At 37.0% G+C, this 230,686-nt stretch carries 202 protein-coding genes, 5 pseudogenes, 1 riboswitch and 1 other annotated feature (2 of these 209 only partly in view); of the genes and pseudogenes, 150 read left to right on the forward strand and 57 right to left on the reverse strand.

Annotated elements, in window-relative coordinates:
- The 4 genes from MKZ14_RS03065 to MKZ14_RS03080 all read left to right on the forward strand — a co-directional run.
- Positions 1 to 600 carry the 3' portion of a cell wall-binding protein gene (locus tag MKZ14_RS03065; protein WP_333006690.1) on the forward strand. 3,399 nt of this gene lie to the left of the window's left edge, so 600 of the gene's 3,999 nt are visible here — the last part of the coding sequence; its start codon lies off the left edge, out of view; it ends in the stop codon at positions 598 to 600.
- A 200-nt stretch (positions 601 to 800) separates the two neighbouring features.
- Complete coding sequence (locus MKZ14_RS03070; protein WP_333006691.1) at positions 801 to 1,868, forward strand: S-layer homology domain-containing protein; 1,068 nt, start codon at positions 801 to 803, stop codon at positions 1,866 to 1,868.
- Between the two features lie 221 nt (positions 1,869 to 2,089).
- On the forward strand, positions 2,090 to 3,001 hold the full coding sequence (locus MKZ14_RS03075; RefSeq protein WP_009371892.1) for a C40 family peptidase: 912 nt from the start codon (positions 2,090 to 2,092) through the stop codon (positions 2,999 to 3,001).
- 231 nt (positions 3,002 to 3,232) lie between these two features.
- On the forward strand, positions 3,233 to 5,149 hold the full coding sequence (locus MKZ14_RS03080) for an N-acetylmuramoyl-L-alanine amidase (protein WP_333006695.1): 1,917 nt from the start codon (positions 3,233 to 3,235) through the stop codon (positions 5,147 to 5,149).
- A 355-nt stretch (positions 5,150 to 5,504) separates the two neighbouring features.
- Here MKZ14_RS03080 and MKZ14_RS03085 read toward each other — a convergent pair whose 3' ends face one another.
- Positions 5,505 to 7,475, reverse strand: coding sequence for an S-layer homology domain-containing protein (locus MKZ14_RS03085; protein ID WP_333006696.1), 1,971 nt, complete (start codon positions 7,473 to 7,475; stop codon positions 5,505 to 5,507).
- Between the two features lie 275 nt (positions 7,476 to 7,750).
- Positions 7,751 to 9,295, reverse strand: a complete 1,545-nt coding sequence (pruA, locus tag MKZ14_RS03090; protein ID WP_066036915.1) for an L-glutamate gamma-semialdehyde dehydrogenase — start codon at positions 9,293 to 9,295, stop codon at positions 7,751 to 7,753.
- A gap of 181 nt (positions 9,296 to 9,476) precedes the next feature.
- Here pruA and MKZ14_RS03095 point away from each other — a divergent pair, with 181 nt between their 5' ends.
- Positions 9,477 to 10,814, forward strand: a complete 1,338-nt coding sequence (locus tag MKZ14_RS03095; RefSeq protein WP_333006698.1) for a sigma 54-interacting transcriptional regulator — start codon at positions 9,477 to 9,479, stop codon at positions 10,812 to 10,814.
- A 66-nt stretch (positions 10,815 to 10,880) separates the two neighbouring features.
- Here MKZ14_RS03095 and MKZ14_RS03100 read toward each other — a convergent pair whose 3' ends face one another.
- Entirely contained in the window at positions 10,881 to 11,855 is a 975-nt protein-coding gene (locus MKZ14_RS03100; RefSeq protein ID WP_036074906.1) for a proline dehydrogenase family protein, read from the reverse strand.
- A gap of 567 nt (positions 11,856 to 12,422) precedes the next feature.
- Between MKZ14_RS03100 and MKZ14_RS03105 the strand changes: the two genes are divergently transcribed.
- Positions 12,423 to 13,022, forward strand: a complete 600-nt coding sequence (locus MKZ14_RS03105) for a helix-turn-helix domain-containing protein (protein WP_339280615.1) — start codon at positions 12,423 to 12,425, stop codon at positions 13,020 to 13,022.
- 40 nt (positions 13,023 to 13,062) lie between these two features.
- Here the strand turns inward: MKZ14_RS03105 and MKZ14_RS03110 are convergent, their stop codons facing one another.
- Together MKZ14_RS03110 and brnQ are read right to left on the reverse strand one after the other, a co-directional pair.
- Complete coding sequence (locus MKZ14_RS03110) at positions 13,063 to 14,436, reverse strand: S41 family peptidase (RefSeq protein ID WP_339280616.1); 1,374 nt, start codon at positions 14,434 to 14,436, stop codon at positions 13,063 to 13,065.
- A gap of 171 nt (positions 14,437 to 14,607) precedes the next feature.
- The gene (gene brnQ, locus MKZ14_RS03115; RefSeq protein WP_036074910.1) at positions 14,608 to 15,927 is read right to left on the reverse strand and encodes a branched-chain amino acid transport system II carrier protein; all 1,320 of its coding nucleotides are present in this window, start codon (positions 15,925 to 15,927) and stop codon (positions 14,608 to 14,610) included.
- Positions 15,928 to 16,177: 250 nt separating this feature from the next.
- Here brnQ and MKZ14_RS03120 point away from each other — a divergent pair, with 250 nt between their 5' ends.
- Positions 16,178 to 17,071, forward strand: coding sequence for a C40 family peptidase (locus MKZ14_RS03120; RefSeq protein WP_016993741.1), 894 nt, complete (start codon positions 16,178 to 16,180; stop codon positions 17,069 to 17,071).
- 83 nt (positions 17,072 to 17,154) lie between these two features.
- Here the strand turns inward: MKZ14_RS03120 and MKZ14_RS03125 are convergent, their stop codons facing one another.
- The gene (locus MKZ14_RS03125) at positions 17,155 to 18,054 is read right to left on the reverse strand and encodes an accessory Sec system S-layer assembly protein (RefSeq protein WP_036076816.1); all 900 of its coding nucleotides are present in this window, start codon (positions 18,052 to 18,054) and stop codon (positions 17,155 to 17,157) included.
- Positions 18,054 to 20,417, reverse strand: coding sequence for an accessory Sec system translocase SecA2 (gene secA2, locus MKZ14_RS03130; RefSeq protein WP_016994942.1), 2,364 nt, complete (start codon positions 20,415 to 20,417; stop codon positions 18,054 to 18,056). Before secA2 ends, MKZ14_RS03125 begins: the two co-directional genes overlap by 1 nt.
- 225 nt (positions 20,418 to 20,642) lie before the next feature.
- Here secA2 and MKZ14_RS03135 point away from each other — a divergent pair, with 225 nt between their 5' ends.
- Entirely contained in the window at positions 20,643 to 21,710 is a 1,068-nt protein-coding gene (locus tag MKZ14_RS03135) for an MraY family glycosyltransferase (protein WP_016994943.1), read from the forward strand.
- 236 nt (positions 21,711 to 21,946) lie between these two features.
- On the opposite strand, the gene MKZ14_RS03140 is transcribed toward MKZ14_RS03135, so the two are convergent.
- Both MKZ14_RS03140 and MKZ14_RS03145 read right to left on the reverse strand, forming a co-directional pair.
- On the reverse strand, positions 21,947 to 23,002 hold the full coding sequence (locus MKZ14_RS03140; RefSeq protein WP_258860709.1) for an LCP family protein: 1,056 nt from the start codon (positions 23,000 to 23,002) through the stop codon (positions 21,947 to 21,949).
- Positions 23,003 to 23,149: 147 nt separating this feature from the next.
- On the reverse strand, positions 23,150 to 23,785 hold the full coding sequence (locus MKZ14_RS03145; protein ID WP_036076811.1) for a YigZ family protein: 636 nt from the start codon (positions 23,783 to 23,785) through the stop codon (positions 23,150 to 23,152).
- 165 nt (positions 23,786 to 23,950) lie between these two features.
- Here MKZ14_RS03145 and MKZ14_RS03150 point away from each other — a divergent pair, with 165 nt between their 5' ends.
- The 29 genes from MKZ14_RS03150 (at position 23,951) to prfB (ending at position 53,340) form a co-directional block, all read left to right on the forward strand.
- Entirely contained in the window at positions 23,951 to 25,099 is a 1,149-nt protein-coding gene (locus MKZ14_RS03150) for a sensor histidine kinase (protein WP_016994946.1), read from the forward strand.
- A gap of 36 nt (positions 25,100 to 25,135) precedes the next feature.
- On the forward strand, positions 25,136 to 25,810 hold the full coding sequence (locus MKZ14_RS03155; RefSeq protein ID WP_004227590.1) for a response regulator transcription factor: 675 nt from the start codon (positions 25,136 to 25,138) through the stop codon (positions 25,808 to 25,810).
- Positions 25,811 to 26,095: 285 nt separating this feature from the next.
- Positions 26,096 to 26,641 (forward strand): DUF3225 domain-containing protein, encoded by a 546-nt coding sequence (locus MKZ14_RS03160; RefSeq protein ID WP_258860708.1) that lies wholly within the window; start codon positions 26,096 to 26,098, stop codon positions 26,639 to 26,641.
- A gap of 253 nt (positions 26,642 to 26,894) precedes the next feature.
- Positions 26,895 to 27,737, forward strand: coding sequence for a DegV family protein (locus tag MKZ14_RS03165; RefSeq protein WP_333006458.1), 843 nt, complete (start codon positions 26,895 to 26,897; stop codon positions 27,735 to 27,737).
- A gap of 44 nt (positions 27,738 to 27,781) precedes the next feature.
- A complete protein-coding gene (locus tag MKZ14_RS03170; protein ID WP_333006457.1) occupies positions 27,782 to 29,167 on the forward strand; it encodes a DEAD/DEAH box helicase in 1,386 nt (461 codons plus the stop codon).
- Positions 29,164 to 29,754, forward strand: coding sequence for a ComF family protein (locus tag MKZ14_RS03175; protein WP_258860705.1), 591 nt, complete (start codon positions 29,164 to 29,166; stop codon positions 29,752 to 29,754). Before MKZ14_RS03170 ends, MKZ14_RS03175 begins: the two co-directional genes overlap by 4 nt.
- A 77-nt stretch (positions 29,755 to 29,831) precedes the next feature.
- Positions 29,832 to 30,245 carry a TIGR03826 family flagellar region protein gene (locus MKZ14_RS03180; protein WP_016994951.1) on the forward strand — a complete coding sequence of 138 codons (414 nt, stop codon included), beginning with the start codon at positions 29,832 to 29,834 and terminating at the stop codon, positions 30,243 to 30,245.
- Positions 30,246 to 30,366: 121 nt separating this feature from the next.
- Positions 30,367 to 30,627, forward strand: a complete 261-nt coding sequence (gene flgM, locus MKZ14_RS03185; RefSeq protein ID WP_016994952.1) for a flagellar biosynthesis anti-sigma factor FlgM — start codon at positions 30,367 to 30,369, stop codon at positions 30,625 to 30,627.
- 27 nt (positions 30,628 to 30,654) lie between these two features.
- Positions 30,655 to 31,155 (forward strand): flagellar protein FlgN, encoded by a 501-nt coding sequence (locus MKZ14_RS03190; RefSeq protein WP_016994953.1) that lies wholly within the window; start codon positions 30,655 to 30,657, stop codon positions 31,153 to 31,155.
- 16 nt (positions 31,156 to 31,171) lie between these two features.
- Positions 31,172 to 32,839 carry a flagellar hook-associated protein FlgK gene (gene flgK / locus MKZ14_RS03195; protein ID WP_333006456.1) on the forward strand — a complete coding sequence of 556 codons (1,668 nt, stop codon included), beginning with the start codon at positions 31,172 to 31,174 and terminating at the stop codon, positions 32,837 to 32,839.
- A 27-nt stretch (positions 32,840 to 32,866) separates the two neighbouring features.
- Complete coding sequence (gene flgL / locus MKZ14_RS03200; RefSeq protein WP_333006455.1) at positions 32,867 to 33,862, forward strand: flagellar hook-associated protein FlgL; 996 nt, start codon at positions 32,867 to 32,869, stop codon at positions 33,860 to 33,862.
- Between the two features lie 140 nt (positions 33,863 to 34,002).
- On the forward strand, positions 34,003 to 34,566 hold the full coding sequence (locus MKZ14_RS03205; protein ID WP_004227569.1) for a DUF6470 family protein: 564 nt from the start codon (positions 34,003 to 34,005) through the stop codon (positions 34,564 to 34,566).
- A gap of 17 nt (positions 34,567 to 34,583) precedes the next feature.
- Complete coding sequence (gene fliW / locus MKZ14_RS03210) at positions 34,584 to 35,027, forward strand: flagellar assembly protein FliW (protein WP_259951066.1); 444 nt, start codon at positions 34,584 to 34,586, stop codon at positions 35,025 to 35,027.
- Positions 35,027 to 35,245: a carbon storage regulator CsrA gene (csrA, locus tag MKZ14_RS03215; RefSeq protein WP_333006453.1), complete on the forward strand. Its 219-nt coding sequence runs from the start codon at positions 35,027 to 35,029 to the stop codon at positions 35,243 to 35,245. The genes fliW and csrA overlap by 1 nt, the downstream gene beginning before the upstream one ends.
- A gap of 125 nt (positions 35,246 to 35,370) precedes the next feature.
- The gene (locus MKZ14_RS03220; protein WP_258860700.1) at positions 35,371 to 36,447 is read left to right on the forward strand and encodes an AAA family ATPase; all 1,077 of its coding nucleotides are present in this window, start codon (positions 35,371 to 35,373) and stop codon (positions 36,445 to 36,447) included.
- Position 36,448: 1 nt separating this feature from the next.
- Positions 36,449 to 37,210, forward strand: coding sequence for a DUF3226 domain-containing protein (locus MKZ14_RS03225; protein WP_333006452.1), 762 nt, complete (start codon positions 36,449 to 36,451; stop codon positions 37,208 to 37,210).
- Positions 37,211 to 37,499: 289 nt separating this feature from the next.
- A complete protein-coding gene (locus tag MKZ14_RS03230) occupies positions 37,500 to 38,783 on the forward strand; it encodes a flagellin (RefSeq protein ID WP_333006451.1) in 1,284 nt (427 codons plus the stop codon).
- Positions 38,784 to 38,844: 61 nt separating this feature from the next.
- Positions 38,845 to 40,059, forward strand: coding sequence for a flagellin lysine-N-methylase (fliB, locus tag MKZ14_RS03235; RefSeq protein WP_333006450.1), 1,215 nt, complete (start codon positions 38,845 to 38,847; stop codon positions 40,057 to 40,059).
- Between the two features lie 622 nt (positions 40,060 to 40,681).
- Positions 40,682 to 40,954 carry a hypothetical protein gene (locus tag MKZ14_RS03240; RefSeq protein ID WP_333006449.1) on the forward strand — a complete coding sequence of 91 codons (273 nt, stop codon included), beginning with the start codon at positions 40,682 to 40,684 and terminating at the stop codon, positions 40,952 to 40,954.
- Positions 40,955 to 41,445: 491 nt separating this feature from the next.
- Positions 41,446 to 43,224 (forward strand): hypothetical protein, encoded by a 1,779-nt coding sequence (locus MKZ14_RS03245; protein WP_333006448.1) that lies wholly within the window; start codon positions 41,446 to 41,448, stop codon positions 43,222 to 43,224.
- A gap of 376 nt (positions 43,225 to 43,600) precedes the next feature.
- A complete protein-coding gene (locus MKZ14_RS03250; protein ID WP_333006447.1) occupies positions 43,601 to 43,990 on the forward strand; it encodes a flagellar protein FlaG in 390 nt (129 codons plus the stop codon).
- A gap of 26 nt (positions 43,991 to 44,016) precedes the next feature.
- Positions 44,017 to 46,389: a flagellar filament capping protein FliD gene (fliD, locus tag MKZ14_RS03255; protein WP_333006446.1), complete on the forward strand. Its 2,373-nt coding sequence runs from the start codon at positions 44,017 to 44,019 to the stop codon at positions 46,387 to 46,389.
- Between the two features lie 18 nt (positions 46,390 to 46,407).
- Positions 46,408 to 46,767 carry a flagellar protein FliT gene (locus MKZ14_RS03260; RefSeq protein ID WP_333006445.1) on the forward strand — a complete coding sequence of 120 codons (360 nt, stop codon included), beginning with the start codon at positions 46,408 to 46,410 and terminating at the stop codon, positions 46,765 to 46,767.
- A gap of 203 nt (positions 46,768 to 46,970) precedes the next feature.
- Entirely contained in the window at positions 46,971 to 47,381 is a 411-nt protein-coding gene (gene fliS, locus MKZ14_RS03265) for a flagellar export chaperone FliS (RefSeq protein WP_004227541.1), read from the forward strand.
- Between the two features lie 181 nt (positions 47,382 to 47,562).
- Positions 47,563 to 47,946, forward strand: a complete 384-nt coding sequence (locus tag MKZ14_RS03270; protein ID WP_333006442.1) for a PilZ domain-containing protein — start codon at positions 47,563 to 47,565, stop codon at positions 47,944 to 47,946.
- Positions 47,947 to 48,036: 90 nt separating this feature from the next.
- Positions 48,037 to 48,588, forward strand: a complete 552-nt coding sequence (gene raiA, locus MKZ14_RS03275; RefSeq protein ID WP_004227537.1) for a ribosome-associated translation inhibitor RaiA — start codon at positions 48,037 to 48,039, stop codon at positions 48,586 to 48,588.
- Between the two features lie 143 nt (positions 48,589 to 48,731).
- Positions 48,732 to 51,242, forward strand: coding sequence for a preprotein translocase subunit SecA (gene secA, locus MKZ14_RS03280; RefSeq protein WP_221679467.1), 2,511 nt, complete (start codon positions 48,732 to 48,734; stop codon positions 51,240 to 51,242).
- Between the two features lie 328 nt (positions 51,243 to 51,570).
- Positions 51,571 to 52,113 carry a competence protein ComK gene (locus MKZ14_RS03285; protein ID WP_312123798.1) on the forward strand — a complete coding sequence of 181 codons (543 nt, stop codon included), beginning with the start codon at positions 51,571 to 51,573 and terminating at the stop codon, positions 52,111 to 52,113.
- A 125-nt stretch (positions 52,114 to 52,238) separates the two neighbouring features.
- Positions 52,239 to 53,340, forward strand: a protein-coding gene (gene prfB, locus MKZ14_RS03290) for a peptide chain release factor 2 (RefSeq protein WP_100069623.1) whose coding sequence is annotated in 2 segments (ribosomal slippage) — positions 52,239 to 52,310 and positions 52,312 to 53,340 — 1,101 coding nt in all. Because the reading frame shifts where the segments join, the coding sequence is not laid out codon by codon here.
- Between the two features lie 43 nt (positions 53,341 to 53,383).
- Here prfB and MKZ14_RS03295 read toward each other — a convergent pair.
- Positions 53,384 to 53,893: a competence protein ComK gene (locus tag MKZ14_RS03295; protein WP_016991526.1), complete on the reverse strand. Its 510-nt coding sequence runs from the start codon at positions 53,891 to 53,893 to the stop codon at positions 53,384 to 53,386.
- A gap of 227 nt (positions 53,894 to 54,120) precedes the next feature.
- Between MKZ14_RS03295 and MKZ14_RS03300 the strand changes: the two genes are divergently transcribed.
- The 7 genes from MKZ14_RS03300 (at position 54,121) to MKZ14_RS03330 (ending at position 64,267) form a co-directional block, all read left to right on the forward strand.
- On the forward strand, positions 54,121 to 54,369 hold the full coding sequence (locus MKZ14_RS03300) for an IDEAL domain-containing protein (protein WP_004227526.1): 249 nt from the start codon (positions 54,121 to 54,123) through the stop codon (positions 54,367 to 54,369).
- A 413-nt stretch (positions 54,370 to 54,782) separates the two neighbouring features.
- Positions 54,783 to 56,765: an excinuclease ABC subunit UvrB gene (gene uvrB / locus MKZ14_RS03305; RefSeq protein WP_103117484.1), complete on the forward strand. Its 1,983-nt coding sequence runs from the start codon at positions 54,783 to 54,785 to the stop codon at positions 56,763 to 56,765.
- Positions 56,766 to 56,768: 3 nt separating this feature from the next.
- A complete protein-coding gene (uvrA, locus tag MKZ14_RS03310; protein ID WP_312123796.1) occupies positions 56,769 to 59,636 on the forward strand; it encodes an excinuclease ABC subunit UvrA in 2,868 nt (955 codons plus the stop codon).
- Positions 59,637 to 59,919: 283 nt separating this feature from the next.
- On the forward strand, positions 59,920 to 61,107 hold the full coding sequence (locus MKZ14_RS03315; protein WP_333006434.1) for a DUF4097 family beta strand repeat-containing protein: 1,188 nt from the start codon (positions 59,920 to 59,922) through the stop codon (positions 61,105 to 61,107).
- Between the two features lie 241 nt (positions 61,108 to 61,348).
- A complete protein-coding gene (gene ftsE, locus MKZ14_RS03320) occupies positions 61,349 to 62,035 on the forward strand; it encodes a cell division ATP-binding protein FtsE (protein WP_016991524.1) in 687 nt (228 codons plus the stop codon).
- Positions 62,025 to 62,909: a permease-like cell division protein FtsX gene (ftsX, locus tag MKZ14_RS03325; RefSeq protein WP_004227513.1), complete on the forward strand. Its 885-nt coding sequence runs from the start codon at positions 62,025 to 62,027 to the stop codon at positions 62,907 to 62,909. The genes ftsE and ftsX overlap by 11 nt, the downstream gene beginning before the upstream one ends.
- A 53-nt stretch (positions 62,910 to 62,962) precedes the next feature.
- A complete protein-coding gene (locus MKZ14_RS03330; protein ID WP_333006433.1) occupies positions 62,963 to 64,267 on the forward strand; it encodes a peptidoglycan DD-metalloendopeptidase family protein in 1,305 nt (434 codons plus the stop codon).
- Between the two features lie 26 nt (positions 64,268 to 64,293).
- On the opposite strand, the gene MKZ14_RS03335 is transcribed toward MKZ14_RS03330, so the two are convergent.
- A complete protein-coding gene (locus tag MKZ14_RS03335) occupies positions 64,294 to 64,719 on the reverse strand; it encodes a hypothetical protein (protein ID WP_333006432.1) in 426 nt (141 codons plus the stop codon).
- A 204-nt stretch (positions 64,720 to 64,923) separates the two neighbouring features.
- Between MKZ14_RS03335 and MKZ14_RS03340 the strand changes: the two genes are divergently transcribed.
- The 7 genes from MKZ14_RS03340 (at position 64,924) to MKZ14_RS03370 (ending at position 70,792) form a co-directional block, all read left to right on the forward strand.
- Positions 64,924 to 65,556, forward strand: a complete 633-nt coding sequence (locus MKZ14_RS03340; protein WP_333006431.1) for a hypothetical protein — start codon at positions 64,924 to 64,926, stop codon at positions 65,554 to 65,556.
- Positions 65,553 to 66,140: a redoxin domain-containing protein gene (locus tag MKZ14_RS03345; RefSeq protein WP_016991519.1), complete on the forward strand. Its 588-nt coding sequence runs from the start codon at positions 65,553 to 65,555 to the stop codon at positions 66,138 to 66,140. The genes MKZ14_RS03340 and MKZ14_RS03345 overlap by 4 nt, the downstream gene beginning before the upstream one ends.
- 240 nt (positions 66,141 to 66,380) lie before the next feature.
- Complete coding sequence (locus tag MKZ14_RS03350; protein WP_016991518.1) at positions 66,381 to 67,823, forward strand: S41 family peptidase; 1,443 nt, start codon at positions 66,381 to 66,383, stop codon at positions 67,821 to 67,823.
- Positions 67,824 to 67,945: 122 nt separating this feature from the next.
- Positions 67,946 to 69,127 carry a PDZ domain-containing protein gene (locus MKZ14_RS03355; protein ID WP_333006430.1) on the forward strand — a complete coding sequence of 394 codons (1,182 nt, stop codon included), beginning with the start codon at positions 67,946 to 67,948 and terminating at the stop codon, positions 69,125 to 69,127.
- The gene (locus MKZ14_RS03360) at positions 69,127 to 69,348 is read left to right on the forward strand and encodes a DUF2198 family protein (RefSeq protein ID WP_016991517.1); all 222 of its coding nucleotides are present in this window, start codon (positions 69,127 to 69,129) and stop codon (positions 69,346 to 69,348) included. The genes MKZ14_RS03355 and MKZ14_RS03360 overlap by 1 nt, the downstream gene beginning before the upstream one ends.
- A gap of 113 nt (positions 69,349 to 69,461) precedes the next feature.
- The gene (locus tag MKZ14_RS03365) at positions 69,462 to 69,887 is read left to right on the forward strand and encodes an HTH domain-containing protein (protein ID WP_058844812.1); all 426 of its coding nucleotides are present in this window, start codon (positions 69,462 to 69,464) and stop codon (positions 69,885 to 69,887) included.
- Positions 69,830 to 70,792, forward strand: a complete 963-nt coding sequence (locus MKZ14_RS03370; RefSeq protein ID WP_339281002.1) for an IS3 family transposase — start codon at positions 69,830 to 69,832, stop codon at positions 70,790 to 70,792. Before MKZ14_RS03365 ends, MKZ14_RS03370 begins: the two co-directional genes overlap by 58 nt.
- A 54-nt stretch (positions 70,793 to 70,846) precedes the next feature.
- On the opposite strand, the gene MKZ14_RS03375 is transcribed toward MKZ14_RS03370, so the two are convergent.
- Complete coding sequence (locus tag MKZ14_RS03375) at positions 70,847 to 71,173, reverse strand: AzlD domain-containing protein (protein ID WP_048392045.1); 327 nt, start codon at positions 71,171 to 71,173, stop codon at positions 70,847 to 70,849.
- On the reverse strand, positions 71,170 to 71,904 hold the full coding sequence (locus tag MKZ14_RS03380) for an AzlC family ABC transporter permease (RefSeq protein WP_048392044.1): 735 nt from the start codon (positions 71,902 to 71,904) through the stop codon (positions 71,170 to 71,172). The genes MKZ14_RS03375 and MKZ14_RS03380 overlap by 4 nt, the downstream gene beginning before the upstream one ends.
- A gap of 124 nt (positions 71,905 to 72,028) precedes the next feature.
- Between MKZ14_RS03380 and MKZ14_RS03385 the strand changes: the two genes are divergently transcribed.
- From MKZ14_RS03385 to MKZ14_RS03430, 10 genes and pseudogenes are all read left to right on the forward strand, one after another.
- Positions 72,029 to 72,580, forward strand: coding sequence for an XRE family transcriptional regulator (locus tag MKZ14_RS03385; RefSeq protein WP_048392043.1), 552 nt, complete (start codon positions 72,029 to 72,031; stop codon positions 72,578 to 72,580).
- An 11-nt stretch (positions 72,581 to 72,591) separates the two neighbouring features.
- Positions 72,592 to 73,230 (forward strand): TVP38/TMEM64 family protein, encoded by a 639-nt coding sequence (locus MKZ14_RS03390; protein WP_004227497.1) that lies wholly within the window; start codon positions 72,592 to 72,594, stop codon positions 73,228 to 73,230.
- Between the two features lie 326 nt (positions 73,231 to 73,556).
- The gene (addB, locus tag MKZ14_RS03395) at positions 73,557 to 77,066 is read left to right on the forward strand and encodes a helicase-exonuclease AddAB subunit AddB (RefSeq protein ID WP_333006275.1); all 3,510 of its coding nucleotides are present in this window, start codon (positions 73,557 to 73,559) and stop codon (positions 77,064 to 77,066) included.
- 1 nt (position 77,067) lies between these two features.
- Positions 77,068 to 78,330, forward strand: a pseudogene (locus MKZ14_RS03400) (UvrD-helicase domain-containing protein); the annotation flags it as partial.
- Between the two features lie 672 nt (positions 78,331 to 79,002).
- Positions 79,003 to 80,920 (forward strand): annotated as a pseudogene (gene ltrA / locus MKZ14_RS03405) (group II intron reverse transcriptase/maturase).
- Positions 80,921 to 81,020: 100 nt separating this feature from the next.
- Positions 81,021 to 83,477 (forward strand): annotated as a pseudogene (gene addA / locus MKZ14_RS03410) (helicase-exonuclease AddAB subunit AddA); the annotation flags it as partial.
- A gap of 82 nt (positions 83,478 to 83,559) precedes the next feature.
- Positions 83,560 to 84,726, forward strand: a complete 1,167-nt coding sequence (locus MKZ14_RS03415) for a DUF418 domain-containing protein (RefSeq protein ID WP_333006271.1) — start codon at positions 83,560 to 83,562, stop codon at positions 84,724 to 84,726.
- Positions 84,727 to 84,850: 124 nt separating this feature from the next.
- Positions 84,851 to 85,753: a fumarylacetoacetate hydrolase family protein gene (locus MKZ14_RS03420; RefSeq protein ID WP_048392038.1), complete on the forward strand. Its 903-nt coding sequence runs from the start codon at positions 84,851 to 84,853 to the stop codon at positions 85,751 to 85,753.
- A 200-nt stretch (positions 85,754 to 85,953) separates the two neighbouring features.
- The gene (locus tag MKZ14_RS03425; RefSeq protein WP_004227486.1) at positions 85,954 to 86,322 is read left to right on the forward strand and encodes a YisL family protein; all 369 of its coding nucleotides are present in this window, start codon (positions 85,954 to 85,956) and stop codon (positions 86,320 to 86,322) included.
- Between the two features lie 184 nt (positions 86,323 to 86,506).
- Complete coding sequence (locus tag MKZ14_RS03430; RefSeq protein ID WP_333006267.1) at positions 86,507 to 87,973, forward strand: alpha-amylase family glycosyl hydrolase; 1,467 nt, start codon at positions 86,507 to 86,509, stop codon at positions 87,971 to 87,973.
- A gap of 50 nt (positions 87,974 to 88,023) precedes the next feature.
- On the opposite strand, the gene MKZ14_RS03435 is transcribed toward MKZ14_RS03430, so the two are convergent.
- Positions 88,024 to 88,881, reverse strand: coding sequence for a DegV family protein (locus MKZ14_RS03435; RefSeq protein ID WP_333006266.1), 858 nt, complete (start codon positions 88,879 to 88,881; stop codon positions 88,024 to 88,026).
- A gap of 142 nt (positions 88,882 to 89,023) precedes the next feature.
- Positions 89,024 to 89,833 (reverse strand): Cof-type HAD-IIB family hydrolase, encoded by an 810-nt coding sequence (locus MKZ14_RS03440; RefSeq protein ID WP_333006265.1) that lies wholly within the window; start codon positions 89,831 to 89,833, stop codon positions 89,024 to 89,026.
- Between the two features lie 121 nt (positions 89,834 to 89,954).
- On the opposite strand from MKZ14_RS03440, the gene MKZ14_RS03445 reads away from it, so the two are divergent.
- Together MKZ14_RS03445 and MKZ14_RS03450 are read left to right on the forward strand one after the other, a co-directional pair.
- On the forward strand, positions 89,955 to 90,719 hold the full coding sequence (locus tag MKZ14_RS03445) for a prolyl oligopeptidase family serine peptidase (RefSeq protein ID WP_066036275.1): 765 nt from the start codon (positions 89,955 to 89,957) through the stop codon (positions 90,717 to 90,719).
- 53 nt (positions 90,720 to 90,772) lie between these two features.
- Entirely contained in the window at positions 90,773 to 91,081 is a 309-nt protein-coding gene (locus MKZ14_RS03450; RefSeq protein ID WP_103117491.1) for a metal-sulfur cluster assembly factor, read from the forward strand.
- Positions 91,082 to 91,141: 60 nt separating this feature from the next.
- On the opposite strand, the gene MKZ14_RS03455 is transcribed toward MKZ14_RS03450, so the two are convergent.
- The gene (locus tag MKZ14_RS03455; RefSeq protein WP_103117492.1) at positions 91,142 to 91,828 is read right to left on the reverse strand and encodes a Crp/Fnr family transcriptional regulator; all 687 of its coding nucleotides are present in this window, start codon (positions 91,826 to 91,828) and stop codon (positions 91,142 to 91,144) included.
- A 269-nt stretch (positions 91,829 to 92,097) separates the two neighbouring features.
- Between MKZ14_RS03455 and MKZ14_RS03460 the strand changes: the two genes are divergently transcribed.
- Positions 92,098 to 94,224 (forward strand): AAA family ATPase, encoded by a 2,127-nt coding sequence (locus tag MKZ14_RS03460; RefSeq protein ID WP_333006261.1) that lies wholly within the window; start codon positions 92,098 to 92,100, stop codon positions 94,222 to 94,224.
- A 49-nt stretch (positions 94,225 to 94,273) separates the two neighbouring features.
- Here the strand turns inward: MKZ14_RS03460 and MKZ14_RS03465 are convergent, their stop codons facing one another.
- Complete coding sequence (locus MKZ14_RS03465) at positions 94,274 to 94,468, reverse strand: YjzD family protein (RefSeq protein ID WP_004227469.1); 195 nt, start codon at positions 94,466 to 94,468, stop codon at positions 94,274 to 94,276.
- Between the two features lie 465 nt (positions 94,469 to 94,933).
- On the opposite strand from MKZ14_RS03465, the gene MKZ14_RS03470 reads away from it, so the two are divergent.
- From MKZ14_RS03470 to MKZ14_RS03480, 3 genes are all read left to right on the forward strand, one after another.
- Positions 94,934 to 95,872: a beta-ketoacyl-ACP synthase III gene (locus tag MKZ14_RS03470; protein ID WP_048392032.1), complete on the forward strand. Its 939-nt coding sequence runs from the start codon at positions 94,934 to 94,936 to the stop codon at positions 95,870 to 95,872.
- Between the two features lie 30 nt (positions 95,873 to 95,902).
- On the forward strand, positions 95,903 to 97,144 hold the full coding sequence (gene fabF, locus MKZ14_RS03475; protein WP_048392031.1) for a beta-ketoacyl-ACP synthase II: 1,242 nt from the start codon (positions 95,903 to 95,905) through the stop codon (positions 97,142 to 97,144).
- 106 nt (positions 97,145 to 97,250) lie between these two features.
- Positions 97,251 to 97,472 (forward strand): hypothetical protein, encoded by a 222-nt coding sequence (locus MKZ14_RS03480; protein ID WP_016994330.1) that lies wholly within the window; start codon positions 97,251 to 97,253, stop codon positions 97,470 to 97,472.
- Positions 97,473 to 97,474: 2 nt separating this feature from the next.
- Here the strand turns inward: MKZ14_RS03480 and trpS are convergent, their stop codons facing one another.
- Positions 97,475 to 98,464 (reverse strand): tryptophan--tRNA ligase, encoded by a 990-nt coding sequence (trpS, locus tag MKZ14_RS03485; protein WP_333006260.1) that lies wholly within the window; start codon positions 98,462 to 98,464, stop codon positions 97,475 to 97,477.
- 116 nt (positions 98,465 to 98,580) lie between these two features.
- Positions 98,581 to 98,802, reverse strand: a binding site (T-box leader).
- A gap of 490 nt (positions 98,803 to 99,292) precedes the next feature.
- Between trpS and spxA the strand changes: the two genes are divergently transcribed.
- The 4 genes from spxA to pepF all read left to right on the forward strand — a co-directional run bounded on the left by spxA (position 99,293) and on the right by pepF (position 103,971).
- The gene (gene spxA / locus MKZ14_RS03490) at positions 99,293 to 99,688 is read left to right on the forward strand and encodes a transcriptional regulator SpxA (RefSeq protein ID WP_025116803.1); all 396 of its coding nucleotides are present in this window, start codon (positions 99,293 to 99,295) and stop codon (positions 99,686 to 99,688) included.
- Between the two features lie 433 nt (positions 99,689 to 100,121).
- On the forward strand, positions 100,122 to 100,790 hold the full coding sequence (mecA, locus tag MKZ14_RS03495; RefSeq protein WP_004227456.1) for an adaptor protein MecA: 669 nt from the start codon (positions 100,122 to 100,124) through the stop codon (positions 100,788 to 100,790).
- A 193-nt stretch (positions 100,791 to 100,983) separates the two neighbouring features.
- Positions 100,984 to 102,102: a competence protein CoiA family protein gene (locus tag MKZ14_RS03500; protein ID WP_103117493.1), complete on the forward strand. Its 1,119-nt coding sequence runs from the start codon at positions 100,984 to 100,986 to the stop codon at positions 102,100 to 102,102.
- Positions 102,103 to 102,153: 51 nt separating this feature from the next.
- The gene (pepF, locus tag MKZ14_RS03505; protein ID WP_103117494.1) at positions 102,154 to 103,971 is read left to right on the forward strand and encodes an oligoendopeptidase F; all 1,818 of its coding nucleotides are present in this window, start codon (positions 102,154 to 102,156) and stop codon (positions 103,969 to 103,971) included.
- Between the two features lie 391 nt (positions 103,972 to 104,362).
- Here the strand turns inward: pepF and MKZ14_RS03510 are convergent, their stop codons facing one another.
- The 4 genes from MKZ14_RS03510 to MKZ14_RS03525 form a co-directional block, all read right to left on the reverse strand.
- Positions 104,363 to 105,172, reverse strand: coding sequence for a DsbA family protein (locus MKZ14_RS03510; protein ID WP_004227450.1), 810 nt, complete (start codon positions 105,170 to 105,172; stop codon positions 104,363 to 104,365).
- Positions 105,165 to 105,572 carry a hemoglobin gene (locus tag MKZ14_RS03515; RefSeq protein ID WP_004227447.1) on the reverse strand — a complete coding sequence of 136 codons (408 nt, stop codon included), beginning with the start codon at positions 105,570 to 105,572 and terminating at the stop codon, positions 105,165 to 105,167. The genes MKZ14_RS03510 and MKZ14_RS03515 overlap by 8 nt, the downstream gene beginning before the upstream one ends.
- 220 nt (positions 105,573 to 105,792) lie before the next feature.
- Positions 105,793 to 106,551: a lytic transglycosylase domain-containing protein gene (locus tag MKZ14_RS03520; RefSeq protein WP_048392027.1), complete on the reverse strand. Its 759-nt coding sequence runs from the start codon at positions 106,549 to 106,551 to the stop codon at positions 105,793 to 105,795.
- A gap of 29 nt (positions 106,552 to 106,580) precedes the next feature.
- Positions 106,581 to 107,168: a CYTH domain-containing protein gene (locus tag MKZ14_RS03525; protein ID WP_103117496.1), complete on the reverse strand. Its 588-nt coding sequence runs from the start codon at positions 107,166 to 107,168 to the stop codon at positions 106,581 to 106,583.
- 126 nt (positions 107,169 to 107,294) lie between these two features.
- Here MKZ14_RS03525 and MKZ14_RS03530 point away from each other — a divergent pair, with 126 nt between their 5' ends.
- The 6 genes from MKZ14_RS03530 to MKZ14_RS03555 all read left to right on the forward strand — a co-directional run bounded on the left by MKZ14_RS03530 (position 107,295) and on the right by MKZ14_RS03555 (position 112,345).
- Entirely contained in the window at positions 107,295 to 107,678 is a 384-nt protein-coding gene (locus MKZ14_RS03530) for a hypothetical protein (protein WP_004227440.1), read from the forward strand.
- A 56-nt stretch (positions 107,679 to 107,734) separates the two neighbouring features.
- Positions 107,735 to 108,406: a GTP pyrophosphokinase family protein gene (locus MKZ14_RS03535; protein WP_004227437.1), complete on the forward strand. Its 672-nt coding sequence runs from the start codon at positions 107,735 to 107,737 to the stop codon at positions 108,404 to 108,406.
- Positions 108,403 to 109,197, forward strand: a complete 795-nt coding sequence (locus tag MKZ14_RS03540) for an NAD kinase (protein ID WP_339280617.1) — start codon at positions 108,403 to 108,405, stop codon at positions 109,195 to 109,197. The genes MKZ14_RS03535 and MKZ14_RS03540 overlap by 4 nt, the downstream gene beginning before the upstream one ends.
- Before the next feature lies 1 nt (position 109,198).
- Positions 109,199 to 110,107, forward strand: a complete 909-nt coding sequence (locus MKZ14_RS03545; RefSeq protein ID WP_036076821.1) for an RluA family pseudouridine synthase — start codon at positions 109,199 to 109,201, stop codon at positions 110,105 to 110,107.
- Between the two features lie 406 nt (positions 110,108 to 110,513).
- A complete protein-coding gene (mgtE, locus tag MKZ14_RS03550; protein ID WP_036076671.1) occupies positions 110,514 to 111,890 on the forward strand; it encodes a magnesium transporter in 1,377 nt (458 codons plus the stop codon).
- Positions 111,891 to 111,943: 53 nt separating this feature from the next.
- Positions 111,944 to 112,345, forward strand: coding sequence for a hypothetical protein (locus tag MKZ14_RS03555; protein WP_244905056.1), 402 nt, complete (start codon positions 111,944 to 111,946; stop codon positions 112,343 to 112,345).
- A 63-nt stretch (positions 112,346 to 112,408) separates the two neighbouring features.
- Here the strand turns inward: MKZ14_RS03555 and MKZ14_RS03560 are convergent, their stop codons facing one another.
- Complete coding sequence (locus MKZ14_RS03560) at positions 112,409 to 112,933, reverse strand: CotY/CotZ family spore coat protein (protein ID WP_004230953.1); 525 nt, start codon at positions 112,931 to 112,933, stop codon at positions 112,409 to 112,411.
- Positions 112,934 to 113,066: 133 nt separating this feature from the next.
- On the opposite strand from MKZ14_RS03560, the gene MKZ14_RS03565 reads away from it, so the two are divergent.
- The 6 genes from MKZ14_RS03565 to MKZ14_RS03590 all read left to right on the forward strand — a co-directional run bounded on the left by MKZ14_RS03565 (position 113,067) and on the right by MKZ14_RS03590 (position 115,907).
- Positions 113,067 to 113,471 (forward strand): YhcN/YlaJ family sporulation lipoprotein, encoded by a 405-nt coding sequence (locus MKZ14_RS03565; protein ID WP_257961534.1) that lies wholly within the window; start codon positions 113,067 to 113,069, stop codon positions 113,469 to 113,471.
- Complete coding sequence (gene spoVAC, locus MKZ14_RS03570; protein WP_016994343.1) at positions 113,472 to 113,927, forward strand: stage V sporulation protein AC; 456 nt, start codon at positions 113,472 to 113,474, stop codon at positions 113,925 to 113,927.
- Complete coding sequence (locus tag MKZ14_RS03575) at positions 113,921 to 114,916, forward strand: stage V sporulation protein AD (RefSeq protein WP_036076668.1); 996 nt, start codon at positions 113,921 to 113,923, stop codon at positions 114,914 to 114,916. The genes spoVAC and MKZ14_RS03575 overlap by 7 nt, the downstream gene beginning before the upstream one ends.
- A 10-nt stretch (positions 114,917 to 114,926) precedes the next feature.
- Positions 114,927 to 115,292 (forward strand): stage V sporulation protein AE, encoded by a 366-nt coding sequence (spoVAE, locus tag MKZ14_RS03580; protein ID WP_016994345.1) that lies wholly within the window; start codon positions 114,927 to 114,929, stop codon positions 115,290 to 115,292.
- Between the two features lie 65 nt (positions 115,293 to 115,357).
- Complete coding sequence (locus MKZ14_RS03585; protein ID WP_009374137.1) at positions 115,358 to 115,528, forward strand: YjcZ family sporulation protein; 171 nt, start codon at positions 115,358 to 115,360, stop codon at positions 115,526 to 115,528.
- A 130-nt stretch (positions 115,529 to 115,658) separates the two neighbouring features.
- On the forward strand, positions 115,659 to 115,907 hold the full coding sequence (locus MKZ14_RS03590) for a stage VI sporulation protein F (RefSeq protein ID WP_004230969.1): 249 nt from the start codon (positions 115,659 to 115,661) through the stop codon (positions 115,905 to 115,907).
- Positions 115,908 to 116,027: 120 nt separating this feature from the next.
- On the opposite strand, the gene MKZ14_RS03595 is transcribed toward MKZ14_RS03590, so the two are convergent.
- The 3 genes from MKZ14_RS03595 to MKZ14_RS03605 form a co-directional block, all read right to left on the reverse strand.
- Entirely contained in the window at positions 116,028 to 116,456 is a 429-nt protein-coding gene (locus MKZ14_RS03595; protein WP_339281003.1) for a GNAT family N-acetyltransferase, read from the reverse strand.
- 3 nt (positions 116,457 to 116,459) lie between these two features.
- Positions 116,460 to 116,975, reverse strand: a complete 516-nt coding sequence (locus MKZ14_RS03600) for a YjcG family protein (RefSeq protein WP_036076666.1) — start codon at positions 116,973 to 116,975, stop codon at positions 116,460 to 116,462.
- 83 nt (positions 116,976 to 117,058) lie between these two features.
- Entirely contained in the window at positions 117,059 to 117,778 is a 720-nt protein-coding gene (locus tag MKZ14_RS03605; protein ID WP_016992695.1) for an alpha/beta hydrolase-fold protein, read from the reverse strand.
- 113 nt (positions 117,779 to 117,891) lie between these two features.
- Here MKZ14_RS03605 and MKZ14_RS03610 point away from each other — a divergent pair, with 113 nt between their 5' ends.
- Positions 117,892 to 118,473: a phosphatidylglycerophosphatase A gene (locus MKZ14_RS03610; RefSeq protein WP_054549790.1), complete on the forward strand. Its 582-nt coding sequence runs from the start codon at positions 117,892 to 117,894 to the stop codon at positions 118,471 to 118,473.
- A 550-nt stretch (positions 118,474 to 119,023) separates the two neighbouring features.
- On the opposite strand, the gene MKZ14_RS03615 is transcribed toward MKZ14_RS03610, so the two are convergent.
- From MKZ14_RS03615 to MKZ14_RS03625, 3 genes are read right to left on the reverse strand one after another with little or no spacing between them, the layout of a single operon-like run.
- Positions 119,024 to 120,835, reverse strand: coding sequence for an ABC transporter substrate-binding protein (locus MKZ14_RS03615; RefSeq protein WP_258860670.1), 1,812 nt, complete (start codon positions 120,833 to 120,835; stop codon positions 119,024 to 119,026).
- A 12-nt stretch (positions 120,836 to 120,847) separates the two neighbouring features.
- Positions 120,848 to 122,344, reverse strand: coding sequence for an ABC transporter permease (locus MKZ14_RS03620; RefSeq protein ID WP_036075252.1), 1,497 nt, complete (start codon positions 122,342 to 122,344; stop codon positions 120,848 to 120,850).
- Positions 122,345 to 122,357: 13 nt separating this feature from the next.
- Positions 122,358 to 123,788, reverse strand: coding sequence for an ABC transporter permease (locus tag MKZ14_RS03625; RefSeq protein WP_036075250.1), 1,431 nt, complete (start codon positions 123,786 to 123,788; stop codon positions 122,358 to 122,360).
- A gap of 121 nt (positions 123,789 to 123,909) precedes the next feature.
- Between MKZ14_RS03625 and MKZ14_RS03630 the strand changes: the two genes are divergently transcribed.
- Together MKZ14_RS03630 and MKZ14_RS03635 are read left to right on the forward strand one after the other, a co-directional pair.
- The gene (locus MKZ14_RS03630) at positions 123,910 to 125,649 is read left to right on the forward strand and encodes an ABC transporter ATP-binding protein (RefSeq protein WP_016995590.1); all 1,740 of its coding nucleotides are present in this window, start codon (positions 123,910 to 123,912) and stop codon (positions 125,647 to 125,649) included.
- Positions 125,650 to 125,782: 133 nt separating this feature from the next.
- The gene (locus MKZ14_RS03635) at positions 125,783 to 126,403 is read left to right on the forward strand and encodes a thermonuclease family protein (RefSeq protein ID WP_016995589.1); all 621 of its coding nucleotides are present in this window, start codon (positions 125,783 to 125,785) and stop codon (positions 126,401 to 126,403) included.
- Positions 126,404 to 126,707: 304 nt separating this feature from the next.
- Here the strand turns inward: MKZ14_RS03635 and MKZ14_RS03640 are convergent, their stop codons facing one another.
- Positions 126,708 to 127,583 (reverse strand): glycine betaine ABC transporter substrate-binding protein, encoded by an 876-nt coding sequence (locus MKZ14_RS03640; protein WP_016995482.1) that lies wholly within the window; start codon positions 127,581 to 127,583, stop codon positions 126,708 to 126,710.
- 221 nt (positions 127,584 to 127,804) lie between these two features.
- Between MKZ14_RS03640 and MKZ14_RS03645 the strand changes: the two genes are divergently transcribed.
- Positions 127,805 to 128,377: a manganese efflux pump gene (locus MKZ14_RS03645; protein WP_016995481.1), complete on the forward strand. Its 573-nt coding sequence runs from the start codon at positions 127,805 to 127,807 to the stop codon at positions 128,375 to 128,377.
- Between the two features lie 248 nt (positions 128,378 to 128,625).
- Here the strand turns inward: MKZ14_RS03645 and ltrA (MKZ14_RS03650) are convergent, their stop codons facing one another.
- Positions 128,626 to 130,431, reverse strand: a complete 1,806-nt coding sequence (gene ltrA / locus MKZ14_RS03650) for a group II intron reverse transcriptase/maturase (protein ID WP_333006239.1) — start codon at positions 130,429 to 130,431, stop codon at positions 128,626 to 128,628.
- A gap of 817 nt (positions 130,432 to 131,248) precedes the next feature.
- On the opposite strand from ltrA (MKZ14_RS03650), the gene MKZ14_RS03655 reads away from it, so the two are divergent.
- The gene (locus tag MKZ14_RS03655) at positions 131,249 to 131,527 is read left to right on the forward strand and encodes a class B sortase (RefSeq protein WP_016995480.1); all 279 of its coding nucleotides are present in this window, start codon (positions 131,249 to 131,251) and stop codon (positions 131,525 to 131,527) included.
- Between the two features lie 87 nt (positions 131,528 to 131,614).
- Here the strand turns inward: MKZ14_RS03655 and MKZ14_RS03660 are convergent, their stop codons facing one another.
- Both MKZ14_RS03660 and MKZ14_RS03665 read right to left on the reverse strand, forming a co-directional pair.
- On the reverse strand, positions 131,615 to 132,625 hold the full coding sequence (locus tag MKZ14_RS03660) for an IS3 family transposase (RefSeq protein WP_339280999.1): 1,011 nt from the start codon (positions 132,623 to 132,625) through the stop codon (positions 131,615 to 131,617).
- Positions 132,520 to 132,945 carry an HTH domain-containing protein gene (locus MKZ14_RS03665; protein WP_058844812.1) on the reverse strand — a complete coding sequence of 142 codons (426 nt, stop codon included), beginning with the start codon at positions 132,943 to 132,945 and terminating at the stop codon, positions 132,520 to 132,522. The genes MKZ14_RS03660 and MKZ14_RS03665 overlap by 106 nt, the downstream gene beginning before the upstream one ends.
- A gap of 338 nt (positions 132,946 to 133,283) precedes the next feature.
- Here MKZ14_RS03665 and MKZ14_RS03670 point away from each other — a divergent pair, with 338 nt between their 5' ends.
- Both MKZ14_RS03670 and MKZ14_RS03675 read left to right on the forward strand, forming a co-directional pair.
- Entirely contained in the window at positions 133,284 to 133,811 is a 528-nt protein-coding gene (locus MKZ14_RS03670) for a YceI family protein (RefSeq protein WP_333006605.1), read from the forward strand.
- A gap of 177 nt (positions 133,812 to 133,988) precedes the next feature.
- Positions 133,989 to 134,930 carry an NAD-dependent epimerase/dehydratase family protein gene (locus MKZ14_RS03675; RefSeq protein WP_016995340.1) on the forward strand — a complete coding sequence of 314 codons (942 nt, stop codon included), beginning with the start codon at positions 133,989 to 133,991 and terminating at the stop codon, positions 134,928 to 134,930.
- A gap of 79 nt (positions 134,931 to 135,009) precedes the next feature.
- On the opposite strand, the pseudogene MKZ14_RS03680 reads toward MKZ14_RS03675, so the two are convergent.
- Positions 135,010 to 135,231, reverse strand: a pseudogene (locus MKZ14_RS03680) (tyrosine-type recombinase/integrase); the annotation flags it as partial.
- Positions 135,232 to 135,999: 768 nt separating this feature from the next.
- Here MKZ14_RS03680 and MKZ14_RS03685 point away from each other — a divergent pair.
- The 8 genes from MKZ14_RS03685 (at position 136,000) to ssuE (ending at position 144,815) form a co-directional block, all read left to right on the forward strand.
- Positions 136,000 to 136,584, forward strand: a complete 585-nt coding sequence (locus MKZ14_RS03685; protein WP_016995337.1) for a matrixin family metalloprotease — start codon at positions 136,000 to 136,002, stop codon at positions 136,582 to 136,584.
- Between the two features lie 17 nt (positions 136,585 to 136,601).
- Positions 136,602 to 137,168, forward strand: coding sequence for a hypothetical protein (locus tag MKZ14_RS03690; RefSeq protein WP_333006604.1), 567 nt, complete (start codon positions 136,602 to 136,604; stop codon positions 137,166 to 137,168).
- A gap of 493 nt (positions 137,169 to 137,661) precedes the next feature.
- A complete protein-coding gene (locus MKZ14_RS03695) occupies positions 137,662 to 138,111 on the forward strand; it encodes a hypothetical protein (protein WP_016995334.1) in 450 nt (149 codons plus the stop codon).
- Positions 138,112 to 138,521: 410 nt separating this feature from the next.
- On the forward strand, positions 138,522 to 139,799 hold the full coding sequence (locus tag MKZ14_RS03700; RefSeq protein ID WP_312123773.1) for an ATP-binding protein: 1,278 nt from the start codon (positions 138,522 to 138,524) through the stop codon (positions 139,797 to 139,799).
- Positions 139,796 to 140,371 carry an RloB family protein gene (locus MKZ14_RS03705; RefSeq protein ID WP_016993453.1) on the forward strand — a complete coding sequence of 192 codons (576 nt, stop codon included), beginning with the start codon at positions 139,796 to 139,798 and terminating at the stop codon, positions 140,369 to 140,371. The genes MKZ14_RS03700 and MKZ14_RS03705 overlap by 4 nt, the downstream gene beginning before the upstream one ends.
- A gap of 126 nt (positions 140,372 to 140,497) precedes the next feature.
- Positions 140,498 to 142,579: a catalase gene (locus MKZ14_RS03710; protein WP_333006603.1), complete on the forward strand. Its 2,082-nt coding sequence runs from the start codon at positions 140,498 to 140,500 to the stop codon at positions 142,577 to 142,579.
- A 202-nt stretch (positions 142,580 to 142,781) separates the two neighbouring features.
- Positions 142,782 to 144,119: a dihydrolipoyl dehydrogenase gene (gene lpdA / locus MKZ14_RS03715; RefSeq protein WP_269898991.1), complete on the forward strand. Its 1,338-nt coding sequence runs from the start codon at positions 142,782 to 142,784 to the stop codon at positions 144,117 to 144,119.
- 162 nt (positions 144,120 to 144,281) lie between these two features.
- The gene (ssuE, locus tag MKZ14_RS03720) at positions 144,282 to 144,815 is read left to right on the forward strand and encodes an NADPH-dependent FMN reductase (RefSeq protein WP_048392005.1); all 534 of its coding nucleotides are present in this window, start codon (positions 144,282 to 144,284) and stop codon (positions 144,813 to 144,815) included.
- Between the two features lie 46 nt (positions 144,816 to 144,861).
- On the opposite strand, the gene MKZ14_RS03725 is transcribed toward ssuE, so the two are convergent.
- Positions 144,862 to 145,017, reverse strand: a complete 156-nt coding sequence (locus tag MKZ14_RS03725; RefSeq protein ID WP_004224556.1) for a hypothetical protein — start codon at positions 145,015 to 145,017, stop codon at positions 144,862 to 144,864.
- Positions 145,018 to 145,227: 210 nt separating this feature from the next.
- Between MKZ14_RS03725 and MKZ14_RS03730 the strand changes: the two genes are divergently transcribed.
- The 8 genes from MKZ14_RS03730 (at position 145,228) to MKZ14_RS03765 (ending at position 158,394) form a co-directional block, all read left to right on the forward strand.
- Positions 145,228 to 146,616: an aldehyde dehydrogenase gene (locus MKZ14_RS03730; RefSeq protein WP_103117506.1), complete on the forward strand. Its 1,389-nt coding sequence runs from the start codon at positions 145,228 to 145,230 to the stop codon at positions 146,614 to 146,616.
- Positions 146,617 to 146,934: 318 nt separating this feature from the next.
- A complete protein-coding gene (locus MKZ14_RS03735; protein ID WP_269898990.1) occupies positions 146,935 to 148,401 on the forward strand; it encodes a UDP-N-acetylmuramoyl-L-alanyl-D-glutamate--2,6-diaminopimelate ligase in 1,467 nt (488 codons plus the stop codon).
- A 135-nt stretch (positions 148,402 to 148,536) separates the two neighbouring features.
- Entirely contained in the window at positions 148,537 to 150,114 is a 1,578-nt protein-coding gene (locus tag MKZ14_RS03740) for a peptide chain release factor 3 (protein WP_048392002.1), read from the forward strand.
- 195 nt (positions 150,115 to 150,309) lie between these two features.
- Positions 150,310 to 153,363 carry an efflux RND transporter permease subunit gene (locus MKZ14_RS03745; protein WP_333006602.1) on the forward strand — a complete coding sequence of 1,018 codons (3,054 nt, stop codon included), beginning with the start codon at positions 150,310 to 150,312 and terminating at the stop codon, positions 153,361 to 153,363.
- A 19-nt stretch (positions 153,364 to 153,382) separates the two neighbouring features.
- Positions 153,383 to 154,468: an SDR family oxidoreductase gene (locus tag MKZ14_RS03750; protein WP_333006601.1), complete on the forward strand. Its 1,086-nt coding sequence runs from the start codon at positions 153,383 to 153,385 to the stop codon at positions 154,466 to 154,468.
- Between the two features lie 385 nt (positions 154,469 to 154,853).
- Positions 154,854 to 156,068: an ISL3 family transposase gene (locus tag MKZ14_RS03755; protein ID WP_333007013.1), complete on the forward strand. Its 1,215-nt coding sequence runs from the start codon at positions 154,854 to 154,856 to the stop codon at positions 156,066 to 156,068.
- 103 nt (positions 156,069 to 156,171) lie between these two features.
- The gene (locus MKZ14_RS03760; protein ID WP_036075192.1) at positions 156,172 to 156,927 is read left to right on the forward strand and encodes a TerC family protein; all 756 of its coding nucleotides are present in this window, start codon (positions 156,172 to 156,174) and stop codon (positions 156,925 to 156,927) included.
- Between the two features lie 111 nt (positions 156,928 to 157,038).
- Positions 157,039 to 158,394 carry a potassium transporter TrkG gene (locus MKZ14_RS03765; protein ID WP_036075771.1) on the forward strand — a complete coding sequence of 452 codons (1,356 nt, stop codon included), beginning with the start codon at positions 157,039 to 157,041 and terminating at the stop codon, positions 158,392 to 158,394.
- A gap of 341 nt (positions 158,395 to 158,735) precedes the next feature.
- Here the strand turns inward: MKZ14_RS03765 and MKZ14_RS03770 are convergent, their stop codons facing one another.
- Positions 158,736 to 160,475: a radical SAM protein gene (locus MKZ14_RS03770; RefSeq protein ID WP_066037234.1), complete on the reverse strand. Its 1,740-nt coding sequence runs from the start codon at positions 160,473 to 160,475 to the stop codon at positions 158,736 to 158,738.
- Positions 160,476 to 160,735: 260 nt separating this feature from the next.
- Here MKZ14_RS03770 and MKZ14_RS03775 point away from each other — a divergent pair, with 260 nt between their 5' ends.
- Together MKZ14_RS03775 and MKZ14_RS03780 are read left to right on the forward strand one after the other, a co-directional pair.
- A complete protein-coding gene (locus MKZ14_RS03775) occupies positions 160,736 to 162,154 on the forward strand; it encodes an ATP-binding protein (protein ID WP_339280618.1) in 1,419 nt (472 codons plus the stop codon).
- 122 nt (positions 162,155 to 162,276) lie between these two features.
- Positions 162,277 to 162,723, forward strand: a complete 447-nt coding sequence (locus MKZ14_RS03780) for a MarR family transcriptional regulator (RefSeq protein ID WP_016992454.1) — start codon at positions 162,277 to 162,279, stop codon at positions 162,721 to 162,723.
- A gap of 86 nt (positions 162,724 to 162,809) precedes the next feature.
- Here the strand turns inward: MKZ14_RS03780 and MKZ14_RS03785 are convergent, their stop codons facing one another.
- The 3 genes from MKZ14_RS03785 to MKZ14_RS03795 all read right to left on the reverse strand — a co-directional run bounded on the left by MKZ14_RS03785 (position 162,810) and on the right by MKZ14_RS03795 (position 164,443).
- Positions 162,810 to 163,496: a hypothetical protein gene (locus tag MKZ14_RS03785; protein ID WP_339280619.1), complete on the reverse strand. Its 687-nt coding sequence runs from the start codon at positions 163,494 to 163,496 to the stop codon at positions 162,810 to 162,812.
- 61 nt (positions 163,497 to 163,557) lie between these two features.
- Entirely contained in the window at positions 163,558 to 164,175 is a 618-nt protein-coding gene (locus MKZ14_RS03790) for a type II CAAX endopeptidase family protein (RefSeq protein WP_036075766.1), read from the reverse strand.
- A gap of 79 nt (positions 164,176 to 164,254) precedes the next feature.
- Positions 164,255 to 164,443, reverse strand: a complete 189-nt coding sequence (locus MKZ14_RS03795; RefSeq protein WP_004224583.1) for a DUF2187 family protein — start codon at positions 164,441 to 164,443, stop codon at positions 164,255 to 164,257.
- Positions 164,444 to 164,566: 123 nt separating this feature from the next.
- Here MKZ14_RS03795 and MKZ14_RS03800 point away from each other — a divergent pair, with 123 nt between their 5' ends.
- From MKZ14_RS03800 to MKZ14_RS03810, 3 genes are all read left to right on the forward strand, one after another.
- On the forward strand, positions 164,567 to 164,755 hold the full coding sequence (locus tag MKZ14_RS03800) for a hypothetical protein (RefSeq protein WP_016992451.1): 189 nt from the start codon (positions 164,567 to 164,569) through the stop codon (positions 164,753 to 164,755).
- Between the two features lie 92 nt (positions 164,756 to 164,847).
- Positions 164,848 to 165,024, forward strand: coding sequence for an aspartyl-phosphate phosphatase Spo0E family protein (locus tag MKZ14_RS03805; RefSeq protein WP_004224595.1), 177 nt, complete (start codon positions 164,848 to 164,850; stop codon positions 165,022 to 165,024).
- 300 nt (positions 165,025 to 165,324) lie between these two features.
- Positions 165,325 to 166,191, forward strand: a complete 867-nt coding sequence (locus MKZ14_RS03810; protein ID WP_036075763.1) for an NAD(P)-dependent oxidoreductase — start codon at positions 165,325 to 165,327, stop codon at positions 166,189 to 166,191.
- A 68-nt stretch (positions 166,192 to 166,259) separates the two neighbouring features.
- Here MKZ14_RS03810 and MKZ14_RS03815 read toward each other — a convergent pair whose 3' ends face one another.
- Positions 166,260 to 166,652, reverse strand: a complete 393-nt coding sequence (locus MKZ14_RS03815; RefSeq protein WP_339280620.1) for a DoxX family protein — start codon at positions 166,650 to 166,652, stop codon at positions 166,260 to 166,262.
- Between the two features lie 158 nt (positions 166,653 to 166,810).
- Here MKZ14_RS03815 and MKZ14_RS03820 point away from each other — a divergent pair, with 158 nt between their 5' ends.
- The 6 genes from MKZ14_RS03820 (at position 166,811) to MKZ14_RS03845 (ending at position 175,527) form a co-directional block, all read left to right on the forward strand.
- Entirely contained in the window at positions 166,811 to 167,131 is a 321-nt protein-coding gene (locus MKZ14_RS03820) for a helix-turn-helix domain-containing protein (RefSeq protein WP_016992449.1), read from the forward strand.
- Positions 167,132 to 167,333: 202 nt separating this feature from the next.
- Positions 167,334 to 168,656, forward strand: coding sequence for an MFS transporter (locus tag MKZ14_RS03825; protein ID WP_339280621.1), 1,323 nt, complete (start codon positions 167,334 to 167,336; stop codon positions 168,654 to 168,656).
- A 65-nt stretch (positions 168,657 to 168,721) separates the two neighbouring features.
- Complete coding sequence (locus tag MKZ14_RS03830) at positions 168,722 to 169,624, forward strand: chemotaxis protein (RefSeq protein WP_016992447.1); 903 nt, start codon at positions 168,722 to 168,724, stop codon at positions 169,622 to 169,624.
- Between the two features lie 166 nt (positions 169,625 to 169,790).
- Positions 169,791 to 171,338 (forward strand): Ppx/GppA family phosphatase, encoded by a 1,548-nt coding sequence (locus MKZ14_RS03835; RefSeq protein WP_016992446.1) that lies wholly within the window; start codon positions 169,791 to 169,793, stop codon positions 171,336 to 171,338.
- On the forward strand, positions 171,335 to 173,491 hold the full coding sequence (locus MKZ14_RS03840; protein WP_016992445.1) for an RNA degradosome polyphosphate kinase: 2,157 nt from the start codon (positions 171,335 to 171,337) through the stop codon (positions 173,489 to 173,491). Before MKZ14_RS03835 ends, MKZ14_RS03840 begins: the two co-directional genes overlap by 4 nt.
- 29 nt (positions 173,492 to 173,520) lie before the next feature.
- A complete protein-coding gene (locus MKZ14_RS03845; protein WP_339280622.1) occupies positions 173,521 to 175,527 on the forward strand; it encodes a bifunctional diguanylate cyclase/phosphodiesterase in 2,007 nt (668 codons plus the stop codon).
- Between the two features lie 19 nt (positions 175,528 to 175,546).
- On the opposite strand, the gene MKZ14_RS03850 is transcribed toward MKZ14_RS03845, so the two are convergent.
- Entirely contained in the window at positions 175,547 to 176,185 is a 639-nt protein-coding gene (locus MKZ14_RS03850) for a TetR/AcrR family transcriptional regulator (protein WP_036075759.1), read from the reverse strand.
- Between the two features lie 236 nt (positions 176,186 to 176,421).
- Here MKZ14_RS03850 and MKZ14_RS03855 point away from each other — a divergent pair, with 236 nt between their 5' ends.
- From MKZ14_RS03855 to MKZ14_RS03935, 17 genes and pseudogenes are all read left to right on the forward strand, one after another.
- Positions 176,422 to 177,315, forward strand: a complete 894-nt coding sequence (locus MKZ14_RS03855; protein WP_339280623.1) for an NAD(P)-dependent oxidoreductase — start codon at positions 176,422 to 176,424, stop codon at positions 177,313 to 177,315.
- A 15-nt stretch (positions 177,316 to 177,330) separates the two neighbouring features.
- On the forward strand, positions 177,331 to 178,851 hold the full coding sequence (locus MKZ14_RS03860; protein WP_258860272.1) for a CoA-acylating methylmalonate-semialdehyde dehydrogenase: 1,521 nt from the start codon (positions 177,331 to 177,333) through the stop codon (positions 178,849 to 178,851).
- A gap of 222 nt (positions 178,852 to 179,073) precedes the next feature.
- Positions 179,074 to 179,593, forward strand: a pseudogene (locus MKZ14_RS03865) (GntP family permease); the annotation flags it as partial.
- A gap of 12 nt (positions 179,594 to 179,605) precedes the next feature.
- Entirely contained in the window at positions 179,606 to 180,367 is a 762-nt protein-coding gene (locus MKZ14_RS03870) for a 3-hydroxybutyrate dehydrogenase (protein WP_339280624.1), read from the forward strand.
- 15 nt (positions 180,368 to 180,382) lie between these two features.
- Positions 180,383 to 181,567: an iron-containing alcohol dehydrogenase gene (locus MKZ14_RS03875; protein ID WP_036075752.1), complete on the forward strand. Its 1,185-nt coding sequence runs from the start codon at positions 180,383 to 180,385 to the stop codon at positions 181,565 to 181,567.
- 152 nt (positions 181,568 to 181,719) lie between these two features.
- Complete coding sequence (gene fadH, locus MKZ14_RS03880) at positions 181,720 to 182,487, forward strand: 2,4-dienoyl-CoA reductase (RefSeq protein ID WP_036075751.1); 768 nt, start codon at positions 181,720 to 181,722, stop codon at positions 182,485 to 182,487.
- A gap of 63 nt (positions 182,488 to 182,550) precedes the next feature.
- A complete protein-coding gene (locus tag MKZ14_RS03885) occupies positions 182,551 to 182,790 on the forward strand; it encodes a hypothetical protein (protein WP_036075750.1) in 240 nt (79 codons plus the stop codon).
- Between the two features lie 197 nt (positions 182,791 to 182,987).
- Positions 182,988 to 183,428: a cyclic-di-AMP-binding protein CbpB gene (gene cbpB / locus MKZ14_RS03890; protein WP_004224640.1), complete on the forward strand. Its 441-nt coding sequence runs from the start codon at positions 182,988 to 182,990 to the stop codon at positions 183,426 to 183,428.
- A 69-nt stretch (positions 183,429 to 183,497) separates the two neighbouring features.
- Positions 183,498 to 184,385, forward strand: a complete 888-nt coding sequence (locus MKZ14_RS03895; RefSeq protein ID WP_016992439.1) for a LysR family transcriptional regulator — start codon at positions 183,498 to 183,500, stop codon at positions 184,383 to 184,385.
- A 161-nt stretch (positions 184,386 to 184,546) separates the two neighbouring features.
- Positions 184,547 to 186,940, forward strand: a complete 2,394-nt coding sequence (locus MKZ14_RS03900) for a hypothetical protein (RefSeq protein WP_339280625.1) — start codon at positions 184,547 to 184,549, stop codon at positions 186,938 to 186,940.
- On the forward strand, positions 186,940 to 187,875 hold the full coding sequence (locus MKZ14_RS03905) for an ABC transporter ATP-binding protein (protein WP_016992437.1): 936 nt from the start codon (positions 186,940 to 186,942) through the stop codon (positions 187,873 to 187,875). Before MKZ14_RS03900 ends, MKZ14_RS03905 begins: the two co-directional genes overlap by 1 nt.
- Positions 187,872 to 188,717, forward strand: a complete 846-nt coding sequence (locus tag MKZ14_RS03910) for an ABC transporter permease (protein WP_339280626.1) — start codon at positions 187,872 to 187,874, stop codon at positions 188,715 to 188,717. Before MKZ14_RS03905 ends, MKZ14_RS03910 begins: the two co-directional genes overlap by 4 nt.
- Before the next feature lie 12 nt (positions 188,718 to 188,729).
- Positions 188,730 to 190,133, forward strand: a complete 1,404-nt coding sequence (locus tag MKZ14_RS03915; protein WP_339280627.1) for a hypothetical protein — start codon at positions 188,730 to 188,732, stop codon at positions 190,131 to 190,133.
- Positions 190,134 to 190,144: 11 nt separating this feature from the next.
- On the forward strand, positions 190,145 to 191,140 hold the full coding sequence (locus tag MKZ14_RS03920) for a MoxR family ATPase (RefSeq protein ID WP_016992435.1): 996 nt from the start codon (positions 190,145 to 190,147) through the stop codon (positions 191,138 to 191,140).
- A complete protein-coding gene (locus MKZ14_RS03925) occupies positions 191,137 to 192,012 on the forward strand; it encodes a DUF58 domain-containing protein (protein ID WP_339280628.1) in 876 nt (291 codons plus the stop codon). Before MKZ14_RS03920 ends, MKZ14_RS03925 begins: the two co-directional genes overlap by 4 nt.
- Positions 192,013 to 192,023: 11 nt before the next feature.
- Positions 192,024 to 193,769 (forward strand): BatA and WFA domain-containing protein, encoded by a 1,746-nt coding sequence (locus tag MKZ14_RS03930; protein WP_258860267.1) that lies wholly within the window; start codon positions 192,024 to 192,026, stop codon positions 193,767 to 193,769.
- Positions 193,753 to 196,350, forward strand: coding sequence for a VWA domain-containing protein (locus tag MKZ14_RS03935; RefSeq protein ID WP_339280629.1), 2,598 nt, complete (start codon positions 193,753 to 193,755; stop codon positions 196,348 to 196,350). The genes MKZ14_RS03930 and MKZ14_RS03935 overlap by 17 nt, the downstream gene beginning before the upstream one ends.
- Before the next feature lie 269 nt (positions 196,351 to 196,619).
- On the opposite strand, the gene thiW is transcribed toward MKZ14_RS03935, so the two are convergent.
- The 7 genes from thiW to MKZ14_RS03970 all read right to left on the reverse strand — a co-directional run bounded on the left by thiW (position 196,620) and on the right by MKZ14_RS03970 (position 203,417).
- Positions 196,620 to 197,120, reverse strand: coding sequence for an energy coupling factor transporter S component ThiW (gene thiW / locus MKZ14_RS03940; protein ID WP_036075743.1), 501 nt, complete (start codon positions 197,118 to 197,120; stop codon positions 196,620 to 196,622).
- Positions 197,121 to 197,216: 96 nt separating this feature from the next.
- Positions 197,217 to 197,324: riboswitch (TPP riboswitch) on the reverse strand.
- A 66-nt stretch (positions 197,325 to 197,390) separates the two neighbouring features.
- On the reverse strand, positions 197,391 to 198,587 hold the full coding sequence (locus MKZ14_RS03945) for an MFS transporter (protein WP_312125536.1): 1,197 nt from the start codon (positions 198,585 to 198,587) through the stop codon (positions 197,391 to 197,393).
- A 500-nt stretch (positions 198,588 to 199,087) separates the two neighbouring features.
- Positions 199,088 to 200,161 carry an ABC transporter substrate-binding protein gene (locus MKZ14_RS03950; RefSeq protein WP_312125538.1) on the reverse strand — a complete coding sequence of 358 codons (1,074 nt, stop codon included), beginning with the start codon at positions 200,159 to 200,161 and terminating at the stop codon, positions 199,088 to 199,090.
- On the reverse strand, positions 200,158 to 200,955 hold the full coding sequence (locus tag MKZ14_RS03955; protein ID WP_339280630.1) for an ABC transporter permease: 798 nt from the start codon (positions 200,953 to 200,955) through the stop codon (positions 200,158 to 200,160). The genes MKZ14_RS03950 and MKZ14_RS03955 overlap by 4 nt, the downstream gene beginning before the upstream one ends.
- Entirely contained in the window at positions 200,952 to 201,761 is an 810-nt protein-coding gene (locus MKZ14_RS03960) for an ABC transporter permease (protein WP_004224672.1), read from the reverse strand. Before MKZ14_RS03960 ends, MKZ14_RS03955 begins: the two co-directional genes overlap by 4 nt.
- Positions 201,751 to 202,857 (reverse strand): ABC transporter ATP-binding protein, encoded by a 1,107-nt coding sequence (locus tag MKZ14_RS03965; RefSeq protein WP_004224673.1) that lies wholly within the window; start codon positions 202,855 to 202,857, stop codon positions 201,751 to 201,753. The genes MKZ14_RS03960 and MKZ14_RS03965 overlap by 11 nt, the downstream gene beginning before the upstream one ends.
- A gap of 17 nt (positions 202,858 to 202,874) precedes the next feature.
- Positions 202,875 to 203,417, reverse strand: coding sequence for an XRE family transcriptional regulator (locus MKZ14_RS03970; protein ID WP_004224674.1), 543 nt, complete (start codon positions 203,415 to 203,417; stop codon positions 202,875 to 202,877).
- Between the two features lie 406 nt (positions 203,418 to 203,823).
- Here MKZ14_RS03970 and MKZ14_RS03975 point away from each other — a divergent pair, with 406 nt between their 5' ends.
- From MKZ14_RS03975 to MKZ14_RS04010, 8 genes are all read left to right on the forward strand, one after another.
- On the forward strand, positions 203,824 to 204,366 hold the full coding sequence (locus tag MKZ14_RS03975) for a peroxiredoxin (protein WP_004224676.1): 543 nt from the start codon (positions 203,824 to 203,826) through the stop codon (positions 204,364 to 204,366).
- A gap of 145 nt (positions 204,367 to 204,511) precedes the next feature.
- Entirely contained in the window at positions 204,512 to 204,967 is a 456-nt protein-coding gene (locus tag MKZ14_RS03980) for a redoxin domain-containing protein (RefSeq protein ID WP_004224678.1), read from the forward strand.
- 141 nt (positions 204,968 to 205,108) lie between these two features.
- Entirely contained in the window at positions 205,109 to 205,771 is a 663-nt protein-coding gene (locus MKZ14_RS03985; RefSeq protein WP_004224679.1) for a TrkA family potassium uptake protein, read from the forward strand.
- A 6-nt stretch (positions 205,772 to 205,777) separates the two neighbouring features.
- On the forward strand, positions 205,778 to 206,257 hold the full coding sequence (locus tag MKZ14_RS03990) for a hypothetical protein (RefSeq protein ID WP_202342400.1): 480 nt from the start codon (positions 205,778 to 205,780) through the stop codon (positions 206,255 to 206,257).
- A 133-nt stretch (positions 206,258 to 206,390) separates the two neighbouring features.
- On the forward strand, positions 206,391 to 207,494 hold the full coding sequence (locus MKZ14_RS03995) for a GNAT family N-acetyltransferase (protein ID WP_339280631.1): 1,104 nt from the start codon (positions 206,391 to 206,393) through the stop codon (positions 207,492 to 207,494).
- Positions 207,495 to 207,511: 17 nt separating this feature from the next.
- A complete protein-coding gene (locus tag MKZ14_RS04000; protein ID WP_175400735.1) occupies positions 207,512 to 207,658 on the forward strand; it encodes a hypothetical protein in 147 nt (48 codons plus the stop codon).
- Positions 207,630 to 208,145 carry a GNAT family N-acetyltransferase gene (locus tag MKZ14_RS04005; protein WP_237899494.1) on the forward strand — a complete coding sequence of 172 codons (516 nt, stop codon included), beginning with the start codon at positions 207,630 to 207,632 and terminating at the stop codon, positions 208,143 to 208,145. The genes MKZ14_RS04000 and MKZ14_RS04005 overlap by 29 nt, the downstream gene beginning before the upstream one ends.
- A complete protein-coding gene (locus tag MKZ14_RS04010) occupies positions 208,142 to 209,122 on the forward strand; it encodes a S66 peptidase family protein (RefSeq protein WP_339280632.1) in 981 nt (326 codons plus the stop codon). The genes MKZ14_RS04005 and MKZ14_RS04010 overlap by 4 nt, the downstream gene beginning before the upstream one ends.
- Before the next feature lie 37 nt (positions 209,123 to 209,159).
- Here the strand turns inward: MKZ14_RS04010 and MKZ14_RS04015 are convergent, their stop codons facing one another.
- The 3 genes from MKZ14_RS04015 to MKZ14_RS04025 form a co-directional block, all read right to left on the reverse strand.
- Entirely contained in the window at positions 209,160 to 209,702 is a 543-nt protein-coding gene (locus MKZ14_RS04015) for a GNAT family protein (RefSeq protein WP_339280633.1), read from the reverse strand.
- 96 nt (positions 209,703 to 209,798) lie between these two features.
- Complete coding sequence (locus MKZ14_RS04020; RefSeq protein WP_004224696.1) at positions 209,799 to 210,002, reverse strand: hypothetical protein; 204 nt, start codon at positions 210,000 to 210,002, stop codon at positions 209,799 to 209,801.
- A 176-nt stretch (positions 210,003 to 210,178) separates the two neighbouring features.
- Positions 210,179 to 211,441: a dicarboxylate/amino acid:cation symporter gene (locus MKZ14_RS04025; protein WP_048391960.1), complete on the reverse strand. Its 1,263-nt coding sequence runs from the start codon at positions 211,439 to 211,441 to the stop codon at positions 210,179 to 210,181.
- A gap of 395 nt (positions 211,442 to 211,836) precedes the next feature.
- Here MKZ14_RS04025 and MKZ14_RS04030 point away from each other — a divergent pair, with 395 nt between their 5' ends.
- The 3 genes from MKZ14_RS04030 to mprF all read left to right on the forward strand — a co-directional run bounded on the left by MKZ14_RS04030 (position 211,837) and on the right by mprF (position 217,106).
- Positions 211,837 to 213,438 carry a sensor histidine kinase gene (locus MKZ14_RS04030; protein ID WP_054549826.1) on the forward strand — a complete coding sequence of 534 codons (1,602 nt, stop codon included), beginning with the start codon at positions 211,837 to 211,839 and terminating at the stop codon, positions 213,436 to 213,438.
- The gene (locus tag MKZ14_RS04035; protein WP_339280634.1) at positions 213,439 to 214,146 is read left to right on the forward strand and encodes a response regulator; all 708 of its coding nucleotides are present in this window, start codon (positions 213,439 to 213,441) and stop codon (positions 214,144 to 214,146) included.
- Between the two features lie 434 nt (positions 214,147 to 214,580).
- Positions 214,581 to 217,106 (forward strand): bifunctional lysylphosphatidylglycerol flippase/synthetase MprF, encoded by a 2,526-nt coding sequence (mprF, locus tag MKZ14_RS04040; RefSeq protein WP_339280635.1) that lies wholly within the window; start codon positions 214,581 to 214,583, stop codon positions 217,104 to 217,106.
- A 204-nt stretch (positions 217,107 to 217,310) separates the two neighbouring features.
- Here the strand turns inward: mprF and MKZ14_RS04045 are convergent, their stop codons facing one another.
- Positions 217,311 to 218,558, reverse strand: a complete 1,248-nt coding sequence (locus MKZ14_RS04045; RefSeq protein ID WP_048391958.1) for an MFS transporter — start codon at positions 218,556 to 218,558, stop codon at positions 217,311 to 217,313.
- A gap of 537 nt (positions 218,559 to 219,095) precedes the next feature.
- Between MKZ14_RS04045 and MKZ14_RS04050 the strand changes: the two genes are divergently transcribed.
- Complete coding sequence (locus MKZ14_RS04050; protein WP_333006615.1) at positions 219,096 to 220,661, forward strand: family 10 glycosylhydrolase; 1,566 nt, start codon at positions 219,096 to 219,098, stop codon at positions 220,659 to 220,661.
- A gap of 52 nt (positions 220,662 to 220,713) precedes the next feature.
- Here the strand turns inward: MKZ14_RS04050 and MKZ14_RS04055 are convergent, their stop codons facing one another.
- Positions 220,714 to 223,803: an efflux RND transporter permease subunit gene (locus tag MKZ14_RS04055; RefSeq protein ID WP_333006614.1), complete on the reverse strand. Its 3,090-nt coding sequence runs from the start codon at positions 223,801 to 223,803 to the stop codon at positions 220,714 to 220,716.
- A gap of 99 nt (positions 223,804 to 223,902) precedes the next feature.
- On the opposite strand from MKZ14_RS04055, the gene MKZ14_RS04060 reads away from it, so the two are divergent.
- On the forward strand, positions 223,903 to 224,736 hold the full coding sequence (locus MKZ14_RS04060; protein ID WP_004224709.1) for a TetR/AcrR family transcriptional regulator: 834 nt from the start codon (positions 223,903 to 223,905) through the stop codon (positions 224,734 to 224,736).
- Positions 224,737 to 224,782: 46 nt separating this feature from the next.
- Here MKZ14_RS04060 and MKZ14_RS04065 read toward each other — a convergent pair whose 3' ends face one another.
- From MKZ14_RS04065 to MKZ14_RS04075, 3 genes are all read right to left on the reverse strand, one after another.
- Positions 224,783 to 225,571: a protein kinase gene (locus tag MKZ14_RS04065; protein WP_333006613.1), complete on the reverse strand. Its 789-nt coding sequence runs from the start codon at positions 225,569 to 225,571 to the stop codon at positions 224,783 to 224,785.
- Between the two features lie 286 nt (positions 225,572 to 225,857).
- Positions 225,858 to 227,525 (reverse strand): ribonuclease J1, encoded by a 1,668-nt coding sequence (gene rnjA / locus MKZ14_RS04070; RefSeq protein ID WP_004224711.1) that lies wholly within the window; start codon positions 227,523 to 227,525, stop codon positions 225,858 to 225,860.
- Between the two features lie 5 nt (positions 227,526 to 227,530).
- A complete protein-coding gene (locus tag MKZ14_RS04075; protein WP_004224712.1) occupies positions 227,531 to 227,740 on the reverse strand; it encodes a DNA-directed RNA polymerase subunit epsilon in 210 nt (69 codons plus the stop codon).
- A 436-nt stretch (positions 227,741 to 228,176) separates the two neighbouring features.
- Between MKZ14_RS04075 and MKZ14_RS04080 the strand changes: the two genes are divergently transcribed.
- Positions 228,177 to 228,947, forward strand: a complete 771-nt coding sequence (locus tag MKZ14_RS04080) for a Cof-type HAD-IIB family hydrolase (RefSeq protein WP_054549831.1) — start codon at positions 228,177 to 228,179, stop codon at positions 228,945 to 228,947.
- Between the two features lie 58 nt (positions 228,948 to 229,005).
- Here MKZ14_RS04080 and MKZ14_RS04085 read toward each other — a convergent pair whose 3' ends face one another.
- Positions 229,006 to 229,767, reverse strand: a complete 762-nt coding sequence (locus MKZ14_RS04085) for a DeoR/GlpR family DNA-binding transcription regulator (protein WP_244205652.1) — start codon at positions 229,765 to 229,767, stop codon at positions 229,006 to 229,008.
- 146 nt (positions 229,768 to 229,913) lie between these two features.
- Here MKZ14_RS04085 and MKZ14_RS04090 point away from each other — a divergent pair, with 146 nt between their 5' ends.
- Together MKZ14_RS04090 and MKZ14_RS04095 are read left to right on the forward strand one after the other, a co-directional pair.
- A complete protein-coding gene (locus MKZ14_RS04090; protein WP_048391952.1) occupies positions 229,914 to 230,666 on the forward strand; it encodes an ABC transporter ATP-binding protein in 753 nt (250 codons plus the stop codon).
- A protein-coding gene (locus MKZ14_RS04095) for an ABC transporter permease subunit (protein WP_333006612.1) crosses the window boundary here: on the forward strand, positions 230,659 to 230,686 show its 5' portion. It continues 1,604 nt past the right edge of the window; the window shows 28 of its 1,632 coding nt (coding positions 1-28); it begins with the start codon at positions 230,659 to 230,661; its stop codon lies beyond the right edge, outside the window. The genes MKZ14_RS04090 and MKZ14_RS04095 overlap by 8 nt, the downstream gene beginning before the upstream one ends.

Here is a 230,686-nt window from a genome sequence, read left to right on the forward strand (position 1 = left end):
GATATGAATAGCCAATACCAAAAGATTTTAAAAGCCTATGATAAGCTCAATGCGGAACAACGTCGCTATGTTTATAACGACCAGCTATTGCTTTCGCTAGATAATGTTATAAAGGTTTATAATAATATTGCTAAATTGAATCCAAAGGATAAATATTACTTTGGCATGGTGGAAGCGGCGCGTAAAGAATATGATAGTTTGAATACGACAGATAAACAACGTATCTCCAATTATGCTCTTTTACTCGAAGCAGAGAAAAGTTTAGCTGATGTGAAGAAGGTTGTGGAGATCATAGCGGGACTGTCTCCAAGCTCTTCAACGTATATTGAAGATGTGGCGAATGCCGTTGCTGCCTATAAGGCATTGGACTCTAAAATTAAAGGACAGGTCATTAATGAGGATGTCTTAAAGCAGGCAGAAAAAGATGTGGCTGCCGTTCTCAAAGTTGTTCAAGCGATTGGAAATATTGATCCAGACAGCTCCTCATTCGAGAAAAAAGTGTTAGCTGCTCAAAAAGATTATAGTAATTTGTCAATTGAGCAACAGGGCTTAGTGTATAATTACCGCATTCTAGAAGACTATCTTAAAATGATTCAATAGTATGATAAAAAAGGAGTTTTCCCAATCAATATAACGGGAAAACTCCTTTTATAAGTAAGAAAAAATGAATCCTAATATTAATTTCCAAAAAAGTGAAACTATATCATCTGAAATTCGTATCTTATAGTATAAATGGTCGCTTTGATTGGGAGGTACCATTTGATACATTTTCATTTTGCCAACGTGAGGAGGTCGCCCTGTTGAAAAAATTATTGAGTATAATGGTACTTTCAATAGCTGCAACCGTAGGAAGTTTAACTAGTTTTAGTCAAGTAGAAGCAGCGTCTGCTAAGGCAGTAGATGTGACAAATTCATACTGGGCAAATGCCTCGATTCAACATATGCTCACAAAACAATATATGACTACATATCACGACAACACTTTTAAGCCAGAGCAAGCTATTACAAGGGCAGAGGCTGCCGCTGCCATTGCTCGCTCTCTTCAAACTAACATTGACATTGAGAACCCTGTTAAATTCAAGGATGTTCCTATAACGCATCCATATTACAAGGAAATTTGCCAGCTTGTTAAACTGGGAGTCATTCAAAAGAGTGAGGCCTTTCATCCAGAAGAGCCTTTAAAGCGTATGCAGGTGGCAAAAATGCTAGCACTAGCTTACCAAATTAAAGTAGATAGCAAAAATAATAGCCAGTTTGCGGATATTACGCGTACTCATTGGGCAAAAGATTATATCGAATCCTTAGCAGATATCGGCATTATTGGTGGGGTGGATGCTAAACATTTTGCACCTGACCAATTGGTAACACGTGCACAGTTTGCTGTTTTTGTTGAGCGAAGCATGATTTTTCAACAAAAAATTAAGGCATTGGAAGTAGCCTATGACTATCTAGCAAAGGATTATATCCCAACTGTAAACCTTTCTTCTGAGTGGTCAAAAAAGGTGATTGAATTAATAAATGTTGAAAGACAGAAGAATAAGCTAGAACCTGTTGCTTATGATTCGAAACTTACACAAATTGCCATTATTAAAGCGCAGGACATGGTAAATCGCCATTATTTTGAACACGTTTCTCCATTTTATGGGGCACCCTGGGATTTAGCGACATTATTTGATTACAATTATACAAGTTTTGGAGAGAATATTGCTAGAAATATTAAAACACCTGAAATTGCTGTTAAGGCATGGATGGCTTCACCTAGCCATCGAGATAATATTTTAAAAGAGCACTATACGAACACAGGTGTTGCAATTGCACAGGATAGCAAAGGAAATTACTATTGGGTCCAAATGTTCTCTAGTCAATAAGTTGTTGTGTAACAAAGAATCGCTAATATTACAGAAATGTTACGAAAGTTCCAAATTACGATAAAAAAATCCCCTTTTTAACGCTGGAAATACCACCAAACGTTGGTATTACAGCGTTTTTTTGCTGTCTAAAACCGTTACACAATTGAAAAATAACATTCGCCTCTTTTGTGATAGTCTATGTATAGGCAAAAAAGTTTTGAGAGGGGTATAACAAAAGTATGAATAAGAAATGGTTATTACCGATTTTTGCATCATTTATGTTATTTTCAACTACTAATATTAATACTGCTGAAGCAGCGTCTAAAGCAGATTTAACTGATACAGCTTCTAAATATTTAGGTGTTCCATATAAATACGGCGGTACAACAACAAGCGGTTTTGATTGCTCTGGCTTTACTTCTAAAGTATTTTCAGACTTAGGCATTCAATTAAACCGTACGTCGGGATCTCAATATCAACAAGGTACTGCAGTTGCCAAGAGTGATCTTCAAGTTGGCGATTTAGTATTTTTCAATACAAGTGGTAGTGGTATTTCACATGTGGGGATATACATAGGTGATGGTAAAATGATCCACTCTCAAACTGGTCAAGGTGTAAGCTATTCAAATGTTAATGACCCATATTATTGGGGCGATCGTTATGTAGGTGCTAAACGTGTAGCAACATTTGATGCTCAACAACAGGCTGAAGTAAAACAAGCAGCTATTGACTTTTCCGTATATGCTTCTCGTGCAGAGGTAGCAGTACAAATTGCAAAAGCTTTAAACTTAGATACATCTGATACTACTACTAGTTTCGTAGATGTAAAACCTACATATGCTCATGCAGGTGCTATTGCAGCTGTAGCAAAATTAGGTATCTTTGAAGGCGATGCAAATGGTAAATTCAACCCGTCTTCACCAATTACGCGTGCACAAATTGCTAAAGTATTAGTGCTAGCATTTGGTCTTGAAAATAATGGTGGAAGTGTAGCTTTTAGTGATGTGCCTCAAAAGAGCTGGGCTAATGAATATGTTTCTACTCTAGCGTCAAATGGCATTACAAATGGTGACGGAGACGGTAGCTTCGGTTCTGATGAATTACTAAAAATCGAACAATTAAAAGTATTTATTGAAAGAATTCAACAATAAGTTCATAGTTAACACTTTAATTGTGTCATAGATTGCAAGAAATGATCTTTTGAATAGCGTATAATGGAAGAAGGGTTTGCAATAGCAGACTCTTCTATTTTTATGATAATTTTGTAGGAAAGGATGTGAATTGGAAAATTAAATTTTAACAGTTCTATTGTATGATGCTTTATTTAGCTAATTTTGTTAAAATGGACACGTTAAGAGAACAAGAAGGGAGGAAATAAGACATTGAACATCAAAAAAATTAGTCTTATCTTGTGCGTCTTATTCATTTCGGCTTCTATGTTTACGATACATAGTGCAAGTGTCAGTGCAGCTAACAATTCAAATATAACATTTGAAGATGTTACTAAAAATCACCCAGCCTATGAAGAAATTAATTATTTAGTAAATTTGGGGGTAATTCAAGGTTACTTTGTGAATGGTAAGAGAGTCTTTGGCCCAAATAATAGTGTTACAAGAGGACAAGCAGCTAAAATGGTTGTTGTTGCCTCTGGTAATAAACCATTAGTTGTAAATAAATCTAGCTTTTCAGATGTTACAGTCGGCACTGAAATGTCAGGTTATATAGAACGTGCTGTACAGCTAGGATTTTTCGACAAAAATATAAAAGGTCAATTCTTACCAAATAAGCCTCTAACTCGTGGAGAAATGAGTTATGTATTAACAAAGGCTTTTAATTTAGATACTAGTGAGTATGAGGGGATCGACTCACCTTTTACAGATGTAGGAATTACACATGAATATGTGAAATACATCAATACAATCTATTATAATGGCATTACCAACGGAACAGGTAATACGTATTTACCGAATAGCACTGTAACACGTTCTCAATTTTCATTATTCGTTGCACGTGCAAACAGTGAAAAATATCGATTAGAGCTTCCTGTAAAAGGTGTACAAGTTCCAGATACATCACAAGTTATTGGCTTAGTGAAGGTCACTACAGATGGGTTAAACATCCGTAAGACAAAAGATTCTACTTCAAGCACGAACATTGTAGGCAAAGTCAATACAGGCGGTAAATTATCAGTCTACGCTGTTGAAAGTAATTGGCTAAAGGTTACTTATAAAGGCGCATATGCCTACATCTATAAGCAATATGCAGAATTTGTAGATGCAGATGGTAATGCGTTAGGAACAGTCGAAAAAGAAGTAACGACAAAAAATGCTGTCAATTTATATGTGAAGCCTACATCTTCAGCAAAAGTAATTTCATCGATTAAAGCGAACGAAAAGCTTCCCGTTTACAAAACAACAGGTGGCTACTACTTAACACAAGTAAATGGTTTACCAGGTTATATTGTAGCGAATAGCACTACGGATATTGTGGAGGAAGAAAAGCCAAATCCAAATCCAAATCCAACACCACCAGCTTCTGGTGATGTGCTAGGAAGAGTAACGGTAGCTAATTTAAATGTTCGCAGTCAAAGTAACTCTACATCAGCCGTGTTATTTAAGCTGAATAAAGGAGAGTATGTCCAAGTTAATAACATCAATGGTTACTGGGCAGAAATCACCTATAATGGCCAATCAGGCTATGTTCACAAGTCTTATTTGAAACTATTAAATCAAACAGCTAAACCTTTACAAAATCGTATTATCATCCTAGACCCAGGTCATGGTGGTAAAGATCCAGGTACAGTAAAGGGCTCTGCTTCTGAAAAGAACATTACATTAAAAGTCAGCATACAAGTGAAACAATTACTAGAGAATGCTGGTGCAAAAGTTTATATGACACGTACTGGTGATACGTATCCATCCTTACAAGATCGCGTAGACTTTACACAAGCAAACTATGGTGAAATTTTTGTAAGTGTTCATGTCAACTCTGCTGCTAATACGTCAGCGTCTGGTACTGAAACATATTATGCAATATCTACAGGAGATATGTATCAGGAAGACATTGATTTAGCGACATTTGTTAATAATCAAATTGTCAACAATTTAAATATGAAAAATCGTGGTGTCAAGCAAGAGCAATACTACGTAATTCGTAATATGGTGATCCCTTCTATTCTAGTAGAACTTGGTTTCTTAACGAATGCAGAGGATAACAGTAAAATGACAAATGATCAATACGTTAAATTATTTGCAGAATCTATTTATAATGGTATTTTGCAATATTATAAAAAACAATAATTGATTAAGAGACGATTCCAAAGATGTGCTAGCCTTTGGAATCGTTTTTCTTATTCTCTATATACCCATATAAGAAAAATACAAACTAATTGATAAAATGGCCATAAAATTTTCTCTAATCATACAAATAAAAGCTAATTAGATTGCTTGCTAGCTAGCTAGTATGAAAGATAAGGAAAAGACACTTTTGCACATGGGTGATTGGAGAGGAGCCAACGCGCTAGCGTCACAGATGAGACCCTGGCGAAACGGAAATCAACCTCCTGCCTTATAAAAAGGCCTTTTTGCCAGTAACTTTATCTTTTTTCAACAACAGTAAATGGCTGTCTCATTTATTAAGAGACAGCCATTTACGTTATTTCACGGTATTGATGAATTTAATATAATCCTTACTTATATATCCAGGTTCAGTGTTTAGTTTATCTGAAACAATTTGATACCAACCATTTGAGCTTGTATCTGTAACGATGACAGGCATATTACTTTTACTAAATGTGAAAAGTGGACTTTGACTTGTTGATGCATCTGCACGAACATTTAGTCCAGCAGTTGTTGTGAGAGCGATTTTATAAGGATTATTTGCATCTTTAAAGCCTAAAGCTTTTTCTGCACGATAGTAATGTCCTGCAATTTTTGCGCCCCAGAATGGATCTGAAGCGTATTTTACATTGAAGCCGATAGCCTTAGAGCCAACAACTGCGCCATTGGTATAACGTCCACCTGGCGTAATATAATTTGGCTGTAAGAATTTTTCAACCAACTCATAAATATTGGCTTCGACACTATCAAACTTCTTGTTCAGAGGATTCGTATCATAGACATATAATCCAAATAGATTGTTTAGGTTTTGCGCGTGATCACTCATACCATAGGCACTCTCATGCTGTGCTAGAGATAAAATAAGCATAGCATTGATATGAGAATTGGCTTCCACTTCTTTTAATACAGAGCCTAAACCAAGTAGTTTACTTTTAGTTGTGGCATTTTTATAAATCGAAGCACCTGAGCTTTCAACCTCTGCTAATTTTCCCACAATATATTGATCTAGCTCATCTGCTGTATATTGAGTTGCTGCACGAGCTGGTAAGAACTGATAGTAGTTATAGGCTTCTCCCTTTGAAGAACCATCAGCATTGGTAAAGTTGATGCCATCCCAGCTAAAGTATTTCTCACCCTGCTTCATAAAGCTAGGTGCCTTGCCATACACGTAACTAGCAGAATATTTATTAGTTTTATAATCATATAAAGTATGTTTTATTTCACCGTACTCATTTGTGTAATAAGAACGGCCTTTCACTAAAGCAGAAGGAATTAAGGTAACGTCAGCCTGCTTTAAATAGCCAGTATGACCAGCTAAGCGTACTTTTACTTGTGTGGCATCACTACCTAGATACTCCATTTCTGTATTACCCGCAACTGCGATTTGATCCTTAATCGTTTCAGAATTTAGAGCAACATAATTATTCGTTACAACATAACCTGAAGTCATTTTAATAATTTTATCATTTTGAGTAATCACTAAGGAACTAGTCGTCATCGCCTTTTCAGCTGCTTCAAAGCTAGTAAAGGTTTGTTTGTCTACCAAGTTACCATTGGAAACTTCTTTGACGATATATGCAGTAGTATTACCGTTATTACCAGTATTATTGTTGTTCCCATTATTATTAGTATTACCATTATTTTCGGAGTTACCATTGTTTTCATTTTTACCAGCTTCAAGCTGATCAGCAAGAAGAATTAATCGTAGAATAAATGTCGATGCCTCACCAATTGTGGCATTGTCTCTTGGTAAAAACATGCCATTGGAGCTTCCTTTAATAAGTCCTAATTGTGCACCGATTGCAACATCCTGACGGAAATCTTTAAAAATAGTTGCATTGTCTTTGAAGGTAATAGAAGAAGTACCTTTTGGTATTTTTAAATAATCAACTGCTCTGATTAGCATCACTGCCATATGCTCTCTTGAAATACGGTCATCTGGCTTAAATGAGCCATCCGTATAGCCAGTAATAATTCCGGCAGTAGCGGCAAGCTTAATTTCATTTGCAAATAAATACGTGTCTGACACATCTGTAAACGTTATCTCGTTCTTTGTGTCCAAATTTAATGCTTTTGCTATGTATGTGGCGAATTCACCGCGTGTAACCGTAGCATTTGGACGATAGCTTCCATTTGCATCCTTTAGTAATGCATCTTTCTGAATTAAATAGCGTAGACCACTTTCATGCATATGTCCTGATAGCTCGTCTGCATAGACAGATTGAGGCTGCCAAATGACTAGACTAACAAGCATCATGAGCAACATAAAAATTGATAGTTTTTTCATAGTTTTACCCTCCTAAACTGATATCATTTTAACAAAGTTATACAATCAAGATAAGGGTCAAATGTTAGAAATGCCATAAAATATACCAACGTTTTATAGGTAATAAGTATGCTTTTATAATTTGGTGTGAAAGTTAGTTTTAAATAGGGAAGGAAAGTGAACCGAAATTCACATGAGTTTCTTCTATTATATATGTCATTTGTGTTACCCCCAAAAAAATAATGCCGTACATTGCTTACTAAGAAACAATGTACGGCATTTTATTGAAGTAATTATTAAAGCATTTCTGAAGTTGTTTTTGCTTGCATATGCAGCTGTAGGTAGTCTGGGCCACCTGCTTTTGAATCTGTACCTGACATGTTGAAGCCACCAAATGGTTGGTAACCTACGATAGCACCTGTACAGCCACGGTTGAAGTAAAGGTTTCCTACATGGAATTCTTCACGTGCTTTTTCTAGGTTCATACGGTTTGTTGTGATAACAGCGCCTGTTAAACCGTATTCTGTATCGTTTGCAATTTCAATCGCATGGTCGAAATCTTTTGCTTTTGCAATGGCTACCACTGGTCCGAAGATTTCTTCCTTCATAATACGAGCAGAAGGATCTACGTCCGCAAATACAGTTGGTTGTACGAAGTAGCCGACTGAATCGTCTGCTGTACCACCAGCTACTAAACGACCTTCGCCTTTACCGATTTCGATGTACTCTGTAATTTTATTGAATGCTGCTTGGTCAATAACTGTTGCCATGAAGTTGCTGTAATCAGTTGGGTCACCCACTGTTAAAGCATTTGTTAACTCTTCTACGCGATTTACCACTTGCTCATACACATCTTCTACGATGACAGCACGAGAACATGCTGAACATTTTTGACCTGAGAAACCAAATGCTGATTTCACGATGGATTGTGCAGCTAATTCTAAATCTGCTTCTTTATCCACTACGATTGTATCTTTACCGCCCATTTCAGCGATGACACGTTTAATCCAAATTTGGCCTTCGTTTAATACAGATGCACGTTGGTTGATACGTAAGCCAACATCACGTGAACCTGTGAAGCTGATGAAGCGTGTTTTTGGATGATCGACTAAGTAGTCACCAACTTCAGCTCCAGAACCTGGTACGAAGTTCACCGCACCTGCTGGAAGACCCGCTTCTTCTAATACTTCGATAAATTTATACGCTACAACTGGCGTTGTAGAAGCTGGTTTTAATAACACTGTATTCCCTGTTACTAAAGCAGCTACTGTTGTACCAGCCATGATTGCAAATGGGAAGTTCCAAGGAGAAATGACGATACCGATTCCTAATGGAATGTAGTCATAACGATTGTATTCACCTGGACGGCTTTCGACTGGCTGACCGTTTTTAATGCGTAGCATTTGGCGACCATAGTATTCCATGAAGTCGATTGCTTCCGCTGTATCTGCATCAGCCTCTGCCCATGGTTTCCCGGCTTCTTTTGTTAATAAAGCTGAGAATTCATGTTTACGACGACGAACGATTGCTGCCGCTTTGAAAAGAACGTCCGCACGAATGGCTGGATCAACTTTTTTCCATGTTTTGAATGTTTCATCTGCCGCTTGCATCGCTTTTTCAGCTAAATCTTTGCTTGCTTTCGAAACGCGACCAATGACTTCTGTTTTCTTTGCAGGATTGTACGAAACGATTTTATCTTCTGTTGTAATGCGCTCGCCACCAATAATTAGTGGGTAGTCTTGACCTAAGTAACCTTCAACTTTATTTAAAGCCTCTACATAAGCATTGTAGTTTGCCTCTTGTGAAAAATCTGTGAATGGTTCGTGTTTGTATGGAATCATGTCAGTTTCCTCCCCATGGATAAATGGTGCCAAATGATTATGCACCTCTTAAGATTGTGTTAATTATATAATGCAATATAATTTGGCATTAATCAACTCAAATTTTAAAACTTTTTTTAATTTTTGCATCTGCTTTTCATATTGGTGTTAGAATAAGCTTAATGGATTACAGGAGGGCAAAATGGATAACAAGGTACTACTAAGTATTTATAAATACGTCATTGAAAAAGGCGATATGGGCATTTGTGTGGTAGACACAGAGGGTAAATTGCTTATATACAATAAAAAAATGAGAGAATTGGAAGGCGTCAATGAGGATGAGTTTGAGGAGAGGCGAGCCTTAGAGATTATTGATTTTGAAATCGAAAAAAGTGATATTTATAAGGTCCTCAGCTCTGAAACGCCAGTGCACAATATAAAAAAAACGTATTGGAATAAAAAAAATCAAGAAGTGACCTACATAAGCAATATTTATCCGTTGCACTATGAAGGCTCTTTAATAGGCGCTGTGGAATTTGCCCGAGATATAACACAGCTTGAATACATGATGTATCAGCCTCTAAGAAGATATGGCGCACCATTGACATTTGACATCATCACGGCTGTGTCACCCGTCATGAAGGATGTCATTGAAAAAGCAAAAATTGTGGCGCTAAGTAGAATGCCTGTTGTGTTGATAGGGGAATCAGGTACTGGGATTGATATGGTTGCTGAGGGAATACATCATGACCTAAAGGTGCAAAATGATATGTTTATTGCTTTAATTTGCCGTCGAGATGAGAAAACGGTATTAAAGCAATTTGAAAAATATATTGTGGAAAAGGAGAAAATAACCTTCTTTGCTGAGCGCATTGAATATTTATCTCTAGAGGCACAAGAAAAGATTGTTGAACTTTTAAATAATCATCCTAATCATCAGCATGTTTTAATTGCTAGTGTTGGCAAAGATCCAATTGATTTAATTCAAAAGCATGAGCTATCCAAAAAGCTTTACCGTCTTTTTTCTGGTATTACGATTTATGTGCCTCCTTTACGAGAAAGAAAAGAGGATATTATGCCTTTTATCGATGATTATTTCAAAAGGCATCGTGATAGCTTTGGCTCATCTATTCAAGGGCTTTCAGATGAAGTGCGAGATACTTTTTTAAAATACGATTGGCCGGGAAATTTAAAGGAATTAGAAGTCTTGCTGGATGAAATTACCTCATTGATCACCAATGAAACGATAGTGGAATCACATATGCTGCCCGTGCATTTTAAATGGAAAATCCAAAGCGCTTGTGAGGAGACGGAAAAAGAGGTTTCTACGAGTGATTTGTTTGTCATTAAAAATCAACAGGATATTCGACCATTAGATGTCTATATGAAAGAGGTAGAGGAGTACTATATTTCAAAGGCATTAGATTTTCATCAAGGAAATATTTCTAAAACGGCTGCTGCATTGGGGATTCGTCGACAAAGTCTCCAATATCGTGTTAAAAACTATAAGCTCAATAAAAAAAGCGAAAACATTGATTAACGATGTTTTCGCTTTTTTGGATAGGTTCCCAAAACTAAACTGATGAATAGTCTCTAGCTTGTGTAATTATTTCCCTTTTTTTGAAAGGCGACCAAGGGCAAATGCTGCTGCTCCTAAGCCAATTGCCATGTTCGTTTTTTTGTTAAATACCTGTTTTGTTACAAGTGCTACATTTTGTGGGCGCTCTGCTAAACGACGCATAAAGTAACCGTACCAATCGTTACCGAATGGAAGATATGTGCAGAAGTTATAACCCTCACGTGCAAGATCTAGCTGCATTTCTTTACGGAAACCGTATAGCATTTGGAATTCGAATTTTTCATTTGGAATATTGTGTTGTTTCACAAATTGCTTTACATGGTTGATCACATTATGGTCGTGTGTCGCAATCGAAGTGAATTTACCATGTAGCAAATGATATTCAATTAGTTTTAAGTAATTATGGTCAATATCAGTTTTTGATTGATAAGCCACATTTTCAGGTTCTTTATAAGCACCTTTTACAATACGTAAGCGGAAGTTTTTGTATTTCTCAATATTTTCCTCTGATTCGAAGAAGTAAGCTTGAATAACTGTTCCTACGTTATCATACTCTTTGTGTAATTCCTCTAATAATTCAAAAGAGCTATGTAAACGCTCGTAGTTTTCCATATCAAAATTCACGAAAATATTATATTGATGTGCAAGAGCCACGATTTCTTTTAAGTTTTCATAGCAAAATGCATAATCAATATCTAAACCTAATTGTGAAGGTTTAAGTGATATATGTGCATCAAGCTGTTCATCATGAATAGCTTGTACAACAGCTAAAATATTATTTTTGGCAGCAGTTGCCTCTGATTTTTCGTAGACGAACTCGCCTAGATTATCAACTGTACAAGAAATATTAGCCTTGTTTAATTCTTTAATCGATTGCACAACTTCTGGTAAACTTGTGCCAGCAACAACACTTTGGGCACCCATTTTTAAACCATACTTTTGTGCAGCGCTGTTTAATAATTTGTTCTCTGATAAGTAAATGAAAAAGTCACGTAATACCATCATATGCCTCCAAGAATGAAAATTTTAAATTCTTGGCGATTATAACACTTTTTTTGAAAAGTAAAATGGTTTGATTTTCAGAAAGAATATTTTTCAAAGCCAGTTAGTGAGATAAAACTATTGCAGTCATTGACTTTTTCATGATAAAAATTTAAATTAAAAAATTTTTTCAAAAAAAAAGGACTTTTCAAAATAAAAGATTTGCTTTATGTTAATTAGTATATGTCTAAATTTGCGAATATGTATAATATTGGACTTTTCGAGAGTGATTTACTTGAAATGGCATGATAGTATTTCAGAATTATTTATATTTTAATATAATTTATTAGTGGGTATTCTTAGAAGTGATTCTTAGATATCCGCTTTTTCATTTTTCAATTTAAATATCATATTAATAGTAGTTTATAGTAAAAAAAAACAGGGTGTATTATAATAAAATGGTATATAATCAAGATTAAATTATGTACGTTTTGTGAATTTGTAGTTACTTTTGATTTAGAATAGTGTGTCTATATAAGCAATACAAAAGGGAATATGACTACTCTAAACTAAGATAAGGTGGAAAGTATGGCAAGAGGCAGAAAATTTAATTCAAATGGCGAACAAAGTAAACAACTATTACTTGAAAAAGCGATAGAGCTATTTTCTGATAAAGGTTATCATCACACTAAAATTAGTGACATTGTAAAGGCTGCCAATGTAACTCAGCCTACTTTTTATCTCTATTTTAAAAGCAAGGATGCCCTTTATAACGATTTGAATGCGCAATTTCAAAGCGGATTCTTGGCAGTAATGAATAGTAAGTCAACTGACATTATTGAATATGGATTACAGGGTTTTATCACGCTCTTAGAGCAAAAGTTATTGAACTTGTTCGTATACATAATTGAAAATCCTGAATTAACAAAAATAGGTTTTATTGAATCCAAGCAAGCACATTTGGTGAAAAACCAAATGACACAGCAATTGCTCCACCTTATTTATCTGCATGATTGTGACAAAGATCTACAACTGTATAGTGTGGATATAAAAATCATGATAGATAGTTTAGTAGGCTCAATAGAAAGACTCATCATTACGAATTTATTAGAAGAAAAAAGGTTACCTGCAGAACTTGCAAATGATATTGTACAATTATATTTTTGGAAAACCAAAGAAGTGATATAAAAAACCTGTCATCGATTTTTACTGTCGATGACAGGTTTTTTTATTTGTTTATTCTTATATGCTGATAGTAGCCTTTTTGATTTTTGCTACGTGCATTTGGGTGAATAAGTAGCATATATTCCTGGTTCGGTGATAAAGCTGTCTTAGGTGTAACCGTTATTGAACGCCCTTCCAATTTAACTGCTACAGGTACTTCCCTAGCTCCTAAAGCGGCCAGTTGAATGTTGCTCTTAGCGATTTGTGAAGTAAGCCCTGTAGGAATTTTCACTGTAAATTTTTGTGTATCAGCTATATTTTTTACCGTGGTAAGTTGTTTATATTTAGGATATTTCTCCTTCAATGCATCATAATGTGCCTGGAAAATAGGTGCTGTTGTGGTTTGAACATTTGGCTTAACGCCGACTTCATGAATAGTATGACCCGCAGGACCCGTAAATTTACCAACTGTAAGCTTTAAATAGCTTCCATCCTGTAATGTGTAAAAACCTTGCATAGCACCTTTCCCATAGGTTGTTTCTCCGTATAAAATAGCAGCTTTCTGGTCTTTTAGTGATGCGGAAAGCATTTCAGAAGCACTTGCACTATAGCGGTTTACAAGAATACGGGTATCTTTAGGAAACTTTGTATCTTGTTGAACTGCTGGTATGGTATAAGAGGCGTGTGCTTCTTCTAATAAATAGGCAACTTTAGCAGATGGAAATAATCCTGTAAGTTCTTCAGCTGTTGTCACATAACCGCCACCATTATTTTGTAAATCTAAGATAAACGATGTTGCACCACGTTTTTTTAAGTCTATCAGCGCATTTTTGACAAGCTGTGCACCATCCTCTGAAAAGGAAGCCAACGAAATATAGCCCACATTTCCAAATAGCAGATCAGTTTGTACATTCGGTAATGTGAATTTTTTACGTGTAATAGTTTTAGTAGTTTTTGAACCATCACTATTCTTTAATGTAACTTCTACCTTAGTCCCTTCATTACCGATTAAAAGGGAGGAGGTCTCTTGTGTAGAACGCCCGATAATGGATTCACCATTAACGCCAATGATAATATCTCCAGCCTGAACCCCAGCCTCAAATGCGCCACTGCCTTCGATTACTTGTAAAATATGAATGCCATCTTCGTGTTCTTCAATCACCACACCTATACCTATAGTAGATAGGTTAATGCTATTCATATAATTTTCAAATTCTTGTTTAGTGAAGTAGGTTGAGTAAGGATCAAGCATATCCATGATTTCTGAGATGGATGTAGCCTTCTCTAAGTTTCCATCAATTGTTCCAACATAAGTATCTTTAACAATCTCCTTAATCTCCTTGATAAGCTGTTGATCATTTTCAGCCGCTTGAGTGCTTGTAAAAGGGAGAAGGAAGAAGCCTAGAACAAATGCGAATGACCATATTAACTTTTTCATTGGACACCTCTTTTCTAGAACTCAAAATAAAATGTAGCATTTTATGGTATTAATTGGATGGTTACATTATGCAATTGAGTATCTGATTTTTATTATACATGAAGCTATAGCTATCGTGGTGGACTAGAAAAAGAATCTACTTGTCGCTATAGGCAAGTAGATTCTTATAAATTATTTATTTTTCAATTTATGAATAATAAAACCGATTACTGCGCCCACAATAGCTGGTAAAAGCCACCCTAAATTTTGTTCATACATTGGCAATGCTTTCAGGATAGTTTCATAAGGCGTAATTTCAACTTTCATTTGTTTTAAGCCATCATATAGACTGACAAGGAAAGTTGGAACGAGCGCTAAAATATAAACAATTTGTCCACCTTTAAAGAAGTGATCTGCTAGTGACAAGACCATTAACACCATAGCTAAAGGATAAATGATTAATAGCACAGGTAGTGATGCACTAATTATTGTTGAAAGTCCCACATTTGTAATAGCTGCACTAAAAATAGTGAAGACCACTAAAAACGTTTTGTATGAAATTTGAGGGAAGAGTTTATGGAAAAATTGTGCATTAGCAGTTAATAAACCAACAGCCGTTGATATACATGCTAGTAAAATAGTCGCAGACAAAATAATACTTCCAAGGCTACCAAAGAGTACCTCAGCTGATTTTGCAATAATATTTCCGCCATTATCAGAGATACCAATTGCAGTGATACTTGTGTTACCAATATGCCCTAGAGAGATATAAACAAAGGATAAACCAATAGCGGCAACGACACCCGCAAAAATCGTAGTTTTTACTTGTTTTCTTGTATCCTTCATCCCCATATCACGCAGGGCCTGTAAAATGACGATACCAAAAACAAGAGCACTTAGAACATCCATCGTTAAGTAACCTTGTACAAAGCCTTCAGCTAAAGGTGACACTTTATAGTTGCCAACAGCTTCTCCTGGTTCTCCCATTGGAGAAATAAAACTTTTAACAGCAAGCAATAAAATAACGAAAAGCAGGGCAGGTGTTAAAATTTTACCTACTCGATCGACGAGCTTCGAAGGATTAATAGATAAATATAAAATTAAAGTAAAAAACAAAATAGATGTGATGAAAAGTGGCGCCCAATGATCCCTCATAGCTTCTGAGAGAAACGGAGCAATGCCTATTTCATAGGACACAGATCCTGTTCGTGGTACAGCAAAGAATGGTCCAATTGCTAAGTAGACAATGGAGGTGAAAATCACCCCAAAAGCAGGGCTAACACGGTTAGCAAGCAGTTGTAAGTCGCCTCCTGCTTTGGCAACAGCAACAATCGCTAATAATGGTAGACCAACACCTGTTATAAGGAAACCAATCATAGCTACAGTGATGTTTTCACCTGCTTGTTGGCCTAATAATGGTGGGAAAATAATATTACCAGCACCCAAGAACAAGGCAAATAGTAGTAATCCTACTGCTAAATTTCCTTTGATGAAATGCAAGATGTTTTTCATAAGTATAATAACTCCTTTAAGATTGAAAAGCTAAAACTTTCTAAAAATTTTAAATACAGAAGTGTATGTTATCATAGGAACACTAATCTTGCAACGAAAATAGTATTTCAATATAGTCGGATTTCGTCGTATTCTATAAGTTTCCTATAATGTTTGAAAAATAGTCAGTTTTTCCGATTTTTCATGCCATAGTTATCTAGTATGATAGACACACAAGGGAATATTCTAGCACGAACGGAGGCACTTTGGTATGCAAAAGACAAAAAAATGGAGAATTCTTGTTCTAAGTACTTTAGCAACTTCATTTTTAGCATTACAAACAGCGGAAGCAGCAACATATACTGTACAAAAAGGAGATACTTTAACGAAAATCGCCCAAAATCATCAAGTCACGATTGGGGATATTATGAAGTGGAATAATCTATCGAAAGATACGATTTATGTAGCTCAAAAGCTTGAGATACAAAAGCAATCAAAGAATGAGGGAGTAAAGCCCTCCACTCCATCAACATCTGTAAAGCCAACAACTAGCTCACATACAGTAGCGAAAGGTGACACATTATCAAAAATCGCAAAGCTGTATAATGTGACAATTAAGGATATTATGGATTGGAATAAGCTTGAAAAGGACACAATTTTTATTGGACAAGTCTTGAAGGTTTCTCCAGGCGCAGTGATACCCGATGGTGATACTATACATAATAATGTGACTTCAGGTACGGGCACCCCATCAAAAGTAACCTCAAAAGATCCTACAGCTAATGGACAAGCGATTTATAACAAAACAGTTGAAGTTGCCAATACTTTAGTTGGAACACCCTATCTATACGGTGGAAATACACCTGTAGGCCTAGATTGTAGTGGTTTTATTTTTTATGCCTTTAATCAGGGTGGTTTAAAAATAGGAAGAGCAAGCAGTGAAGGTTATTTTTATGGAAATACAACGCATGTAGAAAATCCGGTACCTGGTGATTTAGTATTCTTCGAGAATACGTATAAAGAAGGTATTTCTCATATGGGAATTTATCTCGGTGATAATAAATTCATTCATGCAGGTACAGATGGTGTAGAAATTTCAGATGTTACGTACTCTTATTGGTCTTCTAAATTAGTAGCCTACAAACGATTTGACAATGTGAAATAAAAAGTAGCGATTTTTGCCTAGGCAAAAATCGCTTTTAATTTTAGCAAAACCCCCTTCTGTTAAAAGAGAAGGGGGGGTTTAGGCTATTGTGTTACACGAGCTGTCCAACGAGAGAGGTCAGCGTCTTTTGCATCAACAAGCTCTGCTGGGAATATGAATGTCCAAGGCTTTGTAGAGTTTGGTTGGACAGTTAAAATTGGATTCATTTTAAATGAACCTTTTGCAATTTGTTTTCCTGTTGCATCAATAATTTCTAACGGTAATTGCTCTAAATTGATTGCTTTCTTATGTCCATTGCGGATAAAAATGGTTGCATTTAAATTACCATTGTCAGCTAGTTTTGCTTGTAAACCAGTGAAGTTTACCTCTGTTTCGCCTAACTCTGGTAGAGTTTTGACGATTTTCGCAAGCTCTTCTTTTTGTGCCTCTGGTAATTGTTCTTCCCATGATGGATCTAATTCTAATTGATGACCACGAAGGGAAACGAGGTTAAAGGCAATTTTCCAACCATCTTCTGGCACTTCATCGGCTTTAATCGTAGCATTTTCAAACTCAAACACCCATGGACGGGCACTTTCTGCTGGAATTGTACCTAGTGCTTTAAAATCGAATTTTTTAGATGCTACAAGCTCATCGTTTTTATCCAAGATGAAAAGTTCAATTTCTCCTAGTTCAATTGCTTGGGATAAGGATGAACGGAAAAATGCACGAACAAGCCATTTACGAGTGAGTATGTCTTCTTCAATACTAATAGAAGATAGTGATAATTGATTTGGTTTCAATGGTTCTAGCTCATTCGCTAGAAAGTTAAAAATGTATTTTTGTTCTTGTGGCACATCCCACTCAGGATGGAAAGATAATTTTGTTTCTACATCACGATTATCACCAGTGTTTTTTGCAGTATTTCCCAATAAATCTTTTGAATCAATTGTGTTTTCCTGAACAACTTTATCTGATTTTTTAAAGAATGAGAATAAGCCCATTATTGTGCCTCCTGTTGTGCCTCAACTGTTTTCATGAAGCCTGTAATTTCAATGATTATTGAACGACGTAATTCTTGGAAGTTTTTACCGAATAATTCAAGTCCTTCGCGTTGGTAAATACGCATTGGATCTTCTTGCTGATAGTGACGTAAACCGATTCCTTCTTTTAAATGACTCATTGCCTCTAAATGCTTTACCCAACCGCTATCAATATGGCTAAGCATGATTTGTGGAAGTACTTCCATTACTCTTTCGTTTTCAGCAAATTTCTCCATATGACTTAACAGTTCTTGTTCAGAAGGCTGAACATCCATTAAAATTTGCTTTACTTTTCCAACTTCGCGATCGATTGTCACTGGTGTGATGAACAGGGAGTTAAGTGCGTACTCCATTTGATCATAATCCCAATCAATAGAAGATACATCTTCTGGTGCGGCGTCATGAACAGCGAATTCAACGGTTTCACGAAGCATTTTTTTTAGCTCACCCATCAAGTCTTCACCAGCTAAAATTTTGTCGCGTAAGCCATAAAGAACCGTGCGCTGGTCATTAATGACATCGTCTAGCTTTAGGTTGTATTCACGCATGCCGTACTGTGAACCTTCAACAATACGCTGTGTACGGTCTATAAGCTCTTGTACCTCTTTATTTTGAATAATACCCTTATCATCTACAATCATTTTTGCAGAGAATTTTTCTACTTCTTCTTTTGCGTAGCGGCGGAACATATCATCTTCAATAGAGAGAATGAAGCGGCTTTCACCTATATCACCTTGACGACCTGAACGTCCACGTAACTGATTGTCTACACGGCGGCTTTCATGTTTTTCAGTCCCAATTACATATAAACCACCAAGTTCATGGACATCATCACCTAGCATGATATCTGTACCACGACCAGCCATGTTTGTCGCTACAGTAATACGACCCTTTTGACCTGCCTGTGAAATAAGTTCAACTTCTTGTTCAACTGTTTTTGCATTAAGTAATTGGAATGTTAATTTTTCCTTTTTTAGATACTCAGCTACAGTTTCAGACTGTAGTATCGATGTTGTTCCAATAAGAATTGGCTGGCCTTTTTCGTGGCGCTTTTTCACCTCGGCTGCAACATACTTATATTTTGCTTCTTGTGTGCTAAAAATAATATCAGGCTGATCAACACGTTGACGTGGACGGTTTGTTGGAATTTGGATAACCTCCATGCCGTACACTTCACGAATTTCCTTTTCCTGCGTTTTCGCTGTACCTGTCATCCCAGAAAGCTTAGGATACATACGGAAATAGTTTTGAATAGTAATTTGCGCTTGAGATTTATTTTCATCCGTAATGGCTACGCCTTCTTTAGCTTCAATTGCTTGATGTAAGCCATCAGAAAGTGAACGACCTTCTAAAATACGACCAGTAAACATGTCAACAAGCTCAATTTTGTCTTCTTTCACAATGTAATCAACATCGCGTTTAAACATAACATGTGCACGCACAGCTTGGATTACATAATGGAAAAGTGTTTGATGTTCTAAGTCATAAAGATTGTCTACATTGAAGGCTGCCTCAACCTTTTCTATACCTTTATCTGTAAGAGAAGTCGCCTTTGTTTCTTCATCGAAATCATAATCTTCGTCTGCTTTAAAGCGTTTCGCTAACATAGCAGCAATACGATGCAATTCATCGTTAGAAGGCATTTTACCTGCGATAATTAACGGTGTTTTTGCTTCATCGATTAATACACTATCCACTTCATCGATAATAGCGAAGTGATAAGGACGCTGTACTTTATCTGCTAAGCTATAAGCCATATTGTCACGTAAATAGTCGAAGCCAAACTCAGTACCCACACCGTATGTAATATCTGCATTGTAGGCTTCTTTCTTTTCACTTGGTTCCATCATCGGTACATTTAAACCGACAGTTAAGCCAAGGAAACGATGGATTTGACCGACTAGCTCATAGTCACGTTTCGCTAGGTAATCATTAACAGTAATGACATGAACACCTTTACCTTCTAATGCACGCACATAAGAGGGAAGAGAAGCAACAAGTGTCTTACCTTCACCAGTAGGCATTTCAGCAATATTACCTTCAGTTAATACTAGACCACCGATAAGCTGCACATCAAAATGACGCATTCCTAATACACGCTTTGAGGCTTCGCGTACTACAGCAAATGCGTCTGGGATGATTGATGTAATAGGCTCACCTTGTTCTAATTGATCTTTGAAAATAAAAGTCATTTCTCGTAATTCAGCATCTGACTTGTTAACATATTTTTCTTCAAGATTGTTAATTTGATCTACTATTTTGTAGTAGCGTTTTAATTGACGAGCACTAGTTTGCTCTTTGTTACTTTTGAAAATTGAGAACATGAAATATACGCTCCTTTAAAGTTGTCTACATGCTAGACACTCCATTATTCTATCAAATTTTGCGTATGATGACTACAATTGACTGTATAGGAATCTATTAATGCTAAAATGTACAAAATATTTGTGAAATCGTGGAAAATGTTTAGAAAAAGTATATTTCAATGCTTGTTCATGCTATAATCAATTTGGATTTCAATGTAGATTATTTATTTGAGGAGGAGAGACATGCTTTACGTGTCTTTAATAGCAGCATTCGTTGCATCCATTTTGTTAACTCCATTAGTGAAACGTTTAGCGTTTAGAATAGGTGCAGTTGATGCACCAAACTATCGAAAAGTACATGCTCGAATTATGCCAAGACTTGGCGGTTTAGCCATTTTCCTTGCCTTTATTATTGGCGTGACGATTTTATACTCATTTTTAGTCCATACGAAACATGGTAGTAACGAGGCTTTATTAGCTATCATTATTGGTGCTTGTATAATCGTGATCACGGGTGTTATTGATGATATGCGTGAGATTTCCGCTAAAGCAAAAATGCTAGGTCAGCTAGTTGCAGCACTGATCGTTGTTTTTGTAGGCGGTATTGAAATTGAAATGGTTAATCTACCGTTCTTAGGTACATTAGACTTTGGTTTACTGAGTATTCCATTAACGATTATTTGGATCATCGGTATTACAAATGCCATTAATTTAATTGATGGCTTAGATGGTTTAGCTGCAGGTGTTTCTACAATTGCACTGATTACATTAGCCGTCATGGCATTTATTATGAGCAATATGTTTGTTTTAGCGTTAGCAGCCATTTTAGCTGTAGCTTCACTTGGTTTCTTATTTTATAATTTCCACCCAGCTAAAATCTTTATGGGTGATACAGGAGCATTGTTCCTTGGATTTATGATTTCTGTGTTAGCGTTACTTGGTTTTAAAAATATTACATTCGTAGCTTTAATCATCCCAATTATTATCCTTGGTGTTCCGATTTCAGATACATTCTTTGCGATTGTTCGTCGTGTTCGTATGAAAAAGAAGTGGTCTGACCCAGATAAATCACATTTACACCATCGATTACTCGATATGGGCTTTACTCATCGACAAACAGTCCTAATCATTTACGGAATTGCAGTGATGTTTGGATTAGCAGCTATCATTTTCTCTATGGCAAAGGTGTGGGGAGCTATATTACTTGTAGCGGTCATCCTAACAGCTATTGAAATCTTTGTAGAGGTTATCGGGTTGGCTGGTAAAAACTACAAACCATTATTAAATTTTGTACGGATATTTAGTAAATAAAATATAAGCGATCATACAATTTGTATGATTGCTTTTTTTTTGTTAAATTTGTGAGTCGTTAGACAATGAGAAGCTCTTTCTAAACCGTTTTTTATGTATAAGGAATGGAAGAGAAGGGAAACTTAAATAAGCAGTTTATCGATTACAAGGAGGGGTAAATAGAAAGGGGGGTCAATCAATGAAAAAGTCACGTAAAAAGACCATAGACAAGTTATTTGTCTATGGTCTGAAAGGTCTTATTCAATAGCTGAATTGTCATCGCTGCTAGCCGCGCTGTCTGTTCCTGTATTGCCACTAGTCAGGCTCGATGATTGTTCATTTTGGCCAAGATGGTTTTTGAAAATCTCTTTTGTTTCTTCAACAGAATCTTGATTTAACTGGTAATAATAAATACCAGTAGATGTATCATCCGTGCCATCTAATGTTAAGGAATCGATACGTGGTGCGCCTTTAGATAAATAAGATAAGAAGGACTTCATTTCAGTGAATGTCATATCTGTTTTCATATTATCACCAAGAGCTTTAATGACATCATCATATTTCGTAACGGACTTAACAGAAGCGACTTTTTTAATAATCGCAGATAGAATTTCCTGTTGACGTTTACCACGCTCAATATCATTATCTTGTTTACGTGTTCTTGCGAGTGCAAGTGCCTGACTACCATTTAAATGCTGTAAGCCTGGCTGTAAGTTAATTGTAAACTTATCAAACTCATCTAATTCATGTAAAGCATAAGGTACTTCAGCTTCAATACCACCTAAAGCATCGACTACATCAATAAAGGCATTGAAATTCATACGTACATAGTAATTGATTGGAATATCAAATAGTTCCTCTACTGTTTCAATAGTAGTAAGTGTTCCACCCATAGCATGTGCATGAGTAATTTTATCTTTATAACCTACTTTAGGAATATAAACGTATGAATCACGAGGAATGCTTAGCATTTTAATTGTATGAGTTTTATTATTTAATGTAGCTAAAACGAGTGCATCAGAACGTGAATGGTCTGATCCCTGTCCTCGATTATCACTATCATCAACTCCGACAAATAAAATAGATACATTATCGTGTACTGGCTCTACACTTTCTTCGCGTTTTGCAGAAACCTGACGCCCTTCTAATTCCTCATATGCTGAGTCTGCAGCATGCTCTACCTGTTTTGTAAGGTAAACAGCATAAGCCGTTACACAGATCACCAAGCTTGCTACTAGGAGTAGTGTAACTTTTATAATTAAGGAAGCTTTAGAAGACCTCTTTTTATTTGGACCAACAGATCTTTTTTTCATAATAGATATATTCTCCTCTAATTATTGGGAATAATAATGCGATGAAGCTAAATTTTATTCAATTTTAACTAAGTAATTGTGTGGACAATAAAATAGCCTAACAAAAAAATTATACTATGCATATTTAGTTTCGACAATTAAAACTATTTAATTGACAATAAATTCTACAAATTGAGCATCTTCGAAAGTGATAGAAGCCTGTCCATTAGTCAGTTCAGTTATCCAACTTCTGAACTGTTCCTCTTCCTCTTTTAGCACAGAAACAATGATTTCAACACCCTCCAAATAACGTATTTCCTCTAGAGTATATGATGAACTTCTTATTTCATTTTCAACTTTTCCTAGCCATGTATAATCAATAGCCACTTTCATGAAATGATGCAATTTACGTTCAACTACCTGTGCAGCAATCAATCCCTCTGTAGTTGCTTTTCCGTATGCACGAATAAGACCACCACCGCCGAGCTTAATACCTCCAAAATAGCGAGTCACAACAACGACCGTATCTTTTAATCCTTGTTTTTTTAAGACCTCTAACATAGGGACGCCTGCAGTACCGCTAGGTTCCCCATCATCATTTGCCTTTTGAATATGATCATGCTCTCCAATAATATAAGCGGAGCAGTTATGAGTTGCATTATGATGTAATTTTTTTATACCATCTATAAAAGAAATTGCATCCTCTTCCGTTTCTGCACGTTCTATATAAGTGAGAAAGCGAGATTTGGAAATGACAATTTCGCTTTCACCATATCCTTTTACTGTTAAATAGTTTTCTCTCATTTGTATCAATCTCCTTTTAACTAGAGTTCTATTCTATAATTTTCATGAAGAAAAAGCATTAAATTTTAGCATGGTAATGCTATAATAGGTGTAGACTATGGAATATGTGATTTTAGTCTATTAAATTAGTAAGTAATCATAAGACATTAGACTGGGGAGTATACTATGTTTTCAAATGATACCTTCGATTTAAAGTCGCTTGATGACATTTTCAATCGAATGTTAGATACAATCATGAGCTCAAAGGATGATATCTTTATTATAAGTGAACAAAGCCGCAGAAGCTTTGAAGATATGCAAAAAGAGCTAGAAATTGTTCGAAAACAAATATCAATCGTAATTGATGATGGCGATGCATTGGAAAAAAGTACGCAGCTTGCTAAACAACGACTTGTATTAGTAAGTAAAGCTTTTGATAATTATACCGAAGAACAAGTTAGAGAAGCATATGAAACTGCACATGATTTTCAAGTAAAGCTCTCCGTTATTAGAACACAAGAAAAACAGCTACGGGATAAAAGAGATGATCTAGAGAGAAGATTAAGAGGATTACTCGATACGATTGAACGTGCTGATCATATTGTCAATCAGGTAAATGTCGTTTTGAATTACTTAACTTCAGATTTAAGAAATGTTGGTTTAGCCCTTGAACAAGCAAAAATGAAGCAGGATTTTGGGATACGTATTATTGCAGCTCAAGAAGAAGAGCGTAAGCGTTTATCGCGAGAGATCCATGATGGACCTGCCCAAATGCTTGCAAATGTACTCATGCGCACTGATTTAATAGATAGAACGTATCGTGAAAAAGGTATTGAAAAGGCTTTGGCTGAAATTGCCGATTTAAAGAAAACGGTACGTAATGCTTTATCTGAAGTGCGACGTATTATTTATGATCTACGACCAATGGCACTTGATGATTTGGGAATTATTCCGACATTAAAGAAGTATTTATCGACAGTAACTGAATATAATCCAGGTGTTGAAATTCATTTCCAATCGAGAAGTACAGAAAAACGTATACCATCAAATTATGAAGTATCCATTTTCCGTTTAGTGCAAGAATGTGTAACAAATGCCATGAAGCATGGAAAGTGTAAAGACATTTGGGTGAAGCTTGAATGGTTAAAAGATGCCGTTAACATTGTTGTAAAAGATGATGGAATAGGCTTTGACCCACAAGTAGTGAAAGACCATTCCTTTGGGATTTTAGGAATGAAAGAACGGATTGAAATATTAAATGGTACCATTACCATTAATAGTGAGATCAATCGAGGTACGACGGTGTTATTTAAAATACCGTTAGAAGCTGAATGATGTAACTGTTGCAGAAATTTAGGGGGTAAAGGACAAATGACAAAGATTATTATTGTAGACGATCACCAGCTATTCCGTGAAGGAGTAAAACGCATTTTAGATTTTGAAGATACGTTTGATGTAGTAGCAGAAGGTGACGATGGTACAGATGTGGTTACGTTATATGCTGAAAACGAACCAGACGTAGTGCTTATGGATATTAACATGCCAGGCAAAAATGGAGTAGAAGCAACGGCAGAGTTAATTACTGAATTTCCAGATGCAAAAGTGATTATGCTATCTATACATGATGATGAAACATATGTTACACATGCATTAAAATCAGGTGCTCTTGGCTATATGTTAAAAGAGATGGATGCAGATGAAATCGTTGAGGCGATTAAAGTTGTTGCCAACGGTGGCTCTTATTTACATCCAAAAGTAACGAAAAATCTAGTAGCAGAATTTAAAAGACTTTCAGAACATGAAAATAAAGGGAATTTCCATCAAACGGAAATTCGTCGTCCATTCCATTTGCTAACTAAGCGTGAATGTGAAGTGCTGCAATTATTAACGGATGGCCAATCAAACCGTACAATCGGTGAGACACTGTTTATCTCTGAAAAAACAGTTAAAAACCACGTATCAAGTATTCTACAAAAAATGAATGTTAATGACCGTACACAAGCAGTTGTAACAGCTATCAAAAATGGCTGGGTTGAAGTACGCTAATTGCTAAAACTGTTTTTAAAAGCTACTTTTTATTGAAGTAGTTTTTAAAACAGTTTTTTATTATTTTTTGGTAATAATTTGCATTGAGCCTACACAATGATGAATAGGTCATTCACAATTTTGTAACATTACTATTCATTTGTATGAACATGATAACTAGCAGATCATGCAACATTTTACAGCCTAATGCGTCATAAGGAAGATGTAGCACCTAAATGTTGAAAATGCACAACAAAATTCCTACGAAAGCATTTATATGCTACAATATGCGCGGGAGGTTTTTTGATGTTAAAGAAAAGTTTTCTAGCAGTTCTAATCTTATTAGTGTTAACTGCCTGTGGTAATAAAGATGAGAAGATGAGTGATGAAGAACGAGATAAAGTAATAGAGGATGGTACAGTTGGCTTTGAAATGATGGGTGGAAACGTAGAAAAGGCTGATAATGTACCAGCGGAAGATGAAAAGGCTATTTTAGCATCTTTTGATGAGTATATTGCTGCATTAAATGCTGAAGAAATTGATCGTTATATGAATACTATCTCGAAAAATCCAAAGGGTTTTAAATACGATGAAGAAAAAACATATGCAACAGAAGTATTTGAACAATTTGATATTAAGCGTGAAGTAGAGAATGTAACAATTGCAAAGTATGAATCAAAAGAGGCACAAGTATTTGCCAACATGAAAATGCACTCACTTCAGCTTGAGACAAATGTCGAACATGAAAGTGCAGGACGTCAGGTAACAGTCTTTGTGAAAGAGGACAATGATTGGAAAGTGACAAGTGTCTTTTATATTGGTGATGACTCACAGTCAAGTACAGGAAATTAACAGGAGCTATCTTCATTCAACATAAGAATTGAGTGAAGATATGCCTATTATACATAGACAATGAATGTGAAATGGAAGCTAGCTTACTAGCACAACTCTAGAAGGGCGAGAACGTGAATTCGGCGTTCGTCATTCATTTCACATTCATTTCTTTTTGTTTTTCGTAGTTTGTGTGAAAGCAAAGTGATGGCAACAACAATTGCACCAATAAGAAATAGATTGTAAACTAAGAATCATAGGAGAGTGGACATGGATGAGGACGGCAATCGTAACAGATAGTACTGCATATATTACAGCTGAGGAACGTGCACGCTTAAACATTCACATGATACCTTTAAGTGTCAATATCTCAGGTCAATTATTTGCAGAAGAGGTAGATATTACAGCATCTGAATTTTATGATAAGGTGCGTGGTGCCAAAGAATTCCCCAAAACAACACAGCCTCCAATCGGAGAATTTGTCGCTCTTTTTGATGAGCTAGCAAAGGATTACGATGAGGTAATTTCTATCCATTTATCGAGCGGTATTAGTGGAACATACCAAGGTGCAGTACAGGCTGGTGAAATGGTGGAAGGCATTAATGTTTATACCTTCGACAGTGAAATATCCTGTGCTGTTCAAGGCTTTTACGTTTTAAAAGCGGCTGAAATGGCGAAAGAGGGCTATTCAGCGAAAGACATACTTGCAGCATTAGCGGACATGCAACAGTATATCAGAGCTTACTTCATCGTAGACGACTTAGCACATTTACAGCGTGGTGGGCGTTTATCTTCTGCCGCAGCATTAATTGGTGGTTTATTGCAAGTAAAGCCTGTTTTACATTTCGTGGACAAGGTAATTGTACCTTTCGAAAAAATCCGAACACGTAAAAAGGCATTAAAGCGTGCTGAAGAATTGCTAGCAGAGGATGCCAAAAAGTATGAAGCGATGGACGCTGTTGTCATTCACGGCAATTGCCCTGCTGAAGCGCAAGAATGGCTAGAGCAATTAGCCGCAACGTACCCGAACGTGAACTTTAAATTGAGCTATTTTGGCCCTGTTATCGGTACTCATTTAGGTGAAGGGTCGATGGGCTTAGGATGGACAAAAAAATAACGAATTGTCAGAAGTCTCTACAGCCAAAGTAGAGACTTTTTTCTATGAAGGGAGAGAATGTAATGAGGTATAGGGGTTGGTTGTTACCACCAGCATTACGTGATTTTCATGAAGGGCGTATTTGGTTAAAAGATCATTCTCCATTTTCATCCGTAGATCTTGAGAAAGCGATACAGCGAAAATACGTCAGTATAATAGAAGGAATTCAAATGAAGCCAGCTATAAAATGCAATCGTTGTCACAATACAGTCCCACATTTATTCACACAATTCGATTGCTCAAAATGTCAGCAACAATGTGTCTACTGCCGACACTGTATAAAGATGGGGAGAGTCAGTAGCTGTACACAATTGATGATTTGGACAGGCCCCAAGGCGATAAAATTTAACAAGCATTCATTAAAATGGGCAGGACAATACACCGAACTCCAGCAACAGGCAGCAAATGAAACCTTAACAAGTGTGAAAGCAAAACGCTCGCATTTAATTCATGCAGTTTGCGGTGCAGGCAAAACAGAGCTACTTTTCCCATCTGTGTATGATGCATTAAAGCGAGGGCTACGAGTTTGTATTGCTACACCACGGACAGATGTAGTGTTAGAACTGTATCCACGCTTTCAACAGGCTTTTCCTGAAACAACCATTCATGCTTTATACGGTGGAGCACCTTACCAAAATGGCTATGCACAGCTTGTTATAGCAACAACCCATCAGCTCTATCGATTTGAGAAGGCATTTGATGTCATTATTGTAGATGAGGCAGATGCTTTTCCTTATACATTTGATGAAACCCTTCAAAGAGCAGTAGAAAAGGCTAAAAAGGAAAAGGCTCCTCTGGTATTTGTGACAGCAACCCCATCAGCAGCATTACGCCATACTTTCCAGCAAGAAAGCTACTCTTTTATTCCAAAACGCTATCATAATCATCCATTACCAGTCCCACAAGTGCGTTCTTTATGGGGCTATGAAAAATGCTTCAAGCGAGGTAAAATCCCTAAAAGGTTAAAAAAGTGGGTGGAGGAGCGCTTACATCAAAAGGACCCCTTTTTACTATTTTTCCCGACAATTGATTTAATGAAACGTGCAACACCTCTTGTTCAAGAGTTAAATGAAGACATATTAGCTGTACATGCAGCTGACCCTGAGCGGAAGGAGAAGGTGTTAAAGCTACGAAATAAAGAAGTTCCGGGCTTATTAACCACTACGATATTAGAAAGAGGCATTACAATCAGCAAAGTACAGGTGGCTGTTATTGGGGCAGAATCATTGATATTTACCGCCAATGCCCTCATTCAGATTGCAGGCCGAGTTGGACGAGATGTTCAATTTCCAGATGGGGAGGTCTTATTCTTTCATCACGGCATCACGGCAGAGATGGATGAGGCATGCGCAAAAATTCAATTTTATAATAAGAAGGGATTTTCTGAATGAATAAAATAGAATCTCATTGTTTAATGTGCACCCAGCCGTTAAAAATAACTATTTCCTGGAAAATGATTCTAACCAAGCAATTCTCGCAGACTATATGTGAAAGATGTGCTGCTCGTTTTGTGCCTTCTCAATCTGCTACATCCCTTTATCAATATAATGAGGCGATGAAGGATTACTTACACCAGTTAAAGTTTCTTCAAGATGTGGCTCTTGCAAAGGTATTTCGGCAGGAGCTTCATAATCGTCTCACCAAAGAAAAAGCGATAATTCTACCCATTCCAATGCACCCTCTCAAACAACAGGAGCGTACATTCTCGCATACTGATGAACTATTAAAGGCAGCGCATATTCCTTTTATACAATTATTAGAAAAGACAACGACAGAAACCCAAAGCTCCAAAAATAGAGAGCAACGTATACAAGCAGCTCCACTTTTTCGCTTAAAGGAGGGTGCACAAGTCGAACATAAAAATTATCTTCTTTTTGACGATATAAAAACTACGGGGACAACTTTACAGCATGCTGAACATGTTTTAATGCAATCGGGTGCTAAAAATGTCCAATACTTCACATTAATTGAAGGATGAAAATACCAATACATTATGTATAATAGTTAATGAGACAGCATTCGTAGATAAGTTTTCTAGAAAGAGGAGGAAGGCCAATGGCAGAGGTTCGTAATTGTCCGAAATGTAATGAATTTTTTAATTATACGGGAGTCCGAGAAGTGTGTCATAAGTGTGCACAATCAGAGGAGGAGCTTTATCAAATCGTTTATCGTTTCTTACGTAAACGTGAAAACCGTGCGGCAACAGTAGAACGAATTGTGGAAGCAACGGGGGCAGATAAAGACTTACTGTTTAAATGGGTTCGTAAAGGCCGTTTACAGCCAGCTATGTTTCCAAACCTAGGCTATCCATGTGATAACTGTGGTCATCTAACGACTACAGGAAAGCTCTGCTCGAAATGTCAAGATGAATTAAAAGCAGACTTACGGACATTTGAAGCTGCCAAAGAGTTTCGCCAAAGTGTTGAAGAACGTGACCGTGTAACCTATCACTCAGAACGTAAACGTTAATTACGCTAAGTGTGTTAATTTTAAACAAAATTAGCACACTTTTTTCTATGTGAAAACTTAACATTATGTGAGACAATCCGAAATAATAGTAAGATAGGATTTAGAGATGGGGGGTATTGAAATGAAAATTACATCTTATGGAGTTAATGCAGTAAACGCCTATAAAAACCAAGTACGCAATGCAAAATCAAATACAAACAAGGCATCTTTCGCCGATAAAATTGAAATTTCAAAGGCTGCGCAGGAAATGCAAGGGGTTTCAACATACAGTACAGAGCGAGCAAACCATGTTCAACAATTGAAAAAGGATATCGCTTCTGGTGAATACAAAGTAGACGCTCGTAAAGTGGCAGAGGATATGCTGAAATATTATCGTTTCTAGGGAATAGCAGAAAGGGTGTATAACGATATGTCTGTAGAAGCAATTAGTTCTACACTAACAATGCTAGAGAGAATGCATAAAAGCTTACTCGAACTAGCCTTTAAAAAAACAGAAATTATTAAAAGTGGCGATATCGAAGCTTTAGACCAATTGCTCAAGGACGAGCAGGCACATGTAGCGGCCATCGATAAGCTCGAGCAACAGCGTCAGAAACAGGTAACGGACTACCTTGAAGCAAAGGGACTTGCTTCATCTGACAAAACAACTGTCGCGGATGTCATCGAGGCTGCTGAACAACAAGCAGACAAAGCAACACTTTCAGCAGTTCGCGAACGTTTAATGCAAATTATCAATGACCTACGAAAACAAAATGATCTAAATCAAAAACTCGTTTTCCAATCATTACAAATCGTCAACCTAACATTAGATGCAGTAAGACCCCGTACAGAGCAAATGAACTATTCCAGCAACGAAGTACGTGGAACTAATACCATAGCTAAAAAATCATATTTCGATTCACAAGCATAACAAGGGAGGAAGAAAAATGCGCTCAACATTTATGGGCTTAGAAGCTAGTAAACGTGGCCTCTTCACACAGCAAACTGCTTTATACACAACTGGTCATAATATTTCCAACGCCAACACACTAGGCTACTCTCGTCAACGAGTAAATATGCAGGCAACACCAGGTTTCCCAACGGCTGGATTAAATCAGCCCACTTATCCTGGACATCTTGGAACAGGTGTAGAAGCAGGCTCAATTCAACGTATACGCGATGAATTTATTGATCGTCAATATCGTCAAGAAACGAATAAATTTGGCTATTGGGAAGCCCGTTCCAATGCGATTTCACAAATGGAAGATATTATGGATGAGCCATCCCAATTTGGCTTAAATGCAGCATTAGAGCAATTTTGGAAGGGGCTAGAGGATGTTAGTACTAATCCAGAAAATGCTTCTTCCAGAAAAGTAGCGATTGAACGAGCAAAACATCTTGCACAATCATTTAATTATATGGACACGCAGATAAAAACAATACAAGGTAATTTAGGAAACGAAATTAATGTATCTACAGATCGTATTAATTCTATATTAAAGAGAATTGCATCGATTAATAAGCAAATACAAGAGGTTGAGCCAAATGGGCATGTTCCTAATGATTTGTATGATGCGCGTGATGTGTTAATTGATGAACTAAATAGCTATATACCAGTAACGATTGAACGTGTTCCTTCAGGTGGGATTGCTAGTGAGGTGGCTGAGGGTAGTCTAACAATAAAGTTTAAGCCGTATCCATCAGGTACGCCAATAGAATTAGTTAATGGTAGAGAATATGCAGCATTAACTACTACGGGAACAGATACAACAGGTACTGTAGCAAGTATTGATGGCAATGATTTAACAAAGGTTTTTCAGGAAATAAAAATTTCCAAGCTAGGTGAACCACCAACAAAGCCTGCTGCTGATGCTGTAGGATTGGAATCAATTAAATATAATGAACTTGAGCCTGGAAAAGGTAAACTACTATCACTTATTAATTCGTACGGATATGCTGAATATGACGCGGGAGGTGCTTTTTCAGGTATAAAAGGTTACTATCCAGAAGCATTAGCAAATTTGGATAAACTAGCTTCTACCTTTGCTAATACATTTAACGCAGTACATAAGGCAGGCTATGATTTGACAGGTGTACAAAATGGATTAAACTTCTTTGAAACGATGGATGGCTCTACAACAATTAATGCTAGCAATATTAAAATCAATGAAGAATTTACGAAAGATTCTTCGAAACTAGCTGCTTCTTCTGCTCCTAATGAAGTAGGTAATGGTAAATGGGCAATTGAGCTAGCCAATTTACAATCAAAAGCAATTGGTGCTGGAGGATTTACAATTACAGTTGGTGCAAATACTGTTGTAGTTCCACCTTCAACAGAGCATCTTGATAGCGCAACTTTCAACTCTTTCTATCAAGGAATGATTGGAAAATTGGGTACAGACGGTGAAGAAGCCTATCAATTAAATAAAACCTCTGAAAACCTTTTATTATCAATAACTTATAACCGCGCATCTGTCAGCTCGGTGTCCTTAGATGAAGAAATGACGAATATGATTACGTTCCAACAGGCGTACAATGCAAATGCGCGTATGATTACAGTTGTCGATGAAACTTTAGATAAAATTATCAATGGTATGGGCCGTGTTGGACTATAAAATTACTAGAAAGGGGTTTTTCCTAACATGCGTGTGACACAAACGATGCTATCAAATAACATGCTGCTTAACCTAAACAGAAGCTATGGCAGAATGTCTAAACTACAAGACCAAATTAATTCAGGTACAAAAATTACTAGACCCTCTGATGATCCTGTTATTGCTGTAAAGGGAATGGGCTATCGTCGGGATTTGGGACGAGTTGAACAATATACACGAAATATGAATGAGGTCAATAACTGGATAGATACAACCGATGAGTCACTGAACCAAGTAGGTGAACAAATGAAGCGTGTTCGTGAACTTGTGATTCAAGCAGCCAATGATACAAATACACCTGATGAGCGTGCAAAAATTAAGACAGAAATTGATCAAATTCGCCAACAGATTCAGGATGTGTCGAATACAAAAATTGGTGACCGTTATATTTTCAGTGGTACGAATACGGATAAACCTTTATTTGTAGATGCGACTCCCCCAAATGCTGATGGTTCAAAAATAATTAATGCGGATTATCAACTTTACGATGGAACAAATATTATTTCTACTGCTGCTGATAAATTAACAGCACCGAATGCTGATGTACAAATTGAGGTCTATGATGGGATTCAATTGCAGGTGAATGCACCTGGTGCTGATTTATTTGGCAATATTGATTCATTAATGGGGAAAATATCAAACTTATTGGATCCTGAAAGAGTACCTGGACCAGCGACTAGCGAAGAAATTAGTAAAGCATTAGGTGGTTTTACTTCCAATAGTAAATCGGATGATATAACAAATATACACAATAAAATCCTGGAGACGCAGGCCGATATGGGGGCACGCCAAAATCGTGTTGAATTAATGGAAAACCGCTTGTCGCTTCGGGAAATTAGCGTAACTAAACAATTATCAAACAATGAAGATGTTGATTATTCAAAAGCGATAACGGAAATGGTCACTTCAGAGTCTATTCATCAGGCCGCATTATCTGTAGGCGCAAGAATTATTCAGCAAACTCTAGTAGATTTTATTAGATAATACTCACTAGTCATAATCTGAAAATCAAGAGATTATAGGGAAAAACAAAGTGATATAGGTATAGCGAACAAATTTTATAAATGAAGAAGGAAAGCGTTTGGACAATTCGTTCAGACGCTTTTATTGAAAGGAGAGGTAAAATGAGACTCCCTCAAATTCAAATTCGTACAACAGATGCCAAATTAGACCTTCATATAGGAAAACCACAACAACACATTGAACAACCAGAGGCTACTCTGCATATTGAACAACCAGCCGCTATCTTGGAGATTCATACAACAAGAGGAGTTTTAAAAATAGATTCCTCACAAGCGAGGAGAGATTTAGGGTTAATTGGACCAATTGAAGCGACTAAAAATGCTGCTAAAGAAGGTCAACAGACTGCTCTAAGTGGTATTGAGAGACGAGTAAATGAAGGGCGACAAATAATGATGTCAGCTGGGAAAGGTCAAGGACGAGCTATTATGCAAAATATTGCTAAACAAAATCATGGGCCCCATCGTGTACCGTTCAATATCAAATTCGTACCATCCATAGGCTCTGTAAAAATCGACTATACTCCTGGTACAACAGATGTCAATATTGAGCGGAGAGAGCCAATAATTGACGCAAAGGTGAACAAACCAATCTACGAATACACACCAGGGAAAGTAACTGGTACAATGGTACAAAGACCAAATGTTGACATTGATGTAATTGGTTAAAGGAGAGAGTAATCTAAATGGAGATTGAAACAAAATTTTTAGGAACAGTTGAAATTAATGAACAAGACATCTTAACATTTGAAACAGGACTGCCAGGCTTCCAAAATGCTCGTAAATTCGTCTTGTTACCTCTCGATGCGGATTTACCATTAGTAGTCTTGCAATCTGTTGAACAACAAGAACTTGGCTTTGTGCTCGCTTATCCATTTGCCTTTAAAAAGGACTATGAATTCGAAATTGATGAGGAAGTTAAAGAGGATTTGCAAATCGAAAAAGAAGATGATATTGTACCATACACAATTTTGACATTAAAAGAAACGTTCCAAGAATCTACAATGAATTTACTAGCTCCAGTTGTCATAAATACAGTAAAAAAACTTGGAAAACAAATTGTGTTACAAGATAGTGCAAGCTATCCATTACGCTATCCAATCGGTGCTGCGGAAGGAAGTGCCAAGTAATGCTTGTATTATCTAGAAAAAAAGGCGAATCCATCATGGTTGGCGACCAAATTGAAGTCAAGATACTTGCGGTCGAGGGTGATCAAATAAAGCTTGGCATCGTGGCACCAAGATCCGTCAAAGTTCATCGTTCGGAAGTATTCAAGGCAATACAGGAGCAAAATAGAGAAGCGCTTGCTACCCCAAAAGATTTATTAGAAAAACTAAAACGGAAATAACGGTTAGAAGGTGTCTAGATAGTTTATAGACATCTTTTTAATTGGTTTTAGAACATGAAAAGAAAGTGTATAGTTATAAAAAGAAGGTTAGACTGAAAAATACTCATGTAAAGGGGGAGATCAATATGAGTAAGTTAAATGCTATGCAGATACTCAGTTTTCGAGGATTGTCAGATATTTCGCTTAAAAATTTTTCTAAAATCAATTTATTTGTAGGGGAAAATAACACGGGGAAAACATCTTTGCTTGAAGCCATTTATTTACTTGCTAATTACTCAACAAAACAAGGTTTTTTACGATTAGCAAAAATGCGCGAGCAATATATTATGGAGCGTGCAACTTCTACAGAAGAATTAATTAGTTGGCTATTTAACAAAACAACAGAGCCAATTAACATAAGCTACAGTTTAGATGGTGCTAATAAAAGTATTCAATGTTCCTTAGAGGAAAAAGAGTATATTGTATTGAGTGGAAGTTCCGATGAGTATGATATAAAAGAACGAGTAGTGAAGGATCAGTTTATTAAAATAGAAGAGACTGGCAACAAGCAGGAGAAAGTGAATATTCAACATGAGTTTATTAATTCAACTGATAAAACAACAGAAGTTTTAGAAAAACAAAAAAATTTATTTGATTGTCATTTTATCTCAGCTATTCATCATCGTGTTGAACCGTTGTCCCCATATATAATTGATGATCTTGTGAAAGGCGGAGAACGTCCCGCGTTAATTGAGGCTCTACGTCAGTTTGATAACAATATTAAAGGTATTGAGTTGCTAATGCAAAATGGCTCACAGAAGTCTCCGAAGCCAATCCCTTATATTCAACACGACGATCTTGGTTTAGTGCCAATTTCAATATTTGGCGATGGTGTGAGAAAGGCACTTATTATTGCTTCACAGATCATTCGCTTCAAAGGTGGCGTTCTGCTAATTGATGAAATCGAAACAGGCATTCACACAAAAATGATTCCAGTGTTTTTTACTTGGTTAGCTCAAATATGTTACAAGCATGATGTGCAATTATTTGCTACAACCCATAGTTTAGAGGCATTAGACGGAATGTTAAAGGCGACTGAAGGAGATTCCAATCAATTATCTGTGTATCGTTTAGGCGAAGCTAATAATAAAAAGCAAGTAAAATATTTCTCAGGTGAAAAGTTAAAAGTATTAAGATACGAGCTTGGACAGGATGTGCGTTAACATGAAAAAATATTACTATTTTATTGTTGAGGGTGTCCATGATTCAGCAGCTTTAGGGCGTTACCTACTAGAAAGAAATATTCCACTCATTCGGAATATAGAACAAGTAGATTCATATTGGCAGAGGCTTATTCCTAGAAGTTTTCCGTTTAACGGTGATTTATTGATGCGCATGCCTGTGCCAATGTTTTATGAAAATGATGATTATGCTATTGCTATCCAAACAGCTGGGGGTGATTCAGGCATTACAAAAGCTTTTGATAGCCTTTTAAACCTTGAGTACGAACAATTAGCAGGTATCGCTATTTTTTGTGATGCTGATACAAAAACAGCAAAGGATTGCTTCGATCACTTGAAGCAACGCCTAATAACTGAGGTCGATGAAGAATATCATTTTATTTTTAAGACTGCTAAATTTGGAGAAGTGACGACTGAAAATCCTGCTTTCGGTGTCTATATATTCCCTAATAATGAACATGAGGGTACATTGGAAAATTTATTATTAGAGGGTGGAAGCATTGTTTATCCAGATCTAATGGAAAATGCCCAAGCATATGTAGACAGTATTTCATCAACTTATCGCAAACGATGGAAAATATCAAGTGAACCAAAAGTATTATTTGGTGTTATGGCAAATGCACTAAAGCCTGGAAAAGCAAATCAAGTATCAATTCAAGACAACGAATGGATTAGTGCTAAAACAACTGAATCCCACAGCCAATCACAACTTAGAAACTTTCTAACAAGTTTATTAGACGAATAGTGCATAGAACTACTCGATAGTTTTATACCATTTTCACAGTTTGGACAAATAATAATCAGCTTAAAAGTAGAGAATAACGTCAAAAACCTTACCACCCCAGTGTTTGTTACAATTTGAAAACACTTAAAATAGTAAAAAATAAAAATAAAAAAGTTTATAAAAACTATTAAACATTTAAAACGCCTTACGATATATAAGGTGTAAGGCAGAAGTAGTATATAACTACTGATACCAAACTCTCCCACAAGGACGTGGGTGATACAAAAAACAATTCAAGGAGGAATTCCAAATGAGAATTCAACACAACATTTCTGCATTAAATGCACACCGTAACTTAGGTGCAAACAACACTCAAGCTTCAAAAAACCTTGAGAAATTATCTTCTGGTTTCAAAATCAACCGTGCTGGTGACGATGCTGCTGGTTTAGCAATCTCTGAAAAAATGCGCGGACAAATCCGTGGTCTTGACATGGCTACGAAAAACTCTCAAGATGCAATTTCTTTAATCCAAACTGCTGAGGGTGCATTAAACGAAACACACTCAATTCTACAACGTATGCGTGAATTAGCAGTTCAATCTTCAAGTGATACAAACGTTAACCTTGACCGTGATGCAATCCAACAAGAAATTGAGCAATTAACAAAAGAAATTGATCGTATTTCAAATACAACTGAGTTTAATACTCAAAAATTACTTGATGGTTCATTCTCAGGTAAATTCCAAATTGGTGCGAATGAAAACCAAGATATGGCTATGAACATTGGTAATATGAATGCAGCAGCTTTAGGCTTAACTAATACTACAGTAGTTTCTAAAGATATTAGTGCTACAGGTTTGAACGATGGTACTTATACAGTAAAAGGTACAGATTTAGTGGATGCAAATGGTCAAGTCGTAGGTAAAGTTAGTACTAATAAAGTTACTTTAGGACATACGACTACAACAGAAATTGCATTTACTGATATCAATAAGAGTGCTACAGCAGTGAAAGACTTAGCAGCTGGTGATACAATTATTGTAAAAGACGGCAAAGCTGAGTTACGTAAAGCAGCATCAGATGATGTGAAAAAATTAGCTGCTGGTACTTATGAAGTAAGTGGTACAAATGTTCTTAAAGATGGTGTGAAAGTCGGCGAATTTGATACAACTGGTAAAAAAGTAAAAATTGATGTAATTGATAAAGACGGTAATAAAGAAACATTAGAATTAGTAGCTAATGATTTAGGTTTAGGAGAGGCATTAGCTGATAAATCTAAATTTATTGTTGGTGGTGTAGATGTATCAACTCGTGACCAGGCAAAGGGAACTATTACTGCTGTTGATGCAGCAATTAAACAAGTTTCTGAACAACGATCTTCATTAGGTGCGGTTCAAAACCGTTTAGAACACACAATTAATAACTTAGGTGCTGCTTCTGAAAACTTAACAGCTGCTGAATCTCGTATCCGTGATACAGATATGGCAAAAGAAATGATGGAGTTCACTAAGAACAATATCTTAATGCAAGCAGCTCAATCTATGTTAGCGCAAGCAAACCAACAACCACAAGGCGTATTACAATTATTAGGTTAATTCCTAACCAAGGAGCTTGAAGGTATTTACCTTCAAGCTTTTTTTATGAAGGAGGGGTGAAATGGAAAAAGTAATGTTAGTTCCTAAAGGGACAGAGCAATTTCAATGTATAGGGGCAGCTTGTGGGGATTCATGTTGTCGAATATGGAATGTTGATATTGACCGTGTAGGCTTTATGAAAGTCACAACATCTAGTAACACTGTTATTAAACCGTTAGCCAAAAAGGCTTATCAAAAAAATTCAAAGGCAACAGGTGCTACTAACTACGGGCGAATGAAAATGAATGAACAAAAAGAATGTCACTTTTTAGATGAAAACAAATGGTGCTTAATTCATAAGGAGCTAGGTGAAAGTGCTTTATGTAATACATGTGCTATTTATCCAAGGGAGCATCGAGAAATTGGTCAGTATATCGAGAAATCATTAACCTTATCATGTCCCGAAGCTGTACGCTCATTGTTATTGCAAAAAGAAGGGATAGAATTTGAAGAAGTATTAGCTAAACCATCAGAGCGTATTCAAAGTAAAGCGATTTTAACTGGAGAACATGTTGATATTTTATGGGTTATTCGAACATTTGTGATTACATTATTGCAGGAACGGGGCATTTCATTGGATGTACGTATGATGTTACTTGGTTTATTAGCAGAAAAGCTAAATGAGCAGCCAAAAACGTTAGAACATACAGAGAAAATTATCCAGATGATGCAACAACGCTTTTTAACACCGCAATATATTGAAGCCGTGATGCAAATAAAAGGAAATGAACTAGTTCAACTCCAAATGCATAAAGAGTTACTTCGTACAACGGTAGAAGAGCTTTCGTTTAATGTACGGTATGTGGGAGTGGTAAATCAATTTATTAGGGGTTTAAAAACAGGTCCATTAGAGAACAAGGAAATTGCAGAAGAAACTTTACAAAAATATATAGCTGCACAAGCTGTTTACATGCAATTTATTCAAGAGCATCATTATATTTTAGAAAATTATGTAGTACATTATATTTTTACCAATGTATTTCCGTATAATGGCAAAACAATATTGGAGGCATATGAAGATGTTGTTATTAATTATCAGCTGATTAAAGCTTTATTAATGGGTATTGCCTCCTATAATGGAAAATTAACGACTGATGATGCAGTGCTCGCGATTCAAAGCTATACAAAGGCTGTAGCTCATAATAATAAGAGTTATGGCATATTACGTCAAAAAATTAAAGAATCTAATATGGAGACGATAGCATTTTTATTTGCGTATATTAAAATGAATGGATAAAAACGGTAGCTAAAAGAGGTCTTTATTAGTAGAAAACTGGGTATTTATTTTGGAATTTTTAAAGTAGATAAGTGTTTTTACTATAGTGGAGAAATGTATTCCAGAAAAAATAACTCAACAAGGGACATTCGGGTTATTACGCATACATTTTTAGCATTCACCTTCGTAGTAATTAGCTATGTTGATAATGAGAATATAATTGTGAAGTATTGATTCCATTTTATTAATGATATGACACCATACGATACCATATATGAAGTTTTACACATGTGGTGACGTATAGCTTAACTAAAGGTCAATATTCACGCTAATTGTTTTACAGAGTCAAGCATTAATGGGTGTCTTTATGACGCTTATTTCCCTAGCTCGCTTTATTTCACTATTTCCAAAGCCAATGGATGAAAATGAAAACAATGACGATAAAAGTGAAGCATTAGTTGATATTAAAAAGAGTTAGAGGGAAAAACTTTTGCATGAAAAAAAAAGTACCATATCTGGGAAAGAATATTTCTGGATAGCCACTATTTTAATGTGAAGGGAGAGATAAAATAATGAATGAATTATTACTAGATACACATTGATCTTACTATGATTATGTTGTAAAAGTACAAGACGGCTGCCAATGATTGCAAGCCTTTTCAATCTAGAACAAGCCTTTCAAATGATTGCAGATTTTAGTGAAGGGCTCGAATGGTTAGTAACAGTACAGCAACATATGCAAGCTAATCATTACGTTATTAATAGCCGTATACAGGAAGTTATCGAACGACTAACAATTTTAAATGGGCTATTGGAAAAAGGTGATATAGAAGCATTAACAGATTTATTTTCAAATGAGATTGCTCCACTTTTTGCTAGTGCTTCTGAATGGACGTTTAAAAAAGTTCAGATTTAAATGGCTAGATGACATTATTTAATTATTTAATTGGTGTTTATCGTGCTATTAAGCTTATTTAGGAATTGGAGGGGATTGGGGGGATAATTGCCACGTTAGAACAACAGATTATGGTGCCAAAATACATATAAGTAATTAAAATGTTGTAAATTAACTTTTCTATATTTACAAACAGAATCACCTACAGATGAGAAGCTCAAAGTATATTTGATCACACAGAGGTTACTTATCAACAATGTATGCAGGTGCACATAATATTACAGCACGCTACTCCAAAAGATGAAAGAATTTCAATTAGAGATATTTCCATTTTTTGCTAATGTTAAGTCAAATAAATGAATTCGATAGAACGTTTATAAAGATATTGCTTTTCAATATAGTACAGTTAGTTATTTTTAGAGGGAGTTGGTTTATCCAATATCCCTTTTTATTTGTAACTTTTTTGCGTAGTATAATGAGGTAAATATATGGGCAAAGGTAGATGGTGGAAGATGGAACATTTATTTATTAAGAATTACCATAGTTTTCTAGATGATCGAGGGGGAATTGTTAAATTAAGTGAAAATCAGTTAAAGCAAACAGTACAGTATGTACTGGTCAATCTATTACTTTCTGAAAAAACAACCCAGACCTGTAAAGAAGAACCAAGATATGTTTTTCTTTATTATAATAAAACATTACATTACGGTAAAATACTAAAATTTTACCCTAAAAATGAGTTTACGGAGCACTTCCCAGATTTAATAGATAAAATGTTTACTTTTGCAATTAAAATATCTAACCTAACAGAAATGCCTGAAGAACATTTAAAGTATTTATTTGCAAAGAGTAAGCGGAAGTATGTTGGTGATGTTAAATATTCTTTATTCCAGACAAAAGATGATAATTATCCATATGCTACTCCTATTGTAGACAATACAAAGGATTTCTTTCTGGAAACATATCGCATTGTAAATGACTTTAAGGAAGTCGTTTTATACGGCAATGACACTATTCAAAATCAAAAAACATACGGCAAAATTGTTGAAGAGGATGGGGAAATTTTTGTTACTTTAACGAACGAAAAGATGCTTCAAGTGGATATTGGTTATTTATTAGGCGAATATGATGCACGCTTACCGAATTATCGACCATATTTTTATGAATTTATCCCACTCCATTTAACAGATAAAAAAATAGAACAATTGGGGCTAGAGAGAAATAAATGGTATAACGTAAGTCTTTATACTGATGCATCTGTTCAGGGGGAATTTAACGAAAAAACGATTAAAGGTACACTTCTTTTTAGTGCTTCTCCTATCATACGTAAAGGACGGCGACTAATATTTGGAGAAAAGGCTTCTACAGATATTGAACAGCATTTTAATCAATTGTTAAGTCAAGAACAGGAAAACTGGATAGTGAATAATGGGGATGAAGTAAAGGAACAATTTGAACAAGCTTTAAATTTATCACAATATAATGATTTAGAAATAAATGTTATTATCTATTCAGTAGGTCAAGGCAATTGGATTCAAGTGGAAGGTATGGACAAAGGGAATGAAATATTTTCATTGTGCTTCGATATTGGATTTACTATCACTGAAACAAGTACCCTTTATGAGGATGCGATAAAACAGGCGGCATTAGAGGCTAAAAAATCAAATTTAATCATGCTCTCCCATTGGGATTTAGATCATATTTTAGGTGTTTCTAAATTCAGTAATATCGATTATGAGAAAACATGGATTGTCCCACAAATTATTGATACTGCGAGTGAATCTTCTAAACGATTAGCAGTTTATATAGCAAAAGAAAGCAATATTAATGCCGTTTTTGCTGCAGATACATTTAATGGAACAGTCATTTTTAAGAGCGATTATTTTGTATTAGGAAAAGGACAAGGGAATCAATCAGGAAAAAAGATGACAATTGGAAATACTTATAGCTGGAAAACAAAGTACAATAATTTAAATAATTTAGGGCTAATATTAGAAGTGAAAAACAATGGGCATTCAATGTTATTGCCTGGCGACTGCGAATACATAGAGTTCCCGCAACTTTTTATGAAACTCTATAATACAATTGTCGTGCCACATCACGGCGCAGCTGTAGAAGGTGTTGCTTTACCAGACAGAAGTGTACATTGCAGTGAAGCGATTGCCTGCGTAAATCGTAAGAAAAGTAGAGGCTATCCGAAGAAAAAGCATGTGGATATTTTAGAGAACCATAAAGGTTATAAAGTACATTCAAATACTTGTTATAAGATTTCTAAAACTTTTAAATTTTAATTTACAAACTGGTATATCGGTGCAAATAGTGTTGGGAAATGAGCTTTATTAGAAGTGAGAGGTGTGAGTACCGATGTTTTGATATTGCCTGAGAAAAAGAAATTATTAGCTTTAATTAAAGTCGATCGAGCAAATTCGAGTATCATAGCCAACGTTTTATCCAATTTTAGAAGAAAGAACGAATTTTTGTTAGAAATTCATTCTTCATATTACCTAACTACAGTTACCATATGATAATGTCTACTCTTGTCCATGTGAAAAATTTCAAACTTTCTTCTATTATTATCTGTATTGTTTTAAAAAAACTGAAATTCTCTTCTTTTTATCCGATATTAGTAACAATCATATCTGTATTAGATTCAAGGAGGATGAAATTATGCGAATTTCAGGAAATGCAGATACTGGTGCAGCAACTATCCAACAGCAAGTCTCCTCTAATGCAACAGCAGTGGAGAAAGTAGGTACGCAAGGAAGCGACACTACAATGAAAAGTGCTACACCAATTGTTGAACAAATACAACAACTTAGCAATGATGAGGAAACAAAAGCAAAAGTACAAGAAGTTGTCGATAAAATGAATAAAATGCTAGAAGTAAATCAGAGCGCTGCAAAGTTTAAGTATCATGAGGGTTTAGATCGTTATTATGTAACTGTAGTAGATAGTGCTACTGATGAGGTATTAAAAGAAATCCCACCGAAAAAGTTACTAGACGCTTTTTATGAAATGCAAAAGCTGTTTGGGATGATTGTAGACGAAAAAATATAATTATATTTTAAAATGGAGGACTATTTATGGTAATGCGAATAGGTGGATTAGCATCAGGGATGGACATAGATGCTTTAGTAGAAAAATTAATGACTGCAGAAAGAGCGCCATTAAATAAGCTTTTACAAAATAAACAAAGATATGAATGGCAGCGTGATGCTTATCGGGATGTCAATACAAAATTAAAAACATTTGATACGTACATTTCAGATAACTTAGTGATAAAAAACTTAAGCTCAAAAACAGCAAGTAGCTCAAATTCAGATTTAGTATCAGCTATTGCTACTAGTAAGGCTACAGGAACACTTTCTATTGAGGGAGTTTCACAATTAGCATCTGCAGCACGTACAACAAGTGGACAAATTGATGGTACTGGTTCAACAAAAATGAGTGAGTTAGTGGGAAGTGATACGGAATTTATTGAATTCACAGCTCCTACAGCTGATGGTTCAAATCCAACAAGTGTAAAAGTTCCAATTACATCCAATATGACAGTAGATTCCTTTATTGAAAAAGTGAACGAAAGTAATGCAGGTGTTTCAGCAATTTTTGAAAACGGACGCTTCTCTTTCACAGCTCAAAATACCGGTAAAGGCGATATCACTGTTAATGGTGTTAATGCTAAGGGCACAAATACGGATATAAGTAAATTGAAGTTACAAGAGGGTGAAGGTGCAACAGTAACTGAAGGGAAAAATTCTATTTTCCAAGTAAATGGTATTGCCACAGAGCGTAATTCAAACACATTGACACTTAATGGTTATAACATTACCTTAAAAAGGACATTTAATGATACAGCTACAAATGTAAAAAAATATCTTGCTGCACAAACAGAATTTACTAATGCTAAAGCAGCTAAGGCTGATTTAGATACAAAAGCTACAACTGCAAATCAGGCATTTAATACAGCTTCACTTGCATATCAAGATAAGCTTAATGATGTATTTAAAGTTGGATTTGATGATACAGAGAAGGCAGCTTATAACAGCTTTAATCAGTCATTTTTAGCTAATCTAACAGATGATGAGATTTTAGAACTAGGTAATCTTCCTGTATTTGATAAAGATGATACATTTGAAGATATGCTAGTTAAAATCTCAGATGATAGTACGATTTCAGAAGATTTAAAGGAAAAGCTACACACTTCTTTATCTTCAAAGGAACAGTTAGAAACATTGAAAGATTTAGATGCAACAGCTTTAAAGAAATTCCGTGCAGAAGCAAGTAGAGAGGTTGACTATGCTAGTTTAAATAAGTCTTTTTTAAGTGGATTAACTACTGATGAAATTAGTGTGATTGCTAGCCTTGATTTATCCAAAGACGATCCATTTGAAGGGCTAAGCCTAGATGCTGATTTACAAGCAAGCGTTCAAGCAAAATTAGATAGTTTATCTACGGCACAAAAAGAGAAATTAGATACAGTTACCAAAGAAGATTTAACATCCTACTCCGAACTTGCACAATTACAAATTGTACATGATGAGAAAAGAGCTGCTAAAAACTCAGCAGATGCTGCACTTACTGCTGGGATAGCTCGTTTGACAAATGCAACTGCCGCATTTGAATCAGCAAAGACAGAAGCTGAGGCCGCAGGGATATTAGAAGAAGGAACTGAGGATATTAAAGCAGGGTTACCTACAGATACAACTGAAGCTGCTGTTACATTAACATCAACAACAAATGTTGATGACATGATGAATAAAATTAAAGACTTTGTGAATATGTACAATTCATTCATTAAAGATTTAAAAGAGCAAACGACACAAACAAAATATCGTGATTATGCTCCGCTAACAGAAGATCAAAAGAAAGATATGAAGGAAAGTGAAATTAAGCTATGGGAAGAAAAAGCGAAAAGTGGCCTGCTTCGTAACGATTCACTTCTTCGTGACGGACTTTCTAAAATGCGCTCACTTGTTTATGAAGCTGTGCCTGGGCTTGAAGACTCAAAATTCAATACATTATTCAGTATCGGTATAACGACTACGAAAAATTATAATGATGGTGGCACACTAGAGATTGATGAAAAGAAATTACGGGAAGCATTAGAGGCGGACCCTGATGCAGTGGCACGTCTATTTAAAAATGATGGTGGTAAAGACAAAGATGTGGTAGATGGTAAGGTTGTTGATACGCGTGGCTATCTTGCAAGGTTACGTGGATCAATGGATGAGTTTAAAATTTCAATTGAACAAAAAGCTGGCCGTGCTACAATGACAGATCAACAATATACGATTGGTAAAAACTTATTTGATACAGAAAAGCGTATTTCCACATGGCAAAATAAGCTAAAAGATATTGAAGCACGTTACTGGAAACAATTCTCGGCGATGGAGCAAGCCATTAATAAGGCTAATCAGCAATCTGGAATGTTCATGCAACAAGGCGGAGGCTTCTAAATAAGGTAGGGGAAACATATGCAGCAAATAGATCAACTATTGCAAGCTTCAGCAAATTTATTTAAGCATTTGGGTGAAACTCCTAAAGGTGAAGACCGAGATGAATATATCAACACTATTAACAATATGTTGGACAAGCGTGGTGTGATTATTAAAGGCATAATGGATGAGGGATTTCGTTATGATGAACAAAATCGCATTCATCGAACATTGCTAGAATTAGATAATGGTATTAAAAGGCGTTTAGCAGATGTAATGGATGCAGTTAAACAAGACATGGCAAACCTACAAAAAACGAAGAAAAGTGAACAGCAATATTACAATCCTTACTCGAATGTTCGCGTAATGGATGGTATGTATTATGACAAAAAGAATTAATAGTTTATCTTCATTCATCGTGGTGGAAGTTGCTAGCTGAATGAAGATAAAGCTTTGGCAGCTGTCATAGATTTTTTAAAAGGAGTGAATTGTGATCATACAATTCAAAATCCAGACAAATTTACGCTGAGACGTAAATAGCTTTTCTTCGGAAAATGGTTTAAACTAGTAAATAAGTAACCTTTCAAAGGAGTTGTCCTTTATTGGCAGCAAATTTAACAGCACAAAACGCGTATAAACAAAATAGTGTGACTACAGCTTCACCTGGCGAACTGACATTAATGCTTTATAATGGATGCTTGAAATTCTTGCATAAGGCGAAACAAGCTATCCAAGATAAAAATATTCAAGAGAAAAATACAAACATTCAAAAAGCTCAGGCGATTATTAGTGAACTGATGTCTACACTCAATATGGATATTGAGATTTCGAAACAAATGCTACCTCTTTACGAATATATGAATCATCGTTTAGTAGAAGCCAACATTCAAAATGATGTAGCCATTATTGAGGAAGTAGAAGGATTGGTGACGGAGTTTCGCGATACGTGGAAGGAAGTTATTCGCATTAATCGACAACAGCAATTTGGTCAGGGAAACAGCGGACAAATTTAGACACAATTAGAGACCATCGAAAGAGATGGTCTCTTTTTTGTTAAATCGTTTTTATCACGAAATAGTCATAAATTAGGCTATTCAACGGTAAAATATGTTACTTATTCCCTGTAGCTGTAAGTTGGGCATCATGGCATTATCAAAGCAATAAACATGTTTAAAAGAGTACTGGGGTGGGAATATGATCTTTAAGCGTCAAGAAGGTTTCCGTTTTAAATTTAAGGAGCCTATTCAAATAACTTTTGCTATTTATGAGAATGGAAAGGTCAATCATGGACAAACCGCTATGGCTGACTTGTTGGATATTAGTCCACGTGGATTAAAGATGTTTACGGAAGTGGATTTAGGTATAAACCCTCCTCCATTAGATATCCATTTTGTGCTTGATACACAAGAAGTTCGCGCTTATGGAGAAGTGATTTGGAGTCGTCCATTTGGGAGCGGCAAGCAATACGGCATTTATTTTAATAATCAAGGACCAGTGGAAGATTTGATTGTTGGAGAACTAAAGCTTCGGCGAAAAAAGGAAGCAGCGGAAGCGAAAAAACAAAATAATAATTCATAAAAATTTTTGTAAAAAAAAGAATGATTTTAGAGGAATTTCACACACTTGTGTAGAAATAGATAGTATAGCAGTTATAAAGGAGGAGTTTACATGTTAAACTTTAACATTCGTGGTGAAAATATTGAGGTAACTCCAGCTATTCGAGAGTATGTTGAGAACAAAATCGATAAAGTTGAACGCTATTTTAACGAAGATGTTAATGCCAACGCTAATGTCAATTTAAAGGTTTACAATGACAAACAAACGAAAGTGGAAGTCACTATTCCAATGAAGAATCTAACTCTTCGTGCTGAAGAGCGTCATAATGATATGTATGCTGCTGTTGATCTAATTGTTGATAAATTAGAGCGTCAGATCCGCAAGCATAAAACAAAAGTAAACCGTAAATTCCGCGAGCGTGAAGGTGCAGGCCTTTATTTTGCTACTACTCAAGCAGCCGCAGATGCTGTGTCAGAGGAAGAAGAATATTCAATTGTTCGTACAAAGCAATTTGATTTAAAGCCTATGGATCAAGAAGAGGCAGTTCTACAAATGAATATGCTTGGACATGATTTCTATGTCTTTACAGATGCTGAATCGAACGGCACAAATATTGTGTATAAACGTAAAGATGGAAAATATGGCTTAATTGAAACAACTTAAAACTTCATGATGACAAAGGCTCTCGCGATGGCGAGGGTCTTTTTTTGTATGACAATCATATGTAGCCGGGGTGACAGTTTGCATGAAACTGTAACACAATGGTAAAATGAAAGTTGAATCTATATAGGAAGTGAAAAACATTCATGGCAAACCTATTAAATAAATTATTTGATTTCAATAAACGTGAGCTAAAAAAATTAGAAAAAATCGCTGACCAAGTTGAGCGTTTCGCTTCTCAAATGGAACAGCTTTCAGATGATCAACTACAAGCGAAAACAGATGAATTTAAAAAGCGCTATGCTGAGGGTGAGCATTTAGAGTCGATTCGTGCGGAAGCGTTTGCTGTTTGTCGAGAAGCGGCAAAACGTGTATTAGAGATGTACCCATTCCGCGTTCAAATCATGGGGGCAGCCGCTCTTGATGAGGGGAATATTGCGGAGATGAAAACCGGGGAAGGTAAAACTTTAACAGCGACAATGGCTGTTTATTTAAATGCCATCACTGGTAAAGGTGTACATGTTGTTACAGTCAACGAATACCTAGCGAGTCGTGATGCTGCTGAAATGGGACAACTTTATAATTTCTTAGGCTTATCTGTTGGGCTTAACCTGAATAGCCTTTCAAAAGATGAAAAACGAACTGCTTATGAGGCTGATATTACGTATAGTACAAACAATGAGCTAGGATTTGACTACTTACGTGATAACATGGTGCTTTACAAAGAGGAACGTGTACAACGTCCATTACACTATGCTGTCATTGATGAGGTGGACTCGATCTTAATTGATGAAGCGCGTACACCATTAATTATTTCGGGTCAGGCTGGGAAATCAGCACAGCTTTATAAACAATCGAATGCCTTTGTACGTATGTTAAATGCAGAGACAGACTATACGTATGAAGAGTCAACAAAAGGTGTTACGTTAACAGATGCAGGTGTGGAAAAGGCAGAAAAAGCATTTGGCATCGATAATCTATTTGATTTGACACATGTTCGTTTAAATCATGCGATCAATCAATCATTAAAGGCGCATGTCAGTATGCATAATGATGTCGATTATGTTGTGCAGGATGGCGAAATTGTGATCGTTGATGGCTTTACTGGTCGTTTGATGAAGGGTCGTCGTTATTCTGATGGCTTACACCAAGCGATTGAGGCTAAAGAAGGCGTTGAGATTCAAAATGAATCGATGACAATGGCGACAATTACCTTCCAAAACTACTTCCGTATGTATCAAAAGCTTGCAGGGATGACAGGTACAGCGAAAACAGAGGAAGAGGAATTCCGTAATATTTACAATATGAATGTTGTCGCTATTCCGACGAATAAACCGATTGCTCGTGATGATCGTGCTGACTTGATTTTTGCAACGATGGAAGGGAAATATAAAGCAGTTGCTGCTGATATCGCAGAGCGTCATAGAGCTGGTCAACCTGTTCTTGTTGGTACAGTTGCTATTGAAACGTCTGAGATTATTTCTAAACTATTGGATAAACATAAAATTCCTCATAATGTATTAAATGCGAAAAATCATGAACGTGAAGCTGAAATCATTGCGAACGCTGGTACAAAGGGTGCAGTGACAATTGCAACAAACATGGCTGGACGTGGTACAGATATTAAACCTGGCGAAGGAGTACTCGAAATTGGCGGTTTAGCGGTAATCGGTACAGAGCGACATGAATCACGTCGTATTGATAATCAGCTTCGTGGACGTTCTGGTCGTCAAGGGAATCCAGGGGTTACACAATTCTACCTATCCTTAGAGGATGATTTAATGCGTCGTTTTGGCTCTGATAATATGAAGTCGATGATGATGCGCTTAGGTATGGATGATTCCCAGCCATTGCAATCTAAAGTTGTGTCGAGAGCTGTAGAATCAGCGCAGAAACGTGTCGAGGGTAATAACTTTGATGCGCGTAAACGCTTATTACAATATGACGATGTACTACGTCAGCAGCGTGAGATTATTTATAAAGAGCGTTATGATGTACTAGAAACAGAAAATATGCGTGTGCTTGTTGAGTCTATGATTCAAGAAACAATTGATAATGTTGTTAGCCTGTATACTCAAGGTGAACAGAAGGATTGGAACCTAAAGGCTATTGAAGACTTTGTAGCGGCTAATCTTTTAGAGGAAGGTCAACTTAAAGTATCTGATTTCCAAGGCAAGTCTGCTGAAGATATTAATCAGCTAATCTCTGATGCTGTTCATGTTCGTTATGATGAAAAAGAGGCAGAACTGACACCAGAGCGTATGCGTGAGTTTGAAAAGGTTATTTTATTACGATCAATCGATACAAAATGGATTGATCATATTGATGCAATGGATCAACTACGTCAAGGTATCCATCTGCGTGCTTATGGTCAAAACGATCCACTTCGTGAATATCAACAAGAAGGCTTTGCGATGTTTGAGGATATGGTAGCCTCTATTCGCGAGGATGTTGCGAAATATGCGATGAAAGCAGAAATCCGCAATAATCTGGAGCGTGAAGAGGTGGCAAAGGGGCAGGCTGTTAATCCAAAAGAAGAAGGTGGCACTGCGCCGAAAAAGCAACCAGTACGTAAAGCTGAAAACATTGGCCGTAATGATTTATGTCCATGTGGTAGCGGCAAGAAATTTAAAAACTGTCATGGCACAGCTCAATAATATCTAGGTGAAAAAATCATTTTAACTACGTGTTAAAATGATTTTTTCTTTTTAAAATTACTCAAAAATGAAGAAATTTTAGTATAAAAAGTCAGAATTTATAGACAATTGAAAAATATGGGTATACAATAGCTGTAATAATAGGTATATAGTACAAGTTATTTATCCTGTTATTATCCTGAATTTTTGATGGTGATACTAAGTCTTAAGGAGGATCGGAATTTTCAAGCAATCTTACTCATTGAAAATAGCGGGAATGTACGCATATTTGTATATTCCTTTTTATTTTGACTGGAAGCAACATAAAATGTATAAAGGGGGACTATAGATGCATAAAAAAGATATTATGAATAGTGAAACAATGATGTATATGCCTGTGTATGATTCCTTTGGAAATTTATGTACGCAGGTGTATGAGAAAAATAATGAGTATATTTCTACGCTATCACCAACGAAATTATTGGACTTTAATCTGCGTTATTTTGGTTCTAGTTTAAGAGGAGCGTTCGATGGTTCGAAAATGATCCTAGGCAAGCTTAATAAAAATCCTATTGTCGTGCACGAGCGTTGTAATATTTTATGGTTCCCTAGTAGGTCTCCTCTACATCCTGACTGTATCTGGTTCGCTGTCCATCATATAGATGACTATGTCGCTGTGGATAAAAAGAGGACAAAGGTTACCTTTATGAATGGCATGGAATTTATTGTGGATGTCAGTGTCAATGCGTTAGAGTCTCGGATTCAAAGAGCTTTTTTATTAAAATATAGACTAGAGAAACGAACAAAATATTTACTTGTTCAGTATGATCGTGTGAAAGTATTTCAACGTCTTGCCAAGAATATGTTTGAGGACGAGACGCAGGATAGTTAACTTACTACCACAAAACATCTGCTAGATAGTATGTTTTCCTTTATAAAAACGTTATAATAAAAAGATACGGGGCTTTATGGATAAAGTGTTAGCTCCATGACTAACGTTCGGAGGATTTAACGATGATTGAATTAGCAGATGTACGCAATGTGTTAGACACTACAGCCAAAAAATTGGCGGACTTTAGGGGGTCTCTTTGACTTAGAGAACAAAGAGGCACGTATTCAGGAGCTAGATGAAATGATGCTAGAGCCAGGCTTTTGGGATGATCAGCAAGGTGCTCAGGTGATTATCAATGAAGGAAATGGCTTAAAAGCAATTGTCAATGAATATAAAGATTTAGTGGAAACACATGAAAATTTAGATATGACACTGGAACTTTTACGTGAAGAACCAGACGAAGAATTACAAGAAGAGCTAGGCAAAGAACTAGCAGAATTCCAACAAAAGATGGCTGATTTCGAGCTACAATTACTGCTAAGTGGCCCATACGATCAAAACAATGCCATTTTAGAGCTACATCCTGGTGCTGGTGGTACGGAATCACAGGACTGGGGCTCAATGCTATTACGTATGTATACACGATGGGCAGAGAAGCGTGGATTTAAAGTGGAAACAGTGGACTATCTACCAGGAGATGAAGCTGGGATTAAATCTGTAACATTGTCGATTAAAGGTCACAATGCTTTCGGTTATTTACAAGCGGAAAAGGGTGTCCATCGTCTAGTACGTATTTCCCCATTCGATTCGTCTGGCCGCCGTCATACGTCTTTCGTTTCCTGTGATGTTATGCCAGAGTTTGACGACAATATTGAAATCGATATTCGTACAGAGGATTTAAAAATTGATACGTATCGTGCAACAGGGGCAGGTGGTCAGCATATTAATACGACAGATTCTGCCGTTCGTATAACGCATATTCCTACTGGTACGATTGTACAATGTCAGGCTGAGCGCTCCCAGATTAAAAACCGTGAAAAAGCGATGACGATGTTAAAAGGGAAGCTATATCAATTAGAACTTGATAAACAGCAAGCACAATTAGATGAAATACGCGGTGAGCAAAAAGAAATAGGCTGGGGCTCCCAAATTCGTTCGTATGTCTTCCACCCTTACTCGATGGTTAAGGATCATCGTACAAATGAAGAAACAGGTAATGTGGGTGCAGTGATGGATGGCGATTTAGATCCATTTATAAATGCCTATCTACGTTCAAAAATAAATTAATCGAAGATTCCCCCAAGAGTAAGAAGCTCTTGGGGGATTTTTGTTAAAAGGGTGGATGATAGGGTGCATCTTGGCTCAGCTGTTTTCGTTCACTCATGTAATATTTATACAGCATAGAAGCGTTAAGAAACTGTTTACTAATGGATGCATATCGGATAGGCAATTCAATTTGTTTATTATTTTTTAATGTTACAATACACCCCATTTCACTAGGTGTAATATTAATAATTGCATGAAGCCCTATCCATATATTGTGAATGGAGCTGGGTGAAAAAGTGGGCAGAAAAATACAGGGATAACCGTAATCAAAGGCCACGACGATTGGTAGCTTGTGTTGATTGCCAAAAAAACGTTTAGCCGATTGTTTTGCGGCTTCATAGGTTGATCCTAATGAGAGACAGGATTTTCGAAGGACATGCATCGGTTTGCGTGTAACAATCAGCTCATTATGCTTATCAATCACATGCGTGAAGACTTTGGAGTCATGCTGAATAGGTTGCAGCAAATAAGTATTGAATGAAATTAAGTAGCCGTTTACAAAGTTAGTTGTCATATAGGGAGTGCCTCCTTTTTTCTAGTGATAACGGTAGTGTAAAACAGAATATGACTTTCTTAAATTGGATGAAATAGTTGAAAATCGTTCAGAAAAGCACGAAATGCTTAGAGAATTTGCTCTAAATATAAATGGATTAATAGCTAATCCAAGATATTTTCGAATCGTAAGCATTGCTTTTTAAATTCAATTTTCATATAATTTAGAAAAGGATCGAGGTGAGATCGTTGGATAAATATTATTCGTATACAGATTTTCTGAAAGCCGTTGGTCAGTCGAAAAAAGTTGATGAGGCAGAGAAATTATTAAACGAGATTTATTTAGATTTATTTTTAAATCGTATCCAGCGTATGCATCGGCAAGAGCAGCTCATGGTTCTGATAGATAGAGCACTCGATGAAAAAGATGAAAACGCATTTTATCAATACGCATCCGAACTAACTTCCTTACAGCAAACAGAAGATGAATCATATTGACGAACCCGCTCTCCATATCTATTGGAGAGTGGGATTTTTTTGATTTTGAAAATATTTGCGGGAATGTAGACTTCACTCCAAAAGTAGAGGACCCGCTCATAAAAGAGTGAAAGCTGCTCGGAAAGTAAAGTCTTCCGATCATAACAGTGAGATAACCGCTCAAAAAGAAGTGACCTCGCTCCAAAAGCAATAACCATCACTCTGAACAGGGGAAATCATCCACCGATGAAGCTTGAAAACCTGATAAAACGGCTATTATAAGAGTAAAAAGTTAAATTGAACGCCTTGTTATATATTAAAAATTTTAGAGATGAAAAAATTTTTTACAAACATTCGTTCGTTAAATGTTCGAAATTTTAATATCGCTATGCTAAAATATATGTACAAATTGGAAGGAAAGGATGGGGACATGAGTGCAAACATTTGATTTACAAGCGCCATATCAGCCTAACGGGGATCAGCCACAGGCCATTGCGGAATTAGTGGAGGGTGTGAAAGCAGGCAAACGTCATCAAACATTGCTTGGTGCTACTGGAACAGGTAAGACGTTTACCATTTCGAATGTCATCCAGCAAGTCAAAAAACCAACACTAATCATGGCACACAATAAAACGTTAGCTGGCCAGCTATATAGTGAATTTAAAGAGTTCTTCCCAAATAACGCCGTTGAATATTTTGTCAGCTACTATGATTACTACCAGCCAGAAGCTTATGTACCGCAGACAGATACCTATATAGAAAAAGACTCTAGCATTAACGATGAAATTGATAAGCTGCGTCACTCTGCTACCTCTGCATTGTTTGAGCGTGAGGATGTCATTATTATTGCATCTGTGTCCTGCATTTATGGTTTAGGTTCTCCTGAAGAATATCGAGAAATGGTTGTTTCCATTCGTACAGGTATGGAAATTGAACGTAATCAGCTACTGCGCAAGCTTGTAGACGTTCAGTATGAGCGTAATGATGTTAGTTTTACTCGCGGAACATTTCGGGTACGTGGAGATGTAGTGGAAATCTTCCCAGCCTCTCGTGATGAGCATTGTATTCGGGTGGAATTTTTCGGTGATGAAATTGATCGCATTCGTGAAGTAGATGCACTAACTGGAGAGATTTTATCGGATCGAGAGCATGTGGCTATTTTCCCAGCATCCCACTTCGTTACACGAGAAGAGAAAATGCGTAAAGCGATTGAAAATATTGAAAAAGAATTAGAGGAACGACTTGCATTATTACGTGCAGAAGATAAATTACTAGAGGCACAGCGTTTAGAACAGCGTACACGCTATGATTTAGAGATGATGCGTGAAATGGGCTTTTGCTCTGGGATTGAAAACTATTCACGTCATTTAACATTGCGTGAAGCAGGTGCTACTCCATATACTTTGCTAGATTATTTCCCCGAAGACTTTTTACTTGTGGTTGATGAAAGTCACGTAACACTTCCACAGGTTCGAGGAATGTACAATGGTGACCAAGCACGTAAAGGAGTGCTCGTAGAACATGGCTTCCGATTGCCATCTGCTCTAGATAACCGTCCATTACGTTTTGAAGAGTATGAAAACCGCGTACATCAAGCGATTTATGTATCAGCCACACCAGGTCCTTATGAACTGGAGCATACACCAGAAATGGTAGAGCAAATTATCCGTCCAACTGGATTATTAGATCCATTAATTGATGTACGTCCTATTGAAGGTCAAATTGATAATTTAATTGATGAAATACAAGATCGAATTGCGCGTGATGAGCGAGTTTTAGTGACAACGCTAACGAAGAAAATGTCTGAGGATTTAACGGCTTACCTGAAGGAAATGGGCTTAAAAGTTGAATACTTACATTCAGAAATTAAGACACTAGAACGTATTGAAATTATCCGTGAGCTACGCAAAGGAACGTATGATGTGCTAATAGGTATTAATCTATTGCGTGAAGGTCTTGATATCCCTGAAGTGTCCCTTGTGGCAATTTTAGATGCTGATAAAGAAGGATTTTTACGTTCAGAGCGTTCATTGATTCAAACCATTGGTCGTGCTGCTCGAAACGCGAATGGTCATGTCATTATGTATGCAGACCATGTAACAGACTCGATGAAAAAGGCGATTGATGAAACGAAACGTCGTCGTGCGTTACAAATGGCTTATAACGAGGAGCATGGCATAACACCTCAAACGATCATTAAGAAAATCCCAGATGTGATTCGCGCAACACAAGTAGCAGAAGAAGAGGAATCGTATGTAACAAAGGCAACAAAAGGCAAAAAGCTGACAAAGGCGGAAAGAGAACAGCTCTTAGCTTCCCTAGAAGTCGAAATGAAGGAAGCAGCAAAAGCGCTTGACTTTGAACGTGCGGCTGAGTTACGAGATACAATATTTGAATTGAAGGTAGAAGGTGAATGACTTGTGAAAAATACTGAAATCGTCGTGCAAGGTGCACGTGCTCATAATTTAAAAAATATTAATGTCACAATTCCACGTGACCAATTAGTCGTTTTAACAGGATTATCGGGCTCTGGAAAGTCTTCTCTAGCATTTGACACAATTTATGCGGAGGGCCAGCGTCGTTACGTTGAGTCCCTTTCCGCCTATGCCCGTCAATTTCTTGGACAAATGGATAAGCCAGATGTCGATGCGATAGAAGGTTTATCGCCTGCTATTTCCATTGACCAAAAAACGACAAGTCGTAACCCACGATCTACTGTCGGTACGGTAACGGAAATCTATGATTACCTACGTTTACTTTATGCACGTATTGGTAAACCGATTTGTCCAAATCATGGCATAGAAATCACTTCCCAAACGATTGAGCAAATGGTGGATCGTTTATTAACCTATCCTGAGAGAACTAAGATGCAGCTCCTTGCACCAATGGTTTCTGGACGTAAGGGTACCCATGTTAAGCTGCTAGAAGATTTAAAAAAGCAGGGGTTTGTTCGTGTACGAATTGATGGGGAATTGCGTGATTTAGATGATGCTATCGAACTTGATAAAAATAAAAAGCATTCCATCGAAGTAGTAGTGGACCGTGTTGTTATGAAGGAAGGGATTGCTGCTCGTCTGAGTGATTCTTTAGAAACGGCTTTACGCCTGGCAGATGGACGTGTGCTTGTCGATGTGATGGAACATGAAGAGTTACTATTTAGTGAGCATCATGCCTGCCCATTATGTGGTTTTTCTATTGGTGAGTTAGAGCCTCGTATGTTTTCATTTAATAGTCCGTTTGGTGCTTGTCCAAGCTGTGATGGCTTAGGTTCAACACAAGAGGTAGATTTAGATTTAGTGGTGCCTGATTGGGATCGTTCCTTGTTAGAGCATGCCATCGCACCATGGGAACCAACAAGTTCGCAGTACTACCCACAATTACTAAAAGCTGTATGTGATCATTACGATATTCCAATGGACGTGCCTGTAAAGGATTTGCCAAAGGAAAAGATGGATAAAGTTTTATATGGCTCTGGAAAAGATAAGATACACTTCCATTATGAAAATGAGTTTGGCAATGTGCGAGATCAGATGATCGAATTTGAGGGTGTGGTGCGCAATGTTGAGCGTCGTTTTAAAGAGACGACATCCGATTATGTGCGTGAGCAGATGGAAAAATACATGGCACAGCAGGCTTGCCCTTCATGTAAAGGGTATCGTTTAAAACCTGAAACGTTAGCAGTGAAAGTAGCCGATAAGCATATTGGTGAGGTTACCCAATATTCGATTCAGGAAGCAGACACATTCTTCAAAGAGCTTGATCTCTCTGAAAAGGATATGCAAATTGCTCGATTAGTTTTACGAGAAATCGAAGAACGATTGGGCTTCCTTGTGAATGTTGGTTTAGACTATTTAACATTGAGTCGTGCAGCAGGTACATTATCTGGTGGAGAGGCACAACGTATTCGCCTTGCTACACAAATTGGTTCACGATTAACGGGAGTCCTCTATATTTTAGATGAGCCTTCGATTGGTTTGCATCAGCGAGATAATGATCGACTGATTAGCACATTACAAAATATGCGTGACATTGGAAATACGCTGATTGTGGTAGAGCATGATGAAGATACGATGCTTGCTGCAGATTATCTCATCGATGTAGGACCTGGAGCAGGCGTCCATGGCGGGCAAATTGTGGCAGCAGGTACACCACAGGAAGTTATGAATAATGAAAAATCCTTAACTGGACAATATTTAAGTGGTAGAAAGTTTATTCCTTTACCAATTGAAAGACGCCAACCTAATGGCCGAAAGCTCTCCATTAAAGGTGCCAAGGAAAATAATTTACGCAATGTTAAAGTAGATGTTCCATTAGGCTTATTTGTAGCAGTGACAGGAGTGTCTGGTTCAGGGAAATCTACACTGATAAATGAAATTTTATATAAATCTTTGGCACAGAAGCTGAATCGTTCAAAGGTTAAGCCTGGTGAGCATAAAGAAGTGACAGGCATCGATGAGCTTGAAAAGGTAATTGATATTGATCAATCGCCAATTGGGCGTACACCTCGTTCAAACCCAGCAACTTATACAGGTGTTTTTGATGATATTCGCGATGTTTTCGCAGCAACAAATGAAGCAAAGGTACGAGGCTACAAAAAAGGACGCTTTAGCTTTAATGTCAAGGGCGGTCGCTGTGAAGCATGTCGTGGCGACGGCATTATTAAAATTGAAATGCATTTCCTTCCAGATGTTTATGTACCATGTGAAGTATGTCACGGCAAACGGTATAACCGTGAAACACTTGAAGTGAAGTATAAAGATAAGAGTATTGCAGATATTCTCGATATGACGATTGAGAATGCAGTAGTGTTCTTTGAAAATATTCCAAAGATCCAGCGTAAGCTACAAACGATTGTTGATGTTGGGCTGGGCTATATGAAATTAGGTCAACCAGCCACAACCTTATCGGGTGGAGAGGCACAGCGTGTAAAACTAGCCTCTGAGTTACATCGACGCTCAACAGGGAAATCCTTCTATATTTTAGATGAACCAACAACAGGATTACATGCCGATGATATTGCTCGTTTACTTGTCGTGTTGCAGCGTCTTGTTGAAAACGGTGATTCAGTATTAGTTATTGAGCATAACTTAGATGTGATTAAAACAGCTGATTATATCATCGACTTAGGTCCAGAAGGTGGAGACAAAGGTGGTACGATTGTTGCAACTGGTACACCTGAAGAGGTAGTAGAAGTAGCTGGCTCCTATACAGGCAAATACTTAAAACCAATCCTGGAACGTGATCGTATGAGAATGGATGCATTGCTAGCAGAAGCTTCTAAATCTTAATGGATTTACATTTGAACGGAAATGATCAATCTGGATTGAAGGGTGATCTTAAAGTGGAGAAAGTCGCTTAATCCAGATTGAAAATGATCCGAAATGGGAAGAACCAGCTTAAACAGAGGCCGGAAGTGATCCAACTAATCTAAAAAACGAGCAATAAAATCTTCATAGGTAAAAGCCTGACGATGTTGTAATGAAAAGACCCAATTTATTCAATTTTGCAGTGAAACTTTTCACATGATGAATCGTATAAATAGTATAACGAACTGAGGGAGGCTATTTATTTATGCAAAATGAACGTCAACGAATTTTAGAACTTGTAGAAAAAGGAACAATTTCGGCACAAGAGGCGATTACATTATTAGAAGCATTAGAGCAACCTGGCAAGTCTACTCAACATGTTATGAATGATGTGTCGAAAGAGACGCAATCCTTTTCAAGTGAAAAAGAGCCATTATTTGAAGAAAAATCAAAAGATGGTGACAAGAAAAAAGATGATTTTATGAAATACTTCCAAGATGAAATGCAAGATTTTCGTAAGGATTTAACGCAAATCGGTTCTCTTTTTATGGATATGATGAATACGGCTGTTAAAAAAGTGAAGGAATTCGATGTTGCTTCTCCATTCGGAGATAAAATTGAATTTACCCATACAGAAGAAGTGGCTGCTGCTAATGTAGACAAGATTATCGTTGAATTACCTAATGGTAACTTCTCATTGGAATCCGGTGAAGGCGATACTATTCAAGTGATCTGCAAGGTAAAGGCACCTTTGATGAACGATAGTGAAGAAGAAACTCGCAATCACTTTTTAGAGCAATTTGTTGTGAAAGAGGAAGCGCAATCACTTCGTATTTTGAGCCAATTAAAGCTTGTTCAAGTCAATGTGAAGGTGCTAGTACCAAAGGATAAACTTGAAAAATTATCTGTTCGTCTAATGAATGGTAGTGTTTCATTACAGGATACAGAATTTGAAGAATTAAAAGTGAAAACGTTAAACGGTGCCATTAAAGGTACGAAATTTAATTTTGGAAAAGCTGAAGTGGATTCTTCTAATGGTTCCATTGAATTAACGAATGTTCGAGGTAAGGATTTAGAGGCTGAAACATTGAATGGGCGTGTTTATTTGGATGGTGCATTGGATGAAGTTGAAGCTAAGTCTGTCAATGGACATGTAGTCGTAACAACATGCTCGACAAATTCTTCTAAAATTAAAGCTCAAACAGTTGCTGGAGCAGTGGAATTATATGTCCCACGAACAATTTCATTGAGCGGTAAAGTCGTAACGAATTTCGGTAAAGTGGATGTGGGTATCCAGGATGTTTCTAAAATGGAGTCACAAGATCAATTCTTATCCAAAGTAGTCCGTTTCGACAAAGAAGTTGAAAATGCGAATCGCCTATTTATAGAAGGTGAATCGAAAACTGGTGCTGTTTTAGTGCGCTACACAACAACAGATGAACAACAAATTTAACAGTAGAAGCATTCAAGGTAAAGCTTGAATGCTTTTTCTTTTCAAACAGGATTCGACCTAGCACATAGAGGCGAATCTTGTTTTATTTTTGTCATATTTTTAAGGATAATGGCAAGGAAAGAATGAAATAGAAGGAACTGCCACGGATTGAAATGAAACTGTAATAAAAAAACAGAAATAGAGTGCTATAATAGTAAAAGAAATACCTCTTACATAGATGAGAGTTTTAGGTGGTTTAATCATGATAGAAATGAAAAATGTGACAAAGAAATACCCAAACGGTGTTGTTGCGACAAATGGTATTTCCGTTAATATAAAGCAAGGCGAATTTGTGTATGTAGTTGGCCCAAGTGGGGCAGGGAAATCCACATTTATTAAATTGATGTACCGTGAAGAAAAAGCAACATCAGGACAAATAATTGTAAATGGTATTGATTTAGCAACTTTAAAGAATAAGAAGGTCCCTTTTTTGCGCCGTCAACTTGGTGTAGTTTTCCAAGATTTCAAATTGCTACCTCGTTTGAATGTCTATGAGAATGTAGCGTTTGCGCTTGAAGTAATAGAGGAAAAGCCAGATGAAATCCGACGTCGTGTTATGGAAGTGCTAGAACTAGTTGGATTGAAGCATAAAGCAAGAATGTTTCCAAATGAACTTTCAGGAGGAGAGCAGCAACGAGTATCGATTGCTCGTTCAATCGTCAATGTCCCAAAAGTGGTGATTGCAGATGAACCTACAGGGAATCTTGACCCTGAAACATCATGGGAAATTATGAATTTATTTGAGGAAATTAATGCACGTGGGACAACGATTGTAATGGCAACCCACAACCGTGAAATTGTAAATACGATTCGACGTCGTGTTATTGCAATTGAAGGCGGCTTAATTGTCCGTGATGAACACGGAGGTGAATACGGCTATGAAATTTAGTACAGTAAAGCGCCACTTCCGGGAAAGTATCAAATCACTTGGTCGAAATAGCTGGATGACCATTGCCTCTGTCAGTGCCGTTACCGTTACGCTCATTCTAGTAGGTGTTTTTGCGCTTATTATGATGAATTTAAATAAAGTAGCAACGGATTTAGAAAATGATGTCGAAATTAAAGTGTTAATTGATGAAACAGCAGATGAAGCTGCTGAAAAAGCACTCATCGAAAAAGTCAAAAAATTGCCTGGTGTCTCCGAGATGACGTATTCCACTAAGGAAGATGAGTTAACCAAGCTAGTAAAAGACTTCGGTGATGATTTTAAACTATTTGAACAAAGTAACCCTTTACGTAACGTTATTTATGTAAAAGCTGCTGATCCACAGCAAACAGCAAAAGTTGCGAAAACCATTGATAAATATGAGTATACATATGATGTAATGTATGGCGAAGGAAAAGTTGAAAAACTATTTAACTTCTTAAATATTAGTCGTAATGTAGGAATCGTACTTATTTTAGGGTTATTATTTACGGCAATTTTCTTAATTTCGAATACAATTCGTATAACGATTATAGCTCGACGTGATGAAATAGAAATTATGAAACTTGTAGGGGCTACAAATTCATTCGTGCGTATCCCATTCTTATTAGAAGGTATGTGGCTTGGAATTTTAGGTTCAATTATTCCGATTGCGGTTGTCACGACCCTTTACCACAATATATATAAAATTATTGCACCACGTTTACAAGGAGAGCTTGTTCAATTACTAGATTTTTCTCCACTTGTGTATCAGGTAAGCGGTCTTCTGTTACTCATTGGTGTACTGATCGGTATTTGGGGAAGTTTCATGTCAGTACGTAAGTTTTTAAAAATTTAGTCACAACGGATATTTGTGAAAAAGAAAAGAATAGTCGAAGGGGAGTTCAATCGGTGAAAAGTAAGGCGAAAAACATATTAAAAACACTTGCAGCAGCATCTGCTCTAATTCTTTTTATCCAAACTCCATCAGCATATGCAACAAGTTTATCGGATTTAAAAGAAGAAAAGAAACAAGTTGAAACAAAGAAGAATCAGTTAAATTCATCTATCAGCAATAAATCAAATGCAATTACAGCTAATCAAGAAAAGCAACAACAAATCTTAGATCAAATTCAAGCATTGAACGCTGAAATCGACAAAACTAATAGTAATATTAAAAAAGTACAAGCAGATATTCGGGCAACAAATGAGGAAATTAAAAAGTTAGAAGCGTCTATCGAAGAGCTTTTGCATAAAATTGAAGAGCGCGATTTATTGTTACAAGAACGTGCACGTGCGATTCAAGCAGGGGGCTCTGTTAGTTATTTAGATGTATTGCTTGGCTCTAATAGTTTTGTAGACTTTATTGATCGTTTCTCTGCAGTTAATGCATTATTGGAAGCGGATCGTCAAATTATTCAAGATCAAAAAGATGATAAACAAAAATTAGAAGAGCAAAAGCAAATTGTAGAAGAGAAGCGTAAAAACTTAGAAGATAAAAAAGCTGAGCTTGAACGATTAAAAGCATCATTAGATAGTCAAAAAGCTGAGAAAAATAAACTAGTCGACCAATTAGAAAAAGAGCAAGAAAAGCTGAAATCAGAAAAAGTATTACTTGAAAAAGAGTACTCAGAGGCTTTAGAAGTAAGTCAGGAATTGCAAGATCAAATTATTGCTGAACAAAATCGTTTGGCTGAAATTGCGCGTCAACAAGAGGCGAAACGTAAAGCAGCGGCCGCGGCAGCAGCTGCTGCTGCTAACAATGGTGGCGGATCATCTGGTGGTACAGTCCATGCACCTCAATCAAACGGAACATGGATTAAACCAACGAATGGTCGCTTAACATCACCATATGGTTGGCGAAATCTTGGAGCAGGACCTGAATTCCATTATGGTGTCGATCTTGCAAATGCAACAGGAACACCAATATGGGCAGCAGCAGATGGCGTTGTTTCTTACGCAGCCCCACTTAGTTCGTATGGTAATGTTGTCATTGTGACGCACTCAATCGATGGACAAATTTATACAACCGTTTATGCACATTTAAGTGCATTTAATGTTAGTGTAGGACAAGAAGTAACACAAGGTCAGCAAATAGCAGCGATGGGTAGTACAGGTCGCTCTACTGGCCCACACTTACACTTCGAAGTGCATATTGGACCTTGGAAAGGACAAGCAGTCGGCAGTGTTAATCCACTGAAATATATTCCATTGTAAACATAAAAGCTATACACTAGCGTTTTCTAGTGTATAGCTTTTAATATTTCATCGAATGTTTCACCATTCACCAGTTTATAGGTTTGCCCATCTATCGCCAATAAGCCATTATTGTAGAAAAATATTTTTAATGTATAGTCATAGTAAGTAATGTCCAATTGATAGACAACATCAGCTTTTTTGTTATTTAATAAGGTTCTTTTTACTTCCCAAGTACTTAAGGCTAAACGCATATCCTCTAATCGTGGATCGTCACGATTGATAATAGCCAAGCTTTTATTGGTACCATTGCCAACTTCCCAAATTGTCATCTTATTTACTATTTCTTCAAGATCCTTATTAGGAAAAAAATCTTGTAGCAAATTCTTCGTTTGATACTCTGAATACAGCATCAGAATACTAATGCCGAGAAAAATGGCGGCAATCCATAGTATAAGTCGCTTTGAAAGCATATCTCCCTCTCCGCTTTTATTATTTTACGAAATATTCCAATGAAAGTTTCATCGCTATTATAAGATTCTAATTAATGTTATGATGAATATATACATAGTGGGGTATTTTTATTGTTGTTATTTCTGAAGATTTTCTTAAAACAATGTGAAATATTCTTTTTTAAAAAGGTTCTATGCTATGCTTTCGGAGGAGGATTCGTTGGAATGATAAATACAGAGTGGTACTCGATCCGAACATTAACTTTACCAGCTACTGCAGTCGCTTTACTTATTACTTTTTTTATTGTATGGCTGATCCTGCGCTTACAATTTTCTAAAAGGTTGTCTGAGTTATATAGTGACGCCATTTTCACGTTTATTATTGTTTGGAAGTTAAGTTTGCTTGTAACAGATTTCAGAACGGTTATAAGCAATCCAATCACATTGCTTTATTTTAATGGCGGAACAATGGGTGTTTATCTTGGTGTTATCGTAGCATCCTTACAAATATGGAGAAAGCGACAGCGTCTACAGCTTGAGGAACAAGAGATGCTAGCTGGTAGCTGGGCTATTATTTTAACCCAATCCATTTATCAAATGCTTGCTGTGCTACTTAATGACAATAACACATCGAGTGAAGTTATAACATTAGCTGTGCTAAGTGTGGTCACACTCCTCATATTATGGAAACTAATAGCAGTGAAACAAGCTTTATTTCTCTATACATTAAGCTATTTGATAGTGGCTTTCTTACAGCCACTTGGTATATGGCAAACAGCTGTGGCTGTTAGTTTAATACTACTTAGTTTGGGTTTAATCATTCAGCATGAACGAATCAATGTGGGAGGTAAGAAATGAAAAAAAATATTGGGCTGCTGATCGTTGTGCTATTAGTGGTTGCGATGATTGGTACATATGTAAAACAACAAATTGACGAAGAACGTGCCATTGATAAATCGGCTCTAGGTAAGGATATGGAGGAGTCAGAAACCGGCTTAGGTAAAGGCAATATACCGCCTGATTTCACCTTAACAAGCTTAGATGGGGAAGATATCACATTAAGTGACCTTCGTGGAAAAAAAGTTGTTTTAAATTTCTGGGCGACATGGTGCCCACCTTGTAAGGCGGAAATGCCACATATGCAAAGCTTCTATGATGAGTATGCAAAAGAGAAAAATGTTGAAATTATAGCGGTCAATTTAACAGATGCTGAACGTGATGTGACCGCTGATGCCAAAGTGGATACAGTGATGACATTTAGAGATAGCTTTGAGCTAACGTTCCCCATCTTACTGGACCCAGACAATGAAGCTGGCTTAAATTATCAAGTCATCACAATTCCAACCACTTATTTTATTGATTCAAACGGCTACATTCAACGCGCCATCAGAGGACCAATGGATGTGGATATGTTAAATGATTATGTAGATGCACTAGATTGATTCATAAAAATCTGCTCGTTTTCTATAGTAGAAACGAGCAGATTTTTTTATTTTCTATGAAGTCAAGGTGAGTACTCGCGGAAGCATGTTGAATACCCTCGAAGTCAAAGTACATTCCTGCGAATCAGCAATCATCATGCATGTGTAAAGTGAAATATTCTCTCTTTATAAATTTGAAAGGTAATTTTGTATGTTTGAAAAAATAGAGTCATACAGTAAAAGAGACGGAGGAGGGAAGATTTGCGCAAATTAACAGCCGGTGTCGGAGTCCTACTTAGTAGTTTGGTGGTGGGCAGTGGTATTTACTTTGATTGGTTTAATATTGGCGATAAAAAGGAGCCTGTTACGGAGGTTGATACTATTGGTGAGGCTATGACACTCATTGAAGAGAAATCAGTATATAGTACAAAAAAGGATGCATTGGTGGAGGGGGCTCTTCGTGGTATGGCTGATGCCATTAAAGATCCTTATAGCACGTATTACTCCAAGGAAGAGGCTGAGCAACATCGGCAAATGTTGGCTGAGGAACGAGTAGGCATCGGTATTGAACTGACGGAAAATAAAGGAAAGTTTATCGTTGTGTCACCTGTTCGTTCATCCCCAGCAGAGAAAGCAGGGATGCGTTCACTCGATGAAATTGTACAAGTTGATGGGGTACGAATAGATGGAAAAACGATGAGTGAATTAATGCATTTAATTCAAGGTGAAAAGGGAACGAAAGTAACCATTGTTGTCTATCGTCCAAGTGAAGATAAGCATATTAAGATGACGATGGAGCGCGCAGCCATTTCTAATAAAACGGTTACCAGTGAGGTTGTGAAGGTAGAAGATACAGCTATTGGCTATGTGGTGATCTCCTTATTCGGTGAAAAAACCGCTAATGAATGGGTGGCTGAAACGAGTAAATTACTTCGTAAAGATGTGGAAGGAATTGTAATCGATGTACGGGATAATCCAGGTGGTTATTTACATAGCGTCGCAGCGCTACTGAGCACAGTATTGGACAATGGCAAAGTATTTGCATATATGCAAAATGCGGAAGGTGCTATGGAACCATTAAAAACACAAACAAAAGGCTTCGATCAAAAATATATAGAAACGATGAATAAAATTCCCATTGTTGTGTTACAAAATCAAGGTAGTGCGTCTGCTAGTGAAGTATTAAGCGGTGCTTTAAAAGGCTGGGGACGCGCTTCACTTGTTGGGGTTAAGAGCTTTGGAAAAGGGACTGTACAAGAATCTTGGGAGCTTTCCAATGGTGGGGAGCTTAAATTATCAACCAATAAATGGCTAACACCAAAGCGCGAATGGATTCATGGGCAGGGCATTGAAGCCAGTTTAATGATCGAGCAAAATGAATTATTTGCTTTTCAACTTCATCCACTAACAGGTAAGTTTAAAGTGGGCGATATGAGTGAAGAGATTTCCTATTCACAAAATGCCTTACAGAAACTAGGTTATCAAATCGATCGTTTAGATGGCTATATGGATGAAACGACTGCAGAGGCCGTTAACCTTTATCGTAAACAGAAAAAATTAAAGCTAGCAGAAGATGAATTTTATATGGATACGACATTCTTTAATAGTTTAAACGAAACATTAAAGGATTTTAAAGCCGATCGTCAAAATGACCAGCAATTCCAAATGGCCACTAGTTTTTTACTGCATACGATTGAACAATAAAACTTGCTGACAGAACAAAAATACCATAATACAAAGCTTTCTATGAGTTTGTACTACGCAAGCGTGTAGTCCTTTGATACAATAAATTCATAGTATTCAAGATAGAAATGGCGGGTGTTCGTATGGTTAGTGAGATATTAATAGAAATAGTAACAGCGATTGGCCGCTTTTTACTCAACCCATTACTGTATATAGTCATAATATTTGCTATTATTTTAGGTTATCGTCGAGTAAAACAGGAGCGTAAATTCTTTAATAGACGTATTATTTGGGGCTGGACGGAGTTAATCGGACAATGGAAAGATGGGTGGCTCTATGCACTAATTATTTCTGTCATTAGTATTGGAGCAGGTCTAACTGTCCCAAAGGAATTTTTAATCATTTTAACGGCAGTTTCTATAGTGGCACTTATCTTATTTGTCATGAATGCAATGTCACCTATTTTGACAATGGGGATTGCCACACTTGCCATATGGGGTATGTCCTATTACAATTGGTCATTTTCCTGGTGGAAAATTTCATTAGGGACTGTCCATTTAGAGAATGGCGCAATTGTGACAATTACCATTCTTGCGGGCCTTTGTGTCATTGCAGAAGGGCTATTAATTCGACGTATGGCGATGAAGGTGTCAACACCGTGTATTGAGAAAACGAAGAGGGGTATGCAGGCAATTGTCTATCGTTCAAGAAATGTGTGGGTATTACCTATTTTCTTTGTTATTCCTGGCGAGGCGATTTCGGCGATGTTCCCATATTGGCCTCAGTTTACGATAGGTCATAATAGCTTTGCGCTTGTGTTATTTCCACTTGTCATTGGCTTTACTAAACTGACAAGAAAGGAATTACCAGCATTAATGTATCCAAAAATTGGCCGACCTGTCTTTTTACTAGGGCAGCTTATTTTAATAGGAGGATTGGCTGCATATTTTGAGCCAGTGATTGGGTTCATTACACTTGCTGTTGGTGTAATTATCCGTATTATAATTGCTATCTACTTTGCACAGCAGGAAAAAACAGATCATTATGCAGTTGCGCCAAGTACGAAGGGTGCTATTATTGCAGCCGTTCTTCCTGATTCACCTGCTGAGAAAATGGGCTTACTTGCTGGGGAATGTATTCGCAAGGTAAATGGTGTGTCAATTTTTACAGAAAATGAGTTATACGAAGCACTGCAATTAAATGCCGCTCATTGTCGTCTAGAGGTTTTAGACCGAAACAATGAATTACGTTTAACGCAACATGTGATTTATAGTAATGATCATTACCGTATTGGACTATTATTAGCTGAGCCGAGGGAAGTATAATGGACGTTTTTGGGAAAATGATGTTAGCATTATTCATACCAGCTATATTGGTATTATTATTCACCAGAATTACCTATAATCGCTATGTTGCATTGTTATTAGCCATTGCACTTATTGCCGCCTCAGTATATGCAGGCTATACATCCCCACCTATTATTTTCGTTATTGATGCATTTTCATTAACAGTAGGCTTTTGGCTAGCAAGTAAAATGAATAAATAAGAAAGGTCAGTCCAGGCAATAAAATGTACCCTATAAGATAGACACTTTCAAAAAGGTCATCTTATAGGGTATTTTTATTTATAATGAAGAAAAAACGAGCGGTGGTAGATTGTATGACTAAAAAATTTTTTTCGGAACAACAACAGGCACAATTAAAATTAAATCCATACGTCAAAACAGTAAGCGCGAAAGCCATTACTTATACAGATGAATTTAAAGAATTTTTTATTGATGAATACGATAAAGGAAAATATCCAAGTGAAATCTTTTTTGAGGCGGGTTTTGACATTGAAGCCCTTGGTCCAGCTCGTATTCGGAGAGCTTCGAATCGTTGGCGTACAGCTTATAAAGAGCATGGGCTTACAGGCTTAGAAGATGCCAGAAAACATGCTTCAGGTCGCCCTTTAGAACGCGAATTAAGTATAGAAGAAAAATACGCCCGCTTAGAGGCGAAGATGAAATTGTTAGAAGCAGAAAACGAATTTTTAAAAAAGCTAGATCAACTCGAAAGGCAGCTGATAAGGAAGCAATCAAAATAAGTACTACACAAAAATTTGAGTTAATCCATCAAATTATTGAAAAATATCAATTAAAACGGATGGTACGATATCTTTGTGAAATGGCAAAGGTTTCACGCTCAGGCTACTATCGCTATTTTAGAGAAGAAGCTGTCTTAACTCGTCAAAAACAGAATGAAGAAGATGAAGTGGTGAAAGAAGTCATTTTAAAGGCCTTTCATTTCCGAGGACGAAAGAAAGGCGCACGTCAAATAAAAATGACACTAGAAAACCAATATGAAATTACGTACAACCTTAAGCGTATCCGTCGCATTATGAAAAAGTTTAATATTATCTGTCCCATTCGAAAAGCCAATCCAGCGCGTCGTATGGCAAAAGCAACGAAGGAACACCGTATATGCCCTAACAATTTACAGCGCAACTTCAAGCAAGGTGTGGCAGGAAAAGTATTACTAACCGACATCACATATTTAACATATGGAGGCGGTAAACGTGCTTATTTATCAACGATAAAAGACGCCGAAACAAATGAAATTTTAGCGTATGAAGTATCCTCTACATTGGGTATAGAAATTGCGCTCAATACGTTACATAAATTAAAGAAACATCGGCATTTAAGGGAGGATGCCTTTATCCATTCGGATCAAGGTTTCCACTATACGAATCCAAAATTCCGAGCCTTAGTGAAGAAAATTGGCTTAGGACAGTCCATGTCACGTCGAGGAAACTGTTGGGATAATGCGCCACAAGAATCGTTCTTTGGGCATTTTAAAGATGAAACAACTATTAGAGCATGTGAAACGTTAGAAGAAGTAAAGAAAGAAATTAAGAGTTATATGATTTACTACAATCATTATCGAGGTCAGTGGGATTTAAAAAAGCTGCCGCCTGTAAAATACAGACTGCAGCTTCAAGAAGTTGCCTAACCTTTTTCAAAATGTCCTTTACAAAGGGTACACTTTACAATAGGACTGACCTTTTTACATGAAAAATCGCACTGCTGCCATAATGATTACTCCTGCAACTACTGTAATCGATAAGCTTTTTGTGACAAGGGCAATAATAAGAGTAGGAACAAATGTAATAAAGACTGGCCAATCAAGTGTCACTACTTTGCCGCTTTCAGTATCTATTAAATTTTCAATGACAAGAGCACTTAATATACAAACAGGAATAAAACTAAGCCATTTTAGCACAACATCAGGTAGTGTTACACTACGCACAAAAATAAATGGAATGACACGCGGTAGCCATGTTACAAGTGCGCAGCCGATAATAAGCCAGACCATATAAGAAGTTGTTGTCATTTATCTGTCACCACCCCAATTGTTGCGACAATCACGGTTGCCAGTAGCACAGCCACATGTGAAGGGACTACATAAGAAAGACCGTACATAATAACCGCCATATAGCCAATTAACTTGATATAATGCATGATTTTACTTTTACCAACACTGCTCAATTGCAAAACTAAAAGTGCAACAAACATGGCAACCAAGGCAAAATCTAAACCCCATTTTTCAGGATTTGCTACCCACTGTCCTAAAAAGGCACCCGTAACACAGGAAAGAATCCAGAAGATATAGGCTGTTATATTTAACCCATCCATCCATTTACCATATAATTTACCTGTTTGCATTTGCTTTGTGACTGCTACACCAAAGGTTTCATCCGTTAATAATGTACCAAAGCCAACATTTCTAAGCATGGAGTAGCGCGTAAAGTGAGGTGCTAATGTTAAACTCATTAATAAATGACGTAGATTCACTACGAAAATGGTTACAATGATAGCAGAGGCAGGGCTACTTGTTAAAAGAAGTGCACAAAAAATAAATTGTGCAGAACCTGCGTAAATCAGTATTGTTAATAGCGCAATTTCAAGGACAGATAACCCTGAAGCGGAACCTACAACCCCAAATGCAAGTCCTATACTAATATAACCGAGTAATGTAGGCACGCAATCTTTCACGCCTTGTAAAAAACTGTCATTGGAAGAGCTTGTTGTGTCATCATGTTGAAGCTCTGTTGTACTTGTCATAAATAGGTCATCCTTTCTTGATAATTTCCATGTATACTATTGATGGAATTGTTTGATAGTTCTTGATGTTTATTAAAGTATACATATGTCTGATAAAATAAACAATAGAAATTGGTGAGTAAAGATGGAACAAATGAGTCGAAATTTAGCATTTCAATTAAAGAAAATTAGACAGCAACGTCATTTAAGTCTCGATGATGTGGCCAAAGCGACAGGTGTCAGTAAAGCACAGCTTGCACAAATCGAAAAAGGAGAGGCCAATCCAACTGTTTCAACAATTTGGAAAATTGCAGCGGGTATGCGTATGTCATTCTCTTCATTATTACAGCCACCAACTGCCCATTACATGCGTTATAGCAGTAAAGATGTACCACATGTCGATGAGGATGAGGGACGCTATCGTGTTTACTCCATAATTCCGTATAATCCAGAGCGAGGCTGGGAGTTTTATAAGGTTGAAATGGAGCCAGGGGCAGTTAGTAGGAGTGAAGCCCATACAGAAGGGGTAGAGGAAACTGTAATGGTTATTAAAGGACAAGCAGTTATTTCTGCTGGAGACATGCATGAATTACTAGATGAAGGGGATACACTAGTATTCTCAGGGCATCAACCCCATGAATATCGCAATACTTCAGAAGGGTTAACAATTTTTCATTTAATTTTACAGTATAAATAGAGGTGTCGATATTGAATGAATGGTTTACTGTAGAAAATATTGAACAGGTTGCGGCACAGTATCGAACGTTCGGCCCAATCATTGGTTTACTGCTCCCGTTTTTAGAGGCGTTTTTACCATTCCTACCATTAGTCGTATTCGTTGTGGCGAATGCCAGTGCATTCGGCTTATGGCTAGGATTTCTATTATCTTGGCTAGGCTCTGTAGCTGGCTCCTATGCGGTTTTCTTACTTGTGCGTCATTTTGGCAAACATCCAAGATTACAATTTTTAACAGGTAGTAAAAAAGTACAGAAGCTTATTAAATGGGTGGATATGAATGGCATCAGCCCTCTTTTTGTCCTCCTCTGCTTCCCTTTTACACCATCTGTGATTGTCAATATTGTAGCGGGATTGTCACATATCCATAAAAAATTTTACTTAATCGTTTTGCTTGCAGGAAAGTTTGTCATGATTTTAGGTATGAGTGTATTGGGCTATGATTTAAAATCGCTCTTGACAAGCCCAGTGAGATTGATAATTGCAGCTGTGGCCATTGTTATTTTATGGTGGGTTGGGAAGTTGATAGAGAAGCGTTTGAATGCCCGTGTAGAAAGAGATTTAAAGCAAGCGCGAAATTTGACGAAAAAGCAGGACCACCATGCCAGTTAAGTAAATAAACTGTAGCCTCTTTCATTATGTGAAGAGGCTGCTTTTTTGTGTAATAAATTAACCTTTTTATAGGTAGGTGAAGGTTGATAGATAGTATTTACTAGTTTTTTTCGATAGAATTTAAGATAGATGATTTATGTTGTTTTTAGTAGGCTGAGAAAACTGCTCCACCATAGATGAGAAGCAATCAATAGTCTGGAGAAGCCGCTCCAAAATAGATGAGAAGTAATCAATTCAGTGAAAGAATCGCTCAAATAAAAGTACAAATTTTTATTTCATTAAAAGAGACACCCGCAACAGCAAGTTAATGAGGAGGGGGAAAGTAAATGACATTGCGTATTGTTTCAGGACGTTCGGGAACAGGAAAATCAGCATTTATTCATCAGGAAATTGTTGAGCAATTAAAGACAGATCCATTGGGACATCCAATTTTCATTATAGTGCCTGACCAAATGTCTTATTCTACGGAATATGAGCTGACAAATAAGCATGGTTTACAAGGCTTGATTCGAGCACAGGTGATGACGTTTAAACGTTTAGCATGGTTGGTTTTACAGGAAACAGGAGGTATTGCTCGTAAAGAAGTGAATGGCTATGGCTATCGAATGCTTATACGTAAACTTTTGGAGGAACAAAAAAGCGAGTTTTCCTTATTTCGACAAGCAGCAGGAAAACGTGGCTTTACGGAGGAAATTGAAACCCTTTTAAGAGAATTTAGTCGCTATAGCGTCAATAGCTCAGTCTTGGCAGAGGTAACGGAATCGTTAAAGGCAATAGATGCACCTAATACATTGCAGGCGAAAGCGAATGATTTACATGTCGTTTTGCAGGCATTGGAGGAACGACTTGGTACGACCTATGTTGACAGCGAGGGCTATTATCCGATTTTAACGGAGCAACTGAAGTATGCAGAAACGATGAAGCAAGCGACCATCTATATTGATGGTTTCACCGCCTTCACTGTGCGAGAGTTAGAACTGGTTCGTGAATTGTTAAAGGTGACGAAGCAAGTAACTGTCGTCCTTCCCTTTGATCATATGGATGAAGCCTTTGATGAACAAGCTTTATTCCATGAAGCAGCGTTAACGAATCAACGTCTTCATGATATAGCAAAAGAAGAGGGCATTGATGTTGAATTACCATTACATTTTTATAAGACTCAAAGATTTCATTCTAAAGATTTACAGCATGTGGAGGCAAAGTTTGCTGATTTGGAGCCTCAAACGATAAAAACCTCAGGAGATGTAACCGTGCTTGAAGCATCAAATCGTCGAGCAGAGATACATGCGATTGCCCGGGAAATAACAAAACTGACAAGAGAAGACGGTTTTCGCTATCAGGATATCGTACTTTTGTACAGACAAGCAGATCTCTACGATCCACTTATTACAAGTATTTTCCAACAATATGAAATTCCTATTTTTACAAATACAAAAAAGACAATGCTACATCATCCATTAATAGAGCTAAGTCGTTCAGCCTTGGAGGTTATGACCTCGAATTGGAAATATGAGCCAGTTTTTCGTAGTGTCAAAACCGATTTGTTTTTCCCATTACAAGCTGAGCTAACAATTTGGCGTGAGCGAGCAGATCGATTAGAAAATTATTGCTTGGCACAAGGCATCTATGGTGAACGATGGTTTGAGGAGGCACGTTGGTTTTATAAAAAATATCGAGGTCTAGAATTCCATTCGCGTGTACAAACAGATGAAGAGCGTGCAATGCAGGCAGAAATCGAGGCCATTCGAGATGAAATTCGCCAACCTCTAAAACTTTTACAAGACAAGCTTGATAGCGCCAAGAATGGCAGAGATATTGCGACTGCTTTATTTGAACTTATAGAGTCATTACAGGTATATGATAAACTGCAAGCCATGAAAGATCGTGAGCTAGAGCGAGGTGACGCATTAGCTGCAAGTGAACATGAACAAGCTTGGAATGAATGGATTGCTGTTCTTGACCAATTCGTTTATATGTTTGGAGAGCAGGAGATGTCTGTAGAGCAAGCAGCCAAAATTCTTGATGAAGGCTTTGATACATTAGAATTTTCAAGAATTCCGCCAACCCTTGATGAAGTAATGGTGGCTACTGTTGATTTAGCTCGTTTATCCAATATCAAAGTCGCTTTTGTAATAGGAATGAATGATGGTGTTTATCCAACTCGGATGGAGTATGAGGGCTTGTTGTCAGATATCGAACGTGAATGGTTTAGTCAAATTGGCTATGAGCTTGCTCCTACCTCTACTAATCGTTTATTACAGGAAAATTTCTTGTTCTATCGCGCTATTACAACGCCATCTAACAAATTGTATATGACCTATCCTACGGCGGATGAGGAAGGCAAGGCACTTCTAGCCTCACTTTATATTAAGAAAATAATAGGAAATGACAAAAAGGCTGGCTTATTAAGTGGTGTTTCGATAGAACGAGTGGTAGTCGATCCAATTGAATTATTAGATAGGGATGTTTTACCATATTTACGCCATCCAAGGACTGCATTGGCACATCTAATGGTACAGCTACGTCAAGCTGAACATAGCCGTGAACTAGCGCCAGAATGGCTAGCTTTACAAAGATTTTATACACAAGATCCGTATTGGGCACTCATTTTCGACCGCGTACTTTATCCAATTACCCATAAAAATGAGGCTGAGCCACTTGAAACCTATATTACACAGGAATTATATGGTCAGAAGCTAACATCCAGTGTGTCGCGAATTGAGAAATACTTCAGATGTCCTTTTTCTCATTTCACTACGTATGGTCTACGTCTTGAAGAACGAGCTGAGTATCGGCTAGAAACGTTTGCAATGGGTGACTTATTCCATGAGGCATTAAAGTGGATTACAGAGGAAACACATCGTCAGCAATTATCTTGGATTCGTTTAACAACAAAGCAAATTAAACAATTAGCACGTCAAGCAGTAGAACAAATTGTTCCAGTCTTTTCCCATCAAATCCTATTATCCAGTGCCCGCTATCGCTATATTCAGCGTAAGCTAATTCGAATTGTTGAGCGTACAATGACAGCACTGACACAGCATGCAAATGTATCACACTTCAAACCAATTGCAATTGAGGCATCGTTTGGTCCTGGACAACATGAACAGCTACCACCATTAGAGATTGATTTGACTGGTGGTAAGAAAATGTTTATGCGTGGACGTATTGATAGAGTGGATAGTGCAACGATAGATGACCGCTCTTATTTGCGGATTGTCGACTATAAATCCTCAGCTCGTGACCTTGATTTAAATGAGGTTTATTATGGATTATCCTTACAGGTCCTAACGTATTTAGATGTGGCAATGGAAAATAGTTCATACTGGCTATCAGGTGAAGCAGAGCCAGCAGGGGTACTGTATGTCCATGTCCATAATCCGATGCTGAAGCTGGATAAAGATTTGACGGACAGTGAAATAGAAGAGGATCGTTTAAAGCAGTATAAAATGAAAGGTTTGCTATCTGAAAATGCTGAAGCGATTTTATCGATGGACGAGCAATTGGAAGAAAGTAGCGGACATTCAAAAATCATTCCTGTCTATATGAAAAAAGATGGGACACCGTCTGAGTCACAATCGCGTATAGTTCCTGTCAATGATATGAAAAAGTTGCAGCATTTTGTTCGTCGTAAACATCAGGAGGCAGGGAATGGTATCTTATCTGGTGATACGGCCATTAGCCCCTATAAATTAAAAGCCAAAACGGCATGTGATTATTGTCAATTTGCTGCGGTTTGCCAATTTGATCCATCAGATGGTAAACAAAACTATCGTCAATTAATGCAAGCAAAGCCGAATGATATTGTCGATAAAATTCGGAAGGAGATAGAATAGCATGGTACAAACAATTCCTGTTAAGCCAGTAGATGTCACATGGACAGACGATCAGTGGAAGGCCATTTATGCTAGCGGTCAAGATACACTCGTTTCGGCTGCAGCAGGGTCGGGGAAAACAGCGGTTCTGATCAATCGTATGATTGAAAAAGTCATTGCTACTGAAAACCCGATCAATGTAGATGAACTATTGGTAGTGACCTTTACAAATGCCTCAGCCGCTGAAATGCGCCATCGTATGTCTGAGGCATTAGAAAAGGCGATAGCAGAAAATCCAACATCTAATCATTTAAGACGGCAGCTAAGTCTTGTGAATAAAGCACAAATTTCTACGCTACATTCATTCTGTTTAGCAATTGTGAAGCAATATGCGTACTTACTTGATATAGACCCAGGCTTCCGTATTGCCAATGAAGCAGAAATAGCATTATTGCGAGATGATGTTTTAGCAGAAGTTTTAGAAGATGCATACGATGCTGAGGATGAGGCTCACGTACAAGCCATCTATCGTCTTGTCGATAGCTTTACCTCAGATCGTGATGATCAAGCCATCGAAACGCTGATTAGTAAACTTTATGATACGTCTCGTGTCCATGCAGAGCCTCAAAAATGGCTTTGGAGCCTGCCGAAAGCATATGAATTAGCTGAGGAAGTGACAATCGATGATTTAGAGCTATCTCAATACGTCAAATTAACCGTACGTCATAGCCTGGAAGAGGCGTTTATGCTAATTTCTGAAATGCGCACAATTACATTACAGCCAGATGGACCTGCACCCTATGCAGAAACGGCAGAGGTAGATTTTGCTATGATTCAGGAAGGGATACGCATTAGTCAAAGTGGGACATGGCAGGAGCTATTTGATTATTTTGCAACGGTTAAATGGTCTACCTTAAAGCGGGTATCGAAGGATGCACTAGTTAATGTAGAGCTACAGGAGCTTGCGAAGAAAAAACGAGAAGCAGCCAAAAAAATGATGAATAAAATCAAGGAGACATATTTTGTTCGTACGCCTGCACGGCTACTTGAGGAAATAAGGTTAATGGCACCGACCATTACTACGCTAGTTGAATTGACCACTACATTTAGTGAACAATTTCGACTAGCCAAGTTAGAACGGGGAATCATTGACTTTTCAGATTTAGAGCATTATGCACTTCAAATTTTAACGGTAGAGATAGATGGTGCACTTCATCCATCACCGGTTGCACTAGATATGAAAAAGCGTTTTAAAGAAGTACTTGTGGATGAATATCAGGATAGTGCGACACGTTGCTAATTGAAAAGATTAGCCACTAGCATCATTTCGCTAGGAGAACTAAGAAATCAGATGAGTCGAATGATGAGGTAACGCTCTGAAAGGCTCGACCTAATCCTCCGAATAGCATTGTCGCGTGCAATCGTGATGATGTTATAAGCTCGGTGAAGTCAGTTGAACATCCTCCTAATCGAAAGAAGGAAAGCGGGATAGAGGTATTCTGTGGGATGGATAGACTGGGGGTCTATAAAAATACTCATGGTTAGAATGTAGGGAACAAAACTTCCTACTGACGAAATTCCGAATGTACGGCTCTAGAGGTATAGGTATTCGAAAGGGTACACCAACTTATTGTTGGGTTAGTGAGGTGGAGTAAAATTTGTCTTTATGAAACACCTTATAGTGTTACAGGCACTATCCAGCTAACAGGGTTAGAGGAATGACCTAAAAGTATTATATGTACAGATATGATTTCTTGGAACGTGGTAAGCTGGCTACGTGGAGAGATTGCACTCGTTGAAGCGGTATGAGGGAAAGCGTCTATAGTATAACCTCATTTTAAGCACAGTGAAAGTGATGGCACAGTACCAGTGAAGCCGTGATAATAAGCGGTGGAGGGATAGCCATTAGTCAATTTATGAATAACTAAAACATTACTTTATACTATCAGGTTCTCGTATGACTAAAAGAAATGCAATCGCCAAAAGAAGTAATAAAGTGGTGAGAGTATTGACTGAAACAGCAAACAAGAAAGTTTTAAAACGACAGTCCTTACGAAACAATGAATATTACGACATGCAACAAACCTTAGATGACCTTTACAAAGCAAGTCAAATGAACAAACGCTTTAAAAATCTGTATGAATTGATTATTAGAAGAGAAAATATTTTACTGGCATATCGAAACATCAAGAAAAACAAGGGTTCTCTCACCAAAGGTAGTAATGAATCGACAATCATTACTATCGGAGAAAAAGACCCGAACGCATTAATTGATTATGTCAGAAAAAGACTTGAAAACTTCATACCACACAAAATAAGAAGAAAAGAAATACCAAAAGCTAATGGAGGAATTCGCCCACTCGGCATCCCGACAATCGAGGACCGAATCATTCAACAATGTATTAAACAAATTCTAGAGCCAATATGCGAAGCGAAATTCCATCATCACAGTTACGGTTTTCGACCGAACAGAGGAACTTTACATGCATATTCTAGAGCAGTAACATTAGCAAATATCAACAAACTGCACTATGTGGTTGATATTGACATCAAAGGTTTCTTCGATAATGTCAATCATGGCAAACTTCTTAAACAAATGTGGTCAATGGGTATCCAGGATAAAAAGGTTCTCTCAATCATAAGTAAACTACTGAAAGCAGAAATTGTAGGAGCAGGAACACCTAATAAAGGGACTCCTCAAGGTGGTATTTTATCACCGCTACTATCTAATATTGTGCTAAACGAATTAGATTGGTGGATAAGCAATCAATGGGAAACGTTTGAAACGCAGAAAAACTATGAGCGTAAAAGAATTATTGGTGGCAAGGTTAGATTTGATAGGTCAGTGAAATATAGTACCTTAAAAAGAGCCACAAGCTTGAAAGAAATGTTCATTGTGCGATATGCAGATGATTTTAAAATCTTTTGTAGAGACCATAAAAGTGCCTTCAAGATTTTCGAAGGTGTGAAAAAATGGTTAAAAGAAAGATTACATCTCGACATTAGTAAAGAAAAATCAAAGGTCATTAATTTAAGGAAAAACTTTTCGGAATTTCTAGGGTTTAAAATGAAAGTGGCTAGAAATAAAAAGAAGCATACCGTAAAATCATTCATGACAAATAAGGCGAAGAAAAACGCAATTAGCAAAATCAAAGAAAACATCAAACGAATTAAAAAGAAATCTAATGCTTCAGAAGTGTCCAAACTCAATGCAACAATTCTAGGACTTCATAACTTCTATCAGCAAGCAACGATGGTAACGAAAGATTTTAGTGAAATTGCATTTTCAGTCAAACGAACCTTATATAACAGCTTGAAGAAAGTTTCATCGGATAAAGGTGAGCCAAGTACGTACTACAAGAAACATTTCAAAGATTATCTTGGCAAGAAAAAGACATTCGTTGCAAAAGTAGCGATATTCCCTATCGATGGAATCAAACACAAAAATCCGACAAACTTTACGCAAGAAATCAATAATTATACAGTTGAAGGTAGAAGTCTGATTCATAAAAAGCAAAAATCAGTATCAGAAGAAGTTGTGAAGTATCTCATGAAAAATCCTGTCATCAATCGTAGTATTGAATACAACGACAATCGTATTTCTAAATACATTGCTCAAAAAGGGGTTTGCTTTATTACAGGAGAAGCACTCATTCTGAAAAATATGGAATTACATCACATCGTTCCAAAGGCAAAAGGTGGTAACGATAAGTATGACAACTTAGTTTTTTATAACGAAAGAAGCCCATAAACTGATTCATGCCACAACAGAAGACGTCATTAATAAATACCTTCAAATGTTAGAGTTAACAAAACAAAGTTTGGACAAAGTAAATAAACTTCGTGTGAAAGCTGGAAATAAAGTATTAGTATAAAGATTCATAATTGATGGAACGCCGTATGAGGGGAAACCCTCACGTACGGTGTGAATGGGGGGAAAAGCAGGAGATTACTTCAAATGCTTACCTATCCATATCCAATATGCTACAGGAAACCATCTTACAGCTTGTCAAAACGGGTGAAGAACAAGACGGCAACCTTTTTATGGTTGGGGATGTTAAACAAAGTATATACCGTTTCCGATTAGCTGAGCCAAAGCTTTTTATGAGAAAATATAGTGAATACTTGGAGTCACCTGATGTAACGGGGATGCGAATTGATTTAAACGCTAACTTCCGAAGTCGAAAAGAAGTATTAAATGCTACAAATTATGTTTTTGCACAAATTATGGGTGAGCGTGTCGGTGAGATTTCGTATGATGACAATGCGTCACTAAAGCCTGCTGCGCCCTATGATGATAAAGAAATACCTGTTGAGCTGGTCGTACTGCATCCACCACAGGAAGAGGAAACACCAGAAGAACTGGAAGAACTAAGCAATGAGGCAACGGAGCTAGAGGAATTAAAAAAATCACAATACGAGGCACGATTTATTATCGATCGTATACGTCAAATGATGGAAGATGGAACAACCGTATACGATACGAAAACAAAAACAGAGCGACCATTAAAGTATAGTGATATTGTGATTTTAATGCGCTCGATGACATGGTCAACAGACTTAGTAGAGGAATTTAAGCTGGCAGGGATTCCACTCTATGCAGAATCATCTAAAGGCTATTTTGACGCACTCGAAGTAATGATTATGTTAAATGTCCTGAAGGTAGTCGATAATCCCTATCAGGATATCCCCTTAGCCTCTGTACTGCGCGCACCGTTTGTTGGTTTAACGGAAAATGAGCTGGCGAAAATTCGTTTAGCCGATCAAAAGGTACCTTTTTATGATGCTTTACGACAATTTATTCGTAGTGAAGGACATGGTGTGCAAACCACTACATTTGAGAAGTTGCAACGCTTTATGCTAGCCTTTGAAAATTGGCGTGATTTAGCACGTCGTGGATCATTATCAAATTTAATTTGGAAAATTTATTTAGATACACATTATTATGAAATGGTTGGGGCAATGCCGAATGGCAAACAGCGTCAAGCAAATCTACGCGTATTACATGATCGTGCATTAATGTATGAAAAAACAGCATTTCGTGGGCTATTCCGTTTTTTACGCTTTATTGATCGTATGCGTACGCGTGGCGATGATTTAGGTACGGCCAAATCAATTGGCGAAAAGGATGATGTAGTACGTCTGGTGACAATACACTCTTCCAAGGGGTTAGAATATCCAGTCGTCTTTGTTGCAGGAATGGGACGTCCGTTTAATAAAATGGATTTTCATCAACCCTATTTGTTTGATCAAGATTTTGGACTAGCTGTTAAGGCCATTGATCCCGAAAATCGTATCACCTATACATCGTTACCGTTTTTAGCATTGAAGGAGAAAAAAGAACTGGAGATGCGTGCAGAAGAAATGCGTGTCTTATATGTTGCGATGACTCGTGCGAAGGAGCGTTTGATTTTAGTAGGCTCAGTGAAGAACTGGGAGAAAACACGCGACAACTGGCAGGACGCACAAAGTTTACCAATGGATGCACCGCTTCAAGAATATTTACGTGCAAGAGCTAACAGCTATTTGGACTGGGTTGGCCCAGCAGTAGCAAGACATGCAGATTTTGCAGTAGTAGCAAGCACATCTTATAAAGAAGTGGAGGATCAATCACATTGGTGGGTTCAAGCCATCGATACAAAGCATTATTCATATGAGATAGAGGCGATGGGCGATGAAGTACAGCAAGTGCTTGCGATGCAAGAGGATGAGGACTTGCTGGCTGAAATCACTACCCGCTTTCAAGCGCAGTATGTCTATCAAAAATCTACAAGAAAGCGCTCCAAAACATCTGTTAGTGAAATAAAGCGATTAGAAAATTTACAGCGCCAGGAGGAACCTGAATTTTATTTTGCCTCTCCTATCACGCAAAAGGCTTCGTCCATTGCACCTCGACCCGCTTTTTTACAGGAGCAACAGCTAACTGGTGCTGAAATTGGTACAGCTGTGCACACAGTGATGCAGCATGTTCCTCAATATGGCTTTAGTCATATCGATGCTGTAAGGGACTTTGTGGAGGATTTAATGGCAAGACAGCTTTTAACAGAGGCGGAGGGCAAAGTAGTTCCGCAAGCGAAAATTTATCGTTTTTTTGAGACAGAAATAGGGCAACGCTTTCAACGCGCAAGGCAGATACGTAGAGAAATGCCGTTTACAATTAGTAGAATCGATGAAGATGGTGATGCTCAAATTGTGCAAGGGATCATTGACTGCCTATTTGAGGATGAATACGGTAATTGGGTCTTGTTGGATTATAAAACGGATCGTATACAATCTCATTTTGCGCAGGAGCCAGCCTTGTCAAAGGAAATACTAGGTCGTTATGCCGTACAGCTTCGTGTTTATAGCGAAGCCATTGAATCCATCTTACACATCAAGGTGAACGATAAAGTATTATTTTTATTCGATAATGAACAGACCATACACGCATAAAGAACTTGTTACGGGCAAAGTGGGGCAAAGTTTTTTCTTGCCCTGCTTTCACCATAGCTGCTAGTCAAGAGGAGGCTATTTTGTGGAGTTAAAACCAACAATGTTGCATGAACGAATAGCAACATTAGATATTTTACGAGGTATTAGTTTAGTAGGGATCTTACTTGTAAATATGTATACCTTTTATTTGCCAATGCCGCATATTGATTTGGCATCATGGTTTACAACCCCATCAGATATTGTTTGGCAGAAAAATATAGATATTTATGTGCAAGGCAGCTTTTACCCGCTTTTTGCCATGCTATTTGGTTATGGGCTAGCCATGCAGTGGCAAAAGGCTCAAAGTCGTCAACAAAACTTTTATACGCTGGGGCTTCGTAGACTGTCCATCCTGTTTGCTTTTGGTTTTATCCATGCTGTGCTAATTTGGTGGGGCGACATATTAATGATGTATGCATTTTGTGGCGTTTTCTTAGTGCTTTTACTACGATTGAGTCCCATCTGGCTATTAGCGAGTGCTTTGATTATTAATGGCTTGATGCAAGCTTTTATGCTCTTTGTAGTAGGGATTGTAAATTTTAATACAAAAGTAGATGATTACTTAGATATCGTTTCAGTAGAGAAGGCCATCACGGCTTATGGGACAGGAAACTGGGTAGATGCCTTTTTGCAACGCTTAACAGATTTATCGACGCAGGCAGGCATCGAGATGTGGTTTGTCGCACTGTTCACGATTTTACCGTATATGTTAATAGGTGCCGCTGCCTCTAAATGGCGTTTAGTAGAACGGGCTAAAGAATTGAAGTGGCTCTGGCTGACGTTTGCAATTGCTGGATTGGTCATCGGTATTGGTATAAAAAGCTTATCTATTATGTTTACAAGAACATATTTACTAGATTATTTAAAGGTATACATAGGGGGCCCAGTTCTATCGGTGGGCTATATTGGGGTCATTGTGTTACTTTGCTTAGTGCCAATAATGCCAAAACTACTTAGTCCTTTTGCTAAAATCGGACGCATGTCATTAACGATGTATATTCTTCAATCTATTATAGGTACTTGTTTATTCTACCAATTTGGCTTTGGCTGGTATGGTAAAGTAAGTGTAGAAACAGGGGTATTAATTGCTGTCGGCATTATTGTTGTGCAAATGATCATAGCAGAAATCTGGTTATCTAAGTGGAAACAAGGACCGTTAGAAACAATATGGCGTAAATTAACATATAAGCAAAAAGTAGAAGTGCGTTAATATATTCCTCTTCACATGCATATTTTATGAAGATATAACAACTTATAAAAATGTTGTCGCAAAAATGAGGTAATTTCTATCATATTGTTGTATTATGTAGAAAAAAGAAGGAGCTCTTTCAATCATGAAAATTTTATCATTCAAATTAGGTGGACATGTAAGCTTTGGACCAAAAGTAAAAAAAGAAGAAGCGGTATGGGATGTACTCGCTATTCAAAGTGAACTTCAAGTTCTCCCTTCTTTTTCAAGTTCAATCGTGGATGGCATTGCTTTAGGCTTTGATTTTGTGGAACAGATTCGTAAATTAGTAGAAGCAGCAGAAAAATCAGATAATGCTAATAGTTTTAAACGTGAATTTACAGAGATCGAATGGCTTTCACCAATTCCACGTACACCTAAAAATATTATGTGTATTGGTAAAAACTATGATGAACATGCAAAGGAAATGGGTGCAGAGGCAGCACCAACGGATTTAATGGTATTCACAAAATCACCAACTGCAATTGCTGCAGATGGACAAACAATTTCCATACATGCAGATCTTTCTTCAAAAATGGATTATGAAGGTGAGCTAGCTATCGTTATTGGTAAACGTGGCAAAAACATTCCTAAAAACTTAGCGTTTGATTATGTATTTGGTTATACTATTGCCAATGATGTAACAGCTCGTGATTTACAAGAGAAACATAAACAATTCTTCTTGGGTAAAAGCTTGGACGGTACTTGCCCTCTTGGACCATACCTTGTGACAAAGGATGAGATCCCAAATCCACAAGACTTAACAGTAGTCACAAAGGTCAATGATGAAGTACGTCAAAATGGCTCTACGAAAGATATGATGTTCTCTGTTGAAACGTTAGTATCCATCCTATCTCAGCATGTAACATTAGAGCCAGGAGATGTGATTTTAACAGGTACGCCAGCTGGTGTTGGCAAAGGGATGAACCCGCCACAATTCTTAAAAGCTGGAGATACAGTAAAAGTTTCTATTCAAGGAATTGGTACTTTAGTCAACCATTTTGAATAATGATGATATCAATCCGCGTGAGTCTATACTCCGCGGATTTTTTACTGCTTTAAGGCATAGTAACAGATGTAAAAACTATGAAATGCAAGGATTCCAAGTTTTAAATGATGTAAATTATGTGAACACTATTGTAATATTTGAAACCCTTTCCATCGCATGGTAGGATAGAGTTTGATAGAAAAAGAATGAGGGGGACAAACATGAGTTTTTTAACTAGCCAAACGCATTTGCATATTACTACGTGGGTAGTAGGTATTGTCATCTTTTTAATTGCGGCACTAATGGGCAAGCAATCAAAAGGCTTACATATGACATTACGTCTGTTTTATGTACTAATAATCATCACAGGTGGGGCATTATTTATCGAGGCAATGGACTATGGTAAAGGTATGCTTTACGGATTTAAGTTCTTAGGTGGCATACTTGTAATTGGCATGATGGAAATGGTATTAGTACGTCAAAAGAAAAATAAACCAACAGCTATGTTTTGGATTTTATTTGCAGTATTCCTATTAATCACTTTGTTCCTAGGATTTAAACTGCCAATGGGTCAAGATTTCTTAGCATAATGATTTAAAAGTCGTGAAGTAGTTGCTTCACGGCTTTTATTTTGTAAACGAAAACGGAAGACGGAATTGACACCTTTTTGTCGTAATTCATTTCGCTTTTACGCAAAATCTTTGGAAAAGATAGCGACGTGACAGAGTTATTTGGTAAAATGACGTTGATTGGTTTGAAAGAGAGGGAATAACAGTGAAATTTAAGAAGTGGATAAGTGCGACGGCTGCATCACTTTTATTAGCAACTTCATTAGTAAGTACTATACCAGTAGCACATGCGGATGAATCAGCGACTAGAACAATAGCAGAAGAAAGCATCTATGATTTACTCGTTGACCGTTTCTTTAATGGCTCGGGCACAAACGATTTTGATACAAATACGCAGGACCCTTCGAAATTTGCGGGGGGCGATTTTACAGGTTTACAGGATAAACTGAAATTTATCGGTGAGATGGGCTATACAATTGTTTCCATTGGGCCTATTTTTTCTACAGAGAAGTATGATGGATCAATGCCCACAAGCTATACTACAATAGAACGTCATTTTGGAACAACGGAAGAATTCCAAAGTACTGTAGAGGCCTACAAAGCTAAAAATATGTCCATTATGGTGGATTTTCCACTTACAAATGTGAGTCCAAATCATGAGTGGGCAAAGGATGCATCGAAAGCGGATTGGATTGCATCTACCAATAATGGACAAGTACAGTGGGATTTATCGAATAAGGATGTGCAAGAAGCACTTATTCAAGCAGTAACTGAATTTGTTTCTACATATGACATCGGTGGTATTCGTTTAACAAATATCGCAGGGGCTGATACAGCGTTTATCAATGCAGTAATAGCTGCATTAAAAGAGACAAAAACATCACTTTATGTGATAGCAAATGAAGAAAGCGATGCTGACTTTGATGCAACTTTCTCACCTGTAACGGCAGATATGTATCGTAATATATTTAAAAACGTGGATATGGATTCTTCTAAATTAATGGAACCCTTCGCAGGAGAAAAACCGACACAAATTATGGTGGATTCACTTGAAACTCATCGTTTTACATTTGACTCTGCTAATGAAAATATGTTCCCACCTACCCGCTTAAAAATGGCGATGGGTGCTTTATTTATGCTACCAGGAATTCCTGTCGTACAATACGGGACAGAAATTGCTATGAATGGGGAAGCAAAACCAGATACACACCAGCTTTATAACTTTAAAACAGACGAGGAACTGATAGATTATATTAAAAATGTTCAATCTTTACGTAATCAATCAGCTACTTTACGTAATGGTGATTTTGAAGTCATTACAAATGAAAATGGCCTTCTTGTCTTTACACGTTCTTCTGACGAAGAAAAGTGGGTAATCATGGTTAATAATACTGGTAAAACACAACGCGTCGACTTAACACCTGAACAACTTGGTGAAGGGAAAATGCTGAACGGTATTTTACATGAGGAAAAAGTTCGCATAAATGAAAAAGAAGTCTATCCTGTTATTTTAGACCGAGAAATGGTTGAAATTTATCAAGTTCGCAATGATGAAGGCTTAAACACTCCTTATATGGTGGCTCTTGGCTTAGTATGGGTGATCTTTATTGGCTTTGTTGTCATCATCATTAAACGAGGGAAAGTTCGTCGTCAGGAGCAAGACGTCCAATAATAATAACACGACAAAAAAGCATGCCAGGAGCCATCCTAGCATGCTTTTTATTAGCCTTCAAAGCTTTTATTTGTGAAGAAAATTGCAATAGTCCCAGGTCCGACATGTGAGCCGATCGCGGAACCTATCATGGTAATTTGCACAGCTTGAGGTGAAAAACGCTCCTGGATAGAGGCTTTTGCTTCATTCGCAAAGGCAGCGTCGTCACTATGGCTAATACCTACGATTTTATTTGTAAAGCTGCCACCACGCTCCTGCATTAAATCTAACATACGATTAAGTGCTTTTTTTCGACCGCGTGACTTTTCAATCGGTACAAGTTTGCCATCTTCTACATTTAAAATAGGCTTAATACTAAGAAGGCCACCTAAAAATGCACTAGCTTTTGATACACGACCACCTTTTGCAAGGTAATCTAAGTCTTCTACAGTAAATAAATGCTCGACCTGAGGTGCAAGGGTGTTTATTTTAGAGGCCATGTCTTCTAAGGATACTCCTATATTTCGCAGTCGTACAGCTTCTTCCACGACAAGGCCATGGCCTAGTGATGCGCATTTAGAGTCGATAATGACTAGTTTTAAGGAAGGATACTGCTCAAGTACCTGATTGCGAATCATTTGAGCAGTACTATATGTGCCTGATAATTCTGATGAAAAAGCGATATAAATACCTTCTTCATCATTTTTGGCTAGCTCCTCAAAATGCTTCAAAAAGAGCTCAGGTGACACTTGTGATGTTTTTGGCTGACCACCTTGGCGTATTGCATCATAGATCTCTTTGGAATCAATTGAAATCACATCTTCATATTCTTTGTTGTTCAATTGCACTCGTAAAGGGAGTAGCACGACATCATTTTCTTCATAGTAAGATTTTGGTAGATCACATCCACTATCCGTAAAAATCTTCATTCTCTTGTCCCCCTAATTTCAACTTACTTTTAAAGCTTTTTAACTTTATTCAGTAGATACTCACTTTAGATAAATGGAAGGGGTACCACTGAATAAAGTTAAACTGGTAAAAATGGAATGTTAACTTGAACTTACTACTTAACTATGATAATTTCAAGCGTTCAATGAGTATTTTTGCAATTCCATCATCATTATTCGTTGTCGTAATTTCATTGGCAATGTTTTTAAGACTTGAAATACCGTTCCCCATCGCTACACCAAGTCCAGCATATTCGATCATTTCTAAATCATTGTCTTCATCACCAAATGCGATGATGCGCTCACGAGGAATACCTAAATCTTTTGCCACATGTGCAATACCCACAGCTTTATTTAAGCCGCGACGCACAATTTCAATAATATGAAGTGGCGCGCCCCATCGACGATGTTCAATGACTTCAGCATGCACTGCCTGTAAATGATCACGTATAATAACCGAATTGGCTTCATTTGCCTGAATCAGCAAACTTGTAGGATTTTCCAAGAGGTGTGTGTATAAATCGCCAAGTGTAATTTTTGGGTTACCCATATTAAAGATATTTAAGATACGATCGTCCTCTGTGTGAACATAAACTTCATCTTTTACCTCAGCGATAATATTTTCGTATTCATAACTGTTAATAGAATCAACGACATCATGTACGACACTTAAATCAATTGGTGTGTGCATATGTTGCCAAGAGACATTTTTAGGATGATGCACATATGCGCCATTAAAATTAACAATGGGTGTAGTGAGCCCAAGTTCTTGATAATAAAAAGTACTTGCTCGGTAAGGACGTCCTGTCGCAATCATCACTTGATGCCCTTGTTCCTTAGCCTGCAATAATGTTTTTTTCGTTTTTGCAGAAATTTGCTGTTGATCTGTTAATAAAGTTCCATCTAAGTCTAATACGATTAAATGCGGTTTCATAGCTCGTTGCCCCTTTCCTATAGTTTGAATAGTATCTCTTTGTCTTACATTCGTCAAAATTTTGTCACAGTGAAAAAAGTTTGCTAACATAAAGATGAGAGAATAGTTGGGAGTGACAATAATGTTTGTAGAAAAAGAAGTGTGGGGAAATATTCCTTTATTACATATACATACAGACAATATGAATGAAGAAACCCCGGTAGTCATTTTTTTGCATGGCTTTATGAGTGCAAAAGAACATAACTTACACTATGCATACCAATTGGTGCATAAAGGGGTGCGTGTCCTATTGCCAGATGCAAAATTTCATGGTGAGCGTAGCGAAGGCCTAACGGAAATGCAAATGAATTTAAATTTTTGGGACATTGTTTTAAATTCTATTCATGAAGTACAACAATTATATGATGAATTAAAGAATAAAAATTTATTAGCTAGTCATAAAATTGGCATAGGAGGCACTTCAATGGGTGGCATCGTGACATCAGGCTGTCTGAAACTTTATGATTGGATACAAACAGCTGCAATATGCATGGGTGCACCTGGTTTTATAAAATTGGGTGAATACCAATTGCAACAATTTGCTAAAAGCGGAGTTAACTGGCCGATGTCAGAGGAAGACGTTGAAAAAATTAATGAAGCCCTTGCTAAATATGATGTCAGTTTAACACCAGAAAAATTCGCGGGCCGCCCTGTATTCTTTTGGCATGGAGAATTAGATAAAACAGTTCCTTTTCATGAAACGTATAAATTTTATGAAACATTACGGGAATACTATGAAGCAAACCCTGAATATTTAAAGTTCATGGTTAACAAACGGGCTGGACATGCTGTACCACGTGACGGTATGCTAGCAGCTACAGCATGGCTTGCACAGCATTTGGCATAATAGGGTGCATCTGCTATGATAAGGTTAACACTATGATGGAAGGAGAAATACGAATGGATCAGGATATGAAAGATAGCATGTTAGGTGCTTTAGAAAACGTAATTGATCCTGAGCTTGGCATTGATATTGTCAACTTAGGTTTAGTATATGATGTGGATTTAGATGATGAAGGTGTTGCAACTGTTACGATGACACTAACATCTATGGGCTGCCCACTTGGTCCAGTCATTGTGGATCAAGTGAATACGGCGTTAGGTGAACTTCCAGAAGTGAAAAGTACAAATGTTAATATTGTATGGAATCCACCTTGGTCGAAAGATAAAATGTCACGCTATGCCAAAATGGCATTGGGCGTACGTTAAAATGGCTTATTTAAAACCCTGCTTATTGAAAAATAAGCAGGGTTTTTGCTTGTAACGAAACTAATCGATACGGCATATTTGTAATGGACAATTTTCACAGGCAATTTCATTTTTTAAAAATTGTAAATCATGAATGGTAATAAATCCTTTATCAAAAGTGATAATCTCATGTTTTTTTAAATCATTCAGCATACGATTAATCATTTCCCGACTTGTCGCACACAGATTTGCAATTTCTGTATTTGTTAGCTGAAAATCAATAAAAATCGAGTCATTTTCTACAGGTTTACCATACGTATTGGACAGCCGAATGAGCGTTGAAAATAGAGCACCTTTTTTTCCGTTTAACACTAAATCGCGCAAACGACTCTGATGCTTTAAGTTTTCTGTTTGTAGCCACTTCATGTATTCCACCATAACTGTCGGCTGCTCTTCTAGTAAATGCTCCAAAGATTTACGACTCAAAACATACAACGTAGAGGGTTCTAAAACTTTGGCAGTCATCGAATTATAGACGAGATTACAAAATAACGAACCTTCTCCTATTATGCTGTCAGGGCCACAAATACGAATGGTTAATTCCTTACCCGTCTCGGATTCTTGGCTAATCGAAATAACACCTGATTGGATGTAATAAATTTCTTTTGCCCGTTCACCCTCTAGAAAAATTTTATTTCCTTTATTCACTTTGATAAAAACACCGTGGTTTTGAAAAAGATCTTTAATTTTTTCAAACATATTATCCATTAAAACCATATCTCCAACACATCGCTTTCTTTTTGTAATAAATGGCGATTATTACAAAAGGATAGTGGATTTCGATACTAAAACATAGAAACATACCATTATTATAACGTAAACTTCCATAATTAGTGAAAAAATTTTAGGGCGATTTCTTTGCTAAGCATTGTCGAGTGATGTAAAATAAAGTTAGTCAAAAAAGGTCAAACTTTTTTTCTAATGAATAAGAATGGGTATATAAATAATGAGAAATATGAATAAAAGGAGTGCTAGCTATGCAATTTCAACAAACAGACAATAAAAAACCATTAGAACAATTTGGACGCAATTTAATTGAAGAAGTAAAAAATGGCAAGATGGATCCTGTTATCGGGCGTGATGAAGAAATTCGAAATGTAATTCGTATTCTAACACGTAAAACAAAAAATAATCCTGTATTAATCGGTGAACCAGGAGTTGGTAAAACGGCAATTGTGGAAGGTTTAGCACAGCGTATTGTTAAAGGTGATGTACCAGAAGGCTTGAAAGAATGTGTATTATATGAATTAGATATGAGTGCGTTAATCGCTGGTGCAAGTTATCGTGGACAATTTGAAGAACGCTTAAAAGGTGTGCTAAAAGAAGTAAAAGAATCAGAAGGACAAATCATTCTATTTATTGATGAAATTCATACGATCGTAGGTGCAGGAAAAACAGATGGCGCTATGGATGCAGGAAATATGCTAAAACCTATGCTAGCACGTGGTGAATTACACTGTATTGGTGCTACTACCTTAGACGAATATCGTATTTACATTGAAAAGGATCCTGCCTTAGAACGTCGATTCCAGCAAGTACTAGTACGTGAGCCATCTATAGAGGATACGGTATCCATTTTACGTGGTTTAAAGGAACGCTTTGAATTACATCACGCAGTACGTATTCATGACAGAGCAATTGTTGCGGCAGCAGAACTATCCAATCGCTATATTACAGAACGATTTTTACCTGATAAGGCCATTGATTTAATTGATGAGGCTTGTGCAATGATTCGTACAGAAATTGATTCAATGCCACAGGAATTAGACGCAGTCACACGTCGTATTATGCAGCTTGAAATTGAGGAACAGGCATTGCGTAAGGAAAAGGACGAGGCAAGTAAAAAACGTCTGGAGCAATTACGCGAAGAATTAACTAAGTTAAAAGAATCATCTAAGGGCATGCGACAACAATGGGAAGCAGAAAAAGAAAAACTACACGATATTCAGAAAAAACGTGAAACATTGGATAAATATCGTCGTGATCTAGATGAGGCAGAAAGTAAATATGATCTAAATAAAGCTGCTGAATTACGTCATGGTAAAATTCCAACACTTGAAAAAGACATTCAGGTACTTGAAAAGGAATTAGAGAACGGTGCAGAATCTCGTATTTTACGTGAAGAGGTAACAGCAGATGAAATCGCTGCAATTGTTTCACGTTGGACAGGAATCCCTGTAACAAAATTAGTAGAGGGTGAGCGTGAAAAACTATTACGTTTAAAGGATACATTACATGAACGTGTGGTTGGACAAGATACAGCAGTTCAATTAGTGACAGAAGCGGTATGGCGTGCACGTGCAGGTATCAAAGATCCACACCGACCTATTGGTAGCTTTTTATTTTTAGGTCCAACTGGTGTAGGTAAAACAGAACTTGCCAAGGCACTTGCTGCACAGTTATTTGATTCAGAAGATCACTTTATTCGGATTGATATGAGTGAATACATGGAGAAACATAGTGTGTCTCGACTTGTTGGGGCTCCTCCAGGCTATGTGGGCTATGAGGAAGGTGGACAACTAACGGAAGCAGTTCGCCGAAATCCTTATTCTGTGGTGCTACTAGACGAGATTGAAAAAGCTCATCCTGATGTGGCGAACATTTTATTGCAAATTTTAGATGATGGGCGCATTACAGATAGTCAGGGACGAATGGTGAATTTTACAAATACAGTAGTCATTTTAACTTCGAATATCGGATCAAGTTATTTAATGGAGGCAAAGGAAAATGATGAGGCTGTGGAGGACTTAGTCATGTCAGCCCTACGACAACATTTTAAACCTGAGCTATTAAACAGAATGGATGATATCATCTTCTTCCATGCATTATCTACTAAACATTTTACTGCGATTGCCTGGAAGTATGTGGAGCAATTGATTAAACGTGTAGCAGAGCAAGAAATTACTTTATCTGTCGAGCAAGATGTCATTGATTGGGTAGTAGAGCAAGGTGCAGATGCCCAATTTGGGGCAAGACCACTAAAACGCTTTGTACAGCGACATATCGAAACAGCCGTTGCTAAAGAACTATTACGCGGAGAAGTTTTACCAGGGGAGACGTTGCATGTGAAAATGCATGAGGGTCAATGTGTTGTGGAAAAATAACAGAAAAAACCTGTTCGGCATGAAGCTGAACAGGTTTTTTCTAGCTGAATTAATGATGGTCTGCAGCTTCTGGTGTAGGGTCGTTTGGAATGATTGCTCCAATAATAAAGATAAGGATGGAGAATACAACAGAAACGATTGCTCCAGTTTTGAAATCAAATGGTACACCAAGTACAGAGCTGACTACGTAGTTTAACATAGAAACTAGTAGGAATGACCATATGAACGTTACGATATATTGCATTAATTTCACCTCAACCGAACTTTTTTCATCATAAGGTTTTACTCATATTCATTATCATATCATAACATAAATCAAAAAAAAATGAACGATTTATGTGAAACATGGCGATTTTGTCACAACAAATATGAGATTTAGTATTTTATGTTTGGTAATGTAAAGTATTTAGGAACAGCTCTGAAATAGGGGAATGCGCTCCTAAGCGGGTGAAAAGTGCTCCAAAAGGGAAGAACACCGCTCATACATGATGCAAGGTGCTTTGAAAAATAATGAACAAGCTCAACAAAGTACGATAGATAAAGCTCTAAACAGAAAAACCTCATTCCATAAAATTCTTCACTTCTATATTCAAAGAACACTACCCTCAGCCGCATAAATTTTAAATCATCTTGCGTCATTCCTTTTATATGCGTTATAATTATGACCAGTTACTAATAATTGATAGTAAGAAAGCTGAGGGGTTGCTATATGAACGCAGGTATTATAGGAATAGGCAAATATGTTCCTGAGAAGGTCGTTACAAATTTTGATTTGGAAAAAATCATGGATACTTCTGATGAATGGATTCGTACTCGAACAGGCATTGAAGAACGTCATTTTGCGGCAGATGATCAGGAAACTTCAGATTTGGCAGTAGCTGCTGCAAAAGAAGCTATTGCAAATGCGGGTATTACGCCTGAGGAAATTGGTTTAATTCTTGTAGCAACTGTCACACAGGATCAAACTTTTCCAAGTGTAGCTTGTATGATTCAGGAACAAATCGGAGCAGTAAATGCTGCAGCAATGGATCAAGCAGCAGCATGTGCAGGATTTATATATAGTTTAGTGACAGCAAAGCACTTTGTTGAGGCAAATGCTTATAAATATGTCTTAGTAGTAGGTGTTGAAAAGCTGTCTAAAGTCGTTGATTGGGAAGATCGCAATACAGCTGTATTATTTGGCGATGGTGCCAGTGCAGCTATCATTGGGCAAGTCTCTGAAGGTAGAGGTATTCTATCCTTTGAACTTGGTGCAGATGGTACAGGCGGAAAGAATCTTTATTTAACAAAGCAAGATACAATTGCGATGAATGGTCGTGAAGTGTTTAAATTTGCTGTTCGACAAATGGGTGAATCGGCTGTTAATGTATTAGAGAAAGCGGGATTAACAAAAGAAGACGTTGATTTCCTAGTGCCACATCAGGCAAATATACGTATTATGGAATCTGCACGTGAGCGTTTAGAGCTACCACCAGAAAAAATGTCAAAAACGATTCATAAATACGGAAATACTTCAGCAGCATCTATTGGTATTTCCTTGGTAGATGAGCTCGAAGCAGGTAAGATTAAAGAGGATGATTTATTAGTCCTTGTAGGTTTTGGTGGCGGCTTAACATGGGGTGCCGTAGCCATGAGATGGGGAAAATAAGTAGGAAAAATGCTTGAGGGGAGTAAGACAATGAGTAAAAGACGAGTAGTAATTACAGGAATTGGCGCAGTTACACCACTAGGAAATAGCATCGAAGAAACATGGGCAAACATTAAAGCTGGTAAATCTGGCATTGGTGAGCTGACACGTTTAAATAAAGATCTTTTTGCCGCAAAAATCGCCGCAGAAGTAAAGGACTTTGATATTGAAAAATACATTGATCGTAAGGAAGCACGTAAAATGGATCGCTTCACACAATACGCATTAGCGGCTTCTATTATGGCAATGGAAGATGCACAGCTAACAATTGATGAAGAGCTAGCTCCACGTGCAGGTGTATGGATTGGTTCTGGTATCGGTGGGATGGAAACATATGAACAACAATTTTTAACATTCCAAGAGCGTGGCGCAAGACGTGTTAGTCCTTTCTTTATCCCAATGATGATTCCTGATATGGCATCGGGCCAAGTCTCTATTCACTTTGGTGCAAAGGGGATTAATTCTTGTTCTGTAACGGCATGTGCTTCAGGCACAAACTCTATTGGTGATGCCTTTAAAGTAATTGAGCGTGGAGATGCTGATGTTATGATTTCTGGTGGTGCTGAATCACCAATCGTAACAATGGCGGTTGCAGGTTTTTGTGCCAATACAGCACTATCATTAAATCAAGATCCACAAGCTGCATGTCGCCCATTCGATAAAAACCGAGATGGCTTTATTATCGGAGAAGGAGCGGGTATTGTCATTTTAGAAGAATATGAACATGCAAAAGCTCGTGGTGCCAAAATCTATGCTGAAGTTTTAGGTTATGGTGCAACTGGGGATGCGCATCACATTACGGCTCCAGCTCCAGAGGGTGAAGGTGCAGCACGTGCGATGACGCAAGCATTAACAGATGGTGGCGTAGAGCCATCACAAGTTGATTATATTAATGCCCATGGTACAAGTACGCCATATAACGATTTATTCGAAACACAAGCTGTGAAAACTGCTTTTGGTGATCATGCGTATAACCTTGCAATGAGCTCAACAAAATCTATGACGGGTCACTTATTAGGAGCAGCAGGTGGTGTGGAAGCTATTTTCACAGCATTAGCCCTTAAAGAAGGGATTTTACCACCTACAATCAATTTAAAAGATCCTGATCCTGAATGTGATTTAGATTATGTTCCAAACGAAGCAAGAGAAGCAAATATTCAATATGCAATGAGTAATTCTCTTGGTTTTGGTGGTCATAATGCAAGTCTCCTATTCAAAAAATATGAAGCATAATAGATAAACATAAAAAAACGTCAGCCAAATTTAAATGGCTGACGTCTTTTTTTATAGTTTTGTGAATAAATGATAAGTAAGAAGAAATAGAAAGGATGCCATTACTATGTTTCGTCTCTTTTTATTTTTAGTAAGTTATGGCTTAATGATCCTCTCTGTAGGGAATCTCATATTGTATTTAAATTACCGCACACTAGGTTATTCATGGAAGGTTGTTTTCAAATTTATTTTTCAAACAACAGAATTTTATATGGCGGTAGGAGCCTGTATCATCATCTGCGCAGTTGTGCTTGATTTGGGCTTTGATCGATCCTCAGACAAGCCGTAAGTTTAGCTACGTGCGCGACCAAGACCCATAGCATCTTCCATACGTTTTAATGTAGTACTAGCAATCGCATTCGCCTTTTCAGCACCTTCATCTAGAATGACATCTAATTCTGATGATTCTACTAGATGATAGAATTTCTCTTGAATAGGTGTTAGGTGTTCAATTACTGCTGTTGCTACACCCTGCTTGAATCCACCATAACCAATTCCCTCATATTTTTTGACTAAATCTTCAACGGCTACCCCTGAAATAGCTGATTCGATTGTCAATAAATTTGAAACACCTGGTTTATTTTCCACATCAAATGCAACGATGCCGTCAGAGTCAGTTACAGCTGATTTAATTTTTTTCTCAATGTCTTTCGCAGTATCTAATAAGCGAATTGTCGCTTTCGTATTTGGATCTGATTTACTCATTTTCTTTGTTGGCTCTTGTAAGGATTTAATGCGTGCACCTGCTTTTGGTAATTGAATTTCTGGAATCGTTAAAACATCGCCAAAGCGTTTGTTAAAGCGTTCTGCAAGGTCACGAGTTAGCTCAATATGCTGCTTCTGATCATCGCCGACAGGGACAATATTTGTGTTATAAAGTAGAATGTCTGCAGCCATTAGCGGTGGATATGTTAAAAGAGCAGCAGATACGCTTTCCTTACCATGTGATTTATCTTTGAATTGTGTCATACGTTCTAGCTCACCGATAGACGCAACACATTGTAACATCCATCCTGCCTGAGCATGCGCTGGCACCTCTGATTGAATAAATAATGTCGATTTTTTAGGGTCAATGCCAGTAGCAATGTAGGTAGCAGCAAGCTTACGAATACTTTCTCGTAATTCTTTAGGATCTTGTGCAACAGTGATGGCATGTTGATCAACGATACAATAAATAGCGTTTCCTTCATCTTGTAGTGCCGGGAACTGCTTGAATGCTCCTAAATAGTTCCCTAATGTTACGATACCTGTAGGCTGTACGCCAGAAAAAATAGTTGTCATTAAAAAATTCCTCCTCGAATTCAATTGCTGTAACTTGTGTCACAGCGTTGTCTTCACCTTTCAACTTGGTGATGAAGACAAAAAAACATCATGCGTCCTCATTAGATTTTTTCTAATGAAGGGACGAATGATGTTTGAATCCGCGGTACCACCCAGCTTGCCTAAAAAGGCCACTCAGCTTCGTAACGTGAAGGGACGAGCTTTGCTAATAGCTTCAAGTAGCGTTCACAAAGCTAACTCGGAAGTCCATTCCACATGCATCCACGATCTGTTTACAGCAACCACAGACTCTCTATACGTGAATTAGCATATGTACTACTCTTCGTCAGCGTTTTTCTCAATTTAAATTGTTCAAATTGATTTGATTGCAAAGAATTATATTATAAAGATTCCTTTGTGTAAAGTCAGACTTTTGACGGTGTTTTTTTTCTAGAAAAAATTATATGCTTTTTTTGTTATGTAATTTTGTTATAAATTTATAATTTTTTATTAAAAAATTGTTTGGATGTACACATGGGATTGACAATTTTCTCGATTATTTTTCTTAAATGAGAACAACTGAGATATCTGTTTAGATGTTTAAAATGCTTTAAAAATGGGAATGGTAGTAGTAGCACATAAGTTTGAAGAAAATACATCATATTTGAAAGCTGTATGAATAGACAGAATATTTATGGATAGGTTCAGATTTTTTTATTGGAACTATATTCAAATACAGCTGAGTACTGTATAATGGTACTGTGTATTTTACATTACATTAATTCTAATTTAACACATTGGTTCTGGTTTATAGATAATGATTTTTAAATGAAAGGATGTGTCAGAATGATCGTAACCCTATTTACATCACCAAGTTGTACCTCTTGTCGTAAAGCAAAAGCTTGGTTAGAGGAGCACGAAATTCCATATACAGAACGTAATATATTTTCTGAACCGCTTAGCATAAGTGAAATAAAAAAAATTTTACGAATGACAGAAGATGGAACTGATGAAATCATTTCCACTCGTTCTAAAATATTCCAAAAATTAAATGTGGATGTTGAAAGCTTACCATTACAACGTTTATATGAATTAATTCAGGAATATCCTGGCTTACTACGTAGACCAATCATTTTAGATGAAAAACGTCTGCAGGTTGGCTACAATGAAGATGAAATTCGTCGTTTCTTACCTCGAAAAGTTCGAGCATATCAATTACAAGAAGCGCAACGAATGGTGAATTAAACCTTTCTATTCTGAATAATATATGTAATAGATGTTACAGATGTGGAATACATGTTGTGACATCTTTTTTTTATGTTTTACTTCTGTAAAACCTTCTATATGAAGTATAATAATTAATAGGGAAAAGTCATATATTTCCGTAAAAGTATGTTAAACTTGATTTAAGTTAAATAGTTTACTACAATTTCAATAATTCAAATATCTTCTGTGAAACGGTGTATATCCTTTTCATTTTATGACAGAACAGCATACAATAGAGTTAGAGACAACTGTGAACACAAAAATTCATGTTTACGGTTACTCGATGGTTTTACTGTAGTGTGGTCAAAGGTTGAAAAACAAATGCAGTATGAAGGTTAAAAACAAAGAATAAAAGCATACTAATGAAACAAACTGTTTTTCGACATATGACAGTGAAGGGAGATGAGGTCTAGTGGACATCGAACGTGTAAATGAAAATACACTCAAGCTCTTTATTACGTACAATGATATAGAGGATCGCGGCTATAGTCGTGAAGAAATTTGGTACAATCGAGCAAAGGGTGAACAACTTTTTTGGGATATGATTGATGAAGTAAACACGGAGGATTATTTTGATGTAGAGGGTCCGATTTGGATTCATATCAATGCATCTGAAGTAGGCTTAGAAATCATTGTCACACGTGCACATATTTTAAAAGACGGTGAAACATTAGATGGTCATTCGAATTTTGATGAACACAAAGATATGTTTGCACCATTCGATGAAGTTGGAGAGGATCTTCTTAGCCAACTAACTCAATTTGGTGACATGGATGAGTCAGAATTATTTATGGATACAGACATTTATGTTTATAAATTTAAAGATATTGATGAGTTAATCCCTGTCGCAAAACGAATGACAGACGAATTAGTGGATTCCTCATTATTCAAATATGAAAATTGGTACTATCTAGTTGTTGATTTCGGAAACGCAGATGAGGATTTAAATCGTCATGATAGAAATGCAGTTATCAAGGAATTTTTAACACCATCCAATTTTACAATTCATCGTCTAGAGGAGTACGGTGAAAAGATTATGGAATTCAATTGCTTTGAAACAGTTCGAAAATACTTTGCATAGGCAATGAAATACTAATTATTTTAGACTGTAGTGAAACTCGTAAATGAATCGAGTTTCGCTACAGTCCTTTTTTATGTTTTCAGCATCAAAGAGCTTGAATAAGAGCGCATTTTTAAAATTTCAAGAAAAAGGTGCTTTATTTTTGTTAGTGAAAATCCATTCTATTATAGTTGGCTAAAAAGGAGCTGATACTATGCTGATTGCCTATAACAATCAACAGCAACTATTTCTCCCATATCAATATACGAGGAAAGCTTTACAGCGATATAGGCGGCAAATGAAATTTTATTGCCCTCAATGTTTAGAACAAGTTCAATTGAAAATAGGTAACTATAATATTCCCCACTTTGCTCACTTCACAAAAAATCAATGTTCACAGCTGTTCGCAGAAGGTGAATCTAAAATACATTTACAAGGTAAAGTGCAATTATATGAGTGGCTCCAAAAGCATGGACATCAGGTGAAACTAGAACCATATTTAAAGGAGGTTTCTCAGCGCCCAGATTTGCTTGTTACACTCGATAAGGAGCAGTTTGCAGTTGAATTTCAATGTAGTACTATCTCTCATGAAAAATGGCACCAACGAACAATGGGCTATGAAAGAAACGATATACAAGCAATTTGGCTTTTTCAAACTCCACAAGGCAAAGAAGCTGTCAACGGCATCAGAAAAATTAGAATCTCTCCACTGCTGCAAAAGGCGTTTATAACGACAACGGATTTACCATATTTATTGACGTACAACCCGGTGACAGCCCAGTTTGTTTATTGGACGAATCTTCTTCATGTTCATGGGCATACTTTCATAGGTAAAGTACAGAAAATTTCGGTCGATCTACAACATTTCCCTTTTTATAGACCTCAACGTATTACCCCAGAAGAATTTCAACGCTATTGGCAGCTCTATAAACAGACTTGTAGGCAATTTGCGCATAGTCGTCTTTTACATAGCAAGAAGGGGGCACAAGATCCATTTTTACGTAATTGCTATGAATTAAATCTTTCTCTTACTGCTCTGCCACCATACATTGGTATTCCAGTGAAAGAAGGAGCAGCTATCCCTTTGTTTACGAGCGAGTGGCAAATAATGCTGTTTTATTTTAGTAAACAATTAGGACGTCTTCCATTTGAATTAACAAAGGGGCAGATGGAAAACTTTTTATGTAAGCATCAGCTGGAAGTAACCGAACAAGCACTCAGGGCTATTCAAAATTATGGGTATCTTCTTAAGCGTATGCATCATGAGGATGGTTTACTAGATAATTGTGAGCAAGTCTATGTACATTTATTTGCAATTGCCACAATATACTGAGAAAATATGAGAGTAAAAGGAAAAAAGCACATATAAAGGGGGCTGGCATATATGGCTAGTAACAGTAATCAGGTTTTGGTTCGAAAAGAAGTACCAGAAGAATTAACATGGCGCTTAGAAGACATCTTTGCAACAGATGCAGCTTGGGAAGAGGAATTGAAGGAGGTTGCAGAGCTTGCTAAACAAGCACCTAGCTATGCAGGTACTTTAAATAATGGGGCAGAGGCATTATTAGCAGCTTTACAGTATCATGATCATATATATGAACGTGCAATGAAGCTCTACACATATGCTCATATGCGCTATGATCAAGATACTACAAATAGCTTTTATCAAGATATGAACAGCCGTATTCAAACATTGGCAACGAGTATCTCAGCTGGCCTTTCCTATTTAACGCCAGAAATTCTGTCATTAAGTGAAGAAACGATTGAACGCTACTTAACAGAAAATCAAGACCTAGAACTATATAAGCAATCTTTAAAAGAAATTACAATGGCACGTCCACATGTATTACCAGCCGAACAGGAGGCATTGCTAGCGCAAATGTCTGAGGTGACAGGTACAGCTTCGAATACATTCAGCATGTTAAACAATGCCGATATGGTATTCCCTCATGTGAAAAATGAAGAGGGAGAAGAAGTACAACTTACGCATGGTAATTATATCAAGTTTTTAGAGAGCAAGGATCGCTCTGTACGTGAAGGCGCATTTAAGGCTATGTACGAAACATACGGCAAGTTTAAAAATACGTTCTCGGCTACGCTAACTGGTAATGTAAAGAAGCATAATGTAAGTGCTCGAATTCGTCATTATGAATCTGCACGCCACGCTGCCATGTCTAATAACTTCATTCCTGAAAATGTCTATGATCAGCTGGTGGAAACAATTCATAAGCATTTACCAGCTATGCAACGTTATATTTCGTTGCGTAAGAAATTATTGGGTGTAGACGAATTGCATATGTGGGATTTATTTGCGCCACTAGTTAAAGAGGTGGAAATGAAGGTCTCTTATGATGAAGCGAAAGATATTTTAGTAAAGGCTTTAGCTCCATTAGGGGAGGAATATCAAAGCATCGTTCAAAATGGACTGGATAACCGCTGGGTCGATGTTTTAGAGAATAAAGGGAAGCGTAGTGGAGCCTATTCTTCAGGCGCCTATGGTACGAATCCGTATATTTTAATGAATTGGCAGGATAATGTGAACAATCTATTTACATTAGCACATGAATTTGGCCATAGTGTTCATAGTTATTATTCACGTAACAACCAGCCTTTTGTTTATGGAGACTACTCTATTTTTGTGGCAGAGGTCGCTTCTACTTGCAATGAAGAGTTATTAAATGACTATTTACTGAAAACAATTGATGATCCACAACAAAAAATATACTTATTAAACCATTGGCTAGATGGCTTCAGAAGTACGGTATTCAGACAAACAATGTTTGCAGAGTTCGAACACCTTATTCATCAGATGGATAAGAACGGTGAATCCTTGACAGCAGATCGTTTAACAGAAGTTTACTATGAATTAAACAAAAAGTACTTCGGTGATGATATGGTGGTTGATGAGGAAATAGGCTTAGAATGGGCTCGTATTCCACACTTCTACTATAATTACTATGTTTATCAGTATGCGACTGGTAAATCAGCCGCTACAGCATTGAGTAAACAAATTTTAGAGGAGGGTGCACCAGCTGTAGAACGTTATATTAATAACTTCTTAAAAGCGGGATGCTCTGATTTCCCTATTGAGGTATTAAAGGCAGCAGGCGTTGATATGAACGTAGCTAAGCCAATTGAAGATGCATGTAAAGTATTTGAAGAACGTTTAAATGAATTAGAAAAATTATTGTTAAATAACTAATTAATTGGGCTATAGGAATGTTCCTATAGCCCAATTATTTTTATTAACAGCATAAATTAAAAGGAAAGAATAATGTTTTTTTTTGATTTCTAAATAGTTTAAAAGTGTGCATCTTGGAAAAATACTGTTTGTAATCGCTTTCTATTTGACAAATTTGTGAATCTAGTATTGGTTTCATTGCTAAATATATTATTCCATGATAGAGTAATTCTTGTGAAATAAATCACAAAACAAACATACACCCCTTTGTTTGAACGTGAACATTTCTCCCATCCCCTTTGTGAAAAAGAAGCGTCTCTATCGGTCGAGGATAGAGGCGCTTCTTTGTATTTTGCGTTATCTTGAAAAAGGGACTCCATCATGATGATTGGAGTCCCTTTTGTTTATTTTATTATTTAAGACGCCATAACGTAGCGTGAGTAGTCTGGATTCGTTCGATCTTTTGTTGCAGCATGCGTTTCTTTAGTTCACGCTCTGCTGCTTGCTCTGTTAATGAATAGATAAAAGCTATTTCATTTGTAGAAAGAGTATGGAATTTAGAAAATAAGTCCTCTATTGATGGTAAAGGCTGACGGACAAGCTGTTCGTTCAGCATTTCTTGTAAAATATGTTCATAAACTTCATAGGAATAGCTACCACTAACTTTTAGTCCCTCATCTTCAATACATTCATTGAAAAATACGATACTTGGTACTTCATCTACTTCCATTTCGCGTTTAATATATAAATCGCATTGGAAAGCACGTGCTGCCTCTTTTGAACCAAAGTCAACAGTAAACTCATTCATATCGAGTTGAACATCCTCAGCTATTTTTAAAAGCGTTGCATAGGAGTTTACATCTTGATGACTTAATAATACGTATTCTTGTAGTTTCGACAAATAACGCGCACCTGCACGTTTCCCCTGTAATTCAGCTGCTTTAATAGCGATAGAAGGTAAAACAGGGTGATTAATATCAAGTTCGATTCCTGAAATACAGCCTTTGACACGTTTACTTAAGCAATTTAAAGAAGTAAGTTCTGTACTTAAAACAAAGCGCCATGTGAAGTAATGGTTGTATTCAAGCTGTAATTTACGAAGAGTTGCTTGCATACTGAAAGCTTCAGGGCAAAGTGGATCTACGAAAATATACAATTCAATTGGCTTGTTTGCAGTAGAAATCGTTGGCGTTGGCTCTTGCAACATTTGAATATTATTCACGTAACAATTCCCCCTCATCGTCATTTGGCGTATTAACCATGTGATGAGCTGTTAATACTAAACGTTGATAATAAGTTTCACGGAACTTCCCTTCCAAACCTACCTCATCCATTGCTTCTGACATACACTCTAGCCAAGCTTGAGCGCGGTCAGGTGTAATAGGAAAATTCATGTGACGTGCACGCATCATCGGATGACCATGCTCCTCAGTAAAAAGATTTGGCCCTCCTAAATACTGTGTTTGAAATTGAATTTGTTTACGGGCTGTTTCTGTTAAATCCTTTGGAAAGATTGGAATAAGATCAGGATGCTGAGCAACTCTTTTATAGAACGCATGAATGAGTTCTGACAGTTTTTCAGCTCCCAGCTCCTCATAAGGAACAGTGTATTTTCGACTCATAAGTTATATGCTCCTTTAATTCTTTATATCGTAAAGTACCATATTGTATACTTCATCCTCATCAAATTGTGAAATTCTTGTGACTACCTTCATTCTATCAACGTCTTTTCGTTAACACAAACAAAGAGCTCTTTCGAATTGCTGTTCGCTACAAAAGCACAAATTTCACCACTATGGGTGAAATTTGTTGGAAATGACATAGATAACAGGAAAGATGCGATTACACTGTAAAGTAATTCATCACTTTTTTGACATAATTCTGTGTTTCTTTGAAAGGAGGGATTCCTCCATATTTCGTAACACGAGATGCGCCAGCATTATAAGCTGCTAATGCTAGTGAAGGGTCATTATTAAACTTATCTAGCATTTGACGCAAATATTTTGCACCAGCCATAATATTCTGCTCTGGATCAAAAGCGTTAGTCACACCCAAATATTGTGCTGTTTTGGGCATGAGTTGCATTAAACCTTGTGCACCCGCATGGCTTACTACAGTTGGATTAAAATTAGATTCTTGTTTAATAACCGCTGCAATAAGCTTCGCGGGTATCTGATAAGTAGCGGCTGCTTTTTCAATAATGGCAGTATACTCATTTGATCCTGCTAGTGAATTAGCATATGCTGTAGAGCCTATTACATCGTCTGAAACATAGGAATCAAGTTTGTTATTAGCATATGTGTTTGCTAAAGCTTGTTTGACTGATTCAGGTATAAACACAGCATTAGACCCTTTGTAAAGTAATGATTCTAATGGACTTTGCTCCAAAGTAGCTAATTCTTTGACGAAATTTGAATTATTTGCTGTTCCTGTAGCAAGCAAGCTTGATAATTTAGCATTACTTGCTGTCGAAGTTTCTCCTAATAATTCGTTAATCATATCAGAAAAAATAGACTCATTGTCTGTGGGTGAACTTTCGCTTGATCCAAGTGTTTGCAAAGCCCGAATTTCTAGTAAAGATTTGAATGATTGAATATCCAAGGAGTCAGACACCTTCCTTTTTTCTACTTTTATAAATTTTGTGCTTTTAGTGCCTTCATAAAACGAGCAATTTTTTTATCAGTTGGTTGCTTATCAATACCATATTTTTGTAAAAATTCGTCGAAAATTATATTTCCTTTTATTGCATCTTTTGCTTCATATTCTACCTCATAATCGTCACGCTGCAAATAGAAAGAATGATCAAAAACGAGAAGTCCCTCTTTGTAAGGAATTTCGACACGATCTGTAGTGAGAGAACCAAATACATGCAATTGTTCTAAAGGAATGTGATGAAGAGCTAATCTTTTAGCTACCTCTTGAGCATAAAATCCTTTGCCATCTAACATTTGTTGCGCCTCTATTGCTGTTATTTCATCCGTCGTTTCAAGGTGAGCATGCTCGGCGTTTTTTTCTTTGAGCGTACATTCGAAATAATCACCAATTTGTCTAATACGAAGACCACTTTGTAGGTTGCGAATTGCTTGATTAGGTGTGTCAAAATAATGATTTGTTTGACGATGAATAGCATTTTGGCTAATGTGGAACTCTTGTAATAATTGCTCGTATTGTTGTTTTGTTAATAGATTTTTAAATTCAATTTCAATTTCTTGTGTCATTTATAGTCACCTATTTATTTTTTATTTTTCATCCGTTGTTTCGCTCGAATTAATATTTACACACTGCAACTATTTACCCTGTGTGCTAAAATAAGAGGAAGAGTACAACGAAAAGGGGAACCGCATGTGCGTAAAATTTATACAATAGATACATCGAATTTTGAACAAGATCAACTTCATTTTAGTTTAAACGACAATGAAGTAAATTTACAGTTAAAACCTGCTGGACAACTCATTGCAGATTCAGATGATTTTGCATTCATTTATTTACTTGATGCAGGTGAAGACTATCATTACTTGCGTTTTCCACCGAGTAGTTGGGAGAATCTTGTACATATTTTACAAAAAGGGAAAAATCCATTGCTACGAATAGGTGAAGAAGTGATTGAGCTGACAAATTTCTACGAGGAATTGGAAATGCTCGTGTATAATATTGAAGGAAATTACAATTATGGGGCAGAATTTGTCCAGGCAGTGGAACAACACTTCAAGGCTATTCTTGCTGAATAGAAAGACAAAACGAACAGACGGTGGTGTTCGATACCGATTGTCGGGAGGTTTTTACAATGGGACAATGGGAAATTTTTTTAAGTCCTTATAAACAAGCAGTAGACGAATTAAAAGTAAAATTAAAGGGCATGCGTTCGCAATTTGGTATTGTTAATGCCAATTCGCCAATTGAATTTGTTACAGGACGTGTCAAGCCTTTAGCAAGTATATATGACAAAACGTTAGAAAAAGGACTAGCTTTTGAGCCTTCTAAACAACTTGGTGATGAACTTGGTGATATTGCTGGCCTTCGGATTATGTGTCAATTTGTTGATGATATTTCAACGGTAACTGAGCTAATTCGTCAGCGAAAAGATATGCGTGTAGTGGAAGAACGCGATTATATTACACATAATAAGCCTAGTGGTTATCGCTCCTACCATATGATAGTGGAGTATCCTGTTGAAACAATTCAAGGAAAAAAAGTAGTATTAGCGGAAATACAAATCCGTACACTAGCCATGAATTTCTGGGCTTCAATAGAGCATTCTTTAAATTATAAATATAAGGGCATGTTCCCAGAAGAGATTAAGAATCGCTTGCAAAGTGCTGCCGAGGCAGCATTTCGGTTGGATGAGGAAATGTCATCCATTCGTAGTGAAATTCAAGAGGCACAGGCCTACTTTAGCGAATATAAAGAAGCATCGAATCCTAATTTACTAACGGAGAAGGAGCGTGACGCACAATGAAATTTTCGATTCAATCACGTAGAGATGCACAATCCAACGAGCTGATGGAACTTGCTAAAACCTATTTACAGGATTTTGGCTTGACCTATGATGAAGAGACGCCAGAAATTGTTGTTTCGATTGGAGGAGATGGCACACTATTGCATGCCTTTCATCGATACTCCCATTTATTAGATCAGGTAGCCTTCGTTGGTATCCATACTGGGCATTTAGGATTTTATGCGGATTGGAAACCATCTGAATTAGAAAAATTAGTTTTATCCATTGCTAAAAAGGATTTTAATGTTGTGGAATATCCACTGCTGGAAGTAAAGGTAGAGCATCATAATGCAGAATCAAATACGTATCTAGCTTTAAATGAAGCAACAGTCAAATCGCCAGATGTTACACTTGTAATGGATGTTGAGTTAAATGGCAATCAGTTTGAACGTTTCCGTGGAGATGGCCTCTGTGTATCCACTCCGTCGGGTAGTACGGCTTATAATAAAGCACTAGGTGGGGCCATCATACATCCTACACTTGCAGCACTTCAAGTTACTGAAATTGCCTCAATTAATAACCGTGTGTTCAGAACAGTAGGATCACCATTAATTTTGCCAGCGCACCATCATTGTGTATTGCGTCCTGTAAATGAACAAAATTTTAATATGACTGTTGATCACTTGCAAATTACACAAGGTGATGTCAAAGCGATAGCGTTTAATGTAGCAAATGAAAAAGTACGTTTTGCCCGTTTCCGACCATTCCCATTTTGGGAGCGAGTGCATGAATCCTTTGTCGCAAATGAATAATATGGATACACGATTTACATTGCAATTTGTGGCGAAGAAAAATGGCCAACTATTACGCGAAGCCCTTCAAGAGTGGCGTATTTCTAAGCGAGCTCTAACCGCTATTAAATTCGATGGTGGTATGTTGACTGTGAATGATGTCGAACGTAATGTAAGGCATATCCTGCAAGCTGGTGATTGTGTGAAAGTAACGTTTCCTCCTGAAGAAAAAAGTGAAGGGCTTGCTATCGAGCATGGCGATTTGACCATTGTCTACGAAGACGATGCCATCTTAGTGCTCAACAAACCAGCTCACCAAAGCACGATCCCCTCACGAGAGCATCCAACGAACAGCATTGCTAATTTAGTTTGTGGCTATTTCCAGCAACAAGGATTGGATTCTACGGCTCATATTGTTACAAGGCTGGACCGTGATACATCAGGTTTACTCTGTATAGCTAAGCATGCTCATATTCATCATTTAACAGGGCTTGCTCAGCGTAGTAGGGAGATTTCAAGACAATATGAAGCCATTGTACATGGACATATCGAACAAAATTTTCAATCGATTATAGCGCCGATTGGTCGTAAAGAAGCTAGTATTATTGAAAGAGAAGTACGAGAAGATGGGCAATATGCACATACAGATGTAAAGGTTCTGAAGCGCTTTTTACTAGGTGCTGAACCAATGACACATGTACGACTTCAACTGCATACAGGGCGTACACATCAAATTCGTGTGCACATGTCGCATCTCGGACATCCACTTGTTGGTGATGACCTTTATGGGGGTAGCCGTCTTCAGATTGATCGACAAGCACTCCATTGTGTATCTTTAAGTATGGAACATCCTTTAACAAGTGTGCCATTACATTTTACAAGTATGCTAAATGAAGACATGCAAAGGTTACTGAAGGAATCTTCTGCATAAATTTTAGAAGGAGATGTTCGCACAAACGAGCATCTCCTTATCATTTTTTGATTAAGGTTAAACTGGCGAATTCTTCTGGAGGGCAGTTGTTAACAGCTATTCCAGATCGTATGCTTGAAAACGTATTGTTTTTCTGCGCGTTAACGACCATTAACCAGAGGGTATGTTAGAGAAGTAGATTATTTTTACACCTTATTCATAACAAAGTGACAAAGGTAAGGTATAGTAAAATAGAATCGTCATGATTTTAGGCGTAATATTGAATTTTATAAAAATCTGCTCAACTACTCATAAAAATAACTTAAAAAAGAGTTTGCAGAAAAGGTACAATACACTCTATTATATAGAAGGTAGATTTACGGCATTGCCCGTAAAATGATTGAAAGCTCGGAAGGAGGGGACAAGCATGATAGAGGAAAGAAATGAAAAGGATGATGTGCAATTTGATGAGGCACATCTACGAGAAATGCTAGAAGCACATAATATTGACGCATTCCGTGATGAGTTTTTAGAACTTCATCCATATGATCAGGCAACGTTTTATGAAAAGGTGGAACCTGATATAAGGAAAATCATCTATTCGTTCTTGTCTCCGACAGAAATGGCTGATATTTTTGAGGCAATCGATATTGAAGATGATGAATATAAAGCATATCTTGCTGAAATGGATCCATCATACGGTGCAGAAATGCTTTCTCATATGTATGCGGATGATGCGGCAGATGTCTTAAATGAACTGGATACGGCACAGCGTGAAAGCTATTTAGAAATGATGGATGAAGAAGCGGCTGAAGATATTAATGAGCTACTAAGATACGATGAATATACAGCCGGTTCTATCATGACAACTGAATATGTCGCTATACCAGAAAATTCAACAGTACGTTCAGCAATGGCCATTTTGCGTAAAGAGGCACCAGATGCAGAAACTGTTTATTATATTTTTGTAGTGGATGAAGAACATCGTCTGACGGGTGTTATATCTTTACGAGATTTAATCATTGCTGACGAGGATACACTTATTCGTTCAATTATGAATGAACGTGTCGTGATGGTACATGTAGGGGATGACCAAGAAGAAGTCGCACAAATTATGAAGGATTATAATTTCTTAGCGACACCTGTTATTGATGATAAAGGAGAATTACTTGGTATTATCACGGTTGACGATATTATTGATGTTATTGATGAAGAGGCTTCTGAGGATTACTCTAAATTAGCTGGTATTTCGGATATGGATAAATTTGATGTAACACCATTCCAAGCGGCTAGAAAACGTTTGCCTTGGCTAGTGGTTCTACTGTTTTTAGGTATGTTAACAGCTAACCTAATGGGGCAATTTGAAGATACTTTAGATAAGGTAGCCTTACTAGCCGTCTTTATTCCATTAATTTCTGGAACGTCAGGGAATAGTGGAACACAGGCATTAGCCGTGGCGATTCGAGGGATTGCAACAGGCGATGTAGAAGAACATAGTAAATTCAAGTTACTATTACGTGAAGCAGGTACTGGCTTAATGTCAGGCATAGTTTGTGGATTAATTGTTATTGGGATCGTTTATTTTTGGAAACATGAACTTGTCCTAGGCATGTTAGTAGGGGCAGCACTTTGTGGTTCCATTTTAGTGGCGACATTAGCAGGTTCATTTATTCCATTGTTAATGCATCGACTAAAAATAGACCCTGCTGTTGCATCAGGACCTTTTATTACAACTTTAAATGATATTACAAGTATTTTAATTTATTTGGGTTTAGCGACAGTTTTCTTAAGCCAAATAGGCTAAGAACCAATTTGCTTACTTCCGCATATTGTATGGAAAAAAGGGAAGTGAGTAAAGTGGATCAAGAACCACGCTTGTTTATAAAATCACCATCTTATTTTTTAAATATTTCTAAGGTGTTACATGAACTTGATTTGGATGAAAGTACATCTGTCTATGTAAAGGACAATATGTTCGATGAGCAAATAGCTGAAGAAAAAAATGATCCAATAGATGATGTACAAATAGATCCTTATTTACTGAAACAGCTCCAATTTTTAGAAAAACCATTTCGTCAGAGAGCCTATCAGCCACTATTAGTTTGTTTAAAGGATGGTAGAAAATTAACTGGGACAGCTTCAGACGTACAGAGTGATTCCTTGATGCTTACATCATTAGAATTAAAAATACAGGAAACTATTCATTTTGAAGATATACAGCAAATACTTTGGCGTGGAAGAAAATTGCCAACATTATAAAAAAAGTGTACAGCAGAGGATGCTGTACACTTTTTTTATGTGTGTGTGTCAAAGGTGAAAGAATTAGTCACAAATCCCTAAGTCAACATCAGCGATACATTGTACAGCGCAGAAGCAAGATAAATCCACAGTAATACAGCTATCTGTTGAGCTCCAGTCATCTACTTTACAGATTTTCTTCATGTTGATACAACAACCATCTTTGCTTAGTAAGTCTACTGTACTTTCACTAGAGTCAAATGTACATAATGGCTCTAAAACACGTAAAGTAGCACAGCATTCATCAAACATATCTTCTACACGGAAGAATACGGATGTACAAATACAAGGATCTGCTGTTGGAGAGTTAAAGAATGCTTTGAAAGGAGTACCATCTTTTGTAATTAACATGAAGACACGTGTATCTGCTTGTGAGCGTGCAGGACTAACAATCCCGCCTAGTGGTTCTAAGAAACAGTTTGCTGTACATGGAGAACACTCATCTCGCACCGCTTGATTTTGAATATCTAAAATAGCGCGAACTACGTCACAAACGCAGCCTGCTGAATGGATTGGTCCAATAGGATTTGTTGGCTTACCACAACCCATATTGTCACCCCCTTTCCTTGTTACTACTTCTACAATATGTACTTTTGAAAACTGGACTCGGGCTTTTGTGTATTTCTTTGAATGAATAGTTTTTTTATGTGTGGAGAAACTGTAAAGAAAAGGAGGGTAAAACTTGAGGCTATTAGGAATGACGTTACCTCTCTTAGTTGTTTTATCGCTGTTAAATGGTTGTGCTGAAAAGGAAAAATTTATCGTCTATGGGTCTACACAAAATGAAAGTGAAGTCGAAGCCCTTATAAAAGAAGAAGACTATGTTGATCGTTCAACGGTTATCCAATATGACGATAGTATGCTTGTTGCAGTACAAATTAAACCATGGGAGAAGTGGAAAAAAACTAAGTTAGAGAAAAAGTTGCAAAAGAAATTTGAAAAGAAATATCCAAACAAGGATGTGTTTGTCTCCGCTGATTACAAAATTTTTTATGAAGCCAATAAAATAAAAAAGGATCAGATGGAAGATACTAAATTAAGCGATAAAATTACAGAACTAAAAGAACTTGCAAAGGAGGAGACATAAATGGAAAAAGAGCAATATCAACAGTTAGAGCAAAATGTTACACCAAAGCCCCCTTATTTAAAGAATGTAGCAAAGGCCTTTTTCGTTGGTGGTTTTATTTGTGCAATTGGTCAAGCTGTGTCTCTTTTTTATATTATTTTCTTCAATTTTACAGAGGCGACAGCAGGAAATCCAACTGTTGCAACAGTGGTGTTTTTTTCCATGATTTTAACAGGTCTTGGCCTTTATAAAAGAATTGGTCAATTTGCTGGGGCTGGATCGGCAGTACCAGTAACAGGCTTTGGTAATGCTGTTGTTTCGGCAGCTATTGAGCATCGTTCTGAAGGGTTAGTATTGGGAGTCGGCGGAAATTTATTTAAATTAGCAGGATCGGTTGTATTATTTGGTGTAGTGTCTGCGTTTTTTGTAGCACTCATTAAGTATATCCTCGTAACGATAGGAGTGGTTTCATGGTAATTTTATTTCAAACGAAGCCCTCTCTTTTAGCTGGTGGAGTGGTAGCGGGTCCTTTAGAGAATCGGAGTGTTTTTAGTCAGTATTTTGACTCCGTTTATGATGATGAACGTTGGCAAATGAAAACAAATGAACAGGGTCATCGCAAAATGATTGAAGAGGCCTGTGAATATGCTATGAAAAAAATGGGTGTACAAAAAGGTGATATCGATTATTTGATGGGCGGAGATTTAGTCAATCAAATGACACCGACTAATTTTGCTGCTAGAGATTTAGAAATTCCTTTTATTGGACTATTTTCTGCATGTGCCACTTCCGTTTCTTCAGTAATTATTGCATGCCTATTAACAGAGTTAGGTGCTGCTAATTTTTCATTAGCAGGTGCCTCCAGTCAACATAATGCAATTGAACGCCAGTTTCGTTACCCGATCAATTATGGAGCACAAAAACCACAAACAGCTCAATGGACTGTAACTGCTGCTGGTTATGCGTTAATTGGGAAACATCGCGAGGAGTATCCATCTATAGAAGCAGCAACAATTGGCAAGTCCGTTGACTATGGTATGGATGATCCTTTCCATATGGGTGCTGCAATGGCACCTGCAGCTTTTCAGACGATTCAATCACATTTACAACAGAGAAACCAAAAAATTTATCATTATGATTTAATTTTAACAGGCGATTTGGGCCAGCTTGGCTTAAAGCTATTAAAAGGAATGCTTGTGGAAAATGGCGTGAAAAATGAAGAGCTCACGTTATTACGTGATGCAGGTGCTGAATTTTATGGACAGGATGAAGCATTCCAATCTGGTGCAAGTGGAGCAGGCTGTTCGGCAGCTGTTTTTTTTAGTTATGTTATTCAACAAATGCGTGCAGGGAGCTATAAGCGAGTATTACTAGTAGCAACGGGGGCGCTATTATCCCCGCTATCCTATCAGCAAGGCGAGACGATTCCATGTACTGCACATGCGATAGAAATTACGATGAAATGAGGCAAAAAACATGGTTATGACTTTTATATTTGCATTTATTGTTGGAGGCATTATTTGCGTCATAGGCCAATTATTAATGGACGTTGGCAATTTAACACCAGCACATACATTAAGTACGTTAGTAGTTGTAGGCGCTATATTGGATGGTATGGGCTTATATGAGCCATTAATTAATTTTGCTGGAGCAGGTGCGACAGTACCCATTACATCCTTCGGGAATTCATTAACACATGGTGCTCTGGCAGAGGCAGAAAAACATGGACTTGTAGGCGTATTAACAGGCATGTTCGAGGTAACAAGCTCAGGAATCAGTGCTGCTATTGTGTTCGGCTTTATTGGTGCATTAATATTTAGACCAAAAGGAAATATTGACTAGACGAATACCCCTCCCATTTTTACGACCGAAACATATTATAGGTTGTAGAAGGGAGGGGTGCTTTTATGGGATACCAAGGCTGGGGCTCACAACCGTATGGAAATAACGTTGGTGGGTGGAACAATAGCTACTGCGGAGGTTACTCTGGAGGCAACAACTATGGTTATGGTTCTACATTTGTTCTAATTGTTGTACTATTCATTTTATTAATTATTGTTGGCGCTACTTACATCTAATTTGATGAACATAATAAAGGCTTTAGCTTTTATTTAGGAAAATCTAAATAAAGTTAAGGCCTCCACCATTTGCGAAATGTTTCGTGCAAGACGCAAGGTCATTTTGAGTTTTAATGATAGGAGGGAAAACATGCATCGCTCGTTTTTTAATTCGATTGAGCAAAAAACAGGTGTATCGATGGATGAAATCTTCGCATTAGCCAATGCCATTCAACATGCGGATTTTACCAGTGAAAAGCAAGTAAGAAAAATTGTACGACGAGTTGCTAAAATATCTAACAGATCGATTACGCAAGAGTTAGAAGATAAATTAGTACAATCTATTATTCAAGATGGAGCATCACTAGATTTCGATAAAATCACTAGAATGATGAAGTAGCGCATGGCATATCTACTTGGCAATGCAGCTTGTTACGATAGAGTAGATAAATGGTGGCAAGCGAATTCGTCTCATAAAAAAGGGGTGTTACGACATTATAAATATCGTAACACCCTTTCATTAAATGTTCTTCTCCATAGCACGGTGTGGAATACCTGCATCCATAAACTCGGGTGAGGTAACTGTAAAGCCTAGCTTTTCGTAGAAGGGAATAGCATAGCTTTGTGCATGAAGTTTTAAGGTTTTTTTATTAATGGAAATAGCGTGCTTCTCCATTTCCTTCATGATTAATGCGCCTAACTTTTTGCCACGTTGGGATTGTAAAATACAAACACGCTCAATTTTAGCTGTATTGTTGTCAATACTGCGTAAACGTGTTGCTCCAACAGGCTCATCGTTATCATACATAATAAAATGTGTTGCAGTTGCATCTTCAGCATCACATTCTAGATGAAGCGGAACACCTTGCTCTTCAACAAATACTTTTTTGCGAATGGCAAAGGCATCATCGTGTTCTTGCTTTGTTTCAACAATTTTAACGGTATACAACAATCACTCAGCTCCAGACAAACGGAATGTTTCGTATGTTGTCCATGAACCATCTTCTAATTGATATAAAAGATGAATGCGATCAATTGTATCTTTTTCATCAACGCCCGTCATGCGTAATTGACCAAAAATGTCATCATGCTCTGAGTCTGTCATTTTTTGAGCGATTGTAATATGTGGAACAAATACATGTTTCATTTCCCCATGAGGGATTTTTTCTTGAAGCTCATGTTGGAATGCTGCTAATTGTTCTGTTGGTTCAATGCGGAAGTAAATCGCATTTGTTGTAGGGAAAAACGAACTAATGCGAGATGCATGAATGTTTAAAGGTGCATATTTGGCAGCAAGTTCATCTAATTGCTTGACGATGGTTTGAATCTCTTCTTCAGACGCATCGAAGCTGTCCTTTAATGTCATATGCGGTGTAATCTTTGCATAATGAGGATCGTATCGTTTACGATAAGTATTCGCTAAATCTTGCAATTTTTTTGATGGAAATGCCACAATACCGTACTTCATAGTCCATTACCTCCCGAAAATAAACAATTTTTCTAATTAAGTATAACAGAAATTTCAGTTTTCGTAATTTGAATCGCTTCATATTAATTGAAATTTTCAATTAATGCACGTCGAAGGTCTGGTTTCCAATATTTCCATGTATGATTACCATCGAACTCGTCATAAAATGTAGTAAACCCTTTATTTATCATGAGATCATGCAATTGACGATTAGGTGTTAAAAAATCTTTGATGGTTTTATCCATTGTCACAACCCGATCCTCGCCTTTGCCTACGATATGGTAAATAGAAATAGATCCTGGATCTTTAAAATTTTCCACGGCCTTTAATACATCAGCATCTACATAAGGTGATTGTAGAATGACTTTGCCAAAGATGCTTGGGTACTTTAAAGCAGCCATTAAGGAAGCAGTAGCAGCCATAGAGTCACCAATTACCCCACGACTCATACCCATTTGGTAAGTGGCATACTCACGATCTAAATACGGTACTAGCTCATGTGCTAAAAAGCGAAGATAGGCTTCATGTTGCTCACCGCTCGGAATATATTTATGACGTCGATCTTTTATGTCTTTGTAAGGAACAAATGCAATAATTAAATTTTCGATTTCATAATCATCAATCAGTTCATCAGCTAGCTTTGTAATACCGCCAAGTTGGAAATAATCTTTACCATCTGATGCGATCAAAATGTTGTATTTATATAGTGGAGAATAATTTGCAGGAACATAAATATAGAGCTGTAATTCTTCCTGTAATGACTCACTGTAAAATGTTAAATCCTGTACTGTTCCCTTATCCAATGATGACACTCCTTCTTGTGTTTGTAACAAAATTGTACCATATTACGTAAGTAAAGGTATAATAGGTTGGGCTAGCATTATACTAGCAATAAAAATCGAAATGAGGGTTAATTATGCATAATAAAAGTATTCGTGTGCACTCTGACGAAGTAGCAAAGGCAGCTCAAGCCGCGTTAATTCGTAGAGGTGTAGCGATAGAGGATATCGCGCAAATTGTTTACGAAATGCAAAAAACCTATAATGAAGGTTTAACACTAGAGCATTGTGTTCATTCTGTTGAACGTGTATTGCGTAAGCGAGAAGTGCAACATGCTTTATTAGTAGGAATTGAGTTAGATGAATTAGCAGAAAAGAAATTATTATCTTCACCACTACAACAAATTATCGAATCAGATGAAGGTTTATTCGGCGTAGACGAAACAATCGCACTAGGATCTGTATTTACATATGGCAGCATTGCCGTTACTACTTTTGGTCACTTAGACAAGCAAAAAATAGGGATTATAAAAAAACTAGATACAGAACCCGGACATCATGTCAACACGTTCTTAGATGATTTGGTTGGTAGTATAGCAGCTTCAGCGGCTTCACGTATTGCACATCGTATGCGTGACCTAGAAGAAGAAGGCGAAACATTCGCTGATATCGAACCTGAAGAGCTAGGACCAAAACCAAAATCACATAATGAAATATAAAATGAGTTTCTTCTATTAAAAAGAGCCTTCTCAAATTTTGAGAAGGCTCTCATGTTGTTGAAAAAAGATAATGTCAAAGGCAGAAAAAGCAACTTTGCAAGGTGAGGGGTTGATTTCCGTTCCGCCAGCGTCCTTTCCAGGGGGCGTCCGATGAGCCGCTTCACTCACTTCCGTTCGCTCCAGGGTCTCAACTGTGACGCTAAATCCCCTTGGAGTGACCTAACTCCACTCCAACCAAAATGTCTTTACTTTTCTCATGCTAGCATAGCAATCAAATAGTCCAATATCTGTATTCTTAGGGGGATGGGATTTTTATTTTCAATATGGAGAAGTGATGCGTGACAACACCTCTCCATAAAAAGTAGTGAAGACCTTTGCTAAAAAGGTAACACTTTTGTAGGTTGGAGTAGAAGGCTACTTGACTCTCATGGAATAGCTAGCCCACAGGAAAGCAAGTAGCCTGCAACGGAAATCCAATTCTTTCAATTGAATGTTTTGTTTTTCAATACTAATAGAGCCTTCTCAAATTTTGAGAAGGCTCTAATTTATATTACTTTTTATCGTTATATGCTTTTACAAATTCTTTTACTTTTTCGCTATCTGCTTGAAGTTTTAAACCAGTATCAATTAATGGAGAGACTGTAGATACAGCTGGTTTTTTATTGCCTTGATAATAGCTAATGAATTCATCTTGGTTAATAGAGTATAGAATTGCTTTACGTAAATCTGCAGAATCAGAAACTGCACGGCCAGATGTATTCATTTGTAGGTAGGACACAGCATTACTATCTGCCGTATTTAATGTTAATTTCGTATCTGATTTGACAATATCCAGTTTCGTTTCTGGTACTGTTTGCAGAACATGAATTTCACCATTACGTAATGCAGATAGGGCACTATCAACATCAGAGATAAAACGAACATTGATTTTAGCAATTTTCGGCTCATATTCGCTGCCAGTACGATATGCAGGGTTTTTCACAAACTGTGCTTCATAATCATTTTTTTTCACCAAAATGTAAGGACCACTTGCATATAGCTGGTTATTGAATGTTGCTGAACCTTCCGTTACAGTAGCTTGATCACCATAGGCAATGTCCTTGTCAGGATTATAACTAGCTACATCATACGTATTAATACTTGTTACTTGTTTTTCAGATACGATACCACCAGATTGGTGTGCTAAGTAATTTAATACTTGTGGGAAAGGTGTAGGTGTTGTAATTTTAACAACTTGGTATGCACCTGATGCATTATTAACAGCACCTTTATCTTTTGCTAATTGCGCTACAGAAGCAGGTAGGTTTTGTGATAATGCTTCTAAAACGGATTGCTCAGAGCCTGCTACTTTTTTATTTTGTAATTCGGATAAATCAGAAACGATTTCGACTGTTTCAATATTTTCATGAATGCTGTAGGTACGATGATCCGGTACTGAATTAGCATCTTTTGCACGGTTTAGTGAGAAGACTACATCCTCAGCCGATACTAATTCACCTGTATCAACAGCTGCACCATCTTTCACAGCAGCAAAATTGATATCATCGCGTAAAATGAAGTAATATTCTTGATTCCCTTCAGCCATTACATGGTTATAAGATAATGAACCATCTGACACAACTTCATCTGTGTCTGTTAAGTTAACAAGACGAACATACATATTCGTGTTTAATGTGTTGATTGAACCATCATTCCCTTTAATGGGATCAAGTGAAGTAAGAGAATTGATTGTTTGGTGCAAAATTAAAGGTTCTGTTGCATTTTTAGATGGATCATTAAATTCGATTTTTTCCCAAACTTGTGCACGAGATTTTGGTAAAAGAACTGTTTTAGGGTTAACAAGTTCAGAGTAGATACCTTGATACTTATTGGAAATATATAAAGGCGCAATATAAGCCTGATCGAATACTAATAATTGCTCTAAATCTTTATATTTAGCTGCAGCTTCTTCACCAGTCAATGTGCTCGCTTCATCAATCAACGCATCAAGTTTTGAATCTGCCACCACACTGTAGTCACCGCCAGTTTTAAATAAACCACGAACAGCATAGTCAGGGTTCCCTGTAACTGTCGTCCAACTTGAAAGAGCAAGATCATAGTTACCTGCTTCTTTTTGAGCAGAGAAAGAACCGTAATCTGGTTGAATGTTAAGTTTTACATCAAAACCATTTTTCACTAATTGGTCACGTACAATGTTCATGTCTTCTTCAGAAGCTGCCATGCCTAATACTTCAATGGCAATCTTGCCATTGCTCTTGTCACTATCTTTTGAATCTTTACTGCCTTCTACGTCAGTTTTTGTTTGTACACAGCCAGCCAAAGCTAGTACTGCAACGAATAAAAATACAAGTAATTTCTTCATAGTTACCTCCGATTAATTTGTTTTTGGATCTAAAGCATCTCGTAAACCATCTCCTAAGAAGTTAAAGGAGAGGACAAGAAGCATAATACAAAGACCTGGGAAAATTGCGACATATGAATGTGTTTCCAGGTACGTACTACCAACTTTTAAAATATTGCCCCATTCGGGAATATGCGGCTCAATACCAAGCCCTAAAAAACTTAAACTACTCGTTGAAATAACAGCTCCACCAATCGTTAATGTTGCTTTCACAATCATTGGTGCTAAAGAATTGGGGACAATGTGCTTGAAAATAATAGCTGCATCAGATGCACCTAAAGCTCTAGCCGATTCTACAAACTCATAATTAGCAAGCTGCATAACATTTGCCCGCATTGTACGGGCATAGGTTGGAATTGCTCCAACACTAAGTGCAATAATAAGATTCACAGTATTAGCACCAAATGCGGCGATAATAGCAATGGCTAACAATATTCCAGGAATGGCATATAAAATATCGAGACTTCGCATGATGATATTATCAGTGGACTTACCGTAATAGCCTGAAAAAGCTCCTAATGCCCCGCCAATAACTGCGGGGATAATCGTGGAGAAAAATCCGACGATTAACGATATTTGTGCCCCGAATACTATACGAGAAAATAAGTCTCGGCCATAATTATCTGTACCTAATGGGTATTCTAATGTCGGTGTTTGTAGCAATGCTCCATAATTATTTTCCGTAGCGAAATCATAGTCGAAAGTCCAAGAGCTTGTAACGGACAATGAGAACATGAAAATGATAAAGAATAAACCGAATACAGCCATCGTATTGCGTAAAATCTTCTCCCATATTTTTTGCCATTTCTCAATAGAAGATGGATTTGCCTTTCGAGCCTTTTGAATAAGGCTATATCCTAGTAAAGTCGCAAATAGATTACCAGTGAAAGTCGCCAATAGTAGGACAATACCTGGAATGAGCATCCATTTAGGTGCCTCAGTTGCTGTGACGTATTTTGTACATAAAATGGCCATCACGATATAAAGAAGTGAGAGTACTAAGAAAACGCCCATTGCCAGTAAAAAGGTATCTGTTACATATGGCTTAAATAAATTTAATGCTGCAATACCTAAGATGAATAGTTGTGTTATAAAGGCATAGGCAGCAAAAGTATATTCTGCAGTCTTTCTTTTTGACACAAGCATAAATGCAAAGGATGTCGAAAAAATATTGCCTGACAGTATCGTTATTAAAAGGGGATAGCCAAACATTCGAGTGCTTTTTTGAATGTCACCATACTTGGCTAAATCCTTTTTAATTCGCAAATTCACGAAGGCAACATATGCCGTGGTAATGGCATAAATAATAAAAAAGAGCAGAACAACAGGTCGCCAGCTATTGCTGGAAAAATTATAGCTATAGGCTAGAAATAGTAAAGAAAACAGTAAGGAAAAGACAAAGGTAAAATGAGAATTGACATATTCCTGTGTAATCTTCAAGAGTAGTTTGACATGTAAGATGTTTTTCACAGGCGATCCTCCTTTAAGACTTCTTCATTTTCGAGCGAATGCGTGGATCAAAAAAGGCATACATGATATCAATGAATAAATTGACAATTGAAATGGTGATGGCGATATAAACAACGCCCCCAAGAATGGCCGGAATATCAGGGATAAATTGTTTATCGACGATATAGCTACCTATCCCACTAATGTTGAATACCTTTTCTGTTACAGATGCGCCTCCCAACATACCTCCAAAAAGAAGTCCAATCACCGTAATAATCGGAATCATAGCATTGCGAATGGCATGTTTTGAAATCACTTTGAATTCATTTAAGCCCTTTGCTTTTGCTGTAATAATGTAATCCTCATGAATCACCTCAAGCATACTTGACCTTGTCATCCTAGCAATAGATGCCGTAATGGATGTTCCCAAAACGACAATTGGCATGATGAGCGATAGCCAATTATGAGGGTTATAGGTAGCTGGAAACCATTGTAGCTTTAAAGCAAATGTCAAAATAAAAATTAAACCTTGCCAAAAGCTCGGAATGGATAAACCGATTAAAGCAATAAACATAAATGTATAATCCAAATATGAATTTGGACGAACAGCTGAAATAATACCGACTGGAATGGCAATAGCAATAGCCATTAGCAACGACAATACGGCGATTTCAAGAGTGACAGGAAATTTAGTAGCAATGCTGTGTGTGATATCTTCTTTACCTGCAAAGGATGTACCTAAATCAAATGTAAATAGACCAGATAATGCGTTCCATAGCTGTGATAAATAAGGTTGATCTAAACCATGAATGCGATTAAAGTTCACTATTTGCTCGGGTGTTGCTTCAACTCCGAGTAGATTTCTTGCTGGATCAAATGGTGATAAATATAAAATGGTAAACACTAATGTAGCCACACCAACAATTACAATAAAGCTTTGTAAAATACGTTCAATGATAAATTGCAGAAATGGATTCGCAAATAAGATAAGTACTACATAAAATAAAACAGCTGGTAGAAAGGTAAGAGCCACAAAACGTTTGTTAGTTAATTGCTGATTAAAAAATTGGTCATAGGATAGTTGTTGTATGCCCTCTTTTTGTAAATCCTGATCCACTTGCTGTTGGAGTTTTCTTTGAGCTAATTGCTTGGCTGTGGACTGAATTTGTGACTCCAATACAGCCTCTTTAAAAAATGTAGCTTTTGCAATTTCTTGTTGCCCAAATTCCTTTTGCCATTGGGCTACCAATCCATGCTCTATATAGTACTGACTACGCAATGCAAAAGCCTGATCATAAGTGTTTGAATGATTTCTTTTCCGATAGATAAAGTATGTAAAAGGGTGGACTAAAATACTAAAAAGAAAAAGAAGTAGATGATAAGGCTTTTGATGCACTAGTTTTTGATAAACCGTAGAAAAGAAAATAAATTTCTCGGGTTTTAAATAAATTTTTGAAGTAACCATGCATTTCCTCCAAACGTAAATAAAATATTCAGCATTATATTGTATAATTCCTATCAGTATTGTAAAGTATGGATTATACTTGAAAGTAAGTCAATCACAAATTTTAAAAAGGATGGGTCGAATGAGTGAAAAGCTTTTAGAAATCAATAATCTTCGCGTATCCTTTATCACAGGGGAGACAGAATTTGAAGCCGTTAAGGACGTTAGCTTCCATCTAAATAAAGGTGAAACACTCGGAATTGTAGGAGAGTCTGGTAGCGGGAAAAGTGTAACGGCTCGCTCCATTATGCGTTTATTACCATCGCCACCTTCATTTTTGAAATCTGGCACTATTGTGTTTAAAGGGCAAGAACTCACTGAATTTAGTGAAAAACAAATGGAAGGGATACGTGGACAAGATATTAGTATGATTTTCCAAGATCCAATGACATCCACAAACCCTACTATACGAATAGGTGATCAAGTGGCTGAAAGTTTAATCAAGCATCAGTCAATGTCAAAAACTGAAGCCTATCAACAAACAATAGAATTATTAAAACTGGTTGGTATTAGAGACGCAGAAGAACGGTATCGACAATACCCTCATGAATTTTCAGGTGGTATGCGTCAACGCGTAATGATTGCAATGGCGCTTGCTTGTAATCCCTCGCTGCTTATTGCAGATGAACCAACAACAGCATTGGACGTTACGATTCAAGCTCAAATCCTAAAATTAATGCGCGATATGCAAAAGAAAATGGGAACGTCTATTATTTTAATTACACACGATTTAGGTGTAGTTGCAGGTATGTGTGATCGCATCATCGTGATGAAAGAAGGAGAAATAGTTGAACAGGGCACAACAGAAGAAATTTTTGCAAATGCCCAGCATCCGTATACCCAGAAATTATTAAATGCGTTACCAAAGCTGCATGAGAAAAAGCAGCCAAAAGAGATTGCTACAATTCAGCCAGGTATCGATCGACATAAGCCGTTAATCGAAGTAACCCATCTGTCCAAAGAATTTCCATTAGGCCGTGGTCAAACGTTGAAAGCAGTGAACGATTTATCATTCTATATATATCCTGGTGAAACATTGGGCTTGGTTGGTGAATCTGGTTCAGGTAAATCGACTACAGGTAGGACGATTCTTCAGCTTCATCAGCCTACAAATGGAGAGGTACTATATCAAGGAATACCTGTAACAAGGTTATCGAAAAAACAGCTAAAGGCAATGCGTCGCCATATGCAAATTATTTTCCAAGATCCCTATTCATCGTTAAATCCTCGCAAAAAAATCTTAGACATTATTGGCGAGGCTCTTGATATTCATGGTCTGGTGAGGACACATGAAGAGAGGCGACAACGGGTAGAGGAATTGCTTGAACTTGTCGGTTTGAAGAAAGAGCATGCCATGCGGTATCCTCATGAATTTTCAGGAGGTCAGCGTCAACGAATCGGTATTGCGAGAGCGTTAGCAGTTGAGCCAAACTTTATTGTTTGTGATGAACCATTATCAGCACTGGATGTTTCCATTCAAAGGCAGATTGTTGATTTATTAAAAGAATTACAACAAAAGCTTGGATTGACGTATTTATTTATTGCTCATGATTTATCCATGGTGAAGCATATCAGCGATCGTGTAGCCGTTATGTATGGTGGGAAGATTGTAGAACTGGCAGAAAGTGAAGAGCTATATGCTAACCCACAACATCCATATACACGTGCATTATTACGCTCCATTCCTATTCCAGATCCTGCAATAGAGAAACAGAAGTATAGTGAGGCTGAACATGCAGAAGATGTGAAAATACGTTATGAGGTAGAAAATAGTCAACTAGTAGAGGTTTCTCCTAATCATTGGGTAGCTGTGACTCGATGATAGCTTGAATGTAGTAGCTTGATATTTTACAATAGAAACATCGTGTAACTTGTTATCTTCGTGATAATGAGGTACACACCTTATACGAACCGCTCGTATAAGAAATGATGATTAGTTGTGAGGGGCCTACTACATGAAAATGCAAGATATAAAAACATTAATAACAAGTGGTACGATTATTTTGGCTGTAGCATTGTACATGATATTTGGCAGATCACCTGCGGAAGATCAAGATACTAAATCAGTTACAGATCAGCAAGGTACTATATCCATTGAACAGGTGGAAGAAAAAACAGGAAATAAACGCTTTGAGCTAGACTATATTAAAGCATATGATGGAGATACGATTCAGGCGACAATTAATGGTGAGAAACGAAAAATTCGTCTGTTAATGGTGGATACACCTGAAATGAATTACAACAAAGGTGGCGCCCAACCATATGCTGAACAAGCAAAAGAGTATACGATCAATTTAATGGAAAAGGCTAAAAAAATTGAAGCGGTCTATGATGTTGGACCAGAAACAGACAATTATGATCGTCTTCTAGCCTATGTGTTTGTAGATGATGTATTATTGCAAGAATCTTTATTAAACGAAGGACTTGCAGTTGTACGTTATATTCATAAGCCAAACAACACATTCGAAGATGCCTTTAGAGCTATTCAACAAAAAGCTCAGAATGCAAAATTAAATATTTGGTCACATGATGACTACTTCCAAAACGATGGTTTCCATCCTGAAGTAGTTCAATAATCTACCCCTTTACTATACGCTTTTTAAAGGATAATTTTTTAATAGCTGCTAGGCAGTAGCTTCTATGTTGAAATATGACGATTTCATTCGCAGAAACTTTTGACAAGGTGAGAGGGCGTCCGATAAGCCGTACACTCAAAATATTGGAATTAAAAATCTAATGTTGGGGTGCTAGTTCATAATTACGCTCCTGAACCTCCTCATTTTTGGGAACGTTAAAAATTGTAGACGGCTCATTCTATTATAGAATGAGCCGTCTACAGTCTGAATCCATTTACTAATGAGTAGTAAATGGATTCTCTTTTTATGCATCCACATCTTTCGTCCATTCGGCTACTTTATCTGGATTGTTATCAATCCATTTTTTCGCAGCTTCTGTGGCACTCATACCTTCCATAATATCAAACATTACACTTTCTATATCGTCGGCACTCCAGTTGAAACGGTCAAGGACACGATAGGCTTCAGGGGCATCCTCTTTTAAACCATTTCGCGCAAAAGTGCCAATATATTCTTCTGCTCCATATAAGCCTTTCGGGTCATCTAAATACTTTAAATCATAGGCATTAAAGATCCAGTGTGGTGACCAGCCTGTAATGATGATTTCTTCATTATTGGAAATGGCTTGGCTAAGGGCTGCGGTCATTGCACCAGCAGACGAGGTCAATACATTCCAACCTTCCAGATTCTTATATTCCTTATAGGCATTTTCAGTCGTAGCCATCATATTGGCTCCTGGTTCTATCCCAGTAATGGTTTGATTAGCTTGGTTTGTTAAATCTTCAATAGAATCGACATCCATATAACTTGGAACGACTAAACCAATCTTAGCACCCGTTAGATTTTCACCTAAATTCTCTATTTTATCTTTGTATTTCTCTACTTGTGGGGCATGTGTTTGCGGTAACCAGGCAGATACCATACCGTCTACCTCTCCGTTTGCAAGTGCCTCCCACATGATCCCATTGTCTAAAGGCGTCAATGTTACCTTATATCCTAATTCCTCTAATACTTGTCCTACTACATGTGTAGAAGCAACCTCAGTATCCCATTCAACATATGCTAAATTGATTTCACCTTTATCATTATTCTTTGTATCCTCTTTTTCTGAACCACATGCAGTTAACACTAAAATGCATATAAATACTATACCTATTTTCAATAATTTTATGATTCTCATATTACATCTCCTTTCTATTATTTCTTACATATAAGTAAATATATTTACAAGTAACAACTTAATTTTATAAACAAGTTGTTACTTTTGTCAAATTGATGGTTTATTCAAACAGTCGAAAAAGATGGTAAATAGTCAACTAAACTTTCCTGTGCCCATAAATTTTTTTATTGGTGACATACGATAGGTGAAAATGGAGAGATGGAGATTTGAGGAGGCTTAGTATGCATTGGATTACAATTATTCTAATAGGAATTGCTGCGAATTTAGATAACTTGGGGATTGGCCTAGCTTATGGCGTCAAACAAGTTAAAATCCCGATTTTATCGAATGCTGTGATTGCGATTATGTCGATGATTGTCACATATGTCGCAGTAACAGCAGGTAGCACAGTTGTTGAGTATATTTCACCGCATACTGCCAATTTATTAGGGAGTTTACTACTGTGTGTAATTGGTCTATGGACTTTGATGTCCAATAATCTTTCTAATCAGCGGATAGCAAGAAATCCTGAATTATTTGATGAAGATAAAAATCTAGTGATTTCAACAAGAGAAGCAATGGCACTAGGCTTCGTATTGTCAGCGAACTGTTTAGCAGGGGGTATTGCAATAGGCGCAAATGGCATCTCGGCCCTTTGGACAGTTATTTCCATCGGGGTATTTTCCTTTATCACAGTTGGGGTGGGAAGTAGATGTGGCTCTTTACTAGGAAAAACGTTTATTGGCAGGCATTCTACTGCAATATCAGGATGGCTACTAATTATGATTGGTATTTTTGAGATTTTTGCAAAATAATATATGCTGTGCTAAATATCACCAAATTTTGGTGATATTCTTTTTGTTAGGAGGGAAATTTGACATATTGAGGTCGAATTTGGATTAGTGTTGACATACACTGGTAGAGGAACCTATACGACCACAATTTCATGATTTATTAGCGATTAATATAGCAATAGGTAAAATTTTGAAGTTATCTCCATCTTTTCCCCTGCTCCACACCCAACGTGCAGCTTTCACCGCATTAGGCGTTCCATCTTATCCTTTTAGACTAAAGCAACTAAATTACATTTCTTACGAAATTGGTTTAATTTCTCCAATTGTTTACCATCCAATTGGAGAAGGCTCTTATATCGTTCAATCGTTTCTGTTTCTGTAGCATGGATTAGTTTATGAACATTCCTATGCACTATTACGAGATTCTTGAATTCATCTGAACCTCCCATATGGCGAGGGATTCTGTGATGACAATGGACTTCTTCAGCTACTAAGAATTCTCCTGTTATCGCACATTTCCCTGATTGCATGGAGTATCTTGAAATTCGGTTATCAGCGTATTCAAGGTTATCGTTATAGAAGATTGTTTTTAACAGTCTATTTATTTGAATAACTACATCGTTCTTTAACTGTTTATGTAGCTTTAACCTTCCTTCTTTCGTATAGTTGCATAAATCTTGACTAAAATTTTTACAGTTCACAGATTTTATGTCCGCTAAAGGAAAAAGGTGGATACCAGCAATTTCAAATGTCTTGAAATTACCTTTGTTAAACCTTTTAAATGTTTCTGACGGTCGTATAGGTATTCCGTATTTTCCAATAGATTTGATTCGATTGTATAAGGTTCGAGAGAGCCGATAGGCTATCTTTGTAAAGTCAATGTTCACATGCGTTGCAAACTTGTAATAGTTTTTAATACCGAGAATATATACGTTATAACTTGTAGCCGTTTTAGCTGTTGGACTTTTTTGGATTTCATGAATTAACTTTCTAGCTTTTTGTAGAATTGTTTTCATTTTATTATCCATAACATGCGTGTTAGCTACATATTTCTTTCGCTTCCTTACTACTTTGATGGAGAATCCTAGGAAATCGGATGCCTTTTTTCTTAAATTAGTAATCTGTGATTTTTCATTTGATATGTCAAGATGTAATTGATACTTGAGATAACCCTTAACTGCATGATAGATTTTGATGGCGTTTTTATGGGAATTTGTGAATATCTTGAAGTCATCTGCATATCTCACAATATACATTTCCTTTAAGGTGGTTGTTTTCTTAATCATTCTAACTTTGATTTTTTTTTCTTTATATTTGAATTTGGTCTTCATATTTTCCCATTGGTTACTAATCCACCAATCTAATTCATTTAATACAATATTGGATAGGAGAGGTGAAAGAATCCCTCCTTGCGGAGTCCCCTTGGTTGGTATTCCTATACCTTTTATTGGGGCTTTAAGCATTTTTGACACTACATTTAGTACCCTTTTGTCACAAATTCCTATACTGTACATTTGTTTTAACAGCTTTGAGTGGCTTACATTGTCAAAGAAACCTTGAATATCTATGTCTACTACGTGATGATTGTTTGTAAGATTAGCAAGGTGTTGGCATCTTGCCATTGCATGATGAGTTGACCTATTTGGTCTAAAACCATACGAATGATTATAGAACCTAGCCTCACAGATGGGTTCTAGTATTTGTTTAAACATTTGTTGTATTAATCTATCTCTCATGGTTGGGATACCTAATGGTCTAGTTTTCCCATTTGGTTTTGGTATTTCTACTCTTTTAACCGTTTGAGGTTTATAGTTTTTTAATGCTTTTCTTATTTCATCAACAAAAGTTTCAACATCTTCTATTTTATATTGCTCAATGGTGATACCATCTGTACCAGAAGTTTTTGAGCCTGTGTTAGCCTTGATATTGCGATAGGCTAATAGAATATTATTTTTGGATATGATATGTTCGTATAAATTTAAACCTTTAGTTGCATTATTCTTACTTCTTTCGTAAAGGTCGTCATATATACATTGCATATCATAATATTCTGCATGTCGTAGTGTTGTACTCACCGATGGTGTGTCGCCCCTTTCATAAGAAAAGTCCCATCATCTTACTCGACCTTGTGAGTTTCATTTAGTTGTTTTAGTTTTCAAAGAACAAGACTTGGGGCTATCCCTCTACGGTCGTTACTCGCTTCATCGGTACTGTACCCCTACTTTCACAAGGATAAAGAAATTTCGGCATATGCCTTATGTCCACCATCCCGATAATAGGCGTTTGAATGGATGTTCCTTGCTTACAACGTTCCGATTAACCTAGCTGTACATATATCCTTAGGTGCTTACTATGAACCTGTTCATTTATACTCTCATTGTCGAGTATCTCGAATTTCCTAATGAGGATTTGTACTCTTCGATAATGAACCCTGCTTGTGCAGTTTATCCTTTTCAGAAATAATACAATTTTAGACCCGTACGTTCGCAAGTTTGTCAGCCCTGAAGGGCATTCTCACCTTAGACATTTTGTAGCATCCCGACCTATCAAGAACCCTATTCTTTCTGAGCAACTTAGGTAATCTTCAGTCGACTTCACCTAGCTTCATACATGTCTTGTCTATTACCAGTTCATGCATGTAGGAGTATCAGATAATTCGTTTCAGCTCAACATGACGGCTTTCATTCCGAATTTCAGTTAATCAGTTGTGACTGTTATGACAGCCCTCCCATTTCATGCGTACGCATTTATAGGGAAACGTTTCGCACCCTCATATTGTTGGGTGGATTTTAGTGGATGGGACAAAACTTAATAATCCGATATTACAAGCTGATACCAATGACTATTATTTAAAACTTTAAAGATCAGGAGAGTCGGGCTGGAAGTGTGTTTATGGATTACCGAAATAATATACTGAGTATGGACAAAAACACGGTTTTATATGGACATGCTATGAAGAATAATACAATGTTTGGTAATCTTAAAAATTACTTTAAGCAAGGCTATGTGGATAAACATCCAATCCTATACCTCGATACCTTATATGAGGGCTATGAACAGGAGCGGTCTGCTATTCAGATGGATGTTGATTTAAGTCCAGAGGATAAAATTCTTACTTTATCGACATGTAAGGATGCTGTGATGAGTGACGATTATCGCATTGTTATGTAAGGCAAGTTAGTAAAACGTGGAGGGGAGAATAGATAGGGATGTACCGATAATAAAATGTACCCTTTGTAAAGGACATTTTGAAAAAGGTTAGGCAACTTCTTGAAGCTGCTGTCTGTATTTTGCAGGCGGCAGCTTTTTTAAATTCCATTGCCCTCGATAATGATTGTAGTAAATCATATAACTCTTAATTTCTTTCTTTACTTCTTCTAACGTTTCACATGCTCTAATAGTTGTTTCATCTTTAAAATGCCCAAAGAACGATTCTTGTGGCGCATTATCCCAACAGTTTCCTCGACGTGACATGGACTGTCCTAAGCCAATTTTCTTCACTAAGGCTCGGAATTTTGGATTCGTATAGTGGAAACCTTGATCCGAATGGATAAAGGCATCCTCCCTTAAATGCCGATGTTTCTTTAATTTATGTAACGTATTGAGCGCAATTTCTATACCCAATGTAGAGGATACTTCATACGCTAAAATTTCATTTGTTTCGGCGTCTTTTATCGTTGATAAATAAGCACGTTTACCGCCTCCATATGTTAAATATGTGATGTCGGTTAGTAATACTTTTCCTGCCACACCTTGCTTGAAGTTGCGCTGTAAATTGTTAGGGCATATACGGTGTTCCTTCGTTGCTTTTGCCATACGACGCGCTGGATTGGCTTTTCGAATGGGACAGATAATATTAAACTTTTTCATAATGCGACGGATACGCTTAAGGTTGTACGTAATTTCATATTGGTTTTCTAGTGTCATTTTTATTTGACGTGCGCCTTTCTTTCGTCCTCGGAAATGAAAGGCCTTTAAAATGACTTCTTTCACCACTTCATCTTCTTCATTCTGTTTTTGACGAGTTAAGACAGCTTCTTCTCTAAAATAGCGATAGTAGCCTGAGCGTGAAACCTTTGCCATTTCACAAAGATATCGTACCATCCGTTTTAATTGATATTTTTCAATAATTTGATGGATTAACTCAAATTTTTGTGTAGTACTTATTTTGATTGCTTCCTTATCAGCTGCCTTTCGAGTTGATCTAGCTTTTTTAAAAATTCGTTTTCTGCTTCTAACAATTTCATCTTCGCCTCTAAGCGGGCGTATTTTTCTTCTATACTTAATTCGCGTTCTAAAGGGCGACCTGAAGCATGTTTTCTGGCATCTTCTAAGCCTGTAAGCCCATGCTCTTTATAAGCTGTACGCCAACGATTCGAAGCTCTCCGAATACGAGCTGGACCAAGGGCTTCAATGTCAAAACCCGCCTCAAAAAAGATTTCACTTGGATATTTTCCTTTATCGTATTCATCAATAAAAAATTCTTTAAATTCATCTGTATAAGTAATGGCTTTCGCGCTTACTGTTTTGACGTATGGATTTAATTTTAATTGTGCCTGTTGTTGTTCCGAAAAAAATTTTTTAGTCATACAATCTACCACCGCTCGTTTTTTCTTCATTATAAATAAAAATACCCTATAAGATGACCTTTTTGAAAGTGTCTATCTTATAGGGTACATTTTATAACTCGTACATCCTTTTTTATATTTTAAAAATTTACTTTTAATTACTTGACGTAACTAAATTATTAATATATAGTAAGTTACAGAAAGTAATTAAAAACTTTTCATAAGCTAAGATGTAAACAAATAAGTAACTACAAATGTTTATCCTATCCCATTTTGGGTAACATAAAAGATGTAGTTGCTTCATATTTTAAAATATATCTCGAAATCGAGATAAAATCAACCAATTGGAGGAATTTATAATGGCAAAATGGAACATTGATTTAGGACACTCAGCAATTAACTTTCAAGTAAAACACATGATGGTATCAAAAGTTAAGGGTGTATTTGACAGTTACTCAGCAGATATTGAGGCAGCAGATCTTGCAGATTTAACAACTGCTAACATTAGCTTTACAATCGACCCAGCAAGCATTAATACACGTAGCGAAGATCGTGATAATCATTTAAAAGCAGCAGATTTCTTTGATGCAGAAAAATATCCAACGATTACGTTTAAATCTACAAACATTGCTAAAAAAGCAGGCGATGAATATGCAGTAACTGGTGATTTAACAATCAAAGACGTTACAAAATCAGTAACGTTTGATACAGAATTTAATGGAAAAGGCACAAATCCATGGGGTCAAGAAGTATACGGCTTTGAAGCTGAAACAACAATTAATCGTGAAGACTTTGGTCTAACTTGGAATGCGGCATTAGAAACTGGTGGGGTCCTTGTTGGGAAAGATATTAAAATAACGGTTGAATTAGAAATTAATCCAGCTTAAAAATAGATAGCTAGGGCATGTTTGAAATAATTTTCAAACATGCTTTTTATATAGCTTAAAATAGATACTTGTAAACTAGTAAAAAGAATTTGAGAAAAATTACCAACAAATAAGTTTCTTGCATATTTTTAGTAATTACTGCATATAAATCATCATATTGTTTTTGGGGGCGATAGGATGAATGTATTAGTGACAGGTGGCTATGGTTTTATTGGTAGTGCAGTAGGTAGGCGCTTTTTTGAAGAAGATGCGACGATTTATATTATTGATAATTTAAGTACGGGGCATTTACGGAATGTTGACTTTGAGCATAAATCCTATCTTTTAAATGTTGAAGATGAGGTTTGCGAGCATCTTTTTAAGGAAATAAACTTTGATGTGGTCGTCCATTGTGCAGCGCAAACGAGCGTGCAGCAATCTATCCAGGAGCCAGTAAAGGATATTTTGACAAATATCGTTGGGCTTAGCCAAATGCTCTTTTTATCATCTAAGTATAAGGTACAGCACTTTGTCTTTGCCTCCTCAGCAGCTGTTTATGGAGATAGTCACTATCCACCATTAGAAGAATCCGATGTCTGTGAACCAATATCTATGTACGGATTAAATAAGAGCATTGGCGAAACCTACTGTGAGAAATGGCAAAAAGATTATCGTTTGCCCGTTCTCATATATAGGTTTGCCAATGTTTTCGGTCCAGGACAGCAAATGCAAGGTGAAGCGGCCGTGATTCCAAGTATGTTAAAAAGCAGTATAGCAGGTAAACCATTTACAATTTACGGTGATGGTGAACAAACGCGTGATTTTATTTATGTAGATGATATTGCTGATGCTATTTATGCAGGTGTATCAGCGCGTTTACAAGGTACGTATAATGTATCCACTAATGAGGCTTGGTCTATTCACCAAGTCATCTTACTGCTCCAACATTTAAATCATCCACTAGAAATTCAATATGCCCCAGCACGAGAAGGAGATATTGAGCATTCATTTTTAAATAATGATAAATTAGCGAATGCAATTGGTTGGAAGCCTAAAATTTCTTTTGCAGAAGGCATTGAACGTACACTGCACGCGCTACAAAATGAAACATTAGCAGAAATTCAACAAAAAAGTGGATAAAGTTTAAAGGCATATTACATTGCGTAATATGTTGCATGGGCTAGAAACCTTGTTGTATGAATGTTTCTAGCCTGTTTTTTTATTGATTGGCCCCACTTTTAGCCCCACTTGTTTGTAAACTTTGACTAAATAAAGATACAGATTCAGTCTCCATTTCTTTCAAAACATGTCCATATACTTTATAAACCATATCAGGCGTGTTACCCAATCTTTCAGCTATTACCTTCACATTTACTCCTCTATTCAACAAAACGGTACAGTGTGTATGACGTAAACCATGTACAGTTATTTTAGGAAGCGATTCCAAACATAGGGAGGTGTAATTAATTGAATGAAAAAGAAGTACATCGAAAATACCTTCAAGATTTTCAAGCGAGAATTAAAATGAAATCACAGACCAATCCACAAATTTTACAAGCACTACAGCTTTCCTAAGCTTTACGTGACGCTTATGCATTGTGTAAGGGGAGTACATCGCTATAACCCATTAAAAGGGCACAGATACACGTTCAATATAGTTCTACAACGGATGTTTGAGAGCAAAAGTATCTAGACCTACAGGATGAAATTTCAAGGCTAAAAGTAGAACTACTTTTAGCAAATACTGATAGAACTATTTATAAAAAACAACTAGAGTTAAATAAGGTTACCCCATTAATATAAGATAGCCATAAAACACTTACTTCGGTAGGTGTTTTTTTATATCCATTAATTGTACGTGTATGTCAGAAACAAGCATTTGTACGTTCGCTTGTACGTCTTGTGAAGAAACAAGCAATTGAGACTACTAAATTGGTAGTCTCTTTTTCATGAGAACAGCGTATCTCCTAGATATGCAGCAGCATAAGAGGGAGAAAAGACTTGGTGGAGAAGGGGTGTTCTCAAAGTGAAAGATAGTGGGAGAACAATCACAATAATTTATTGAAGTCTTGACCCAAACAAGTGTCTATTAACACGATTCTTTGTAATGGTTTAAGGATACTGTTATTTAAATACTTATTACCCATTTACTATAAAACAATAATAAATTAGTATATTAATATCTTTATTTTACTAACATATATGGGGGATGTTTACAATTTTAACGAAGAAGAATAGAAGTATATTGGTCGTTTTTATTACAACATTATTTGTTATTATCTCTGCAACACAAGCATATGCTTATGTTCGAAATGGCCCCAATGGTAAATGGAGTGCCGTTAGTGCAGCTAATTTAACTTATTGGAAAGATGCTTCTGTTGGTAGTTATGGTTATGGAGGTCGCGTTGATTATGGGGCCACTCAATGGAATAATGTATCGACAAAGGTGAAACTTACACCTGTTACATCGGGTTATGTAGATATAAAAATTTATGCAGGTGACACAGGGGATACAAGTGTAGCTGATGCCCTAAACTACAAAACTGATTTCTTTGGAAACTATGTTGCATGTTGGGATTGCACTTATGAAATGTCAAGAATAAGGATTAATCAACCAGTATATAAAAATATATCTGAAAAATGGCAATACAAGGCACCAGGACATGAGTTTGGTCATTCTCTTGGATTAGATCACTCTAATACATCACCAGCCATCATGCTTCAAGGAGATCTTGATTATAGTGTAACCCAGACGGATGACAAAAATGGCCTAAAAGCCATATATGGGAAATAGACAGGGGGAATATTTTAATGGTAAACAAAAAAACTAAATATGGATTAATTGTATTATTAGCTATAATCGCTGTCGGCTATGCTACGTTTGTCTATCTCGACAATACTTTAAAAAGTACCATCATATCCCGTTCTGATATGCAGATATACCAAGAGGTTTCTGAAATAGAAAATGATTCAGATGTTATCGCAACTGTCCGTGTAACACCAAACGTAATAAATCATATGGAATATGACAATGATGGATTACCACTGTGGTATTGGACCGAACGTGAGGTTATAATTACGAAACCCATAAAGGGGGAAGTAAAGATTGGTGATAAGTTAACTGTCCTTGAGCCATATGCAATTGGCGAAAATAAGACTATTGGGAAGCTCGAGGTTATTTCCGAACAATATACCAAGATGGCTGATGAAGAAGAATACATCATGTTTTTAGTAGAGCGCGAAGATGGAAAGTTCATGATTGCAGGAAAAGATCAGGGAAAAGCAATGATTAAACCGAGCAAGGAATTTTCAACCAACTTAGAAGCTGGCTCGGAATTTGAAGAATTACACAAAAAAATTAGAGCAAAATATGAATAAAGTAATCTTTACTTTATCAAATTGTTCATTTCGTAAATAAAATTAAAATTGTTATTAAAGTAACTGAGCTATAGTTTAATATGATAGGACTTGCAATGTGATTATTCTTCATAACTGTAAGTCCTTTTATTATGCTCGAGAAAGCTCCTGTGGGACATCCAGACATTGCTCCTATTGCAACCCCAAGGTTATAGCGTTTTTAATGTAAAATAGGTTTCGGAATAGAGGAAGAATAAGTAATACGTAGTCACAATAACCAGATGTGGCTTTTTAAATTTCCTCATAATTCTACCATTTACATATAACTCCATTCATTATAATATTCTCTGGAGGAAAAAATGAAAACAATATTGATGGTATTTAACAATGCATGGGTAATAAGTATTGTAACAGGCGTGATAGTATACTTTATAACAAATTGGATGAATAAATTAAAAATAATAAAGACTATCAGAAAAATATAAGACAAGTTACAAAAGAAGTTTTAAGTATAATGAGATCTTATTATTTAGCAACATGCACAAAGCATAAAGTAGAATTAAAAGATGCAGATGATATAGTAAGTATATTAGATATGTTGATTAAAGAAATTTTAGATTCAAGTTTTTTACCAAAAGATGATAAGGAGAACTATTCTAAAGAAATTGAAAAAGTAAAGTATCATTTTATAAATGACGAAATTGATAATACGGAAATAGCTAATTATAAATTGAAAGAAGAAGAGAATACTAGGACATATAGCAGAATGGTTAGCTTATTATTAGCAGGGCTTTCTACTCTTTTTTCTTATCTTACTTTATTAAAAATGGATGGATTTTCATTACCTTTAGATTCAAACATAGAAAAAATTAAATATCTTGCGCTAGTGATTTTAACTATATTTGTAATAGTTATTTCTATGATTATGTATCTTGAAGTTAAAAGCAAAGTAAAAAATAAATAAAGGTCACGGTCATAATAAACAAAAATGCCCTATAAGATGACCTTTTTTAAGTGTCTATCTTATAGGGTACAGTTTATTAACCCCAATCCAACTCAGACATTTTTGTACGCATGTTCGTCGTATATTTTTAATCCAAGTTTTTACATTTATCTAGCCCTACTCATTAACCGCCATTATTGAATTCATTGGTCCCAATCTAGCCCCACTTAGCCCCAAAAGCATACTCCATTATGCTTTATTCTGCATAATTATTTTAACATATATAAGTTGGAAACCCTTGATATAACTGAATTTAAGGTATTTAAAGCGATGTTTTGCATTCAATTAGTATTACATTGCGTAATATGTCTTTTTCTATGTCTATAGTATAATAATTCATTAAAGAAATGGTTGTGGACGGAGGCTTACATATGCTTGTAGATTTTAGAGTAAAAAATTGCTTAAGTTATAAAGATGATACGTTGTTTTCAATGGTAGCGGGAAGTCGCCTACGAAAATGGAAGGACACCCATACAATTCAGTTTGATACACTACGTCTTGTAAAAAGTGCATTTATTTTTGGCCCAAATGGAAGCGGAAAATCTAATCTTTTTACGGCTATTAAAGTATTACGATCCTTGCTTTTTAATTTTGAAAACTTAAATAATGTAAAGCAGTTACGTTTACCCTATCAACCGTTTAAGTTAGGAAGTCAGCAAGACAAACCAACCGAGTTTATGATATCGCTTTTTTTGGACGGCGCTTTATATGATTATGAAATACAGTATAATGCTTCTCAAGTTCTCTATGAACGTCTTGTGAAAACGAACAAGTCACTGAAGGAAGAACTATTTGTCAGACAATGGGATGGTACAGAATATTCTTATGAAACATTTCAAACAGCTTCACAGGAATTGACAAAATATACACGTAATAATACAGCCTTTCTATCAGTATTACATGTTTTTAATGATCCAGACGCTTTAAAGATATTCGATTGGTTTTTACATAAAATTCTTTTCCTAGATGAAGCAAATCGGTTATCAAATCATCCTCTTATTCGTAAACTTGAAGAGGAGCCCTTTAAAAAGGAAGTGATTAAACTTCTAAAGATTGCAGACCTCTCCATTCAAGATGTCACTGCTAGACGTGTGGAACGCAGAGAGAAAAATACAATTGGCTATGAGTTTGATTCATCTGAAGTGATTCAAGAAGTAGATATTGATCTACATTATTTATCGTTTGATGAAGCAGGTGCACCGATAGGGACAGAAACAATTAATTGGACAATGGACTCTAAGGGGACAGTGCGAATGCTGCATTTAGCCTGTGTGATGGTAGATGCTTATAATAAAGGAAAAACTATTTTTATAGACGAATTCGACACAGCATTCCATGTATCGATTTGTGAGTTTTTAATGGCTATTATGAATAGTAAACGCAATAGCAGTAATCAATTCGTCGTGACGAGTCATGAAATAGAATTACTTGATCAGCCATTACGCTCCGATCAAATTTGGTTTGTTAATAAAAGTTTTAAAAATGAATCGGAATTATACTCCTTATTTGATTTTGCAGATTTACAAAAGAAACGTGGAGATCTTTCTTATGCGAAACGCTATATGAAAGGGGAATTTGGTGCAACACCTGTTATTAATGAGTATTTATCTGAACAATACTTAGAAGAAGCGGAGGTATCTGAGCAGTGAGAGTACGTCAACAAGGGAGCCGAACACTGCGTAAAACCATTTTAATTTATTGTGAAGGTGAAACAGAACGCATCTATTTTGAACAAATGCGTATTTTAAAGCGCTCTAAGATGGTTAGCGTCAAAATAAAAAACGTTAAACGTTCAGCGATCAAACTGGCCCAACATGCTTATAGAGATTCCAGCTATCAATACTTTGATGAGGTTTGGATTGTTTTTGATAAGGATGATCTAACCGAAAAGCAATTAGAGGAAGTAAATCAATTTTGTGAGGAAAAAAATATTCATATTGCCTATACAAATGAAGCATTTGAATTGTGGTTACTCTTGCATTTTGAGGAAGTCGACAGTACAGAAAAATACCCCCGGGCTGTCCTAAATGACAAAATGGAACAGCATCTTGGTGTGAGTCGTTATTTTCGGCATAAGGCTGATGAATCCATCATAGCCCCCATTGCATTACGACATGAGGTAGCAATTAAAAATTGCACAGATATGATGGCCCTCCGAGAGACAGAGAGCCGTGACAACCCATACTGTAACATACATGAAATGATACGATACATATTTTAAAATGGAGCAGGTTTTCTATTAACAAATAGAAGCCTGTTTTTATCTTTACATAAGGCTTTGTCTAAATGAAGGCATGTTTCTTTTTCAAAAACATATAGTGTATATGGAGCGAAATTCAGTACATGTATGAAAGGGGATTGCGTGGATAACTCAAAGTCGAATCAATCCAAAAATGTAGAAGGAAACGCAAAGGATCATCAACTTGAGCCGTTTCGTGTCGAGAATGAGGGCACGAAAATGACAACGAATCAGGGACTAAGGGTGTCCAATGATGAAGATTCGTTAAAGGCAGGTGTTCGTGGCCCGACAATTATGGAGGATTTTCATCTTAGAGAAAAAATCACCCATTTTGATCATGAGCGTATTCCAGAGCGTGTTGTACATGCCAGAGGTTTTGCAGCACATGGCGAGTTTGAACTATATGAATCCATGTCAGAGTATACGAAGGCGAAATTTTTACAGGACCCGAAAAAGAAAACACCGGTGTTTGTCAGATTTTCGACAGTGGTAGGGAGCTTAGGTTCGATGGACACAGCTCGTGATGTACGTGGGTTTGCAACGAAATTTTATACGGATGAGGGGAACTATGATTTAGTCGGTAATAATATCCCTGTCTTTTTTATTCAGGATGCCATTAAATTTCCCGATTTGATTCATGCCGTAAAGCCTGAGCCACACAATGATATGCCACAAGCAGCCTCAGCTCATGATACGTTTTGGGATTTTGTAGCGAATAACCAAGAGATTGCTCATATGATTATGTGGCATATGTCTGATCGAACAATTCCTAGAAGCTTTCGTATGATGGAAGGCTTCGGTGTGCATACGTTCCGTTTCGTCAATGACAAAGGTAGATCAAGATTTGTTAAATTCCATTGGAAGCCTGTGTTAGGAGTGCATTCTCTTGTGTGGGATGAAGCTCAAATAATTGCAGGGAAGGATCCCGATTTTCAACGTAGAGATTTATGGGAAGCCATCGAAATTGGAGATTATCCAGAGTTTGAGTTAGGTATACAAATACTAGAACCTGAGGATGAATTTAAATTTGATTTTGATATTTTAGATGCGACAAAGCTATGGCCAGAGGAGCTAGTGCCTGTAAAGAAAATTGGAAAGATGACCTTAAATCGCAATGTGGATAATGTCTTTGCTGAAACAGAGCAAGTTGCCTTCCATCCAGGTAATGTTGTACCTGGCATAGATTTTACGAATGATCCTCTACTACAAGGTCGATTGTTTTCCTATTTAGATACACAATTGATTCGCTTAGGTGGACCAAATTTTGCAGAAATCCCTATTAATCGCCCGATTTGCCCAGTGCATAACAATCAACGTAATGGCTTTAGTCGACAGACCATTAATTTAGGCAGGGTAAGCTATCATAAAAATTCATTAGCAAATAATACACCAGCTACTTCTACTGCAAAAGAAGGCGGTTATGTTCATTATGAAGAAAAGGTTGAGGGACGAATCACAAGAGCACGTAGTAAATCCTTTGACGATCACTTTTCACAAGCAAGGCTATTTTGGAACAGCATGTCTCCACCTGAAAAACAACACATTATCGATGCCTTTAGCTTCGAAGTAGGAAAAGTGAAAAGTAAATCTGTTCGACAGCAAGTAGTGGATATGTTTGTTCATGTGGATAAAGTAATGGCTACCACAGTGGCAGACAACGTTGGTGTTAATCGACCTAATGGCGAGCAGTCTAAAGTAACGGCCTCTTCACCTGCACTAAGTCAAGCCAATACCGTTAAATTACCCTATACGTTGAAAGTAGGCGTCTTAATTGGTGATGGCTTTGATGCAAATGAAGTCGGGGAAGTATTGAAATATTTAACAAGACAAGGTGTTCGCTATAGCATAATCTCTGATCGACTAGGTGTGGTAATAGGGAATAATGGTGTGCAATTAACGGCTACTGACACATTTATTACAACCGATGCTGTATTATTTGACTCATTATATGTTGTTGGAGTAAAGGCAAGTAATCAGGCGAAATTCAATACTTATATCGTCAATTATATAAATGAAGCATATCGCCACTTTAAGCCTATAGGATTTGCTGCAACTGGCACAACCTTCTTCAATATGTCGAATGCCAATGTAGGGCCAGGAATCGTTTTAGCTACAGGTAATAAAGATTTTCCGAAAAAGTTTGTAGCTGCCATTGCCCAGCAACGATTTTGGCAACGAAATATTTATTAAAAAGATCAATGAGCGTCGAATACTCATGAAAGAGAAGCAAATACCCGCGGAGAGAAAGCCTTATACCTGCGAAAGAGAAACGAATGCTCATAAACGTATATAAATAAGTCAAAAGGCCTTTCATTGTAATGAAAGGCTTTTACTATGTCTGTCATTGCATTCAAAATTTGCAAATGATATGGTGGTACATGAGGTGAAAATTATGGAAAATTTTGATATTGCTATTATTGGAGCGGGACCAGGTGGCTATGTGGCTGCCATACATGCAGCCAAGAATGGCAAAAAAGTAGCACTCATCGAACGAGATAAATTGGGAGGAGCCTGCTATAATGTTGGCTGCATTCCATCAAAGATTTTATTGGAGCATAGTAAACTTGTGCAGGAAATAAAAAGAGGGAATAGCTGGGGAATAGAAGTGCCTAAAGTGGAAATTAATTTTCCTCGACTAATGCAACGGAAAGATACAATTATTCATGAACTACTAACAAACCTTGAGCAATATATTATCAATAATCATATAACTTTATATCGTGGTGAAGCTTCAGTCGTAAAGGACTTAACGATAACTATCGGGAATGAGACGATAATGGCATCAGATATAATTTTAGCGACAGGTAGTAAACCCTTTGTTCCACGATTCGAAGGGTTAGAGACATCCACCTACCATACGACGGACACATTTTTTGAGATAGACAAGCTTCCAGCACAGCTAACAATCATTGGCGGGGGCGTAATTGCCATTGAAATGGCGTTTAGTTTAGCACCACTTGGTACAAAGGTAACAGTGCTTAATCATAGCGAGGATATTTTACAAACGGAAGAGGCGGAAGCAAGACCGCTGATTCGAGAAAAGATGAAGAAATTTGGTATTGAACTTGTGACAGATTTTCATTTTGAAAAATTTGAAGGTAATATCATTCATACATCTAAAGGATCTTATACATATGAAAACCTTTTATTTGCTACTGGACGTCGTCCCAATATAGAAATTGCTGAGCAACTAGGATTAGCTTTTGATGGTCGATTAATCGCTGTTAATGAGCATTTTGAAACAAGCCTGCCGAATATTTATGCGATAGGTGACTTAGTGGGTGGTTATCAACTTGCACATTCTGCCAGTGCTGAAGGAATTTACGTTGTCGATTATATTGTAGGAAATCAACCAATACCAATTGATCAAACAAGCATTCCACGTTGTGTTTATACAAACCCTGAAATTGCTACATTTGGTTTACTAGAAGAGCAAGTCAAGGCACCGTACATTGTAACGAAAATGCCACTACAAACAAACCCAAAGGCATTAATGGAGGGGAATACTGAAGGCTTTGTCAAGCTAATTTCATCTAAGGATAATGGGCAAATTTTAGGGGCTTGTGTAGTAGCTGATGGTGCAACAGAAATACTTAATGCACTATTAGCAACAAAAAATGCTGGGGGTACAGCTCGAACACTTGCACATATGATTTTTCCACATCCTACTGTATCGGAGCATATTGGAGATGTGGCTAAAGCTGTGTTTGGGAAAGCAATACACCAATAAAAAGCTGTTGACATTCTAGAAATTTATGTTAAATTAATTTTATAAGAATACTAGGAATTTAAGTTAACTAGACATCTAGAGGCTTCTATTTTACAAAACGGTGTTTCATCGATTTGTAGAATAGGGGCCTTTTTTATAACATTGCTAAAAGGAGTGGGCAAGATGACAAAAGCAGTCATTATTAATGGAAGTAATTCGAAAAATTCTAGAGTTACCGCCATTCATGAAAAGGTGGAGAATCATTTTATTGCACAAGGAGTAGAGGTTCACTCAAATTATATACATGAGCTCCCAGCTACAGATTTATTAACAGCGAATTTTTCTAGTAAGCAAATACAGTCTGAAAATGAGCATGTTAAGGAAGCAGATTTTATTGTCATCCTTACACCAATTTATAAAGCATCCTATACAGGTATTTTGAAGACTTACTTGGATCTACTACCGCAAAAAGCCTTGCTCGATAAGGCTATACTCCCCATTGCTGTAGGAGGTTCGATTAGTCATTTGTTGGCATTGGAATATGCATTAAAGCCAGTATTAGCTGTACTAGGAGCCACTTCCATTACCAATTCTGTTTACATTGTAGATAAACAAATTATACGTTTGGAAGAGGGCGGCTTTGCGATAGAAGAAGAGGCTATCAGTAGACTTGAAGCACAATTAAATCAGTTGCAGCAAGCATTCATTGTTAATTAGAATAAATAAAAACGCATTATAGGGGCATCCTATAATGCGTTATTTTTTAATTTCCTTCTGGATTTTCTTCATTCTCCACAGGTATTGTAGAGAGATATAAGAAAGCCTCATCTTGCAATAGCAATATTTTTTCTTCACAAATTCCATGCGATAATGGTCCAGAAAAAATGGACTCCCACCATGTTCCTGTTGTTGTTGTCATTCATCTACGCCCCCGTTTCGGTTTTAATATGTAGTTGTATATTTCCCGAGATGAAAAAACTAAAACATTTCATTTCACATATTGCTATTTCACCCCCTCGATGTAGAAAGAGGATTTTTGCCTCTCGATGTTGTATCGTATAGACAAAGATAGTTTGTTTCAAAATGAAAAAACTATGTATGCCATTTTAAAAAAAGGGGTGCTTTATTGATGAATTTTACGTCAAAAGATGTGGAAAATATGATTACAGAGCAACGTCAATTTTATTTTTCACGTGCTACAAAAAGTGTGAAATTTAGAAAAGAGCAATTAAAGAAATTAAAAACTTCAATTTTGAAATATGAGAAGGAAATATTAAATGCGCTTTACTTAGACCTTCGTAAAAGTGAATTTGAAGCGTATGCAACAGAAATTGGCATTGTATTAGATAGTATTTCATATATGGTAAAACATGTAGAAGAATGGATGGAACCAGAAGCAGTCAAAACACCAATACAATATCAAATGGGCAAGAGCTTTATTGTTCGTGAGCCCTATGGCGTAACGTTAATTATTGGGCCATTTAATTATCCATTCCAACTTGTAATGGAGCCACTGATTGGCGCCATAGTTGGAGGAAACACAGCAATCGTCAAACCATCAGAAACCTCTGTACACACAGCAGTCATTGTGAAAAAAATCATTGAGGAAACATTCCCGTCTTCATATGTACGTGTCGTGGAAGGCGAAAAGGAAGAGGTTACGGCTCTTATTCATGCTTCCTTCGATTATATCTTTTTTACAGGTAGTGTAGCCGTTGGTAAAGTAGTAGCAAAAGCTGCTGCAGAACGTTTGACACCAGTTGCGTTAGAGCTTGGTGGCAAAAGTCCAGCAATTGTCGATCAAACAGCAAATCTAGAGGTAGCAGCAAAGCGGATTGTGTGGGGTAAATTTACTAATACTGGACAGACATGTGTGGCCCCTGATTATCTGCTTGTACACAAAGACGTTTATGACCGTTTTATGAAAATATTAAAAGAAACAATCCGTTCGTTTTATGGCAAAAATCCTTTAAAAAGCCCTGATTATGGACGTATCGTTAATTTAAAACAATTTGATCGTTTACAGCAAATAATTGTGGACGAACGTGATGCCATTACATATGGTGGACGAATAGATCGGGATGATTTATATATTGAACCTACAATAGTTGAATATGTAAAATGGACAAGTCCATCCATGCAGGAAGAACTATTTGGTCCTATCTTACCTGTTATGATGTATAATGATTTGCCACTTGCCATTCATCAAATCCGGCAATTACCAAAGCCTTTAGCGGCATACTTCTTCTCAGAACATGAAAAAGCCATGCAATACTTTTTAGAAGAATTACCATTTGGTGGGGGATGTATTAACGACACCATCACACATGTTGGAAATTTACATTTACCATTTGGTGGTGTAGGTCCATCAGGTGTGAAAGCATACCATGGCAAAGCGAGCTTTGAAAACTTTACTCACCCGAAATCTATCTTGAAGAAATCTTCCAAGCTGGAGACAAATGTGTTGTTCCCGCCATATAAACAGAAAGTGAAAATTGTGCGCTCAATTATGAAATAGTTTAACAATGGAGGTATCTTCTTGATGCCTCCATTGTAACTATAAGCTTACCATGCATAGACAAGTGTTCTCTAAATAACCTTTTCTCGTTATGTCGAAAAATGCCGATTGGTGATTATAAATGAAAATTTGAAGAAAACATGATTTTTTCCTCAAATGAAAGCGGTTTCGTTGAAAAAACACTAGAGAGGCATTTTATTTATCATGAAATAAGTAGTAAAATAAGTTCAATAGAACGTGGGGGATTTCATATTGTCGTTTTTTGTCGATTATTAAGAATGATGACATGAGTGTAGAGATTGATTGGAGGATTATGAAATGTATGCAGAGGAATTGTTAAGCGCATTACCTTTGAAAAAAATAATTGGCGTGCTGCCAGATCAGGTTAGCGATATCGTAGTAGATTCAAGAAGTGTGCAACCAAATAGCATGTTTGTTTGTATCAAAGGGTATACAGTAGATGGGCATGATTATGCGCAAAAGGCTGTAGATGGTGGCGCAACAATTGTTGTGACGGAGCGAGAATTACCGCTAGGAGAGACAATCGCACAAGTGATTGTGAAAGATACAGATCGTGCAGTAGGTTTACTAGCTGCAAAGTTCTTTGATTATCCTTCAAAGGACATAACGATGATTGGTGTAACGGGAACGAATGGTAAAACATCCGTAACAGGAATTATTCAAAATATAATGCATGGTATGGGCGAGAAATCGGCTTTATCCGGCACAATTGGCTTTAATTTAAATGGAATTTTATATGAATCAGCTAATACAACGAGTGATGCGTTATCGACACAACAAATGATTTTCCGTGCAAAAATGGAAGGCTGTCGATTAATGACAATGGAAGTTTCATCACACGGGTTAGCACTTGGACGTTTAGCAGGTGTTGATTATGATATCGCTATTTTTACGAATCTAACGCACGATCATCTTGATTTCCATGGTACGATGGAGGAATATGGCCATGCAAAAGGCTTATTATTTTCCCAACTTGGACAAGATTTAGAAAAAAATAAATTTGTTGTGTTGAATGCAGACGATGCTTGGTCAGAGAGATATGCTGCAATGACACCATTTCCAGTGTGGACATATGGTTTAAAAAATGAAAATGCTGATTTCCGCGCCATTAACTGTGAATATCACGACTATATGACATCATTTGACGTGGAAATGCCTGAAGGAATTTATCGTGTAAAAATGAATTTGCTTGGGGAATTTAATATTTATAATGTATTGGCAGCCATGATTGCGTTTTATGGTAGGGGCTATTCAATGGAGTCCATTATTGAACAAATCGAGCAACTACCGCCAGTCAAGGGTCGTATGGAGAAAGTATGTTCAGATCTACCTGTGCAAATTTTTATTGATTATGCCCATACTCCAGATGCAATTGAAAAGGCAATTCAAGCAGCGCAACCTTATAAAAAGGGCAAGTTGATTTTCTTAGTTGGAACAGGTGGCAATCGTGATAAATCGAAGCGTCCTGCCATGGCTGAAAAAGCGTCTGCTGCGGAATATGTTATTTTAACGACAGATGATCCACGCTATGAAGACTACGATAGTATTACAGACGACCTTGCTAAAGGTATGCTTCATGATAATTATGCTTGTATTGGAGATCGTGCAGAGGCAGTGCGCCATGCGATTGAAATTGCTGAACCAGGTGACATGATTATTTTTGCTGGTAAAGGCCATGAGGATTATCAAATTATCGAAAATACCAAATTTCCACATAGTGATGCAGAAATTGCGATAGAAGCAGGCCGATTAAAATTCGTGTGATGAAAGCTAAATTCTTAGGAAACCCTTTTAGTTGTAACTAAAGGGTTTTCTTTTTTGAGATTTCATGTAAAAAGGTTGTACGAAAGGCAAGTCTTCTTTTATTATTATTAAGTATGAAAAAAGGAGAATGACGAGATGAATTCAAATTTAGAACAAGATATACTATCGCGTCGTACTTTTGCCATTATCAGTCACCCTGATGCTGGGAAAACGACGATTACAGAAAAGCTTTTACTTTTTGGTGGTGCCATTCGTGATGCAGGTACAGTAAAAGGTAAAAAAACAGGTAAATTTGCAACATCGGACTGGATGGAGATCGAAAAACAACGTGGGATTTCGGTTACTTCATCTGTCATGCAATTCGATTATAATGGCTCTCGTGTGAATATTTTGGATACCCCTGGTCACCAAGATTTCTCGGAAGACACATATCGTACATTGATGGCTGTAGATAGTGCCGTCATGGTAGTGGATGCTGCCAAAGGGATCGAGGCACAGACTTTAAAGCTATTTAAAGTTTGTAAAATGCGTGGTATTCCTATTTTTACATTTATTAATAAGTTAGACCGTCAAGGGAAAGAGCCGCTTGAATTGATCGAAGAGCTTGAAGAGGTATTAGGTATCAATGCATATCCTATGAACTGGCCAATCGGTATGGGTAAAGAGTTCCTTGGTATTTATGATCGTTACAATAAACGCATTGAGCAATTCCGTACAGATGAAGCGGAACGTTTCTTACCAATTGACGACAATGGGGAGCTTGCTGTGGAGCATCCAATGAAGGTGACTTCTTATTACTCACAAGCAATGGACGATATTTTACTTTTAGATGAAGCGGGAAATGCATATTCTGAGGAAAAAATTCGTCGTGGGGAATTAACACCTGTATTCTTTGGTTCAGCATTAACGAACTTTGGTGTTCAAACTTTCCTGGAAACCTATTTACAATTCGCACCGACGCCGCAGCCAAGAATTACTGAAGATGAGCAGTTTATTGATCCTGTGGAGCATGATGAGTTTTCAGGTTTTATTTTTAAGATTCAGGCCAATATGAATCCAGCACACCGTGATCGTATTGCCTTTGTACGTATTGTTTCTGGTAAATTTGAACGTGGAATGAATATGACGTTATCTCGTACAGGGAAGTCATTTAAAGTCACACAATCTACACAGTTCCTTGCAGATGATCGTGAGACAGTAGATGAAGCAGTTGCTGGCGATATTATTGGTTTATATGATACAGGAACATACCAAATTGGAGACACTGTTGTAGGTGGCAAGAAAACATTCCAATTTGAAAAATTACCACAGTTTACACCAGAATTATTCGTCCGTGTCACGGCGAAGAACGTTATGAAATCAAAGCAATTCCATAAAGGGATTTTACAATTAGTGCAAGAGGGTGCTATTCAATACTATAAAACGCTGCATACAGAGGAAGTTATACTTGGAGCAGTTGGTCAATTACAATTTGAAGTATTTGAACATCGTATGAAAAATGAATACAATGTGGAAGTAAAAATGGAGCCAATTGGTTCGAAAATCGCACGCTGGATTGAAAATGAAGAGGATGTCAAAGAATCAATGTCATCAGGTCGATCAATGCTTGTAAAAGACCGTTTTGACAATCTTGTTTTCCTATTTGAAAATGAGTTCGCTATGCGTTGGTTTGCAGATAAAAACGAAAACATTAAACTTTATAGCCTTTTATAATTATAAAACACGAATCGACAATTTTGCGATTCGTGTTTTTTTGCAAGGAAAAATGACACTGTTTGTAGAATATATACATTATTAGGAAATATAAGTTTCCTTAGAGATAGTATCTCAATAACGGGAGCTTATTTATAAAATAATCTCCTTTTCGGCTATCATAGAAAGGAAGAGGTAGAAAAGGAGTTTGTTTATATGAATATTAGTCATTTTTCTATTAAAAGACCTGTCTTTACGATTGTTACTATGCTTTTTGTCATCATACTAGGCGGTGTATCTTTATTAAAAATACCGATTACGTTAATTCCAGAGTTAAATCCTCCTATTGGAGTGGTTGTCACCTCTTATCCTGGGGCAAGCCCGACGGAGGTAAATGAAAAGATAACGAAGCCATTAGAGGCTACACTTGCCACCTTACCTGGTATCAAAAAAATCCAGTCAACCTCCCAGGAAGGCTCCAATTTAATTGTGCTTGAGTTCAACTGGTCCACAAATATGGATGTTGCCCAACTTGATATTTTACAGCGAATTGATATGACCCCATTGCCTAATGATGCTGGCAAGCCTAGTTTCCTAAAATTTGATCCGTCTCAATTTCCTATTATTCAGCTGTCTTTACGTGCGGAAAATAATCAAGTAGATGTACGTGTATTAGCAGAGCACTTAGAGAAGGAACTGCTACGGACAGAGGGTGTTGCCAGTGTGAATGTTTCTGGCAAATTGATTGATGAAATCCAAATAGAATTGGATGAAGCAAAGCTAGTTGAAAAAGGCTTGACTCAGACAGACGTGATGCAAATAGTTCAAGCGAATAATGTGTCTCTTCCTGGTGAGCCTGTTTCAACAGATGATGGCAAAATGCTAACAACACGTATAGTTAGCACATTATCTTCTCCGGAAAGCATTGCCAATTTAATTGTTTCGGTGGACCCTTTAACGGGCAAATCATTAACCATTGGTGATCTTGCAACCGTTGAGAGGACAGAACAACAATCTATTACCACAACACGAGCAAATGAGCATCCAGCTGTTCTTATGTCTGTATTACAGGAATCTGGTGCAAATACGGCAGAGGTTTCTAAGGATTTCCAGAAGGCCTTAGAGACATTACTAAAGAAAGATCAGTATAAAGGTATCACAGCAGATATTTTAATTGATCAAGGTAATTATGTGGATTTAGCGATTAGTAATATTGGCTCTTCCTTACTTTTAGGTGGATTATTTGCGATGTTCATCCTATTTGTTTTTTTACGTAGTGTAAAGAGTCCGATCATTATTGGTATTGCGATTCCTTACTCCGTTATTGTCACATTTGTTTTGATGTTTTTTGCGGATTTTTCTCTCAATATTATGACATTAGGTGCTCTGGCACTTGGAATTGGTATGCTTGTGGATAATGCCATAGTCGTTATTGAGAATATAGAAAGACATCTAGGACTAGAAAAAGACCCGATAACTGCAGCAAAGGAAGGAACAAAGGAAGTAGCCCTTGCCATTACAGCTTCCACTTTAACCACAATAGCAGTATTCATTCCTGTTATGTTCATCGAAGGATTGATTGGTCAAATATTTACAGAGTTTGCCTTAACAATCTCATTCAGCTTAATTGCATCTTTAGTAGTTGCGCTTACAGTCGTTCCGATGCTAGCAAGTCGACTTTTAAAAATGAAAAACAATAATTTTTATGTACAACGCAGTAAATCACGTTTTTATAGGCATTACAAGGCGTCAATTGTATGGGTACTAAAGCATCGAATGCTTATACTGCTTTTTACAGTGGTTTGCTTTAGTCTTTCTTTGTTTGGACTGACTAGAATAGGTACTGAATTTTTACCGCCTACAGATGAGGGGTTCACCTCTATAAGTGTCAATCTTGAAAAAGGTGTCGCTGTATCAGAAACAGAAAAGATTGTTAAGCAAATTGAGGAACGTTTAAAGCAGGAAAAAGATGTAGATGTGTATGTTAGTTTCGTTGGTGGTACGCAACAATCCCAAGCACGTGGACAAACTAGTGCCAATCAAGCTGAAATGTATGTAAAACTTGTCCCACTAGCAGAAAGAAAGCGTTCCATTTTTGAATTTGTGGAAGAACTAGAACAAGATATACAGGGTGAATTTGGAGAGCAAGCTGAAATTACTTTTAATGTATCGACAGCTACAGGCTCGTCACCACACACTTTAACATTCCGCTTAACAGACTCTGATGAACAGAGGCTACAGCAAACGGTTAAGAAAGTGCAGCAGAAACTACTAGCGATTCAGCAAGTGACAAATGTTTCTACGGATTTAGATAATACTGTTCAAGAGATTCAAATTGAAGTTGATCGAGAAAAAGCAAAAGACTATGGTTTTGTTCCAGCACAAATCGCTCAAACTGTAAATCAAATGACAAAGGGTCAATTAACGTCCCAATTGATTGCTGAGGATGGGGCAGTATTACCTGTTTATACAGGCTTTGGACAGTCATTTAACACTAGTATAGATGCTTTAAAAGCTATGCAGCTTCGTTCGCCAGCAGGATTATTTGTGAAATTAGAGGACGTGGCTACGGTTTCTATGCAAGAGGGGCCAGTATCCATTCGTCGTTCTGATCAAGCAGCAGCAGTGGCATTTTTTGTAGACTATGAAACAAAGGAATCGCTGGGGGGAATTTCTGCAAAGGTAGATAAGGCATTAGAGCAAGTTAATTTACCATCAACTACTCAAGTTGTGTTCAGCGGGGATCGAGAGCTCTATGATAGTGCAATCGATGATATGCTTCTAGCTGTGATGCTAGCAATCGTGCTTGTATATATTGTGATGGCAGCTCAATTTGAGTCATTTAAATATCCGTTTGTTATCATGTTTACTGTTCCATTAATGATCATTGGTGTGGCAATCGCTATGTTCGTTACAAATACTTTAATTGGTGTAACCTCTGTTATCGGTATCTTAGTGCTAGTTGGCATAGTCGTAAATAACGGCATTGTACTAGTAGATTATATTAATCAGCAAAAGGCAATGGGCATGCCAGCTTATGAGGCAATTTTACTTGCTACCCAAGATCGGCTTCGTCCCATTTTAATGACAGCCTTAACAACTATTTTAGGGCTATTACCACTCGCACTTGGCATTGGAGAAGGGACCGAGATGAATCAGCCAATGGGGATTGCTGTTATCGGAGGGCTTGTAACCTCAACTTTACTGACGCTGTATATTGTACCGATTATTTACAGTTTAATGGATAAAGAAACAAGAAAGATGCACTAGGTTCAAGGGGGAATGGGAAATGAAGGTTCATTTTTTTACAGGTTTTCCTGGTTTCATTTCGAGTCAACTAATTCGAGCGTTATTTCAAAAGAAACAAACACAACAAGTTATTGCAATTGTGTTGGCAGGTGAAATCATAAAGGCACATAAGGAAAGAGACAAAATATTAGAGGATTTTCCTGACTGTTCGATTCGAATAGTGGAAGGCGATATAACACTACCAAACCTTGGATTAGACAATCAGAACCTCAAAGAAATTGTACCGCAAATCGAAGTGCTTTGGCATTTAGCTGCAATCTACGATTTAGCTGTGCCACGTGATATTGCCTGGAAAGTAAATGTTCATGGCACAACAATGGTCAATGATTTTGTCCGTACCTTACCAAATTTACAACGCTATATGTATTTTAGCACTGCCTATGTGGCTGGTACACGAGAGGGAGTACTGCGTGAAAATGAACTGATTCGACCAAGAGCATTTAAAAACCATTATGAGGAAACCAAATATGAGGCTGAGCATCGAGTAGAAGATTTAAAATCGGAAATACCATTGACAATTATTAGACCTGGCATTGTTCGTGGCCATTCACAAACTGGTGAAACCATTAAATTTGATGGTCCTTATTTCTTTTTAAACTTAGTGGAACGTTTAAAAGGTTTACCTTTTATTCCGTATATTGGTCAAACTACCTCGACGATTAATGTGGTGCCAATTGATTATATTATAAATGCTTCTACTTTCCTGGTTAGTGAACAGCATGCAGAAGGGAAGACACTTCATTTAACTGACCCTAATCCTCACCCAGTACAGGAGGTGTACCGTACAATGGTGAAACTAGTTACAAATTCTTATCCAAAAGGACGTTTACCATTTATAGTGGCAAAGCTATCATTACAGATACCTTTTATTCGAAGGAAATTAGGTGTCGAACTAGAAACATTAGATTATTTAACATGGAATGCCACATTTGATACGGCTGAAGCACATCATATTTTACAAAAAGGAGGTATTACATGCCCTGATTTTATACAAACGATGCCAAAAATGATTGAGTTTTATTTAGCACATAAGGAAGACAAGAGCTATCAAATTCAGATTAAGTAACGAAAAAAACATATAGATATTTTTGTCAGCTGTAAATGATAGTGCTATAATATTTGAAAGAAGATACCTTCGACAATTTGTCAAAGGGGAGTAGCTAACAGGCAACTAACTTTACCTGGTTTCACATCCGTCAAGACATGGTACTACCATCGGGTGTGATAGTGAATGGCTCTATACGTATGACGTGTAGATTGAAGTACCATAAATAGAAAGGGTACGAATTTACTTAGCGAGACCTTTGCCTGAATTAGGGCAGGGGTTTTTTTCTTTTAGGTTCTATAATATTTTTTGGGGTATTTACACAATTACACGCATAAAAAAAGCACAGATTCACTGATTTATATATACTTGAATTGTCGAGAAACAAGTAATAGAAAGGTGAACTGTGCAAATGAATTTTAACATGAATATCCCAGGATTAAAAGATGTAGAGATTACGAAAGTAGAAGAAGTAGGCGATCGAATCGCATTGTATGTGCAATTGCCTAAGTGCACGCATCCATGTCCAGTTTGTGAAAAAAAAACATCGAAGGTTCACGATTACCGTATACAAAAGATCAATCATTTAAAATGGTTTGAACGTTTAACTATTCTTTTCTATAAACGTCGTCGTTATGTTTGTGATTGTGGAAAGCGTTTCTCTGAAAAATCCCCCTTCGTAGATAAATATCAACGTTACTCAAAGGAATGGAATCAAGTAGTGAGTATACGTGCTATTAAAGCTAAAACATTTAAAGAAGCTGCAGAAGTGCTAGGTACATCAACCACGACGGTTATTCGCCGTTTTAAAAAGGTAGCGAAAAAACAATTAGTAGAGGGTGTACGTTTACCAAAAGCAATTGCGATTGATGAGTATAAAGGCGATACAGATGCAGGTACGTATCAGTTAATCATTGCGAATGCGGAGACGCGCGAACCGATTGATATTTTACCGAATCGTAAAAAAGAAACCATAAAAAATTACCTAAGTCAGTATGGAGCAGATGTTGAGATAGTGGTCATGGATATGAATCCAAGTTTTAAAGCAGCTGTTCGTCAAGCGCTAGGTCGACCTGTTATTGTGGCAGACCGGTTTCATTTTAGCCGTTATATCTATTGGGCAATGGATGAAGTGCGCCGACAAGTACAAAAAGAATGGGACAAATACAATCGTACAAAGTGTAAACGTATGCGTCATGTATTGTATAAACGTGCATCTAAATTATCACCGAAACAACAGTGGTACTTACAGCGTTATACAGAAATGTCTGAAACATTAAAAGTAGCTCATGAATTAAAGGAAGCCTATTGTGAATGGTTTGATTGGGCAAAGACAAAAAATGATGTTGTAGAAGTGAAGAAGCGATTACTAGCTTTTTACCGTAAGGTAGAAGAGACAAAATTACCAGCTTTCTTAAAAGCCATTCAAACATTGAAGAACTGGCAAGTAGAAATCTTAAATAGCTTTAGTTTTGGTTATTCCAATGGCTTCTTGGAAGGCATTAATAATAAAACAAAAGTGATGAAACGGAATGCATATGGCTTTCAGCGTTTCGATCACTTTCGAGCAAAAATCTTATTAAATTTAAAGTATAAAGAAATCGGAGTTCATCTGGGTTAATGTGTTAAAAGATTACACCACCCCAACATTTGACTTAGAACCTTCTTTTATACTTGGATGACATGGTCATTGAGGGTATAGAGAGCTTAGAGGAGGCACTAGAATGGAAGCGATTTTATTACAATATGGCTGGGTGTTAATTGTCCTTGTGGTATTAGAGGGATTACTTGCAGCCGATAACGCGGTAGTAATGGCTGTTATGGTGAAGCATTTACCACAAGAGCAGCAAAAAAAGGCATTATTTTATGGACTATTTGGAGCATTGATATTCCGATTCTCCGCACTATTTGTTATTACAGTTTTGGTTAATTATTGGCAAATTCAAGCAGTCGGTGCTGCTTATCTATTATTTATGTCTGCGAAAAATATTTATGATTTGCGGAAACATAAGGATGAAGAAGAAGAGGCAACTGAAAATGCTGGAAAAAAAGGTTCTGGTTTCTGGTTCACCGTTCTAAAGGTAGAGGCGGCCGATATAGCATTTGCTATTGATTCGATGCTTGCAGCCGTTGCAATTGCTGTAACATTACCACACTTAGGCGAATTTGATATTGGTGGTATCAATGGCGGGCAGTTTATTGTGATGCTCCTTGGTGGATTTATTGGTGTTATTATGATGCGTTTTGCTGCGCAATGGTTTGTAAAAATATTAAATGATTACCCGTCACTTGAAACAGCAGCATTTCTTATCGTTGGCTGGGTAGGCGTGAAGCTAGTAGTCTTAACATTGGCCCATGAGAAGGTGGGAATATTGCCTAAAGAATTTCCACATTCCACGGCATGGGAGTTAACATTCTGGATTGTCCTAGTAGGTATTGCTTTTGTCGGCTATTTAGTCGGTGTAAGAAAGAAAAAATAAGTAGATGAACGTTGGAGGAATAGTTATCACTATTCCTCTTTCTTTTTTTATGTATTTTTTCTATACTATAATCTATCTAGTTGGGCATCATATGTGGGAGGAGTTGTTAAAGTGCCTTGGAAAAAATCATCAAATAAACTAGTCACACCATTTCAGGTACTTGTTTCTTATTATTTTATAGCGATAGCGATTTCCTTCCTGTTATTACGGCTTCCAGGCGTTCATCAAGAAGGAGTAAAAGTCTCTTTTTTAGATAGCTTGTTTACGGCAGTAAGTGCAGTAAGTGTTACAGGGTTAACAACGATTAATATTTCGGAAACCTATACAACCTTTGGGCTTGTAATGATTCTTGTTATTTTACAGTTAGGCGCCATTGGTATTATGTCACTTGGTACCTTTGTGTGGCTTCTTGTTGGGAAAAAAATAGGGATGCGTGAGCGTCAGTTAATCATGATTGATCATAACCAGTATAGTGTCTCTGGTGTTGTTAAATTAATCCGCGAAATTTTAAAAATTTTATTTGGCATAGAATTAACAGGTACCATTATTTTGACGCTACATTTTACGAATTATTTTGACACATTAGAAGAAGCCTTTTTACATGGAATTTTTGCTTCTATTTCTGCTACAACAAATGGTGGTTTCGATATTACGGGCATGAGCTTACTCCCATTCCATGATGATTATTTTGTACAAATGGTTACCATGGTACTGATTGTATTAGGTGCTATCGGATTTCCGGTATTAATTGAATTGAAGACTTTTTTGCTTAATCGACGCGAGAATTTCCGTTTTAGTTTATTTACTAAAATCACTACTTCAACATACGCCATTTTATTTATAGTTGGTGCGCTTGTCATTTTACTCCTTGAATCATTCCATTCTTTTAAGGAAATGTCTTGGCATGAGGCATTATTTTCAGCAATGTTCCATTCCGTATCAACGCGATCAGCTGGACTGACTACTTACGATGTCACGACTTTTAGTGAAGCTACAGATATATTCATGAGCTTCCTGATGTTCATCGGCTCTTCGCCAAGTTCAGTAGGTGGAGGGATTCGTACCACAACGTTTGCCTTGGCCATTTTATTCTTAATTACCTTTGCTAGAGGAAGAGAGGATATTCAAGTATTTGGACGAGAAATTCATTTGATTGATGTCTTCCGGTCATTTGTCGTCATTTTATTAGCCTTTTTCATGGTATTAGTAGCAACCCTGATCTTGCTTATAACAGAGCCACAAGCATCTCTTATCCAAATTATTTTTGAAATTACTTCAGCGTTCGGTACATGTGGTATGTCGTTAGGCATAACATCTGATTTATCAGTGGTTGGTAAAATCATTATCATTATTTTAATGTTTATTGGTCGAGTTGGATTAATTTCATTCCTTTATACACTTGGAGGAGGCGGAAGAGGAAAGAAATCAGGCTTCCATTATCCGAAGGAACGAGTAATTATTGGTTAAATTTTTAAAGTATACGGGCATTAAGTAAGGAATAATTCCAACGTATACCTCTATAAAAGTAAGAAATTATTATCTTGTCATAAAATATTCATAAAATTTAAACTTTTATTTCCTGATTGGATTGAATACTTTTTGGGCATTTTTTACAAAGTTCTATCAATCTTTGTTTAAGGAATTTGACCTATATTAACGAGGGTGACTGTGAATACTTAACTAACCGAATGACTGACGTGCAGAAAGTACAAATTAAGCGGTATTTATTGTTGCTTTAAGGATTTAAGAATCGTTTAAGTAATAAAAAAAGCTAGTCCTGATAGTTATGACAGGACTAGCGTTTCTTATTAGTTAGAGTAGATTGTTGCAAAGTAAGGTGCTTGACCATGTCGGAAATAGGTTAACAGATAGCCATTTTTTTGTACAATTTTGCCATTTGCAAACTCTTGGTAATCAAGAGCATGAGGGATAATCAAGGTATGCTTAAACAACTCTTTTTCAGTTAACTTAAAGTTAGCAAATTCCTCGCCTGCGATAGCTGGATTTTCTCGTAAAGCGTGATAAAGGGCTTTTTGTTGCTCTTCTGTAGGACGCTCATTCCACCATAGCTTCCGTGGTTGGAACTGCTGAGCCATTAAGTAATCAAGCTGCATTAAACTCTGGACAATGTTTAAATTCACATCATCAATCGTTTCTAAAAACATTAATAAACGACGGAATAAATCCTCTAGCTGATGACCAATACGAGACCAACCTTTTGTTTCCCAATATGTTCCGAAGTTTTGGAAGAAATCAAATGGTGTATCAAAGACCTCTGTAACCAAGTATTCAATCGTATGATCCATACGGTGATCATTCCAATACTTTTCAAGAACATCCTCTGCATGCTTAATACGGACGATATCATCAAATGTTAGAACATTATTTGAAAAGATTTCGTAAGGAGATAGATCCACATAGGTATAGCCAAACTTCTCGGCTTCTAATCGAAGTCCTGTGCCGCGTAAAAGTTTCAAAAATCCAAGCTGTAATTCCTCTGGCCGCATTGCAAAGACATCATTAAATGTTTGACGAAAACTAGCGTAATCTTCCTCTGGTAAACCTGCAATTAAATCTAAATGTTGATCTATTTTTCCGCCATCTTTCACCATAGTAACTGTTCGCTTTAGTTTTTCAAAGTTTTGACGACGTTTTACAAGAGTATTTGTTAAATCGTTCGTAGATTGAACACCTATTTCGAATCGGAACAAACCTTTCGGTGCATTATCATTTAAGAATTGAATGACTTCAGGGCGCATTATATCAGCCGTGATTTCAAACTGGAATACAACACCTGGTTTGTGTTCATCAATTAAAAATTGGAACATTTCCATTGCGTAGCTACGACTGATGTTGAAGGTGCGATCCACAAATTTAATTGTTCGAGCTCCGTTATCCATTAAGAAACGAATATCCTCTTTTATTATTTCACGGTTAAAGTATCGGACGCCAACTTCAATAGAAGATAAACAAAATTGGCAGCTAAATGGGCAGCCTCGGCTTGTTTCGATATATTGAATTCGCTTACCTAGATAGGGCAGATCCTCCTCAAAACGAAAAGGACTTGGTAATTCGCGCAAATCAATTTTAGGTGGCATAGCGTGAATCTTGACTTTCTCGTCCTCTAAATAACAAATACCAGGAACATCTTCTAACAATATTTCACCGTGGAAATAGCGCAGTAATTGTTTAAATGAAGTTTCTCCTTCACCCATCACAATGAAGTCTACCTCAGGTATTCGACGTAACCAATGGTGACAATCATAAGAAACCTCAGGTCCCCCGAGCAGAATTTTAACATTTGGACAGACAGTTTTTAACATCTTGATAACGTGAATTGTTTCTTCGATGTTCCAGATATAGCAACTAAATCCAACGATATCAGGTTTTTTTTGGAATAAATCTGATACAATATTAAAAGCAGGGTCTTTAATAGTATACTCTGCTATAATTGGATTAAACTCCGGTAAAGCTGCGCCTTTTAAATAGCGCAATGCTAAATTTGTGTGAATATACTTTGCATTCAAAGTAGTTAAAATAGTATTCATGCAATAATCTTCCTTTCAACATCCTATTGTATCAGTCAAGTATCTGACATACAATATAATTCTTTTTACCTATTTATTTTGTGAACGGTTCGTGAAATAATTTAAAATACTTAAATTTACTAAATTTTGTAATAATAGAATCGTGCTGTCATAAAGTATAGTAAAGGCTCAAAATTCGATTTTAGAGGTTTTTTACTCTTTTGAAAGGTTCGGTGAGAAAGTTGAAGCAAAATGATATTAATCAATGTTTTGGAAATCTTATGAAAAGTACTTCGTCACCAACACTTATACTCAATAAAGCAGGGAAAATTTTAAACGTCAATGAGGCTGCTATCAATCTTTTCAATCTTAATTTAACCTATATTGGCTATTTAGCTATGGACGAGCCATCTAATTTTAAATGGACTAAGTTCGTCAAACAGTTACAAAATGATTTACGTTCAGAGGAAATTTTCAATATTCGCACAGTTGGAAATGACTACGAAATGTTATCTTTCAAATGCTTTTATGATCCTAATACAGAGGAAATTGTTGCGCAAATTTCAACATTAAATGATGATGTTGCCCATAAATTATATGTTAGCCAAGCACATGAGAGAGCGCAATCTTTTAATGCCTACGATTACTTACCTTATGCTGTTATTGTTAGTGACGCTAGTGGTATTATTCTTGGGCTAAATAAATATGCGGAAATGTTTCTGAAAGTTGAAAATTCGCAGCTTCTTCATAAAGCGCATCAGCATATATTTGATTCATTTACATTGAAAAAGGGGCAAATTACAACCTACCTTTCTAAGTTAATGGGTGAAAAACATGCAAGCATTCATGTAGTCGATGAAACACAAGTAAGCAGAACTTGCTATTATGAAATTTCAAGTATTTTTGATGAATACAATAATATTATTGTCACTGTGATTAATGATGAAACAGAGAAAAAGCAACTTCAACATAAAGTTGAGCATCAGCAAGCATTAAACGTTGTTGGACAGATGGCTGCGAGCATTGCGCATGAAATTCGTAACCCATTAACTTCTTTAAAGGGTTTTACTGAATTACTAAAGTTAAATGCTGATGATGAATCACGCATGTATCTCTCTGTTATTGACAGTGAGCTTCAACGGATGGAACAAATCTTATCCGAATTATTAGTATTGTCAAAGCCAACAACGATGAAAGTGGAATTATTAGAACTGGATCATATTGTAAAGCAAGTCATTGAGTTTATGCTACCTGATGCACTCATGAAAAATATTATGATTCAGTATATTTCAACTTCTAATCAAGTATATATTGGCGGCAACGAGAATCGATTAAAACAAGTGCTGATGAATTTAATTAAAAATGCAATGGAATCCATGAATAATGGTGGAACGATTACCGTCGAAATGGCAACAAATGACTGTGCGATTGTCGAACTTATGATTAAAGATGAAGGTGTTGGCATGGACAGCACGACACTTCAAAACCTATTCCAGCCTTTTTACACGACAAAATCATCAGGGACAGGACTGGGCCTTGCTTTCGTGAAAAAGGTGATTGAAGAGCATGAAGGTGTAATCGGTGTTAGTAGTGAATTACAGAAGGGGACATGCTTCCATCTGCAGTTTCCAATTTACACATTCAATCAGCTGGATACAATGGAAGTATCCACAAAAGATTCTGCTTATTTAGTAACATAAAGAGAGTAAAAATGGTTGCATAATGAACAACAAAACCTTCTAAATTATATATTGCTTTTGACAATGCTTTTCTAATGTCGCTATAATGTCATGTATAAAGAGCGAAGTGAGAGGAAAAGAATATGCCGTCAGAAGATCTAAAACAATCTTTAAAATTATATATTGTATTGTCACGTGCACTAAAAGCAATTAATGAAACAACACATCAATTATTTCAGGATAATGGTTTAAACCCAACTGAATTTGCTGTTCTAGAACTTCTCTATCATAAAGGAAGACAGCCATTACAGCAAATTGGCAATAAAATTTTATTAGCCAGTGGGTCTATTACGTATGTCATTGATAAGCTGGAGAAGAGAGGTTACTTATTACGAGTATCTTGTCCTGCTGATCGTCGTGTTACGTATGCAGAAATCACCTCGGAAGGTGAAGCCTTTATGGGTGAGCTGTTCCCAAAACACGAGCAGCATTTGCATGAATTAATGAGTGTACTTTCATCAGAAGAAAAAGAACAAGCTATTACGCTATTGAAGAAAATAGGCCTTTCTATAAAGGACCTATCTTATTAAAAAAGTTGTCTCATTGATTTGAGACAACTTTTTTGTGATGAAAAGGTAAGGACGATAGACAATAGTCTATCGTCCTTAGTATTTTATTATTTTTTAGATATAGTTGCTGCCATATTAAGCATAGCATCTGTTAAATCTTGTTCATCATTATCATGAATAGTTAATTTCGTAATGAGACCATCTTTCTCAAATACAACCCCAATTACTTTCTCAGTGTCGAAGTCCACAACATAACCCTCGATATTTTGAACATCTTTAAATGCTGCTAATTCCTCGGCTGTTAGAGCTACTGTTTCTCCCACTGCGTTCATATAATCTTGCATAGTTGTTTTTACTTCTTCAAAGCTCGATTGTGAAGCTTCAATTGTTTCAATACGCATAAACACTTCATCATCATCATTTGACACTAACATGTCTTTACCAGGTTCTTCTTGTGTCAGTGTAAATCCAGGAAGCTGTTGTAGTTTATAGCTTTGATCAACACTTGCTGATTCAGTTGCCTTTTCTGTTTTATCTACACCCTTTTGGACGTATTTCACATCTTGTTGAGGCTGTTTAGCATCCTCTGTATTTGTATCATTTGCTGCAGGTGTATCTTCTTCTTCCTCATTTGATTCACCAGCTGTATTTCCAGATGGTTTTTGATCGGCAGCAGTATTTGATGGCTCATTTTGTTGAGCATCTGAATCCCCTGTTTTATCAGATGTATTACAACCTACAACTAATACGGCTGTTAGTAATAATGCAAGAATAGAAACTAATTTTTTTTGCATAAAAAACCCTCCTTTTCTAAATTAAACGTTAGTAAAGATAAAATGTTTCCAAATATTAATGTTATGATGTTAAAGGCAACACTAAAAATAATAATAGTACAAAAACGACATGAGCTACAATAACAAGTGGCATACTTTTACGCCATTCATATAAGAAGCCCCAAATAATGCTTGTTACCAGTGCAGCAATGACACCAAGCATAAATCCGCTTAGGGCAATTGAGACAGCACATAATACTGCGGTAACTATGACAGCCAAAGTTGGGCGCATAAAGCGTTTTAACTGTTGTTGGATATAACCACGCCAAAATAATTCTTCACCTATGGAAACGATAAATACGAGTAAAACATAGTGCCAAATATTTTGTGGTCCGTAGCTTGCTAAAAATTTTTGAACGGATTGTACTAAGTTATTATTAATATATGGAGCGAGCCAGTAACCAAAGCGAATAATACCATATGTGATGGTACCGTATCCAATACCAAAGAGTAAAAATTGCCATGTAGGTAATTGATCTTCGATGGAGCCAGCTAAAATGGCAATGGCAATACATACTAGTAGAGTGAATGCATACATGTACCAAAATACCGCTTGGTTAGCAAAGGTAAAAGCAAGCATGCCATAAACGAATAATAAAGAAAGGAGAAATAGTATTGTTTGTTTCGAATTTGTTAGCATATTCGACCTCCATACCCTAATCTTATCAAAAAAATAGTCCCTTATCATCTATTAAGACAAATAGGGACTATTCAGACTATTAAGCTTCATTAGTATATAAAATTTTATATCGTTTATGATTGACGACCGTTTTTTCTTCAATTTCAAGGGAATCAAAATTCTCCATATATGTTAAATTAACGATCACCGAATTTTCATTTACCTTTTCTACAATACCTTGGAGACCATTTTTAAATTCGATAATATTTCCAACTTCAGCTATTTTCACAGACAGTCAGCTCCTTCATCGACTAATAATATACAGTTTGCATGAAAAATTGGTAAACGTAAAGCTTTTTTTAAATAATTCATAATTTATTACACAAATGAGGCAAAGAGAGGAATAAAGTTCATGGAAAAATACGAAAATATGCTTAAACAATTACAAAATGGGGAAAGAGAAAGTATTGAAATTCAAAAGGAAGAATTTTACGAATTTCGTGAAATACTTGTAAAACACCCATTATTTAAACATTTTAGAGGTGAGGCCAAGCAAAATGGACGAATTATCTATACTTATACTGAAACACCAAGAAGTTAATTTGTCGAACATTGTCGTAAGTTAATGCTGTAAGAAATGAAATATAAATGTATAATAATGGTATGATTATTTGTGTGTGGAGGGTTATATGAATGGTCAATCTACTCTTGAAACAAATGGAACAAACTCGTGAGATGATGATTCGCTCAGGTGTAGAAAACGGGTTACAAAATGCAAAAACCATTCAACTGAGTCGCAGATTAGATCAGTTAATGAATACTTATTATAGACAGATGGCATTTGAAGAAGAAAAAGACCAAGAAGACTAAAAAGATTGTTCCAGTATTCAGAGTAAAAAAACATTTTAACATATATGTTTAAAATGCATTTCTATGGGGAATAACTTACTATGAACACAGCAACATTCTCATTTCCCCCTTTAGAGCAGTGATCCCCCAATCACTTGCTCTCTTTTTTTTGCTTATTCGGTATATATGCCCTACATATAAATTTTAGTACAAGTTGTGGGAAGAGTTTGAATTATTTCTTTCCTTCACCTAAACTGAAAAGATATAGAGTTAGACTCTCACAGAGAGTGCAGACATTCTAGAACAAAGGAGCATGTACATATGACAAAGAAACGTATTGCATTTATTGGAACTGGAGTAATGGGTGCAAGTATTATTAAGCATTTATTAAAAAATGGTCATGAAGTAACCGTCTATACGCGTACACAAGAAAAAGCAAAACCTCTTGTTGCTTTAGGGGCGTCATGGGCAAGCTCGCCTGCTGAAGCATTTAGAAATCATGAAATTGCCTTTACAATGGTTGGCTATCCTTCAGATGTAGAGGAAGTATATTTTGGGGAAAATGGCCTTTTCCAAACGGCAGAACAAGGCAACATTGTCATTGATATGACGACTTCAGAACCATCTTTAGCAAAGAAAATTTATACGCATGCTCAATCCATCGGTGTAGAGGCTTTAGATGCGCCTGTTTCAGGTGGGGATATTGGTGCGCAAAATGGTACTTTGTCTATCATGATTGGTGGCGATCAGATTACATATGACAAGGTATTGCCAATTATGAAGCAATTTGGAGAAAATATAGTTTATCAGGGTGAGGCAGGAGCCGGGCAGCATGCAAAAATGTGCAATCAAATTGTCATTGCCTCTGGTATGATTGGGGTGTGTGAAGCGTTAGCTTATGGACTAAAGGCGGGATTAGATTTACCTACCGTATTACAATCAATCTCTTCAGGTGCAGCAGGTTCATGGTCTTTAAGCAATTTAGCTCCACGTATGATAAAAGAAGATTTTGCACCAGGCTTTTATATTAAACATTTTGTGAAGGATATGAAAATAGCTTTAGATGAGTCAAACAAAATGGGCATCACATTACCAGGACTTGCATTAGCCTATGAAATGTATGAGAAATTAATCGCCTTAGGCTATGGTGATAATGGTACACAAGCACTCTTAAAGTATTATAAATAATTCGCGATGTGATTATGAATAGGAAACCTGAAGACTCCTTATGAATGGGAGGCCTTCAGGTTTTTTATTTACTCTTTCCCAAAAAGTTGAGAATCCAGTGAGAAGCTAGACGGGCCTGCGAGAGCAAAGTAAAGAGCTATGGCGCCTAAAGCTAAATCTAATTCATAACCAGCCAATCCATCTGCCCCGATAAAGCCGATGCTAAGCTTTGCCGTAAAGATCGCTACAATCATTGTAATGGCTAATAAAGCACCAAATATTCTTGTTGCTAAACCTAAAATAATTGAGATTCCACCAACTAATTCAATAATCCCCACGATATACGCCATAAATCCTGGAATACCTAGGCTATCAAAGAAGTCAGCTGTATAGCTGATACCGCCTTGAAATTTTTGAAAACCATGCACTGCAAAAATAAAACCTAAAACGATACGTAAAATAGTTGAACCAATATTTTGCATAATAGAGTAACTCCTTTTCTTTTTTACTTACAATTCGTAACCTAGTTTATTTTTAAAAACAACTTTTGTCAAGTAACTAAATGTTTTTTTAGAACAGGTTTTTTTAAAAAAGTGATATACTGTTAAATAGGAACTAATATACAAAGGGGGTAAGTCATTTGGATCAAAAAAATATTTGTCCACGATTTGAAAAAGCACTCATGATATTAAATCATCGTTGGAATACTCTACTTATTTATCAGCTACTAGATGGTCCACAAAGGTATTCGACCATTAAAAATCAGCTAAATATTAGTAGTCGTGTATTAACAGAACGTTTAAAGGAGTTAGAGACTGAGCAAATAGTGCTTCGCACAGTAATTCCATCAACACCAGTTGTCATTGAGTATGAACTGACGGAAAAGGGTTATGCTATTGCACCTGTGCTAAAAGCGATTGAGCAGTGGTCCTCTGAATGGGTGACCATAGATATAGAATGATAAAAAGGTATTCAAGCGAGGGGCTTGAATACCTTTTTATCATTCACAAGGAAAACGAGTATTCAATTATCGGCCAATTGGCAGTTATTTTTCAGTGAATTTACTGTTATATTGTAAATAATATTAATTTTCTTTAAAAAAAGGTATTTTTTATTACAGAGAGAAATTAATTGATTATTATAGAGAATGGAGGGAGGGTTTTATGAAGAAGAGTACAGCTATAGACGTACAACATCGAAGTCAATTAGCCATTTATTTATCATTGCCGATACTTTCATGGGCATTCTATGATTTTGCGAATACAATTTTTTCTTCAAATATAAATACAATATTTTTCCCGTTTTATATGGATGAGGTTTTAGGTACAAATGAAGTTATGCAACAAGTTGCGAGCACCTTTATATCGTATGCAAATGCCATTGCAAGCTTATTGCTCGTTATCTTTTCACCGCTTTTCGGTGTTTGGATTGATAACACAGGTTATAAAAAGAGATTTATTGTATGGTTTGCATCCATATCTATTCTGTTTACGTTTATGATGGGAATATTTGCGAATATACAAACCACTGTCAATTACTCTGGTGTACCTCTTAGTTTGTTTTTGGTTGTTGCAAGTTTTGTCATAGCAAAATTTTTCTTTAATTCTAGTTTAGTATTTTACGATTCTATGATGGGTGATCTAGGGACAAAAGAAGAAATGCCACTCATCTCAGGGTATGGAGTTGCAATCGGGTATCTTGGTACACTTTTTGGATTACTTGTTTACTTGTATGTTGGTAATAGCGATTTTCATCGAGCATTTATTCCAACAGCTATCCTGTATCTACTCTTTTCATTGCCATTATTCTTAATTAATAAAGATACACCGATTCCAAAATCACAGCGGAAGTCCTTAAAGTTTTTAGATGGTTATAAGGAAATCATTCAAACATTTAAAGATATGAAGCAATATAAAGCAATCTTTACCTTTATGATTGCTTATTTCTTTTTAAATGATGCCATCGCTACAACGATTGCAATGATGGCTGTTTATGCGACAACAATTGTCGGCTTTAGTTCTGGACAATTTATCGTTCTTTATTTGGTCTCTACAGTTTCAACAATCCTTGGATCACTTGCATTTGGGTATATTACGAAATCAATAGGAGCTAAACGTGCCATTACAATTGTTGCACTTATTATGATAGTTGCGTTGGTATTCGCTGTTTTTGCCTCAGCACAATGGATGTTCTGGCTTGCTGGTAGTCTTTTTGGTATCTCACTTGGCTCAATGTGGGTGACATCTAGGACATATATAATTGAATTATCACCAAATGAAAAACGCGGTCAATTTTTTGGGTTGTTTGCTTTTTCAGGTAAGGTATCATCCATTATCGGTCCAGCCGTATATGGAACTGTTACATTGTGGATGAAGGATTATGGTACTCTCGCTAGTCGTGTAGCACTATCAACGTTGATTGTTATGACTGTCGTTGGTCTACTGGTACATCTAAAAGTTAATGATAAAAATGGAAATAGCAAGTAGGAGAAATGTATTGCCTATGATACAATTGAATTATAAACAGATGTAGAGAAAGGAGCGGGGTTGCATTGGAACATAAAGGAATATTATTAGAAAGTGGCACAAATGAGCTAGAGATCGTTGAATTTGAAGTAGCAAACAATAAATTCGGCATCAATGTTATTAAAGTAAAAGAAATTATTCAACCGATCCCAGTAACATTTATCCCACACGCGCACCCGCATGTAGAAGGAATCATTCAATTACGAGGTGAGGTATTACCTGTTGTAGATATGCTACGAGTATTAGGGATTCAAGGTGCTGAGCGTAATCCACAACAAAAATATATTGTAGCAGAGTTTAATAAACAACGTGTGGTTTTCCATGTAGATAATGTCACACAGATTCATCGTATTTCTTGGAATCAAATTGAAAAGCCTTCAGATATGTATCAAGGAGGTACATCACAAGTAATTGGTGTCATTAAACAGAATGAGCAAATGATTCTATTACTAGATTTCGAAAGAATTATGGTGGATATCAATCCTGCATCAGGAATTAGTGTGGAATCTGTTAAAAAGCTCGGCAAACGTGAGCGATCTGGTAAGCGAATTTTAATTGCGGAAGATTCACCGTTATTACGTAAATTACTATTCGATACAATGAGTGAAGCTGGTTATGACAATGTTGAATTCTTTGAAAATGGCCGCGATGCTTATGAATACTTAGAGGGAATTGTGAAGAGTGGTAGTGATATAGCAGAGCATATTCAATTGGTGGTAACGGATATTGAAATGCCACAAATGGATGGCCATCATTTGACACGAAAAATCAAAGAGCATCCCGATCTTCAAAAGCTTCCTGTTATCATTTTCTCAAGTCTAATTACAGATGACCTTCGTCATAAAGGTGATCAAGTAGGGGCTGAGGATCAAATAAGTAAGCCAGAAATTGCAGAGCTCATTTTACGTGTTGACCAACTTATTCTGTAATCACCATGGCTTACATGATACTTCTCAATTTTAATAATGGGTATCCTGCAAGTATAAATAAATGAAAGTAAAGTCGGATGCCTTAATTAAGAGGGACCGACTTTTTTTGTATATGTCCAAATATTATGAACAAAATAAATTGTAGACGCTTGAAGGATGTGATTATTTGAATGAATTAAAAACAGCGATTATTGATATCGGCTCCAATACTATTCGATTAGTATTATATCAATATGATAATGAAGAGGGACTTCGTGAGCTTGGAAATATCAAAACGGTAGCACGATTGCGTACATATATACAGCCCTCAGGGGAGATGTCTGATGAAGGTATTCAATTGTTATCAGAAACTTTATTAACATTTAAAGCAATGCTTGAGGATTTTGAAGTAACAGATGTAAAAGCTGCTGCGACTGCTGCCATCCGACAAGCCACTAATCGTGACAAAATTATTGAGGTAATGAAAGAACGAACAGGTATCCAAATAGAGCTTTTATCAGAAGAGGAAGAAGCCTATTTTGGCTACGTTGCTGTTGCTTATTCCATGGGTACGAAATCGGCTGTGACGATAGATATCGGTGGTGGTAGTACCGAAATTACGCTGTTTGAAAATAAAGAAATTCAGCAATCACATAGCTTTCCTTTTGGGACAGTTTCTTTAAAGCAACGTTTTGTAAAAGGTGACATTATCAATAGTAGTGAGAAAAAAGAGCTTCTTACCTTTGTAAAAGAGCAGTTCCAAACTCTCCCTTGGATAAAAAATATTGCTCTACCTATTATCGCAATTGGTGGTAGTGCGCGCAATATTGCTCAAATACATCAACAAAAGCATGATTATCCTATTGCCAGCGTTCATGGCTACGAAATGACAAAGGGAGATTTGGATGATTTAAGCTTATTTTTAGGGCAATTAAGCTTTCAGGAATTGAAACAATTGGACGGTCTTTCATCAGACCGTGCAGATATCATTGTTCCTGCATTAGAGGTATTTAGAGTGTTGATGGAGGTAGTTGGTAGTGAGTCCTTCCAACTGACAAAACGAGGTTTACGTGAGGGACTCATTTTTCAACGGATTTTGCAAACAGACACACAAGCCTTTGATAAATATAATGTATTTGAAGGAAATGCTAGAAGATTAGCACGTCAGTATGGTCGGAGTGAAATGGAAGTAGATTATTTAATGCATTTAGCAGATCAATTGTATCGTGAATGTTGTCATTTAGGCTACTTGCAATATAATCCAGAAGATTTGCATTTATTAGCAAAAGCGGCGAAGGTTTTTAATATAGGAGAGTATATCGAATTAAGCTCTTCAAGCCAACATACTTTTTATTTAATTGCAAATCAATCCATTGATGGTTTAAATCATTTAGAACGAGTAAAACTAGCACTTCTTGCCTCCTATAAAAATAAAGATTATTTCGAACGATTTGCTGCTCCATTTGCTACATGGATGAGTCGGGAGGAACATCGTAAAATACGAGATTTCGGAGCGTTATTAAAATTTGTCTATGCATTAAATGTTTCAAAGCGCAATATTGTACACGCTATTGAAATGCACACCGAAGAAGATCATGTTCAGCTTGATATTTATGTTAAAAAGAATGCTGCGGCTGAAAAATATCAAGCCAATCGACATAGAAAACATTTAGAACGTGCATTAAAAATCCCAATGAAAATCAATTTTATTGAAGAAGGGTGGAACAATGGATGACAACTGAAGTAACGAAAAACGAGCTATACGAGGAAGAGTTTTCCGAAAACTACAATCTATTGTTGGAGGAAATTGCAAAGCCTCAATATTATAATAATCGGGAATTAAGCTGGCTTGCCTTTAATGAGCGAGTATTAGAAGAAGCAGAGGATATTAATAATCCTCTGCTAGAGCGTTTAAAATTTTTGGCTATATTTAGTTCAAATTTAGATGAATTTTTTATGGTGCGTGTTGCAGGATTACAGGACCAGGTACGCGCTGGTTTTCATAAGCCCGAAAACAAATCTGGCTTAACGCCAAAGGAACAGTTGGCCAAAATCGCAGAACGCACACAAGCATTAGTTCGTCGACAAACCGAGGTATATCGACATTTAATCTATGATTTACTGCCACAACATAATGTACATATTGCGGACATGAAAGATTTAAATAGCACACAAAAATCATTTATCAATGAAATGTTTGCAGAAACTATCTTCCCTGTTTTAACACCTGTTGCAGTGGATGCATATCGTCCTTTCCCAACCTTACTTGGTAAAACCTTGAATTTACTAGTACTGTTAGAGCAGGATGAGTCAGATCTTGAAAGTCGTGAAAAAGTGGCAATTGTCCAGGTTCCATCTGTGTTAGATCGCTATATAAAAGTACCGTCAGAAGAAGGAAAGACAGTTGTCGTTTTATTGGAGGATGTGATAGTAGCGCATATAGAAAAGCTGTTTTATGGCTATAGCGTAAAATCAGCACAAGCCTTCCGTTTAACAAGAAATGCGGATTTAACGATCCATGAAGAAGGGGCTCGAGATCTTCTCGTGGAGATCGAAAAAGAGCTGAAAAAGCGAAAATGGGGAGTAGGAAGCCGTTTAGAAGTTCGAGTTGGAGAAATGAATGAGGAAGTGCTGAGATACTTACTAGATGAATTTGAAATAGAAGAATCCGATGTATTCCATATTGATGGTCCATTGGATTTAACGTTTATGTTCTCTTTTGTGAAAGGTATTTCTGTAGGTCGTGAGCATTTAGAATATGAAAGCTTTATCCCACAGCCACCTTTAGATTTACAGTCTGACGAAAATATTTTCGAAAAAGCACTTCAACAGGATATATTTTTCCATCATCCATATGAATCTTTTGCCCCTATTGTTGATTTTATTTCTGAGGCCGCTGTTAACCCGAATGTATTGGCTATAAAACAGACATTATATCGAGTAAGCGGGAATTCACCGATTATTCAAGCGTTAAAGCTTGCCGCTGAAAACGGTAAACAAGTCACGGTATTAGTTGAGCTAAAGGCTCGCTTCGACGAAGAAAATAATGTGCACTGGGCAAAACAATTAGAACAAGCAGGTTGTCTTGTGATTTATGGGATGAATAATTTAAAAACACACTCCAAAATCACGCTAGTCGTTAGTCGTCGTAACGGCAAAATTGAACGCTTTGTCCATTTGGGTACAGGAAATTATAATGATGCTACTGCAAAAATCTATACGGATATGGGCATAATAACGACAGATAAAGAGTTTGGCATTGATGCGACAAATTTCTTTAACTACTTAAGTGGCTATACAGAAAAGCCTACTTTTAATCATTTAGTCGTGGCACCATTTGATATACGAGATGAGTTTATTCGTTTAATGGATGAGGAAATTGCCTGTCATAAAAAATATGGAAATGGTTTTATTCGTGCAAAAATGAATTCATTGACAGACAAAGATTTAATGATGAAGCTTTATGAGGCATCAATTGCGGGTGTAAAGGTCGAACTTATTATTCGTGGCATATGCTGTATTAGACCAGGTATCCCAGGTATTAGTGAAAACATTACCGTAACAAGTATTGTTGGTCGCTTCCTTGAACACTCTCGTATTTATTGGTTCCATCATAATGGGGAAAATAAAGTCTATTTATCCTCTGCAGATATGATGACACGCAATATGATTAAACGTGTAGAAATTTTATTCCCTGTATATGCAAGTGAAGCAAAAACTCGTATTATTGACATAATGAATGCACAATTAATGGATACTGCCAAAGCACGTATTCAAGACTCTAATGGTAAGTATCATTATAAAGAGTTTGATCGTAGCGAAGATCCATTGAATAGCCAGGAAATTTTCTTGAAGGAAGCATTAAAGCCTACGCTAGACGAAGAATAGAGCAAACACGCTACTTAGTGAGGGATAGAATGAAAAAATGTAGAGAAAGTGTAGCGCCATTTGCAGATTATCAACAGCTCATGCAACTGAATCCATTTGATGCAATCGTTTTTTTGCAACAAGTTGATAAGACAGTGTTTGAGGTCGTTGAATTTAATGATAAGCTATCGTCAATGATTGAGCTGGAGGATATAACAGCCAAAAACGCTGAGAACTTTTTTACTAAGCAATGCTGGCTGCAATTGTCGGGATTTCTAATTGAAGACTTCAATAAACAGCATACTCTAAGATTAGGTACTGGTCTTCAAGAGAAAACATTTGCGCTTCATGTTCAGCACTTTTCTGAATCAATAGTTGCCATTATTCTTCGAGCGATAGCAGTTGAAGAAAAGCCCTATTTACAGTTCATTGAGCAACATGTAAGTCCAGTGTTAACGACAGATTTACAAGGTCGAATAATTCATCAAAATATTGCTGCTACTGCTACACTGTCGAGAGAGCAGCAAAGTCTAATTGGACTAGATATTTTTTCATTACTCGAAAGTAAATATCTCAATGAATTTAAATTATTATTTACCAAAACAATTGAAGGTTCAGCGTTTGGCATGCCTAAATGTTTATTGAAAGGTGATTTGCTAAGTAAAGAACCCTTTTATTTAAGAACGCATCCAACATATTATAATGATGAAGTTGTAGGTGTACACTTATTTGTTAAAGATGCCAATTCATTTATGAATGATCATGAAGCATTCTATTACCTAGCACTAATGGACGAATTAACAGGTATTTGGAATCGAAAAGCTTTTAAAGAGCATTGGCTCCAACATTTAAATGATAAAAAGCAAGAGCATAAGCAAGCCGCTCTTATTTTAGTTGACATTGACCGATTTAAAAAGTTTAATGAATCCCTTGGCGAGAGCAAGGGAGATGAGTTGATGCGTATGTTTAGCCATAGGTTACGGGAGCTTTGCTACTCAAAGTGTTCGTTATATCGATATAATAGTGATGAGTTTATTTTTGTACTAAAAGATGCAACCATCCAAAAAATTGAGCGGACTGCAAACTTGATCATGGACGTATTAAAACAGCCATTTATGATAGATGGACAGGAATATTTTATTAGCGTATCGATTGGGATTTCACTTAGTCCAGCAGATGGTAAAGATATCGAGACACTTGTAAGGAAAGCTGATAAAGCTTTATTTTCTGTTAAAGAACATGGTCGCTCACATTACCGCTACTACCGTGAAGATATGACGGCCATTTTTCCAAACGAAGCATTGATGGAAGCACATTTACGTCGAGCAATTGAATTTAATGAGCTAAGTCTTCATTTACAACCACAAATGGATTTGGCAAATAATAGCATCAATAGCTTTGAAGCTTTATTACGATGGAATAATCGTAAATTTGGTTTTGTATCACCAGCACAGTTTATTCCTATTGCGGAAGCTTCAGGTTTAATTATTGAAATCGGGGATTGGATTATTGACGAGGTATGTCGATACCAAAGAGAATGGCAATCGAAGGGATATCGTCCTGTACGGATTGCAGTCAATATATCACCAAAACAGTTTAGAAAAGAAAATTTTGCCCGGAAAATTAAAACAGCTTTAAAGAAATATGGTGTACCACCTGAATTATTAGAAGTAGAAATTACCGAAAGTTCCATGACAAATGTACATGAAACATTTTCGATTCTTACAGAACTGAAGCAATTAGGTGTTTATGTGTCTGTGGATGACTTTGGGACAGGCTATTCATCATTAAGTTATCTCAAGCGTTATCCGATTGATATTATAAAAATTGATCAGTCATTTATTGCAGATATAGCAAAGGATGACAAAAATGAAGCCATCATAAAAGCCATTATCTCGATGTCTCATAATTTAGGGTTAGAGGTCATTGCAGAGGGAATTGAAGAACCCACACAAGTCGATTTTCTCAAACGCCATCGTTGTCAAAAAGGGCAAGGCTATTTGTATAATAAACCATTACCAGTTGAAACGATTGTACAACAATATTTTGTTAGCTAGAAAACGGGTAGCACTTACATCATAAAATAGATGAAGTGCTACTTTTTAATTTGTCGTTTTTAAGACCTTTTAAAACAATTGCTGTAAATTGGGACATCTCGGAGGTTAGGTCAAAATCTTCACTATGTATTAACCAATCATAGACATTCGCACGCATACAGCGCTGAATAAGTGTTTGTATGGTAGTAGCAGATAGATCCTGTCTAAATTCCCCTTGTTGAATACCTTCCGCGATATAGGTATTCATTATCTGAAAAATCTTTCGTTGTGGATTGATTAAATAATGATCCTGTTCTACTTGGTTTGTCATAGCAGCCGTATATACTGTACGCAATAAATCCTTTCCTACAATTTTTGTTAAATAGTTCATTTGCTCTTGAAACACTAATAGTATTTTTTCACTAGCTGGTAATGTGGCATCAATATTTTTTTCAACTGTACTATAAAAATTATCAAGTTCCTTAAATTTTTCTAAAATAACATCGTATTTAGATGGGAAATGTGTATAAAAGGTACCCTTCGAAACATTGCATGCCTTCGTAATTTGTTCAACAGAAACATGTTCATAACCATGTTTGTTAAATAAGTCTAAAGAAGTTTTCAATAATTTTTCACGTGTTTCTAATGCCTTTTTCTGTCTGCTTGTGAGTGCTTCCATAGGTAGCTAATACCCCCTATATAAAATATTGTAAAATATCTTCTGTAAAAAATATTCTGAAAATATCAAATTTTTAATTGACGAGATGGATTTCGATTGATTATGATTTAAATGACCAAGGTCAATGACTGTGGTCAGTGAAATTATCTCGTTATTAATGTTACTTTAAAAAATGAAAGTTGGCTAGTATATCATCAAGTTTTCCTGGTGTATTTTCAAGGTATGAGGAGGTCACAATGAAGGAAAAATTAGGTTTTATTGGCTTAGGGAATATGGGTTTACCGATGTCTATTAACTTATTAAGAGCAGATTATGAGGTGTTTGGTTTCGATACGAATGCGAAAACAATGGAACAATTCGTCGCAGCAGGTGGTATCGGTCTTGAGACAGCAATAGATATTGCGAAACAATGTGATGTTATTATGACAAGTTTGCCTACCCCTCACGTTGTAGAATTGGTTTATCAGTCAGAACAAGGAATTTTACAACATGCAAAGAAAGGATGCCTGCTGATTGATTTCAGTACTGTTAATCCCGAATTGAATGATACGTTACATACAGAAGCTAAAGCTTTGGGATTACGTTATTTGGGCGCACCTGTCAGTGGGGGTGTAATTGGGGCTGTCAATGCGACATTAACCATTATGGTTGGTGGTGACACAGCTGATTATAAAAGTGCTACAGAAATATTCGGAATAGTGGGGAAAAACGTTTATCACCTGGGCACATCTCCAAGTGTAGGAACGCGAATTAAATTACTCAATAACTTAATGATTGGCTTTTACACAGAGGCAGTCGCTGAAACTATTTTACTTGGAGAAAAAATGGGTATTCAGGCAGACACGCTGTATGAGGTATTAAGTAATAGTTATGGGCAAAGCCGTATTTATGAACGCAATTATATGGAGTATATGAAAAATGATAATTATGAGCCAGGCTTTTCGACAAATCTATTAGTAAAAGATTTGAAATTAGCTAAGGAAATGGCAGATGAAGCAGGCGTATCTCTGCGAATCGGTGAAAAGCTGGTGGATCTTTACAGTGAGATTGCGCAGCAGGGCTATGGAGAAAATGATATGTCTGCAGCTTATTTAAGCTTAAAAGAAAAATGTAAACTAGAACAATTTTAAGAGGAGGATATGGATATGACAACAGCACAAGTGGTTAAAACATTAACACATTTTATTGGTGGCAAAATGGTTGAAGGGAAAAGTGGGCGATTTGGGTCGGTGTTTAATCCAACAACAGGTGAAGTCATTGCTAAGGTACCCCTTGCAACAGTAGAGGAAACACGAGATGCTATCGAGCAAGCTCAAGCAGCATTTCCAGCTTGGCGTGATACATCAGTAGCGAAGCGTGCAGAAATTGTACTAAAGTTCCGTAACCTTATCACTGACAATATGGAGGAGCTATTACAGATCATTTGTACTGAAAGCGGTAAAACGATTGAAGATGCCAAAGGTGAAATTACACGAGGACTTGAATCTGTTGATTTAGCCATTGGTGCGCCCCACTTAATGAAAGGAGAATACTCTGTAAATGTTGGAGGTCAAATAAATGCTTATTCTGCAAAATATCCATTAGGGGTTGTGGCGGCAATTTCTCCATTTAATTTCCCCATCATGGTGCCTCTAGCGCAAACGAGTATGGCCCTTGCTGTAGGAAACGCGGTGATTTTAAAAGCATCCGAACGTGTGCCGATGACTGCATTGTATGTTAGTGAGCTTTGGAAGAAGGCAGGGTTGCCTGATGGTATTTGGACAGTGGTCAATGGTGATAAAGATGCGGTCAATGAACTTTTAGAAAACCCAACTGTGCAAGCGATTTCATTTGTTGGATCAACACCAGTGGCAAAGTATATTTATGAAACTGGATCAAAATACGGAAAACGCGTTACGGCACTAGGCGGGGGTAAAAATAATATGGTTGTAATGCCAGATGCCGATCTTGAACAGGTAGCTAATGCCTTTATTGGAGCAGCATATGGGGCAGCCTCTCAACGCTGTATGGCGATATCTACTATTATGCCTGTAGGAAAGGATACTGCAGATCGTCTAGTGGAGATTCTGAAGGAAAAAATCTCTAATCTTAAGGTCGGCCCTTATACAAACCCTGATTCAGATTTCGGCCCTGTTATTTCTCAACAATCAAAAGAAGCAATACTTACTGCAATTGATCGAGGAGAAGCAGAAGGAGCTTCAGTAATCTGTGACGGACGGGAACTTGACATTGTTAAAGAGTCTAAAGGGTTTTATGTAGGACCTACATTATTAGATCATGTAAAGCCAGGCATGGAAGTTTATGAGCAAGAAATATTTGGTCCAGCTCGCAATGTAGTTCGTGTAGATTCATTAGAGGAAGCTATAACACTTATAAATAAGCATGAGCTAGGTAATGGCGTCACAATCTTTACGAATGATGGATTAGCAGCTCGCAAATTTACGACAGAAATTGATGTTGGCATGGTTGGTGTCAATGTACCAATTCCAATTCCCGTTGGCTATCATAACTTTGCTGGCTTTAAAGGCTCTCGTTTTGGTGAGGGGCATATGTTTGGACCAGATCAAGCACGTTTTTTTACAAAAACAAAGACAATTTCAGAGCGTTGGATGGCTGGTAACGCCTCCGCAGCATCCACATTTGCATTCCCAAGCAATAACGACTAATAAAACCTAGAGCTGTAGAGACATACAGCTCTTTTTCTAAAAAAGGGGATGGGTGAGGTGTAAATGTTAGAGTATATCGGTCTTTTTGGTAGTTTATTTAACAAAGAGGGGGTATAAATCTACTTATTTCAGCACCGTTAACTGCGCTGTTAGCAGCCTTAACAAATGGTCTCGCATTTTTTCCTCAAACAGCTAATGAAAATCAGGCCAACTTCCTAACTTTTAATTGTAGCCTTAACCAGTGGCTGTCTCGTGGCTTATTTAGTGAGCTACAAATATGCAAAGTCAGTTGGCGCAACATTAGCAGCAGGTGCAATAGGTGCGATTATTGCCATTGCCAATACGGCGGCTGTTGTCGGCTTTGAAGGCGTAGTAAAAGCAACGCCATCCTTTGTTGCAACTGACCAATATTCTTGGTAGTCCGTTGATTGGAGGAGCCTTAGCCATTGCGGTTATTGCTGGTTTAACAGGTTCAGCATCAGGGGGACAAACGATTCCAATGCCCTTACTTGCACCGCATTATATCGAGATGGGTATAGATACAGAGGCGTTACATCGAACAATCGCTATAGCATTTGGTTCCCTAGATTCATTGCCACACGGTGGATATGTTGTGACAACCATCAATTCAGTTTGTAATGAAAAGCAGAAGGATGCATATATGCCATTTGGAGCTTTGACGGTTATTATCCCCATCATAGGTACAATACTTGCGATCATATTAATCTTATTAGGGATGTAGGAGGGATGTAGTATGCAAGGAAAAACGGTTTTTATTACAGGGGCAGCTCGTGGTATTGGCCTTGCCATGGCACAAGCATTTGCTGAGCAAGGGGCTAATGTTGTGATTACGGATAAAAATGAACAGCTTTTAGAGGAAGCCGTCTCACAAAACCCCTCTTTAACTTCCTTTATATGTGATGTGACAGAAGAACAAGCCATACGAGAAGCCATTGATTTTACAATTAATAAATTCTCAACATTAGATATTTTAATCAATAATGCAGGATTTCAACATGTATCGCATATTGAGGATTTTAAGACAGAAATTTTCGAGGCAATGCAAAAAGTGATGGTTGTTGCTCCCTTTGTAGCGATGAAGTATGCGTTACCATATATGAAGAAAAATCAATTTGGTCGCATTATTAATATGGCATCCATCAATGGCGTTATTGGGTTTGCTGGTAAGGCTGGTTACAATGCAGCAAAGCATGGTGTGATTGGGCTCACTAAGGTAACCGCACTAGAGGTGGCGACAAATGGAATTACGGTAAATGCCATTTGTCCAGGGTATGTTGATACGGAATTAGTACGTAATCAGTTTATGGATTTAGCAAAGACACGGGGTATTCAAGTGGAAGAAGTACTTGAACAAGTGTTATATCCACTTGTCCCACAAAAACGTTTACTTGATGTCTCGGAAATTACTGGACTTGCATTATATTTAGCAAGTGATGTAGCAAAGGGGTTAACCGGTCAGGCCATTCTATTAGATGGTGGCTATACAGCTCAGTAGCTTAGGAGGGAAAATATGATTCAAACAAAAACCATCTTTACCGTTCATTCACCAGGAACGATTGTATATGGTCGTGATTCATTTGAAGAAGTAGGAGAGTATGCTAAAAAACTAGGCTCTAAGGCATTAATTATTAGTGATCCAATCATGGACAGTTTAGGCTTTGTCAAGCAATGCCATACACTGTTAAAGAACCAAGGGCTAGAAGTCGTTTCATATTTAGGGGTGACAACAGAGCCAGATGATACGTATGTAGCAGAGGGATTGCAGCTTTTGCAGAAGGAAAACTGTGATGTCATTATATCTGTTGGTGGTGGTAGCTGTATTGATACGGCAAAGGCGATTGCAGTAGTGGCTACAAACGGTGGCTACATAGGGGATTATATGAAAATGGCAAAGGTAGCAGCTTCTGCACCAATCCCACACATAGCGATACCAACGACAGCGGGTACAGGCTCTGAAGCAACAGATGCAACCGTTATTACCAACACGATAAGTGATGTAAAAATGATGATTAAGCAACCAGCTTTTATGCCAACTGTTGCGATTGTTGATCCTATTTTAACCATTACTTCACCTCCTGCCATTACCGCAGCAACAGGAATAGATGCATTGAGCCATGCCATTGAGAGCTATTTATCGCGCTTAGCTCATCCTTATTCGAATGTGCTCGCCTTATCTGCTATGGAATTAATTGTGAATAACATCATAAAGGTTTATGAACATGGAGATGATGTTGATGCTAGAGAAGCGATGTCATTGGGCTCGATGCAGGCAGGGCTGTCATTTTCAAATGCTTCTGTTGCCCTTGTACATGGAATGTCGCGTCCAATTGGTGCACTTTTCCATGTTCCTCATGGTATCTCCAACGCGATGCTTTTACCAGCTGTACTAGACTATTCAAAAGATACTTGTATAGATCGATTGGCAGATTTAGGACAATTTTTTAATAAAACAAAAGAAAGTCTATCACAAGAGGAGCTTGCTCAGCTTGCTATTACTTCCATTAAAAATATGTGTAAGCATATGAAAATTGGCAATTTAAAACAATGGGGAATAGAGGAGCATGCTTATTATCAGGCCATTCCTAAAATGGCTGAGGATGCGCTTGCAAGTGGAAGCCCAGGCAACAATCCGAAGATACCAACCTTACAAGAGTTAATGGAGTTATATAAAATTGCCTATACGTATGAGTTTTAATTATATTGAAGAGCTATTCAGACTAATGAATGGCTCTTTTATATTTTTTTATAAAATAAACTCACATTCTATAGAATTAATATGACATATTCGAGAATATATAGTAAAATTTTAGTGAATCATCATTCATTTTTAACAAAGGGGGAAATGGAATGTTGCAAGGGAAAACGATTATTATTACGGGTGGATCAAGTGGCATGGGCCTGTATATGGCAAAGCAATTCGTGACTGAGGGAGCTAATGTTGTTATAACAGGTCGTAACGAAGAACGATTAGCAGAGGCAAAAAAATTTATAGCGGAGGCTGGTCCCTCTATTGAGACATTCCAAATGGATGTACGTGTACCTGAGCATGCTGAGGCTATGCTCGCATTTGCTATTGAAAAATTTGGTCAAGTGGATGGGCTTGTGAATAATGCAGCAGGTAACTTTATTGTACGTGCAGAGGATTTATCACCGAATGGCTGGAAGGCTGTCGTGGATATTGTATTAAATGGTACATTCTATTGTTCTTCAGTAGTAGGCAAGTATTGGATTGAACATAAGATCAAAGGGTCTATATTAAATATGGTAGCGACGTATGCTTGGAATGCAGGAGCAGGTGTGATCCATTCTGCTGCAGCAAAAGCAGGGGTACTTTCATTGACGAGAACGCTAGCTGTTGAGTGGGGGAAACAGTATGGAATTCGCGTTAATGCTATTGCACCAGGTCCAATCGAGCGTACTGGTGGAGCCGATAAGCTTTGGGAATCAGAAGCAGCGGCAGCTCGTACACTAGATTCTGTTCCACTAGGCCGTATAGGAACACCAGAAGAAATTGCTGATTTAGCTACGTTTATGATGTCTAACAAAGCAAGTTATATGAATGGAGAATGTGTAACTTTGGATGGTGGGCAGTGGCTCAATCAATATCCATTCTAAAAATGTTTGCATAACGAATAGCTGAGTTGACGCATACTAAGGGTAAAGAAAGGAGTTTTGCCGATGGGTATGTGGTTAATACCAGCAATTATTGCCATTGTAATCATTTCTGCTATTTCGTTTGTCTATACGCTAAAAATAGCCAAAATGACTTCTGAACGGAAATCTGAAAATGATACTCCGATTTCTGAAACAGTTGAAGAGTATGCAACGATGTTGAACCCAATTGTTTGGGTCTATGCAATTTTTTTGCTTTTTTTAGGAATCATGATTTTTTATTACTGGAGTAAGACTGGCTATTAGATAGGAACCATCTTCATTCAGTCACGAAAAACTGGACTGAATGAAGATATACTAAGTTTTTGCTGTAAGGGTTAAAATAATTCATTGTTCATGAAAAACTCTTCTTGGCCTTGTCGTGGTCATACATAGAAAAGTTGTGATATGATGAAAGGGAAGGACTGTTCTACACAGTGAGGACAGAAAAGGAGAAGAAGTTCATGATTTCAACTAACAGCAAAGACTTATTAGCAATGCCAATTAGTGATTTTATCATTTCCTCTGAAAAAGTTGCGCATGTACAAAGTGGAAATAGTGCAGAACATGCACTCCTTGTACTAACACGTACAGGGTACTCGTCCATACCTGTATTAGATTTGAAATATCGACTTCAAGGTTTACTTAGCATGAAAATGATTACCGAATCGATTCTTGGACTTGAGCATATTGAATATGAAAAGCTACCTGATATTAAGGTTGACTCTATTATGGAAAAAGAGATCGCTGTATTAAAGCTGACGGATACTTTCCAGCGTGCTTTGGATTTAGTCATTAACCACGCCTTTTTATGTGTAGTGGACGAAGATGGTACATTCGCAGGGATATTAACAAGACGTGTTATTTTAAAGCAATTGAAAAAATATATTTATCAAAAAGAGTAGTAGCTTAAGAGGGAACTCAGATGAAAATCATGAGGCCCTCTTTGCTTGTATTGGAGGTTTTACAGATTGATGGCAACAGAGGCAGAAATTTTAAAGATCTTAGCTGAAGAACGCAATATGCGAAAAGCAGCAGAACGTCTATTTTTATCCCAACCAGCCCTTTCACAACGATTGCAAACAATTGAGAAAGACTGGGGTGCACAATTATTTATTCGCTCACAGAAAGGTCTAACTGCAACACCTGCTGGCGAACAGGTGATAGCCTATGCAAAGGAAATGCTGACTAAAAAGGAAGAAATTTTTGAAACCATTCAATCCTTAACGACAAAGGTAAACGGGACATTGAAAATTGCTTGTGCATCCATTGTTGGTCAGAACTGGCTACCAAAAATCCTGAAGGAGTTTGTGTCAAAATATCCAGAAGCTAAAATATCACTGATGACAGGCTGGAGTTCTGAAATTGTGAAAGCTCTTTACGAGGGCGAGGCCCATGTAGGCATTGTACGAGGCCAAGTTGACTGGAAAGGAGAAAAGATCCACCTTTTCAGAGATACTCTTTATTTAGTGGACAAAGAGGTTAAAACAATTGAAGATGTGTTAAAGACAGACCGTCCATTTATTCAATATAAGAGTGATTCCAACTATTATCAAGAAATTCAGCAATGGTGGCAGCAGCATTTTGCCTCGAATCCAAGAAAACAAATTTTAGTGGATCAAATTGAAATTTGTAAACAAATGGCATTAAATGGTATCGGTTATGCGATCTTACCTTCTATTACGTTAAATGACCACGATGCCATTCACAAAATCCCTCTGACAAATAACGAAAAGGAATTTGGGCTTACACGCGATACTTGGCTAATTGGTTATGAATCTTCCTTTGAATTAAGGCAGGTAGAGGCGTTTGTTGAAGTGGTGCAGGATCATGCGCGGTGTTTGTTTGACTATACTAAATAGAAAATCAGGCAGCTCCAAGTTGTTTTGGAGTTGCCTTTTGACATTGTAGAAATCTTAAGAGTTTATGAATATTCATGAAGATATCATAAGAAATGGAACAAAATGCAATCTAAATCGTATAATTATGTAACCATCTATTTACATAAAAAGGGGTTGAGCTTTTGAAAAAGACAAAATGGACGGCACTGACCTTACTAGTCATGCTTGTAATGAGCTTTATCTTGCCTGCAACAGAGGCGAGTGCGGCTGCTACGCTAGAGGTGAAAGCAACAGCAGGTGTTTCTGGTAAAGCGAAATATCAATCAGTAGTACCACTACAAGTTACAGTGAAAAATAATGGAGCTGACTTCTCAGGAGATATGGCGATTAATTCATCAAATTCTTATGAGGCAGCTTCAGCACTCGTCGTGCCAATTGATATAGCAGCAGGAGAGGAAAAGACATTTACTTTCTATCTTGATGGTTTAGCTGACTATAGTTATTCGGACACAGATTTATTTGCCTTTTATGAGGGGAACATTGAAAAAGGAAAAAAGATTGCCTATAAGGGAACAAAACGTCTGCAATCAAACTTTTTAGATCCCTCATCAACATTCATTTATACACTAACAGATAAAAGTGATCGACTTTCAGCACTATTACGTTTATCAACATTTGTAGCTCAAAGCAATGTGGAAGTATTTAATATCAATCAATTAAAAGATTATACACTTCCAGAAGATTCGCAGGGACTTGCAATGGCCAATGTCATTGTTGTAGATGAAGTGGCTATTGCTGATTTAACACAGAAGCAACAAGAAGCATTATTAAAATGGGTGCAAGATGGAGGTACCTTACTTCTAGGTGCTGCTGACCAAATTAATGCTACAGCAGGCATTTTTAAAGAGTATTTACCTTTGTCATTATCACAAGAAATGACTGCGATTTCTGCAGAAGCTTTAACTAAAATGTCAGGAGGCGGCATTTTTACACAGCCGATTTCAGTTTACTCAGCTACTAGCAGTGAAGGAAGTTTACCTGTATTAACAGAAAATAATACAGTGTTAGCAGCAAAGAAAAAAGTGGGTAGCGGGGAAGTGATTCAAACTACCTTCTCTTTAGGTGATCAACCACTTGCTTCTATGGACGGCTACGGAGCACTTTTAGCCAAAGTGATAAATATTCAAAGTATTTCACAGCAAGGAATAATGAGACAGGGACAATCTCCTCTCGATCAAATATCTTATGAACTTCGTAACATAAACGAATTATTTCCATCCTTCGAAGTATCAGTGAGCTATATGCTAATTGTCATTATTCTTTATATTTTAATTATCGGGCCAATCCTTTATTTTATCTTGAAAAAAGCGGACAAGCGCGAGCATGCATGGTGGATTATACCATCTATCTCTGTTGTTCTTTCCATTGTTCTCTTTATTGTCGGAGCGAAGGATCGTATTGTTCAGCCACAAGTTCAACAATCGGCATTCTATAAAGTAAATGAAGACAAGAGTGTAAATGGCTACTATGTAGAGTCCATTCTAACGAATCGCAGTGGGGACTTTGTGGTCAATGCTGACCAAAATACAACGGCCGTTGCATTAAGAAATTATAATAACTTTACAGGCACGATGGGACCATTACATGAATCTTCTTATATAAAAGAAAATGCTAGCGGTTCAACACTAACATTACGTGATTTAAGCTACTGGTCTGTGCAATCCTTTGGTGGAAAAACATCAGCGCAAAATATTGGGAAGATGGATATTGATATTACACTGAAAAATGAAAAACTAACAGGAACGGTTAAAAATAATTTCCCATTTGCATTAAAAGATGTCACATTAATCTCCGGTGTGAAAGAAGTGAAACTGGGTGATATTGAAGCAAACGGAACATTACAGGTAAATAAAGAACTGAAAACAACGGTTCTTCAAAAACCATCTATCTTCAATAATTATAATTATAGTTACCCATCGAAAAAGGATGAGGTAGACCCAATGCGTATTGAAAGAATGAAAACATTAGCATTGCCGCTTGTCGAAAAGGATAACCAGCCAATACTTACAGCTTGGACAGATCAAGCTGTGGTAGGTGTTGAACTAGAAACAAGTGCTAATATGTCACCAATTACGATGCTTGTTCAACCATTTAAAGGAAAAGTTGAGCTAACAGGTCCATTTACAATGAAGCGTAATAACTTCTCGTATTCAGTAGAGCCGCTATCAGCAAATGGGTATTATGAAAAGATCGAGGAAGAATTGAATAAATGGTACCTATCTGAAGGGTTGTACGAAGTAACGATGGCCATGCCGGATCAATTTATGGATGCCGTTGAATCACTTAATGAGCTGACAATTTCTAATAAGGATGTCTCACGTATGCAGCTATCCATTTGGAATAATGAAACGAATATATATGAGCCTTTAGTCGATACAAAGCAAGTGTTTACAGACAAAGTTTCAACATACTTTAATCAAGATGGAGAGCTTCGAATTGAAATCAAATATGGTCCTGATCCATCAGGAGAACAAACAAAGTTACCAGACATAGAGCTGAAAGGAGTGGCAAAATAATGATTGAAATTCGTGATTTAACGAAACGATATGGCTCCTTTACAGCATTAGATCATTTAAACTTATCTTTGGAAGAAGGCGTTGTATTTGGATTTGTTGGCGCCAATGGAGCAGGTAAATCAACAACATTCTCTATTTTAGCTACACTATTGTCACCGACTTCTGGGGATGCTCTGATAAATGGCAAAAGTGTTGTGAAGGAACCAAAGGAAGTTCGAAAGCAAATTGGTTATATGCCCGATTTCTTTGGTGTATACGATCAGCTAAAAGTAGATGAATATTTAGATTTTTATGGAGCGAGCTACGGTATCCAGTTAGCAGAGCGTCAAGTGTTAATTCCACAACTATTAGAACTCGTAAATTTAACAAATAAACGCTATGAATATGTTGATTTATTATCACGTGGGATGAAGCAACGCTTATGTTTAGCTCGTGCACTTATCCATGATCCAAAGGTACTGATTTTAGATGAGCCTGCATCAGGACTAGATCCACGTGCTCGTGTGGAAATGCGAGATATTTTACGAAATTTAAAGTCCATGGGGAAAACAATTTTAATATCGTCACACATTTTGCCAGAGTTGGCTGAAATGTGTGATGAAATCGGTGTTATAGATAATGGTAAATTAATTGCACATGGCAATGTAGCTGCCATCCAAGCACAACTACAAGGGGAAAAGCGTATTGTGCTTAAAATAACAGATCGTTTAGACGAGGTACGAGCATTTTTAGAGGAAGATCCGCATATATCATCAATTGATGTCATCGACAATCGTTTAGAAATAGCCTTTAACTATCGAGGAACAGACGCAGAGCAGGTGGCATTGCTGAAAAAGGCGATGCTTGCAGATTTACCGATCTATGCTTTAAGTGAAGAAGAGAAAGATTTAGAGGATGTCTTTATGGCGATTACGAAGGGAGCGGACAATCAATGATGGAACGCTTTTATAATCCAGTATTTGTTAAAGAATTGAAGTTACGCTTCCGTTCTTTTAAAAGCTTTTCAGGTTTAATGTTTTATTTAGCTGTACTTTGTATTTTCATTGCAGGTTTTTTATTGCTTACAACTGAATTTACTGGCAGAGGCTTCTTTAGACCTGAGACAAGCTTTATGATGTTTGCTGTGCTTACCATTTTACAAATGGCATTAGTTCTTTTCATTACTCCAAGTTTAACTGCAGGTGCCATCAGTAGTGAGCGTGAAAAGCAAACATTAAATATTTTATTAACAACGACACAAAGTTCTACACAAATTGTTATTGGAAAATTACTTTCTTCCGTAGCATTTCTAGTATTGATGCTTGTAGCAGGCTTACCACTATATAGCCTAGTGTTTCTGTTTGGTGGTGTGTCGCCTTCACAGCTTATTTCTATATTTTTATTTTATTTAGTTACTGTAGTAGCGATAGGTAGTATAGGCGTGATGTTTTCTACCATTACCAAGAGAACCATTGTTGCCATGATTGCCACATACGGCTCCATTATTTTCTTAGGAGGTATTACTGCATTCTTCTTCTTTTTAACAATGGCCTTTCATCAAATGGGCAACGCCATTGGAACAGGTGCCTCCTTTATGACCTATTTCTGGGCGTCAATTAATCCAGGCGCCTTGATGCTGACACTTATTTCTCCTGAGATGGGGGATGCGTTAGCAGAGCTTTCTGGTGTAGAACAACCTGTATGGATAACTTATTTAATTGCTTATGTATTCATCATTGTACTTTGTTTAACGATTGCGATTAAAAAATTGCGTGCCAACATGAAAAGTAACCGATGAGGAGGAATTTGTATGGAGCGTCGTAAGCAATTACGAAAATATATTCAGCGTGCAAAATCGAGATTAACTCTTGAAAGAAGCATTCCCATTGCACAATATGGTTTGTTTTTGGCATTGCTTTCGAGTGCTTCTCTCGTACTTATTTCCCGACTATTTGTCTGGCCATATTATCGCCAAATAGCATTAGGAGCCTTTATTACCGTTATTATTGCAACCATTGCTTATATGTGGTGGAAAAGGGTCAAAGAGCGAGAGGCATTGCATAAACTGGATCATTATTTCTCACATAATGAATTAGTGACAGCTTTATCATTTAAAGAAGATCAGGATCCTCTTGTTCAATCATTATTATCGAAAGCAATGCAAAATGCTGAAAAAGCATTCGCAGACTTTAAGGCTCGAAAGAAAAATCTATTTCGTCCAAAGGCGTTTATCGGATTGTTTATTACAACAGTTGTACTAGCCATTCTTTACATGTTCCCAGCAGCTACGCAAATTGAAGCAATAGAGGTTGAAAAGGAGCAGGCAGTTATCCAAGATATAAAGAAGGAAGTTGCTGAATTAGAGAAAAAGGCGGAAACAAAAGAAGTAAAAGAGCAATTGCAAGAACTTCAAAATACTTTAAAAGAAGCTGAAACAACAGAAGAAGCTTTACGAGAAGTTGTCAAAAAACAAAAGGAGCTAGCATTAAAGGAGCAGCAATTAAAGGATAAACAAACGGCTAGTCAAGATGGCACAACAGAAGGCCAAGGATTATCGAAGGAAGAGGTTGAGCAGCTAAAAGAGCTTGCCCAAATGCAGCAAGGGCTTACAGAAAATGCAAATACCACACAAACTGCTATGAGTAAACTTGGTAAACCAGCAAGTAACTCCTTACAAAATGCAATTGCGAGTGCCAATAATGCAAGCAGTCACAATCAGAACAGTCAACAGTCATCTGGTAATTCCCAACCAAGTAATCAACAAGGCCAATCTAGTCAAAATAATGCTCAAAGTGGTTCTCAACAGCAAAATGGTAATAGCCAGAGCAAAGGTCAAGGACAAGGACAAGGCCAAGGCCAAGGACAGGGCCAAGGCCAAGGCCAAGGACAGGGACAGGGACAAGGCCAAGGACAGGGACAAGGCCAAGGTGGTCAAGGAGCAGGAAGTGGCCAAGGCGGTCGGAATTTGTTAACGACACCAAATCGAATTGGTGGGTCAACTGAGACATCCGTAGATGGTGGCGCATTAGGAGATGGTTCCCATGTATCTGAGCAACAAGGAAATGGTCCGATCACAAAAGGTTCTATTCGACCTTATGAAGAAGTAATTGGATCATACAAAGACAGCTATTTAGAGAGTTCAGAGCGTTTACAATTACCGAAGGATTTACAAAATGTCGTGCAATCTTATTTCACGTCAATTGAGTCGCAGTAGGAGGAAAAGAAATGGCCTTTACAGAGCAACAATATGTAGATATGAGTACGAAATTACAACAAGTTAAAGAAGAAATTCATCGCTTCATTGTTGGACAGGAAGAAGCAATTGATTACACCCTATATGCAGTATTAGCGGATGGTCATGCATTGTTAGAAGGTTTACCTGGTTTAGGAAAAACGATGTTGATTCGTACGATTTCAGAGGTACTGGATCTGTCGTTTTCACGTATTCAATTTACACCAGATCTTATGCCAGCAGATATAACGGGAACAAGCATGATTGAACGTACACCCGATGGGAAGCAGCAATTTACGTTTCAACCTGGGCCAATCTTTAGCCAAATGGTATTGGCTGATGAGATAAATCGCGCCACACCAAAAACCCAAAGTGCCTTGTTGGAAGCAATGGGGGAAAAAACGGTAACAATATTGGGGGATACAAAAAAAATGGCGAAACCATTTTTCGTGTTGGCCACTCAAAACCCTATTGAAATGGAAGGAACATACCCATTACCAGAAGCACAGATGGACCGTTTCCTTTGTAAAATTCTTGTACCCTATCCTGAAAAAAGCGAACTTATGGAAATTATGAAGCGAACGACAGGAGCCCAGGAAATTGGTTTACAGAAGCAAATGGATACGGATGCTCTTATTGAAGCTCAGCAAATGGTAAAAGAAGTGATGGTTGCTGATGAAATGCTGGAGTATGCAACGGATCTAGTGGTGGCTACGCATCCTGAAAGAATAGATGCGCTTGATGAGGTTAAACAATATGCAATGTATGGAAGTGGTCCACGTGGTTTGCAGAGCTTAATCAAATTGGCAAAGGCAAGAGCTTTAATGAATGGTCGTTTTCATGTTTCTGTAGCGGATATTAAATCTGTTGCTAAGCCTGTTTTACGTCATCGAATGCTGTTGAATTATGAAGGGGAGGCTTCAGGAAAAACGGCAGACGATGTGATTGATGTAATTTTAGAAAAGGTTCAGCAAGGTATTAGCAAGTGACAGCTAAATACTTATTGCCCGAAGACTGGTTAGCGAAAATCAGTCGCTTTCAAATAGCGACGGCCTCCAAACTACGCGGGCAACATAAGGGCTCGCACCGTTCTCAACGCTTCGGGGCATCCCTCGATTTCTCAGATTTTCGAGAATACCATTTAGGAGATGATGTACGCCAAGTGGATTGGAACGTCTTTGCTCGTACAGATAAATACTTTATTAAAAGGTTTTTAGATGAGCAAGAGATGCGTGTACATATTTTACTAGATGCGACCAAATCAATGGGAGAACATGCTAAGTGGCTATTTGCTCGTCAAATTGTGGCCTCCCTCGGTCTAATGGTATTAGGTCGAGATGATCGTCTTTCCTTTTCTATTGTTCAAGATGAAATGAAGCCACCATTTCGACGGAAGGGTACCATGTATCGCCGAGCTTTTTTACAGCTAGTAACTGATATAGAGGAAGCTAATTACTCTCATCGTTTTGCCAAGGATGCACTTAAAGCTTTGCCTAAAGATAGTACCGTATTATTCATTGTTACAGATGGATTAGAGCCAATTGAAGAATGGGAACAGCTATTAAAAAGGCTACCACGCTACGCTGGAGATGTTCGCATTTTGCAAATTGTAACACAAGAAGAACTGTCACCAAATTATTCGGGTGATGTACGTCTCCTTGATCGTGAAACAGGTAATGATGTGAATGTGACGATGTCCTCTAGAGTACTGGAGTCCTACCATGCAAGACGTATACTACATGAAGAAGAATTTGAAGCCATTTGCCGTCGCTTTGGTGTTCGACAATTACAATTGAAAGTGGAAGATGGATTGCAATATGCGATTTTCCAGCAATTATTAAAAGCACATTGGATTAGGTGAGGTGAGCCGTATTGGGCTTTAGTCAAATTATATTTAGCTGGACGGCCATCATCCCGGTCATTGTCCTACTTTATTATTTTTTTCGAAAAAAATATACAGATCAAACTGTTTCTTCGACACTTTTTTGGTCGGAGATTATGCAGGAAACGCGTGTATCGCCTTATTTAAAGCATTTACAAAAAAATGCCCTACTATATTTACAGCTTCTTGCTTTACTGCTACTTGTTTTGGCATTGATGAATCCTTATATAAAAAAATCAACCATTGTGGGTGCACAAACTATATTTATTGTAGATACTTCAGCCACAATGCTGGCAGGCAAAGAGCAATCAACCTTTGACGCTCATAAACAGGAAATGCTGAACTTGATGGATGAATTGAATGGTCGACCTGTCACATTAATTACAACTGGCGCAGCCCCAAAAGCTGTTTTACAGCAAGAAACAAACACAAATGAAATAAAAAAAGCTATTCAAGATTTACAAGTAACCTATGAAACTGCTGAAATGAATAAGGCACTGGATGTAGCACAGGCATTTGTGGGCGATACACCAACTTCTATCTATGTTTTTACAGATACACTTGATAAAAAGCAATTACCGATGGACAAGGATTCTGTTAAATGGCTAGTAAGAGGCGCTACTAAAGACTTAACAAATATTGCAATTACACGCTTTGCTGCTACGACAGATGGACAAGTTACGCTGGCGCTTATCCAACTTCATAATGATACAAATACCGAGCAAAAGATAACACTCGCATTGAAAAATGCAAAGGGTGAGGAGCTGGTAGCAGAAAGTGTCGTTGTGCCTCCAAATGAAGCCATTACGAAAACATTCAAAGATTTGCCTATTGCAAAATCGATGACAGCTACTATCGATGCAAAAGATGATTATGCTGTAGATAATCAACAAACTGTTTTACTACAAACGACTTCTTCAAAAATTGTTGTGGATCAAAGCATGCATCAACTGATACAAAAAGGTTTTCAAACGGTTAGTAGTGGTGTGAAAATCGTTCCTTCATCGCAAGTAGCTGACAATCAAGATGCTACAGTAATCACAAATCAAACAGCCTTATTAGAAAAGATGGATAAACCGCTTGTATTATTTGGTCGTGATGATGCAGAGAAAATAAAAGCAAGTGGGACGGTAAGCACTAGGAGTGATGCATTGTTTGCTTTTAGTGAACTAAAGGATGTTTATGTTAGTGCTATTTATCCTGGCTTTGCGGACTATGAAACGATTGCTTCTGTTGGAGAAGAGCCGTTCATACAACGCTCCCCTAAAGGAGATATTGTTATTTTAGCGGATATTGCCGATACTGACTGGCCCTTACATCCATCATTTCCACTATTTCTATGGAGTACTGAGCAGCAGCTAACAGAATCAGTTGGTTCACTTGGGATTTTTTCACCCAATGAACAGCGTGCAGTAGCTTTAGCGCAAGGAGACTGGAATGTTTATTCGCAAGAGGACGAGTTTCTTTCGTCTGTTACAAAGGGGATGTTAACTGCGCCAAAAGAGCCGGGCATTTATATGGTACGTTCAAATAATGAGGAAAAACAATTGATTGTCCAATTGCAAGCCCAAGAACGTGTTATTGAACAAGGAACAAGCTTTACATTAGGTGATATCTCAGACAACGGGAAGGAAGAAGTATCGATGACCTCTTTCGTACCTTGGCTAATTGTCATTATTTTACTATTGCTTGTTTCAGAGTGGGAGGTGCAACGACGTCGTGGATTTACGAATTGATATGCCGTTAGTATTGTTGTTACTCCTTCCATTATTCTTGTATTTTGGATGGACATACTTTCATGAGCGGCAGCGACTCAAAAGAAGTCATATTGTTGTACTTACTATTCGCATAGTGGCAGCAGGCTGTTTAGTTTTTGCACTTGCAGGACCGTATCTATTATTACCAATAAAAGAAGAACAAATTGTTTATTTAGTAGACCGTTCTGCATCTATGAATGGTACGGAAGATGAGATGGTTCAGTTTATTCAGGAAAGCCTACAATCAAAAAAAGAACCACAGCTTGCGGGCATTTATTCATTTTCCTCCACTTTACAAACAGAGGCCATTTTGTCTAAAACCTTAAAGGAAGTACCAAAACTAACTGAAATCAAAGCTACCGATCAAACGAATATAGAACAAAGTCTACAGCTTGCCACAGGTATTATAGATCCTAAAAAGGCAACTCGTCTTGTGCTATTAACAGATGGTAATGAGACAAAGGGAGATGCTTTAGAATTTGCTTCGAAGTTGAAAGGCTCCAATATTAGTGTGGATGTTAAGACTTTTAGTCAGCCAGTTGTCAACGATGTGTCATTAAAAAGCTTTGTATCCCCTCAGGTTGCTTATGTTGGAGAGCAGCAACAATTAGTGACAGACATACATGCAACATCAGCGGCCCAAGGTGAGCTGTTATTATATGAAAATGATGAGCTTATTCATCGAGAGGCCATTGAGCTGACTGAAGGCACGAATGTGTTTACCTATAAACATGCAGCAACAGCTGAAGGGCTTGTAAAATATGAAGCCGTTGTTCAAGTTGGTCAGGATGCTATTTTTGAAAACAATAAGCTAACGAGTGTCACAATGGTTCAAAGTGAACCACATTTATTAATCGTGAATGGTTATGAAACAGCTTCACCAATCGGAGCAGCACTTGGTAGTCAATCGATTGCCTATGATGTTGTAGCGCCCGACAGTCTACCAAATGAACTATCCAGCTATTTGCAATATAATGCTATTATTTTCGACAATGTGCCAGGTCATTTAGTGGGTGAAGCAAAAATGAGTGTTATAGAGCAAGCAGTCAAAAACTTTGGTGTTGGTTTTACAATGGTGGGTGGAGAAAATAGTTTTGGTCTAGGCGGCTATTTTAAAACACCGATTGAAACCTTATTGCCAGTGGAAATGGAAATTAAGGGCAAAGAGCAATTACCTTCCTTAGGATTAGTGATTGTACTTGACCGTTCTGGCAGTATGCAAGGCTCGAAGCTTGAGCTTGCTAAGGAAGCAGCGGCACGTTCTGTTGAGATGTTGCGAGACGAGGATACATTAGGATTCATCGCCTTTGATGATCGTCCTTGGGAGATTATAGAGACAGGGCCTCTTAGCAGTAAAGAAGAGGCTGTGGATACTATTTTATCAGTAACACCTGGTGGTGGAACAGAAATCTATAGTTCACTAGCTAAAGCCTACGAGAACCTTGCTGATTTAAAGCTCCAACGTAAGCATATTATTCTCTTAACAGATGGGCAATCACAGGCAGGGAACTATGAGGATTTAATTGCTGAAGGAAAAGAAGAGGGTATAACCTTATCGACAGTAGCGATTGGACAAGATGCCGATGCGAACTTATTAGAAGCGCTTAGTGACATGGGCAGTGGACGTTTCTATGATGTGATAGATGAGCAAACCATTCCTTCTATTTTATCTCGTGAAACAGCTATGATTTCCCGAACGTATATTGAGGACAATCCATTCTATCCGGCAATTTATAATGCACCAGGATGGAATTCACTGTTTGCTAATGGTGTCCCACAAATGAATGCATACATTGGGACAACGGCAAAACAGGGGGCTACTGTTGTGGCAGAAAGCGAGAAGGAAGATCCTGTGTTAGCCCAGTGGCAATATGGTCTTGGTAAAACATTTGCCTTTACATCTGATTCAACGGGTAAATGGACAGGAGATTGGGCAAGATGGCAGAATTGGGGAGCATTTTGGCAAACACTTATTTCTCAAATGCTACCAAGCTACAATGATGTAGCCTATGATGTAAGATTGGAAGCAGATGGTTCCTTTATGATTACAGACCCTACAAATGAAGCCGCATTTTTAGATATTGTAGCGGTAAATGAAGCAGGGGAGGAGCTAGAAACACAACTTGAAACCATTTCCGCATCTCAAGTTCGAGCTGTAGTACAAGCTGAACCTGGATTAATTTTCTTCCGTGTAGCAGATGAAAAGCAGGCCATTTACCAGGCAGGTCTAAGTGTTCCTTATAGTGCCGAATACGAACTACTCCCTGTAAATAATCAACTGATAGAAGAGTTGACTCAACAAACAGGAGGCACTGTTTTAAAGGAACCACAAGATGTCTTCCGTGACTTTACGACAAAAGGAGCAGATCGGCAAAATATTGCCACATGGCTGCTCTTAGCGAGTATGCTCCTATTCTTTATTGATATTACCATAAGACGTTTTGGTTGGAATTTCCTAACGAACGCGAAGAAGAAAGAGCCGCTGGTTGAGGAAAAACCTGTACAGGCAGAGAATACAAATGTAGCACAGTTATTAAAAGGCATGAAAAAGAGATCTTAAAATGGAGGAGGCAGTGCAAACTTTAATAGGTTTGCACTGCTTTTTTTGTATTGTTTGAATAGAGAGTTGCTCCCTTTGTAGAGAGCGGCAAGGTGATCTAAAAAGTGGGCTCTTTGCTCATAAGGAGAAGAAAGGCGCTCTAAGAAGAGCCATTGCCGCTCATAAAGGAAGAAAGACGTCCAAGTTTGGGCACAGCCTTCTCATAAAATGAAGAGAGACGCTTTAATTTGGACTACCCCTATTTCAAAGAATGCTCCTATTCTCCCCTCTCAATAAAGAGAAGAATTAAACCTCTTTACTAGCTCCGTTTTACACAAGCTGCTAGCAACCATAACACCTAAAATGGCGCCGATTATACTTGATGTTAAAAAGGCTGGTAGGAAGAAGAGAGCTGCTACAGATGTGCCCATGAATAATTTTGCATAAGGGACGGCAATAAGTGAAGCAAGAATGCCAGTGCCTACAACTTCTCCGATACATGCTAACCACATTTTACTGCTATATTTATAGGCAAGGGCAGCACAGAACGCGCCAATGACACTTCCAGGGATAGCTAATAGAGAGCCTGTCCCGGTAAGGATTCGAATGATAGCCGTGACAAAGGCAACAATAACTGTTGGTACGGGTCCAAGTATAATGGCTCCTATCACATTAATAGCATGCTGAACGGGGTATGCACGTGCGATTCCTGTTGGGATGGATATGAAAGTAGACCCTGCAACAGCAATGGCTACTAATAAAGCCATAACTGTTAATTTACGAATTGACATAAGGTTCACTCCTTTTGATAAAGTTCGTGAGGAAAAATAAAAAGGCCGCCTCCTTGAAACACAATAGGAAGCGGCCTTGCCTGTATATAGTGACAATAGCAAGTAGCGCCACTTCCCTCCGCTAGTATGAACTAGATCAGGTTCAAAGGGTCCGTATATTACCATATACGTCTCAGCCTTTTAAAGACTCCCCTAGTGGTTAAAATCATTCAATTTTGTGAATCAACAATAATGTAACATACTGCTAAAAATAGTCAATGATTTTTCAGACTATTTTGTATCGGGATGCATTAAATGAGGTGCTTTTTTCAATGTCCAGATGAGCGCAAGGAAGAAGCAGGCTAATAATATGATAGATCCGAAAATATAGGGGCTATTCATATTCCAGTCAAATAATAGACCAGCTAAAGCAGGTCCAATCATATTCCCAAGGCTCATATAGGCATTATTCAAGCCCGCAGCAAATCCTTGCTCTTTCTCTGCAAGCTTTGAGATAAGTGTATTAACAGCTGGACGAATTAATGTCGTTGCTGTAGAGAAAATCGTTGCTACAACTAATATAAGGGCAAAGCCAGAAACAAATAATATTAAGAAAATAGCAACAGCTGCAATAAATAAATTGACAAGTACTACTTTCATTTCACCGAAGCGATTGAACAGTGGTGTAATGATAAACATTTGTACTACTACTCCAAAAGCACCACCAACAACTAATATAATTGCTATATCCACAGGTGTGTAATTAAACTTTTCTGTCACAAATAATGATAATGTCGTTTGGAAATTTGCAATTCCGAATGAGAACACCAGCATAATAATAAGCATTACAAAATAAGGCATATGTATGGAACGAGCCATTTGCTTCGCCAGATTGTCTTGCTTTTGTTTCTGCTGAGCAGTGTTTGGTTTGGTAGATGGTAATAAGAAATAAGATAAAATAGAAGCTAGGATGGCTGCAGCTCCAGCGGTGAAAAATGGAAAATGTAAGCTTACCTTTGCTAAGAAACCACCGATTCCTGGCCCAATCATAAAGCCAAGAGACATAGCGGCACCCAACATCCCCATACCTTTCCCACGTTCTTCATAGGTTGTGACGTCAGCAACAAAAGCCATAATAGGAGGTGCAACAAATGCGGAACCTAGACCACCTAAAAAGCGTGCTAAAAAGAGCATCCATACATCTGTAGCAAGGCCGAAACCGATTTGAGCAAGACCTGTTACGATAAGACCGAAAATAATTAAATTTTTTCGACCGTACTGATCTGAAAGATTCCCAGCAATAGGAGAAAATACGAATTGAGCTAAGGCGAACGTTGCAATTAGCATACCTAGAACTTGTCCTGCTGCACCAAATATTTTTAAATACTCTGGCATGACAGGAATAATTATGCCGATACTCCCCATTGCGATAAACATATTAAACATTAAAATATACAAAGCCGCCTTATTGGACTTCTGCTGGGTCATCGAATGAACCCCCTTTTTGTAATCAAATATAGTACAGTCTATCATAAAGAATTATTGCTTGGCTAATAGTTAAGATTATAGAGTTGGTTCTATATTTAGAATGGTTTTCCACAAAAGGTTTCGTCAGGGCACCAAGAATTGTAAAATAATCCACTTTTGTAATAAGAATGGATGGACTTCGCTTGTGAAATTTGTGAGTTTGTCTGTAATGGCATAAAGTTTAACTATGTTCAGAAGTAATGAGTGAAGGTTATGTAATACTAAAAGTACATTTTTATGGCTTGCTTATTGATAAAACAATTTGTGCAGGATAGGTGACAAGTATCTATATGCGAGGTTTTTTCATAACAGAAGATGTGGGGAATCTTCAAATTCTAGTTAAATTATTTTCTAAATATAATAATACAAATAGTTGATGGATAATGTTCTTAATTTAATAGAAAGTTAGATAAGCAGAGAAAAAACTAGCGAATTGGTGTGAAACCAATTCGCTAGCTGAATTATCGAATACTCATTTTAAATTCTAAGAATAATTCATTGTATTTCCCTAAATAATCAGGTCCTAAATTTTTGTAGACCTCTAATGTGTCACGTTGTTCTTCAGAAGGATAGTAACGTTCGTCAGAAACAACTTCTTCGTCCATTAAGTCCATAGCTGCAATATTAGGTGTTGAGTAGCCTACAAAATCGGCATTTTGAGCACCAGATTCAGTACTTAGCATGAAGTTGATAAAGGCATGGGCACCATCAATATTTTTTGATGTTTTTGGGATGACCATATTATCAAACCATAAGTTTGAGCCTTCCTCAGGTACAGCAAAGTCTAGCTCTTCATTTTCATACATCATGTCAGCAGCTTGACCAGACCAAGTAAGGGCAACTGTTGCCTCATTATTGATCATTAACGGTGTAATTTCATCTCCAATGATCGCTTTTACATTTGGTGCGAGTGTGATTAATTTATCAGTAGCTTCGCGAAGTTCCTGATCATCTAGTGAATTCAGAGAATAGCCAAGACTGTTTAAGCCCATGCCAATGACTTCACGAGCACCATCTACTAAAAAGACTTTTCGTTTTAAAGAAGGGTCCCATAAATCGTCCCAAGAAGAGAAGTCTAAGTCACCAACTAGGCTTGGATTATAGACTATACCGACAGTTCCCCAAAAATAAGGGACAGAGTATTTATTGTTATCATCGAATGGTAAATCTAAAAAGTAAGGATCAATATTTTTTAAATTAGGGATTTTCGTTTTATCTAAAGGAATCAATAAATTTTCTTCCTTCATTTTTTCGATCATATACTCAGAAGGGACAGCAATATCATAAGCTGTTCCGCCTTGTTGAATCTTTGTCATCATAGCTTCATTGGAATCGAATGTTTCATAAATGACATGAATGCCTGTTTCTTTTTCAAATTCTTTTAACAAATCAGGATCAATATATTCTCCCCAGTTAAAGATGGTTAACGTATCTTTTCCACTTTTACCGCCACCTGCACTTAAGGCATCAGCCGCATAGAATAAAAGGGCTGAAACGACAAGGATGGCGATGGTTGCTTGAATTAGTGACTTCATCGTTGCCCCTCCATTCTTTTATTCGTACGACTTGTAATGAAATAATAACCAACAACAACTAAAACCGTAACAAAGAATACTAAACCAGAAATCGCATTCACCGTTAGAGAAATTCCTGCGCGGGCCATTGAATAAATTTCTACTGATAAAGTACTAAAGCCATTACCTGTTACAAAGAATGTCACGGCAAAATCATCTAATGAATACGTAAGGGCAAGGAAGAAGCCTGCAAAAATCCCTGGTTGAATATAAGGAAGAATGACACGCATCATAACGTCCTTTTTCGTTGCCCCTAAATCTAATGCTGCATCGATTAATGAGTTATTCATTTCTAGTAGCTTTGGTAAAACCATTAATACAACAATTGGTACACTAAATGCAACATGCGCTAATAAAACAGATGCAAAGCCCAGTTTAATACCTACCATTGTAAATAAAATTAAGAAGCTAGCCCCGATAATAACGTCTGGGCTGACGATTAAGACATTGTTTAAGGATAATAAAGTATTACGCATTTTAGAATCCTTAACCGTCACAATCCCAATTGCTCCCAGCGTACCAATAATAGTAGAAATGAGAGCAGAAAGTAATGCCACGATGACCGTATTTATTAATATAACAAGAAGACGTGAATCTTCAAAAACAGCTTGATAATGCTCCAAAGTAAAGGATTCAAAATTATTCATGGAGCCGCCACTATTAAACGAGTAAAAGATTAAATAGAAAATTGGAGCATAGAGAACGATAAAAACAATTGTTAAATAGACTTTGGCTGAAGCAGATAGTTTGTTCATCGTACGCCACCCCCTTTATCCTTTTGTCCCGTAATTAGCATGATAATCACCATGAATAAAATTAAGAATACAGCAATAGTGGAACCCATACCCCAATTTTGTGTCACAAGGAATTGCTGTTCAATCGCTGTGCCTAGAGTAATGACACGGTTCCCTGCAATTAAGCGAGTAATCATGAACAGGGATAGGGCAGGGATAAAGACGACTTGAATACCAGATTTAACGCCATCCATTGTCAATGGTAAAACAACACGACGGAAGGTTGTAAAAGCCGAAGCACCTAAATCACGTGCTGCATAAATGAGTGTTGGGTTTAAACGATCTAAAGAATTGAAGATCGGTAAAATCATAAATGGAATAAAGATATAGACCGACACAAAGACAAAGCTAATATCGGTAAAGAGCATTTGCTTTGGATCAAAGCCAAATACTTCGATAAATGCATTAATAGGCCCGTATAACCCAAAGATGCCGATAAAGGCATATGTTTTTAACAAAAGATTAATCCATGAAGGAATAATAATAAGTAGAAGCCAAAGTTGTTTATGCTTTGTCTTCGTTAAAAAATAAGCAGTTGGGTATGAAATTAATAGTGTAAAGAATGTAATTAAAAATGCATACCAAAACGAGCTCAAAGTCATCTTTAAGTAAACCGAAGAAAAGAACGCTTTGTAGTTATCGAGCGTAAAGTTGCCATGTAAATCAAGCAGGGAATAATAAACAACGAGTGCAATAGGCGCGATAACGAAAAAGGCAATCCATAACACATATGGAAATAACGCTGATTTCGATGTTTTAGTTTGCATCTTCATCGTCTCCATACGATTCTAATCGTTTATCAAACTCTTCCTCTGTTTCGTTTAAGCGCATTACGTGAATCGCCTCAGGATCAAAGTCTAAACCAATCTCAGTCCCTACTTCTGCTTTCTTCAATGAATGGACTAGCCACTCATTACCATCTTTATCATATGTGGATAATTCATAATGTACCCCTCGGAATAATTGTGTATCCACTTTTACCACAAGTTTGCCTTTATCAATTGTTGTCATTTCTAAATCTTCTGGTCGAATGACAATATCTATTTTTTCATTTGGCTTCATCCCTTGGTCAACACATTCAAAAACATTGCCAGCAAATTCAACCTTGAAATCCTCAATCATCACGCCAGGTACAATATTGGATTCACCAATAAAATCAGCAACAAAGCGGTTAATCGGTTCATCATAAATATCCACTGGTGTACCTGATTGCTGAATTTGGCCTTCACTTAAGACAAAAATTTCATCACTCATGGCAAGTGCTTCTTCCTGATCATGTGTAACAAAGACAAATGTTTTGCCAAGACGTTGCTGTAATTCACGTAGCTCATATTGCATTTCTGTACGTAGCTTTAAGTCTAAAGCTGAAAGTGGCTCATCCAGTAAAATTACTTCAGGGTCATTGACAATGGCACGTGCAATCGCGACACGTTGTCGTTGTCCACCAGACATTTCAGATATTTCGCGGTTACCATACCCTGCCAAATTGACAAACTTTAAGGCTTCAGCTACACGCTCTTTTATGTCCTTTTCAGGAAGCTTTTTAATACGTAGGCCAAATGCGACATTTTCAAACACATTTAAATGAGGGAACAGCGCATAATCCTGAAAAACAGTATTAACTTGACGTTCATTGGCAGGAACGGCATTAATCTTTTTATCATGGAAAAATACATTTCCTGTTGTAGGTTCCGTAAATCCTGCAATAATTCGTAAAATGGTTGTTTTACCACAACCTGATGGACCAAGGAGTGTATAAAATTTCCCTTTTTCAAGCTCCAAATTGATATTTTTTAAAACGACGGTGCCGTCACTATATGACTTTGAAACATTTTCAAAGCGGATAATTGAATTGGTTGTCATGGATGCGCCTCCTTAAGCTATAAATAAGAATCTGTTGCGACAAGTAAAATTTTTGTTTCATCATCATGTGCATTAAAAATCTGATGATGGTCTGTCGCGTCATAATAAAGTGCGTTACCTTCACTTGCGATATACTGTTCATTCCCTAAAACGAGACGAATACGCCCTTTAACCACATAAATAAATGTTTCAGAAAGTGAAGGCTCAAACTGTTTGAACTCGCCATCTGCCGCAAAGGTTAAGAAAATGGGTTCCATCTCTTTTTCATTCGAAGTAGGAATCAGCCATTGAATTTCATATTTTTTTTCTTCATCTGTATAGGTAGATTGATCTTCCTCTGTATAAACAACCTTTTGTTCAGGTGATTCATCATCAAAAAAGTCTTTGGGTCTTGACCCTAATACTTCTAATATTGAAAATAATGTTTCAATTGAAGGTGAGTTTAGATCCCGTTCTAATTGGGAAATATAACCTTTGCTTAAATCTGTACGTTCTCCAAGTTCCTCTTGGGTAAGACCTTTTTTTAAACGAAGCGCTTTAATTTTTGCTCCTATTTGCATCTTTTCCCTCCTAAGAGAAGTTTAGCAATGATAAACTTTTGAAATATGAAGTTTACTTTAACGAAACTTTTAGTTTACTAAAACCATTACAATTATACATAATAATAAAAAATTTGCAATCGTTTTTCGTGAAAAAAATAGCTATAAAAAGTTGTGAAAAGGGGTATAAATGAAAATGAGAAAAATTTTGAATAGTGTAGAATATTATTGTCAAAGATAGCTTGTAGATAGACAGTAGCAATAATTCCAGTTATGGATTTGACGAATTTTTGTCAATCCATTTCAATCATCCAAACGGGCGGAGTTTACTTGTTTGAAAAACTGCGGTTACTCTGCTATCGTAGAAGACGAGTTCGCTAGTGCGAATGGAATATATAAACTACATATTTATTCGGAGGGATTTATTATGGCAGAACGCATGGTAGGTAAACAAGCACCTGACTTTACAATGGAAGCAGTACTTTCAGACAAATCATTTGGTAAAGTATCATTAGAAGATATTAAAGCACAAGATAAATGGACAGTTCTTTTCTTCTATCCAATGGACTTTACATTTGTATGTCCAACTGAAATCACTGCAATGAGCGATCGTTATGACGAGTTCGAAGACTTAGATGCAGAAGTAATCGGTGTTTCTACTGACACAATCCATACACACTTAGCATGGATTAACACAGACCGTACGCAAAATGGTCTTGGTGAATTAAAATACCCATTAGCTGCTGATACAAACCATCAAGTATCTAAAGAATATGGTGTATTAATTGAAGAAGAAGGTATCGCATTACGTGGTTTATTCATCATCAACCCAGAAGGCGAATTAAAATACCAAACAGTATTTGATAACAACATCGGCCGTGATGTTGATGAAACACTACGTGTACTTCAAGCACTACAAACTGGTGGTCTTTGCCCAGCTAACTGGCGTCCAGGCCAAGCAACTCTATAATTTAAATAGAGGATTATGCGAAAAATTAAAAGTCCCCACGACAAGCTTGTGGGGACTTTTAACTGAATTTTTGTTTTGGGAAAGAGTTTTTTTACCCCGTTATCTAAATATTTGAAGACAAACGATCTTTTAGAGGAGGATTTTTATGAAACTTCGTGAACAAATGCCTGAATTAGTTGGCGCAACGACTTGGTTAAATGGTGAAGTAACTAAAGCAGAATTAGTAGGCAAAAAACCAACATTAATCCACTTCTGGTCAGTAAGCTGTCATTTATGTAAAGAAGCAATGCCAGATGTGAACAATTTCCGCGATCAATATAAAGATGAATTAAACGTTGTAGCAGTACATATGCCACGTTCTGAGGCAGATACTGATTTAGATACAATTAAAGCAGTAGCAGCAGAGCATGATATTGTACAACCAATCTTTGTAGACAGTGAAATGAAGCTAACAGATGCTTTTGAAAACCAATATGTTCCAGCATATTTTGTGTTCGATAAAGATGGACAGCTGCGTCATATGCAAGCTGGTGGTAGTGGTATGAAAATGCTAGAAAAGCGTGTAAATCGCGTTTTAGATGAGATGCGTAACGCTGAATAATAACGATATGTTGAAGACGGGGATTGAGATCCTCGTCTTTTTTGTTGTCCACCATTGACGAATTGGCTCTTGTTTTGACAATACATATCGCAGAGAATAGGCTACAATGGTGGTATAGTAGTTTTCGGAGGGATTTTTATGATGAAAAAAGAGTTTGCAGTCATAGGGCTTGGACGTTTTGGAGGTAGTATTGTTCGTGAATTAATGAGTCAGGGCGCACAGGTAATGGCAATTGATCATTCTTCAGAGCGTGTAGATGAGTTTGCTTCCATTGCGACACAAGCTGTTATTGCAGATTCAACCGATGAATCGGTGTTGAATTCATTAGGTATTCGTAATTTTGAGCACGTGATTGTAGCAATTGGGGAAGATATACAAGCAAGTATATTAACAACAATCATTTTGAAGGAAATTGGTGTTGAGCAAATTACAGTAAAAGCTCAAAACGATTACCATGAAAAGGTTTTACGTAAAATTGGCGCAGATTTTGTCGTCCATCCAGAGCGAGATATGGGTATTCGTATTGCTAATAATATGTTGTCGAATACTGTTCTAGATTATTTAGAGCTATCAGATGAACACTCCATTATGGAATTAAAGGCTAATGATGCGATTGCTGGCTATTCCATTATGGATTTAGATATTCGCGCTAAATATGGCATCAACATTGTAGGAATTAAACGTGGGGCTGATATTATCGTATCTCCACAGGCTAGTGACAAGATTTTATTAGGAGATATTATGCTTGTTATAGGCGCTGATGTTGATATAAATCGCTTTGTTAAAAAGGCCTTGAACGGGTAAGGGCAAATGACGAAACGCAGATGGAGACTTGTTATATTCGCTGGTATTTTATTAGTCGGTGCTTTTATTATGCAAAACAGAGAAAAAAGTGAAGATGAAGCAATTTCTCTTGTTCTAGATCATGCCACAGAAATTGACCACATTGAATTATTCCAAGGAGATCAATCACTATTTCGTGCTACAGGCGATGAAGCACAAGACTTTATTGAGAAATATCCTTTAAGTCATGTAAGGAAGCTTTCCAAAAAGGAAAGAACTATTTTTGAAGAAAAGCCTGTATATCATATCGTTTATAAAATGAAGGGTAAGCCTCTTTATGAGGTAGAAATATTAAAAGTGGCTATTAGTTCTGAACTTGATGAAGAGTTACAGCAAATGGTTTTTCGTGTGGATGATGCACAATATTTGGTTTATTGGGCAAAAGAGAAAAAGGTACTCGAACAATCGACCAACACGCAACGATTACTTGAACAATACGGGCAATAATGCAGGTAGTGATACAGCAATTCATGCTGGTCACTACTTTTTTATACTATTTTTAAGAAAAAATTGGAAAAAAGATTTGATTTCATCGTGAGAGTTAGATTAAACTTTGACATAAAGAAGGGGGCTAGTTGTTATGAAAATCATGTCAACTAATTGTGTAATCGAACAATTACAACCAGAGCATTTTACAGATATACAAAAACTCTACTCTAATAAACAAGTTCGAACTTATCTCGGTGGTGTTCCATCAAACAGCTATATAGAAGCATCTTTTAAAGGCATGCTAGAAGCGCCATTCCCTAATACATATTTATATATCACCTTAAAGGAGACAGGTGAATTTATAGGTCTTGTCTCGATCGATGAATACCATGATAAGGAGTTATATGAGCTTTCCTATCAATTTTTACCTCAGTTTTGGGGGAGGGGGTTAGCTTTTGAAGTGCTAACGCAGGTAATTCAGGATGGTTTAAATTATCTGAATATAGAATCTATTGTGGCGGAAACACAAACAGCGAACAAGGCATCATGTCGCTTGCTCGAAAAATTAGGAATGAAGAATGTACAGGTGTTAGAAAGATTTGGGCAGGAACAAGCTGTCTATGAATTAAGTAAAAATAATGAACCGATAAGACAAATCATTGCCCTATCAGGTGGTGGGTTTTCTCAGCAGAACCCTTCATTTATCGATGAGTACATTTTACGACAAACTCAGAAAAATGAACGAGTTAAAATTTGTTTTATTCCCACAGCAAGTAATGATGCACAAGGGTATATCGAGAAGTTTTATGCAGCATTCCATCATTGTGATGCAACCCATATCTTGCAAAAAGATATGCGTGATAGAAGCATTCGAGAAAAATTATTAGCGCAGCATATTATCTATGTGGGTGGTGGGAATACAGGCTATCTTCTTGAAAAGTGGCGAGAATATGGTTTTGATGAATTGTTAAAGGAAGCTTATCAAAAAGGGATTATATTAGCTGGCATCAGTGCTGGGGCAATGTGCTGGTTTGAAAAATGCTATAGTGAAAATACATATGATGATTTTGAGGAATGGAATGGCTTAGGGCTATTATCAGGTACCTATTGTCCCCATTATAATGATCAAGAGAGAAGGAGGGCATTTGATCGCTGGATAAAAAATCATCCCACATTACAAGAATACGCACTCATAGATACTGAGACACTCCATTTTAGGAATGAAAAGTTAGTAGCTAAAATTCAAACCTACTAGAAGGGACGAAGAAAAGTATGAGAATTCCAGCAAAATTAACACTGGGTGATGAGATACTTTGGTGGCAAGGTCCATATAAATACAAAAGAATTGAGGATTCAGGTGACTATATTTTAGAAGGAGAGCGTGTTCAACATGATCATACGAGAAGCAACCCGACATGACAGTGAACGAATTATAGCTGTTATGGCAAATGCAGAGGCATCAAATTTTATGTTATTTGGACCAGGTGAGCGCAATTTAGCACCTAAGCCATTTGGGGAGTATATAGACAAGCTATATCATAGTCACCACTCAGCTTTGTTCATAGCTGAAATGGATGAGCAGGTTGTGGCGTACTTAATTGTACAAGGCAATGAGCCGTCAAGAATTGCTCACCGTGCTTATCTTGTCATAGGCATACATAGTGACTATAGAGGAAGAAAAATTGGAACAGCTTTATTTCAACACGTAGAAAATTGGGCAATAGTGAATGGTGTACATCGTCTAGAATTAACCGTCATGGAAAATAATGAGGCTGGTGTTGCTTTGTATAAGAAAATGGGCTTTGATATTGAAGGAACGAAGCGGGCTTCGCTGTATGTAGATGGACAATATATTAATGAATACTACATGTCAAAACTATTGATTGGGAAAGGAACTACCGTATGACTTCAAAAATAAACATCGGCATTTATTCCCCGTCCTCCCCAGCAACGGTGACGGCTTTGGAACGATATGAACGTGCTAAAGCATTTCTCGAGAATAAAAATTTTCAAATCGTGACAGGTTCTCTAACTGGTAAAACTGATTATTATCGTTCAGGTTCGCCAAAAGAAAGAGCAGAAGAATTGAATGAGTTATTACGTAATCCAAATGTGGATATGATTATGTCTACGATAGGGGGCACCAATGCCAATAGTATGCTACCTTATATTGATTATGAGGCTTTTCGTCAAAATCCCAAATTGGTCGTAGGTTATTCAGATGCAACGGCCGTTCTACTGGCACTTTATGCAAAGACGGGAATCTCAACTTTTTATGGTCCAGCCCTCGTACCTTCCTTTGGCGAGTTTGAACCATTGGTAAATGATACCTTCAAATTTTTTGAGCATTATTTCTTTAAGCCTCAAGCATTACCATACGAAATTCCAATGCCTTCTTATTGGTCGGATGAACCTGTTAATTGGCTAGAGAAGACAGTGGATAAAAAACTTAAGAAGAATGAATGGTTAGTGATTCAGGGTGGGGTTGCTGAAGGAAGGTTAATTGGCGGGAATGCCAATGCCATGTATGGATTTATTGGTACGCCGTATTTCCCTAAAATTGTGGAAGGTGATATTTTATTAGTGGAGGACTGCTTAAAAAATGCTGCTGTAGTTGAAAAGAATTTTGCAATGCTAAAATTGCATGGTGTCTTTAACAAAGTTAGTGGGATTATTTTGGGGAAACATGAATGCTACGATGACTTAGGAACGGGTCGACAGCCATATCATATTCTACTTGAACAGTTGGATGGAATAAAGATTCCTATATTAGCAGAGGTGGATATTTGTCATACACATCCTATGCATCCAATTGCGATAGGCAAACGAGTAAGGGTAGATGCCACAGCTAAGAAGATATACTGTTTGGAAAGATGGTTGTAATGATAAAGCCTTGCAAATCGTAGCAAGGCTTTATTTTCTAGAGGTTCCTATAATCATCATCAGTGATAGCGTACATTTTTACATTTTGGTATTGTCCCTTAACAAGCATACTTTTCCGTAATAACCCTTCAAACTGCATACCTGACTTCTCCATAACCTTTTGTGAGCCAATGTTTTCTTCAAAGCATCGTGCTTGGATACGTACTAAATCTAATTCATTAAAACCGAAGTCAATGAGTTTTTTCGTTGCTTCTGTTGTAAACCCCTTATTCCAAAAATCCTCAGAAAGCACATAGCCAATTTCCGCGTATTTATGGGTGTCATTAATCGTCACAAAATCAATCGTTCCAATAATTGTGCCTGCATATTCAATACCCCATAACATCAAATTGCCTTGCTGATAGCCATTAAAAATTAATGCCATAAAAGCCTTTGTATCCTCTAAGCTCGTGTGTGATTGCCATGTCACATAACGCGCCACATTTTCACTGGAAGAGTAGTCGTACATTGCTTCTAAATCCCCATGTGTAATAGGTCTCAATAGTAACCTTTCCGTTTTCATAATTGGTATTTTACTCATGATTTACCCCCTTTAACAAATAGTATATAAAAAAGTCGACCCATAATTATGAATTAGGTCGACTTTTTATATTTATTCATTTTTGCAGCGATCACATTAAGGATAGCGCTTATCTGTTGCAGAGGAATCCTTAGTTTTGGTTTTATGTTGTTCATCTTTCACTTTTTCATTCAATTCTTCGACAGGTATTGGATCTACTGTTTTCATGTCCTCGTGTTTATCAAAAATGCTTTCTTTATCTGTATCCAATACATCAGGGTTATTCGTATTACGTGTTTTTGCCTGTTTTTTATCATTCATTCACTATCACCTCTTACTATTAACTTTCACTTTTTTACTAGAGTGTAAACATTTTATTTTGGGTGATAGTGTAAGCTAATTGTTTGTTGTCAGCGTCAATCCATAAGGACATAGCTTTTACTCGAATGATAATGAGTATAGTGAAACAGAGATGGCTATCATTTCTACCATTTTTGTTAGGAAGATATAGTGGTCTTTCCCTGAAGTGCACGTTCTTCCATAGCTGTGTCAAACTCTTTTTCAGATTTTGACACGACAACACAAGCTACGCCATTACCAATTAAATTTGTAACAGCTCGAGCCTCAGACATAAAGCGATCTACACCGATTAACAGCGCTATTCCTTCCACTGGTATCATTGGGAAGGCAGCCAAAGTTGCTGCTAATGTAATAAATCCTGAGCCTGTTACACCTGCTGCACCTTTAGAAGTAATCATTAAAATTCCGAGCAGTGTAATGATTTGAATCCAAGTTAGTTCCATTCCATATGCTTGTGCGATAAACAATGCAGCCATGGACAGGTAGATGGAAGTCCCATCTAGATTGAAGGAGTACCCTGTAGGAACGACTAAACCTACAACCTGCTTCGAGCAACCATAGTTCTCAAGCTTTCGCATCATAGATGGCAGAGCTGATTCAGAAGAGGAAGTCCCGATTACTAAGAAAATCTCATCTTTGATATAAGCGATAAATTTAAAGATGTTGAATCCAAAGAACTTTGCAATGGCACCTAAAATAAAGACAACAAATAAAAACATTGTTATATATACGGCAGCCATTAATAAACCTAGATTACCTAAAGATTTTAAACCAAAATTTCCAATTGTATAGGCCATTGCACCAAAAGCTCCGATTGGTGATATTTTCATAACCATACTGACAATCTTGAAGAATATCTCTGCTACTTGCTCAAAGAATGTGATGACTGGTTTTGCGGGTGCACCGATTGAGGCAGCTGCTAAGCCAAATAAAACAGCAGAGAATAGGACTGGTAATAATTGACCAGTTGCCAATGCACCAACTACATTTTCTGGAATAATACTAGAAATGAAGGCACCCAAGCCTTGCTCAGATTCAGCTGCAGCAGTTGTATATTTTGAAATATCAGCATCAGATGCACCTGATGTATCCAAGCCCGTACCAGGACTTACGATTAAAGCAACAGCAATTCCGATTGCTAATGCAATTGTGGAAACTATTTCGAAGTAAAGCAATGCCTTACCTCCGATTTTCCCGACCTTTTTCATATCTCCCATACTGCCGATTCCAATAACAACTGTTAGGAAAATAATAGGAGCAATTAACATTTTAATTAATTTGATGAATAAATCTGCTAAGATTTTCAAGCTGGCACCGAACTCGGGGAAAATGGCTCCGACAATAATCCCAAGTATGATAGCCACTATAACCTGAACAGTCAAATTTTTCAGTAACTTCATTTTTTGCTACCTCTTTTCTAAATTTTCTCTTTGATATCGCTTTCACTAAAAGTATCATAGCGAATATTTCTTTAAAAAAGAGATTTAGAAAATAAGAAACATATCGTTCATTAAGTACATTTACTTACATTTACATATAAATATAGTAATATCAATAACTATCTCTGTTATGGTACGCTATAATTAATTAATTATTGTTATAATACAAAAACATAGAGTGATAATTAAGTTCTTTTTAAATTATCAGTTTATAATATTGTTCATTAAATTCAATATTTTCTGCTACTTATATCGACTAAATATGTTGTCAAAAGATTTTTTTGCAGATAATCTTAAAACTAAATATGTGTGCCACTGATTATGAGAATGCAAATTTGAAAGGAAGGAATTTTTTAATGATGAAAATGCCTGTGAACGGCAAAATACTGTTAGTGACATTTTTAATCATTGCACTCTCCTTTTTACTAGGTGGTATTTTTTTACTCGGTAACCTATTATCTGAACAGGAAAAAGATTTTGGACAGCGAGCAATGCTTGTGGCAAGAACTGTATCAAATGTACCAGAGCTTAGTGTACATCTGGAAAATGCCAATATAAAAGAATCTGCAAAAAATATTAATAAAATTGTAGATGGCATTAGAGTGATTCATAAGGCCGAGTATATTGTTGTAATGAATATGGAGCGTATTAAACTATCACACCCAGTAAGTAAGGAAATAGGAAAACGCAGTGAGTCGCAGGATTTAAACGCCGCATTTAGTGAACATTATTATGTATCAAAGGCACGTGGAGAATCGGGTGTTATGATACGGGCTTTCGTGCCAATTATTAATGATAAAAGGGAACAAGTGGGCATTGTAGTCGTTGGCTATTCATTACCAGATTTTCTGGAAATGTTACAAAGTTATGAGCGAGAAATTATGATAACTATTGTTATATCACTGATTTTCAGTATTTTCGGTGCCTATACACTAGGACGACATATAAAAAAACAAATGTTTGGGCTTGAACCTCATGAAATTGCAAAAATGTATGTGGAAAGAACAGAAACCTTTAATGCCATGCATGAGGGAATAATAGCGGTAGATAAGGAAATGAATATCACCATTTTTAATGAAAAAGCGGCCGATATTTTAGGTGTTACTAGGAAAATAGAGGACTGTATTGGACAAAAGATTTATGACGTTTTGCCTGATACCCGTCTGCCTGAAATTGTTGAAACAGCAACACCTGTTTATGATCAAGAGCTTTACATTAATCATCATAGTATCTTAAGTAATCGTGTACCTATTATTGTGAATGGAGAGCTAGTTGGTGCAGTTGCTATGTTTAAAGATTTAACAGCTGTGAAAAAGCTTGCGGAGGAAGTAACAGGTGTAAAGGCCTTTGTTCAAGCATTACGTGTACAAACCCATGAGCATAAAAATAAGATTCATACGATTGCGGGACTACTGCAATTGGGACATACAAAGCAAGCACTTGAATATGTTACTGTTACTACTGAAAATGAAGCCTCATTGACGAAGTTTTTAAATGAACGCTTTCATAATGAAAATATTTCAGGTTTGTTATTAAGTAAAGTAAGTTATGGAAAAGAACTGGGTATCGAGGTTGAAATTGATCGGAAAAGTCATTTTAAACGCTTTCCACCTCTATTAGATCATCATGATTTTGTTGTGTTGTTTGGCAATTTAATTGAAAATGCTTTTGAGGCATTAAATGTACTTTCTAAGGAAGATAAATATGTAGCCATCTCTGTAGACGAGCATGATGGCGTCTTAGCGATTGCAGTTACCGATAACGGGATTGGCATGACCAAAGAGGTGCAGGAGCGTATGTTTGAAAATGGATTTTCGTCAAAGGCTAGTGAAAATCGAGGCATTGGCTTGCATTTAGTCTATGAAATTGTAAGAAAAGGCAATGGAGATATTGAAGTAACAAGTGAATTTATGAAAGGAACAAGTTTCTTAATTTTATTTGAGTTAGGAGAAGTATAGATGGATGTAATAAATGTCTTATTGATTGAAGATGATCCAATGGTACGAGAAGTGAACAGACAATTTATTGAACAAATCAAAGGTTTTTCATTAGTTGGCTATGCTAGCAATGGAATTGAGGGAATTCAAAAAATTAAACAATTAACCCCAGAGCTTGTCTTTATGGACATTTTTATGCCAGAGCAGGATGGCATTATTACGTTAGGGAAAATACGAGAAGAGCATCTTCATGTTGATGTTATTGCTGTAACAGCTGCGAATGATATGCCCACTGTGCAGCGAATATTACACTTAGGTGTCTATGATTATATTATGAAGCCCTTTACGTTTGAGCGGATTGAGCAGACTTTAAAAAATTATCAAAGCTATAGAAGGAAAATAAGCGGCATGCAAGATTTAACTCAGCATGATGTCGATCATTTAATGCAACAACGTCTTCCTGAACAAATTGTAGTAGAAACAACAGGAATGGACGCCATTCTTATAGAAGAACTCCCAAAAGGGTTTAATCGAGCTACCTTAGATAAGGTACTTGCATATATAAAAAAAAGTGGTGAGGCAGTATCAGCAGAAGAGGTATCAACTTATATAGGTACAGCACGTGTAACAGCTAGACGCTATCTAGACTTTTTAGAAAAGCAGAAGCTATTAAAAGTAGATATACAATATGGAAACGTAGGACGTCCTATTCATCGTTATTATATTTAATGATTAGTTATATGTACTGATACAAGATAGAGCCAATTTAGGAGGCGTTCTAAAAGCTTTATTATAAAGGAGAGCAAGAAGCCCGATCTCCCCATACATATAAGGTAGCATGTAAATTCGAATAGTAAGGAGTAGGGATGAGTTTTCAAATCCAGATATGCTTGTAAAATTGTTAACTTTATTGAATATGGACATTTTTATTTCTCTACTGAATAGGGGAAATGAAAATGTCTTTTTTAAGGCGATGTAGTAGGAGTAGGCAGATAAGCAAAATTGTTCGGTTGTTTGTGAATAGTATGAATAGGAGTACTTTACTTTGACAATACATATAGCAAAGAATACGTTACAATATGGAAATAGTCCGTTACCTAAAAAAATAAAATGATTTAGGTAATAAAAGTTCTAATTTAGCTCATAGGAAGTAGGTTAGGCATATGTTTAACGTCCGAAAAGAGACACTATTGAAATTTTTGAAGATTCTATTTCCAATATTACTTTTGGTGGTAGCTATTTATGAAATCCAACAATCAGTGAGTGGGATAGATGTTCATTTACTACGAAAAGAAGTGAATGAGCTTCAGCTATGGGAGCTTTTATTGATTTTTCTAATCACTTTTTTCGCAATTACACCAATGATTTTTTACGATGTTATTTTAGCAAATATATTAGGTATCAACATCAATAGACGTAATTTGCTCAATCATTCATTTATCGTAAATACCTTTTCAAACCTTATTGGCTTTGGAGGGTTAGTTGGTATATTCTTACGTGATTACTTTTATTCCAAATATAAAGAAGATAAGGAAGGCATGATCAGAAGTATTGCTTCGGTCACCCTGTTCTATTTAACAGGGATTTCTTTGTTAACGTGGAATATGTATATATTCTTTTGGGATTTCCCAATGCTAAAAGAAGAACGGTGGTTATCGATTGCAGTTGTTCTTGTCAGCCTATATGTACCAGCTTTTTGGGCGATGTATATGATTCGATATAAAAAGGAAAGTTCTTTAAAACCAAAAATATCACTTCAATTGATGGCCACTTCAATAGCTGAGTGGCTTGCTGTATTTTTCGTAATTTGGGCTTTAACGTTTATTTTGAAGATTCCAATAGAATTATCCGCATTAATTCCTATATTTTTAATTGCTTCTAGTGCAGGAATAGTCAGTATGATACCTGGCGGAGTTGGCTCTTTTGATCTCGTTTTTTTGTGGGGAACACAAAGTATAGGAATTGCTGATGAAAAAGTGTTGTTTCTATTAATTTTGTACCGTATTGGCTATTTTGTTCTACCATTTTTGGTTTCCGTATTCTTATTTATTAAAGAATATTGGATGCGGTGGAATCAATCTTGGGATGACTTACCTAATATTATTTTTCAGAAACTAAGCCATTTGCTATTAACAATATTGGTGTTTATTTCTGGCATTATTTTATTGCTATCTGCAGCAATGCCAGGGGTGCTAAGTCGTCTAAAAATTGCTCAGGAATTTTTATCCTCACCAATAATGAATGTCTCACACCAAATGACGGTAGCGGCGGGCTTTATCCTCTTAGGGTTATGTAGGGGGATAAAATATAAAGTAAAAAGGGCATATCAGCTCGCAATAGTAGTGCTAAGTAGTTCGGCGATATTTTCTATTTTTAAAGGTCTTGATTATGAGGAAGCTATTTTTTTAGTAATTGTCACAGTGTTATTAATGGTATCCAAAAAGCAGTTTTATCGAGAAAGTTATGTTTTGACATGGGGAATTGTCATACTTGACCTTGCGATAGTAACAGTTATTACAGCTATGTATGTGATGATTGGTTATGTCAATTTACCCTCTGCCAAAATTCATTTTCCTAGTGCCCTACAGGACTATATTATAACCGATTATCACGACCTCTTTTATAGTGCTGTCATCGGTATTCTTATCGCCATTGTTATTTTTTATATAGGTTATTTTATACGTACACCTAAGAAAATGGTAAATCTTTTATCTATTGAGCATGAGGAAGCTATTAAAAATCATTTGATGACCTATAAGGGAACGGAGTATTCACATCTGATTTTTTTACATGATAAATTTGTACATTGGAATGAAAAAGGAACTGTTTTATTCTCTTATCAAATTTATGCAGATAAAATTATCGTTCTTGGAGATCCAGTTGGAAATGAATCTGATTTTTTATCTGCTATCCAAGAATTTTTAGAATTGGCAGATCGGCATGGTTATACACCTGTCTTTTATGAGATAAACAATAAAATTTTCTCTGCATTACATGAGAATGGATATAGTTTCTTTAAGCTTGGTGAGGAGGCATTTGTAGATCTAGAGAAATTTACACTCACAGGTAAAGAAATGAAGGGAAGTCGAGCGATAAAAAATAAGTTTGAACGAGAAAATTATATAGTAGAAATACTGAGTCCTCCTTATTCTCAGGAAGTCATGAAGGAATTGAAAGAGGTATCAACAAAATGGTTGCAGGGAAGAGCAGAGAAAGGTTTTTCGCTGGGTTTTTTTGATGAACATTATTTAAGCACTTCAAATATTGCCGTTTTACGTGGCGCACAAGGAACGTTTGGCTTTGCTAGTATTATGCCGATGTATGATCGAGGCGAAAGAGTTTCTGTGGATCTTATGAGGTTTAAGCCTGGTTCGCCATCTGGAACAATGGATTTCATTTTCCTATCATTATTTGAATGGGCAAAATCGGAAGGCTATCGTGTCTTTAACATGGGGATGTCGCCTTTATCCAATGTCGGACAGTCTAGATATTCTTTTTTAAGTGAAAAAATAGCTGCACAAATCTTTCTACATGGGCAGCATTTCTATCATTTTAAAGGATTAAAAAACTTTAAGCTAAAATATGCGGATTTTTGGGTACCAAAGTATGTAGCGTATCGGAAGAAATCCTCATTACCGTTCACAATGGCACAAATTACGTTGTTAATCGGGCAAAAGAGGAAAAAGTAAGTATTTAAACTTTTAAATAATGATAATCCAGGTGCTGCATGAAGCAAGATGTGAAAGCACAAGAAATTATTCTTAAGACATGAATAAAGACGACAAAGCCCTACATAAAGTAGGGCTTTTTTAGCGTCAAGATGCGTTTATGATTGTTTATAAGCTAAATTTTAATTGTTATTTTATCCTCAACAATTATCTGAAATAAAATCTTCACTTTTTTTCTAGCGAGTCAACATGCTCAGCAGTAGGTTTACCAGCTTTTAATAAGACTTTACTGCCTAGAAGGAAAAATCCTTGGATGAAGAGTAATAGTCCTGTACCGATGAGTAGCCACTCAATAGCAATAATATCAGCTATTGGCCCGAAAATTAGCATTCCTAAAGGCATCATAGAGGTAGATATCATACTAAGAATGCCAAATACTCTTCCCATATAGTCACTTTCCACTTTTTCTTGTAATAACACCGTTGCAGGTGTATTAAAGATTGGCATGGCTATGCCAGTAATGGCCATGATTCCGAGGTACAACCAAAAAATAGGAATGACGCCGAGAGCCATTGTACAAAGACCAAATAACAAAGCAGATAATGTCATTGTATGCACTTTATTTTTAAAGCCACCCCATGTTGCGATTGCGATACCACCGATTAACATCCCAATGGCAAAGGCCATTTCGATGGCAGTCAAACGCCATACATCATTGCCAAAAGTTCGTGTAACTTGTAAAGGCGTTAAAAAGGCAGCAGGTGCAGCAAGCAGCATGAAAAAGGCAAAGAACAAGAATAATTGTTTCAAGAAAGCATGCTCTTTAATATAGATGAAGCCTTGTTTCATATCACTAAAATAGCCTGTTGTTTGTGGCTGATTAGCTTTTGCATGTGCAGGGATATGCAGAAATAATAAGAAGATAGCGATGGCAATAGCCGCTGTTGTCACATCAATAAAGAAAATGGATTCAATAGAAGCCATCGTTAACAATGCACCACTTGCCATAGGTGCAAGAATCATGATGAAGGCTTGAATACTACTATTTGCACCATTGACCTTCATTAAATGCTCTTCAGGCACAAATTGTGGCAAAATTGCGCCCACTGCTGGTGTTTGAATACCTGCACCAACTGCGCGTACGGCTGATATAACAAATAGTAGCCAGAGCTCATCATAGCCGATTAAAAATAAAATAGCTAGAATCAGCGTAGATAAGGCAATCATTCCATCTGCTAAAATAATAAGCCATTTACGGTTATAGCGATCTGCCCAGACACCAGCAATAGGTGCTAAGAAGAAGGTTGGTAAAAAGCCGCAAATGATCGCGATGGTCATCATGCTGCCTGATTGTGTTGTAAGTGTGATATACCATGTAATGGCATATTGCACAAGAGCAGAGCCAAAAAGTGAAATCGTTTGACTACTTAAAAAAAGTATTGTGTTACGTTTCCAATGTTCCAATTTCGTCATCCCTTTCTAACAGTAGTGCCTGTGTGGAAAGTAAAAGACAACACAAAAAAAGAGGGGAGTAGAAGTCCCCTCTTTTCCAGTATTCCTAAAACAGACTAGACCTAATTCCATTTCCCTTGCACAGCAGGCAAAGTGTACACATATTTAATTAATAAGGTGAAATCGTAGTCTAATTGAAGCTGTCATTTGGAATACCCTCCGTTCTATATAAGTTGTGTTGATTGTAGCATAAAGTTCATCGATGCGTAAAGAATGAAATAAGCAAAAAATAGGTTGAATTTAAAAATATGGAAATTGTGAAATGAATCTCATAAAATGAAACGCCATGCATCTATATTTATCGATTTCTTTAAAGGAAAAGTACTATTCATCGTCTTTTCAGTAGTTTTTTATACATATTTTGAAACTATCGGGAACGTTTGTTAGAGGTGAAACTTATTATCTGCTTGCATTGATTCCGATAAAGTTGCTTCGGAGACGTGCATATAGCGAGTACTTGTCATATACTAAAATAGAAAAATAGCAAATGGAGGAAATATGAGAAAGAAAAATAGTAAATGGAAGATCTTAACTTTAGTCGCGATGATTTTTGTGTTATGCCTATCGACAATCCCTACAAAGACTGCCATGGCAAGCACGACACAGCCAAAAAGGGAGATGAGGGCTGTCTGGATTTCAACCGTTCTTAATCTTGATATGAAAGCAGGTATGACGAAGGAGCAGTACACGGCTTGGACACGCCAAACTTTGGATCAACTAAAAGCCAATAAATTCAATACTGTTATTTATCAAGTAAGACCAACAAATGATGCAATGTATGCCTCTGATCTAGCGCCATGGTCATCTTACATAACAGGCAAAAAGCAAGGCACGAATCCAGGCTACGATCCTCTTGCGATCATGATAGAGGAAAGTCATAAACGGGGTATGGAGCTGCATGCATGGATGAATCCTTATCGTGTAACAATGTCTGGACAAAAACTGACAGACCTTGCTGCTGATAATGTGGCTAGAACACATCCAAATTGGGTTATCAAATACGGTAAGCAATATTATTTAAATCCTGGTTTACCAGAAGTACAAGACTATTTAGTTGACGTAGTAAGAGAGCTAGTAGCTAATTATGATATTGACGCAGTGCATATGGATGATTATTTTTATCCATATAAAGTTGCTAATGAAGTTTTTCCAGATCAAGCAGCTTTTAAAAACTATGGTGCTTCCTTTAAAAAGGTGGAGGATTGGCGACGAGATAATGTCAACCGTCTTGTAGAAAATCTTTACACGGCCATTAAAGACACAAAGCCATATGTCCAATTTGGTATTTCACCATTTGGTGTATGGCGCAATAAATCACTAGATAAAACAGGAAGCGATACAAGGGCTGGTGTTAATAATTACGATGATTTATATGCAGACGTCAGAACATGGATTCAAAATGGCACAATTGATTACATTACACCACAAATTTATTGGTCAAGAACATTATCTGTTGCGAAATATGGAACGTTGTTAGATTGGTGGAGCCATGAAGTGCAAACCTACGCAACAACACACCCTGTGCATCTATACATTGGGCTTGCTGATTACAAAGTTGGCAATGATAGTGATGCAGCATGGAAAAATAAAATGGAGCTACCTAGTCAAATACTAGCGAATCGTTCGGAAAAGGTAGCGGCTGAGGGGCAAATGCATTTCTCCTTAAGAAGCTTTCAAAACAATAAACTAGGCTATGCAACGATTGTTAGTCAACAATTATATAATTACACAGCACTGACACCAGAAACAACTTGGGATGATGACACAGTGCCGAACGTGCCGACTTTTGTGCAAGTGACAAAGGAAGCGGCAGGTCGTAAGATAGAGATTATAGACGAAAATGAAACACAACCACGCAAGTATGTCATTTATCGTTTTACAGGAAACAAAGAAGGCTCTTATGATGACCCTCGAAATATAGTGGATGTTGTTTATAATATGGATGGATTCACTAAATTTGTGGACAAGTCAGCTCTTGCTAAGCATAGCTATACATACGGCATTAAGGCTGTATCTGCTACAGGTGTGGAAAGCAAGGAAGCTTTTGTAGTGAAAGAAGATTAATAAAAAAAACAGCCACTCACATGCAATGACTGCATGAATGGCTGTTTTTTTATTAATTTTCTTCAATATCTTTACGGTTTTTCTTTAACATTTTAGATAGCATTTCATAAACAATTGGTACAACAACGAGTGTTAATAGGGTAGAAGATAATAAACCGCCAATTACAGTAATAGCTAAGTCTTTGGAAATTAATCCACTACCGCCAGTACCAAGTGCCATTGGAATCATAGCACCAATAGTAGCGATGGCTGTCATCAGGATAGGACGTAAACGTGTTGCTCCAGCTTCAAGGATTGCTTCACGCATGGCAAGACCATCATGTTCCATATGAATGATACGGTCAACTAATACGATGGCATTTGTTACAACGATACCAATCAACATCAATAGACCCATCATGACAGATACAGAAATAGTTTGCCCTGTAACGAATAAACCAATGAATGCACCAATTACTGCGAACGGTAGTGAGAAAAGAATAGCGAACGGAGCTAAACCTTCTCCGAATGTTACCACTAAAATGAAGTAAACAATGGCAATGGCTGCTAACATCGCAATACCAAGCTTAGTGAATGTTTCTTGCATATCTGCAGCAACACCAGCAACACCAAGTGTTACACCTTTTTGTAAATCTAATTTATCAATTTTTTTATCAGCAGCAGTAGTGGCTTTTGAAATATCGTCACCGATAATCGTACCAGATACTGTTGCAAAATATTCACCTTTTGAACGAGATAATGAGTTAAGTGTTGTACCTTCCTCAACATCTACTAATTCTCCGATAGTCATTGTTGTACCCAATGCTGTTTTAATTTCAGTGGCTAAGACATCATCAAGTGAAGTCGCAGCTGCTTTAGCATCGCGTTGAACGATGACATCGATATCTTTACCATCGTTTTTCACGGTAGTTAATATTTCTTGTGATGTATTTGAATTTAATGCCATCACGATTTGAGCTGTCGTTAACCCGTATTGAAGGACATTTTTTTGTTCAACTTTTAGCACATGCTCTACATATGGATCTTCATTATCAGATTTAATATCTTCTAAGCCATCCACTTCTTTTAGAGCGCCCTCTACTTGCTTCACAGCATCTCGAAGTTTATCTAAATCATCACTATACAGTGTATAGCTGACTTCGTTTGATGACATCGACATAGAAGTGAAGTTTTGAGACTTCCATTCTCCTGATTGCCCGATGTTAAATACATAGTCTTCAACCTCATCACGAGCTTTAGGGAAGTCTTCCATATCCGGATCAAAGATAAGGTACATTAAGGCACCGCCAGCACCTCCACCCATCATCATTGCTGATGGATCGACATTCTTCGCATCTGTAATGGAAACTTGTAAAATATCAACATCTTTACGTTTCATTAATTCTTTTTCTACTTTTTCAACATTTGCTGCCGTTTCGTCAGCCAGCTCTCCCGTTGCAGGCGTATACGTTAAGTACATAACTTTTTCTTCTTGTGAGCCCATAAAACTAAAACCAATAAGTGGTGTTAATGCAAGAGAACCAACAAGTAAAAGAATCGCAAGGACAGATGTAATAATTTTGTGATTTAATACTTTTTCTAAGACACCTTTGTACCAGGTAGCAAGTTTACCAACTTCTTTATGTTGGCTTTCAGTCTTCTCACCGTATAACTTTTTACGGAATAAGAAGTGAGATAAAGCAGGTACGATTGTGATCGCAACTAATAACGATGCACCTAATGCAAATGTCATTGTAAGGGCAAATGGCATGAATAATTCGCCTACCATACCACCTACGAAAATAAGAGGAGCGAATACAGCGACCGTTACCAATGTTGAAGAAAGAATTGGTTTGAACATTTCAATTGTTGCTTCGCGAATTAGGGCACGACCTGTAAGTTTTTCTTGTTTTAAGTGAATTCGTCGGTAAATATTTTCTACAACTACGATTGAGTCATCGATAACACGACCGATTGCGACGGTAATCGCGCCGAGGGTCATGATGTTTAAAGTAATATCCATCCAGTTTAATAGGAGTAATGCCATGAAGATAGAAACTGGGATAGAAATAATTGAAATAATCGTTGATTTGAAATCACGTAAGAATAGTAAAATGATTAATACGGCAATTGCGCCGCCAAAGACTGCTTTTTCGATCATTGTAAATACAGAATCTTCAATTGGGGCACCTTGGTCAAGAGAGATCTCTACGTTTAAGCCGTCTAATCGTTTTTCCTCATCCTTCATAAGGTCTTTTACTGCATTAACAACTGTTACCGTATTCGCATCTTGGCCTTTTACGATTTGAATAGCAATGGCATCTTGACCATTTGTACGTGAAACAGATTGCACTTTACCTTCTACTTCAATTTTTGCAATATCACCTAGACGAACGAAAGGTGAAGGATTTGTAGCTGAAGGTGTAACTGGAATTAATAAGTCTTTCAGTTCATCCACTGATTTTACCTTACCATCTACTGAAACGGCTTGTTCCCCGACAGTAAATTGATATAAACCAAGTGACAGTGACATATCACTTGCCTGAATCATTTGTTTAACAGTTTCCTCTGTTAAACCAAGTGCTGCCATTTTTTCTTCATCGTATTTAAACGATACTTGTTCAATATGCTGACCTGTTATGGTAGCAGATGCAACACCATCAATCTTTTCGATTTTAGGCAGTAAAACTTCTTCTACTGTTGAAGTTAAATCAACAATATCTTCCTTAGAGCTACTTACAGATAAAGCGACTACGGGCATCATGTTCATGCTGATTGCCATAATAGTAGGCTCTTGAGCACCTTCAGGTAGTTTAAGATTATCTAAAGCTGCTTCTAATTGACGTTTTTTCTCATCCATATCAATTCCATAGTCGTATTCCACTTGAACTTGTGCTACGTTGGAAGAGGAAGTTGAGTAAACAGCCTTCACATCTTCTAAACTTTCTATGGATTTTTCGAACGGAATGGAAAGTTCATTCATGACTTGTTCAGGCGTTGCGCCAGGATATACGCCCATGACAATTAAATACGGGATCGAAATATCGGGTATCGATTCCATTTTCATCCTAGTACCCGAATAAATACCAGAGACAGTGATGATAATTGTTAATAACCACACTGCCAATTTGTTCTTTAATACGAAATTAACTAAACTTTTCACCTTCACACCTACCCTTTATTGACTATCTAAATTCAATTATTTATACTAATGACTAATCGGTCATTTGTCAACGAAATGCATTAGGAGAGAGTTAAAAATATGTTAAAAAAGCAATTAATTATGGAGAAAGCGTTAGAACTGTTTTCTGAACAGGGTTTTGAAGCTACGTCAGTACAACAAATCACAGAACGCTGCGGGATTTCTAAAGGTGCATTTTATTTATCCTTCAAAACCAAAGATGAGCTTGTTATATCTATGGTTGATTACTATTTACAGCAGTTTATTACAGATGTTGACCAAGTAGTCAGAGGAACGTATAACAAAGAAACTGTTTTGGTTGAATTTTATAAAAGTATTTTTCAAGCATTCAAAGACCATTCTGCATCTGCACGTGTATTCTTTAATGAAAAGGTCTTTTTAACAAAAAAAGAGCTATTTCATAAAATAACAGCGTATGAAGCAGAAATGTCGAAATCAATTCTCTATATGCTTGAGCAGCTTTATCAGGATCAATTAAAAGAAATGAAATATGATGTAATGTACTGCATAAAAGGATTTATGAAGAGCTATGCTGAGCTTTTTATTTTTTCAGATATGCCACTTGATTTAGAGCAATTAGCTAAATCTTTAGCAGAAAAGACAGATATTATTGCCCATCATACAACCATTCCATTTATTACAGCAGATCTTGTGCCGTTTATTGCAAAGCCGTGTGAGGAAGACGTGTCAAAAGATGCTTTACTACAATTATTGGAGCAAAATATAAATCATACTGAGGATTCTATAGAAAAAGAATCCATTGAGTTGTTAAAGCAAGAAATAGAAAATCCTACTTATGGTAAAGCAATCATTAAGGGGCTAATTGAAAATCTACGTTTAGACCCAGCGTATCATTGGATTGCATATGTAACTGCAAAATACTTTAATATTTGAACTCTAGGATAGAATTGTTCACGTTTGGCGGTGAACAATTCTATTTTTAATGGTTTTTATCTATGGATGGAGGCATAGATTGCAAGGCCTCTAACGCACTTGCAAAGGGTTCTTGAATCCATAATAGGCGCTCAAGAAAATCTTGGACTTCGATTGGTAATTTTAATTCCTGCTGCCAAGCTTTCTCTTTTTTCTTGCTTGGCTTGTAGTCTGAGTATAGTAAAAATAATAAAAAATGGCCGACAAAATAAAGATCACTAATATGATTTTCGGCACGTTTTGGATTTTCAATCGTAGAGATATCGATTAGCTTTTGATAAGTGGTAGCTAGACCAAAGTCAATAATATGCAATTGCTGACCTACTAACAATATATTCGGAATCCGTAAATCGCGATGTACAATACCATAATTGTGTAACTGTACAATTTGCTCTAATAATTGCTTTGTAATAGCAAGGGATTGAGCAATTGTAAATTTGGCACCATTCTGAAAAATAAGCTCCTCAAAAGTTTGCCCATTGACATAGTCCATGATAAAAAATGGACTGTCTGAAATTGTTCCTGCTGAATGGATGGTAGGAACATAGGGTAGTGAAAGTTGCTGGAGTATGTGAATTTCTTGTTGAAATTTATGAATGGTTTTCTGGTGGTGACGATGTTTGGGTCGCAAGCATTTTAAAACAAATAGACTTGCTGACGAGCAATTCTCAATTAAATACGTACGACCATATGAGCCATAGCCAAGGAATTTTTTAAAAGAAAAATCGGGATGTTCGGCTATGTAAAGTTCTACAGCCTGGTCAAAACTTTTTTCGGAAATTCGTTTCCACCACATTAGCTACTAAAGAAACTCATAGAGCTGAAAAAACTGCGTGAGCTTTTACGAGAGCTACGCTTATAATGCTTGTGACCATAATAATTATGTCGCTTTGAATATCTGCTACGGCTACTTGATGAAGAATGATGGCGTTTGGATTTACTATTAAGTAAGGAATGAAGAATTTTATCTAGCATAAAAACGCTCCTTTTTGATGTTGTTATTACTATATACGCAAAAATAAAAAGGAGGTTTCAAAAATAAAAAAGAAACTATGTAAAATTTACATAGTTTCTTTACGAGGTTAAACCTCCATAATAATCGGTAAGATCATTGGACGGCGTTTTGTTTTTTCGAATAGATAAGGTCCCAAAACGTCTGTAATTTCATTCTTCAATTCTGTCCATTGAGGAGTCTTGCTTTGAATTGTTTCATTCAGATGACGGTTTAACATTTTTTGTGCCTCATTGATCATCGTACCTGATTCACGCATATAGACAAATCCACGTGAGATGATGTCAGGGCCAGAAACAATTTTTTGGTTTTCCATATCAACACTTACAACTACAATCACTAAACCTTCTTCAGAAAGAATACGGCGATCACGTAACACGATATTACCGATATCGCCAATACCATTGCCATCAATGTAAACATCTCCTGAAGGAATACGGCCAGCTACATGTGCTTCATTGGCACTTAGTGCTAGAACATCACCATTTTCCATAACAAATGTATTGTCTAGTGGAACATCGCAATCTTCAGCTAGGTGTGTATGCATTTTTAACATACGGAATTCACCATGGATAGGCATAAAGAACTTAGGCTTCATTAAACGAAGCATCAGTTTTTGTTCTTCTTGAGATCCGTGACCAGATGTATGAATATTGTTTAATGCACCATGAATGACTTCTGCACCTGCACGGAACAATAAATTAATGATTTTATTAACACTCACGGTATTACCTGGTACTGGTGAAGAAGAAAAGATAACTGTATCGCCAGGCTGTATTTGAATCTGACGATGTGTCCCGTTGGCAATACGTGACAAGGCAGCCATTGGTTCACCTTGAGAGCCTGTACATAAAATCATCACTTCGTTTGCAGGAAGTCGATTGATGCTTTGAGCATCAATAAATGTATCCTTTGGAGCAGTAATGTAACCTAGCTCACGACCAATCGTAATAGCATTGTCCATTGAGCGACCAAAGACAGCAATCTTTCTTCCGTATTTTACGGCTGCGTCTGTGGCTTGCTGTAAACGGTGAATATTTGATGCAAAGGTAGCAAAAATAATACGGCTATCCACCTTACGGAAAATCTCGTCGATACTTTTTCCAACTGTGCGCTCTGACATTGTGAAATTAGGCTTTTCAGCGTTAGTACTATCAGATAGTAAGCAAAGTACGCCATCACGTCCGATTTCAGCCATCTTTGTTAGGTTGGCTGGTTCACCCACTGGTGTAAAGTCAAATTTAAAGTCACCTGTGTGAACGATATTACCAGGTGGTGTTTTAACAACAATTCCATAAGCATCAGGAATACTATGTGTTGTTCTAAAGAAGCTAACAGATGTTTTTCTGAATTTAATAACATCCTCTTCTTTAATTTCAATGAGTTTTGTTGTACGTAGCAAGCCATGTTCTTCTAATTTATTACGTAATAAGCCAAGTGCAAGCTTACCGCCATAGACAGGGATATTTACTTGACGTAAAAGGTATGGAATACCCCCAATATGATCCTCATGCCCATGGGTAATAAACAGTCCTTTGATTTTATCGACATTACGTACTAAGTACGTGTAATCAGGAATAACATAGTCAATGCCCAGTAAGTCGTCTTCTGGAAATTTTATACCGGCGTCAATTAAGATAATTTCATCTTGAAATTGAACGCCATAAGTGTTTTTGCCGATTTCGCCCAGTCCGCCGAGCGCGAAAACAGCTGCTTGGTCATTTTTAACAAACTTCATGTTTGTTAAATTTCCTCCAAGACGAAGTTCGGGCTTGCTTGTTCGTACTCTAAGTAGTTACCCTCAAGCAGTTGAATGAACTCGATGTTATAGTTTCGGTCTTTTAGCTTTTCACGTACTTCACGTTCTGAAGTAGCTTCTAGGTATAGACTTTTAGTATTTTCGCGAACTGGAATCTCATTTGCATTTTCTTGATAATAAACTTTGTAAATCATAGTTTGCTCTCCTTTAATTGCGTACAATTTTCTTGCACCTTTGACTACTACCACACACGTGCTACAAGAAAACAACGAATTTCTTTTATTGAAGAAATGTACGTTTGTAATACTTGTATCTCAATGCTTCAGATGTGCACTATGTTATAAAATTGTATAGGAAGTAGTGAGACAGTGGTTGCGTATAGCCAAATAAATGCATTTCCTTTATATTATCACGCACTTCCTCTAAAATAAAGAAAAGCCCTTCAAATAATGAAGGGCAAATGTTAGGCAATTGATTTTTTTCCGAGTACGCCGCGAAGTTGCTTCAATAATTTTCGTTTGAGTTTCTTCAGCATGGCACATCACTCCTTAGGATCATTATAATTAAAATTATTGTCTATGTAAAGTCATTTAGCTTGAAAGGATAATATTTATGGAAAGGGTTAATAGAATGAACAAAATTTTATTTTTTGATGTCGATGGTACTCTCTATAACAGTGAAAAAAAGTTACCTTCATCTGCAAAAGAGGCACTTTTGACAGCACGACGTAATGGTTATGAATTGGCAATTGCTACTGGTCGAGCACCATTTATGATTGAGTCATTGCTAGAAGAATTAGAGATCGATACGTATGTTACCTTCAATGGCCAATATGTTGTCTATAAAGGTGAGGTTGTCTATACAAATGGGATTGCGAAAGATGAACTAGCTAAAATTATTGCCTTTGGTGAGGCGCGTAACGAACCGGTAGTGTTTTTAGATGATAAACGGATGATTGCCTCAGTTGGCGATCATCGTATGGTAGCTGAAAGCTTAGATACTCTTAAATATCCGTATCCAGAATTAGACTCATCTTATTATATGCAGAACAATGTATATCAAACACTTATTTTTATGGAAGAAAAAGATGAACCTTTATATAATGAAACATTCCCAAATGTTCAATTTGTACGTTGGCATCGTTATTCTTGTGATATTTTGCCAAAGGGAGGTTCGAAGGCTGCTGGTATTGAAAAGGTGCTTGAAAAAATGGGCATCACTTTACAAGATGCCTTTGCTTTTGGCGATGGCATAAATGATATTGAGATGCTACAGGCAGTTGGGACAAGTGTTGCTATGGGAAATGGCCATGAGCGAGTGAAGGCAGTTGCTCATCATATTGCAGACCATGTAGACGAGGATGGTCTCTCTAAAATAATGCGTAAGCTATCCATTATTTAAAAATGAAAAACAACTAGTTGTGAAATTTACAACTAGTTGTTTTTTATTGATTAATGGTCTATGCCATATTGACGGTTTTTATTTGAACACCTTTTTCCGAAAAATGTTGAATCGTCTTTTTGGATAGTGCGTCATCTGTGATAATGACATCTACGTCATCCACTGGACAAACTTGAATCGCTACATCTTTATTAAATTTTGAGGAATCTGTAGCTACGTAGACTTTTTGAGAGATGGAAATAATTTGCTTTCTAGTAATCGCTTCATCCAAGCTAAAATCAGATATGCCTTTTTCAATTGAAACGCCACTAGCGCAAATAAAAGCTTTATTGATATTAAGATGCTCGAAGCGAAATAAAAATTCATTTGATGTCACTGATTTTTCAGAATGGCGTACTTTACCCCCAAGCAGTATAACCTCAATGTTAGAGCCGATTAGATCAAATGCTACAGGTAGTGAATTTGTCACCACTGTTAGTTTTTCCTTGTCCAATAAAAATGGTGTCATTTGATAGGTAGTTGTTCCGCTATCAATGAAAATACATTCCCCATCTTGAACGAGCGAAGCACATGCTCTGGCAATGGCGATTTTCTCTGTTAACTGTTCGTGAAGTCGGTGATCAATTAGTCCTTCTACTGGCTCAATATATTTAACGCCCCCATAAAATTTTTCAATTTTTTTGTCTTGCATCAACTGTTGGACATCACGACGGATCGTTTCCATTGAAACGTTAAACTCTTTTGTAAGTGTTACTAATTTTACTACCTTATGTTGACGTATAAACTGCAAAATTTGGTGTTGCCTTTCTATCATATACATTTCATCACCTCTACTAGATATTTACTCAAAATAATCATAACTTTGTCAACAGTTGGTCAGAATTTACTCAACATTTACACAAATAAGCATTTTCCTTTACAAATAGTCTCTATACTGAAGCTAAGAACTGAGTGAGGTGACCCAATTTGTTAGAGCTAAAAAATATCTCAAAAAGCTATAAAAATAAAAAAGTTTTAGTAGATATCAATGTAACCGTCGAATCAGGTGAGATTATTTCTTTGCTAGGACCGAGTGGCTGCGGTAAAACTACTTTGCTTAATATCATTTTAGGACTTGTAGATCCAACTGCTGGTCAGCTTGTCTACAATGGACAAGATATTTCCAAGCAATCAATGCAAGAAAGAGGATTTAATATAGTGTTTCAGGATTTTGCGTTATTTCCTCATTTAAATGCATACGACAATATCATTTATGGATTAAAAAATAAAAATGTGAAAATGTCCAAAGAGGAGATACAAGAATACATTGATTTTTTAGAGCTAGCTCCTCATTTGCATAAGAAGATTCATGAATTGTCTGGTGGGCAAAAACAACGCGTTTCCATTGCAAGAACACTCGTGATGCAACCTAAAATTCTATTATTAGACGAACCACTAAGTGCACTAGATGGCGTTATAAAGGAATCTATAAAGGAACGTATTAAATCCATCGCCCGTGAATTTAATTTGACGACGATTATCGTGACACATGATCCGGAAGAAGCCCTTACCTTATCGGATAAAGTCATCATTATTAATGAAGGTACAGTTGCTCAATTTGGCACACCTCATGAAATTGTTACAGCGCCAAAAAATCAATTTGTAGAAGATTTTATCTTAAGGCAGCTTCATATTAAGCGACATAACATCTATCAATTGTTTGGAGAAACATATGCTTAAAACGAATAAAATAATGAAAT

It is taken from the genome of Lysinibacillus sp. FSL P2-0066 (genome assembly GCF_037969495.1).
Classification (GTDB): domain Bacteria; phylum Bacillota; class Bacilli; order Bacillales_A; family Planococcaceae; genus Lysinibacillus; species Lysinibacillus boronitolerans.

What these genes read in the sequence shown, in the direction of transcription:
- MKZ14_RS03075 (WP_009371892.1), top strand. Translation starts at nt 2,090, where the DNA reads ATGAATAAGAAATGGTTATTACCGATTTTTGCATCATTTATGTTATTT.
- MKZ14_RS03085 (WP_333006696.1), bottom strand. Translation starts at nt 7,475, where the DNA reads ATGAAAAAACTATCAATTTTTATGTTGCTCATGATGCTTGTTAGTCTA.
- pruA (WP_066036915.1), bottom strand. Translation starts at nt 9,295, where the DNA reads ATGATTCCATACAAACACGAACCATTCACAGATTTTTCACAAGAGGCA.
- MKZ14_RS03095 (WP_333006698.1), top strand. Translation starts at nt 9,477, where the DNA reads ATGGATAACAAGGTACTACTAAGTATTTATAAATACGTCATTGAAAAA.
- MKZ14_RS03100 (WP_036074906.1), bottom strand. Translation starts at nt 11,855, where the DNA reads ATGGTATTACGTGACTTTTTCATTTACTTATCAGAGAACAAATTATTA.
- MKZ14_RS03105 (WP_339280615.1), top strand. Translation starts at nt 12,423, where the DNA reads ATGGCAAGAGGCAGAAAATTTAATTCAAATGGCGAACAAAGTAAACAA.
- MKZ14_RS03110 (WP_339280616.1), bottom strand. Translation starts at nt 14,436, where the DNA reads ATGAAAAAGTTAATATGGTCATTCGCATTTGTTCTAGGCTTCTTCCTT.
- brnQ (WP_036074910.1), bottom strand. Translation starts at nt 15,927, where the DNA reads ATGAAAAACATCTTGCATTTCATCAAAGGAAATTTAGCAGTAGGATTA.
- MKZ14_RS03120 (WP_016993741.1), top strand. Translation starts at nt 16,178, where the DNA reads ATGCAAAAGACAAAAAAATGGAGAATTCTTGTTCTAAGTACTTTAGCA.
- MKZ14_RS03125 (WP_036076816.1), bottom strand. Translation starts at nt 18,054, where the DNA reads ATGGGCTTATTCTCATTCTTTAAAAAATCAGATAAAGTTGTTCAGGAA.
- secA2 (WP_016994942.1), bottom strand. Translation starts at nt 20,417, where the DNA reads ATGTTCTCAATTTTCAAAAGTAACAAAGAGCAAACTAGTGCTCGTCAA.
- MKZ14_RS03135 (WP_016994943.1), top strand. Translation starts at nt 20,643, where the DNA reads ATGCTTTACGTGTCTTTAATAGCAGCATTCGTTGCATCCATTTTGTTA.
- MKZ14_RS03140 (WP_258860709.1), bottom strand. Translation starts at nt 23,002, where the DNA reads ATGAAAAAAAGATCTGTTGGTCCAAATAAAAAGAGGTCTTCTAAAGCT.
- MKZ14_RS03145 (WP_036076811.1), bottom strand. Translation starts at nt 23,785, where the DNA reads ATGAGAGAAAACTATTTAACAGTAAAAGGATATGGTGAAAGCGAAATT.
- MKZ14_RS03150 (WP_016994946.1), top strand. Translation starts at nt 23,951, where the DNA reads ATGTTTTCAAATGATACCTTCGATTTAAAGTCGCTTGATGACATTTTC.
- MKZ14_RS03155 (WP_004227590.1), top strand. Translation starts at nt 25,136, where the DNA reads ATGACAAAGATTATTATTGTAGACGATCACCAGCTATTCCGTGAAGGA.
- MKZ14_RS03160 (WP_258860708.1), top strand. Translation starts at nt 26,096, where the DNA reads ATGTTAAAGAAAAGTTTTCTAGCAGTTCTAATCTTATTAGTGTTAACT.
- MKZ14_RS03165 (WP_333006458.1), top strand. Translation starts at nt 26,895, where the DNA reads ATGAGGACGGCAATCGTAACAGATAGTACTGCATATATTACAGCTGAG.
- MKZ14_RS03170 (WP_333006457.1), top strand. Translation starts at nt 27,782, where the DNA reads ATGAAGGGAGAGAATGTAATGAGGTATAGGGGTTGGTTGTTACCACCA.
- MKZ14_RS03175 (WP_258860705.1), top strand. Translation starts at nt 29,164, where the DNA reads ATGAATAAAATAGAATCTCATTGTTTAATGTGCACCCAGCCGTTAAAA.
- MKZ14_RS03180 (WP_016994951.1), top strand. Translation starts at nt 29,832, where the DNA reads ATGGCAGAGGTTCGTAATTGTCCGAAATGTAATGAATTTTTTAATTAT.
- flgM (WP_016994952.1), top strand. Translation starts at nt 30,367, where the DNA reads ATGAAAATTACATCTTATGGAGTTAATGCAGTAAACGCCTATAAAAAC.
- MKZ14_RS03190 (WP_016994953.1), top strand. Translation starts at nt 30,655, where the DNA reads ATGTCTGTAGAAGCAATTAGTTCTACACTAACAATGCTAGAGAGAATG.
- flgK (WP_333006456.1), top strand. Translation starts at nt 31,172, where the DNA reads ATGCGCTCAACATTTATGGGCTTAGAAGCTAGTAAACGTGGCCTCTTC.
- flgL (WP_333006455.1), top strand. Translation starts at nt 32,867, where the DNA reads ATGCGTGTGACACAAACGATGCTATCAAATAACATGCTGCTTAACCTA.
- MKZ14_RS03205 (WP_004227569.1), top strand. Translation starts at nt 34,003, where the DNA reads ATGAGACTCCCTCAAATTCAAATTCGTACAACAGATGCCAAATTAGAC.
- fliW (WP_259951066.1), top strand. Translation starts at nt 34,584, where the DNA reads ATGGAGATTGAAACAAAATTTTTAGGAACAGTTGAAATTAATGAACAA.
- csrA (WP_333006453.1), top strand. Translation starts at nt 35,027, where the DNA reads ATGCTTGTATTATCTAGAAAAAAAGGCGAATCCATCATGGTTGGCGAC.
- MKZ14_RS03220 (WP_258860700.1), top strand. Translation starts at nt 35,371, where the DNA reads ATGAGTAAGTTAAATGCTATGCAGATACTCAGTTTTCGAGGATTGTCA.
- MKZ14_RS03225 (WP_333006452.1), top strand. Translation starts at nt 36,449, where the DNA reads ATGAAAAAATATTACTATTTTATTGTTGAGGGTGTCCATGATTCAGCA.
- MKZ14_RS03230 (WP_333006451.1), top strand. Translation starts at nt 37,500, where the DNA reads ATGAGAATTCAACACAACATTTCTGCATTAAATGCACACCGTAACTTA.
- fliB (WP_333006450.1), top strand. Translation starts at nt 38,845, where the DNA reads ATGGAAAAAGTAATGTTAGTTCCTAAAGGGACAGAGCAATTTCAATGT.
- MKZ14_RS03240 (WP_333006449.1), top strand. Translation starts at nt 40,682, where the DNA reads ATGATTGCAAGCCTTTTCAATCTAGAACAAGCCTTTCAAATGATTGCA.
- MKZ14_RS03245 (WP_333006448.1), top strand. Translation starts at nt 41,446, where the DNA reads ATGGAACATTTATTTATTAAGAATTACCATAGTTTTCTAGATGATCGA.
- MKZ14_RS03250 (WP_333006447.1), top strand. Translation starts at nt 43,601, where the DNA reads ATGCGAATTTCAGGAAATGCAGATACTGGTGCAGCAACTATCCAACAG.
- fliD (WP_333006446.1), top strand. Translation starts at nt 44,017, where the DNA reads ATGGTAATGCGAATAGGTGGATTAGCATCAGGGATGGACATAGATGCT.
- MKZ14_RS03260 (WP_333006445.1), top strand. Translation starts at nt 46,408, where the DNA reads ATGCAGCAAATAGATCAACTATTGCAAGCTTCAGCAAATTTATTTAAG.
- MKZ14_RS03270 (WP_333006442.1), top strand. Translation starts at nt 47,563, where the DNA reads ATGATCTTTAAGCGTCAAGAAGGTTTCCGTTTTAAATTTAAGGAGCCT.
- raiA (WP_004227537.1), top strand. Translation starts at nt 48,037, where the DNA reads ATGTTAAACTTTAACATTCGTGGTGAAAATATTGAGGTAACTCCAGCT.
- secA (WP_221679467.1), top strand. Translation starts at nt 48,732, where the DNA reads ATGGCAAACCTATTAAATAAATTATTTGATTTCAATAAACGTGAGCTA.
- MKZ14_RS03285 (WP_312123798.1), top strand. Translation starts at nt 51,571, where the DNA reads ATGCATAAAAAAGATATTATGAATAGTGAAACAATGATGTATATGCCT.
- MKZ14_RS03295 (WP_016991526.1), bottom strand. Translation starts at nt 53,893, where the DNA reads ATGACAACTAACTTTGTAAACGGCTACTTAATTTCATTCAATACTTAT.
- MKZ14_RS03315 (WP_333006434.1), top strand. Translation starts at nt 59,920, where the DNA reads ATGCAAAATGAACGTCAACGAATTTTAGAACTTGTAGAAAAAGGAACA.
- ftsE (WP_016991524.1), top strand. Translation starts at nt 61,349, where the DNA reads ATGATAGAAATGAAAAATGTGACAAAGAAATACCCAAACGGTGTTGTT.
- ftsX (WP_004227513.1), top strand. Translation starts at nt 62,025, where the DNA reads ATGAAATTTAGTACAGTAAAGCGCCACTTCCGGGAAAGTATCAAATCA.
- MKZ14_RS03335 (WP_333006432.1), bottom strand. Translation starts at nt 64,719, where the DNA reads ATGCTTTCAAAGCGACTTATACTATGGATTGCCGCCATTTTTCTCGGC.
- MKZ14_RS03340 (WP_333006431.1), top strand. Translation starts at nt 64,924, where the DNA reads ATGATAAATACAGAGTGGTACTCGATCCGAACATTAACTTTACCAGCT.
- MKZ14_RS03345 (WP_016991519.1), top strand. Translation starts at nt 65,553, where the DNA reads ATGAAAAAAAATATTGGGCTGCTGATCGTTGTGCTATTAGTGGTTGCG.
- MKZ14_RS03355 (WP_333006430.1), top strand. Translation starts at nt 67,946, where the DNA reads ATGGTTAGTGAGATATTAATAGAAATAGTAACAGCGATTGGCCGCTTT.
- MKZ14_RS03360 (WP_016991517.1), top strand. Translation starts at nt 69,127, where the DNA reads ATGGACGTTTTTGGGAAAATGATGTTAGCATTATTCATACCAGCTATA.
- MKZ14_RS03365 (WP_058844812.1), top strand. Translation starts at nt 69,462, where the DNA reads ATGACTAAAAAATTTTTTTCGGAACAACAACAGGCACAATTAAAATTA.
- MKZ14_RS03375 (WP_048392045.1), bottom strand. Translation starts at nt 71,173, where the DNA reads ATGACAACAACTTCTTATATGGTCTGGCTTATTATCGGCTGCGCACTT.
- MKZ14_RS03380 (WP_048392044.1), bottom strand. Translation starts at nt 71,904, where the DNA reads ATGACAAGTACAACAGAGCTTCAACATGATGACACAACAAGCTCTTCC.
- MKZ14_RS03385 (WP_048392043.1), top strand. Translation starts at nt 72,029, where the DNA reads ATGGAACAAATGAGTCGAAATTTAGCATTTCAATTAAAGAAAATTAGA.
- addB (WP_333006275.1), top strand. Translation starts at nt 73,557, where the DNA reads ATGACATTGCGTATTGTTTCAGGACGTTCGGGAACAGGAAAATCAGCA.
- MKZ14_RS03420 (WP_048392038.1), top strand. Translation starts at nt 84,851, where the DNA reads ATGAAAATTTTATCATTCAAATTAGGTGGACATGTAAGCTTTGGACCA.
- MKZ14_RS03425 (WP_004227486.1), top strand. Translation starts at nt 85,954, where the DNA reads ATGAGTTTTTTAACTAGCCAAACGCATTTGCATATTACTACGTGGGTA.
- MKZ14_RS03435 (WP_333006266.1), bottom strand. Translation starts at nt 88,881, where the DNA reads ATGAAGATTTTTACGGATAGTGGATGTGATCTACCAAAATCTTACTAT.
- MKZ14_RS03440 (WP_333006265.1), bottom strand. Translation starts at nt 89,833, where the DNA reads ATGAAACCGCATTTAATCGTATTAGACTTAGATGGAACTTTATTAACA.
- MKZ14_RS03445 (WP_066036275.1), top strand. Translation starts at nt 89,955, where the DNA reads ATGTTTGTAGAAAAAGAAGTGTGGGGAAATATTCCTTTATTACATATA.
- MKZ14_RS03450 (WP_103117491.1), top strand. Translation starts at nt 90,773, where the DNA reads ATGGATCAGGATATGAAAGATAGCATGTTAGGTGCTTTAGAAAACGTA.
- MKZ14_RS03455 (WP_103117492.1), bottom strand. Translation starts at nt 91,828, where the DNA reads ATGGATAATATGTTTGAAAAAATTAAAGATCTTTTTCAAAACCACGGT.
- MKZ14_RS03460 (WP_333006261.1), top strand. Translation starts at nt 92,098, where the DNA reads ATGCAATTTCAACAAACAGACAATAAAAAACCATTAGAACAATTTGGA.
- MKZ14_RS03465 (WP_004227469.1), bottom strand. Translation starts at nt 94,468, where the DNA reads ATGCAATATATCGTAACGTTCATATGGTCATTCCTACTAGTTTCTATG.
- MKZ14_RS03470 (WP_048392032.1), top strand. Translation starts at nt 94,934, where the DNA reads ATGAACGCAGGTATTATAGGAATAGGCAAATATGTTCCTGAGAAGGTC.
- fabF (WP_048392031.1), top strand. Translation starts at nt 95,903, where the DNA reads ATGAGTAAAAGACGAGTAGTAATTACAGGAATTGGCGCAGTTACACCA.
- MKZ14_RS03480 (WP_016994330.1), top strand. Translation starts at nt 97,251, where the DNA reads ATGTTTCGTCTCTTTTTATTTTTAGTAAGTTATGGCTTAATGATCCTC.
- trpS (WP_333006260.1), bottom strand. Translation starts at nt 98,464, where the DNA reads ATGACAACTATTTTTTCTGGCGTACAGCCTACAGGTATCGTAACATTA.
- MKZ14_RS03500 (WP_103117493.1), top strand. Translation starts at nt 100,984, where the DNA reads ATGCTGATTGCCTATAACAATCAACAGCAACTATTTCTCCCATATCAA.
- pepF (WP_103117494.1), top strand. Translation starts at nt 102,154, where the DNA reads ATGGCTAGTAACAGTAATCAGGTTTTGGTTCGAAAAGAAGTACCAGAA.
- MKZ14_RS03515 (WP_004227447.1), bottom strand. Translation starts at nt 105,572, where the DNA reads ATGAGTCGAAAATACACTGTTCCTTATGAGGAGCTGGGAGCTGAAAAA.
- MKZ14_RS03525 (WP_103117496.1), bottom strand. Translation starts at nt 107,168, where the DNA reads ATGACACAAGAAATTGAAATTGAATTTAAAAATCTATTAACAAAACAA.
- MKZ14_RS03535 (WP_004227437.1), top strand. Translation starts at nt 107,735, where the DNA reads ATGGGACAATGGGAAATTTTTTTAAGTCCTTATAAACAAGCAGTAGAC.
- MKZ14_RS03540 (WP_339280617.1), top strand. Translation starts at nt 108,403, where the DNA reads ATGAAATTTTCGATTCAATCACGTAGAGATGCACAATCCAACGAGCTG.
- MKZ14_RS03545 (WP_036076821.1), top strand. Translation starts at nt 109,199, where the DNA reads ATGGATACACGATTTACATTGCAATTTGTGGCGAAGAAAAATGGCCAA.
- mgtE (WP_036076671.1), top strand. Translation starts at nt 110,514, where the DNA reads ATGATAGAGGAAAGAAATGAAAAGGATGATGTGCAATTTGATGAGGCA.
- MKZ14_RS03560 (WP_004230953.1), bottom strand. Translation starts at nt 112,933, where the DNA reads ATGGGTTGTGGTAAGCCAACAAATCCTATTGGACCAATCCATTCAGCA.
- spoVAC (WP_016994343.1), top strand. Translation starts at nt 113,472, where the DNA reads ATGGAAAAAGAGCAATATCAACAGTTAGAGCAAAATGTTACACCAAAG.
- MKZ14_RS03575 (WP_036076668.1), top strand. Translation starts at nt 113,921, where the DNA reads ATGGTAATTTTATTTCAAACGAAGCCCTCTCTTTTAGCTGGTGGAGTG.
- spoVAE (WP_016994345.1), top strand. Translation starts at nt 114,927, where the DNA reads ATGGTTATGACTTTTATATTTGCATTTATTGTTGGAGGCATTATTTGC.
- MKZ14_RS03585 (WP_009374137.1), top strand. Translation starts at nt 115,358, where the DNA reads ATGGGATACCAAGGCTGGGGCTCACAACCGTATGGAAATAACGTTGGT.
- MKZ14_RS03590 (WP_004230969.1), top strand. Translation starts at nt 115,659, where the DNA reads ATGCATCGCTCGTTTTTTAATTCGATTGAGCAAAAAACAGGTGTATCG.
- MKZ14_RS03600 (WP_036076666.1), bottom strand. Translation starts at nt 116,975, where the DNA reads ATGAAGTACGGTATTGTGGCATTTCCATCAAAAAAATTGCAAGATTTA.
- MKZ14_RS03610 (WP_054549790.1), top strand. Translation starts at nt 117,892, where the DNA reads ATGCATAATAAAAGTATTCGTGTGCACTCTGACGAAGTAGCAAAGGCA.
- MKZ14_RS03615 (WP_258860670.1), bottom strand. Translation starts at nt 120,835, where the DNA reads ATGAAGAAATTACTTGTATTTTTATTCGTTGCAGTACTAGCTTTGGCT.
- MKZ14_RS03625 (WP_036075250.1), bottom strand. Translation starts at nt 123,788, where the DNA reads ATGGTTACTTCAAAAATTTATTTAAAACCCGAGAAATTTATTTTCTTT.
- MKZ14_RS03630 (WP_016995590.1), top strand. Translation starts at nt 123,910, where the DNA reads ATGAGTGAAAAGCTTTTAGAAATCAATAATCTTCGCGTATCCTTTATC.
- MKZ14_RS03635 (WP_016995589.1), top strand. Translation starts at nt 125,783, where the DNA reads ATGAAAATGCAAGATATAAAAACATTAATAACAAGTGGTACGATTATT.
- MKZ14_RS03640 (WP_016995482.1), bottom strand. Translation starts at nt 127,583, where the DNA reads ATGAGAATCATAAAATTATTGAAAATAGGTATAGTATTTATATGCATT.
- MKZ14_RS03645 (WP_016995481.1), top strand. Translation starts at nt 127,805, where the DNA reads ATGCATTGGATTACAATTATTCTAATAGGAATTGCTGCGAATTTAGAT.
- MKZ14_RS03655 (WP_016995480.1), top strand. Translation starts at nt 131,249, where the DNA reads ATGGATTACCGAAATAATATACTGAGTATGGACAAAAACACGGTTTTA.
- MKZ14_RS03665 (WP_058844812.1), bottom strand. Translation starts at nt 132,945, where the DNA reads ATGACTAAAAAATTTTTTTCGGAACAACAACAGGCACAATTAAAATTA.
- MKZ14_RS03670 (WP_333006605.1), top strand. Translation starts at nt 133,284, where the DNA reads ATGGCAAAATGGAACATTGATTTAGGACACTCAGCAATTAACTTTCAA.
- MKZ14_RS03675 (WP_016995340.1), top strand. Translation starts at nt 133,989, where the DNA reads ATGAATGTATTAGTGACAGGTGGCTATGGTTTTATTGGTAGTGCAGTA.
- MKZ14_RS03685 (WP_016995337.1), top strand. Translation starts at nt 136,000, where the DNA reads ATGTTTACAATTTTAACGAAGAAGAATAGAAGTATATTGGTCGTTTTT.
- MKZ14_RS03690 (WP_333006604.1), top strand. Translation starts at nt 136,602, where the DNA reads ATGGTAAACAAAAAAACTAAATATGGATTAATTGTATTATTAGCTATA.
- MKZ14_RS03695 (WP_016995334.1), top strand. Translation starts at nt 137,662, where the DNA reads ATGAGATCTTATTATTTAGCAACATGCACAAAGCATAAAGTAGAATTA.
- MKZ14_RS03700 (WP_312123773.1), top strand. Translation starts at nt 138,522, where the DNA reads ATGCTTGTAGATTTTAGAGTAAAAAATTGCTTAAGTTATAAAGATGAT.
- MKZ14_RS03710 (WP_333006603.1), top strand. Translation starts at nt 140,498, where the DNA reads ATGAAAGGGGATTGCGTGGATAACTCAAAGTCGAATCAATCCAAAAAT.
- lpdA (WP_269898991.1), top strand. Translation starts at nt 142,782, where the DNA reads ATGGAAAATTTTGATATTGCTATTATTGGAGCGGGACCAGGTGGCTAT.
- ssuE (WP_048392005.1), top strand. Translation starts at nt 144,282, where the DNA reads ATGACAAAAGCAGTCATTATTAATGGAAGTAATTCGAAAAATTCTAGA.
- MKZ14_RS03725 (WP_004224556.1), bottom strand. Translation starts at nt 145,017, where the DNA reads ATGACAACAACAACAGGAACATGGTGGGAGTCCATTTTTTCTGGACCA.
- MKZ14_RS03730 (WP_103117506.1), top strand. Translation starts at nt 145,228, where the DNA reads ATGAATTTTACGTCAAAAGATGTGGAAAATATGATTACAGAGCAACGT.
- MKZ14_RS03735 (WP_269898990.1), top strand. Translation starts at nt 146,935, where the DNA reads ATGTATGCAGAGGAATTGTTAAGCGCATTACCTTTGAAAAAAATAATT.
- MKZ14_RS03740 (WP_048392002.1), top strand. Translation starts at nt 148,537, where the DNA reads ATGAATTCAAATTTAGAACAAGATATACTATCGCGTCGTACTTTTGCC.
- MKZ14_RS03745 (WP_333006602.1), top strand. Translation starts at nt 150,310, where the DNA reads ATGAATATTAGTCATTTTTCTATTAAAAGACCTGTCTTTACGATTGTT.
- MKZ14_RS03750 (WP_333006601.1), top strand. Translation starts at nt 153,383, where the DNA reads ATGAAGGTTCATTTTTTTACAGGTTTTCCTGGTTTCATTTCGAGTCAA.
- MKZ14_RS03760 (WP_036075192.1), top strand. Translation starts at nt 156,172, where the DNA reads ATGGAAGCGATTTTATTACAATATGGCTGGGTGTTAATTGTCCTTGTG.
- MKZ14_RS03770 (WP_066037234.1), bottom strand. Translation starts at nt 160,475, where the DNA reads ATGAATACTATTTTAACTACTTTGAATGCAAAGTATATTCACACAAAT.
- MKZ14_RS03775 (WP_339280618.1), top strand. Translation starts at nt 160,736, where the DNA reads ATGAAAAGTACTTCGTCACCAACACTTATACTCAATAAAGCAGGGAAA.
- MKZ14_RS03780 (WP_016992454.1), top strand. Translation starts at nt 162,277, where the DNA reads ATGCCGTCAGAAGATCTAAAACAATCTTTAAAATTATATATTGTATTG.
- MKZ14_RS03785 (WP_339280619.1), bottom strand. Translation starts at nt 163,496, where the DNA reads ATGCAAAAAAAATTAGTTTCTATTCTTGCATTATTACTAACAGCCGTA.
- MKZ14_RS03790 (WP_036075766.1), bottom strand. Translation starts at nt 164,175, where the DNA reads ATGCTAACAAATTCGAAACAAACAATACTATTTCTCCTTTCTTTATTA.
- MKZ14_RS03800 (WP_016992451.1), top strand. Translation starts at nt 164,567, where the DNA reads ATGGAAAAATACGAAAATATGCTTAAACAATTACAAAATGGGGAAAGA.
- MKZ14_RS03805 (WP_004224595.1), top strand. Translation starts at nt 164,848, where the DNA reads ATGGTCAATCTACTCTTGAAACAAATGGAACAAACTCGTGAGATGATG.
- MKZ14_RS03810 (WP_036075763.1), top strand. Translation starts at nt 165,325, where the DNA reads ATGACAAAGAAACGTATTGCATTTATTGGAACTGGAGTAATGGGTGCA.
- MKZ14_RS03815 (WP_339280620.1), bottom strand. Translation starts at nt 166,652, where the DNA reads ATGCAAAATATTGGTTCAACTATTTTACGTATCGTTTTAGGTTTTATT.
- MKZ14_RS03825 (WP_339280621.1), top strand. Translation starts at nt 167,334, where the DNA reads ATGAAGAAGAGTACAGCTATAGACGTACAACATCGAAGTCAATTAGCC.
- MKZ14_RS03840 (WP_016992445.1), top strand. Translation starts at nt 171,335, where the DNA reads ATGACAACTGAAGTAACGAAAAACGAGCTATACGAGGAAGAGTTTTCC.
- MKZ14_RS03845 (WP_339280622.1), top strand. Translation starts at nt 173,521, where the DNA reads ATGAAAAAATGTAGAGAAAGTGTAGCGCCATTTGCAGATTATCAACAG.
- MKZ14_RS03850 (WP_036075759.1), bottom strand. Translation starts at nt 176,185, where the DNA reads ATGGAAGCACTCACAAGCAGACAGAAAAAGGCATTAGAAACACGTGAA.
- MKZ14_RS03855 (WP_339280623.1), top strand. Translation starts at nt 176,422, where the DNA reads ATGAAGGAAAAATTAGGTTTTATTGGCTTAGGGAATATGGGTTTACCG.
- MKZ14_RS03860 (WP_258860272.1), top strand. Translation starts at nt 177,331, where the DNA reads ATGACAACAGCACAAGTGGTTAAAACATTAACACATTTTATTGGTGGC.
- MKZ14_RS03870 (WP_339280624.1), top strand. Translation starts at nt 179,606, where the DNA reads ATGCAAGGAAAAACGGTTTTTATTACAGGGGCAGCTCGTGGTATTGGC.
- MKZ14_RS03875 (WP_036075752.1), top strand. Translation starts at nt 180,383, where the DNA reads ATGATTCAAACAAAAACCATCTTTACCGTTCATTCACCAGGAACGATT.
- fadH (WP_036075751.1), top strand. Translation starts at nt 181,720, where the DNA reads ATGTTGCAAGGGAAAACGATTATTATTACGGGTGGATCAAGTGGCATG.
- MKZ14_RS03885 (WP_036075750.1), top strand. Translation starts at nt 182,551, where the DNA reads ATGGGTATGTGGTTAATACCAGCAATTATTGCCATTGTAATCATTTCT.
- cbpB (WP_004224640.1), top strand. Translation starts at nt 182,988, where the DNA reads ATGATTTCAACTAACAGCAAAGACTTATTAGCAATGCCAATTAGTGAT.
- MKZ14_RS03895 (WP_016992439.1), top strand. Translation starts at nt 183,498, where the DNA reads ATGGCAACAGAGGCAGAAATTTTAAAGATCTTAGCTGAAGAACGCAAT.
- MKZ14_RS03905 (WP_016992437.1), top strand. Translation starts at nt 186,940, where the DNA reads ATGATTGAAATTCGTGATTTAACGAAACGATATGGCTCCTTTACAGCA.
- MKZ14_RS03910 (WP_339280626.1), top strand. Translation starts at nt 187,872, where the DNA reads ATGATGGAACGCTTTTATAATCCAGTATTTGTTAAAGAATTGAAGTTA.
- MKZ14_RS03915 (WP_339280627.1), top strand. Translation starts at nt 188,730, where the DNA reads ATGGAGCGTCGTAAGCAATTACGAAAATATATTCAGCGTGCAAAATCG.
- MKZ14_RS03920 (WP_016992435.1), top strand. Translation starts at nt 190,145, where the DNA reads ATGGCCTTTACAGAGCAACAATATGTAGATATGAGTACGAAATTACAA.
- thiW (WP_036075743.1), bottom strand. Translation starts at nt 197,120, where the DNA reads ATGTCAATTCGTAAATTAACAGTTATGGCTTTATTAGTAGCCATTGCT.
- MKZ14_RS03945 (WP_312125536.1), bottom strand. Translation starts at nt 198,587, where the DNA reads ATGACCCAGCAGAAGTCCAATAAGGCGGCTTTGTATATTTTAATGTTT.
- MKZ14_RS03950 (WP_312125538.1), bottom strand. Translation starts at nt 200,161, where the DNA reads ATGAAGTCACTAATTCAAGCAACCATCGCCATCCTTGTCGTTTCAGCC.
- MKZ14_RS03955 (WP_339280630.1), bottom strand. Translation starts at nt 200,955, where the DNA reads ATGAACAAACTATCTGCTTCAGCCAAAGTCTATTTAACAATTGTTTTT.
- MKZ14_RS03960 (WP_004224672.1), bottom strand. Translation starts at nt 201,761, where the DNA reads ATGCAAACTAAAACATCGAAATCAGCGTTATTTCCATATGTGTTATGG.
- MKZ14_RS03965 (WP_004224673.1), bottom strand. Translation starts at nt 202,857, where the DNA reads ATGACAACCAATTCAATTATCCGCTTTGAAAATGTTTCAAAGTCATAT.
- MKZ14_RS03970 (WP_004224674.1), bottom strand. Translation starts at nt 203,417, where the DNA reads ATGCAAATAGGAGCAAAAATTAAAGCGCTTCGTTTAAAAAAAGGTCTT.
- MKZ14_RS03975 (WP_004224676.1), top strand. Translation starts at nt 203,824, where the DNA reads ATGGCAGAACGCATGGTAGGTAAACAAGCACCTGACTTTACAATGGAA.
- MKZ14_RS03980 (WP_004224678.1), top strand. Translation starts at nt 204,512, where the DNA reads ATGAAACTTCGTGAACAAATGCCTGAATTAGTTGGCGCAACGACTTGG.
- MKZ14_RS03985 (WP_004224679.1), top strand. Translation starts at nt 205,109, where the DNA reads ATGAAAAAAGAGTTTGCAGTCATAGGGCTTGGACGTTTTGGAGGTAGT.
- MKZ14_RS03990 (WP_202342400.1), top strand. Translation starts at nt 205,778, where the DNA reads ATGACGAAACGCAGATGGAGACTTGTTATATTCGCTGGTATTTTATTA.
- MKZ14_RS03995 (WP_339280631.1), top strand. Translation starts at nt 206,391, where the DNA reads ATGAAAATCATGTCAACTAATTGTGTAATCGAACAATTACAACCAGAG.
- MKZ14_RS04000 (WP_175400735.1), top strand. Translation starts at nt 207,512, where the DNA reads ATGAGAATTCCAGCAAAATTAACACTGGGTGATGAGATACTTTGGTGG.
- MKZ14_RS04005 (WP_237899494.1), top strand. Translation starts at nt 207,630, where the DNA reads ATGATCATACGAGAAGCAACCCGACATGACAGTGAACGAATTATAGCT.
- MKZ14_RS04010 (WP_339280632.1), top strand. Translation starts at nt 208,142, where the DNA reads ATGACTTCAAAAATAAACATCGGCATTTATTCCCCGTCCTCCCCAGCA.
- MKZ14_RS04015 (WP_339280633.1), bottom strand. Translation starts at nt 209,702, where the DNA reads ATGAGTAAAATACCAATTATGAAAACGGAAAGGTTACTATTGAGACCT.
- MKZ14_RS04020 (WP_004224696.1), bottom strand. Translation starts at nt 210,002, where the DNA reads ATGAATGATAAAAAACAGGCAAAAACACGTAATACGAATAACCCTGAT.
- MKZ14_RS04025 (WP_048391960.1), bottom strand. Translation starts at nt 211,441, where the DNA reads ATGAAGTTACTGAAAAATTTGACTGTTCAGGTTATAGTGGCTATCATA.
- MKZ14_RS04030 (WP_054549826.1), top strand. Translation starts at nt 211,837, where the DNA reads ATGATGAAAATGCCTGTGAACGGCAAAATACTGTTAGTGACATTTTTA.
- MKZ14_RS04035 (WP_339280634.1), top strand. Translation starts at nt 213,439, where the DNA reads ATGGATGTAATAAATGTCTTATTGATTGAAGATGATCCAATGGTACGA.
- mprF (WP_339280635.1), top strand. Translation starts at nt 214,581, where the DNA reads ATGTTTAACGTCCGAAAAGAGACACTATTGAAATTTTTGAAGATTCTA.
- MKZ14_RS04045 (WP_048391958.1), bottom strand. Translation starts at nt 218,558, where the DNA reads ATGACGAAATTGGAACATTGGAAACGTAACACAATACTTTTTTTAAGT.
- MKZ14_RS04050 (WP_333006615.1), top strand. Translation starts at nt 219,096, where the DNA reads ATGAGAAAGAAAAATAGTAAATGGAAGATCTTAACTTTAGTCGCGATG.
- MKZ14_RS04060 (WP_004224709.1), top strand. Translation starts at nt 223,903, where the DNA reads ATGTTAAAAAAGCAATTAATTATGGAGAAAGCGTTAGAACTGTTTTCT.
- MKZ14_RS04065 (WP_333006613.1), bottom strand. Translation starts at nt 225,571, where the DNA reads ATGTGGTGGAAACGAATTTCCGAAAAAAGTTTTGACCAGGCTGTAGAA.
- rnjA (WP_004224711.1), bottom strand. Translation starts at nt 227,525, where the DNA reads ATGAAGTTTGTTAAAAATGACCAAGCAGCTGTTTTCGCGCTCGGCGGA.
- MKZ14_RS04075 (WP_004224712.1), bottom strand. Translation starts at nt 227,740, where the DNA reads ATGATTTACAAAGTTTATTATCAAGAAAATGCAAATGAGATTCCAGTT.
- MKZ14_RS04080 (WP_054549831.1), top strand. Translation starts at nt 228,177, where the DNA reads ATGAACAAAATTTTATTTTTTGATGTCGATGGTACTCTCTATAACAGT.
- MKZ14_RS04085 (WP_244205652.1), bottom strand. Translation starts at nt 229,767, where the DNA reads ATGTATATGATAGAAAGGCAACACCAAATTTTGCAGTTTATACGTCAA.